General features: G+C 41.4%; 166 protein-coding genes, 3 tRNA genes and 1 riboswitch (1 of these 170 only partly in view). Of the genes, 38 read left to right on the forward strand and 131 right to left on the reverse strand.

The window, feature by feature from the left end:
- The 18 genes from rpsJ to DG474_RS08815 all read right to left on the reverse strand — a co-directional run.
- A protein-coding gene (gene rpsJ, locus DG474_RS08730; RefSeq protein WP_001284513.1) for a 30S ribosomal protein S10 crosses the window boundary here: on the reverse strand, positions 1 to 25 show its beginning. It extends 284 nt beyond the left edge of the window; the window shows 25 of its 309 coding nt (coding positions 1–25); its start codon is at positions 23 to 25; its stop codon lies off the left edge, out of view.
- Positions 26 to 290: 265 nt separating this feature from the next.
- A complete protein-coding gene (locus DG474_RS08735) occupies positions 291 to 929 on the reverse strand; it encodes a uridine kinase family protein (protein WP_000725976.1) in 639 nt (212 codons plus the stop codon).
- Positions 926 to 1,522 (reverse strand): anaerobic ribonucleoside-triphosphate reductase activating protein, encoded by a 597-nt coding sequence (nrdG, locus tag DG474_RS08740; RefSeq protein ID WP_000220160.1) that lies wholly within the window; start codon positions 1,520 to 1,522, stop codon positions 926 to 928. The genes DG474_RS08735 and nrdG overlap by 4 nt, the downstream gene beginning before the upstream one ends.
- A gap of 4 nt (positions 1,523 to 1,526) precedes the next feature.
- Positions 1,527 to 2,027 (reverse strand): GNAT family N-acetyltransferase, encoded by a 501-nt coding sequence (locus tag DG474_RS08745; protein WP_000423430.1) that lies wholly within the window; start codon positions 2,025 to 2,027, stop codon positions 1,527 to 1,529.
- 44 nt (positions 2,028 to 2,071) lie between these two features.
- On the reverse strand, positions 2,072 to 2,212 hold the full coding sequence (locus DG474_RS08750; RefSeq protein WP_000521624.1) for a hypothetical protein: 141 nt from the start codon (positions 2,210 to 2,212) through the stop codon (positions 2,072 to 2,074).
- A gap of 11 nt (positions 2,213 to 2,223) precedes the next feature.
- The gene (nrdD, locus tag DG474_RS08755) at positions 2,224 to 4,431 is read right to left on the reverse strand and encodes an anaerobic ribonucleoside-triphosphate reductase (RefSeq protein ID WP_255778130.1); all 2,208 of its coding nucleotides are present in this window, start codon (positions 4,429 to 4,431) and stop codon (positions 2,224 to 2,226) included.
- A gap of 129 nt (positions 4,432 to 4,560) precedes the next feature.
- Positions 4,561 to 6,078: a damage-inducible protein CinA gene (locus DG474_RS08760; RefSeq protein ID WP_255778131.1), complete on the reverse strand. Its 1,518-nt coding sequence runs from the start codon at positions 6,076 to 6,078 to the stop codon at positions 4,561 to 4,563.
- A gap of 35 nt (positions 6,079 to 6,113) precedes the next feature.
- Positions 6,114 to 6,257: a hypothetical protein gene (locus DG474_RS08765; RefSeq protein WP_000933182.1), complete on the reverse strand. Its 144-nt coding sequence runs from the start codon at positions 6,255 to 6,257 to the stop codon at positions 6,114 to 6,116.
- A gap of 73 nt (positions 6,258 to 6,330) precedes the next feature.
- Positions 6,331 to 7,863, reverse strand: a complete 1,533-nt coding sequence (cls, locus tag DG474_RS08770) for a cardiolipin synthase (RefSeq protein ID WP_255778132.1) — start codon at positions 7,861 to 7,863, stop codon at positions 6,331 to 6,333.
- 456 nt (positions 7,864 to 8,319) lie between these two features.
- Positions 8,320 to 8,775 (reverse strand): SP_0198 family lipoprotein, encoded by a 456-nt coding sequence (locus DG474_RS08775; protein WP_000853131.1) that lies wholly within the window; start codon positions 8,773 to 8,775, stop codon positions 8,320 to 8,322.
- Positions 8,776 to 8,865: 90 nt separating this feature from the next.
- Positions 8,866 to 10,116 carry a bifunctional folylpolyglutamate synthase/dihydrofolate synthase gene (locus DG474_RS08780; RefSeq protein ID WP_255778135.1) on the reverse strand — a complete coding sequence of 417 codons (1,251 nt, stop codon included), beginning with the start codon at positions 10,114 to 10,116 and terminating at the stop codon, positions 8,866 to 8,868.
- Between the two features lie 308 nt (positions 10,117 to 10,424).
- Positions 10,425 to 10,730: a DUF1292 domain-containing protein gene (locus tag DG474_RS08785; protein ID WP_000017624.1), complete on the reverse strand. Its 306-nt coding sequence runs from the start codon at positions 10,728 to 10,730 to the stop codon at positions 10,425 to 10,427.
- Positions 10,731 to 10,745: 15 nt separating this feature from the next.
- Positions 10,746 to 11,165 carry a Holliday junction resolvase RuvX gene (gene ruvX / locus DG474_RS08790; protein WP_002876031.1) on the reverse strand — a complete coding sequence of 140 codons (420 nt, stop codon included), beginning with the start codon at positions 11,163 to 11,165 and terminating at the stop codon, positions 10,746 to 10,748.
- Positions 11,166 to 11,168: 3 nt separating this feature from the next.
- On the reverse strand, positions 11,169 to 11,435 hold the full coding sequence (locus tag DG474_RS08795) for an IreB family regulatory phosphoprotein (RefSeq protein ID WP_000507059.1): 267 nt from the start codon (positions 11,433 to 11,435) through the stop codon (positions 11,169 to 11,171).
- Positions 11,436 to 11,522: 87 nt separating this feature from the next.
- A complete protein-coding gene (locus tag DG474_RS08800; protein ID WP_255778137.1) occupies positions 11,523 to 12,092 on the reverse strand; it encodes an SP0191 family lipoprotein in 570 nt (189 codons plus the stop codon).
- A gap of 66 nt (positions 12,093 to 12,158) precedes the next feature.
- The gene (gene spx / locus DG474_RS08805; RefSeq protein WP_000591165.1) at positions 12,159 to 12,557 is read right to left on the reverse strand and encodes a transcriptional regulator Spx; all 399 of its coding nucleotides are present in this window, start codon (positions 12,555 to 12,557) and stop codon (positions 12,159 to 12,161) included.
- Positions 12,558 to 12,691: 134 nt separating this feature from the next.
- Positions 12,692 to 15,352, reverse strand: a complete 2,661-nt coding sequence (gene mgtA / locus DG474_RS08810; protein ID WP_255778139.1) for a magnesium-translocating P-type ATPase — start codon at positions 15,350 to 15,352, stop codon at positions 12,692 to 12,694.
- 195 nt (positions 15,353 to 15,547) lie between these two features.
- Positions 15,548 to 15,699: riboswitch (M-box (ykoK) riboswitch) on the reverse strand.
- A 55-nt stretch (positions 15,700 to 15,754) separates the two neighbouring features.
- Positions 15,755 to 16,816: a M24 family metallopeptidase gene (locus tag DG474_RS08815; RefSeq protein WP_000952764.1), complete on the reverse strand. Its 1,062-nt coding sequence runs from the start codon at positions 16,814 to 16,816 to the stop codon at positions 15,755 to 15,757.
- 147 nt (positions 16,817 to 16,963) lie between these two features.
- On the opposite strand from DG474_RS08815, the gene DG474_RS08820 reads away from it, so the two are divergent.
- On the forward strand, positions 16,964 to 17,719 hold the full coding sequence (locus tag DG474_RS08820) for a hypothetical protein (protein ID WP_001043929.1): 756 nt from the start codon (positions 16,964 to 16,966) through the stop codon (positions 17,717 to 17,719).
- Between the two features lie 37 nt (positions 17,720 to 17,756).
- Here DG474_RS08820 and uvrA read toward each other — a convergent pair whose 3' ends face one another.
- Positions 17,757 to 20,582 (reverse strand): excinuclease ABC subunit UvrA, encoded by a 2,826-nt coding sequence (uvrA, locus tag DG474_RS08825; RefSeq protein WP_001152859.1) that lies wholly within the window; start codon positions 20,580 to 20,582, stop codon positions 17,757 to 17,759.
- Positions 20,583 to 20,719: 137 nt separating this feature from the next.
- On the opposite strand from uvrA, the gene DG474_RS08830 reads away from it, so the two are divergent.
- The 5 genes from DG474_RS08830 to DG474_RS08850 all read left to right on the forward strand — a co-directional run bounded on the left by DG474_RS08830 (position 20,720) and on the right by DG474_RS08850 (position 24,288).
- The gene (locus tag DG474_RS08830; RefSeq protein WP_000815620.1) at positions 20,720 to 21,664 is read left to right on the forward strand and encodes a magnesium transporter CorA family protein; all 945 of its coding nucleotides are present in this window, start codon (positions 20,720 to 20,722) and stop codon (positions 21,662 to 21,664) included.
- 11 nt (positions 21,665 to 21,675) lie between these two features.
- On the forward strand, positions 21,676 to 22,353 hold the full coding sequence (locus tag DG474_RS08835) for a DUF1129 domain-containing protein (RefSeq protein WP_255778140.1): 678 nt from the start codon (positions 21,676 to 21,678) through the stop codon (positions 22,351 to 22,353).
- 15 nt (positions 22,354 to 22,368) lie between these two features.
- On the forward strand, positions 22,369 to 22,716 hold the full coding sequence (locus tag DG474_RS08840) for a TfoX/Sxy family protein (protein ID WP_198464310.1): 348 nt from the start codon (positions 22,369 to 22,371) through the stop codon (positions 22,714 to 22,716).
- Positions 22,717 to 22,884: 168 nt separating this feature from the next.
- Positions 22,885 to 23,919, forward strand: coding sequence for a S66 family peptidase (locus tag DG474_RS08845; RefSeq protein WP_255778141.1), 1,035 nt, complete (start codon positions 22,885 to 22,887; stop codon positions 23,917 to 23,919).
- Between the two features lie 105 nt (positions 23,920 to 24,024).
- Positions 24,025 to 24,288, forward strand: a complete 264-nt coding sequence (locus DG474_RS08850) for a SemiSWEET family transporter (protein WP_000166112.1) — start codon at positions 24,025 to 24,027, stop codon at positions 24,286 to 24,288.
- Positions 24,289 to 24,367: 79 nt separating this feature from the next.
- Here the strand turns inward: DG474_RS08850 and DG474_RS08855 are convergent, their stop codons facing one another.
- From DG474_RS08855 to DG474_RS08865, 3 genes are read right to left on the reverse strand one after another with little or no spacing between them, the layout of a single operon-like run.
- On the reverse strand, positions 24,368 to 24,934 hold the full coding sequence (locus tag DG474_RS08855; RefSeq protein ID WP_000166572.1) for a DNA-3-methyladenine glycosylase I: 567 nt from the start codon (positions 24,932 to 24,934) through the stop codon (positions 24,368 to 24,370).
- A 9-nt stretch (positions 24,935 to 24,943) separates the two neighbouring features.
- Positions 24,944 to 25,537 (reverse strand): Holliday junction branch migration protein RuvA, encoded by a 594-nt coding sequence (ruvA, locus tag DG474_RS08860; RefSeq protein WP_000273410.1) that lies wholly within the window; start codon positions 25,535 to 25,537, stop codon positions 24,944 to 24,946.
- 12 nt (positions 25,538 to 25,549) lie between these two features.
- Entirely contained in the window at positions 25,550 to 26,782 is a 1,233-nt protein-coding gene (locus DG474_RS08865; protein ID WP_255778146.1) for an MFS transporter, read from the reverse strand.
- A 172-nt stretch (positions 26,783 to 26,954) separates the two neighbouring features.
- Here DG474_RS08865 and DG474_RS08870 point away from each other — a divergent pair, with 172 nt between their 5' ends.
- Entirely contained in the window at positions 26,955 to 27,452 is a 498-nt protein-coding gene (locus DG474_RS08870) for a helix-turn-helix domain-containing protein (protein WP_247942982.1), read from the forward strand.
- Between the two features lie 151 nt (positions 27,453 to 27,603).
- Here DG474_RS08870 and mutL read toward each other — a convergent pair whose 3' ends face one another.
- Positions 27,604 to 29,553 carry a DNA mismatch repair endonuclease MutL gene (gene mutL, locus DG474_RS08875; protein ID WP_255778148.1) on the reverse strand — a complete coding sequence of 650 codons (1,950 nt, stop codon included), beginning with the start codon at positions 29,551 to 29,553 and terminating at the stop codon, positions 27,604 to 27,606.
- A 208-nt stretch (positions 29,554 to 29,761) separates the two neighbouring features.
- Here mutL and DG474_RS08880 point away from each other — a divergent pair, with 208 nt between their 5' ends.
- Both DG474_RS08880 and DG474_RS08885 read left to right on the forward strand, forming a co-directional pair.
- A complete protein-coding gene (locus DG474_RS08880; protein WP_255778149.1) occupies positions 29,762 to 30,202 on the forward strand; it encodes a LytTR family DNA-binding domain-containing protein in 441 nt (146 codons plus the stop codon).
- A complete protein-coding gene (locus tag DG474_RS08885; protein ID WP_255778150.1) occupies positions 30,199 to 30,657 on the forward strand; it encodes a DUF3021 domain-containing protein in 459 nt (152 codons plus the stop codon). The genes DG474_RS08880 and DG474_RS08885 overlap by 4 nt, the downstream gene beginning before the upstream one ends.
- A gap of 41 nt (positions 30,658 to 30,698) precedes the next feature.
- Here DG474_RS08885 and mutS read toward each other — a convergent pair whose 3' ends face one another.
- Together mutS and argR are read right to left on the reverse strand one after the other, a co-directional pair.
- The gene (mutS, locus tag DG474_RS08890) at positions 30,699 to 33,233 is read right to left on the reverse strand and encodes a DNA mismatch repair protein MutS (RefSeq protein WP_255778151.1); all 2,535 of its coding nucleotides are present in this window, start codon (positions 33,231 to 33,233) and stop codon (positions 30,699 to 30,701) included.
- Positions 33,234 to 33,283: 50 nt separating this feature from the next.
- Positions 33,284 to 33,730, reverse strand: coding sequence for an arginine repressor (gene argR, locus DG474_RS08895; RefSeq protein WP_255778152.1), 447 nt, complete (start codon positions 33,728 to 33,730; stop codon positions 33,284 to 33,286).
- A 154-nt stretch (positions 33,731 to 33,884) separates the two neighbouring features.
- Between argR and argS the strand changes: the two genes are divergently transcribed.
- The 3 genes from argS to DG474_RS08910 all read left to right on the forward strand — a co-directional run bounded on the left by argS (position 33,885) and on the right by DG474_RS08910 (position 37,613).
- Complete coding sequence (gene argS / locus DG474_RS08900; protein WP_255778153.1) at positions 33,885 to 35,576, forward strand: arginine--tRNA ligase; 1,692 nt, start codon at positions 33,885 to 33,887, stop codon at positions 35,574 to 35,576.
- Positions 35,577 to 35,906: 330 nt separating this feature from the next.
- The gene (locus DG474_RS08905; protein ID WP_000084865.1) at positions 35,907 to 36,152 is read left to right on the forward strand and encodes a hypothetical protein; all 246 of its coding nucleotides are present in this window, start codon (positions 35,907 to 35,909) and stop codon (positions 36,150 to 36,152) included.
- 198 nt (positions 36,153 to 36,350) lie between these two features.
- On the forward strand, positions 36,351 to 37,613 hold the full coding sequence (locus DG474_RS08910; protein ID WP_044021502.1) for an NRAMP family divalent metal transporter: 1,263 nt from the start codon (positions 36,351 to 36,353) through the stop codon (positions 37,611 to 37,613).
- 80 nt (positions 37,614 to 37,693) lie between these two features.
- Here the strand turns inward: DG474_RS08910 and nrdI are convergent, their stop codons facing one another.
- The 5 genes from nrdI to DG474_RS08935 form a co-directional block, all read right to left on the reverse strand.
- The gene (gene nrdI / locus DG474_RS08915) at positions 37,694 to 38,164 is read right to left on the reverse strand and encodes a class Ib ribonucleoside-diphosphate reductase assembly flavoprotein NrdI (RefSeq protein ID WP_000724244.1); all 471 of its coding nucleotides are present in this window, start codon (positions 38,162 to 38,164) and stop codon (positions 37,694 to 37,696) included.
- 76 nt (positions 38,165 to 38,240) lie between these two features.
- On the reverse strand, positions 38,241 to 38,774 hold the full coding sequence (locus DG474_RS08920; protein WP_255778154.1) for an ABC transporter permease: 534 nt from the start codon (positions 38,772 to 38,774) through the stop codon (positions 38,241 to 38,243).
- Positions 38,775 to 38,832: 58 nt separating this feature from the next.
- The gene (locus DG474_RS08925) at positions 38,833 to 40,119 is read right to left on the reverse strand and encodes a response regulator transcription factor (protein WP_255778156.1); all 1,287 of its coding nucleotides are present in this window, start codon (positions 40,117 to 40,119) and stop codon (positions 38,833 to 38,835) included.
- An 11-nt stretch (positions 40,120 to 40,130) separates the two neighbouring features.
- Positions 40,131 to 41,801, reverse strand: a complete 1,671-nt coding sequence (locus DG474_RS08930) for a sensor histidine kinase (protein WP_125412880.1) — start codon at positions 41,799 to 41,801, stop codon at positions 40,131 to 40,133.
- Positions 41,779 to 42,393, reverse strand: a complete 615-nt coding sequence (locus tag DG474_RS08935) for a YesL family protein (RefSeq protein ID WP_125412550.1) — start codon at positions 42,391 to 42,393, stop codon at positions 41,779 to 41,781. Before DG474_RS08935 ends, DG474_RS08930 begins: the two co-directional genes overlap by 23 nt.
- A gap of 133 nt (positions 42,394 to 42,526) precedes the next feature.
- On the opposite strand from DG474_RS08935, the gene DG474_RS08940 reads away from it, so the two are divergent.
- Positions 42,527 to 43,096 (forward strand): MptD family putative ECF transporter S component, encoded by a 570-nt coding sequence (locus tag DG474_RS08940; RefSeq protein ID WP_125412555.1) that lies wholly within the window; start codon positions 42,527 to 42,529, stop codon positions 43,094 to 43,096.
- A gap of 174 nt (positions 43,097 to 43,270) precedes the next feature.
- Here DG474_RS08940 and dltD (DG474_RS08945) read toward each other — a convergent pair whose 3' ends face one another.
- The 17 genes from dltD (DG474_RS08945) to DG474_RS09025 form a co-directional block, all read right to left on the reverse strand.
- Positions 43,271 to 44,443, reverse strand: a complete 1,173-nt coding sequence (gene dltD / locus DG474_RS08945) for a D-alanyl-lipoteichoic acid biosynthesis protein DltD (protein WP_049519240.1) — start codon at positions 44,441 to 44,443, stop codon at positions 43,271 to 43,273.
- Between the two features lie 47 nt (positions 44,444 to 44,490).
- On the reverse strand, positions 44,491 to 45,645 hold the full coding sequence (gene dltB / locus DG474_RS08950) for a D-alanyl-lipoteichoic acid biosynthesis protein DltB (protein ID WP_255778158.1): 1,155 nt from the start codon (positions 45,643 to 45,645) through the stop codon (positions 44,491 to 44,493).
- Positions 45,646 to 45,803: 158 nt separating this feature from the next.
- On the reverse strand, positions 45,804 to 46,496 hold the full coding sequence (locus tag DG474_RS08955; RefSeq protein WP_000137507.1) for a methionine ABC transporter permease: 693 nt from the start codon (positions 46,494 to 46,496) through the stop codon (positions 45,804 to 45,806).
- A 1-nt stretch (position 46,497) separates the two neighbouring features.
- Complete coding sequence (locus DG474_RS08960) at positions 46,498 to 47,559, reverse strand: methionine ABC transporter ATP-binding protein (RefSeq protein ID WP_042903024.1); 1,062 nt, start codon at positions 47,557 to 47,559, stop codon at positions 46,498 to 46,500.
- Entirely contained in the window at positions 47,552 to 48,925 is a 1,374-nt protein-coding gene (locus tag DG474_RS08965; RefSeq protein WP_070656856.1) for a M20 family metallopeptidase, read from the reverse strand. Before DG474_RS08965 ends, DG474_RS08960 begins: the two co-directional genes overlap by 8 nt.
- 120 nt (positions 48,926 to 49,045) lie before the next feature.
- Entirely contained in the window at positions 49,046 to 49,900 is an 855-nt protein-coding gene (locus DG474_RS08970) for a MetQ/NlpA family ABC transporter substrate-binding protein (protein ID WP_000694533.1), read from the reverse strand.
- Between the two features lie 154 nt (positions 49,901 to 50,054).
- Positions 50,055 to 50,897 (reverse strand): amino acid ABC transporter substrate-binding protein, encoded by an 843-nt coding sequence (locus DG474_RS08975; protein WP_000724967.1) that lies wholly within the window; start codon positions 50,895 to 50,897, stop codon positions 50,055 to 50,057.
- A 102-nt stretch (positions 50,898 to 50,999) separates the two neighbouring features.
- The gene (locus DG474_RS08980; protein WP_044021513.1) at positions 51,000 to 51,323 is read right to left on the reverse strand and encodes an AzlD domain-containing protein; all 324 of its coding nucleotides are present in this window, start codon (positions 51,321 to 51,323) and stop codon (positions 51,000 to 51,002) included.
- Positions 51,313 to 52,008, reverse strand: coding sequence for an AzlC family ABC transporter permease (locus DG474_RS08985; RefSeq protein ID WP_000659754.1), 696 nt, complete (start codon positions 52,006 to 52,008; stop codon positions 51,313 to 51,315). The genes DG474_RS08980 and DG474_RS08985 overlap by 11 nt, the downstream gene beginning before the upstream one ends.
- 136 nt (positions 52,009 to 52,144) lie before the next feature.
- Positions 52,145 to 52,753, reverse strand: a complete 609-nt coding sequence (locus DG474_RS08990) for a hypothetical protein (RefSeq protein WP_049489438.1) — start codon at positions 52,751 to 52,753, stop codon at positions 52,145 to 52,147.
- A 191-nt stretch (positions 52,754 to 52,944) separates the two neighbouring features.
- Complete coding sequence (locus DG474_RS08995) at positions 52,945 to 54,171, reverse strand: MFS transporter (RefSeq protein ID WP_255778161.1); 1,227 nt, start codon at positions 54,169 to 54,171, stop codon at positions 52,945 to 52,947.
- Between the two features lie 70 nt (positions 54,172 to 54,241).
- A complete protein-coding gene (locus tag DG474_RS09000; RefSeq protein WP_000720887.1) occupies positions 54,242 to 54,907 on the reverse strand; it encodes a CPBP family intramembrane glutamic endopeptidase in 666 nt (221 codons plus the stop codon).
- Between the two features lie 115 nt (positions 54,908 to 55,022).
- Positions 55,023 to 55,886 (reverse strand): XRE/MutR family transcriptional regulator, encoded by an 864-nt coding sequence (locus DG474_RS09005; protein ID WP_255778162.1) that lies wholly within the window; start codon positions 55,884 to 55,886, stop codon positions 55,023 to 55,025.
- A gap of 103 nt (positions 55,887 to 55,989) precedes the next feature.
- Positions 55,990 to 57,000, reverse strand: a complete 1,011-nt coding sequence (tsaD, locus tag DG474_RS09010; protein WP_255778163.1) for a tRNA (adenosine(37)-N6)-threonylcarbamoyltransferase complex transferase subunit TsaD — start codon at positions 56,998 to 57,000, stop codon at positions 55,990 to 55,992.
- On the reverse strand, positions 56,990 to 57,427 hold the full coding sequence (gene rimI, locus DG474_RS09015; RefSeq protein WP_255778165.1) for a ribosomal protein S18-alanine N-acetyltransferase: 438 nt from the start codon (positions 57,425 to 57,427) through the stop codon (positions 56,990 to 56,992). Before rimI ends, tsaD begins: the two co-directional genes overlap by 11 nt.
- On the reverse strand, positions 57,424 to 58,107 hold the full coding sequence (gene tsaB, locus DG474_RS09020) for a tRNA (adenosine(37)-N6)-threonylcarbamoyltransferase complex dimerization subunit type 1 TsaB (protein ID WP_255778166.1): 684 nt from the start codon (positions 58,105 to 58,107) through the stop codon (positions 57,424 to 57,426). Before tsaB ends, rimI begins: the two co-directional genes overlap by 4 nt.
- Positions 58,108 to 58,772: 665 nt before the next feature.
- Positions 58,773 to 58,988, reverse strand: a complete 216-nt coding sequence (locus DG474_RS09025) for a hypothetical protein (protein WP_255778167.1) — start codon at positions 58,986 to 58,988, stop codon at positions 58,773 to 58,775.
- A gap of 290 nt (positions 58,989 to 59,278) precedes the next feature.
- Between DG474_RS09025 and DG474_RS09030 the strand changes: the two genes are divergently transcribed.
- Both DG474_RS09030 and rnjA read left to right on the forward strand, forming a co-directional pair.
- Complete coding sequence (locus DG474_RS09030) at positions 59,279 to 59,512, forward strand: DNA-dependent RNA polymerase subunit epsilon (RefSeq protein ID WP_000639585.1); 234 nt, start codon at positions 59,279 to 59,281, stop codon at positions 59,510 to 59,512.
- Position 59,513: 1 nt separating this feature from the next.
- On the forward strand, positions 59,514 to 61,193 hold the full coding sequence (gene rnjA / locus DG474_RS09035) for a ribonuclease J1 (protein WP_255778168.1): 1,680 nt from the start codon (positions 59,514 to 59,516) through the stop codon (positions 61,191 to 61,193).
- 289 nt (positions 61,194 to 61,482) lie between these two features.
- Here rnjA and mnmG read toward each other — a convergent pair whose 3' ends face one another.
- From mnmG to DG474_RS09085, 10 genes are all read right to left on the reverse strand, one after another.
- Positions 61,483 to 63,396 (reverse strand): tRNA uridine-5-carboxymethylaminomethyl(34) synthesis enzyme MnmG, encoded by a 1,914-nt coding sequence (gene mnmG, locus DG474_RS09040; RefSeq protein ID WP_255778169.1) that lies wholly within the window; start codon positions 63,394 to 63,396, stop codon positions 61,483 to 61,485.
- Between the two features lie 8 nt (positions 63,397 to 63,404).
- A complete protein-coding gene (locus tag DG474_RS09045) occupies positions 63,405 to 63,860 on the reverse strand; it encodes an NUDIX hydrolase (RefSeq protein ID WP_000193650.1) in 456 nt (151 codons plus the stop codon).
- A 149-nt stretch (positions 63,861 to 64,009) separates the two neighbouring features.
- Entirely contained in the window at positions 64,010 to 64,441 is a 432-nt protein-coding gene (locus DG474_RS09050) for an SseB family protein (RefSeq protein ID WP_000485108.1), read from the reverse strand.
- 21 nt (positions 64,442 to 64,462) lie between these two features.
- Entirely contained in the window at positions 64,463 to 65,584 is a 1,122-nt protein-coding gene (mnmA, locus tag DG474_RS09055; RefSeq protein ID WP_255778969.1) for a tRNA 2-thiouridine(34) synthase MnmA, read from the reverse strand.
- Positions 65,585 to 65,955: 371 nt separating this feature from the next.
- Positions 65,956 to 67,347 (reverse strand): argininosuccinate lyase, encoded by a 1,392-nt coding sequence (gene argH / locus DG474_RS09060; protein WP_255778170.1) that lies wholly within the window; start codon positions 67,345 to 67,347, stop codon positions 65,956 to 65,958.
- Positions 67,348 to 67,374: 27 nt separating this feature from the next.
- Positions 67,375 to 68,571, reverse strand: a complete 1,197-nt coding sequence (locus DG474_RS09065) for an argininosuccinate synthase (protein ID WP_000031904.1) — start codon at positions 68,569 to 68,571, stop codon at positions 67,375 to 67,377.
- Between the two features lie 15 nt (positions 68,572 to 68,586).
- On the reverse strand, positions 68,587 to 69,393 hold the full coding sequence (locus DG474_RS09070; protein WP_255778171.1) for an ABC transporter substrate-binding protein: 807 nt from the start codon (positions 69,391 to 69,393) through the stop codon (positions 68,587 to 68,589).
- Between the two features lie 228 nt (positions 69,394 to 69,621).
- Positions 69,622 to 70,251, reverse strand: coding sequence for an ABC transporter ATP-binding protein (locus tag DG474_RS09075; RefSeq protein WP_247923927.1), 630 nt, complete (start codon positions 70,249 to 70,251; stop codon positions 69,622 to 69,624).
- Entirely contained in the window at positions 70,248 to 72,356 is a 2,109-nt protein-coding gene (locus tag DG474_RS09080; protein ID WP_255778172.1) for a bacteriocin-associated integral membrane family protein, read from the reverse strand. The genes DG474_RS09075 and DG474_RS09080 overlap by 4 nt, the downstream gene beginning before the upstream one ends.
- A 54-nt stretch (positions 72,357 to 72,410) precedes the next feature.
- Positions 72,411 to 72,695, reverse strand: coding sequence for a lactococcin 972 family bacteriocin (locus DG474_RS09085; RefSeq protein ID WP_000737526.1), 285 nt, complete (start codon positions 72,693 to 72,695; stop codon positions 72,411 to 72,413).
- A gap of 378 nt (positions 72,696 to 73,073) precedes the next feature.
- Between DG474_RS09085 and DG474_RS09090 the strand changes: the two genes are divergently transcribed.
- On the forward strand, positions 73,074 to 73,937 hold the full coding sequence (locus DG474_RS09090) for a helix-turn-helix domain-containing protein (protein WP_001268190.1): 864 nt from the start codon (positions 73,074 to 73,076) through the stop codon (positions 73,935 to 73,937).
- Positions 73,938 to 73,952: 15 nt separating this feature from the next.
- Here the strand turns inward: DG474_RS09090 and apf are convergent, their stop codons facing one another.
- A complete protein-coding gene (gene apf / locus DG474_RS09095) occupies positions 73,953 to 74,576 on the reverse strand; it encodes an aggregation-promoting factor (protein ID WP_042767626.1) in 624 nt (207 codons plus the stop codon).
- Positions 74,577 to 74,817: 241 nt separating this feature from the next.
- On the opposite strand from apf, the gene sdaAB reads away from it, so the two are divergent.
- The 3 genes from sdaAB to DG474_RS09110 are packed head-to-tail and all read left to right on the forward strand — an operon-like array spanning position 74,818 to position 77,027.
- Complete coding sequence (gene sdaAB / locus DG474_RS09100; RefSeq protein ID WP_042767625.1) at positions 74,818 to 75,489, forward strand: L-serine ammonia-lyase, iron-sulfur-dependent subunit beta; 672 nt, start codon at positions 74,818 to 74,820, stop codon at positions 75,487 to 75,489.
- Between the two features lie 8 nt (positions 75,490 to 75,497).
- The gene (gene sdaAA, locus DG474_RS09105; protein WP_042767623.1) at positions 75,498 to 76,370 is read left to right on the forward strand and encodes an L-serine ammonia-lyase, iron-sulfur-dependent, subunit alpha; all 873 of its coding nucleotides are present in this window, start codon (positions 75,498 to 75,500) and stop codon (positions 76,368 to 76,370) included.
- Between the two features lie 27 nt (positions 76,371 to 76,397).
- Positions 76,398 to 77,027, forward strand: a complete 630-nt coding sequence (locus tag DG474_RS09110; RefSeq protein WP_042767622.1) for an HAD-IA family hydrolase — start codon at positions 76,398 to 76,400, stop codon at positions 77,025 to 77,027.
- A 123-nt stretch (positions 77,028 to 77,150) separates the two neighbouring features.
- Here the strand turns inward: DG474_RS09110 and DG474_RS09115 are convergent, their stop codons facing one another.
- From DG474_RS09115 to DG474_RS09125, 3 genes are all read right to left on the reverse strand, one after another.
- Positions 77,151 to 77,573, reverse strand: a complete 423-nt coding sequence (locus DG474_RS09115; protein ID WP_042767620.1) for a DUF805 domain-containing protein — start codon at positions 77,571 to 77,573, stop codon at positions 77,151 to 77,153.
- A 248-nt stretch (positions 77,574 to 77,821) separates the two neighbouring features.
- Entirely contained in the window at positions 77,822 to 79,672 is a 1,851-nt protein-coding gene (locus tag DG474_RS09120) for a nucleoside-diphosphate sugar epimerase/dehydratase (protein ID WP_255778173.1), read from the reverse strand.
- A gap of 75 nt (positions 79,673 to 79,747) precedes the next feature.
- Complete coding sequence (locus tag DG474_RS09125) at positions 79,748 to 80,578, reverse strand: glycosyltransferase (RefSeq protein ID WP_255778174.1); 831 nt, start codon at positions 80,576 to 80,578, stop codon at positions 79,748 to 79,750.
- A 221-nt stretch (positions 80,579 to 80,799) separates the two neighbouring features.
- Here DG474_RS09125 and DG474_RS09130 point away from each other — a divergent pair, with 221 nt between their 5' ends.
- The 5 genes from DG474_RS09130 to DG474_RS09150 all read left to right on the forward strand — a co-directional run bounded on the left by DG474_RS09130 (position 80,800) and on the right by DG474_RS09150 (position 84,955).
- Positions 80,800 to 81,966 (forward strand): CynX/NimT family MFS transporter, encoded by a 1,167-nt coding sequence (locus tag DG474_RS09130; protein ID WP_255778176.1) that lies wholly within the window; start codon positions 80,800 to 80,802, stop codon positions 81,964 to 81,966.
- A 135-nt stretch (positions 81,967 to 82,101) separates the two neighbouring features.
- Positions 82,102 to 82,428: a PadR family transcriptional regulator gene (locus DG474_RS09135; protein WP_042767617.1), complete on the forward strand. Its 327-nt coding sequence runs from the start codon at positions 82,102 to 82,104 to the stop codon at positions 82,426 to 82,428.
- Entirely contained in the window at positions 82,415 to 83,008 is a 594-nt protein-coding gene (locus DG474_RS09140) for a DUF1700 domain-containing protein (protein ID WP_042767616.1), read from the forward strand. Before DG474_RS09135 ends, DG474_RS09140 begins: the two co-directional genes overlap by 14 nt.
- Positions 83,001 to 83,930, forward strand: coding sequence for a DUF4097 family beta strand repeat-containing protein (locus DG474_RS09145; protein ID WP_255778178.1), 930 nt, complete (start codon positions 83,001 to 83,003; stop codon positions 83,928 to 83,930). The genes DG474_RS09140 and DG474_RS09145 overlap by 8 nt, the downstream gene beginning before the upstream one ends.
- Before the next feature lie 62 nt (positions 83,931 to 83,992).
- Complete coding sequence (locus tag DG474_RS09150) at positions 83,993 to 84,955, forward strand: DUF6574 domain-containing protein (RefSeq protein ID WP_255778179.1); 963 nt, start codon at positions 83,993 to 83,995, stop codon at positions 84,953 to 84,955.
- A gap of 62 nt (positions 84,956 to 85,017) precedes the next feature.
- Here DG474_RS09150 and DG474_RS09155 read toward each other — a convergent pair whose 3' ends face one another.
- From DG474_RS09155 to DG474_RS09205, 11 genes are all read right to left on the reverse strand, one after another.
- Positions 85,018 to 85,878, reverse strand: coding sequence for a DUF4299 family protein (locus tag DG474_RS09155; protein ID WP_255778180.1), 861 nt, complete (start codon positions 85,876 to 85,878; stop codon positions 85,018 to 85,020).
- A gap of 121 nt (positions 85,879 to 85,999) precedes the next feature.
- The gene (trhO, locus tag DG474_RS09160; RefSeq protein WP_001030012.1) at positions 86,000 to 86,986 is read right to left on the reverse strand and encodes an oxygen-dependent tRNA uridine(34) hydroxylase TrhO; all 987 of its coding nucleotides are present in this window, start codon (positions 86,984 to 86,986) and stop codon (positions 86,000 to 86,002) included.
- A gap of 131 nt (positions 86,987 to 87,117) precedes the next feature.
- Positions 87,118 to 87,414: a bacteriocin immunity protein gene (locus DG474_RS09165; RefSeq protein ID WP_042903050.1), complete on the reverse strand. Its 297-nt coding sequence runs from the start codon at positions 87,412 to 87,414 to the stop codon at positions 87,118 to 87,120.
- A gap of 68 nt (positions 87,415 to 87,482) precedes the next feature.
- Positions 87,483 to 88,172, reverse strand: coding sequence for a CPBP family intramembrane glutamic endopeptidase (locus tag DG474_RS09170; protein ID WP_042903051.1), 690 nt, complete (start codon positions 88,170 to 88,172; stop codon positions 87,483 to 87,485).
- Positions 88,173 to 88,332: 160 nt separating this feature from the next.
- Entirely contained in the window at positions 88,333 to 89,817 is a 1,485-nt protein-coding gene (locus DG474_RS09175) for an ABC transporter substrate-binding protein (protein ID WP_042903052.1), read from the reverse strand.
- A gap of 108 nt (positions 89,818 to 89,925) precedes the next feature.
- Complete coding sequence (locus DG474_RS09180) at positions 89,926 to 90,849, reverse strand: carbohydrate ABC transporter permease (RefSeq protein WP_000818344.1); 924 nt, start codon at positions 90,847 to 90,849, stop codon at positions 89,926 to 89,928.
- Positions 90,850 to 90,862: 13 nt separating this feature from the next.
- The gene (locus DG474_RS09185) at positions 90,863 to 91,792 is read right to left on the reverse strand and encodes an ABC transporter permease (protein WP_000714584.1); all 930 of its coding nucleotides are present in this window, start codon (positions 91,790 to 91,792) and stop codon (positions 90,863 to 90,865) included.
- Between the two features lie 200 nt (positions 91,793 to 91,992).
- Positions 91,993 to 93,873, reverse strand: coding sequence for a beta-N-acetylhexosaminidase (locus tag DG474_RS09190; RefSeq protein WP_255778181.1), 1,881 nt, complete (start codon positions 93,871 to 93,873; stop codon positions 91,993 to 91,995).
- Entirely contained in the window at positions 93,867 to 94,736 is an 870-nt protein-coding gene (locus DG474_RS09195; protein WP_049518836.1) for an ROK family protein, read from the reverse strand. Before DG474_RS09195 ends, DG474_RS09190 begins: the two co-directional genes overlap by 7 nt.
- 98 nt (positions 94,737 to 94,834) lie before the next feature.
- Positions 94,835 to 97,480 carry an alpha-mannosidase gene (locus DG474_RS09200; protein WP_070569507.1) on the reverse strand — a complete coding sequence of 882 codons (2,646 nt, stop codon included), beginning with the start codon at positions 97,478 to 97,480 and terminating at the stop codon, positions 94,835 to 94,837.
- Positions 97,481 to 97,722: 242 nt separating this feature from the next.
- Entirely contained in the window at positions 97,723 to 99,003 is a 1,281-nt protein-coding gene (locus tag DG474_RS09205; protein WP_070569510.1) for a glycoside hydrolase family 125 protein, read from the reverse strand.
- Between the two features lie 170 nt (positions 99,004 to 99,173).
- On the opposite strand from DG474_RS09205, the gene DG474_RS09210 reads away from it, so the two are divergent.
- The gene (locus tag DG474_RS09210; RefSeq protein WP_070569512.1) at positions 99,174 to 101,261 is read left to right on the forward strand and encodes a GH92 family glycosyl hydrolase; all 2,088 of its coding nucleotides are present in this window, start codon (positions 99,174 to 99,176) and stop codon (positions 101,259 to 101,261) included.
- Positions 101,262 to 101,297: 36 nt separating this feature from the next.
- On the opposite strand, the gene DG474_RS09215 is transcribed toward DG474_RS09210, so the two are convergent.
- From DG474_RS09215 to DG474_RS09285, 15 genes are all read right to left on the reverse strand, one after another.
- Entirely contained in the window at positions 101,298 to 102,977 is a 1,680-nt protein-coding gene (locus tag DG474_RS09215) for an alpha-L-fucosidase (RefSeq protein WP_070569627.1), read from the reverse strand.
- Between the two features lie 525 nt (positions 102,978 to 103,502).
- Positions 103,503 to 105,008, reverse strand: a complete 1,506-nt coding sequence (locus tag DG474_RS09220) for a zinc ABC transporter substrate-binding protein AdcA (protein WP_255778182.1) — start codon at positions 105,006 to 105,008, stop codon at positions 103,503 to 103,505.
- Between the two features lie 9 nt (positions 105,009 to 105,017).
- Positions 105,018 to 105,824, reverse strand: coding sequence for a metal ABC transporter permease (locus DG474_RS09225; RefSeq protein ID WP_000950023.1), 807 nt, complete (start codon positions 105,822 to 105,824; stop codon positions 105,018 to 105,020).
- The gene (locus DG474_RS09230) at positions 105,817 to 106,521 is read right to left on the reverse strand and encodes a metal ABC transporter ATP-binding protein (RefSeq protein ID WP_001269483.1); all 705 of its coding nucleotides are present in this window, start codon (positions 106,519 to 106,521) and stop codon (positions 105,817 to 105,819) included. Before DG474_RS09230 ends, DG474_RS09225 begins: the two co-directional genes overlap by 8 nt.
- The gene (gene adcR / locus DG474_RS09235) at positions 106,521 to 106,961 is read right to left on the reverse strand and encodes a zinc-dependent transcriptional regulator AdcR (RefSeq protein ID WP_001249328.1); all 441 of its coding nucleotides are present in this window, start codon (positions 106,959 to 106,961) and stop codon (positions 106,521 to 106,523) included. The genes DG474_RS09230 and adcR overlap by 1 nt, the downstream gene beginning before the upstream one ends.
- Before the next feature lie 149 nt (positions 106,962 to 107,110).
- A complete protein-coding gene (gene nt5e / locus DG474_RS09240) occupies positions 107,111 to 109,171 on the reverse strand; it encodes a cell surface ecto-5'-nucleotidase Nt5e (protein WP_255778183.1) in 2,061 nt (686 codons plus the stop codon).
- Positions 109,172 to 109,313: 142 nt separating this feature from the next.
- The gene (dltD, locus tag DG474_RS09245) at positions 109,314 to 110,582 is read right to left on the reverse strand and encodes a D-alanyl-lipoteichoic acid biosynthesis protein DltD (RefSeq protein ID WP_049504563.1); all 1,269 of its coding nucleotides are present in this window, start codon (positions 110,580 to 110,582) and stop codon (positions 109,314 to 109,316) included.
- Entirely contained in the window at positions 110,575 to 110,814 is a 240-nt protein-coding gene (gene dltC, locus DG474_RS09250; RefSeq protein ID WP_000351972.1) for a D-alanine--poly(phosphoribitol) ligase subunit DltC, read from the reverse strand. The genes dltD (DG474_RS09245) and dltC overlap by 8 nt, the downstream gene beginning before the upstream one ends.
- Before the next feature lie 13 nt (positions 110,815 to 110,827).
- Positions 110,828 to 112,072: a D-alanyl-lipoteichoic acid biosynthesis protein DltB gene (gene dltB / locus DG474_RS09255; protein WP_255778184.1), complete on the reverse strand. Its 1,245-nt coding sequence runs from the start codon at positions 112,070 to 112,072 to the stop codon at positions 110,828 to 110,830.
- Complete coding sequence (dltA, locus tag DG474_RS09260; RefSeq protein WP_255778185.1) at positions 112,069 to 113,619, reverse strand: D-alanine--poly(phosphoribitol) ligase subunit DltA; 1,551 nt, start codon at positions 113,617 to 113,619, stop codon at positions 112,069 to 112,071. Before dltA ends, dltB (DG474_RS09255) begins: the two co-directional genes overlap by 4 nt.
- 20 nt (positions 113,620 to 113,639) lie before the next feature.
- Positions 113,640 to 113,771 carry a teichoic acid D-Ala incorporation-associated protein DltX gene (locus DG474_RS09265; RefSeq protein ID WP_008276434.1) on the reverse strand — a complete coding sequence of 44 codons (132 nt, stop codon included), beginning with the start codon at positions 113,769 to 113,771 and terminating at the stop codon, positions 113,640 to 113,642.
- A gap of 224 nt (positions 113,772 to 113,995) precedes the next feature.
- A complete protein-coding gene (locus tag DG474_RS09270; RefSeq protein WP_255778186.1) occupies positions 113,996 to 114,700 on the reverse strand; it encodes an MIP/aquaporin family protein in 705 nt (234 codons plus the stop codon).
- A 69-nt stretch (positions 114,701 to 114,769) separates the two neighbouring features.
- The gene (glpO, locus tag DG474_RS09275) at positions 114,770 to 116,596 is read right to left on the reverse strand and encodes a type 1 glycerol-3-phosphate oxidase (RefSeq protein WP_255778187.1); all 1,827 of its coding nucleotides are present in this window, start codon (positions 116,594 to 116,596) and stop codon (positions 114,770 to 114,772) included.
- Between the two features lie 41 nt (positions 116,597 to 116,637).
- On the reverse strand, positions 116,638 to 118,146 hold the full coding sequence (glpK, locus tag DG474_RS09280; protein WP_255778188.1) for a glycerol kinase GlpK: 1,509 nt from the start codon (positions 118,144 to 118,146) through the stop codon (positions 116,638 to 116,640).
- A gap of 156 nt (positions 118,147 to 118,302) precedes the next feature.
- Complete coding sequence (locus DG474_RS09285; RefSeq protein ID WP_255778189.1) at positions 118,303 to 119,730, reverse strand: AcpB/EbpR/MafR family transcriptional regulator; 1,428 nt, start codon at positions 119,728 to 119,730, stop codon at positions 118,303 to 118,305.
- Positions 119,731 to 119,894: 164 nt separating this feature from the next.
- On the opposite strand from DG474_RS09285, the gene hslO reads away from it, so the two are divergent.
- Both hslO and dusB read left to right on the forward strand, forming a co-directional pair.
- Positions 119,895 to 120,767 carry an Hsp33 family molecular chaperone HslO gene (gene hslO / locus DG474_RS09290; RefSeq protein ID WP_255778190.1) on the forward strand — a complete coding sequence of 291 codons (873 nt, stop codon included), beginning with the start codon at positions 119,895 to 119,897 and terminating at the stop codon, positions 120,765 to 120,767.
- A complete protein-coding gene (gene dusB, locus DG474_RS09295) occupies positions 120,754 to 121,734 on the forward strand; it encodes a tRNA dihydrouridine synthase DusB (protein ID WP_000183317.1) in 981 nt (326 codons plus the stop codon). Before hslO ends, dusB begins: the two co-directional genes overlap by 14 nt.
- A gap of 66 nt (positions 121,735 to 121,800) precedes the next feature.
- Here dusB and DG474_RS09300 read toward each other — a convergent pair whose 3' ends face one another.
- Positions 121,801 to 122,484: a hypothetical protein gene (locus tag DG474_RS09300; RefSeq protein WP_255778191.1), complete on the reverse strand. Its 684-nt coding sequence runs from the start codon at positions 122,482 to 122,484 to the stop codon at positions 121,801 to 121,803.
- Between the two features lie 265 nt (positions 122,485 to 122,749).
- Here DG474_RS09300 and DG474_RS09305 point away from each other — a divergent pair, with 265 nt between their 5' ends.
- Positions 122,750 to 122,980 carry a hypothetical protein gene (locus DG474_RS09305; protein ID WP_049490535.1) on the forward strand — a complete coding sequence of 77 codons (231 nt, stop codon included), beginning with the start codon at positions 122,750 to 122,752 and terminating at the stop codon, positions 122,978 to 122,980.
- 44 nt (positions 122,981 to 123,024) lie between these two features.
- Here the strand turns inward: DG474_RS09305 and DG474_RS09310 are convergent, their stop codons facing one another.
- From DG474_RS09310 to DG474_RS09415, 21 genes are all read right to left on the reverse strand, one after another.
- Positions 123,025 to 123,798, reverse strand: a complete 774-nt coding sequence (locus tag DG474_RS09310; protein ID WP_255778192.1) for an NUDIX domain-containing protein — start codon at positions 123,796 to 123,798, stop codon at positions 123,025 to 123,027.
- Between the two features lies 1 nt (position 123,799).
- Positions 123,800 to 124,579 carry a nicotinamide riboside transporter PnuC gene (gene pnuC / locus DG474_RS09315; RefSeq protein WP_042767588.1) on the reverse strand — a complete coding sequence of 260 codons (780 nt, stop codon included), beginning with the start codon at positions 124,577 to 124,579 and terminating at the stop codon, positions 123,800 to 123,802.
- Between the two features lie 9 nt (positions 124,580 to 124,588).
- Positions 124,589 to 125,647, reverse strand: coding sequence for an AAA family ATPase (locus tag DG474_RS09320; RefSeq protein ID WP_255778193.1), 1,059 nt, complete (start codon positions 125,645 to 125,647; stop codon positions 124,589 to 124,591).
- A 146-nt stretch (positions 125,648 to 125,793) separates the two neighbouring features.
- On the reverse strand, positions 125,794 to 128,226 hold the full coding sequence (locus DG474_RS09325; RefSeq protein ID WP_255778194.1) for an ATP-dependent Clp protease ATP-binding subunit: 2,433 nt from the start codon (positions 128,224 to 128,226) through the stop codon (positions 125,794 to 125,796).
- Position 128,227: 1 nt separating this feature from the next.
- Positions 128,228 to 128,686 (reverse strand): CtsR family transcriptional regulator, encoded by a 459-nt coding sequence (locus tag DG474_RS09330; RefSeq protein ID WP_001211263.1) that lies wholly within the window; start codon positions 128,684 to 128,686, stop codon positions 128,228 to 128,230.
- Positions 128,687 to 128,857: 171 nt separating this feature from the next.
- A complete protein-coding gene (locus DG474_RS09340) occupies positions 128,858 to 132,652 on the reverse strand; it encodes a Spy0128 family protein (protein WP_439794566.1) in 3,795 nt (1,264 codons plus the stop codon).
- A gap of 204 nt (positions 132,653 to 132,856) precedes the next feature.
- Positions 132,857 to 133,585, reverse strand: a complete 729-nt coding sequence (locus DG474_RS09345; RefSeq protein WP_049490579.1) for an ABC transporter ATP-binding protein — start codon at positions 133,583 to 133,585, stop codon at positions 132,857 to 132,859.
- Complete coding sequence (locus DG474_RS09350) at positions 133,585 to 134,592, reverse strand: ABC transporter substrate-binding protein (RefSeq protein WP_044021580.1); 1,008 nt, start codon at positions 134,590 to 134,592, stop codon at positions 133,585 to 133,587. The genes DG474_RS09345 and DG474_RS09350 overlap by 1 nt, the downstream gene beginning before the upstream one ends.
- A gap of 36 nt (positions 134,593 to 134,628) precedes the next feature.
- Positions 134,629 to 135,387, reverse strand: a complete 759-nt coding sequence (locus tag DG474_RS09355) for an ABC transporter permease (protein WP_080976205.1) — start codon at positions 135,385 to 135,387, stop codon at positions 134,629 to 134,631.
- Positions 135,350 to 135,640, reverse strand: a complete 291-nt coding sequence (locus tag DG474_RS09360) for a thiamine-binding protein (RefSeq protein ID WP_049490575.1) — start codon at positions 135,638 to 135,640, stop codon at positions 135,350 to 135,352. The genes DG474_RS09355 and DG474_RS09360 overlap by 38 nt, the downstream gene beginning before the upstream one ends.
- A 276-nt stretch (positions 135,641 to 135,916) precedes the next feature.
- Positions 135,917 to 138,550, reverse strand: a complete 2,634-nt coding sequence (gene polA, locus DG474_RS09365; protein WP_049490574.1) for a DNA polymerase I — start codon at positions 138,548 to 138,550, stop codon at positions 135,917 to 135,919.
- A 129-nt stretch (positions 138,551 to 138,679) separates the two neighbouring features.
- A complete protein-coding gene (locus DG474_RS09370) occupies positions 138,680 to 141,976 on the reverse strand; it encodes an SIALI-17 repeat-containing surface protein (RefSeq protein ID WP_255778198.1) in 3,297 nt (1,098 codons plus the stop codon).
- A 116-nt stretch (positions 141,977 to 142,092) separates the two neighbouring features.
- Positions 142,093 to 143,214, reverse strand: a complete 1,122-nt coding sequence (locus DG474_RS09375) for a CHAP domain-containing protein (protein ID WP_255778199.1) — start codon at positions 143,212 to 143,214, stop codon at positions 142,093 to 142,095.
- A gap of 100 nt (positions 143,215 to 143,314) precedes the next feature.
- The gene (locus DG474_RS09380; RefSeq protein WP_001278165.1) at positions 143,315 to 143,581 is read right to left on the reverse strand and encodes a Veg family protein; all 267 of its coding nucleotides are present in this window, start codon (positions 143,579 to 143,581) and stop codon (positions 143,315 to 143,317) included.
- 1 nt (position 143,582) lies between these two features.
- Positions 143,583 to 144,935 carry a replicative DNA helicase gene (gene dnaB / locus DG474_RS09385; RefSeq protein WP_045617921.1) on the reverse strand — a complete coding sequence of 451 codons (1,353 nt, stop codon included), beginning with the start codon at positions 144,933 to 144,935 and terminating at the stop codon, positions 143,583 to 143,585.
- Between the two features lie 43 nt (positions 144,936 to 144,978).
- Entirely contained in the window at positions 144,979 to 145,431 is a 453-nt protein-coding gene (rplI, locus tag DG474_RS09390) for a 50S ribosomal protein L9 (RefSeq protein ID WP_000864211.1), read from the reverse strand.
- Complete coding sequence (locus DG474_RS09395; RefSeq protein ID WP_255778200.1) at positions 145,428 to 147,401, reverse strand: DHH family phosphoesterase; 1,974 nt, start codon at positions 147,399 to 147,401, stop codon at positions 145,428 to 145,430. The genes rplI and DG474_RS09395 overlap by 4 nt, the downstream gene beginning before the upstream one ends.
- A gap of 145 nt (positions 147,402 to 147,546) precedes the next feature.
- Positions 147,547 to 148,725 carry an acetyl-CoA C-acetyltransferase gene (locus tag DG474_RS09400; protein ID WP_255778971.1) on the reverse strand — a complete coding sequence of 393 codons (1,179 nt, stop codon included), beginning with the start codon at positions 148,723 to 148,725 and terminating at the stop codon, positions 147,547 to 147,549.
- An 81-nt stretch (positions 148,726 to 148,806) separates the two neighbouring features.
- The gene (hpf, locus tag DG474_RS09405; RefSeq protein ID WP_000599111.1) at positions 148,807 to 149,355 is read right to left on the reverse strand and encodes a ribosome hibernation-promoting factor, HPF/YfiA family; all 549 of its coding nucleotides are present in this window, start codon (positions 149,353 to 149,355) and stop codon (positions 148,807 to 148,809) included.
- Between the two features lie 79 nt (positions 149,356 to 149,434).
- On the reverse strand, positions 149,435 to 150,097 hold the full coding sequence (locus DG474_RS09410; RefSeq protein ID WP_255778201.1) for a ComF family protein: 663 nt from the start codon (positions 150,095 to 150,097) through the stop codon (positions 149,435 to 149,437).
- Positions 150,094 to 151,392, reverse strand: coding sequence for an ATP-dependent helicase ComFA (locus DG474_RS09415; protein WP_255778202.1), 1,299 nt, complete (start codon positions 151,390 to 151,392; stop codon positions 150,094 to 150,096). Before DG474_RS09415 ends, DG474_RS09410 begins: the two co-directional genes overlap by 4 nt.
- A 56-nt stretch (positions 151,393 to 151,448) precedes the next feature.
- Between DG474_RS09415 and DG474_RS09420 the strand changes: the two genes are divergently transcribed.
- The 3 genes from DG474_RS09420 (at position 151,449) to cysK (ending at position 153,566) form a co-directional block, all read left to right on the forward strand.
- Positions 151,449 to 152,084, forward strand: a complete 636-nt coding sequence (locus DG474_RS09420; RefSeq protein ID WP_255778203.1) for a YigZ family protein — start codon at positions 151,449 to 151,451, stop codon at positions 152,082 to 152,084.
- A 15-nt stretch (positions 152,085 to 152,099) separates the two neighbouring features.
- Entirely contained in the window at positions 152,100 to 152,543 is a 444-nt protein-coding gene (locus DG474_RS09425) for a PH domain-containing protein (RefSeq protein ID WP_247940441.1), read from the forward strand.
- Positions 152,544 to 152,639: 96 nt separating this feature from the next.
- On the forward strand, positions 152,640 to 153,566 hold the full coding sequence (gene cysK / locus DG474_RS09430; RefSeq protein ID WP_255778204.1) for a cysteine synthase A: 927 nt from the start codon (positions 152,640 to 152,642) through the stop codon (positions 153,564 to 153,566).
- Between the two features lie 103 nt (positions 153,567 to 153,669).
- Here cysK and tsf read toward each other — a convergent pair whose 3' ends face one another.
- The 12 genes from tsf to yfmF all read right to left on the reverse strand — a co-directional run bounded on the left by tsf (position 153,670) and on the right by yfmF (position 164,846).
- On the reverse strand, positions 153,670 to 154,710 hold the full coding sequence (tsf, locus tag DG474_RS09435; RefSeq protein ID WP_255778205.1) for a translation elongation factor Ts: 1,041 nt from the start codon (positions 154,708 to 154,710) through the stop codon (positions 153,670 to 153,672).
- A 78-nt stretch (positions 154,711 to 154,788) separates the two neighbouring features.
- Positions 154,789 to 155,568 carry a 30S ribosomal protein S2 gene (gene rpsB, locus DG474_RS09440; protein ID WP_255778206.1) on the reverse strand — a complete coding sequence of 260 codons (780 nt, stop codon included), beginning with the start codon at positions 155,566 to 155,568 and terminating at the stop codon, positions 154,789 to 154,791.
- 224 nt (positions 155,569 to 155,792) lie between these two features.
- Complete coding sequence (pcsB, locus tag DG474_RS09445; RefSeq protein WP_255778207.1) at positions 155,793 to 157,001, reverse strand: peptidoglycan hydrolase PcsB; 1,209 nt, start codon at positions 156,999 to 157,001, stop codon at positions 155,793 to 155,795.
- Between the two features lie 93 nt (positions 157,002 to 157,094).
- Positions 157,095 to 157,589 (reverse strand): rod shape-determining protein MreD, encoded by a 495-nt coding sequence (gene mreD / locus DG474_RS09450; protein WP_255778208.1) that lies wholly within the window; start codon positions 157,587 to 157,589, stop codon positions 157,095 to 157,097.
- Positions 157,590 to 157,591: 2 nt separating this feature from the next.
- A complete protein-coding gene (mreC, locus tag DG474_RS09455; protein WP_255778209.1) occupies positions 157,592 to 158,407 on the reverse strand; it encodes a rod shape-determining protein MreC in 816 nt (271 codons plus the stop codon).
- A 60-nt stretch (positions 158,408 to 158,467) separates the two neighbouring features.
- Entirely contained in the window at positions 158,468 to 159,262 is a 795-nt protein-coding gene (locus DG474_RS09460) for an energy-coupling factor transporter transmembrane component T family protein (RefSeq protein ID WP_255778210.1), read from the reverse strand.
- Positions 159,255 to 160,094, reverse strand: coding sequence for an energy-coupling factor transporter ATPase (locus DG474_RS09465; protein ID WP_255778211.1), 840 nt, complete (start codon positions 160,092 to 160,094; stop codon positions 159,255 to 159,257). The genes DG474_RS09460 and DG474_RS09465 overlap by 8 nt, the downstream gene beginning before the upstream one ends.
- Complete coding sequence (locus DG474_RS09470; RefSeq protein ID WP_255778212.1) at positions 160,079 to 160,906, reverse strand: energy-coupling factor ABC transporter ATP-binding protein; 828 nt, start codon at positions 160,904 to 160,906, stop codon at positions 160,079 to 160,081. Before DG474_RS09470 ends, DG474_RS09465 begins: the two co-directional genes overlap by 16 nt.
- A complete protein-coding gene (gene pgsA, locus DG474_RS09475; RefSeq protein WP_000712149.1) occupies positions 160,903 to 161,448 on the reverse strand; it encodes a CDP-diacylglycerol--glycerol-3-phosphate 3-phosphatidyltransferase in 546 nt (181 codons plus the stop codon). Before pgsA ends, DG474_RS09470 begins: the two co-directional genes overlap by 4 nt.
- A gap of 10 nt (positions 161,449 to 161,458) precedes the next feature.
- Positions 161,459 to 162,280: a cytoskeleton protein RodZ gene (gene rodZ / locus DG474_RS09480; protein ID WP_255778213.1), complete on the reverse strand. Its 822-nt coding sequence runs from the start codon at positions 162,278 to 162,280 to the stop codon at positions 161,459 to 161,461.
- A 35-nt stretch (positions 162,281 to 162,315) separates the two neighbouring features.
- Entirely contained in the window at positions 162,316 to 163,599 is a 1,284-nt protein-coding gene (gene yfmH / locus DG474_RS09485; RefSeq protein WP_255778214.1) for an EF-P 5-aminopentanol modification-associated protein YfmH, read from the reverse strand.
- Positions 163,596 to 164,846, reverse strand: coding sequence for an EF-P 5-aminopentanol modification-associated protein YfmF (yfmF, locus tag DG474_RS09490; RefSeq protein ID WP_000424573.1), 1,251 nt, complete (start codon positions 164,844 to 164,846; stop codon positions 163,596 to 163,598). The genes yfmH and yfmF overlap by 4 nt, the downstream gene beginning before the upstream one ends.
- Positions 164,847 to 165,006: 160 nt before the next feature.
- Here yfmF and yaaA point away from each other — a divergent pair, with 160 nt between their 5' ends.
- Both yaaA and recF read left to right on the forward strand, forming a co-directional pair.
- The gene (gene yaaA, locus DG474_RS09495) at positions 165,007 to 165,375 is read left to right on the forward strand and encodes a S4 domain-containing protein YaaA (protein WP_255778215.1); all 369 of its coding nucleotides are present in this window, start codon (positions 165,007 to 165,009) and stop codon (positions 165,373 to 165,375) included.
- A gap of 2 nt (positions 165,376 to 165,377) precedes the next feature.
- A complete protein-coding gene (recF, locus tag DG474_RS09500) occupies positions 165,378 to 166,475 on the forward strand; it encodes a DNA replication/repair protein RecF (RefSeq protein WP_255778216.1) in 1,098 nt (365 codons plus the stop codon).
- A gap of 52 nt (positions 166,476 to 166,527) precedes the next feature.
- Here the strand turns inward: recF and guaB are convergent, their stop codons facing one another.
- Positions 166,528 to 168,006, reverse strand: a complete 1,479-nt coding sequence (gene guaB / locus DG474_RS09505) for an IMP dehydrogenase (protein WP_000073416.1) — start codon at positions 168,004 to 168,006, stop codon at positions 166,528 to 166,530.
- A gap of 160 nt (positions 168,007 to 168,166) precedes the next feature.
- Positions 168,167 to 169,195, reverse strand: coding sequence for a tryptophan--tRNA ligase (gene trpS / locus DG474_RS09510; protein WP_255778218.1), 1,029 nt, complete (start codon positions 169,193 to 169,195; stop codon positions 168,167 to 168,169).
- Positions 169,196 to 169,390: 195 nt separating this feature from the next.
- Between trpS and DG474_RS09515 the strand changes: the two genes are divergently transcribed.
- Positions 169,391 to 171,013, forward strand: coding sequence for an ATP-binding cassette domain-containing protein (locus DG474_RS09515; RefSeq protein ID WP_000958788.1), 1,623 nt, complete (start codon positions 169,391 to 169,393; stop codon positions 171,011 to 171,013).
- A gap of 61 nt (positions 171,014 to 171,074) precedes the next feature.
- A complete protein-coding gene (locus DG474_RS09520; protein ID WP_255778219.1) occupies positions 171,075 to 173,627 on the forward strand; it encodes a YfhO family protein in 2,553 nt (850 codons plus the stop codon).
- Positions 173,628 to 173,648: 21 nt separating this feature from the next.
- Here the strand turns inward: DG474_RS09520 and DG474_RS09525 are convergent, their stop codons facing one another.
- The gene (locus DG474_RS09525; protein WP_255778220.1) at positions 173,649 to 176,303 is read right to left on the reverse strand and encodes a YhgE/Pip domain-containing protein; all 2,655 of its coding nucleotides are present in this window, start codon (positions 176,301 to 176,303) and stop codon (positions 173,649 to 173,651) included.
- Between the two features lie 128 nt (positions 176,304 to 176,431).
- Here DG474_RS09525 and DG474_RS09530 point away from each other — a divergent pair, with 128 nt between their 5' ends.
- Positions 176,432 to 176,974 carry a TetR/AcrR family transcriptional regulator gene (locus DG474_RS09530; RefSeq protein WP_000665080.1) on the forward strand — a complete coding sequence of 181 codons (543 nt, stop codon included), beginning with the start codon at positions 176,432 to 176,434 and terminating at the stop codon, positions 176,972 to 176,974.
- A 35-nt stretch (positions 176,975 to 177,009) separates the two neighbouring features.
- Here DG474_RS09530 and DG474_RS09535 read toward each other — a convergent pair.
- From DG474_RS09535 to rlmH, 7 genes are all read right to left on the reverse strand, one after another.
- Positions 177,010 to 177,083, reverse strand: a tRNA-Asn gene (locus tag DG474_RS09535).
- 5 nt (positions 177,084 to 177,088) lie between these two features.
- A tRNA-Glu gene (locus tag DG474_RS09540) sits at positions 177,089 to 177,160 on the reverse strand.
- Between the two features lie 51 nt (positions 177,161 to 177,211).
- On the reverse strand, positions 177,212 to 177,964 hold the full coding sequence (comE, locus tag DG474_RS09545; protein WP_000866079.1) for a competence system response regulator transcription factor ComE: 753 nt from the start codon (positions 177,962 to 177,964) through the stop codon (positions 177,212 to 177,214).
- On the reverse strand, positions 177,961 to 179,280 hold the full coding sequence (comD, locus tag DG474_RS09550) for a competence system sensor histidine kinase ComD (RefSeq protein ID WP_255778222.1): 1,320 nt from the start codon (positions 179,278 to 179,280) through the stop codon (positions 177,961 to 177,963). Before comD ends, comE begins: the two co-directional genes overlap by 4 nt.
- Positions 179,281 to 179,300: 20 nt before the next feature.
- The gene (comC, locus tag DG474_RS09555) at positions 179,301 to 179,426 is read right to left on the reverse strand and encodes a competence-stimulating peptide ComC (RefSeq protein WP_008282505.1); all 126 of its coding nucleotides are present in this window, start codon (positions 179,424 to 179,426) and stop codon (positions 179,301 to 179,303) included.
- Positions 179,427 to 179,590: 164 nt separating this feature from the next.
- A tRNA-Arg gene (locus DG474_RS09560) sits at positions 179,591 to 179,664 on the reverse strand.
- Positions 179,665 to 179,707: 43 nt separating this feature from the next.
- On the reverse strand, positions 179,708 to 180,187 hold the full coding sequence (gene rlmH / locus DG474_RS09565) for a 23S rRNA (pseudouridine(1915)-N(3))-methyltransferase RlmH (protein ID WP_255778224.1): 480 nt from the start codon (positions 180,185 to 180,187) through the stop codon (positions 179,708 to 179,710).
- Positions 180,188 to 180,372: 185 nt separating this feature from the next.
- On the opposite strand from rlmH, the gene htrA reads away from it, so the two are divergent.
- Positions 180,373 to 181,569: a serine protease HtrA gene (gene htrA / locus DG474_RS09570; protein ID WP_000681803.1), complete on the forward strand. Its 1,197-nt coding sequence runs from the start codon at positions 180,373 to 180,375 to the stop codon at positions 181,567 to 181,569.
- Between the two features lie 57 nt (positions 181,570 to 181,626).
- A complete protein-coding gene (locus tag DG474_RS09575; RefSeq protein ID WP_000410359.1) occupies positions 181,627 to 182,385 on the forward strand; it encodes a ParB/RepB/Spo0J family partition protein in 759 nt (252 codons plus the stop codon).
- Positions 182,386 to 182,602: the final 217 nt, after the last annotated feature.

Here is a 182,602-nt window from a genome sequence, read left to right on the forward strand (position 1 = left end):
GGATACGGATTTTTTTGTTTGCCATCTTTTTCTCCTTTTCGTCTATTTAAGATAATAGGCTAGCTCCACAAGAAAACCGACGCGCGTTGCGTGGCAATGCAACCGAGCGTGTCGCAACCTCTTGCATCAAAGCTAAGGCTGTAATTTACAGCACCATAATAGAATAACACAAAGCCCCTACGATTGCAAGGGATTTGTGAGCTTTTTTTCGTTTTTTTAGGATGAAACTGTTTTCTCTTTTCATCTTTCCAAGATTACGGATTTATATCTATAAAAAACCGTCTTTTCTTCTATATAATGTGTGTCATTTTGTGTGTCATTTTGACCTTGAATGTATCTTCTGATTGATCTACTAAAATGTCCGCTTTAGACTCGGTTTCTCTATAGTATCGCAGATACTGCTCCCGTCTCATCTGATGGCTAGCTAACACAAAGGAAGCATCTCGATTTCTCATAGTCGTATCTCGAGCTAGACGCCTCTTTAATTCGGTCTCCTCATCCGTGTAGAAACAGATGGTTTTGTCAAAGAGTTCCTTGGGTAGAAAACCCACAGACATCCCTTCAACAATCAGAATCGGCTTGGCTCCAGACAAGATTTCACTAGCCTTCCACGGTTCATCGATTGTTAAGACATCCATACCTGCCTGCAAAGCGAGAATATCTCTCTGTAAACTTGCCAATTCATGCGCCACTGGGAGACAAGCCGTCACCTTTTGATCTGGTGCTTGCTTTGGTACTACCATGTGACGTTCTGAAGTGATATAGGGATCTGTTTCTAGTAAATTTACTGTAGTAGAATCTAAAGCTTGATACAATTCCTGAGCAAAGGTTGATTTACCCGAAGCCCCATGACCGTAGATCCCTAGCGTCCTAATTCTTCCCGTTTCGATCTCTGAAACCAGTTGTTCTATCAGGTCTTTTTTCTTCATTCTCTCTTCACCTGTTCATAGCTTTCTTTTCCGTCATTAAGCTTGTCCCAAATCACTACTTGCCCACTTTTGAGGGATTTTTGCACATCGATAATTCGTTGATTAGAAGACCCTCGAAACTGGAGCATGAGATTGCGCTTGCTTTTATCATACCGTCCATCAACAAGGATGTCAATCAGCGACAAGAGTTCCAGTTTGTCTGGAGTCTCCAGCATCATTTCTTCCCAAGTGTAGCCCGTCCAGGACCAGATGTCTTTGTCTGGCAATTCCTTTCGAATGCGCTTAACGAGCGGCAAGAGGATACCTGTATTGAGAAATGGTTCTCCTCCCAGCAAGGTCAATCCTTGAACATAGGGCTGGGCAAGGTCTACCATGATCTGCTCTTCTAACTCTGCTGTATAAGGAATACCTGCATTGAAAGACCAAGTCGCAACATTATAGCACCCCTCGCAGTGAAACATGCAACCTGATACATAGAGAGAGTTTCGCACACCTTCTCCATCGACAAAGTTAAAGGCCTTATAATCAATGATCCGCCCTTTACTAAGCTCCTCACTTTTCCATTCACCTGGTTTTGGTGTATTCCATGTCATCCTTTTACTCCAAATCTATCCAGTAACGTTCTACACCATTGCGAACATCCTCAAACACCCCGCCATTTGCCACAATCACTGCTCTACTAGCAGGGTTTTCTGTGCTACAGGTCACAAGCGCTTTTTTGATGTTCTTTCCCTTGGCGACTTGCAAGCCTTGTCGGAGAGCTTCTTTGGCATAACCTTTGCCTCTTTCAGAGGGGCGAACGGAATAGCCGATATGCCCACCATTTTCTAGTAAGTAGTCATTTAATCGGAGACGAAGGTTGAGAAAGCCAAGAGCCTGGCCTGCTATGTCAAAACTAACCAGCTGGATAGCAGGAACCCAGTTTTCAGGAATATTGAGTCCCGCTTCCGCTTGAAGATTTTCTTCTAACCACTCTTCATAAACAAAATTCTCAGCATCCCAAAATCCACCGTCGTGAGGGGACTGTGCTTGTTCAAACTCTGCCATCATCTCTAAAATCGCTTCTTTATCTTCCAAACTTGGTCTGCGTAGTTCCATATTTCCCTCCCACCTAAGAGAAAAGTGAGAGCAGACTCTCACTTTTATTTTTTCTTTTTCTTGTTTAAAAACTGTTCTCTGAGGTTGAGCAAGCGTTCTTTTTTACCTGTTCCACCTTTCGAGTGTTTCTCGTGATAACGGGTCACTTGTGCGCGTCCCTTATCGTCTAATTGGTATTTCCCCATTCCGTTTCCTTCTAATTTGTTACTTCATGTCCAGCTGTTTTGATAGTAGAGCCATTCATGTGTTTGACACGCGCAGCGATTTCCTTGTGGCGTCCATTAACCATCGGACGCGCTTGAGGATTTCCCAGATAACCACACGTACGTTTGACCACGTCTACTGTTTTAGGGTCGCTATTGCCACAGTTGGGACAAGCGAATCCTCGCTCAGTTGGTTCAAAATCCCCTTCAAAGTCGCACTTGTAGCAACGATCAATCGGAGTATTGGTCCCTAGATAACCGACACGGTCATAGGCATAGTCCCAAACAGCTTCCAGGGCCTTAGGATTTTGTTGAAGAACTGGATACTCACAATAATGGATGAAACCACCTGACGCACCTGCTTCTGGATAAACTTTTTCAAAGTCTAATTTTTCAAACGGTGTTGGATTTTTACGGACATCATAGTGGAAAGAGTTGGTGTAGTATTCCTTGTCTGTAATATCAGGAATAGAGCCGAACTTCTCTGTATCCAAGCGACAGAAGCGGTCTGTCAAGCTTTCAGACGGTGTTGAGTAGATAGAGAAATGGTAACCATATTGGTCAGACCACTCTTCTACACGTCGTTTCATATCGCGAATGATACCCAGTGTGAATTCCTTGGCTTCAGGATTGCTTTCCCAGCTGTTTCCAAAGAAGACTGTAGCCACTTCGTACAAACCGATGTAACCCAGCGAAACTGTCGCACGGCGATTCTTAAAGAGTTGGTCAACACTTTCTTCTTTTCCGAGACGGCGACCGAAGGCTCCGTACTGATAGAGGATAGGGGCATTCGCTGGTGTTGCTTCCTTGGTCCGTTCAACACGGTAAACCAAAGCATCTTCTGCGATGTTCATACGTTCATTGAAAATTTCCCAGAACTTATTCAGATCCCCTTCAGACTCGAGGGCGATACGAGGCAGATTGACTGTCACAACACCTAGATTCATCCGACCTGAATTGACCTCAACACCATTCTCATCCTTCCATCCTTGGAGGAAAGAACGACATCCCATAGGAACCTTGAAAGAACCAGTCAGTTCGATAATCTTATCATAGGACAAGACATCTGGGTACATCCGCTTGGTTGCACACTCAAGAGCCAACTGTTTGATGTCGTAGTTAGGTGAACCTTCCTCTAAGTTGAGTCCTCTTTTTAGCGTAAAGATGAGTTTAGGGAAGATGGCTGTTCGATGTTCTGAACCAAGCCCCTTGATTCGGATGTTTAAGATAGCTTTTTGAATTTCCCGCTCAAAACGACTAGTTCCTAGACCAAAACCTAGTGAAGTAAAAGGTGTTTGACCATTCGAAGTGAAGAGAGTGTTGATTTCATACTCAAGAGATTGCATGGCATCGTAGATGTCTTTTTGTGTTTTCTTCCAAGCGTAATCTTCCCGTTTGTCAGGCAAGACCCACTCTTCCGCATCCTTGAGGTGTTTTTGATAATTCTTCTCTGCATACGGAGCTAAGACTTCATCGATACGGTCAGCCGAGCAGCCCCCGTACTGGCTAGAAGCAACATTGGCGATGATTTGTGAAATTTGAGCTGTCGCAGTCTGGATAGACTTGGGTCTCTCTACCTCTGCATTTCCAATCTTAAAACCATTTTCCAGCATGCCTTTAAAATCAATCAAACAGCAGTTGGTCATCGGAGTGTAGGGGCTGTAGTCCAAGTCATGATAGTGGATATCCCCTTTTTGGTGAGCATTAGCTACGTGCTTAGGAAGCATTTGCAATCCGATTGATTTCCCAACAATCCCCGCTGTCAAATCACGTTGGGTGTTGAAGACATCGCTATCTTTATTGGCATTTTCATTGACAACTGCTTGATCTTTATTGAGGAGCTTATGGATACTAAAGTTGATATCTGTCGCTTTTGAGCGCTCAAAATCCCTTTGAGTCCGATAAGTGATATACTCCTCAGCCAGCGCATACTCTTTGGCTTCAAGGAGTTCATGTTCTACGACATTTTGAATTTCGTAAATCTTGACACCTTGAGGGAAGCGGCTGTGAATTTCAGTCACGATTCTTTCAACTAGACCATTTAGGCGTTTTTCTACTAGAGGCGTAAGGTCCATAACCTTTTCCGCCGCCTTGTGGAGAGCCTTGTCAATCTTGTCTACATCAAACACCACACGTCTACCATCTCGTTTTTCAACGAACAAGGTGGGAACGGTTGCAAGCTTTTCTTCTAATACAATCATATCCATGCTCTTTTCTAAAATATTGTTGAATAGTTTATATTCAGTATTATACCACTCTAAAAATAAAAATCAATATCTTGTGTTAAAAATCCTAAATTTTTTAAAATTCCACAAGATATTGATTTTTTGTTATTTTGATTTATAAAGTTTGAACTCGCTAGTATCTGTCTGAACAAGCTCATATTTTTCGCTGAGCCAGCTCTCTACATCCGACCACAAGGCAACTTTTTGATTGACCACAATCATCTTCGGTTGATTCTCTTTCAGATCATTCATCAGTTTGGTTTTATTTTCGTCGCTTGCAGTATAGAGTGTTGGAGTTGATAGAGAAGTCGGCGCCAAGCGTTCACTTGCACGGTAGAAATCTGGACGATCATCCCAAGCATAGACACGATCCTCAGAACTCGTTTGTTGTTTGACCACGCTGGCAAGACGTTCTCTCTCCTGATAAGCCGCTGGGTGAGAAAGGTAGCGACTCACGATAGGAAGAACAATGAGGTAGGCAAGGGCAATCAATGGTAGATAGAAATTTCCTTTAAAGAAAGAAGTTTGTTTTTCACGTCTTCTTCTACGACGACTCCCTCCCTCAGAAACATCTTCCTTGATTCCGGTCAGAAGGAGCAAGACCAAGAAAGGAATTAGCACCACAAGACGAGTACCGTTGATAGGTTCTTTGGAGAGAATCAAGATTCCCAAAGAAACCAACAATCCCAAGCTAGCAGCAATCGATAAGGCATATTGCTTGGCTGGTTTTGACTGGAACAAACCTGCAAAGAGCAAACCAAGGGAACCTAACCCAATGGCAAGTAAGCCGTAGAAGGCTGCATTTTCAAGCAAATGTGCATTTGAAAAGAGGCTAAGAGTATTTACTGGATATAAGGTCTGGCTAATAGCATCCCCAAAACTACCTGTCCACACTGTATAGTAGCCTAAAGGATAGAATAAGAGTGAAAATCCTAGGGCTGACGCAAAGAACTGATATAGACCATGAACAAAGTGACCTTTGCCTAGATTAAAGCCGATAATCCCCAAGGCCAGTACAGCCGCAAACAAGGTTGTAGGAAGCGGTGCAAGGAAGAAAGCGAGAGCAAGGCTCATCCCCACTCGTACAAATCCTTTGTCGTCCTTTGGAAAAGCTAGATAATTTGTAACGATACTCAATGAATAAAATAGGAAAGGCAGAGCTAGCAAGAGAGCATAACCGCCACCAAAAGCGAGGCCTGCTACAAGCAAGTATAAAATAAAGACAACTCGCTTCGCTTCTTTTTCTTGACCGACAAGAGTATCCGCAGATTTAAAAAGAAAAACACCTGCTCCAAACAAGGCCAACCACTCAACCAAAGCAAGCAGAATACTTCCTAGGGAAAGATAGGTTAGCAAGTAATAGAGCAATCCATTCGTTCCAAAATAATCTGTATACATTTGACCATTTTGATGCAAGGCCCAACCGGTATAGAGATCCTGAGTTTGTTGCGCACTGACTAAACCAAAAATAAAAGGCAGGGCAACCGAAATGGCTGTGGCCACTAAACTCCAAAGCATGATACTAAAAAAGGGAATCGGAGCTCCTTCTTGTTTCTCTGGCACTGACCAGTCTTGGTAATGAGATTCTTCTTGTTTCTCATCTATTTTCCTGTATACGTTCATTCAATTTCTCCTCTAAGTTTATCTGTTTTAGTATATCAAAATCTTACAGGAATGTCAGCTTGGGATTGATATTTGCTGAATTTCTTATCCAAAATCGCAAAGCGTTCGATTTCACGAAAACGGTGGAATCGACTATTTCTATACTCTCTGATAAAATCATCATCTTCTAGATTAAGCATGGTTTTCTCCTTTACTTATCTATTCGTAAGAAGACAAAAAAGACCCAGCCTTGGGCTAGATCTTGGTCGATAGTTAGAGCATAGGTGCAAACAACTGGACAATTTCCTTGATGAGGCTTTGATACCAGCTAGTTTTGATAGTGTGGGGATAAATTTCTTGAGAAACTTTAAAAATCTCTTCGAAGTCCCTTTCAATATCGATGATAGACTGCGTTCTATAAAGCAAAACGGCATTTTCATAGTGGTGGAGCAAGCTCCGATAGTCAAAATTAATCGTTCCAACTGTTGCTGCTTCTCCATCGACCAGCATTTGCTTGCTATGAAGGAATCCCGGACTGTACTCATAAATACGAACCCCTGCAGATAACAAGTCTGGATAGGCTCCGCGAGTAACCAATTGGATGACCTTCTTATCTGGGATACACGGCGTCACGATTCGCACATCTACCCCTCTCAACGCTGCATTTTTGATACTTTCGGTGAGATCATAGTCAGCAATCAGATAGGGTGTCGTGATATAAACATAGTCTGTAGCTTGATTGATAAGATTTTGATAGACCGTTTTTCCTACCTGAGCTCGGTAGATGGGTTTTGGCCCACTACTATAGGGAATACAGAGACCCATCCCTTCTTTGGGCTGATTTTCGAGATGGTATTGATCAAAGTCACTAATCTCTCCACGATTGATATACCAGGTAGATAAAAAGAGTCTGGTAAAAGCCTTTACTGCTGGACCATCCAACCGAATACCGCTATCCTTCCAGTAACCGAAGCGTTCGATATGGTTGATATACTCATCTGCTAGATTGGCACCACCTGTATAGGCAATCTGCCCATCGATAATCATGATTTTACGGTGATCACGGTTATTATAAGCAACGGTCAAGCGTGGAATCACCTTGTTAAATTTATGGGCTTCAATCCCTCGACCACGAAGCTGGATGGTGTAATCTCCAGGCAAGGTTGCCATACAACCAATATCATCATAGAGTAGCTTAACTTCCACTCCTTGAGCGGCCTTTTCTTCCAAAATCTCTAAAATGCTGTTCCACATCAAGCCTTCTTCGATGATATAGTACTCAAGAAAGATAAATTTCTCCGCTTTCTTGAGATCCTCTAGCATCTGGTGCCACATACTTTCACCAGAGGCAAAAAATTGTGTATCCGTTCGATCATAGACATCAGCATTCGTATCCATGCTGAGGAGAGATTTGATAACTCCGTAAGCTGACTTGTCCTGCTCTTTTAACTCCAAACGGAGAGCTCTGCTATTGTCCTCTCGATCAACCATTGATTGGAGCTGCTTTAGCTGCTTCATTTCTTTTTTAGATAAACGACGCTCTCCAAACATGATATAGAGCAATGGTCCAAACACTGGCACAAAGGCTACTAACAGCCATGTTACCTTACTCTCAGGATTCATGGACCGATTAACAATCGATACAATGGTCGCCATACTCATCAAAATAACTAGAATAATCCAGAGAATCGGAGCCATCTGCCCTAGATAGAGAAATAAACCAAAGATGATAAACAACTCTGCCAACATGATGGTAATACTAAAACCATACTTGGACATGAGTAGCTGCATTTTTCTAGCTGTCATACATCCCCTTCCTTTTCTAACATTCTCCTTAACTGCTTGATAAACTACTGTTTCTACTAGTATACCTCAGTTCAGGGGTAGATGGCAACCTTTTACCTTTTTCTATGCAAACTATTCCAAGAACTGCAAGATTTCTAAACTACACCCACACTATATGAAGCGCTGCCCCTCTTATCTTTTTAACTAGGGTATTAAGAAACTTAAAAAGAACTACCAAAATGATAGTTCTTTCCAATATTATTTATATTTTGAAGAATAAGTTCCTTCCACTCTACTTAGTCTTTAAAAAAGTTCTTTGTAGAGAGCAATGGTTTCTTCTAAAGTTGGCATATAAGAAGTTTTACAAATATTTGTAAGCGTTTTAAGTAAAAAGTTAGTAAAGAACAGCCAACCCTTTTTTCAAGAAAAAAGCTCTAAAAAGATAGCTTTCATCTCATTGGAACTTTTACTGAATCATTATTGCTTAGTTAATACCACTCGGTCAGATGCCTCTCGGTCCATATCGTCGATAATCAATTGATTACCATTAACCGTGTAAATTTTGACATCATCACCGATAATGACACGTTGATTTTCTGGCTCAAAGCTGACTTGCTTGATTTCCTTATCTCCATCTGGCTCGACTTCAGTCCATGTACCAGTTTTACCTGTTACAACAAGAGTGATTTGGTCATTCTCATCTTTTCCAGTATAGGTACCATCGATATTCGTAGGTTGATCTACAGTAGTGTCCTGACTTGAGGATGCCTGTGATTGACTAGCACTTGTCGCAGCGCTAGAAGATGATTCTTGTTGAGTAGATGATTGCTGCGCCGATTGCTGGGTAGGGGCTTGTGCCTTAGGTCCACAAGCTGCTAAAAGACTAAGAATTGCTAGGGAAGCAATAGAAAGTGTGAATGTTTTCGTTTTCATAGCGATTTCCTTTCTTTTGTGCCAATAATTTGCTGGAATCGTTTCCAGATATACCTCCTACCTACAGTATAGCAACATAAACCTATAAGGTCAACTAATCTCATCGCTTTCAACCAAACTCCCTCGGACTTCCGAGATAAAGTAGAGGGATCCCGTCACGAAAAGCAAGTCCTGGTCATTGGCCTTATCTTCAAATTCTCTGATAAAGTCGCCATAAGAAGGAATCAAATCATAACCTACCACATCTTTTTCATCCAGAGAGCCTTGGTAGTCAAAGCCTGTTACCTTAAGTTCCACCTCAGGTAACTGCTTAGATAGATAGCCTAACATCCCCTGATAATCCTTGCGTTTAAGTGCTCCAAAAAGGATATGAACCTGGTAACCTTGCTGGATTTTCCCCTGGATAAACTCTACTAGACGAGTCAAGGCTGGCAGATTGTGAGCCCCATCTAGGTAGATTTGCGGACGAATCCGTTCCAATCGACCTGCCCAGTTTGTCTCCTTCAAAGCCCGTCTGACAAGCACTTCTTCGACCCTTTCACCTCTTGATGCCATAAACAAAAGAAAAGTTTCCAAAGCCAAGGCGGCATTTTCTTGCTGATAAACACCTTCCAAACTAATTTCAAGTTGTGAAAAATTCGCTAGGCTGCTTGAAAAATCCCCAGCATTCAAGGAGAAGTCTAGTCCAGCTTGATAGAGATTCACACCTAACTCTCTTGCTGTATTTTGACAGACAAGTTTAGCTTCTGGAGCGAGCTTAGCAATGACTGCCTGCTTGCCGGCCTTGAAAATACCAGCTTTCTGCTCGGCTATTTCCTCTAGACTATCGCCCAAGGTCTCCTGATGATCTAGCCCAATGGAAGTAATAACTGCAATCTCTCCTGTTACGACATTAGTCGTGTCAAGCAAACCACCAATCCCCACCTCTAGCAGGACTAGATCCACTCCCTGCTCTTTAAAGTAAAGCAAGGCAATCAAGGTCAACAATTCAAAGAAAGACAATTGATCGTGTGTCTCTAAAAGAGTTTTCTCCATCTCCTTGACTTGGTTAGCTATACGTACAAAGTCTTCATCTGCGATTGGTTCCCCATTGATACAGATTCGATCATGGATGCTGATGATATGAGGAGAGGTAAAAGTACCAACTTTTTTACCATGAGCAACAAACAACTCCCTCATGAAGGCAATAGTTGACCCTTTACCGTTAGTCCCTGTTACGTGGATAATAGGATAAGTCTTCTCAGGATTCCCCAGCAAATCCACTGCTCGCTGCATTCGTCCAAGTCCAGATCTAAAGTTTAAACCAATCCGACTATGAAGCCACTTTTCTACTTCAAACATACATATCTCCTTAACAAAAGTCCAATCAACTACCGCATCAAAGTATGATTACAAATAAAAAACGAGGTCGGGACTAAAATCCCGACCTCTTACCTGGTTAGCTAATCACTAGCTACTATGAATTTCAACGTGAGCTAAAGACGTCCACCGGACATTCCAACTCTTCCAATTTTTAGGAGTTGGGGGTGATACAGTCTCCCAGACTTACCAGTTCTCTCTTATTTTAAGGAACTGGGCTAAAAATATCCCTCGGACATTCCTGCGTTTCTAATTTCTGGCGCAGGGCTAAAAATGTCCCCCGGACATTTTTACTCTTCCATAAAGCTGTTGAAGACTTCTTCAATCATGTTCCATTCGTCTTCTGAGTCTTCTGGGATTGGTTGCAATTCGCCTTCTGTTCCGTCTTCATTTTCGATGAATGAGTAGGCTTGGATTTCAACTTCACCATTTTCATCTTCTTCTGCGTTAACTGGCACTAGCAGAACATAGTTTTTACCAAATTCTTCTTTTCCGTCGATGGTCAAAAGAATTTCAAACAAGGTTTCATTTCCTTGCTCATCTACTAGTGTAATCAATTCACGTTCTTCGTGGTCATGGTTGTGATCGTGTGACATAGTTTCTCCTCTGTCTTAAAATTTTCTATCTAAATAATTTTGCAAAATCAGCTGAGCAGCCAACTTATCAATAACTTTCTTGCGTTTGTTACGGCTGATATCTGCTTGTTCAATCAACATACGCTCCGCAGCGACCGTTGTCAAACGCTCATCCTGATAGTCTACTGGCAAACCAAAGAGTTCTTCTAGCTTGGCACCATAGGCTTGACTGGCTTCTACTCGCGGACCGCTGGTATTGTTCATGTTCTTTGGCAAACCTACTACAAAGCGTTCTACCTTATAGCTGTCAACCAATTCCTTGATGCGGTCAAAACCAAACTGGCCCTGATCCTCATTAATCTGGATGATTTCAAGTCCCTGAGCGGTGAAGCCTAGGGGATCGCTAATCGCCACCCCTACTGTTTTTGAACCGACGTCCAATCCCATAATTCTCATAGATTATAGATCGACTCCTTGTCCTTTAAGGTAGTAGCGTACCAATTCTTCAACAATTTCATCACGCTCATACTTACGGATTTGATTTCGTGCATTGTTATAACGAGGAACGTAGGCAGGGTCTCCACTCAATACATAACCGACGATCTGGTTAATCGGATTGTAGCCCTTGTCATTCAACGAAGCATAGACGTCTGTCAACGTTTCGCTAATTTCTTTCTTATTGGAATCATCCAATTTAAACCGTACAGTTTCTTCAGTAAATCCCATTCTAACACCCTCTTTCCTTAGAATATTACTATTATAGCATATTTCCTGACGTTCTACAAATAAATCAGTTTGTTTATTTGGATTTTCTTACTGTTCTACCGCCCCATTTGCCACTCTGTCAGCAATATACTGGCTAGGTTCGTTTTTTAAGAGATTTTCAAGACCAATATTTTTTAAATATTCTAGTTGAGATGCCTTTTTGACATCCAAAACTTGAAAATCATAAGTCGTTGTGGTCTGGATTTCTGTCTCGCTGAGTAGCTTGGTTTCCAGTGTAAATCCTGCCAGTTTGCGCGCCTCTTGGATAGTCTCATCCTTTTCTTCTGCTTCAAGAAGCGCTTTTTGCGTTTCCTCTAGGCCATTTTCAGAGATAAAGGTCTTGAGTTCATCCCCGACAGGTCGTTTTTGCTGGATGGTCAAGGTTAAAAACTGATTGCCTTTATAAGTAATCGTTTGAGTCTGTTGCGTTCCATTTTCTGACTTCGGCATCAACAGGGTCTTGGTGACAACCGTATTCTTTTCGGCATTGTCCAAAACGGGAAGGTTTGATTGGAGAGGTTCAGATGCTGTTGTGGAAGCAGCAGGAGTTTCCTTTTTTTGCCCACATCCCGCAAGCAAAAAGAGGAGAGCAAAACTAGCAATTAGTAACTTTTTCATAATTCCTCACATGATTTTAAAACAAAAGAGCAAACAAGGCCAGGAGTCACTCCCAGCCTTGATGTTTTATAGAGCTGCACGTAGACGTGCTTCTGCATTTTCTACATTACGGACAGAGCGTGGCAAGAAGGCACGGATATCATCTTCTTTATAGCCGACTTGTAGGCGCTTCTCGTCAACGAGAATCGGACTCTTTAAGATCCGTGGTGTTTCCATGATTAAGTTGAGCACTTCATTGACACTCAAATCCTCGATGTCAACTCCAAGTGCCTTAGCGTAGCGGTTTTTTGACGAAACGATACTGGCAATTCCATTATCTGTTTTCGTGAGAATATCTAATAACTCTTCTCTTGTAATTCCTTCTTTACCGAGATTTTGTTCTTTATAACTTAACTGGTGGGCATTGAGCCAGGTTTTCGCTTTTTTACAGCTAGTACAACTTGAGACTGTATAAATTTTGATCATGTACCTACCCCTTTCGCTACATGTTACTATCAGTTTAGTCTATTATACCATAAAAAACATCCGACTTGCGACCTATTTTTAAAAAAATTTAACTTTTTTCGCGATTTTCGTACTTTTTTCTTGACAAAATCAATTTATAACCAACTTTTAAATTTTTTGATATACAATCGTTTCACAACTGTAACACTTATCATATAGAGAACGATAATCAAAAGCAAAAAGAGGAAATAAATTGGTTCCAAAGGGGTTAAATGAAGTAGGCTAGCAATTGAAGAGTAGGGAAGGAAGGTCACAAAACTAGCTGCTAGCAAGGTTGTCCCAAGAACAAACCATGATGGACGGCTTTGTAAGAAAGGAAGTTTTGCTGAACGAAGCATATGGATAACCATGGTTTGGGACCACATGGATTCAATGAACCAACCTGTCTGGAACAAGATGATAAAGCCTGTTGCAGACTCTGCTCCGTGAGCATAAGCTTGACCTGTCGCCATTGGGACAATGACAAAATAGAGCAAGATAAAAGTCAAAATGTCAAAGGCAGACGAAATCGGACCCATCCAAATCATAAAGCGAGTAATAGACTTGGCTTCCCACTTATGAGGATGCTTCAAAAAGTCTTCATCCACATTATCAAATGGCAAGGCAATGCAAGAAAGGTCGTAGACGAGGTTTAAGACAATCAAGTGAATCGGAGCCATTGGCAGGAAAGGTAAAAAGATACCAGACACTAACAGAGAGAAAATGTTCCCGAAATTAGAGCTGACCGTCATCTTGATATATTTGGTCATATTAGCATAGACTTTGCGTCCTTCAACCAGCCCTTTTTCAAGCACCATCAAATCCTTATCTAGCAAAATGACATCAGCCGTCTCTTTGGCAATATCTACTGCTGTATCAACAGAAATCCCCACATCTGCTACTTTCATTGAAGGGGCATCATTGATCCCATCTCCCATATAGCCGACACAATGTCCATTCGATTTGATTTGTAAAATGATTCGTGCTTTTTGATCCGGAGAGAGTTTGGCAAAGACGGTCACTTTCTCAACTGCTTGGGCCAACTCTTCGTCCGTCATGGCGTCAATATCAGAACCCAACAAGATTTGATCAACGTCTAGACCAACTTTTTCGCAAACTGCTTGGGTTACCTTCTCATTGTCTCCCGTCAAGATCTTTGTTTGAACACCGTGTTCTAACAAAGCTTGGATAGCAGGTGCTGCTGATGGTTTTGGTGGATCTAGAAAGGCAAGATAGCCTGTTAGAATCATCTCTTTTTCATCTTCAACGGAGTAAGCAAAACCTTCTTTTAGGCCTGTTTTATAAGCGACTCCCAAGACTCGCAATCCCTGTTGATTAAGTTGATCTACTTCTTTTAAGATTTCCACACGGATATCATCCGTCAAAGGACTAATCTGACCTTGATATTCCACATGGGTTGAAATCGCAAGCATTTCCTCTAGAGCACCCTTGGTTACCAAACTAACAACTTCGTTCTCATCCTTGACGATGACACTCATCCGTCTGCGTTCAAAATCAAAGGGTAATTCATCTATTTTTTGGAAGCTAGTATCCAAATTTTGTAGAATAGCGTGTTCTTTAGCTTCTTTTTCAGTTCTACTGATAATGGCACGGTCCATCAAGTTTTTCAAACCGGTTTGAAAATAGGAATTGAGATAGGCACGTCTCAACACAGATAAATCCAAATCTCCATGTATATCCAAAGGATATTCAAGGACAATTTCGTCTTGGGTAAGGGTTCCGGTTTTATCCGTACACAGGATATCAATAGCACCTAGGTCTTGTATGGCATTGAGTTTTTTGATGACGACTTTTTCCTTGGCCATGATAATGGAGCCTTTTGCTAGACTGGCTGTGATGATCATAGGAAGCATCTCAGGTGTCAATCCAACACCAACACTCAGTGCAAACACACCTGCTTCCAGCCAGTCGCCATCTGTCAAGCCATTGGAGAGAAACACGATGGGAACCATGACTAACATCAAACGGATCAAGAGCCAAGAGATGCTGTTCATCTCCCGTTCAAAAGAGGTCGGTTCGTCATAGGTATTGAGAGTCTGCTCGATTTCTCCCATCATGGTGTCATCACCGACCGCTAGAATCAAAGCCTTGGCGCTTCCTGATATCACATTGGTTCCCATAAAAGCGAGTGCTTCTGCTTCTAGCAGACTATCAAAATTTGACTGACTCATTTTTGACAAGGCTAGTTTTTCAACCGAGTCACTTTCACCTGTCAAACCAGACTGTTGAACAAAGAAATCACGTGATTCAATCAAAAGGAGGTCTGCTGGTATCATATCCCCAGCACTTAATTTGACTATATCTCCAACGACCAAATCTTCAATTGCGACCTCTAAACTCTGGCCTTCGCGGATAACTGTGGCTGTATTCACAATCATTTTTGATAGATTGGTCGCGGCCTTGTCACTCCGCAATTCTTGGACAAAGCGTATGCCACCAGAGATTAGAACGAGAACGACGATGATGATAGAGGTCGTCGGATCTTCTTGCCCAGGCTTCGCCAACCAGACATTGGTCACCATGGAGATCATAGCGATGACAAGAAGAATGATTGTAAATGGATTGATAATAGATTCGTAAATCTTTTTGAGGATACTATCTTCTTGACCCTTGGTGATGGTATTTTCGCCATATAGGTCACGATTTTTCTCCACCTGCTCCTCAGTCAAGCCTATTAGACTTGTCTTATAAAAAGATAGAGTTTCGTTTAAGGGTGTGTGAATAGCTGCTGCTAATCTTTCTTTTGTAGTTTTCATTGGTTTCTCCTATCTGTATGAATGATATGTTTCATACACAGAGACCAATCACTTTATAAGGGCAGAACGACACAAATCAGCGATTGGCTGTGTATGTGCGGTTCTGGATGATCGTCAATTTGCATCGTTTGTCTCCCTTCCTTGTTCTAAAACAGTAGAAAATCCCACCATAAAATGGCAGGATTAAAAAACTAACTATCTGTTTTTTCGTTCAAGCTTTAACTCCATAGGGCGATGTAATGAGCTTAGTCTTGGCCTTCGCGACCAGGACTGTTGACCAACGAGTAGTGTCTCCACTGCTTTGCGGTAGTCATCCGTATCCCTATGGTAGCCTCACCTACCGTTTTCGTCTATCAGTATAAACCTTTAAAATATAAAAGTCAATGATTTATCTTAATTTTCTTAAATAACAATTAATTCCTTCGGCGCTAGAGTCAACAATTCGCAACCGTTATCTGTAATCAGGATATCATCTTCGATACGAACCCCGTATTTACCTTCAATATAAATACCCGGTTCATCAGTCAAGACCATACCAGCCTTGATTGGCTCTTCTGACTTGCCAAAGTAAGGAATTTCATGGATATCCAGACCAATCCCATGTCCAATCCCGTGGCTGAAGTAAGGACCGTAGCCTGCATCGTTGATAATTTGACGAGGAATCCTGTCAAAATCGATCCGACTGAGACCAGCCTTAGCCGCTTCTATCAGAGCTTGATTGCTACGCAGGACAATATCATAAATCTCCCGCTCCTCATCTGTCACCTGTCCCACATGAACAGTCCGCGTCATATCGCTGACATAGTGATTGTAGTAGCAACCAAAGTCCATGGTCAGGGTTTCACCATTTTGAATGACCTTGTCACTAGCCACTCCATGTGGCATAGCAGAGCGGTAGCCCGAAGCGATGATGAAGTCAAAAGAGGCACCTGAAGCACCTAGCTGGCGCATACGGGCATCTAAAAAGTTCATAACGGCTAGCTCAGTCGTCTCACCGGGCTTGATAAAATCCAGTACATCTAGGAAGGCTTGATCCGAAATCTGGCAGGCCCTACGAATGGTTGCGATTTCTTGCTCATCCTTGATCATCCGCAGATTTTCAATAAAACCAGTCATTGGAACCAGCTCATGACCAGCAAACACACTTTCCAGCATCTTGAAGTAAGCATAGGAAATTTCGTCATCAAAGCCAATTTTTTCCAGCTTGTCGTCCGCTATAATTTTAGCAATTTCACCAACCGCATCTCGCGTTTCCACAATATCAAAGCCCTCAACCACGCCCTTGGCAATCAGGGTATAGCGCGCATCCGTCAGGAAAATCCGACGCGACTTGCTAATGAAAACTGTCGCCTCTGTCCCGCTGAAACCAGTCAGATAGTAGATATTCTTCAGATTGGTTACTAGGACAGCATCACACTCTGTCTGAGCCAATGCTGCTTCAAATTTTTCAACTCTTGATAACATGAGAAAACCTCCGTAAAATGATTCAATTTATTATAGCAAAAAAATACCGAAAATAATACAATCTATATAGCTAGGATTAGATAAAATTGACATTTGAAAGCGCTTAATGTATAATTTCTGTTAAACAAGAAAGAACGAGGTATCGATATGAATAAAACAGAATTGCTGTTACAAAGACTAGATGAGATTGGTCAGTCTCTAAAAGATTCGAACCAAGCACTAGCTTTGCTGGCACTTGGTTCTTGCGGAACAGAAAGAGAACGATTGGATCAGTACTCAGATTTAGACTTCTTTGTTATTGTAAAAGATGGCTACAAGCAGACCTATATCCAAGACCTAACCTGGTTAAGTAAGCTAGAACCAATTGCATTTCACTACCAAAATACAGTGGACGGACATAAAGTTCTATTTGAAGATGATGTTTTTTGTGAATTTGCTGTCTTTGAAGCTCACGAACTAGTAAACATTCCCTTCTCTGAAGGCAAGATTATCTGGAAGGAGGTCGGTTTTGATGAAACAATCTGTCAGCCACAAAGACTGCCATCAAAAGATAACAGAGACCGTGAATGGCTGTTGGGAGAAATTTTATGTAATCTATATTTAGGGCTAGGTCGCTATCAGCGAGGCGAAAAATTAGCTGCTTATGATTTAATACAAAACAGAGCCGTCAAGCTTTGGACTGAACTAATCAGTTTGGAAACAACTTCTAAATCTAATTTTATAGATATCTTTAATACCAACAGACGATTTGAAGAAGGTTATCCAAAGGAAGCCAAGCAATTGCCTCACTTTTTGCAAGGTTACGAACGCATTTCTGAGTCTGCTCAAGCACTCCTAGAATATCTGGATAAACACTATTCTCTTAACCCATTTATAAAAGAAAAAATTCGTGATTTATTATAAAAAAGACTCTGCCTAAAAAAGCAGAGCCTTTTAAATCTTATTTTAACTTTCCTTTCAAATACTGTCCTGTGTAGCTGGCTTCATTGGCCGCTACTTCTTCTGGGGTTCCTGTTGCGATGATAGTTCCACCACCAACACCGCCTTCAGGTCCCAAGTCGATGATATGGTCTGCTGTTTTAATAACATCTAGATTGTGCTCGATAACGAGGACTGTATTGCCATCGTCTACAAAGCGAGCCAAGACTTTAAGCAAGCGAGCGATATCCTCAGTATGAAGTCCTGTCGTTGGCTCATCCAGAATGTAGAAGGACTTACCTGTCGAGCGTTTGTGGAGTTCACTAGCCAGCTTCATACGCTGGGCTTCTCCTCCAGAAAGCGTGGTAGCTGGTTGACCTAGCGTTACATAGCCCAGTCCTACATCCTTGATGGTCTGGAGTTTGCGTTGAATCTTAGGAATGTGTTGGAAGAATTCCACCGCATCGTTGACGGTCATATCTAAAACTTGCGAGATATTCTTTTCCTTGTAGTGAACTTCTAGGGTTTCACTGTTGTAGCGGGTTCCGTGGCAAACTTCACAAGCAACGTAAACATCTGGCAAGAAGTGCATCTCAATCTTGATAATCCCGTCACCTGAGCAGGCTTCGCAACGACCACCCTTGACGTTGAAACTGAAACGGCCCTTCTTATAGCCTCGAATCTTAGCTTCATTTGTCTGGGCAAAGAGGTCACGTATATCGTCAAAAACTCCCGTATAGGTGGCAGGATTGGACCTTGGTGTCCGTCCGATTGGACTCTGGTCAATATCAATCAGACGATCGACATGCTCAATCCCCGTAATCGTTTTAAACTTACCAGGTTTGTCTGAATTGCGGTTGAGCTTCTGGGCAATGGCTTTTTTGAGGATGCTGTTGATCAAGGTCGACTTTCCTGAGCCTGACACCCCTGTCACTGCGATGAATTTTCCTAATGGGAAGCGGGCCGTGACATTTTGTAAGTTGTTCTCACGCGCTCCTGTCACTTCGATAAAGCGACCATTTCCGGCACGGCGCTCTTCTGGTACTGGAATGGCACGTTTACCTGACAAGTACTGGCCTGTAATAGACTTACTGTTACGGGCCACCTGCTTGGGTGTTCCTGCAGCAACAATCTCGCCACCAAAAACACCGGCACCTGGACCAACGTCAATCAGATAATCCGCCTCACGCATAGTATCTTCGTCATGTTCCACTACGATAAGAGTATTGCCCAAATCACGCATTTTTTTCAAGCTAGCAATCAGGCGGTCATTATCCCTCTGGTGGAGTCCAATCGACGGCTCATCCAGGATATAAAGAACACCTGATAAGTTGGAACCAATCTGAGTCGCCAAGCGAATTCGCTGACTCTCCCCACCTGACAGGGTTCCTGCCGAACGTGACAGCGTCAAATAGTTAAGTCCCACGTTATTGAGGAAGGTCAAGCGATCCTTGATTTCCTTGAGAATGGGACGAGCAATAATGGCTTCATTTTCAGACAAGGTCAACTGGCTCACCAACTCCAAATGGTCTGCGATAGACAAATCTGAGATTTCACCGATATGTGGCCCTTGCTCACCACCCACACGAACAGACAAGGCCTGATCGTTGAGACGATAGCCGTGACAAGTTCCGCAGGTCAGCTCATTCATGTAGAGACGCATCTGGGTACGGGTGTAGTCACTATTAGTTTCATGGTAACGGCGCTTGATATTATTGACAACTCCCTCAAAAGGAACGTCGATATCGCGCACACCGCCAAATTCATTTTCATAGTGGAAATGGAATTCCTTGCCATCTGAGCCATAGAGAATCAAGTTTTTATCTTCTTCTGACAAGTCCTCAAAAGGCTTATCCATATCCACTCCAAAGGCTGTCATGGCCTGCTCTAGCATATTTGGATAGTAGTTGGATGAGATAGGATTCCAAGGTGCTAATGCTCCCTCACGCAAAGTTTTGCTGGTATCAGGAACCACCAAGTCAACATCCACCTCCAGCTTGATGCCCAAACCATCACACTCACTACACGAGCCAAACGGGGCATTGAAGGAGAAGAGACGAGGCTCTAACTCTGGTACTGTAAAACCACAAACTGGACAGGCATAATGCTCAGAAAAGAGCAACTCAGAATCGTCCATAGTGTCGATAATGACATAACCTTCTGCGATACGAAGGGCAGCCTCAATGGAATCAAAGAGACGGCTACGAATGCCCTCCTTGATGACAATACGGTCGACCACGACATCGATATTGTGTTGCTTGCTCTTCGACAACTCTGGCACTTCGGTCACATCATAAACTTCCCCATCCACACGGACGCGGACATAACCGTCTTTCTGAATCTTTTCAATGACGCTCTTGTGTTGCCCTTTTTTCTTACGAATGACAGGAGCTAAGATTTGCAGACGTTGGCGTTCTGGCAATTCCAAGACCTTATCAACAATTTGCTCCACAGAAGAAGCCTTGATTGCCCCATGCCCGTTGATACAGTAAGGCGTCCCCACACGTGCGTAGAGGAGACGCAGATAGTCATTGATTTCAGTTGTTGTCCCAACGGTCGAACGAGGATTTTTGCTGGTCGTTTTTTGGTCGATGGAAATAGCTGGACTGAGGCCATCAATGGCATCTACATCAGGCTTTTCCATGTTGCCCAAGAACTGACGAGCGTAGGCTGACAAGCTCTCTACATAGCGACGTTGTCCCTCCGCATAGAGGGTATCGAAGGCTAGACTGGATTTCCCAGAACCTGACAAACCAGTCACGACAACCAGCTTGTCTCTTGGAATTTCCACATCGATATTTTTTAAGTTATGGGCACGAGCCCCATGAATCACAATTTTATCTTGCATCTTTGTTCTTTCTAGTCCATTATTGCTTTCCATTATACCAAAAAATGTGAAATTCTATTACCCAAAAAGCCGATTTTGTAGTATAATAGTACGGTGCAAAAAATCAAACACTGAAATAGTAGGAAAGGATAGGGGATATGAAACAAGTTTTTCTCTCAACAACAACTGAATTTAAAGAGATCGACACGCTTGAACCGGGTACTTGGATCAATCTCGTCAATCCTACACAAAATGAATCGTTGGAAATCGCTAACGCCTTCGACATTGACATTGCCGACCTTCGAGCACCGCTCGATGCGGAAGAAATGTCCCGTATTACCATCGAAGACGAGTATACTTTGATCATCGTGGACGTTCCCATCACAGAGGAAAGAAACAATCGTACCTACTACGTTACGATTCCGCTGGGGATTATCATCACCGAGGAAACCATTATCACCACCTGCTTGGAATCCCTCCCCGTTCTCGATGTCTTTATCAACCGTAGACTGCGCAACTTCTACACCTTTATGCGTTCACGTTTTATCTTCCAGATTCTCTACCGAAATGCCGAACTTTACCTTACAGCCCTCCGTTCGATCGACCGTAAGAGTGAACAGATCGAAAGTCAACTTCACAAATCTACTCGAAACGAAGAACTGATCGAGCTCATGGAATTGGAAAAGACCATCGTCTATTTCAAGGCCTCACTTAAGACGAACGAGCGCGTGATTAAGAAATTGACCAGCGCAACCAGCAATATCAAGAAATACCTAGAAGACGAAGACCTACTCGAAGACACTCTGATTGAAACCCAACAGGCCATTGAGATGGCAGATATCTATGGAAACGTCCTTCACTCTATGACAGAGACCTTTGCCTCTATCATTTCCAATAACCAGAACAACATCATGAAGACCCTGGCTCTCGTGACCATCGTTATGTCTGTCCCAACCATGATCTTCTCAGCCTACGGGATGAACTTTAAGGATAATGAAATCCCTCTGAACGGTGAGCCTCATGCCTTCTGGTTAATCGTCTTTATCGCCTTTGCTATGAGTGTTTCGCTCACTCTCTATCTCATCCATAAAAAATGGTTCTAAGAGGAATTCCTATGTCTCAGATTGATTTACAAAAATTAACTAAGAAAAACCAAGAGTTTATCCACATCGCTACCCAACAATTTATCAAAGATGGTAAAACAGACGCTGAAATCAAGGCTATCTTTGAGGAAGTCATTCCTAAAATCCTTGAAGAGCAAGCCAAAGGAACAACAGCTCGTTCCCTCTACGGGGCTCCAACTCATTGGGCTCATAGCTTCACTGTCAAAGAGCAATATGAAAAAGAGCATCCAAAAGAAAATGATGATCCAAAACTCATGATTATGGACTCAGCCCTTTTTATCACCAGTCTCTTTGCATTGGTTAGCGCTCTGACTACCTTCTTCTCTACAGATCAGGCTATTGGCTATGGTTTGATTACCCTCTTGTTGGTTGGACTTGTCGGAGGGGTGGCCTTCTACTTGATGTACTACTTTGTCTACCAGTATTATGGACCAGACACAGATCGTAGCCAGCGCCCTCCTTTCTGGAAGTCAATCCTCGTTATCCTGGCTTCTATGGTCCTTTGGTTGGTTGTCTTCTTTGCAACAAGCTTCCTACCAGCCAACCTCAATCCAGTCCTTGCTCCATTGCCTTTGGCTATCCTGGGAGCTGCCCTTCTCGCTCTTCGCTTCTATCTCAAGAAACGTTTCAATATCCGAAGCGCAAGCGCGGGCCCATCACGTTATTAAGAAAAGTGAAAAGCTATGGCATATAGTCAATCTTTAGCTCAGCAGATTCGAAAAATTCTAGCGCTCAAACTTCCTCCCCAAATTTTCGAAGAAGAGCTAGAAGAAAAGAAACTGTTTGGTGGCCTTGCCTTTATGATTCGTGGGAAAATGGTCCTTACAGTCAGTTCCAGAAAGGACGAGCTGGTTATGGTGAGAATTGGCGAAGAACTGGAAAAGCAAGTTCTACCCCGAACAGGAGCTCATACTACATTGATGAGAGGGCGCCTTTATCACGGCTATATAGACCTAGATATAGAAGGTCAAAAAGAACTTCCTTACTGGATTGATTTAGCTCTCTCCTATAATCAAGAGTTGACCAAGTAACTCATATCTAGTGAGATTAGAGATTAGAAAAACGAAAAGCAACTGCAAAGGCGGTTGCTTTTTTTCCTGCTTTCTTGAGATTCAATAGCACTTCTGAGTCTCATTATTGTAGTTTTCTCTCACCTTTTGTGATAAAATAGGCTCAATCAATTTCTAGGAGGATGAGATATGGTTTCTACTATTGGTATTGTTAGTTTGTCTAGTGGTGTTATCGGAGAGGATTTTGTCAAACACGAAGTCGATTTGGGTGTCCAACGTCTCAAGGATTTGGGACTCAATCCTGTCTTTTTACCCCATTCGCTAAAGGGCTTGGACTTTATCAAGGATCATCCCGAGACGCGTGCAGAGGATTTGATGCAGGCCTTTTCGGACGATAGCATCGACATGATCCTATGCGCCATCGGTGGGGATGATACCTATCGCTTGCTACCTTATCTTTTTGAAAATGACCAACTACAAAAGGTTATCAAACCAAAGATTTTTCTCGGTTTCTCGGATACGACCATGAACCATCTCATGTTGCATAAACTAGGAATCAAGACTTTTTACGGCCAATCCTTTCTAGCGGACATTTGTGAGTTAGACAAAGAAATGTTGCCCTATAGCCTCCACTACTTTAAAGAACTGATCGAGACTGGGAGAATCTCAGAAATCCGCCCTAGCGACCTTTGGTATGAGGAACGGACTGATTTTAGTCCCAAGGCCCTGGGAACAGCTCGTATCAGTCATGTAAATACAGGTTTTGACTTGTTACAAGGAAATGCCCAGTTTGAGGGAGAAATTCTCGGAGGTTGCCTTGAATCTCTCTATGATATCTTTGATAACTCTCGATATGCAGACAGTAGAGAACTCTGCCGAGAGTACAAACTCTTCCCTGACTTATCCGACTGGGAAGGAAAGATCCTCTTACTAGAAACAAGTGAAGAAAAACCTGAACCTGATGATTTCAAAAAGATGGTGCTGGCTTTGAAAGAAACTGGGGTATTTGAGGTCATCAGTGGACTCTTGGTCGGAAAGCCAATGGATGAAGCCTTCTATGACGACTATAAAGAGGCACTAATGAGCATCGTTGACAGCAATATCCCAATTGTCTATAATCTAAACGTTGGGCACGCCACACCAAGAGCCATTGTACCCTTTGGCGTCTATGCTTATGTGGATGCAAAAGAGCAAGTCATTCGCTTTGACTATAACAAAAAATAAACAATTTCTCCATTTTTGTGCTTTGGTATTGATTTTCGTTACAATTTGTGTCTGAATTTATTGCATTTTGCTTATTTCTATGATATCTTTTTAAAGGAGGTGTATATGACTAAACAAAAAATAAATCAAATTGTCGGTTCAATCGGGGCCTTTATCGGGATTATTGTATTTATCGCCTACATCCCACAAATTTTTGCCAATTTACAAGGCAACAAGGCTCAACCATTTCAGCCTTTATCCGCAGCAGTATCTTGTTTAATTTGGGTTATTTACGGATGGACAAAAGAACCTAAGAAGGATTGGATACTAATTATTCCAAACTCAGCCGGCGTTGTCTTAGGTGGACTGACATTTCTCACTGCACTATAAAAATTACTAGCATATAATCAAAAAGCTGAGAAACTCATCTCAGCTTTTTCTATATTCTCAGATAATTAGACGCCTGCACTCACTTATTTCCGCTTTTCCACTCACAATCATTTTCGTGGTCGTCAATCAGACCTGCCGCTTGTAGAAAAGCTAAAACTGCGACTGGACCTGTGAACTTGAAGCCTCGTTTTTTGAGATCTTGAGATAACTTTTCAGACAAGGCTGTTTTAGCAGGTGCTAGGTGATAGTCAGGAACATCATTCACGATCGTTTTTCCCTCAACAAAGGACCAGAGATAAGCGTCAAAAGAGCCAAAGGTTTTCTGGACTTGTAAAAATGCTTGGGCGTTGGCACGCGTCGCAAAAATCTTGGCTCGATTTCGAATGATGGCTGGATTCTCTAACATGGCTTCCAACTCCCCATCTGTCATTTCCGCGACCTCTTGAATTTGATAGCCATGAAATGCTTCTCGGAATCCTTGGCGTTTGTTTAGTACCGTTTCCCAAGATAGACCCGACTGGTAAGTTTCCAAACAAAGCAACTCAAAAAGAGCACGGTCATCATGAAGGGGTTGGCCCCACTCTTCATCATGATAGGCCACATATAATGGGTTGTTCATTTTAACCCAACCACAGCGTTTTGTCATAAAAATCTCCTATTTTACCAACATCTTAAGGGCCGACTTGATATAGTTCTCAGCTGTGTCTGTCGTTCCTTCAAAGAATTTCTTGATTTTCTTAAGCTCGGTTGCCTTGTAGCCCAGTGCCAACATGGCTTCCATAGCTTCTTCCAGTTCTTGGTTTTCAGCGCTGGTTTGCACTGCCACCTTGGCAGGAAGGTCATCACTAGCCACGACTACCTTGCCTTCCAAGTCCAGCACCATCTGTTGGGCTGTTTTCTTGCCAATTTTAGGGAACTTGGTCAAGTAGGTGATGTTCTTAGTCTCGATCGCCTGAACCAAGCCAGCATTGTCATCGGCAGCGATAATAGCAAGAGCTGACACAGGACCAATCCCTGAGACCGAAATCAAGCTGAGAAAGAGCTTCTTCTCGTCTTCTGAACGAAAGCCGTAAAGCAGATGGGCATCCTCACGGACAACTTGGTGCACATAAATCTGAGTTTCTTGATTCACCTGACCTGAATAGGCATAAGGATTGGCCACATGCAGGATATAGCCGATACCGTTAGCTTCTAGGACGATGTATTTAGCAGTGATTTTGGTAATGATTCCTTTTAGATATTCGTACATAATTTTCACTTTCTATAATTGATTTGCAATTCCTTGTAAATGCGCTGCTCTGATGATAAGAAGCAACCCAAGTACTGCACACACAATAAAAACGAGCCAAACACCTACAGCACCTGTTGCAGCGCTGATAGAAATCATCGCCCCCGCTAAAATAGACGCTAAAGGCTGCGCCATATTAAGGAAACCTGAGTAGGTTCCGAGCTTATTCTCATTCATCATTTCCGCCCGCAAAACTTGGCTTGGTGGCATGCAGATGAGTTCCCCCATAGTATAGAGAATGGCTAGCAAAAACAGAGCCCAGAAACTCCTGAAGACAATGGTGAAAAGCATACCCAAGTCAAAGATAATACTTCCCAATAAAAACTGCGGTATGATCTTCATTTCCTTGGTCAAACGATTGGCAGTCGTTATGAAGCAAACAATAATCAGGGTATTGATAAAAACCATGATACTGAGCATCTTAGCTCCTGAAATATGAATACCGAAAATACTACTCGCGATGAATGACTCTTTCAAATGAACGGGTATATAATTGTCAATTTGCAACCAGATAACACCATTAAATACAGTCCCTAACGTATAAAGTAGGAAAATTTTGTCCTGAAAAACAGAAACATAATTTTTCACAGTTGCCAAAGGACTGCTACCATGCTCAAAGACCAGATTAGCTGGCTTGCTTTCTGAAAAATATTTCCAAGCGAGGAAAAAATTCAAGAAGCTAATCACCGTCAAAACCAAAAGCAACTCAAAAAAATGGTGGTCGTAAAAGAAACCTGCAAGCCCTGCTCCTAACATAACGGATACATTGACAAACCAATAACTAATCGTATAAACGAAACGGCGATTTTGCTCGTCGGTCAAATCAATAATCATCGCATCAATAGCCGGCCAAGAGAAAGTTCCTGCGGTCTCTGCCAGCAACATTCCGACAAAAGTCAAAAAGGGAAAAATATGATTAGGCATATTTGCCAGCAGAACAAGAAAGTAGCCACTAGCAAGACCAAAGTTTCCCCAGTCAATGACTTTCTTACGTCCCCAAAGATCCGCCAAATGTCCACCATACAGCCCAGCTAAAAAACCAATGAGTTTGGTTGCGATCATCAATAACCCCGCCCAAAAGGCTCCAAAATATTGAACATAGTACATGGCCATAAAAGGAGTAATGGCACTCTCTAAAATCCGTGCTACAAAGCTCATCCATTCCCGCATTTGAATTTGCTTGGGGAGGGCAAAAAATTCTTTCATCTTTCATTCCTTTTTCATAATTTCTTCGCTTTTTCTTACCTAGTATATCATATTTTTTTGCTGAAAACTGCAAACACAAGTGCAACCTCTGGTTGACAAATAGTACAGGAGATTGTATTCTCATTATAAGTAAAAATTGTTAGGATAGAGGTAGAAAAAGGAGGATAGAATGATGAAACTCGCAGAAAAACTATTTGAACTCCGAAAGGAAAAAGGTTGGTCCCAAGAAAAGCTAGCAGAAAAAATTAATGTTTCTCGGCAAAGCATCTCAAAATGGGAGTCTGGACAAGTCCTTCCAGAAATCGAAAAAATCATTGAATTAAGCAAGATTTTCCAAGTAACAACTGACTATCTACTACTAGATGAAAATTCTGAAAAAACTTCTACAGAAATGATCTTGGAGGAAGACAAGGACAAATACTATAAAGAGGTTAAATCCTATGGTCTCTGGCAAGTGATTTATATTTTCGTCTTGGCTTTGGCTATCTATCTCTTTTTAGCTGGTTCTAGTTTCCCGGCCGAATTCACCGTCTGGATTTGGCTGACCTTCGTTCTCTTAATCGCTTCAGCGATTGCTATCAACAAAGCTCTCAAAACCAAACAGCGTTATCTTGATAAGGTGATTGGTCTTGAGAATCCTTTGAACCAAGACGACTCTACAAAACCTTGAGTCAATTGAATCATATTTCTCATTACTTTTATAGGACTGGTCTTGTCAAGCAAGTGTAAACCTCATGTCAAGTTGCCCAAGTCCAATCAAAGTTCCCACCTTAGAAAAACTAAAAAGCCTTGTTCAAAGGGAACAAAGGCTTTTTGTGTTCTTAATATTTCCCCAACTCTCGGAGGCTGGTGTGATTTTCCTGAATACGTCGGAACATCTTTTCCATATCTGACTTGGTGAAATGCACCAAAACAGGACGTCCATGAGGACAGTTATATGGGTTGTCGCATTGAGAGAGTTGGTAGAGGAGTTGTCTAGCCGAGTGGTCATCGATACGATGGTTGGCCTTGATAGACCGCTTGCAGGACATCATAATGGCCAACTCTGCTCGGTATTTCTTAATCGAAACTTCTTTAGTCAAGAGGAGCATGTCGCACATTTCATAGATACCAGATTCGATTTCCTCTTCGGTCATCCAGATGGGATGTTCACGCAGGATGAATTGATTTTCTCCATACTCTGCTAGAAAGACGCCCACTTCCTCCAAAAGATGCATTCTTTCTTTAAGACGAAGGGCATCATCCGCTGGGAATTCAAAGATGTAGGGCACTAGGAGTTGTTGCTGACTCTGGTCAACATTGCCAATGCTCTCTCGGTATTCCTCGTATTTGACCCGTTCCTGTGCCGCATGCTGATCTATGATGTAAAGCCCATCTCTACCTTGAGCAAAGAGATAGGTCCCATGCATTTGTCCGAAAAACTCCAACTCTGGAAAGCTGGATGATTCTTCTCTCTCCAGCTTGTCATAAGCCTTATCAAGACTGGCTAAGTCTAACTCTGGATGGTCTAATTGGTCATAGCTAGCTGGTTTTCTTTCTGCAAAATGCAGTTTTGCAGGCTTGGTCAACTGGTCCAAGGTTTCCTTGGCAAACAGGGTCAAATCCTGTCTTTCCTCAGTTAATTCAACCTGATGATCAGCCACCTCAGCTTGACTGGGTTTTGAGAGTTCTGTTTTTTCATAGTAAAGCGTATTTTCTTTGAGTGGGAGAATAGTTTGCTCTACCTTTTGACGATTGCGCACGGTCGACTTGGCAAGATTTTCTAAAGCATCAGGAATCAAGGCTTGTTCCTTGAGACTATTTGAAATAGCTTCTGAAACCAGCGCCATCAGTTCTCTTTCCTTAGAAATCCGCACTTCTTGCTTGGTTGGATGCACATTGACATCAGCCAGATAAGGATCAATATGGATGTGAATGACAGCCAGTGGGAAACGCCCCACCATGAGCTTGCTGCCGTAACCATCTAAAATAGCACGGTTGAGCAGGAAGTTTTTGATATAACGGCCATTGATAAAGAGACTGATATAGTTGCGGTTTGCACGAGTCAACTCAGGTAAGGACACAAAACCTGAAATTTCGAAATCTAAGTCAGAGTTTTCAATAGCAATCATCTTTTTAGCGCTTGCTAAACCGTAAATCCCTGCGATGGCTTGGCGTAGTTGACCAGTCCCTGCTGTCCGCGTCATTTCCTTGCCATCACTGATTAAACTAAAAGAAATCTCAGGATGAGCCAATCCCAGACGGTTGACAATATCAATGATATGAGACAGCTCCGCTTGCTGGCTCTTCATATACTTGAGACGGGCAGGTGTGTTGAAAAAGAGGTCCTCCACACAAACTTTGGTCCCCACAGGACTAGTCGCTGGGATGACTTCCTCAACTTCTCCCCCACGCGCAACGAGCTTGGTCCCATGACTCGCACCATCCACCGCCGTCAACAAAGTCAAAACACTGACAGACGCGATAGAGGGCAGGGCTTCACCACGAAAACCAAGCGTCCGAATCCGAAAGAGATCTGCTTGATTTTTTATCTTACTGGTCGCATGGCGACGCAAGGCCAACTCCACCTCATCGTGGGCAATTCCATGACCATTATCTGTGATTTGAATTTTCTTGAGACCGGATTCCTCGATCTCAATGATAATCTGATTAGAGCCCGCGTCAATGGCATTTTCTACCAACTCTTTAACCACACTGGCAGGACGTTCAATGACCTCTCCTGCCGCGATCTGGTTTGCCAACACTTCTGGCAATTCAATAATATGAGACATCCTTCAGCCCCTTTCTGTATCTATTTTCCTAGAAATTGATTAGTGCTATTATACCATATTTCAGATGTTACCAGAAAAAGCAAATACCACATAGACTCCAAATCTCTCCACATAGGCAAAAGCTCTTGCCATGGGTCGTAAAATAGTGTTTAATAAAGGTGTACAGGAAGTGATCACAACCTTGTATGAAATATAAGGAGGGAAATTTATGAAAGTAGAACTACAGATTAAGGAGACTTACGAGGAGGAAAAGCTGATTGTCCAAACTCCTCAGCCGACCGAAAAAGTCCAGAAAGTCATCGAGTTCGCAGAAAATCTTGACCAAAAAGAAACAATCAAAGGAAAGATTGATAATCAGGTCTATCTAGTTAAGATTGGTAAGATACAACGCTTCTATATCGAGAATCGTAAGGTTTTAGCAGAAACTGCATCTCAGACCTACACCATTGATTTGCGTCTCTATCAAGTTCTTGACATTCTGCCGACCACTTTTATCCAAATTTCCCAATCAGAAATCGTTAATATTGACGCTATCTCTCATCTCAAACTCACGCCCAACGGTCTGGTTGAAATTTTCTTAAAAAACGAAAGCTTCACCTACTCTTCACGCCGTTACCTAAAAACCATCAAGGAGAAATTAGAACTATGAAAAAACAAATCTTTCATGATGCAGCCGCTGGTGTACTTATCGGCCTCATCCTCTCTATCCTCTTTTCACTCATGTACGCCCCAAATACCTATGCCCCACTGAGTCCCGAGTCTCTCATCGGCCAAGTGATGGCTCAACATCAGGTTCACGGTGCTCTAGTCTTGCTCTACTGTATGGTCATCTGGTCAGCTATCGGCGTTCTCTTTAGCTTTGGTGGTCGTTTATTCAGCCGTGACTGGAGCTTACTCCGTGCAACACTTTCCCATTTCTTCCTCATGCTGGCTGGCTTTGTCCCACTAGCAACTCTGGCTGGTTGGTTCCCCTTCCACTGGACCTTCTATTTCCAGCTCATTCCAGAGTTTGCGATCGTCTATCTCATCATCTGGGTTATTCTCTATAAAAGAGAAGCTAAAAAAGTAGACCACATCAATCAACTCTTGGCCCATAAAAAGTAATAGAGAAAAATCCCACTCACAAAAATGTGAGTGGGCTCTTTTTATAACTTTTGTTTGAGCTCGACCAAGACGTTCATAGCCTGTATAGGTGTCATATTGTACACATCCAGTTTAGCTAATTCTGCTAGGATAGGATGCTCTGCAGGCGCGTCAAAGAGTGACATCTGTTCAGTAACAGCACTTGTTTCTCTCATCGGAGTTGGGCTTTCTTGTCCCTGACTCTCCAGTTGCGTTAAAATCTTATCCGCCCTTGCTAAAAGTTCCGCTGGTAAGCCAGCAATCTTAGCAACATGGATACCATAGGATTTGTCAGCTGATCCTGGTTCGATCTTGTGAAGGAAGGTGACCTGTCCATCCTGTTCTAAGGTTGCCACGTGGACATTGACCAAGTGTTCCAAGCTAGACTCCAGACTGGTCAACTCATGGTAGTGGGTCGCAAAGAGGGTTTTGGCTCCGATATGTTCATGAATATATTCGATGATGGACTGGGCAAGAGCCATCCCGTCATAAGTTGCAGTTCCCCGTCCCAATTCATCAAAGAGAATCAAGGAATCCTTGGTCGCATGCGAAATGGCATTGTTGGCCTCCATCATCTCCACCATGAAGGTTGATTGACCTGAAACCAAGTCATCTGCTGCTCCGATACGAGTAAAGATAGCATCGAAGATAGGCAAATGGGCGCTTTCTGCTGGCACATAAGAACCCAGCTGGGCCATAACCGCCGTCATGGCTAACTGGCGCATGTAGGTTGACTTCCCACTCATGTTTGGCCCTGTAATCAGCTGAATACTGGTATCTTCTGCCATCTGAATCGTATTAGGAATATAGGTCTGAGCTCCCATGACCTTTTCGACGACAGCATGGCGCCCTTTTTGGATATTGATTTGTGAATCCTCTCCAAACTCAGGTCGGATCAAATGCTGGGTTTCAGCCACAACTGCGAGACTTTGCAAGACATCAACCGTTGCAATTCCTTGGGCTAGCGCCTGCAAACGCTGGATGTACTTGCTGACTTCCTCACGGATGCGCATAAAGATTTCATACTCTAGGTTGGCTGACTTCTCACGCGCCTCCAACATATCTCCCTCGATACGAGCTAATTCCTCGGTACCAAAGCGTTCTGAGTTTTTCAGCGTTGCCTTGCGGAAAAAGTGGGCTGGCACATTTCCCAGTTGCGAATTAGTCACATGGAAATAGTAGCCGTCCTTTTTATTGTAGTCAATCTTGAGCATGCTGATGCCAGAGTTTTCCCGCTCCTTAGCCTCAATCTCAGCAATCCAGCTAGTCCCTTCTCTAAGCACACGACGGTACTTGTCTAAGGTCTCATCAAATCCCGTACGGATAATGCCACCTTCCGTAATCACATGAGGAGCTTCAGGAGCAATGGCAGCGCTAATCAAGCTCTCCAACTCAGGGATGGCATCTAACTGTTCGATAAGATAGGCCAGGGCAGGTTGCTCCATGCCTTCTAAAATCACACGAATCCGTGGTACACTAGATAAAGTGGTCGCCAATTGCAAGAGATCCTTTGGATTGGTCTTGCCAAAGGAAACCCGACTAGCCAAACGTTCGATATCATAAACACCCTTGAGACTGTCTGTCAAATCACTGCGCTCAAAGAAGTGGTCAAGAAAGACCTGCACCACCTCTTGACGTTGGACGATTCGCTCCTTATCAATCAAAGGACGATGAATCCAAGAACGCAAGAGACGCATCCCCATAGCCGTTTTGGTTTCATCCAAAAGCCAGAAAAGACTCCCCTGCTTCTTACCTGAACGGGCATTCTCAACCAAATCCAGACTAGCCTTGGTCGCATAATCCATCTGCAAGAAATCTTTGATTTCATAGCGGATAACTGGTTTGAGGTGGTTCAATTCCCGCATCTGGGTCCGATGAACATACTGGAGGAGCTTACTAGCTGCTGCTTGCTCCACAGCTGCCAAACGTGAATCCAGTAAATGAAGGTCCTCAAAGCCTTCCTTCTCATAGGAAAGCACCAAATTCATCTGACGGCTGAGGATTTGTTCTTCTTCCTCAGACAAGTCATAACCCAGCACTACTTCTCGCGCCTTGAGGTTGCGAATTTCCCCACAAACCAACGTGAAATCTAATAGACCTGTCACATAGAAATCACCCGTCACCAAATCCATATAAGCTAGACCAAACTGATTGCCATCACGATCTAAGGCAACCAAGAAATTATTCTGACTATCCGGCTTACTGCTATCGACGACCGTTCCAGGTGTGATGACCTGGACCACCTCTCGCTTGACAACACCAACCGCTTGTTTGGGATCTTCCATCTGCTCGGCTATGGCTACCTTATAGCCCTGCTCAATCAGAACATCGATATACTGCTGGGCAGAATGATAGGGGACACCCGCCATGGGTATCGGATTTTCTGCATTTTTATTCCGACTCGTTAAGGAAATTTCTAAAATCTGTGCTGCATTAATTGCATCTTCATAGAACAACTCGTAAAAATCACCCATTCGAAAAAGCAAAAAAGCATCTGGGTATTGTTTCTTAATATCCACATACTGTTGCATGCCGGGTGATAGCTTTTCTGTTGCCATTTTCCGTCTCTCCTTGCTAAAAATAAGTCTTGAGAGCACCTCCCAAGACCTTATTTATCTTTCATCAAATCTAGCAAACGATCTTCCATCAGCTTGGTAACGTGCTGGTCTCGACAAATAACCAATAAGGTATTAGCACCAGCAACCGTTCCTAAAATCCATTCATCCTTGTTTGCATCTACAATGTTTGCTAAGACTGCAGCTTCCCCAAGTTTGGTATGCAGTACCAAGGTGAACTCAGCTCTTGCAACTCCTTCTAAATGATGAGACAAAAACTCAACTAAATCAATCTTATCTGTCTCATTTGCTAGTACATAATACACCATATCATTTTTCTTAACCTTGGTCAAGCCGATTTCACGCAAATCACGCGACAAAGTCGTTTGTGTCACATAAACATTACGAGCTTCTAAACGATCTTGAATCTCTTTTTGTGTCCCAAGTTTTTCTTCGGTGATCATCTTTTTAATCAATTGATGCCGTTCTCTTTTTCTCATATTATCCTCTTAAGTGAATATTTATAACAAGTTTTACATTTATTTTATAACTACATTATACCAAAAAAAATAGATAATTCAAAAAAATTCTTTTCTTTCTCAAAAAATGTAGTAAATTGTGTTAAAATAGTAAAAAAGCCCAAAAGGAGCCCTTATGAATACAAAAGAATTGATTGCTAGCGAGTTGGCTAGCGTCATTAATAGCCTGGATCAAGAGGCTATTTTAAATTTACTGGAAACACCTAAAAACTCAGAAATGGGAGACATCGCCTTCCCTGCCTTTTCTCTAGCAAAGGTCGAGCGTAAAGCTCCGCAAATGATTGCAGCAGATATTGCTGAAAAAATAAATAGTCAAGCCTTTGAAAAGGTTGTTGCTACTGGACCTTACGTCAACTTTTTCCTTGATAAATCTGCTATTTCGGCTCAGGTATTACAGGATGTTATTACTGAGAAAGAGCACTATGCCGACCAAACCATTGGCAAGCAAGAAAATATCGTTATCGATATGTCTAGTCCCAATATCGCTAAACCATTCTCTATTGGGCACTTGCGTTCAACGGTTATCGGGGATAGCTTGTCACATATTTTCCAAAAGATTGGCTATCAAACGGTCAAGGTCAACCACCTAGGAGACTGGGGTAAACAGTTTGGAATGTTAATCGTTGCCTACAAGAAATGGGGAAATGAGGAAGCCGTTAAAGCACATCCAATCGATGAACTTCTTAAACTCTACGTTCGCATCAATGCTGAAGCTGAAAAAGACCCTAGCTTGGATGAAGAAGCACGCGAATGGTTCCGCAAACTGGAAAATGGAGATGAGGAAGCTCTCGCTCTCTGGCAATGGTTCCGTGATGAAAGTTTAGTGGAATTCAACCGTCTTTACAATGAATTGCAAGTTGAATTTGACAGCTACAACGGGGAAGCTTTTTACAATGATAAGATGGATGCTGTTGTAGACATTCTCGCTGAAAAAGGACTTCTTGTTGAGTCAGAAGGAGCCCAAGTTGTCAATCTTGAGAAATATGGAATTGAACATCCAGCCCTTATCAAAAAATCTGATGGTGCAACTCTCTATATCACACGTGACTTGGCTGCAGCCCTTTACCGTAAAAACGAATACCAATTTGCAAAATCCATCTATGTTGTTGGTCAAGAGCAATCTGCCCACTTCAAACAACTCAAGGCAGTACTACAAGAGATGGGCTACGATTGGAGCCAAGACATTGTCCATGTTCCGTTTGGATTGGTAACAAAAGAAGGGAAAAAACTCTCTACTCGTAAAGGAAATGTCATCTTGCTAGAACCTACTATTGCAGAAGCTGTTAGTCGTGCCAAGGCCCAAATCGAAGCGAAAAATCCTGAGTTAGAAAATAAAGACCAGGTTGCCCACGCTGTTGGAGTTGGGGCCATCAAGTTCTATGATCTTAAGACCGACCGTACAAATGGATATGACTTCGACCTTGAAGCTATGGTATCCTTTGAAGGAGAAACTGGACCTTACGTTCAATATGCCTACGCTCGTATCCAATCTATCTTGCGCAAAGCCGATTTCAAACCAGATACAGCTGGCAACTACAGCTTGAACGATGCTGAAAGCTGGGAAATCATTAAACTACTCCAAGACTTTCCACGTATTATCAATCGTGCAGCAGATAACTTTGAACCTTCTATCATTGCGAAATTTGCGATTAGTCTGGCTCAAGCCTTTAACAAATATTATGCACATACACGTATCCTAGATGAAAGTCCTGAGCGCGACAGTCGTCTAGCCCTCAGCTACGCAACCGCAGTCGTCCTCAAAGAAGCTCTTCGTTTGCTCGGAGTAGAAGCGCCGGAGAAGATGTGATTCAGTACTAACAATTGGAACTAAAGTTCCTAATTGTTAGACGCTAGCCGCTTATATGCGGGCTAGCTAACTGCTTCACTAGTCATGACCCCTAAATATAATCGATTTAGAGGTCATGACGTCGTAACTATGGTGATTTGGCTAGGCGCTTCACTAACTTATCAAACCAAATAACAGCGATTTAGTTGGGTTTAGGTTCTAATCTTTTAAATTACTTGAAAGCAATCTGAAAGATTGAGGCAAAATAACATTTATATTTTGTTCGGCCTTGCAGCTGTTCAATGAAATAATTTATTCACTTTTACTATTTATCACACTGGGAGATTTCTTATGAGCCAATATGCTTATATCCTCGTTGTACTTAGCTTGGTTTTCCTTTTTCTGCTCAATAAGTACGAGAAGGAAAGACTTCAAAGACTCTACCAAGAGCAACTCTTGAAGGATGAGACATTTAGGTCTGACATCAAAGAGAAAATTCACACGACTGAAAATATCAATGATGTCATTGCACATATCAATAAAACTTACCATCTGGGAATGTTGCTCTCAAAAGACGTCACAGATCAATTGAAATAATCAAAATCCGAGAAGCTTTCTTCTCGGATTTTTTAGTCTTAACCATATTCTCCTTGGAGAAATTTCATTAACGCATGTAAAGTTTTCTGTAATTTTCTGTATTTTTTCAAAATATTCTTGCATTTCCTTTAAGTTTTTTGTAGAATAGTAGCTATCTATTCAGATTATTCTGAAAATTCAAAAATAGGAGTGTTTATTATGTCACAAGTTACGTTATCAAACCAGTCAACCTGGGCAAGCAAACTAAAGGCAATGGGGCCAGGAATTCTAATGGCTTCTGCAGCCGTTGGAGGTTCTCATATCGTATCCTCTACTCAAGCTGGTGGTTCTTATGGGTGGTCACTACTCCTCTTGGTTATCTTGGCCAATGTTTTTAAATATCCATTTTTCCGTTTTGGAGCCGAATATACTGCCGACACTGGTAAAACCTTGGTGGAAGGTTATGCCGAAAAAGGAAAACTCTATCTCTGGATTTTCTTTGTCCTCAACGTCTTCTCTGCCATGGTTAATACAGCTGGAGTCGCTATCCTTTGCTCAGCTATCATCGCTAGCGCTTTCCCAATGATTGGTCTTAGCATCACTCAATGGTCCCTTATCCTTGTTGCAGTCATTTGGGCCATGCTACTCTTTGGTGGCTACAAACTATTGGATGGTATGGCAAAATGGATCATGTCTGCTTTGACCATTGCAACAGTTCTTGCAGTTATTATTGCAGCAATTAAACATCCAGAATACAGCTCTGATTTTGTCGAAAAGACACCTTGGCAAATGGCGGCCCTCCCTTTCATCGTTTCCCTCTTAGGATGGATGCCTGCTCCTATTGAGATTTCTGCCATCAATTCACTCTGGTCTGCTGAAAAGAAAAAGACTGTCAACTTTAATACAGAGGACGCCCTTTTCGACTTTAACGTTGGTTACATTGGAACTGCTATCCTAGCTGTATTCTTCGTGGCACTAGGAGCACTGATTCAGTATCCTACAGGACAGGCAGTTGAAGCCGCTTCAGCCAAGTACATTTCTCAATTTGTGGGTATGTATGCCTCTGTTCTTGGAGAATGGTCCCGTTATTTGATCACCTTTATCGCCTTTCTTTGTATTTTTGGAACAGTTATCACCGTTATCGATGGCTACTCTCGTGTCAATCAGGAATCGCTGCGACTCTTGATTCGGCAAAAAGAGGATTCTCGCAAATCTTTGAACATCTGGATGACCATTACCGCTATCATCGGTATCGTCATCATCAAGTTCTTTGCTGGTCAAGTTTCCACCATGCTTCGCTTTGCCATGATTGGTTCTTTCCTGACAACACCATTCTTCGCTCTTTTGAACTATGTATTGGTGACACGTGAGAATAAAAATCTTCCTTCCTGGCTAAAACTCCTTGCTATCGCAGGATTGATTTTCCTCTTTGGCTTTGCTATCTTCTTCATCTATGCACTTGCCATCGGAAAAGCAGGATAGTTTATAAAATGGCACCCTTACAGGGTGCTTTTTACATACACAAAAGCAGTTGAAAATCTCAACTGCCCCTCAGTACTACTTTATTTTTCTGTTTCTAACTCATACAAATCCGCGATAATCGCTGCGACCTTTTTAATATCTCCCAGCATACCACGCATTTCAAAGTCTGCTAGGACCGGGAAGCCAAAGCGCTGGCTATACTGCTTGGCTGTTAGGCAGTATTGATTGTTAAAATTGCGATTACCAGATCCCACTACCCCAAAACACTTACTAGCATTGTCTCCATAAGCAATAAAGTCGCCCACTGGAGTCGTTAGAATTTCAACATCGCCGTTATCAACGCCATTTCCACCTTCCAGATAGGTCGGTAAGAAAGCGACATAGGGATGCTCCATTTCAAAGAATTCTTGGCCTTCCTTGACCAAATCCTTGATATGGATTTTTTGGACCTCAATTCCCTCATACTGAGATAGGAGATAGTCCTTGAGTCGGGTTACAAAACTCTCTGTATTCCCACTCAAACTGATATACACTAAGGATATTTTTTTCATGTTGACCTCGATTTTTTGTTTACGATTTAAAAAGAACTACCAAGATTGTAACTTGATAGTTCTTTTTTGTCAATACTTAGGCAGCTTCTTCTGCTTCAACTTCCTCAGCCAAGTCCTTTTGTTGGCGCCACATCTTGTAAAAGACTAAGGCTAAAAAGAGAACATTGATGATGATGAACAAAATATTCGTCCCTTTTGCTAATGCTCCCATTCCTAAGCCGAGAGTAGTATCTTTGATTAATTGAACCGCATCTTGAACGTTCATATAGCTATAAACCAAACCAACAATCGCTAGTAGAACATAACCAATATAAGTATAGTTTGCGAATTGCTCATTTTTACGTAGGAGAAATACAAAGGCTACCACAACTAGAATAGCAGATAAAACAATCAAAACTAGATTAAAAATTGAGTGCGATGATGCTGTTACTTGGTAAGTATAGTTGACTGCGTCTTCTAATTGCTGGGCAGTAAACCTCCCGCTACTTGCTAGGCTTGTACGAAGCACCTCTTTACTTGGCAATGGACTCAAGATTCCAAACAATGACATAGATGAAATGAGGGCTGATGGGACTAACAAGACCCAAAGATAAATAGGATTCTTTTTCATGTTTTCCTCCTTAAGATATTTTGAACATTATAGCATTTTTTGTACAGGAATACAACTTTTACAAGCTGGTTTCAACTTGTTTCCGATAAGCTTTCGGTGATTTTCCGCACAATTTACGGAAAACCTTATAGAAATATCCAACATTACTATAGCCAACTGCATAGCAAATATCTTCGATGCTATCACTGGTCGACAGTAAGAGTTGCTGCGCTGCCTTAATTCGCTGTTTATTGAGCAATTCCGCAAAGGTTGAGTTGGTTTCCCTCTTGATCAGCTGACCGAGATAGACAGGATTGATAAAGAGATCCTTGCTAATATCCTTAAGTGAGAGCTCTTTCTGATAATCACGCCCAATCACTTCCAGAACACTCACCACATTTTCATTCATGCGATACTGGCCAAAGAACTTGGTCAAGGTTTCTTTGATATAGGCAACCAATTCTTCAAAGGTGTTAATGGCATGGATAGCTTTGACAATCTCGGTCATATCATCTGCTTTTAGGTGTTCAAACAAATGAAAGACATCCATGACAAACTGGGTAAAGAGCTGCTTCGTGATAGCCACGCGCGGGGTATTCTCCAAGACGACCTTCTCTAGCAAGGTTAATTCTTCGATGATTTGATTGATATTCCCTTGGATAATCACCCGATAAATCGGCTCATAATAAGCAAACAAACTCTCGGATTTTTCTAGATTGACTGAACCGTAGAAGAGGGCTTTTTCAGCGTTGATCTTCCAATTCTCAAAGGACTGCTGGAAGGGTGCTTCAAATGGTGTCACAACGATGCCATCTAGTGGCTGATCAGAGATGAAAATCTGCCAGTCTTGCCCCAAAACATAGTAAGGAATGGTAAAAGAACCTTGCTTTTCCTTGGATAGACCAATCCACCAGCTGTCTTTACCTGACAGGTAGTTCGTAAATCCTGTCTCATCCAATTCTTGACTGAGGGTCTGACTTTGTTCCACCTTTTCCTGAAGCTGCTGCGCAATTTTTTCTAATAAATTGCCCAACTCCACCTTGTCTACTGGCTTGACCAGATAATCCACGACACTAAGGTTCATGGCTTTTTTAACGTACTCAAACTCCTGATAACCAGACAGCAAGATATAATAGGTATCTGGAAGTAGCTCTTTCATTTCCCTAATCATCTCAAGTCCGGTCTTATCTGGCATGTTGACATCGGAAATGACCACATCTACTGGATTTTTCTTAACATAGTCCAAAGCATCATCTGCGTGATTAGCTGTTGCGACGACTTGCATATCCCATTTTTCAAAGGGGATTAATCGCTTGAGCCCCTCTGTCACCATGTACTCATCGTCTACTAATAAAACTTTATACATTTCTACCCTTTCTATTCATCCTGGATAGTGATATGGTAACGAACACCTTCTTGTTCAGCTGACTCTACACTGATTTGGTAGCGATCCCCAAAGTAGAGAACAAAGCGTTCGTGTACATTTACTATTCCAATTGATTGCCGCTCCCCACTATAGCTTGCCTCGTGTTCAAAACTCCGCTGAGCTAATTTTTCTTGCAAGCTAGCTAGTTTCTCAGCGGGCATTCCTCGACCATTGTCTTCCACTAGAATTTCAACGAAGCCTTGGCCCTTCAAGGCTTTGATACTGATGACATTATCCGTTCTGCGATAGTCAACACCATGGGCAAAGTAGTTTTCTACTAATGGTTGGAGTGTAAATTTTGGAATCCTCATTTCTTCCAATTCTGGTGCAATCTTGAAACCATAGGCAATGGATTTAGGATAACGCACCATGCAGAGATAGCTATATTTTCGGCAAAATTCCAACTCCTGCTTCAAGGTCGTTTCCCGCTCGTCAGAGATATTGTTGCGTAACAAGCTGCTAAATTCATAGATAATGTCCGCCAGTTCATCCTGACTTTGCATGACGGCATACATCCGTAAAAACTCCAGAGTATTGTACATAAAGTGAGGATTGATTTGAGCCTGCAGGGCTCGCATATTGGCATCTTTTTGACTGAGCTCTAGCTGATAGATATCATGGATATTTTTTTCCAGGCGATCCAACATATCATTGGTTGTTTCTGCAATGAGAAGCAACTCTTGGTCTTTTTCAGAGGTATCGATTCGAAGGCCTTCTTCTCCTTGAGCAATCACCTCGATCGAATCAACTAGGTCTACGACCTGCTTTTGGTAATTTGAAAAAGTCTGTCTAAGGGTCACGTACAAAATGATGATAAAGAGAATACTTAGCCCAATAATGACAGCCGAACTCGTCAAAGTTCCTGTAAGAACAAAATTTTTAGGAACAGCAACTCGAACCTGATAACCATGAGAGGTGACACCCACAAACCAGTTTTCTCGCTCAGCTGATACCTTCTCCCCAATATGGAACATCTCGGTCTCAAAAGGCGAAGTTACTGTTACAGCCATTGGGATATGACCCCGAGTATTGTCAATAGCTCCATGTAAAACATCTGGGGATAGGGAGATATAAATCACTCCTAAATCCTTGTCAGACACAGGATCGGAAACAGGAATGGCAAAACTATTGGCTGCCGGCTTAAAACCCTCCGCAGGAATTTTCTCTCCACTGCGTTTTTCTCTAGTCGAAACATACACTTCCTTATAGTCCTGAAGAACAATAGCCACTCCAGTCACAAAATCATTCCGAACATAGAGATCATCAATATTTTCATACAGAGAAACAGAGATATAAGGCGAAGTTTTACGCTCTAATTGCCAGTAGAAATAGTCTGGTGTGCTGAGACTGAAATACTTGTAAATTCCTTCGATGCGGGCCTGATTTTCAACCAAAGACTGAGCAAGTCGGGTTGACTCTCTGTGATAGTATTCCACTTCACTCACTGTCCGAGTGGTCACACGTTCTGCAACCCGTTGAGCCTCTTTCTCACGCGAGTCCCAGTCAGCATACGATAGCATAATCGCAAAACTGGCAATGACCACGATCATGACCAAACTATAAATCCGTAAAAGAGAGTGAAGCCAAAACTGCTTCATTCTATTTTGTCGCCAATTTTTCATGGATACTTTCATAAACAGGTTCCAACATATCACTGATAAAGAAATGCCACATTCCAATTCCTACAAAAAAGAGCAAGGCAGGCATATAATAACCAACTCCTACAAGGAGTGCAGATCCGAGTAAAACCTTGGCAATCGCAGGTAAGCTCATAAAAATCCCAATAAGGGACAGTTTCAAGGTATTTTGGTAGGACAAATCAAAGTACACCTGAAGTTTCAAGGACACAGTATAGGCTAGAAAGACAAGAGCAACTACAAGGACATTGAGAAAGGTCGCCAAGAGATGGAAAATCGTCTGGTGGGGCAATTGAACTAGAAGATACAAACCATAAACTAGGACAAGATCCACAAACACAAAACTATAGAAAGCCAGATTACTCTTGACAAAATTGCTCTTATACAATTCCCAAGCTTCCTTCAAATGGTAGGCTCGATAGGTATAACCATGCTCCCCATACAAACTCATAAGAGTTGCACTAGCTGGGGCCAAACCAAATACCACTCCTCCTGCTAGTGTTAATAGCCAGAAATAAGCCGTCGCCATCATTCCCAAAAAGATACGATTAAAGACGAATTCTAGAAATTTTCCCATGCTACTCTCCTTAAACTAACGATGTAACTATTATATCATATTTCAAACGTTTTCAAAAATATAGAACTCCCATTTACAATCCTCAAAAAGCGTGATACAATTGGTTTTGTTAATTCGCATCAAGGAGATTCTCATGAAGAAAAATATCTTAACCACCCTCTTGGCCACCGTCCTCTACTTTCTCTGTGTAGGGATTGGAGTCTTCCTAGGACACTTGGTCGATCAAACAGGCAATATGTTCTACGCGCCGGCCTTTTCTGCCCTTGTCGGTGGCAGTGTCTACATGCTTCTTTTGACGAAGGTCCCTCGTTTTGGTGCCATTACCACTCTCGGGCTCTTTATGGCACTTTTCTTCCTAGCTAGTAAACACGGCGCTGGTGCCTTTCTCCCAGGACTCGCTTGTGGTCTTGCAGCAGATGCCATCGCTCGTCTCGGAAACTACAAAGACCGAATCAAAAACACCCTCTCCTTCCTTGTCTTTGCTTTTAGCACAAGTGGCCCTATCTTCCTCATGTGGATCCGTCCCAAAGCTTACATGGCCACCTTACTTGCGCGTGGGAAATCCCAAGAATACATTGACCGTATCATGGTCGCTCCAGAGTTGGACAAAATCCTTCTCTTTGTTTCGAGCATCCTCGTAGGTGCCTTGATTGGGGCTTTGGTTGGGCAATTTCTAAGTCAAAAAATAGCTGATAAACTATAAGATAAAAGCCCTGAAGACTAGCTATGCCTAGTTCCAGGGCCTTTTTGTATACAATCTTAGAATTCACTATAGATAAATTCTTGAATATTCGAAAAATCGGTCACAAAACAGTAAATCACGATGCTCAAGATAACCGTATAGAAAAAAAGTGTCCACAAGATTAATCGATGAGTGTTAGTTAGCTTGGTTTGCAAATTTGTAAAGTTCTTTTTCAACTTCCATCCATCCTTTCACTCCAACGTGCATCACGTCAAATAAAAAGTAATCATCATACTCTCTGTTTCCATAGTTTAATACGGTTGCACCATGGCTTTTTGCGACATCTTCTATTTTTTTATAAGTTTTTTCTCGCATCTCTCTTGAGACACCAGTGTAGTCGTTCCATTTCCCGTTTACTGGGAAAATAATAACCTCAACTTCAATGCCCAATTCTTTAGCAACCGTCAAGAAAAGTTCCATATCTGAATATTCAGGTGACTCTAGGTAGCTCAAATCTTTATTGGAATCTTTTAGCGATGCATAGCGATCTTTTAAGTAAGTATTGTAGTAGTTATTATCAACAGCATAGTCATTATTGTCTGTTTTCCTTTTGACCTCTTCCACAAACTGAGCCGTCATCTTTTCCCAATCATAGTCTGGGGTTTTGTCTCCTAGTGAAGGATAATCTGATTTCTCATGATTTTCATAAAATTTTCGTTTGAGCTTAAAGGAATACATCGCGTTATCTAACTCTAATAGTTTTTTATCAACAATGGTTCCTTTTCCATCTATGAAATAACTTTTATATTTTTTGTAGATGTCGTTTTGTTGCTTGTTTCCTTTGGTAATCTCGATAATGCGATTGATTAGTTTTTCTTTCGTTTCTTTACTAATCTTGTCATTATCTAGCATGTGAAAAATATGTTCCTGAGAAGCCTTGTTCAAAAAGGCATCTTGATGGGTCCCATCTTTTTCAAACCACTGAACCGACTCTACTATAGCTACTTTTCGCTTACTCATTGATCCTTCAATAGAGCCCAAGGTCGTAGCCTGAATGATGTTTTGAGAATAACTAGTCCCAATCTGCATGATATTAAAATCGTTGTAGTTAAAAATTTTATTTGGATGATAGTCTTCATTTATCGTCGCAACCAACTCTGAGGAACCCATTAGAACCAGTGTATTGGGGGTGATATTGCTTGTTAGAATATCTCTACTTTTATACTTTTCATACGAGGTGTTATAACGAATACTGTTATCCTTGACTTTATAATAATCATCAATCTTCTTGACATACGTCACATTTAAAAGGGCAAGCGTCGCAATTACGAGCACAAGCGATAGTAAAAATGCTTTTAATTTAATCATCTCGTTTTATCCTATCCCTTCGATCTGTCCGATTTCTTCTCAATCTCTTATCTCTTTAAAGTCGTCAGTAAGATTTTATAGGGTTCACCCGAAAAGATAAAGAAACCAATCATAACCAAATTCATGGTCACAAACCAACTTAGTAGCTTATACCAGTTTTTGTTTTTATTTTTTTTATAAAAATTGCTTTTCTTTTGATACACTTCAAATCCAGCCATCAAGACACCATGATAAAAACCATAGACAATGTAACTAACACTAAGACCATGCCAAAAACCCATGACCAACATATTGACCATATAGGCATAGGTTGCATTGTGTAGTCTATTTTTAAACCATTTTTTCCTGATAACCTGCATCAATACTCTTGAAAATACAAAATCTCTCAACCAGGTCGACAAGGTGATATGCCATCTGGTCCAAAAATCCTTGATATCGACACTCAAGAAAGGTTTGTTAAAGTTCATCGGTGTCTGAATACCTAGAATATTACTACTTCCAACGGCCATTAGACTATAGCCTGCAAAGTCAAAGAACAGATACAAGGTATAGAGGTACATATACTTGATTGAGTAAACGACTATGTCCGTATTATTTAGAGCGAGTAGCATCTGGTAAACATAGGTTGATAAAACAATCTTGTAAAGGAGGCCTAGAACTATACGATACACACCGTCCCCTGCTAACTCTAGATACTCTTTTCGTGGCATGACCTCGTTCATCTCTTTTAAAAATCTCCTACTCCGATCAATTGGACCAGCACTAACTGTTGGGAAAAAGAGCAAAAACTGTAGATAATCTTTTGCACTGATTTTTTCTTTGATTAAGCCATCCGATATCTCTAGCATGATCTGAATGGTCTTAAAGGACATGTAAGAAATTCCAATAAAGGCCAACAAATGCAGAGAAGTCAGGGCAAAGACTTTATTGATTACCAAAGGAAGAATGGAAAGGAAAACCAGTGATTTCAGCCACTTTGCCTCTATCCGCTGTGCTAGAAAAACCAGAAAATACTGGTAAACAATAAAGGCGAGCAAATAGACAATCATCGCTCGACTCTTACCATAGATAGCTCCTGCAAATAAGAGGGAGAGCGCCAAAATATAGTAGTCTTTACGTTTTTCAAAAAAGTTTACCACAAAACTAATCAGTAAAACTACAAATAAGAGAAGGAAAAAATCATTCCCCTCAAAATAATTCATACCAGCCAAACTCCTTTACATTATCATCCCTTCTACAGCAAACTTTCTGATTTGCTAATTGGGGACCTTTGTTTATTATAGCATATTTCTAAAAAGAAGCTTTATCCTTCTTGCAGTTCGGTGAGAAAACAAAAAGGAGTCCCGTTGAACTCCTCCCATTATTTATGACTTAATTTCTTGGTCAAGAAATCTCCCAAGAACTGGATTGTAAAGATAATCAAGATGATAATGATAGTCGCCAAGATAGTCACATCGTGATTGTAGCGGTTAAATCCATAAGCGATGGCTACGTTACCGATACCACCAGCACCAACTGCTCCCGCCATGGCTGTTTCCCCAACAAGGGAAATCAAGGTCACTGTCGTCACACGAATCAAATCTGGAAGACCTTCTGATAGGTAAACACCCACGATATCCCAGAAGGTCGCTCCACTAGCCTGCGCCGCCTCAATGACACCGCCATCTAGTTCAGCCAAGACCACCTGCACCTGACGGGCAAAGAAGGCAAAGACTGCAAAAGAAAGGGGGACAAGGGCTGCATTTGGCCCAATGCTCGTCTTCACAATCAAGTGAGAGAGTGGTGACATGATTGCCAAGAGGATGATGAAAGGAACCGCACGGAAAATAGAGGTAATCTTATCCAAAATCCAAAAGATAACCTTATTTTCCAAGACACCACCTGGCGCTGTCAAGACGAGGAAAAGACCTGCCACCAGCCCCAAGAATCCTCCGATGATGAAGGAAAGAACTGTCATATAAAGAGTTAGGTAGATAGCCGTTCCCCAGCCTGCCTGACCAGCCCAGCCCATCTTGTAGACATTTGGTAAGTAAGTTTGAATCAACTCTGTCATTTTACTGTCCTCCCTTCAATACTTTTAACTGCACACCAGCCTGACGGATGGCTTCTTGAGCACCTGCTAGTGCTGCTTTTTCACCTGACAAGACCACAACCAATTCTCCAACAGGAGTGCCATCGAGAATTTCGATATTTCCATAGAGGATATTAGCCGTTACTTGGTAACGCTTGTACAATTCATTCAAAAGTGGTTCGTCTGTCGAAGCCCCTGCATACTTGAGCTGCACTAAGATACTGTTCTCAGATAAATGTTCTACGATTTCTTGCTTCTCAATCTTAACCATGGCTTCGTCAATACCTGTAGCTGTTGAGATAAAGTCCTGTGTCAAAGGTTGTTTAGGGTCTGAGAAGATTTCAAGAACACTTCCTTCTTCAATCAAACGGCCATCCTGCATGACCGCCACACGGTTGGCAATGTCTTTGACAATCTGCATTTCGTGTGTAATCAGGACAACGGTCAAGCCTAATTTTTGGTTCAAATCTTGTAGCAAGGCCAAAATCTGCTTAGTTGTCTTAGGGTCAAGGGCAGACGTTGACTCGTCTGAAATCAAGATTTTTGGATCATTTGCCAAGGCACGCGCAATGGCCACACGCTGTTTTTGCCCTCCAGATAGTTGTGAAGGGTAGTTTTCAGCACGATCCGCCAAGCCAACCAAGTCCAACAACTTAGCTACTTTAGCTTTCTTTTCTTCCTTGCTGAGTCCAGAGTGTTTGAGGGCAAAGGCTACATTTTCCTCTGCTGTCTTTTGGCTCATCAGGTTGAAATGCTGGAAAATCATCCCAATGTCTTGACGTTTCCGACGCAACTGCTCTGCCGTCAGAGTGACCTTACCATCAAAAATCACATCGTCATCAATGGTAATTTTCCCAGCAGATGGCTTTTGCAAGAGGTTAATCACCCGTACAAGAGTGGATTTCCCTGCTCCAGAATATCCAACGATTCCGTAGATATCCCCTTCTTGGATGTGAATGGTCACATCCTTGACCGCTGTGATGGTTCTCTTCTTTTGGTGAAAAGTCACATCAATCTGATCTAACTTGATAATATCTCTACTCATAGCTTCTAATCAGCTCCTCTACTAATTCAATATGGGTGTAGTAATCGGCGATTCGCACGTTTTCATTTCCACCATGGTCTCGGCTATTGGCATTTCCTAGACCGAAGGCCACCATTGGTACCTCTAGGGCATCAAAGACCGTATGCATCGGTCCTGTCCCCGCTGTGGTCGGCAAGACTGAGACGCCCTGTGGATAGAATTTCTTGGCCAACTCGATCACATTGAGAATGGCCGGCGCGCTCATATCGCTTCGATAACTCATCTCTCCCAAGGTATAGTATAATTCTACCTTATCAAAGCCATTTTTGTCTAGCTGTTTCCGAATTTTTTCCAGAACATCATGCGGTTCTAGACCAGGAACCAAACGAACCTCAAGCTTAGCACTGGCTTCTGCTGGCAAAATCGTTTTAACTCCTTGCCCTTGATAACCTGACTGAATCCCTTCGATATTAAGGGCTGGCTCGAAAAAGAACCGTTTTAGAAAGGCTGCACGTTCCTCTTGTAAGAGAGGCAATTCCAAGCCATAAATGCGACTGATTTCCTCAGGATTGCGTTGGGCGTAGGCATCTACCAAGGCTAGTTCTCGTTCATTTGGCTCTTGAACATCCTCGTACAAGCCTTCTACTAAGATACGTCCATCTGCTGCACGTAGGCTACTTAGAGCCTGGATAAGATACCATGGAGCTGATTCCACGACACCACCATAACTCGAGTGGATATCCACATCAGCACTTTTTACCTTGGCATCAAAGGTTACAATTCCCTTGTTTCCGCCAGAGATTTCCAGCTGTTCCAAGGCGTTCTTTGTCCCTTGTTCCCAGACTAGCAAGTCCGCTCCACGAAGTTTGTCTGCGTGTTTCTCTAAATACTTATCTAGATCCATGGAAGCAGACTCCTCTGCCCCTTCCATGATAAAGCTGATATTGACAGGCAGGTCATCATGGTGCTGCATATACTTTCTCAAAGCACTCAAACGAGCTGTGATGTGGCCTTTGTCGTCATCAACCCCACGTCCATACATAAAACCATTTCGCACAGAAAGGGTAAAAGGATCCTCTGTCCACACCTGGTCGCCATCCGCTGGCACGGTGTCATAGTGATTATAGAAGATCAAGGTCTTGGCATCCGGACGCGAGCTCTTGAAATGCGCCATGACAAAGGGAGCCGTATAGCTCTCATCAATCTCGACTTCAGCTCCTACACGCTTGAAAATCTCACCCAGATAGTTTGCGACTTCCTTGAGTCCAACCTGCTGGGCAAAAACTGATTTCTTGGAAATCAAGGTGCGCAAGACTTCAAAATAATGTTGGGCCACATGATCCTTCTCAAATTTTTCAATCTGCTCTTGTTCGCTAGGAAAAACCATTTTCTCTCTCTCTTTCTACTACGTACTTGCGTCCTCAGAACGACCACAAGTGCCTCTTTAAAATCAACTCTCTATACAAAAGTAAGAGGTGGAAACTCTCTCCCACCTCCCTGTGTCTTATTACCAAACTGGTTGGTCCAAACCGTCTGATGTTTCTTCGATAACTTTTTTCACTTCATCAGTGTGGTAAGCTGCGATAATTTTCTTGATAGCATCAGCCTTAGGTGATGATTCCCAATCTTTTTTCGCAACAATGATGTTGTACCATTGTTTTGAGTTTTCATCAGCTTGTTCTTTGAAGAGTGCTTTCTTGTAGTCCAATTTTGCTTCTGTAACGAAGGTATTGTTTACAACGGCAGCATCAACTGATGACAATGAACGAGCTGTTTGACTAGCGTCCAATTCAGTAATCTTCAAGTTCTTTGGATTTTCTGTGATGTTAGCAACTGTTGCAAGTGCAGTTCCAGAAACATCCAATTTGATCAAACCAGCTGATTGCAACAAGTAAAGCGCACGGCTTTCGTTTGTTGCATCGTTTGGTACGGCGATTTCACCGTTATCTGGGATTTCTTCCACTTTAGTGTACTTGTTTTCTTCCCCATTTTTACCTGAGTAAAGGCGGATTGGTGAGATGTAGGTATCTGCAATCGCTACAAGGTCTTTCCCGTTTTCTTTGTTCCAGTTGTTCAAGAAGTTGTAGTGTTGGAAAGCATTCAAGTCTACTTCGCCATCAGCAGTTGCCTTATTTGGTTGAGAATAGTCTGTGAACTCTGTGAATTCCAATTTAATTCCATCTTTTTCAACTAATTCTTGGATTTTATCCCAACGCGCTTCTTCAGAACCGCTACGGTTAACTGTTGCAATTTTGACAACTGTTTCGTTGTCTGCTTTCTTTTCTGAATTTCCGCAAGCTGCAAGAGTCAAACCTGCGACTGTAGCAAGAGCTGCTACACCGAGCCATTTTTTAATTTTCATGATTCTTTCTCCTTTAAAAATAATACCGTAATAGTATCTCATACTTTATTTGAATTAGCAAATTGTTATTAGATAGGCAGACATATAGTTTGAAACTATATACCTAAAAATTGAGAAATCATCCGCCTTTCTCAGACTGGATGATTTCATACGACTATTTAATATCAGCTTCTGCTGGGAGGTAAGTGTCCCCGAAGAACTGTTTAGACAATTTTTCAAGAGTTCCGTCTTTGTAGAGTTCTTGGATACGTTTGTCTACAAATGATTTCAACTCATCTTGACCTTTAGCAAGAAGTGGGTAAACGTAAGGTTGTTGGTCGCTTGGAAGTTCAATGACTTTCAAGTTGTCCAAACCTTGGTTCTTGATAACTGTTTCAACACCAATTTTATCGAAGATCTTGTAGTCAAACTGACCATCGCTCAAACGAGACATGATTTGTTGGAAATCAGCTTTGGTATAGTTAAGAACCGTTGGATTGTCAGCGTGTTGTTTGTTATAATCTTCTAGCTGTTTAGCTGATGTTGTCCCTTGAACGACTTCAGTAGACTTACCTCCGATGTCATCAAGTGATTTGATGCTGTCGTCGTCTTTCTTCACAACGAGAACGTTAGGGTTTTTAGCAGTTGGAGCTGCATAAAGGTACTTTTCAGCACGTTCTTTGGTATAGCTGATATTGTTCACAGCCATTTGATAACGGTCGCTATCAAGACCTGCAAAGACACCTGACCACTCTGTCTTTTCAAACTTGACATCGTATTTGTCAGAGTCTTTAAAGATAGCACGGACTACTTCAATCTCATAACCAGTCAACTCGCCATTTTCTTCGTAGTTGAATGGTTTTGGTGAAGCATTGGTTGCAACGATAATTTCTTTCTTACCAGATGCTGCTTCACTAGTTGCAGTATCTTTCTTATCTCCACCTGAGCAAGCTGCTAGTACACCTGCGGCAACAAGTCCTAGAGCAGCCAGAGATGAATATTTGACGATTTTTTTCATGTCATTTCCTCCAAAATAGAATACTTTACTATCTTAACAGAAAATATTTTTTTTCGCCATTATATGATATCTATCTCGGTGATAGGTTTTTTTTATGGCTGACTAAAAGACTAGACGCAAGACTGCAATCAAGACCACTCCAAAAAGAACCGTACCCACTAGATTGCGGTAGCGAAAGGCTATCCAAGCCGTTGGAAAGACTGCTAAAAAGTCCAGCCATTTGATCTGGGGAAGGCTGCCAACCTTTCCAGTCACCACGCTTGAAAGGATCAAGGCAAAGATAATGGAAACAGGCAAGAACTTCAAAAACCGCTCAACGATAGCTGGCAACCCCTTGTACTTAACCAAGATGAAGGGAATCATACGGGGAATCCAAGTCACTAGGCCTGAAAAGATAACGGCTAACAAAAGATATTTACTGACCATCTAAGACCACCCCCATGGTACAACCTAGCAAGGTCGCAAACAAAACAGCTAGCGACTGAGACACTACTGTCAAGAGCAAAAAGAAGGACACCGCAACAACGGCTAGGATCCGCAGCAGATTCCGTACAGGAACCCGTCTTTGCATAATCTGAAATTGCGAAGTAAAAATCCCGATAAACATCCCAACAAGGGCAAAGTCTAAGCCAAAGACTTCAGGATTTGGAAGAAGGCCACCTAAAGCTGTCCCCGCCACTGTCCCAATAAACCAGGCTACATAACTATTGAGATTGTTCCCGTGCATCCACATAGGATGGACTTTGTCTGTATGGGCTAATTCGCCCATCAAAACTCCATAGGTCTCATCAGTCAAGAGGCTAGACATACCGATGTTTTGCCAGAGACTAGTATGACGGAAATAGGTCGATGCATGCAAGCTCAGCAAAAAGAGTCGCAAGTTGATCAAAAAAACTGTCATAGCAATGGCTGCCACAGGCGCTTGTACCGCAATCAGTGCCAACATGGCAAACTGGGCACTCCCAGCATAAACAAAGAGGCTCATCAAGCCCATCTCAACAGGTGTCACATAAGGCGCACCAATAATCCCACAGGCTAGACCAATGCTGACATAGCCAAGAGCAGTCGGCATGGCCGCCTGAACACCTTCCCAAAATCCTTTTTCTTTCATCCTTCTCCTCATATTCTCTCCAATTGCGGCTGTTCGTCATCACAGCCACAGCACGGACTATTATAACATATTCAAAGAAGAGAAAAAAGTTTCGGATTCGAAACCTATTGCCAGAAAAAGTGCTGAAGAGGAAGCATCATGGATACATGAGAAATTGATCCACTCGGATAGTATACTTATCGGTTTCTGTGTCTGTAGCATATTTATTTTCTGTTGGATAGACATCCACCCAGAGTTCCCACTGTTGTCCCTTCAACTTGACCTTGTAGCGATAACCGTCATCATAGAGGCCTACTGTATCAGTTGTCATGGACTGGTAATCTGGGAGTTCTTCCAGTTCTTTTTTTACAGTCTGGGATAGATTGTTAAGCACTACTTTCTGCTCCACCTTTGAAGTTACAGGAATATGAACTGTCGCTTCTTCCAAACGATGCGATTTTGAAAATGTAAAGGTCGCTCGGCCTGGATAGCCTTTCAAAGTAATCTGCTCATAGTGATAGAAAAGGCGACCTGTTTTATAGAAATATGGGTCTTCTGCACGCCAAGTGTCGCGATAGGCCGTTTCCTTTTCTTCCTCCACCTCGCTTGCCTTTCCAAATCCTTCTTCAAAAGATTTAGGAGACATACCGAACGAAAGGGATTCAAACAAGACCAGTTGTGTCTTTTTGATATTCTGGCAAGCTGATAAAAGCATGAGTAAAGCTCCAAGAGCAAGCAAACTACTGATTATTTTTGTAAATCTCATATTTCTACTATACAAAAAAACTCTATGATTGACAAACTTTGATAGAGTCGGATTCCGTGATTGATTTTAAAATTACTTTTTCATTTAAGGTAACAAGGAATTGAACAAGGACTATTATTAGATATTGGAGATAAAAAAAGACTGGGAAGCCAGCCTTATCATATGAACAAAAATTAAATCAAAGTTCCCTACTAAATGCTCTCACGAATATTCAAGAGCATGACAAATGCGGTTAGGAGTAATAGCAATAGAATAAAGCTGACCGCTAGGGTTCCAAAACTTGTAGCAATCGTTACAAAAACGATTGTGAATAGACTTGGTAAAACAACCGTAATAGCACCAATAGAGGATTGAACCGCTCCCATTGACTCCTCAGGTATTTGTTTAAAGACGAGTTCTTGCAATCTAGGAGAGAGTAACCCTGCGATGAAGGCATCCAAGGAGCTGAAAAGCAGAATCAAACCAAAATGAACTGTGGCAAATCCTACTAGAAGGAGTAACTGGATGACGACCGAAGCGTATAGAGCTGTTTTTATAGAAATTGTATTTTTCAGATAGCCACTTACAAGGCTTCCGACAATAAGTGCTAACAATTCTAGTGTTGATAACAAAGCGAGTGATTGACCAGTTTGTAAATTCAAAAACGGTTGGTTTCTTAAAAAAAGAGTCGAAATAGGAACAGTGACATTGATCACAGCTTGGCTGATAGAGACGATAAACAAAATGAAGATCACTCTATCCATATTCCAGATCAATTTCGATGATTGGAACAAATGCTGGCAAAACGATTTTATAGAAAGACCTTCTTGATAGCTAATTGTTTTTTCAACTTTCAAAAGATCATTTTTTATGAGAAGAATACCTACAAATGCTATCAGAAACGTCAGAGCGTTTAGCAAGGAAATAAACTGAATGGAAAGAATTCCTAGTAAAACCCCTCCTAGAATATTACTGATTGTCCGAACTAAACTAACTGTTGATTGTTTAAAGCCAATAGCTTCTGTCAGATGTTCTTTCCCAATGATTCTTATAAAAATAGGAGTTAGCATGGCTCCTGAAAAGTAACTCAATGTATCCGACAAGAGATTCATTAAACAAATAAAGAATACGAGCCATAAGGAAAAGGACTGCCCTGAAAGCGAAAGTGCCACTATAGAATAAAGTACAAATTTGACAAAACTAATAACCGTATACTTTAGAACACGATAATGTTGAAAGTCAGCCAAAACTCCCATAAAGATTTGCAGAACTTGAGGAACAGTCTCTGAAATCGTAATGAGTAAAATCGCCAAGGGGGCAAACGAAGCGTCTGCCACATAATTCAAAAAAGCAAGATAAAAAATCGTATCCCCAACCGTTGAAATCCACTGGTTGATGGTTAATTGCCTAAAATCTCTATTTTGAATAAATACTTTCATCGCAACTCCTTTTTGAATTCAAATGGGAACTTTTCCCCAAGAATAGACCAATATTGCTGAGCACCTAAAATTACAGCAACGGTAAAATTTGACCAATGCCATTGTAGACTATGTGCAGTCCAATAGGCCAATAAATGGACTTTGTCACTCTAAATAAGACTGCAAATATGAGACCGCCACCCATATATACGAAAAAGTCTGTCAAGACCCAACCATGATTACTAATATGCAAGACCCCGAATAAAATAGCCGAACCGAGCACATCCAGTCCCCATTTCTTTCCTTTTTCCAGAGCGGTCATCACCAACCCACGATAGATTATCTCTTCAAAAATGGGACCTGCAATTACAGGATAGAAAAAATACATCAAAAATGCTGTAGCTCCTGTAAAAGTAGGGACATCCAGTTGATAAGCAATTTCATTTTTGGTAGATGGGAAAAGATAAAATGTAACGAAATTCCAAATAACAAAAGCAAGAAGAGCTAAAAAGGAATAAAAAAGATAGGAACCTTTAAACTTTCTACTGTTGATTTGTTGCCATTTTCCCGACCAAATCATAGCAATAAGAGCAAATAAAACCACAAGAAAATTCAACATCATATCCGACAGATAATAGGTAAAGTCAGATAGACCAGTAACAAGGTTGCTACGTAAAACTAGACCACTGAACTTCTGGTCAGCAATAACTAGTAGAAAAGCCATAATAAAGTAGTGACGTGAGATTATCTTTTTCATTCTATTTTCTCCTATATTATGAAATAAGGATAGTATAACACGGAAATCACCACATTTTAGTAAATCGCATATTTGACATTTTTTCTCATAGAAATCTCTCATTTGCGATTGTGGACTAATCGATAAGCTCTTTGTATTGCTGCAAACGCAATTCAAAAAGGGCTGTTAATTGGGGATTTTCTAATACTTGCAGAGATTGGATAAAGTGTTCAATCTCTTTTTGATTGCTTCCCTTAGTTTGAAGGAATACACTCATCTTCTTTAAAAACTGCAATGATACTTTCTCAAAAACATCATATGGCCGGAGCATACTCTCCAACTCGGCCTCAAAGATCGGGATATAGGAAAAAAGTTTGCGCTCCATGAGCTCTGAGATGATATTAAGATAACCACTTTTCATATACAATTGATTGTGTACTAACTCTTTAAATTCCTTGGATTTTTCAAGTAAAGAGGTTGATAAAAAGATTAGATCTTGATTACTTAAGAAAGGCATGGTATTGCAAAAAAGATAGAGTTCAAACCAGGTCCAAGACTCGATAGCATAGAGATAAGTAGTTAAAAACTCGCTATCTTCCTCTTCTAGCAGATAGTTTTTATCCAAGGAATGAATGGCATCTTTAATCACAATAGCATTCAAACGACGATAGGTCTGCGCCATCTGTTCTTGCTCGACTTCCTCTAATAATTTCTCTAAGCCAGCTATATCTTGATGGGCAAAATGATCTACAACCTTTCGTCCAAATCGCATATGTGGGGATTCCTGATAATTATTAAGCTTGTGTCCAAACTCATCGAAGGTCACATTTATCCCTTGGATAGCTAGTATCAGTTTATCTGCAGACAGCATAGACTGTCCCAGTTCAAACTTGGATAACTGGGATGCTGTCAGTCCATCACATGCTACATCTGACTGTTTGAGTTTCCTCGCCAGGCGCAATTCCTTGTAAAATTCTCCCAATTCCATTCTCTCAATCATCTGACCACCTCCTAATTTTTACATATTATATCATCATTCTTACAGATTTGTCAAAATATTCTGACATTTTTTGTAGTTAAAAAACCAGCCTCAAGCTGACTCTTTATTCCATAGTATCAAAGGCGAGGCTTGGTTTGGCGTTGAGGTCCAAGCCTGCAAAGTTTTCTTTATTCCACTCGCTGACGCTAGCATAGGCAATCATACCTGCATTGTCTCCGCAAAGGCGTAGAGGTGGGATGATAACCTTGACATCTGTGATCTCGGCTGCCAGACGTTCTCTGAGGCCTCTATTAGCAGCCACGCCACCGGCCACGACTAGGGTTTTAACAGGATATTTTTCCAAAGCCTTCTTGGTTTTTGCCATGAGAATATCCATGACTGCTGCTTGGAAAGATGCTGACAGGTCATCCTTGGACAAGCTTTCTCCCTTTTGCTCGGCATTGTGGTGAAGATTGATAAAGGCAGACTTCAAACCTGAGAATGAAAACTCTAGATTGTCCTCCTTAATCATGGCACGAGGGAAATCATAAATATCCTGCCCCTGATGAGCTAGCTCATCAATCTCGCGACCTGCTGGATAGGTCAAGCCCATGACACGGCCGACCTTATCATAGGCCTCACCAACTGCATCATCCCGCGTTTCCCCAACAATCTTATAATCCCCAGCCTCAGAAACATAGACCAACTCTGTGTGCCCACCGCTGACCAAGAGTGCCAACAAAGGAAACTCCAAAGGCTCCACACTCTGAGCTGCCATGAGGTGACCAGCCATGTGGTTAACGGGGATAAGTGGCAAGCCATGCGCCCAAGCAAAGGCCTTGGCAGCTGACAAACCAACTAGCAGAGCTCCAACCAAGCCCGGTCCATAGGTAACCGCCACAGCTGTTATGTCCTCTTCGGTAATCCCTGCTTCTGCTAGCGCCTCCTCAATACAGGCCGTAATAACCTCGACATGGTGACGACTGGCTACTTCTGGCACTACGCCCCCAAAACGTTTGTGGCTCTCAATTTGACTAGCAATGATATTGGACAAGAGCTGGTCGTCGTTTTTTAAGACAGCGACACTGGTCTCATCGCAAGATGTTTCAAATGCTAAAATATATCTATCCTTCATCTATTTCTCTCTTCATGATAATGGCGTCCTCGACTGGGTCATGGTAGTAGGCCTTTCTCTCAGCGATGACCACCATCTTTTCTTTCTTGTAAAATGCTTGCGCTCGTTGGTTTGACTTTCTCACTTCGAGGAAAATCTCCTTATCTGTCGGCAATTGAGCAAATAAGGCTGACGCAATTCCCTGACCCTGATAGGCTTTTTTGACAGCGATTTGCAGGACTTCCGCTTCAAAGAGATTCTCTTGAATTGCTAGAAATCCAATCACTTCTACCCCATCATAAGCCAATGCATACCAGGTCTGATCTTGGGATAGGTCTGCTTGGATTTGTTCCAGCGCCCACGGACTAACTGGGTAAACATCTACCATAACAGCATAGATGGCTTGCGCCAGGTTAGGCTGTCCTTGAATTCGTTTAATCTCTATCATAGGCGTTTAATGTAGGACTCGCCAGACTCGGAGTGGTTCTTGAGCCAGTTTTCCTCGGCTTCGACACGCTTGAGGTAATTTGGCACAAAGTCGTGCAAGGAGTCTGCTTTCTTGTCCCAGACCCAAAGAGCTAGATTAGCTGCATTTGGCAAGGTTTCTTGGTAGCTGGCTTGTGGTAGTTGTTCTTGGATCTGTTCCACAAAAGCTCCAACTTCTCCGACAAAGGTCACCTGCTCAGCATCCTTGACCTGCTCTAGCACTTCCGCAAAAGACAGATGCGCTTCTGGCAAGACTGGCTTGGCATTTTCATAAAAGCCTGCATAGACATTGTTACGACGCGCATCCATGATAGGAACCACCAAACCTTCTTTTTGGCGTGGCACCAGAGCCAATAGACTAGACATCCCAACTAACTCAATGTTCAGGGTATGAGCCAAGGTCTTGGCAGTTGCTACCGCAATTCGCAAACCTGTATAGCTACCAGGCCCCTCTGCCACCACGATGCGATCCAAGTCCTTGGGTGTCCAATCCAGACTAGCCATCAAAAAATCAATGGCAGGCATGAGGGTAATACTGTGATTTTTCTTGATATTGATCATAGTCTCGGCAAGAACTTGCTTATCCTCTAAAATGGCTAGAGAAAGAGCCTTGCTGGACGTATCAAAAGCTAATACTTTCATAACACATTCCTATCTTTTTGTCTGTTTACTATTTGATTTATCTGTTTGCATTATTTTCTTTTTATGTTTCAACTCGATTTTTGCTGAGAAAAAAGAGGGGCGTAAAGATGGCGAATCCATTGACTCTTTTAACCGTCAATGTTAAAATATAATTGAACATTGGCAGGAAAATCAGGTTGAGTCGTTGACTCTTCGGGTTGCAGTGCTATCCCTGAAACTTTGGTTTCTAAAGAACTGAAAATGCGATTGAACAATTCGCCCCCCAGTGTTTGACGGCTCTTGACTTCGGTCAAGGGCTTTTCTTTACCTTTTAGTAAGCACTCCACTCCATCTTGCTATTTCTATTTCCACATCTCTTTTTGTCTGTTTACTATTATACTACAAAAGCTGACACATGGGAATTTTCTTTCTCCCCAAATAAAAAGCCCTGCCACTTAGACAAAGAGGAAGGCAAAAAAATTGTATCTTTTCCGAATATATGAGTAAACAAGGAATTTGAGAGGATCGCTATAAGAAGTTTGGATAAGTCATATATGCTTTAACTCGATTTTCGATGCAAGAAATCATGATCGTAAGAATTAAGATATCACCTGAAAATAGAAAAGTCCGCCCCCCCTTTATCAAGATGAGGTGGATTTTCTCTATATTTAGATGAGTACTGGAGCTTAAGCATTTAAACCGAAGTAAAAAACAAACCAGACAACATAGGTTACAAGGAGGAGAAAAATTGAATAGAGCGTCACAAAAGCAAGCTTCCAAAGGAATTTTGTTTTGCGGTGTTCCAGATGCGCAAACAAGGCATTTCCCCCATAGACACAGGCTACAAAAATAACAAACATCAAGAGGCGAACCCCTACTGCAAATTCAAACAAACTAAACATTCTTAATCCTCCTTGTTTTAAAAGCTATAGGGAATATTCCCGTCCATAAACTTCCCTTTCTCTTTTTATTATAACACCTAAGAGCTCTCTGACCAAGCCCTACTCATCTTTTTGCTTCTTCTTTCCCTCCCTACTTTCTCATTTTCCGTCTTTTACTAATTTTTCATTTTGTGGTATAATTGAAATAATTGTAACGAATCAAGGTCAATCTAGACACAAAATGGAATGAAATCAAGCAAATCTCTGCTAAAAGTTTGGAATAAGCTGACCTGTAAATAGAAAGGAACTATATGATTTACAAAGTTTTTTATCAAGAAACAAAAGAACGTAGCCCACGTCGTGAAACAACACGCTCACTCTACCTAGACATCGATGCTAGCTCAGAACTTGAGGGCCGTATCGCTGCTCGCCAACTTGTCGAAGAAAACCGCCCAGAGTACAATATCGAATTTATCGAACTCTTGTCTGACAAATTGCTAGATTACGAAAAAGAAACTGGCGCTTTCGAGATTACGGAGTTCTAATATGGCCTACACTCTTAAACCTGAAGAAGTCGGCGTTTTTGCCATCGGTGGTCTGGGAGAAATCGGGAAAAACACTTACGGAATTGAATACCAAGACGAAATTATCATCGTCGATGCTGGGATTAAATTCCCAGAAGATGACTTGCTGGGTATCGACTACGTTATCCCTGACTACTCTTACATCGTGGACAATATCGACCGCGTCAAGGCTGTCTTGATTACACACGGACACGAGGACCACATCGGTGGGATTCCCTTCCTGCTCAAGCAAGCAAATGTCCCTATCTACGCTGGACCACTTGCCTTGGCTTTGATCCGTGGGAAACTTGAAGAACACGGTCTCTTGCGCAACGCTAAACTTTACGAAATCAACCACAACACTGAGTTGACCTTTAAAAATCTCAAGGCAACTTTCTTTAGAACCACTCACTCTATTCCAGAACCTTTGGGGATTGTCATTCATACTCCTCAAGGGAAAATCGTTTGTACGGGTGACTTTAAGTTCGACTTCACTCCAGTTGGAGAACCTGCAGACTTGCACCGGATGGCTGCCCTTGGGGAAGATGGTGTGCTCTGTCTCCTCTCTGACTCGACAAATGCGGAAGTACCAACCTTTACCAACTCTGAAAAAGTCGTTGGTCAGTCTATCATGAAGATCATTCAAGGTATTGAAGGACGTATCATCTTTGCATCCTTTGCCTCAAACATTTTCCGTCTCCAGCAAGCAACAGATGCTGCTGTTAAGACTGGACGCAAGATTGCTGTCTTTGGTCGTTCTATGGAAAAGGCCATTGTCAACGGGATCGAGCTTGGCTACATCAAAGCTCCTAAGGGAACCTTTATCGAGCCAAATGAAATCAAAGATTATCCTGCAGGCGAGGTTCTTATCCTCTGTACAGGTAGTCAGGGTGAGCCGATGGCAGCTCTCTCTCGTATCGCTAATGGAACTCACCGTCAGGTGCAACTCCAACCCGGCGATACCGTTATCTTCTCTTCTAGCCCAATCCCTGGAAATACTACTAGCGTCAACAAGTTGATTAACATCATCTCAGAAGCTGGTGTCGAAGTTATCCACGGAAAGATTAACAATATCCACACCTCTGGACACGGTGGTCAGCAAGAGCAAAAACTCATGCTCCGTTTGATCAAGCCCAAATACTTCATGCCTGTCCACGGTGAATACCGCATGCAGAAAGTCCACGCTGGACTAGCGGTGGATACTGGTGTTGAAAAGGACAATATCTTTATCATGAGCAATGGTGATGTGCTTGCTCTTACTGCTAACTCAGCTCGTATCGCAGGCCATTTCAACGCCCAAGACATCTATGTTGATGGAAATCGTATCGGTGAAATCGGCGCTGCTGTCCTCAAAGATCGTCGTGATCTATCCGAAGACGGTGTCGTTCTAGCAGTCGCAACTGTTGACTTCAAGTCTAAAATGATCTTGTCTGGTCCAGACATCCTCAGCCGAGGCTTTGTCTACATGAGAGAATCTGGCGACTTGATTCGCCAAAGCCAGCGCATCCTCTTCAATGCTATTCGTATCGCATTAAAAAACAAGGATGCTAGTATCCAATCTGTCAATGGTGCCATTGTCAACGCTATTCGTCCTTTCCTCTATGAAAACACCGAACGTGAACCGATTATCATCCCTATGATCCTCACACCAGATGAAGAATAATACTCTTCGAAAATCTCTTCAAACCACGTCAGCTTCGCCTTGTCGTATATATGTTACTGACTTCGTCAGTTCTATCTACAACCTCAAAGCAGTGCTTTGAGCAACCTACGGCTAGCTTCCTAGTTTGCTCTTTGATTTTCATTGAGTACAAGTCAACAAAACAGCCCCGTCTTCGGAGCTGTTTTTTCTATGCTTTCTTTTGAGATTGAAACTCAATAAAAATCGAAATCAGACTAGAAGGCTAGGCGAAAGCATAACTTGAGTTAGGTGAGCCGAAGCCGACGACGTATCATTTTGATTTTTGAAGAGTTTTAGAAATACTACGATTTTTACCTTCAAGATACACCATCAAAATAGAAATATCTGCTGGGTTTACTCCCGAAATACGGCTGGCTTGGCCGATAGTTTCTGGATTGATAAGTTTGAACTTCTGGCGAGCTTCTGTTGCGATAGAATCAATGTCATCCCAGTCAATATTGGCTGGAATGCGTTTTTCTTCCATGCGTTTCATCTTGGCAACCTGGTCCATGGCTTTGGAAATATAGCCTTCGTACTTGATCTCTGTTTCAATCAATTCGATAATCTTGTCATCCAAGTCCTCTGCAGCTGGCCCGATGAAGGCCACCACATCCTGGTAAGAAACTTCTGGACGGCGAAGGAATTCTTTGGCTGTCACCGCATCTGTCAACGGCTTGAAGCCCATCTCCTCAACCTTGGCATTGGTTTCTTTGACCGGCTTTAGTTTGATACTGTCTAGACGCTTCATCTCATTGTCAAATTGATTTTTCTTGATTTCAAAGCGAGCCCAACGTTCATCATCCACAAGACCAATCTCGCGTCCCATCTCAGTCAAACGCATATCGGCATTGTCATGACGGAGGATGAGGCGGTATTCAGCTCGACTGGTCAAGAGACGGTAGGGTTCAATGGTTCCCTTGGTCACCAAGTCATCAATCATCACCCCGATATAACCGTCGCTTCGCTTCAAAATCAACTCTGGCTTGCCTTGGATTTTTAGAGCCGCATTGATACCAGCGATAATCCCTTGGCCAGCAGCTTCTTCGTAACCTGACGTTCCATTTGTCTGACCAGCAGTAAAGAGTCCTGAGATTTTCTTTGTTTCCAGAGTCGCACGCAACTGGTGTGGCAAGACCATGTCGTACTCAATGGCATAACCTGTTCGCATCATCTCTGCATTTTCCAACCCTTTGATGGAATGAACCAGCTCACGTTGGACATCCTCAGGCAGACTGGTTGATAGGCCTTGAACATAAACTTCCTCTGTATTGCGCCCTTCTGGCTCAAGGAAAAGTTGGTGGCGTTCCTTGTCCGCAAAGCGCACAATCTTATCTTCAATTGACGGACAGTAACGAGGTCCCACTCCCTTGACCACACCTGTAAACATAGGCGCACGGTGGAGGTTGTTTTGGATAATCTCATGACTAGTACCATTAGTGTAGGTCAACCAGCATGGCACTTGGTCTTTGACATAATCCTCATCACGTGAAGTATATGAGAAGTGATTTGGTGTCTCGTCTCCTGGCTGGATTTCTGTCACATCATAGTTGATAGAGGAAGCCTTGACACGTGGAGGAGTTCCTGTCTTGAAACGACCGATTTCAAGTCCCAATTCCTTGAGATTATCAGCTAGGTTGATCGAAGCTAGACTGTGGTTAGGACCTGATGAGTACTTTAGATCTCCAATGATGATTTCTCCGCGGAGTGCAGTCCCTGTCGTCACGATAACAGCCTTGGCAGCATACTCTTGATGGGTCGCCGTACGCACACCGACAACCTTGCCATCTTCCACCAAAATCTCATCAATCATGGTTTGACGAAGGGTCAGATTTTCTTGATTTTCAACTGTCTTGCGCATTTCCTTAGAGTAAAGCTCCTTGTCAGCCTGCGCACGAAGGGCACGGACAGCTGGACCTTTCCCAGTGTTGAGCATCTTCATCTGGATGTAAGTCTTGTCAATGGTTTTAGCCATTTCACCACCGAGGGCATCGACTTCACGCACGACAATCCCCTTGGCAGAACCTCCGATAGAGGGATTACATGGCATGAAAGCCAGCATTTCAATGTTGATAGTCGCAAGCAAGACCTTACAACCCATACGGCTTGCAGCCAAGGAAGCCTCAACCCCAGCGTGTCCCGCACCGATTACAATAATATCGTATTCTTCCGTAAAATTATAAGTCATTTTCTCTCCTATTCTTCAAGATGAATGTGTCTTAGTTGCCCGTCCCAATCCGGCAGGGCTGTTTTTAAGAAGGCTGGAACTAGCTGGATATTCTGGAGTTTATCCAAATCAATCCACTCACAGGGCTGCGTTTTTTCATCTTCCTGCATGATCAATGGGGCATCCTCCAGTAGATCAACTAGATAATGAAATTCGATGTTGTGATAGGAAACACCGTCTTGTTCAAAACGATTTTCAACCGCGAAAGCTAGCTGCCCAGCTTGAGCTCTGACACCCAGTTCTTCCTTCACTTCGCGGACTACCGCATCTTCCGTTCTTTCATTGACTTGGATGGCACCGCCGATAGTGTAATACTTGCCCTCATCTTTGGTAACTAGGAGTTTGCGATTTTGAAGAATCAAGGCTGTCGCCCGAACACCAAAAACCGTATTTCCTACTTTTGTCCGAAAGTCTTGTTGAGTCATTTTTATCCTTTCCCTTAAACGACACAAAAACAGTCAAAACTCGTAAGAAGTGCAGGACAAAAAAGCCTGCAACATCCATGAGCTTTGACCATCATTTCTATTGCTTTTATTATTGTAGCAAATTGAGAAAATTTGTCAATCTAAATGTACTATGATTGGCGAATCGCTTCAAAAGCTCCTTTGTCAATCTCAACCGAGTCAGCGAAAGCATCTAAAACAATCCCTCTCACCGGAAACTCCCCTATCTCTTCCGCAGCAAATAAACAGTCCGTAAGAGGCAATTGCAACCAAGAAAATCGGTCATAATAGTCCTTGGGAATGTCCTGAATTTCTATGAAGCAAGGATAAAAGTAGTCGTCTCCCTTTCGCAGAATATCCGGTTTTAGGCGAGCACCTTCTTGTCCGTCACCCCCATCCATCAGAGATGCATTGAAGGGGACCCAGACTTTAGCTCGTTTCAATTCCTTGAACAAGGCTTCAATCGACTCTGTCGTTTTCTCTCTCAAATACTCTTTCTTATAGTCAGAGAGACTCATTTTTTTCTCTTCTTTAGCCGTTTTTTTCTTAAAAAACTGAAACATTCTCTTTCCTCTTAGAAAATCTTAGATGTACTGACAAACCTGTCCATCTCGATAAGCATTGTCAATCAAACCGCCACCTAGACACTCTTCGCCATCGTAAAAGACAACTGCCTGCCCTGGTGTGATCGCGCGTTGTGGCTCTGCAAAGACGACCTCCGCCTTGTCTCCTTTGACATGTACAGTCACCTTAGAATCAGGCTGACGGTAGCGGAATTTAGCCGTACATTCTAGTTTAAATTCCTCTGGCATGTCACGAGTAAAGTGGACTTGACTGGCTTCTAGGCTTGTTGACATGAGCGAATCATGATAGAAGCCTTGGCCGACATAGAGGATATTCTTGCTGAGGTCTTTTCCGACAACGAACCAAGGCGCATTGTCACCACCGTGTTGGCCACCGATACCGAGACCGCCACGCTGACCAATTGTATAGTACATAAGGCCTGCATGTTCACCCATATCGCGACCATCCACAGTCATCATACGACCAGGCTGAGCTGGCAGGTAGTTACTGAGAAAGTTTTTAAAGTTCTTTTCTCCGATAAAACAAATCCCTGTCGAATCTTTCTTCTTAGCAGTCGCAAGGCCTGCTTCTTCTGCTAGTTTTCGTACTTCAGGCTTTTCCAAATGTCCCAAGGGGAACATGGTTTTTTGGAGTTGTTCTTGCGAAAGTTGGCTGAGGAAATAGGTCTGATCCTTGCCATTGTCCACGCCACGAAGCATGTGAACGATGCCATCCTCATCACGCGCCACTCGAGCATAATGCCCAGTCGCTACATAGTCTGCACCCAAGGTCATCGCATAGTCCAGAAAGGCCTTGAACTTGATTTCCTTGTTGCACATAACATCTGGATTTGGCGTGCGCCCTGCACGGTATTCCGCTAGGAAATACTCAAAAACGCGGTCCCAGTACTCTTTTTCAAAATTGACAGAGTAGTAAGGAATGCCGATCTGGTCTGCCACCGCAGCCACATCCTTGTAATCTTCGGTCGCCGTACAGACGCCGTTTTCATCTGTGTCATCCCAGTTCTTCATGAAGATACCGATCACATCGTAGCCCTGCTCCTTGAGCAAGAGAGCCGTCACCGACGAATCAACACCACCACTCATCCCCACAACAACACGTGTTTTAGAGTTATCACTCATGGTAGGTCTCCCATCTATTCGTTTATTCATACCCTTCAAAATTCTATTCATTATGACTTTCAATAGAATTTCTTTAAGTATAGTCTTTTCGTTTGCTTTTAGGAGTAAAATGGTCTGGGAGACCATTTTAGCCTATCATCTTAAAATGAAAATATGATAGGCAACGAGTCGCAGGCATAACTCGAGTTAGGTAAGACGAGTTAACGACGTAATAAAAGATAAACGAAATGACTAGTTCACGATTGAAGGTCGTGTGTGCTTCAACGATTGAAGGTCGCTTGAGCAGTATTCATTATAACACGCTTGGTTGGAGAAGACAAGAAAGAGGCTGATAAATCATCTCAGCCTCTCTTTCATACTTTGCAAATGAATCAATTTTCCCCTTTAAGTTCTTTCTTCGCTTGTTCTATCTGGTATTTCACTTGCTCAAAGCCGGTTCCTCCTAAGGAATTCCGTCTCTGAACAGCGGTTTCTAGGCGCAAGTAGATATAAATATCCTCTTCAATCAAGGGATGGTAGACTTGCAACTCCTTCAAATCCCAATCTTGGATATTTTTACCATGCTTGATAGAGTCTAGAACCAATTTCCCTACTATTTCATGCGCTTCTCTAAAGGGAAGACCTTTTTCTGCCAAATAATCTGCCAGTTCGGTCGCATTCGAAAAATCATTCTCTGTGGATTGCTGCATTTTGGCCTTATTAATCTGCATACTCGATAGCATACCTGCCAACACATCCAGAGAATTTAAAATCGTTTCTACTGTATCAAACATGCCTTCCTTGTCCTCTTGCAAATCCTTATTATAGGCCAGAGGCAAAGATTTCATGACGGTCAATAGTCCAAGCAAGTGCCCGTAAACCCGTCCTGTCTTCCCTCGAATCAATTCGGCCATATCAGGATTTTTCTTCTGGGGCATGATAGATGAACCTGTTGAAAAGCTATCAGACAAGCTAATGTACTGATACTCAAAACTGCACCAATTGATGATTTCTTCACAAAAACGGCTCATATGCATCATCAAAATGCTGGCATTTGACAGAAATTCTAAGATAAAATCACGGTCACTCACTGCGTCCAAGGAATTGGTATAGGGTTGTTGGAAGCCCAATAAATCACTCGATAATTGACGATTGATTGGAAATGTTGTCCCCGCCAAAGCAGCCGCACCCAGGGGAGACAGGTCCGTATGTTTCAAGTTAAATGCAAAGCGCTCGCTATCCCTTTGGAACATATTGTAATAAGCCATGAGATGGTGGGCAAAACTAATCGGTTGGGCGTGCTGCAAATGGGTATAGCCTGGCATGATGGTTTCCACATGTTTTTCAGCCAAATCCAGCAAAACACTGTTCAGATTCGCCAACTTATCCAAAACATGCCCAAGCTGCTCCTTTAGATATAAGTGCATATCCGTTGCGACTTGGTCATTCCGAGAACGAGCCGTATGTAGTTTCCCAGCCAGAGGACCGATTTTCTCTGTCAGCAACACTTCCATATTCATATGAATATCTTCATTTGCAATATCAAAATGAAGCTCTCCTGCCTCTAAATCTCGCAACAAAGCTTTCAGACCATCTTGGATCTGCTCTGCCTCTTCCAAGCTCAAAATGCCAGTCTGTCCTAGCATTTGAACATGAGCTAGGGAACCCATCAAATCAAATTTTGCCAGCTGATGATCAAAGGAAATACTCGCACCGAACTGCTCTACCCAATCTTCCACAGTGCCTTCAAATCGACCACCCCATAATTTTGTATTTTTCGGCATATCCTGTCGTCCCTTTCTATCGCGTCACTACTCAACATTTTTCTGAACTTCTGAATAAACCTTAGTCGGAAGCCCCCAAAGCTTGATAAATCCAACAGCCGCATCTTGGTCAAAAGTATCCGCACTAGTATAAGTCGCCAAATTTTCATCGTAAAGAGAATTTGGAGATTTCCGAGCCACTACCTGAGCATTCCCCTTATAGAGTTTAACTTTTGCAGTTCCATTGACAACTTTCTGTGTCTCCTTGATATAGGCAATCAAAGCCTGAGTTGCTGGGCTAAACCACAATGCATTATAGATGAGATTGGACAATTCATTTTCGATAATAGGTTTGAAATGAGCCACTTCTCTCACAAGAGTCAAGTCCTCAATCTCCTTATGAGCGGCCAATAAAGTCACAGCGCCTGGGCACTCATAAATCTCTCTTGACTTAATACCGACTAGGCGATTTTCCACATGGTCAATACGACCGACACCGTGTTTGCCCGCAATTTCATTTAGCTTTTGAATCAAAGCAGCCACTTTCATCTTCTCTCCATTGAGGGAGATAGGCACCCCGCAGCTAAACTCAATGTCAATAAATTCTGGACTGTCTGGAGCCTCTTCTGGAGAAGATGTGATTCCAAATGCTTCTTCTGGCGCTTGGTTCCAAGGGTTTTCCAGAACACCACATTCATTTGCACGTCCCCAAAGATTTTGATCGACAGAGTAAGGATTGTCAAGGTCAGCTGGAACTGGGACGCCATTTTCTTTGGCATATTGGATTTCTTCTTCACGAGACCATTTCCACTCACGAACAGGCGCAACTACCTTTAGATTGGGATCCAAAGCTGCGATAGAGACTTCAAACCGAACTTGGTCGTTTCCCTTACCTGTACAACCATGGGCAATTGTGGTTGCCCCTGTCTGATGAGCTATTTCAACGAGTTTTTTTGAAATAAGAGGGCGACTCAGAGCAGATACCAAAGGATACTTCTGTTCATAGTAGGCATGAGCCTGAAGGGCCACTAAAACATAGTCATTAGCAAATTCTTCCTTAACATCAATGACATAAGACTCTACAGCCCCAACCTTGAGAGCTTTATCATGGATGAACTCCAAATCTTTTCCTTCACCCACATCCATACAAACAGCAATCACATCATAGTCTTTTTTTAACCATGTAATAGCAACTGATGTATCCAATCCACCTGAATAGGCTAAAATGACTTTTTCCTTACTCATTTCTCTTCCTTCTTTCTATTTTTCGATAGAGGCTTTAAAAGCATCGTCAATCAATTTGTCCAACTCCCCAGAATCCTTCAATTTCTGGATGGTTTTGTCAACCGCATCTTTTAATTCTTTACTGTCTTTCTTCATCGCAACAGCATAGGAATCTTCCTTGTCATTATCAAAATCAAACTCAGCGATGGCTAGGTCTGGATTATTCTCTACAAATCCTTTCGCCACTGGTTCCTCAAAGATAACCGCATCCAGTTGCCCTGATTTCAAATCTGTTATCAAATTTCCATTTTTAGGAAGTGAAACGAGAGAAGAATCCTTCAAGGTTTCTTTAGCTAGAGTTTCCTGGATAGAACCTTTCTGCGCTCCAACCTTTTTCTGAGCCAAATCCTTGACTGATTGGTAATTCGTTAATTCAGATTTTCTTACGATAACCTTATTCTTCGAAGTGTAGTAGGGAATTGAAAAATCGTAAACTTGACTTCTCTCCTCAGTTTTAGAAACACCTGATATGGCAAGATCGGCCTTACCTGAATCAAGACTAGCCAGTACATTGTCAAAACTCATTGGAGAGAGCTCCACTTCTACACCTAGTTCCTTTGCGATGGCTTTGGCTAGTTCAACATCTGAACCTACAATCTGATTTTTCCCATCAACTAATTTTTGATATTCAAATGGAGCAAACTCTGGATTTAGGGCCACCACCAATTTTCCTTTAGCCTTAATGGCTTCAACACCTTGGGATTGAGTGTTACTACAAGCAAATAATAAGGGAAACATAAGCAAACCAAACATCGTCATCAACACCTTCTTCACTTTATTCATAGAAGAGCCTCCTTTTATTTTTATACTTTATTATTGTATAAATAATACTCCTCTCATTTTCGTTTGTCAAGAAAAAACTGTATTTTATTTCATTTAAATCAAGAAAAAGCTTATTATATGATATATTTTTACACATAATAAGCTTATTTATACTGTTTGATTTTTTAAAAATACAATTGTCCAATTACAGGTAAGATGAAGAGATCAACGAACTCTCCACATTCTCTTTCACAATTCAATAACTCGATGGCACTGTTCGGCCACATAGGCATCGTGGGTAACGATAATGACCGTTTTACCTTCCTTGTTCATATCTAAGAGAAAGTTCAAAACCAAATCTCGATTTTCAGGATCTAGAGAACCGGTTGGTTCATCTGCTAAAAGGAGCTGGCTGGGTTTTAAAATGGCTCTAGCAACTGCGATTCGTTGCTGCTCCCCTCCAGATAACTCTGAAACCTTCTGATGTAGGGTTGATGACAATCCCACTCTCTCTAAAATTTCTTCTATCTTTTTAACTTTGTCTTTCTTGGAAAATTTCACATACTTTAGAGCAAGCATGAGATTATACTCTACTGTTTCATTATCAATCAGAGCAAAGTTTTGAAACAGATAGGAGATATGTTCGCGGATAATCGCTTGCGACTTAACAGAATTGACAGGTACATTTTGCTGACCGAAAATTTCATAATGTCCACTGTAATCGCCATCTATCAAACCCAAGAGATTTAACAAGGTTGACTTGCCACTGCCACTTTTTCCAACAATGGCAACTAAATCTCCTTGGTTAATTTTTAGAGATAAGTTCTCCAAAATAACTTTTTTCCCAATGGTTTTCGTAACATTTTCCAACTTTATCATAAGTGATCCCCTTTCAATAACTGCACTACATTTCGTTTTTCCATCTTAGAGCCCAAGAAAAGTACAAACAGAATATCTAAGCCTGTAAATCCTGCGAAAAGCAAGAGGGAGAACAGTGCCTGTGTAAAGAATAGCAAAACCATAAAAGGAAGGCTATAAACAGCTAATAGAAGACCCAGCAAGGAGCGATACCGATCTATCAATTTCCAGCCCATAAACTTCTTGGTAATAATATCTGTTCGCTTCAATAAGAAAGTTGTTACTAGTAAGAAGTAGGAAATCATCATACTAAGAAGACCAACCAAAGCAAAGAGTATGTTGAAATTCCGAACAGCATCTCGATAAGAATCTACTTTCTCTTGTTGAATGGCTTGAATAGATGAAAATTTTAAATAATTCCCATCTGACAATTTCTCAACTAACGCTGTCACCTCTTTTTGATGTTGAGCTGTATTTTCGATTTTAATGGGATTATTTAAACCTGTTGTTGACAGGGAAGCTTTTTCATCCCACATCATATCAGAATCATTGACCAAGCTAATAATTGGATTGTAGAGATTTTCCTTTCGCTTATCACTATATGGGAAAAATGACCAATCACCTTCATAGTAAGCAATCTCGATATCCATCTCCTCTATCGTTCGTTTTTGTTGCTCTTCATACTTCATCGAAAGATAGGCAATTAATTTTCCCAAGAGCTGATTTTTATCTTCTTCACCTTTCGTACTTGCTGGCATCAAAATAACTTTTTTAGTGCCGGTATCGGGTAACTTGAATCCCTTGCTCTTTAGAAAATTGCGATTAGCATAGTAAACATCCACCGTATCTGTTAACTGATATTGCTGAGTCTGGTCTGATTTGACAAAATTTTTTACAGGAAGACTGCTACTTTGCACATAGCCCGCCTGCGTTTTTTCTACCAAATCCAGATAAAATCGATAGAAATAATCCACTGCCTGCCCTGAGCCTGCCAACTGCTCTTGCCACAGGTTATCATTGAGTTGGAAAGTTTCCAAGGTCAGATAATTTCCTTGACTGATCCACTGTTTCTGGTAATCCAACTCTTTGTTTTCTTGCTCCAAACTTTTTCCTACCCCAACTAGCAAGACTGTCAGTAAAATAGTAGTTCCAATTTTCATCAAATAATTAAAGAGTAGACCAAATTTGAAAGATGAAAAACTTTTCAGCAGAGAGCTGATTGTCATTTTTTGAATTAAGAGGTAAGTCAACCAACTGATAAAGAGATAAAGTTGAAAAAGCAAAAAATGCGACAACCATAACATAGGGAACAAATCTTTTGGCTTGTAATCAAGCAAGAAAAACACTCCTAGATTGATCACAAGCCCCCCAGCTAGGAGGAGGTAGAGATTGCCTTTCACAACATCAGCTAAAACAGCCCGATCTTGAAAACCCAGTAATTTTTGTACCCCAACTCTTTTCATATCCATCATCGGTTGATACACTGTCACTAACACAAGAAGTAAAATAGCCAAGACAAAAACAATGGCAGATAAAAGCAAATCTCGATTTATGACTTCCACTGCACTTTTATAGATCGGCTCTAGCAAGGTAGTCTGGTCTATCTTGAAAAAATCGCTCCATTTCTGTACAATCCTATCCTTGTCCATCTCTTGTGTAGAAGTTATCGTATAGCGACCATTTAAACTACGAGATGTATCCTTGATATAGGTTTGAAAAGTCATAAGCTGAATAGGCTTGGCTTTTAGAAAAGTCGGAATCGTACCAAGTTTATTGGAAATTTCTTTATTACTGTAAACTCCCTCACCATCTGTAGTAAAATCAAGAGAAGAAATCCCAAACTCTTGGTAGGGGAAGGTATCTTTATCAAAAACACCAGACTTGACCACCTCATCACCACTGTCTGTTTTGATAATGGAGACCTTGTATTCCTTTGATACATCCTCAAAAAATCGAAGAACAGATTCTGCAGGTTCATTGACATCTTTCAAGTATACATCCAAAGAACTCGCTGTCTTTCCCATTTCCTGAATCCGAACCACTTCTCGTGTGTAGTTTACATTAAAAACAAAAAAAGTAGTACAGAGAAGCAGGAGTAACATACAGAAATTACTGATTTTTTTCATAAAGATACCTCCAATAAAGTTCTCCCTCTCCTAACAGGAGAGGGAAAATTTCACTTAAAATCCATAGAAATATTCTAATCCTGTTGGCGGAATTTTAGTAAGGGAAGCTTGTGCCCAAACCCTAGGACCCTGACGATCCTTAGAGATTCTACCTCCATGTCGGACAGTTGCTGTATGAGAGCGAGTAGAATGTAAATAATCAGAATATCCAAAAGTTCCTGTCCAACCTACTCCATAGTTCCATTGACCACCATCTACCCATACTGCTAAAGCATTTGTCGTAGCAAGCAGACCACATGCCATTACGGTTGCGACACCAATTTTTACTAATTTTTTCATGATATTTTCCTCACATCTTATATCTTGAACTGTTTCACAGAAACAGATGAATTGGTTCATTTGTAAACATTGAAGTCCATTGGACTCACCTTCCTTTCGTTTTACTTAATCAAAATTTTATAAGAGCCATCCCCAAGGGAAGAAAATAACCATCCATAACATAAATAACAACAGACGATATACTTTTTTATACATTTGATACCCCCTTAGTACTTCATCATCTTGATTATAAAATACAATATACCTTGTCGTAAAATTTGTTAACCTTTTTCACAAATTTATTTTAGATTTCTTTTTTACTTTTTATATTACTATGATACAATATTTTTAATCAGTTTCAATTTATTGTTAACTTTTTTCACAAATAAGGAGGGAATCATGCGCTACGATTTTGGAAATGTTTATAAAGAAATCCGTGAGTCAAAAGGATTGACTCAAGAAGAGGTCTGTGGGGGTGTTCTCTCAAGAACCAGCCTATCAAAAATAGAAAGTGGCAAGACAACTCCAAAATATGAGAATATGGAATTTCTTCTCCAGCAAATTAATATGAGTTTTGAAGAGTTTGAATATATTTGCCATCTCTACCACCCAAGTGAACGATCAACTATCATGCAGACTTTTCTAAAAATGGCTTCTATTAGTGGTACGAGCGACTTAAGTAAATTACTCAAAAAATGCCAACATTATCTAAAAACACATCATGATTTTCCCATCCAGCAGTTGCAAGATATGCTCGAAATCGTTATCTACATCCGTGAAAATGGGATAGAAAAATTGTCAAGTAAGGTTGACAACATTGTAAACAGATTATGGGATAAGATTGAGAAACAAGATACTTGGTATGAGAGTGACCTCAAAGTCCTTAATACCATTCTCTTTGCTTTTCCTATGGAGTATATTCATCAGATTACCGAAAAAATTCTCGAACGACTAGAGGTTTATAAACACTATAGTCCTGTCTTTCAGCTTCGTATGATGTTGCTTCTGAATCTCTCAACTCTTTATCTTTACAATGGTGATAAGTTGCTTTGCAAACAGCTTTGCTACACTCTCTTAGAGGAGGCAAAAGCAAGCAAACAGTACGATACACTTGCGTTTTCCTATATTCGTATCGGCATTTGTGCTAATGATGCTCAGTTGATACAGAATGGACTCTCCTTAGCTAAACTAGTAGAAGATGAACACTTACTAACAGAGCTAGAGCGAGAAGTTAACATCTTTGTAAACAAAAAAGAGCCCTAAAGGACTCTTGTATTCTTAATACCAACCGTTGTTAAGCCAGAAGTTCTTGGCAGCTGTCCATGAACCGTAACGTCCTGCAACGTAGGCATCTGCTACACGTTCTTGGTTTTCAGCTGAGTAGTCACCGTTCAAGTATGAATCTGTCAATTGGTAACGTCCGATGTAACGTCCGTTTGTAGCAGTGTAGCTACCACCTGATTCTTTTTGAGCGATCCATTCTTTGGCTTCTGCTTCAGAACCACTTACAGTAGAAGCTGCTGCAGTGTTGCTTTCTGCTGCTGGAGTTGCAGGTGCAGCTGGGGCTTCATAAGTTGTTGTTGCTGCTGGAGCTTCTTCAACTGTTTCTGTAGCTACTGGAGCTGTTTCTTCCGTTGTTGCTGCTGGAGCTACAGTAGAAGCTGTTCCTTCAATAACCAAAACTTGGTCAACATAGATAAGGTGAATATCTTTAATGTTGTTTTTTGCCGCCAATTTTTCAACAGTTGTGTTGTACTTCTCAGCGATTTCTGAAAGAGTATCACCTGATTTAACTGTGTAAGTTACAGTTTCTTGGGCAGATGCAAGTGATGGAGCAAAGAAAGCAAGCAAAGCTGCTACTCCTGCGATAGTTGTTTTAATTTTTTTAGTTGTTAATGACATATCTAAAAATTCTCCTTTTTATCTATGATACTATTCTACTCCTCGAATGTTACCGTTGTTTAACGGTTTTATGTAGAAATATTACAAAAATGTTTTATATTTACCGTTTTATGGAGGTTTTTGTCACAAAAGACCTTATTTTATACTATCTTTAATCATTTTAAGCTTTTGATAAGGGAAATAAGCGCAGAGGTCCATTCTTTGATATAATAGATATAAGAATCTTTGTAAGGGGAAACAGATGCACTCACTTCGTTTTCAATCTGTCTTTGACATTATCGGACCAGTTATGATTGGCCCATCAAGTAGCCATACTGCTGGAGCTGTTCGCATCGGGAAAATCGTCTCTTCCATCTTTGATGATACGCCGACAGAAGTCGAATTCCATTTATTTAATTCATTTGCCAAAACCTACCGTGGTCATGGAACCGACCTTGCTCTCGTCGCTGGTATATTAGGCATGGATACGGACGATCCCGACATTCCAAATAGCCTAGAGATTGCCCATAAACGCGGTATCAAGATTGTCTGGACCATTCAGAAGGACAGCAATGCTCCTCATCCTAATACCACTAAAATTACTGTGAAGAATGAACACAAGTCCATTAGTGTGACAGGAATTTCCATCGGTGGAGGAAATATCCAGGTTACGGAACTTAACGGCTTTGCTGTCTCTCTCAACATGAATACCCCGACCATCATCATCGTGCATCAGGATGTTCCGGGTATGATTGCCCATGTCACAGAAGCCCTCTCTCGTTTCGATATCAACATCGCACAGATGAATGTGACTCGAGAAAAAGCTGGAGAAAAAGCCATCATGATTATCGAAGTCGATAGTCGAAGTTGCGAAGAGGCGATTGAAGAAATCCGAAAAATCCCTCATCTCCACAATGTCAATTTCTTTAAGTAGGAGGAAACATGTTTTATTCTATCAAAGAATTGGTTGAGCAAGCAGATCTAGACTTCCAAGGGAATGTTGCAGAACTCATGATTGCAACCGAATATCAACTAACCGGTCGAGAACGGCCAGAAGTTCTCCTCCTCATGGAACGCAATCTAGAAGTCATGAAAGCCTCTGTCGAGCTCGGCCTCAGTGAAAACAAATCCCGTAGTGGCTTAACAGGCGGAGATGCGGCCAAACTAGACCGCCATCTCAAAAGTGGCAAGGCCTTGTCGGACTTTACCATCCTATCAGCAGCCCGTAATGCCATCGCGGTCAATGAACACAATGCGAAGATGGGCTTGGTCTGCGCCACTCCAACCGCAGGAAGTGCTGGCTGTCTGCCAGCCGTTCTCACTGCTGCTATCCAAAAACTTGACCTTAGTCACGAAGAACAGCTGGATTTCCTCTTTGCTGCTGGTGCCTTTGGACTAGTCATCGCGAACAATGCCTCTATCTCAGGTGCTGAAGGTGGCTGTCAGGCCGAAGTTGGCTCTGCCTCTGCCATGAGTGCCGCAGCCTTGACCTTGGCTGCAGGTGGAAGCCCCTATCAGGCTAGCCAAGCCATTGCCTTTGTCATTAAAAATATGCTAGGCCTTATCTGCGATCCCGTCGCTGGTTTGGTTGAAGTTCCCTGTGTCAAACGCAATGCCATGGGGGCTAGTTTTGCCTTTATCGCGGCTGATATGGCCTTGGCAGGTATCGAGTCTAAAATCCCTGTTGACGAAGTCATCGATGCCATGTATCAGGTCGGATCAAGCCTCCCAACTGCCTTTCGTGAAACGGCTGAGGGTGGACTCGCCGCCACACCTACTGGTCGCCGCCTACAAAAAGAAATCTTCGGAAAATAAGCTTATCTATATCTATTAGGAGAAACTATGCCCTCTATCTCAGCAGTCTTTTTTGATCTAGACGGAACTCTGGTTGACAGTTCCATCGGGATCCACAATGCCTTTACCCATACCTTTAAAGAGCTAGGAGTTCCAAGCCCTGATGCCAAAACCATTCGTGGTTTTATGGGACCGCCCCTTGAAAGTAGTTTTGCAACATGCCTTCCCAAGAAACAAATCCCAGAGGCTGTGCAGATATACCGCTCTTACTACAAGGAAAAAGGAATCCACGAAGCCCAACTCTTCCCCCGAATAACGGAATTGCTTCAAGAGATTTCGCAAAACTACCCTCTCTACATCACTACAACAAAGAATACTCCGATTGCCCAGGATATGACTAAAAATCTGGGAATCCATCATTTCTTTGATGGCATTTACGGCTCTAGTCCTGAAACGCCGCACAAGGCGGATGTCATCCGTTACGCCTTGCAGACGCATCAACTGCCTGCAGACCAAGTTCTCATCATTGGCGACACCAAGTTTGATATGATCGGAGCCCAAGAAACTGGTATTAAAAAGTTCGCTGTTACTTGGGGATTTGGAGAAGAGGCTGATTTACTCAGCTATCAACCTGACTGGATTGCCCGTACCATTGATGATATCATTAGCCAGCTCTAACCATACAAAAATACTCCTAACACTAGTGAACTAGGTTAAGGAGTATTTTTTGTATAGGTTGCTACTATAAGCGATTATTTGCTGGGAAACGACTCAGCCGTTTTTAACTAGACTAAAAATATCCTAATATTTTCGTACCATGTCTTCAAACTGAGAGTCTTCCTTATTTTCTTTATTTTTGTCACTATTTTTTATCACTTTTTCTCCAAATCGTTGACTTGGCATAGCGAGCATAACGAGCAGTGTTACTGCACCCAAAGGAACAAATACAATAAAGATATAGGCCCAATGGATACCCACATCTCGTAAGCGACGTACTATCAGTGCTAGTAGAGGAACAAACTCTACTATAAACAAAATAATACACATACTGAAGACCGCAATATTCCTGATGGCTTTATCAGATTCTAATCCCGTGAATAGCGAGTAGTAGGCGGGCAAGAAAATTACCATATTTAGCAGCCAAACCCACCAAAATTCTGGACGTGTGGAACGACCAGAAAAATTTGCATAGCCTTTGAAAAAACTCCTAATAGCACTCAGCATACAAAAATCTCCTTTTGACTTTAATACTTATTTCGCAAAGTTATGTTACCAGCTAAAAATAGAGGTAGTTTTTAGATTGTCTGAAATCACTCTCCTGATAGATCACATAACATCGTCCCTTGAATAGTTGCGCTTATTAAACCTTTGAAATATCCGACGTCCTCTACTCTCTATTTATAAAAACCAGCTTTCTGATTTCCTCAGAAAACTGGCGATAGTTGTTTCATTATGAAGGTAGATGAACACTCTTACTCAGCATGAGTTGTCTCATTCGCAAAAGAAATGATCGCTTCTTTGAGCTCATCTCCGCTGAGTGAACGGAACTCCTCTATTTTTTGATTGATGGCTTCTAGAGGCATGACATTTACCTTACCAACGAAGATCTTGTCCATGACTTGGTTATCAACCAATTCGGTCGAAACCAAGAGTTCTTCATAGAGTTTTTCCCCTGGGCGAATTCCAACTTCAACGATTGGAATTTCACTTTCCGTGTGTCCGCTTAGAAGAACCATTTTCTTAGCCAAGTCATAGATTTTAACCGGTTTGCCCATGTCTAGGATAAAGACTTCTCCGTCCTTGGCATAAGCGCCAGCATGGATTACCAGACGACTGGCCTCTGGAATGGTCATGAAGTAACGTGTCATACGGAAGTCTGTCACCGTTACCGGACCACCTTCAGCAATCTGACGTTCAAAGACAGGAATCACGCTACCACGACTACCAAGAACATTCCCAAAACGAACTGCACAGTAGGTTGATTTGCTACGTTGGTTAAAGCCAGTGACAATCAATTCTGCCACGCGCTTAGTTGCACCCATAACATTCGGTGGATTGACCGCCTTGTCAGTCGAAATCATGACCATCTTAGGTACTTTGGCTTCATCAACAGCCTTGGCAACATTGTAGGTACCGAGGATATTGTTCTTGAAGGCTTCTTTTGGATTGCGTTCCATCATCGGAACGTGCTTGTGGGCTGCAGCATGGTAAACAATGGCTGGTTTGTACTGCTCAAACACCTGCAAGAGACGGTCATAGTCCTGAATATCTGCAATAACAGGAACATAATCAATCCCTTGGAATGTACGGATCAATTCATGATAAACGAGATAGATTGAGTTTTCACCATGTCCAAGCAAGACGATACGCTCGGGATTGAAGCGGCTAACTTGACGACAAATCTCTGAACCAATCGAACCACCAGCTCCTGTCACCAAGATGGTCTTGCCTGTAATCTCAGTACCCAGACGCGATTCGTCGAGACGAATCTCCTGACGGCCCAAAAGGTCTGTGATATCAATTTTTTGGAAACCACTACCTGGTTGATGGAGTCCTTGAACGACTGTCTCAACCTTAGGCATCTTGTAACATTTGACACCTAGCTTATTACACATCTGTAAGATGCGTTCGTACTCTGATGGGTCAAGCGAAGGAATCGCTACGATGACACGCTCGATTTGGTGACGTTTAGCCAATTCAGGCAGATTTTCATAAGAGCCCAGAACTGGGATCCCACCTAGTTTTTGTCCCTTTTTCTTTTCATCATTATCCAATATCCCCACTAGCTCAAGGTCGCTAGTTGGATGTTGATAGCTGTTCATAAAGAGGGCACCACCATCACCAGCACCAATCAAGAAGGTCCGACGATGCTCTCCATCTCCACTACCTTGCTTGCGCTTAGAATAAATCAACTGCCAAGTGATACGAGGAAGCAAGATAAGGAAGGTGCTCAGCAAAATGAAGAGCACGATGAAACGGATAGAAAATAGTGGAAGAAAGGCATAGCAGATTCCATAAGAAAGAACACTGCTGAGCATCACTCCGAAAAAGATTTTCATGAAATCCGTAATCTTGCTATAACGACTGATACTAGCGTTTAGCCCCCAAAATGCAATCATGATTTGATAGAGGAGGAAAGCTAAAAGAGTGTAGATCACGTAATCCACAGGCGCAGGATTTATAAGGCCATAAAACAAGATATAAGATACGATGATGGAAACCACCATACTCAGAATATCGAATATCCCCCAAAACACTTGTTTTTGCTGTTTATTTAAAATTTCAACCAGATCAATCACATAATCTGTTAGTTTTTTATTCATAGGAATTTACTCCCCCTTAAAAGAGTCAGATGATACTGTTGTTATGATAGCCTAAATCATTCAGTCTATCGGGGCTTACTTTCTCTTTCTTAAAAGTTTGACGAAGATAAACTGACGTACAAAGCCTGGACAAAGTGCAACAATTGCCTGAATGGCTACACTTTTAGCATATTCCATGTAAGAAATTTGCCCTCGCTCAAGCATCCTTTGGCGAGCCTGACGATAGAGTTTAAGGTAACGCAAGCCACCTCGACGCTCAAACATCCCTGCACCGACACGAACCTTACACAAGATTTGATCTAGGTTCCCAGTCTTGGCACCTGCAGCAATCATATTGAGCCAAAGGAGGTCATCCTCCATGTAAAGGCCATCTTCATAGTTGCCCGCCTTGAGGACCATGTCCTTTTTAAACATGACTGTCATATGGTTAAAAGCGCTTCTCATTCTCTGATAAGCCACAATGTCTGCGTGCTGAGTTGGAACACGACGATAAGATACAATCTCATCTGGATTGTCAATGAACTCTGCGATATGGCCGCCTAAGAGATCGAGATCTTCTTTCTCCATTAGCTGAAGCTGTTTCTCAAAACGATCCGGAACGGCTAAATCATCCGTATCCATGCGGGCAATAATGTCATACTGGCACTGTAAAACACCGTATCGAAGAGCCAAGCCTAAACCTTGGTTTTGTTCTAAGGGGCACCGTTTAACTGGAATGTCTGACTGAGCTGCCACTTCATCTAGCACCTGATAGAGTTCGGGTGTGAGCGGGCCATCCTCAACAAGAACAAGTTCGCTCGGTTTCAAGGTCTGGTTTTGAACACTTTTGATAGCATCTCTTAAAAACGTCGGATTTTCCTTTACATAGACCGACATCAAGACGCTGATTTTTTGCTTTTCAGGCACAGTTTTTCTCCAATGTATAGATTTCCTTCCACTATTTTATCACAAAATTTCCTAGTTTCCTATTTTTATATCAAATCAAGGAAAATTCTAGTAAAGAAATCTGTCTCTTTTCACTTTATTTTCACTTTCATTGATTGATCTGTCTTGGCTGTCATTACTTGACATTATAAGGAAAAAACCTTAAAATAAGCTGTTATTAAAATCATCCTATCGAGGTTTTTATGAAGAAACAATCACTCTTTTTTGTTCTAGGAATTGTCTTAATCGGGACTGTTTTACGATCTCCCTTCACTGCTCTTCCAACTATTTTAGGAGATATTGCTCAGGGACTAGGAGTGGAGGTTAGCTCTCTTGGGATTTTAACCAGTCTCCCTCTCTTGATGTTTGCTCTTTTCTCTGCTTTTGCAAGCCGCTTGGCACAAAAAATCGGGTTGGAACATCTCTTTACTTACTGTCTCCTTCTCTTAACCGTTGGCTCTGTCATTCGGATTTTCAATCTTCCCCTTCTCTATCTAGGGACCCTAATTGTGGGAGCAAGCATTGCGATCTTCAATGTACTCCTCCCAAGTATAATCCAGGCAAATCAGCCTCAAAAGATTAGTTTCCTAACAACTCTCTATGTCACTGCCATGGGAATTTCGACAGCCATCGCTTCTTATCTTTCGGTCCCTATCACCCAAGCTAGTTCTTGGAAGGGACTTATCCTCGTTCTCAGCTTTCTCTGTCTGGTCACTCTGCTAGTCTGGTTGCCAAATCATCGCCACAACCACCACCTAGAAAGCCAAAAAGAAAAGCAAGTCAAAGAGAATATTCTAAAAAGTAAAGATGTCTGGGCTATCATTATCTTTGGCGGGCTTCAGTCCTTGCTCTTTTATACAAGTATGACCTGGTTGCCAACTATGGCTGTTAGTGCTGGTATTTCTAATAGTGATGCGGCTCTTCTGGCTTCTATCTTCTCACTGATCAGCATTCCTTTTTCCATGACTGTTCCAAGTCTGACGACTCGTCTATCAGATAGTCACCGTCGAATCATGCTGGCAATTATCTCTATCGCTGGTATGATGGGAATTGCCATGCTCTTGTATCCAGCCAATAATTTCCTCTACTGGTTAGTCGTCCATCTCTTGATTGGAACGGCCTGCAGTGCCCTCTTCCCCTACCTCATGGTTTGCTTTTCTCTTAAAACCAGTTCTCCTGAAAAGACAGCTCAGCTATCAGGACTAGCGCAAACAGGAGGCTACATCTTGGCGGCCTTTGGTCCTGCCTTGTTTGGTTATAGTTTTGAACTTTTTCAATCTTGGATCCCAGCTGTCCTTGCTCTTCTAGCCATCGATATCATCATGACCGTCTCACTCTTTATGGTGGATCGGGCGGATAAAATCCTCTAAACTTCTAGTTTTTACTAGGAGTTTTTTATATGTAAAATTTTTACACATATTTCTTGACAGGGCTTTCATATTGAGATACAATATATTTGAAAAGAGTATATATAAAATTTTTATATAATATAAAGGAGGTTTCCCATGTACTTCCCAACATCCTCTGCCTTGATTGAGTTTCTCATCTTGGCTGTACTGGAGCAGGGGGATTCTTATGGTTATGAGATTAGTCAAACCATTAAGCTCATCGCCAATATCAAAGAATCTACGCTCTATCCCATTCTCAAAAAATTGGGAGCCAGTGGCTTTCTGACCACCTACTCTAGAGAGTTTCAGGGGCGTATGCGCAAATACTACTCCTTGACCAATCAAGGCGTAGAGCAGCTCGTTACTCTAAAGGAAGAGTGGACGCTCTATACCGACACCGTCAACGGCATCATAGAAGGGAGTATCCGCCATGACAAGAACTGACTATCTGACTCAGTTAGAAACCTATCTCCATAAACTACCTGAAGCTGACCGCATCGAAGCCATGGACTACTTTAAGGAACTATTTGACGATGCAGGTCCAGAGGGCGAAGAAGAACTCATTGCTAGTCTAGGAACACCAAAAGAAGCTGCCCATGATATCCTCTCTGATCTTCTCGATAAAAAGGTCAATGAGGCACCTGCTCAAAAGAATGACCGCCAACTGCTACACATTGCCCTACTTGCCTTACTGGCAGCCCCTATCGGAATTCCAGTCGGGATCGGCATCCTCATGGCCATCATCGGTATTTTTATCGCAGCTGTCTCCGTCATTCTAGCCTTCTTTACCGTCTCTGTGACAGGTATCCTACTGGGCGGACTCTTTATCGTAGAGAGTTTTAGCGTCCTAGTCGAAGCCAAATCCGCCTTTATCTTGATTTTTGGGGCTGGTTTGCTTGCTATCGGTGCTTCTTCTCTTGTTCTACTAGGCATCTCCTATGTAGCCCGTTTCTTTGGCCTCCTGATCATCCGCTTGGTGCAATGGATTCTTAAAAAAGGAAAGAGAGGTGACAGACATGCGTAAATTGACGAAAGGATTTCTCATTTTTGGTGTGGTTTCTACAATCCTTGGTTTTATCATGATCATTGTAGGGGCCCAGTTCAATGGTATTCAAAGTTTGCTTGCCATGTCAAAAGACCCAGTCTATGACAATCGTATCGAAGAAGTGACCTTTGGAAATGAAGTGGAAAAACTTGATTTGACCCTTGAGGAACATAGCCTAACCATCACAGAGTCTGTAGATGACAAGATCCACATCACCTATCATCCTTCCGTATCTGGTCGTCATGATTTGACTACTGGCATGAGTGACAAAACACTGACCGTCACTGACAAACAAGCCTCCCAACATCGCTTTCTAGGTTCAGGAATCGAAGGCCTACTTCGTATCGCTAGCAACTATTCTAATCGTTTTGACGAAGTCGTTCTCTCCCTACCTAAAGGAAGAAAGCTGCAAGCTATCACCGTCTCAGCCAATCGTGGACAAACCAATATTCGTCAAGCCAATCTTGAAAATGCGACAATCAAAACAAAAGGCTATCTCTTAAGAATAACAGAAAGCTCTATCAAGAATAGTACACTAACGACACCTCATATCATCAATATCTTTGATACCGAATTTACAGATAGCCAGGTCAAGACGGAAAGGGAACACATCTATGCTGAGAATATCAAGGTCCACGGCAAGGTTGAGCTAGAGGCCCATTCCACTCTAAACCTCATTCTCTCCCAGAAAGAGACTGACCGTATCAATCTAAATCTTTCTTCTCAGCATGGTGGTATCTATCATAAACCCAAAGAAGAACATCGTGGACAAAAAGAGAATGAACTTGCCAACCCATACAAGACAGACAAAGCAGATGTCAAGGACCTGCTCATTGCAAAAGCCAACCAGGATATCTACCTACCTAAAGAAGAGTACTCTGCTCCATCTAGAAATCATTGACAAAAACGCTTTCATCTGCTAGTCTAAAGATAGAAAACGACCATAAAAAAGGAGGTTCCACCATGACACAAGAATGGTTTGAAAGTGCCGATCTTGAGAAGAAATCACCTCAGACGAAATCGGAAAACCAGCCCAACGAGCCAGAGACTTCAGAAACTGTGGAGACCGAACTACAAGTAAGCCAAGAAACATCTGTCTCACCTAAAGAGTCGGAAACGCATGAGGAGGAAACTCCCGAAATGATTGAAGAAGCCCAAACCAAGGAAGAGGGAGAAGGGAAAGCTGAAGAGGAAGGCAACCAAGAAACCCCTGCAAAAGAGAAAAGCATCCTCAGCAAAGCTTTAGAAAGCCCCTATATCCCAGATATTGACCCTCGTAAAACAGCCCGGTTCAAAGAAGAAATCGCACTATTTTGGACTTGGCTGCTGGATGCTATCCAAGAACCAACTGCCAGCAAGACTACGGACCAAAAGCATCGTTACAGTGTCTTTGGCCTGCTCACTTTGCTGTCTTCTATTAATCTTTTCTTTAGTATCTATCATATCAAGCACCTCTACTATGGCTATATGGCATCTATTGCCAATAGTTTACCTAACCAGCTCCCTCCTTTAAATCTCTTTGCTGGACTTTCTATCTTAGTCGCTAGCGCTCTATTTTACTTTTCTATCATTTTGGGAGGCTTTACTGTCCGACGTGTACTGGACCAGGAGAGCGACTTCACCTTCCAAGAAGCTTGCGATCGGTACAGCAGACTCTTTGCTATCCCACTTGTCCTAACGGCTCTAGCAAGTTTCTTTGCACTCTTTGGTGGCTTACGATTTGCTGGTATCCTCACTCTTCTAAGCATGGCCATCTTTGCCCTCGGCAATCTCTTTGTGATTAGCAAGCCAAGTAAAACCAGCAACCTTGACCCATTTTATCGTTTCTTGCTAGCTGTCTTACTTGATGGCGCTATTCTCTTACCCTTCTTCATTGCAGAGCTCGCGCTGACAGTTGACTACCTTCGCATCTTGACCTTCTTTTAACCAAAATCCCTGCCATTTGTTAATGACAGGGATTTTTATGCTTACTCTTTTTTGAGTCGTGGCTACTTGACGGCTACTAATTCCTCAAAATCTTTTCCCAAAATGGGTTCTACTTCTAATTGATTAGCATCTAATTGCTGGTAAAATGCTTTTGGTAGTGACTCTAGAAATCTTGCATAGTCCAAGCGAGCAATGGATTCGTAGTCTTCTGCTTTGGACCCATCACCAGAAATCGTCACTAGGTCAATCTCCCAAACAAGTTCCTTTCCTACCAGCTGCTCGGTATAAGGAGCTGGTACAAAGGGTTCCTTTGGCAAAATCGTCTTGACTCCCTGGGCTAGGTGATAGATACCGTGCACCTTACCTTGGGCGTCTGGGTAAAATTTCACACTGGCAAGGTAGGCATCAGAGCCTTGAACCTTCTTGACCAGCTCTTCAAAACGTGCCAATCCATCCTCAGCCAAAAAGCTCTCGAGGTATTCCTTGTTGAGATAGATAGGGGACAAGAGCCCTTGGCAGTATACTAGACGAGCCGCTTTGTCAGCTAGATAATTCTGAACTGTTTCTCTGAAATAAGCTTCAAATTCAAACCCTTCTAGCCCTTCTACCACTTGCCCCAACTTGCTCGATAGGGCTTGGAGGAGAGCTTCTACAATCTCCCAGTCCGCTCTAGTAAGGAAGTCTGGAATCACCACTTGATAGCCTTTTCGACTATCCGCATAGTTCACTTTGAAAAGAAATTGCGACTGGCCTACAATCCCACATTCCATATACTCGAGACGATTAAGCGGCTGACGGAGATAGACTGCATCATAACTGTGTGACTCCAAGCCCTCCACCAAGGCCAAGATGGACTTGGCAGTCAAGACCTCCTGTTGTCCTAGAATACTATCTTTATTTGGGATAAAAAATATTTTCGCCATAACTGGCCTCCTTTGAAATCGTTTACACATAGTATACCCTATTTTCTTGAAAGATACAGAAACAAATTTTAGATTTTTAGATAAAAAGCATAGAAAAACAGCCCCTGAGGACTGTTTGATGTTATACAGTAGCGACTTGATCCAAGCTTTCACCGATAGCGGCTAGGCGCTCGATTACTTCTGCTTGTGTCAATTCATTTTCTGAGACGTAGCGGTTGCGTGGGTGAACACGACACTCGTGTGAGCATCCACGAAGGTACTTGTCTTCATTTTCTTCTGATGTTAGGATACGACGGTTACAGAAGGGATTTCCACAGTTGACATAACGTTCACATGGTGTTCCATCAAACCAGTCTTTCCCTACAATGGTAGGGTTGACATGGTTGACATCAACTGCGATACGCTCGTCAAAGACGTACATTTTCCCATCCCAAAGTTCACCTTGAACTTCTGGGTCTTTACCGTAGGTTGCGATTCCTCCGTGCAATTGACCGACATCTTTGTAGCCTTCACGGACCATCCAGCCTGAGAATTTCTCACAGCGAACGCCGCCTGTACAGTAAACCACGACACGTTTATCCATGAATTTTTCCTTGTTGTCACGGACCCATTGTGGCAACTCACGGAAGTTGCGGATGTCTGGGCGGATAGCCCCACGGAAGTGTCCTAGGTCGTACTCGTAATCGTTACGTGTGTCAAGAACCACTGTATCTTCGTCAAGAAGGGCTTCTTTGAACTCTTTTGGAGACAAGTAAGCACCTGTTGTTTCAAGTGGATTGATATCGTTGTCAAAGTCGTTGTCTTCCAAACCAAGGTGGACAATCTCTTTCTTGTAGCGAACAAACATCTTCTTGAAGGCTTGTTCATTTTCTTCGTCAATCTTGAACCAGAGGTCTTCCATGCCTGGGAGGCTGTGAACGTAGTCCATGTATTTTTGAGTTGTTTCGTAGTCACCTGAAACGGTTCCGTTGATTCCCTCGTCAGCGACTAGGATACGGCCTTTGAGACCGATTGATTTACAGAAAGCCAAGTGATCTGCCGCAAATTGCTCTGCATTTTCAATTGGAGTATAAAGGTAGTAAAGTAAGACACGAATATCTTTTGCCATAAGATTTGTTCTCTTTTCTATTCTTAAATTTTCAGAATTTTTCATTCAACTATACTAGTATACCCACTTGGGAAAACGAATGCAATTTATTTGACCGGAAATTGTAGAAAGAGTCCTACCCCTGCATTTCATCAGTAACCATAGCGAATCGCAGATAATTCTCTCAATTTTTTTATTTGCTTAGCTTGACTTTCTGACAAACCCAGCTTATTGTCAATCAACACACGTGAGATGTCAACGTTCATTTGGCTCAGAATAAATGGAGTAGAGGTTCCATCATCCTCTAATCGTTTTTTATAAATCACTAGCTGATTTTTCAAGGGAGTAAGTTGAGGCGCAGCCTTTATATCTTCCAATAGATAATCAATGATGGTCATGGCTTCACAACGCCTTTCTCTCCCTCCTGCAAACCATTTTAATGGTGTCATACTCATTTCCCTCCTGAAATTCGCTTATAAATTGAAAAACTATAGTTCCTAACTCTCGTACCAGTATTTTACCCAAACACCCTGTGTAAAAAAGTCAGCAAAAATGGCAAGGTCGCTACAATATTATTGATCACATGCACCGCATAGGATGGATAAATGCTCTTGGTATAGCGGGTCAAACCAGCAAAGATGATTCCAGATGTTGTAAAAACAAAAATATCTAACAGACTAGGCAGACTTGAAAAATGAGGGAGAGCAAACAAAATGGAAGGAAGAAGCAAATCAAGGCCAAATCGCGAATCTTTAAAAAAGGCGTGTTGCAGTAATCCTCTATAGATTAACTCTTCCATCAGTGGAATCAGAAAGAACAGGGCTATATAGATACCTAGCTCTGCAAAGTTAGTCCCACTATAACCAATCAATACAGCCCAACCTTCAGCAGTTGACTGAACATGTTTAGCTGTCTGAACGTTAAAAGAGATCTGGAGCACTACCACTAATACTGTCAAAATCGAATACCAAAGCCATTTTTTTCTTGGAATGCGAAAGAGATAACCATGGCCTGTCTTAACCAGAATCCAAATCATGACTCCGATAAATAGCAAACTCAAGATATTTTGAATCCAGAAGAAATTGCCTATCTGGGAAGAAAATTGCCAATAGTTTTGGACAATAAGCGTCAGCTGAGAAAGGCCAAATACGAAAAATAGGTAAGAGAAGACAGCACTCATTTTGAAAAGAAGGCGATATTTTTTCATAATAAATCCTCTATAGATGTATGTGTATCACATCGTATAAACCCTCAGAACCACTGTTTTCATTTTTACATCCTAAAAATCACTACCTCCCCTAGAGAACTAAGGAAGGCAGTGATCACATTTTTAGGAATTAGGAATGAATACACGAAATCAATCGATCTTATGATTTTTTGTTTTTCAAGAATTCGTCGTATTGTTTTTGCATTTCGTTCAATACTTTTTCGTAAGCACCTTCAGATTTCAATTTTTCCATCAATTCTGGAATAGCTTTATCTGGGTCTACAGTACCAGTGTTGATAGCTGTATCGAATTGTTGCATTGTGTTAGAGATTGCTGAAATTTCAGATTTCACACTGTCAGTGTTAAAGATAAATCCAAGTGCTGGAGATTCTTTAGCTTCTGCCAATTGTTTCTTAGAATCTGCAATTTGTTGGTCTGTAACGTTTTCGTTGATGTAAAGAATCCAGTTGTTACCAGTGTTCCATCCACCCATGTGAGTATTTCCTTTGTAGCCATCAAGGACGCGTACACGGTTTTCTTTACCTTCAATTTTTTCCCAGTTCTTGCCTTCTGGACCGTAAACAAGACCGTTCAAGAGTTCTGGGTTCGTGTTCAAGAGGTTCAACACTTCCATTGATTTTTCTTTGTTCTTAGAGTTGTTTGAGATAACAAAGTTGGCAACTTGTGTTGTTTGGTTTTTCTTGATAAAGTTAGTGATTGGTTTGATTTGGATGTCTTTGTTAGCAACGCGTGAGAGCAAGCTGTTACCGTAGTCAGCTGGTCCTACTGTTTCTTCACGAACGAACCAAGTATCTTGTTGAAGGTCAAATGAAGTGTCGCTTGTTGCTACGTCTTTTGGAATGTATCCTTCTTCATAGAATTTGTGAAGAGTCTTCAAGTGTTCTTTGAAACGAGGTACTTCGTAACGGTTTACGATCTTAGTAGTGTCTCCTTCAAGGTCGATAACAAATGGAAGTCCGTTTGGTACTGGGTAGTCAAAGTTATCAGATGGGATAAAGTTCTTCGTAACCGCAAATGGTACTACATCTGGAGCTTTTTCTTTGATTTGTTTCAAGACTGGCTCAAGTGTTTCGTATGAAGTTACACCTGAAATATCGATACCGTATTTAGCAAGAAGAGTTCCGTTGAAGGCAAAGTTTTGAGATGATGCAACGTTAGCTGCAACTGGTACTGCATAGATCTTACCGTTTACAGTGTTCCCTTTGATGTAAGCTGGGTCAAGTGCTTTGTAAAGCTCTGCTCCTTCTTTTTTATACAATTCTGTCAAGTCAGCATAAGCACCTTTTTGAGCATTTACGACATAGTTAGATGCAAATGCGATATCATAGTTTTCACCAGATGATGTGATAACAGACATTTTCTTATCATAGTCACCCCATCCAAGGTATTGGATATCCAATTTAGCACCGACTTTTTCTTCGATGATTTTGTTTGCATTTTCTAGCAATTCATCCAAGTTGTCTGGTTTGTCACCGATTTGGTACATTTTGATGACAGGTTTTTCACCTGAAGTAGTATCTGCAGCTTTTTTGTTGTTACCTGTAAGGTTTCCACAAGCAGCAAGACCAGCAGCCAAAGCGACTACGCTAGCAGATGCAAAAGCATATTTTTTCCAGTTTTTCATGATAAAAACTCCTTTTTTTATTTTTAAACTTATAAACGATTTAATGATTTTTAACTTCAGTCACTAAGATGAAGTTGGGAAGGGAGAAACGGTGTTTCTCAACAAGTGCTATTCTTTGACACCACCGATCGTCAACCCTTTAACAAAGTAGCGTTGGAAGAATGGATACAGAATCGCGATTGGAAGGGTTGCAACAACAACCATGGCCATACGACCTGTTTCTTTCGGTAGAGCGACTCCCAGTTGACCAGATAGGCCGACTGCTTTTGCGATGTAGTCCATATTTTGTTGGATTTGCATGAGCAAATATTGCAATGGATACAAGTTGTCACTCTTGATGTAAAGAAGGGCGTTGAACCAGTCGTTCCAGAAACCAAGAGCTGTCAAAAGCGTGATGGTTGCGATACCTGGAAGTGACAATGGCAAACAGATTTGGAAGAAGATCCGAGCTTCACTGGCACCATCGATACGAGCAGATTCGAGAATGGCTTCTGGAATGGTCTTCTTGAAGAAGGAACGCATCAAGATGATGTTGAATGGTGAGAGAAGCATTGGAACAATCAAGGCCCAAACGGTATCACCAAGTTGAAGCAGGCGAGTAACCACGATATAGCCTGGTACCAAACCAGCGTTGAACAACATACTAAGAAGAGCGAAGATCGTAAAGAATCTGCGGTACTTAAAGGTTGTCCGTGAGATGGCGTAGGCATAAGTGGTTGTGATGAAGACGTTGGTCACTGTTCCGACTACTGTTACAAAAACTGAGATAAAGAGCGCTTGGAGGATCTTATCTTTAAACTGAGCTAGGAACTGGAATCCATCTACACCAAATTTCGAAGGGAAAAAGCTATATCCATACTGGAGGATGCTCTTTTCATCTGTCACCGAAATGATGATAACGAAGATAAAGGGCAAGATACAAGAAAGAGCGATCAAACCAGAGATGATACTAAAGAAGATATCTGCTTTCTTACTGAAGGAGTGAATGCCGACATTATCAATTTTTTCTTTTTTAATTTTCTTTTCTGCCATATTCTCCTCCTTTCTAGAACAAAGCTGAGTTTGGATCGACTCGTCTTGCAAGCAAGTTTGATAGGATAACCAGAATCAAACCGACAACGGATTGGTAAAGACCGGCTGCTGAAGCCATACCGATATCTGCTGTCTGAGTCAAACCATTAAAGACATATACGTCCAAAACGTTGGTTACATTGTAAAGCTGACCAGCATTGTGTGGGATTTGATAGAAGAGACCAAAGTCTGCACGGAAGATATTTCCGACTGCAAGGATGGTCAAGACTGTTACAAGCGGAGTCAACTGAGGAATGGTTACGTTGCGAATACGTTGCCACTTGCTAGCCCCGTCCACTGTTGCTGCTTCGTAGTAGGTGGGGTCAATTCCCATGATCGTCGCATAGTACATGACACTGCTATATCCAAAGCCTTTCCAAATACCTAGGAAAAGGAGAAGGTATGGCCAAATGCCTAAGTCAGCGTAGAAGTTGACTTCCTTCATGCCAATGGATGTTAGGAAATGGTTGAAGACCCCTTTGTCAATGTTTAGGAAGGCATCTGTAAAGAAACTGATGATAACCCATGACAGGAAGTAAGGGAACAACATAGACGTTTGGAAAATTTTAACCATTCTCTTAGAGCGAAGCTCGCTGAGGATGATGGCAATCCCTACTGATACAATCAAACCGATAAAGATAAAGCCGAGATTATAGAGAACGGTATTTCGAGTGATGATAAAGGCATCTTTTGAACTAAACAAGAATCTGAAATTATCTAACCCGACCCATTTACTATTCACAATACTATCTATGAAACCATTACTGGTCATATGGTAGTCTTTAAAGGCGACCACATTCCCAAATACTGGAATGTAAAAGAATAGAATCAACCAGAGTGCCCCTGGTAAAACCATCAAGAGAAAGATCCAGTTATCTCTCAAGGTCTTTGAAAACTTTTTCATAATTTCCTCCCTTTTTATTCCTAAAAACTGATTTCATCGAATTTTTAGGTTTGATAACGATTACATTATTAGTATACTCCTATTTGAAGGTCAGGTTAAACTACTAATTATAGAAAAAACTCCACAAATTATTTTTTGTGGAGAAGTTTTTTATAAGAAATAGGTTTCACGAGAAACACTCTGACTCGGAAAAGATGCCTTTAAGTCGTATAAATCGTCGATGCGGTCGCAATAGTATGCCACTGGTTGGCTGTAGTGGCTGCGAAATCCTTGTCTCCATAAAAATCGTTGAATGGAAGGATTTCAACTTCTAATTCTTCGATGCGGTCAATCTGACCTGCCAGATAAGCCTCTATGCGACTCTCTGCTCGCTTGATTCTTTGTAAGAGTCCGCCCATACGGATATCGACTGTATCCAAGCCAAAGACCTTATTTTCTTTCAACCATTGGTGGCTAAAGAGAGCATGGAAGTTTTCAATCTCGCTTCTGAGTTTTGGTAATTCTTGCATGGCGATTTGCTGTAAGCTGACTTTGTCACCGGCTTTATAAGCTTCACGAATGCGTCGTCCCACATCGACTTTGCTACTTAAAATGGCATTCAACTGAGCCTGAGTTTCAAAGAGATAAGCATAATTTCCTGCTTTTTCTTTGATAGCAACAAGCGTCTCAGCTGCCTGAGCAAAGTGCGGTTTGTCTTGCTCAGGTGTCATGTGTCTGTCAAGAATCGGACAGAGAACATCCTGATAAAAGACATAGCGGTTGGGATTGATACCACTGAGATTACCTGGCAAGTTTGGCAAGAGATTGGCAAGGTCAATCTGCATAAAGTCCTCAACTGACAGACCTGTATTGGTCTTAAAGTGAGCAGACAAACGATCTATGTCATTGCGGTAGCTGAGTTCTGCCCAGATTTGCAAGCTTGGCAGAATAGAGAACTGTGCAGTTTCCCCACCGTTATCCCCCCAACCCGTCACGATGACTTCTTTGATATCATTGGCGCGGCAGGCTTTGTTGGCTTCTACAGCAATGAGACGGCTGAAATGGTTGTTGGGTGTGAAACCGATCCACTTCCAAGCTCCGCCTGCAAAGGCAAGGTCTTGGCTAATCTTGTGGTGGTTGCGGAAATTGCGATTGTACTTTTCTTCGCTGTCTTGATAATAATCCCAGTAAACCAAGGTCACACGGTCTTTTAGACGGTCTAGGTAGACATGCGTTTCCTCTGGAATCTCCACATCACGGTCGTACTGACCATCCGCTGACATGAGTTTGAAGAACATATCGCTCCACATCTGGCAGTGGAAACCATACTTGTCAGCAATATCCAGCACGCGCTCTAAGTGTTGACACATGAGAAGACTACGGTCTACAACACCATTCAAGATGAGGTAGCGTCCCAAACCAACCAAGTGGGCTTCGTCCATCCCGATATTGACCTTGCGTGTCTGCAGTTTAGATAGAGTGGCAAACATCCCATCAACCAGGTCATACACCTTTTCTTCGCCGATAAGGAGAATGTCCTCCACATCACGAAGTTCCTGCACTTCTTTGACACCCCATTTGACGAAGGCTGACAAGTGGGCCAAGGTCTGGATGCAAGGCACAAAGGTCATATCAAACTGCTGGACATAGGCTTCGATTTCCTGCAACTCCTCTGCTGAATAGGCGCCACGGAAGTAACCAAAGTAAGGTTGCCCCTCAATCTGATAGGTGTCTTCCATGTAAAGTTCAAAGGTTGAGTAACCCATGAGAGCCAAGACTTCAATCATCTGCTTGGCAGAAGCCACATTCAAAACTGCATTGCGAGAACAGTCTGCCATGTAGGCTAAATCTTCATAAGCCGCCTGCTCCTCAATCGCTACCTTATCACCTTCTACTAGAGCTGTTGCTAGCACTGACAAGGCGCGGTAGAGTTGGTGAGGTTTGCGATAGGTTAGTTGATAGTGTCCACCTTGACCTATAATCGAGATAGACGTTTGGTCAGACTGAGCGACTGCAACTTCCACATCTGGTAAAGAGATATGTTTTGTCAGCAAGTCGATTGCCTGAGTTTGTTTAGGACTAAGTCCTGTAAAAACTACCATTGGTTTTCCTCCTGTAGCCAGTTGACAAGGGCACCGTAGAGATTGGCGTCTGCGTGATAGGTGCAGGCCTGGATAACTGGTGCGACCGTGTATTCTTCGTAGGTTTCGACAAATTCATCGACAGCTTTTTTGACACCTTGGATAAAGTCTGGATTCTGACTGATGGAGCCTCCCAGACTAATGACATCTGGGTCGATGAGATACTGGATATTAAGCAAACCTTGAGCCAAATTACGGTTCATACGCAAAATGGCTTCTTGACAAAGAACATTGCCAGCTGCAGCCTCTTGGTAAATCTTGCGACCGTCCCAGTCAGTCTGACCAGATTTTTCAATCACGTATCGCACCATATTTCCAGTTGACGCTAGTTGCGACCAGTTGTTGAGCTTTTCTGCAGGTTCAATAGTTGTCATATAGCCAAACTCACCACCCAAGCCGTGGCGACCACGGTGAAGTTTGCCATTGATAATCATGGCACCACCGATTCCAGTCCCAATCACGACACAGGCTGCATTTTCAATCTCTGGATGAGCCAGCAGTTCACTAAGTCCAACACAGTTGGCATCATTTTCTAGATGGATAGGAATCTGATAAGAGCTAAGCGCCTCATACCAAGAAAAGCCATGGATGTAAGGTACGGCACTGATTCCCTCAATCACACCTGTTTCTTGATTGACCGCGCCTGGAACGCTCATGGCAATGCCCTTATAATCTTTCTCCGACAGACGTTGGTCTAGCCAAGTCAGTAAATCCTCCAAGTTTTCTGGCGTCGGAGTACTTGTCTTATCTAGTATTTTTCCATCAGGAGTCAGACTGGCAAACTTAATCCCAGTCCCTCCGATATCAATGGTTGCAATGGTCATTGTTCTTCCCATAAAAAGGGGCGAATCAGTAGTTAGTCCTTACTCTTTCGCCCCTCCTTTCTATCTCATAGTATTAGTTATCAAACACTTTAAAACTGTTAAATGTCTTCTTTTTTGATCAATTCTGTGCGAATTTCTTGTGGCGCTAATAGTCCTGAATGAACTGGATATGGTCGCTCAAGTAAGTCAAGAATGGTTTGTTGGTGTTCAGATATGCGCACATTTTCTTGGCTCATATTGTAGTAACGAAGTACATATCCTTCTTCATTTTCAGCTACCTTAAAGGCTGTCGGGCAGACTTGTGGCAAGCTGAGCGCCGCATGGCTCAAGAGGCTACCAGTTGCAGCAACACTTCCTTCTTGTTTAGCAACTTGAAGACTAGTGAATGGTGTTTGGAAGGCTTTAGCACGACGGAAGGCTGAGAAGCGCTCCCCTGCTTGGTGGCATTCAAGTGTAAACTCGACTTCAAACTCACGCAAGCATTGAGCCTCTGGTGTTGGGAAGTAACCCCAGTCACCTAATTCACCTGAGGCACGAAGAATGGTCACGGCAATGGTATCGTCTCCAAGGATTTCGTACTCATGCAATCCTTTATTTGCCACCGTCACTCCTTTTTCATCATCATAAAGGCTGACAAAGGCTTGTTGGTGTTGTGGATTTTCAGGATTTTCCCAAGAAGCAGCTGGTTTGTTTGGTCGTGTCACCACCTCATAGATGCTTTCAGAGTCATTGCTTGGACGTGTGTTATGAGTCTTAACCAAGAGACGGATACGGTGGTCCTTGGCTGTGTTAGTAAAGCGAGTCTTGAAGCGGATTTGTGGATTATCAACAAAGACGGTCATCTCTGTTTCCAGAGGAAGAGTTGTCAATTCTTCTGAGCGCCCAGCTTCACGCGTCATAAACTCGATGATGCCTCTTTGTTCCGCATCCAGTTTTTCGTCTGCACTTACTGGAATTGTCAATTCATGCTTGAGCAAAATCTTGGCAAAACGTGCTGTATTTTCCAAGACTTCACAGCCTTTTAGCTCGGCGTAGATAGGCTCTGTTCCTTTTGGTTGGAAATAGATGTACTCATTTCCAATGTCACCACGGTCTTCAAAGCGAATAACATCTTCATAAGCTTCATGAGTTGTCTTGTCGTAGACCGTGATGTTTTCATCCACACTGACCGTTACAAATGGCGTATCAATCACTCCATTTTGGTAAATACCGTCACGGTGTTCTTGTTCTCCTTCAAGCAATTGGAAGGTTGTCCAAGAAAGTGATGCTAGATGAACAGGGACTGTCACGCGCACTTGTCGAGCGATACGAGCCTGACGGAACTTGTCTTTTGGCAAATCATACTCAAAATTAGCTCCCAAATCTTCGATTTTCGCTTCTACAGCATGTCCTTCCAAGTCTTCGACACGGTAGCTTGGCAAGGTCAAGGCTGCCATCTTCTTATAGCCTTCTGTTGGGTGCAATTCTTTGAAATCACAAGTCGCTACATCAATCACGGTGCTGACCGTATCAACCTTGTCGTGCAAGCCTGTGTTGATGACGGTAAAGAGACGGTCGCTTTGCGCTTCGTGGGTTGCAATTTTACCCTTCCACTCGTTGAGAAGGTTGGTCTTAACGAAATTTCCAACTTGGTTGACCTTGGCAAAACGTGTTTCCATCTCACGGTGAACCTCGTCCACACTACAGCCACAGATACTGTCATGGGGCGCATTTTGTAGAAGGACTTTCCAAGCATAGGTCAACTGGTCCTTATGATTGTGACCACCAGTGATGACAGTCAATGGCTCCACTACTTGTTCTAGGAGATTGCTATTTTCTTGGAAGGCTTGTTTGAGGTAAATGCGTGATGAAGAAGTGTTGGCAAGCGTGTACCAACCATCTGTTTCCTGACTGGTCAACTCACCTGTAACTGTTGATAACTGCTCTGGCAAAGCACTTTCTACTGCATGGACATAGTCATCAAAGGAACTATGAACAAAAGTCACATCTGGGAAGAGTTCATTTGCCACACGAATGGCTTCACTCAGATTGCGCTGTACAGGCTGGTGATCACATCCGTTCATCATCAACCATTGGTTTGTCGAAGCGTAGTCACGCACGTCTGACAATTTTTGTTTCCAGAAAGTTAGGGCCTCGTCCTTATCAACTGGAATTTCATTCCCGTTACTGTACCAGTTGGCAAAGAGGATACCGAGGACACGACTTCCGTCTGCACCCTGCCAGTACATTTCTGAAAACTGGGAAGTAAACTGCTCATCTTCGAGGACTTGGTTGTCAAACCCAATCGGCTTCACACCACGCCCAAAAGCTGCCACGTGAATGCCTGATTTTTGAAGGATTTGAGGAGCTTGTCCCATATTTCCAAAGGTATCTGGGAAGTAACCAATCTGGGTTGATTTGCCCCATTTTGCACATTCTGCTTGACCAATCAAGGTATTGCGAACATTGGCTTCACTAGAAATCAAGTAATCATCCTGCAAGATGTAAAAGGGACCAATTTTGAGTTTGCCTTGGTCGATGTAACCTTGGACTTTGTCGCGATTTTCAGGGCGAATTTCCAAATAGTCATCAAGGACAATGGTTTGGCCATCCAAGTGGAAACTCTTGAACTCAGGGTCATTTTCAAAAAGGTCAAAAAGATTATCAAATAATTCCACCAACTGCATACGGTGGCTTTCAAAAGGTAAGTACCACTCACGGTCCCAGTGACTATGTGAGATAATATGTACAACAACATTTTCCATGAAGTAAAACCTCATTCTAAATTTAAATTTTAACGTTTTAAATGTAAAGGTGTGATTCTGACACGAATCGGTGAAACTAAAGCGAGCTCCTTATACTCAATAAAAATCAAAGAGCAAACTAGGAAGCTAGCCGCAGTCTGCTCAAAGCACTGCTTTGAGGTTGTGGATAGAACTGATGAAGTCAGTAACCATACCTACGGCAAGGCGAAGCTGATATGGTTTGAAGAGATTTTCGAAGAGTATTAGCGAATATCCAGATAATCCAAGACTAATTCACAGAACATCATGTTGGCCCAAGAGAACCATTCACGTGAGTAGAGCGTTGGGTCATCCACGTGGAAGCTTTCATGCATAACACCTGTTCCACCATCGCAGGCAACCAGCTGATCCAGCAAGTATTTTTTCTCTGCCTTATCTCTTGTTGTCAAACCTTGGATAGAAAGGGCAATGGGCCAGATATAGCGATAGAAGGTATGAGAACTTCCGAGACCACTAGCATATTCACCTTGGTAGAAATATGGATTTTCAGGGCTCAGAATGGTACGGCGTGTGGCTTGATACACTTCGTCTTCAATGTCGCAATAGCCCAGATAAGGCGCAGCCAGCAGACTCGGTACATTTGGATCATCCATGATGCTAGCATTTCCTAGGCCATCCACTTCAAAGGCGTAAATCTTTTCACCCTTGCTGTTGGAGGTATAAGCGTAGTTTTCGATTCCTTCTTGAATCTCAGCTTGCAGACGTTTAGCGTCTGCCACGATGTTTTGGCTATCAGCTAGATCCAGTTCTGCAAAGATTTCTTGAACATAGCCCAAGACGACTACGGCAAACATATTGGACGGAATCAAATAGCTATACTGGCAGCAGTCATCACTCGGACGAAAGGCTGACCAGGTCATACCTGTCACTGCAAAGTCAGGTCCAAATCCATCATTTACCAAGGTATCTTCCTTGCGGTCTGTATCCCGAACAAAACGATAAGGAGAATTCTTGTGGTCTTGTTCCACCATCCACAGATGAAGAATTTCCTTGGTCGCTGCGACAAAAGTCTCATCAAATTGACTGGTCTCGCCAGTCTCTTTCCAAAGGAGATAAGCCAACTGCAAAGGATAGCAAAGCGAGTCCACCTCGTACTTGCGTTCCCAAATCCAACCATTAAGGTCGGTATGGTCAGTCTCGTGGTGGCCCTTCCAGTTTTCCTCAATGTTAAAGGAGTTGGCATACGGATCTTTGAGTACTAGGGTCATTTGACGCTTGACCAAACCTGCAATGGTCTGACGCAAGAGAGGATCTTTTTTTGCCACATGCAGGTAGGGTCTGAGTTGGGCTGTCGAATCCCGAAGCCACATGGCAGGAATATCCCCTGTCAGTACAAAGGTCGAGCCATCTTCGAGGATTTCAACTGTATTGTCCAAGGTGTCTGTATAGCAACGCTCGAAGACATCCACCCACTCCGGATGGTCCTTGACCCGCTCTGCTACTTCATCCAGCCATTCTCTAACAATTTCTTTCGAATAAATCATCGTGCAGTTTCCTCTTTCAAACAAGTTTCATGTTCAGTATATAGTTTTTGAGACAGAAAATACATACACAAATGATAGTCATTTTTCTACAAAATTGCTTACTTTCGAACCCCATATCTAAAGGTCTCATTTTTCTGATATAATGTAGAAAAACAGCTAAAGGAAATACCATGAAACCACTACTTGAAACCATCGATACCCGCTTTGGTACTGCTAGCAAGCATGCCTTCTCTCGGGGAAATACCCTGCCTTACACAGGCGTGCCTTTTGGGATGAATTATTTTGTGCCCCAGACCAGCGATCAGGAGGGAGCTTGGTTTTTCGATCCGCATCTGCCCATTTTTCAGGGGATTCGATTAACCCACCAGCCCAGCCCTTGGATTGGGGACTACTCTTGGCTCCTTCTGACACCTGTCACAGGTCAGCTTGGGGGAGACCGTCTCTTTCACCGCCAGTCTTCTTATGATATAGATAAAGCTTGCTTCCAGCCTCACTATTTGAAACTCTTTTCTCTGCGCTATCAGATTGAAACCCAGCTCACACCGACTTGCTATGGCGCTTCTATTCGTTTGGAACAAAAGCAAGGCAAAAACCTCTCCCTCTATCTTCACGTAGCAGATGAACTGACCGTAGAGCAAGTAGATAAGCGGACTCTTGTCCTAAGACAAGAAGGCAAAACTGAGACCAATAAAAATCCACTGATACTCTTCACCGCCCTACAAATAAATACGGATATTCTTGCTGTCAACCAAGAAAGCGGAAACTGGCGGATTGACTTCGCAAATAGCCATGCCGAGATTCAACTAGCGACTTCCTTTATTTCTCCTTCTCAAGCGCTGCTCAATCTACCTCAAACGGACTTCGATAGCTGTAAAGAAAATGCACAAGCGGACTGGGAAAATCTCCTCCATCGTTTTGATATTATGGAGACAGGAAAAGCTGACCGAACCTTCTTTGATCACTGCCTTTACAGACTCTTCCTCTTCCCACAGACTTTTTATGAGGTTAATGAATCAGGGCAAGCCATTCACATGGACCTGACTACTGGTACTGTCAAACCCGGCGTCCTCTTTAGCAACAATGGTTTCTGGGATACCTTCCGCACCACCTTCCCCCTCTTTGCCCTTATCATACCGGAGCACTATCACCACTTTTTAGAAGGTTTCCTCAATAGCTACCACGATACTGGATTCCTGCCAAAATGGCTGGCCCCAGATGAACGTGGCATGATGCCTGGTACCCTGCTAGATGGCGTTATCGCAGATAGCGCCTGCAAGGATATGGCCCCCGACTTGGAAGAAGAACTCCTCCAAGCCATGCTTGAAACAGCCACCAAATCCGACCCTCTCGGCATCAATGGCCGCCACGGACTAGCCCAATACCAAGAACTTGGCTACCTCTCTACCGACCACCACGAAAGCGTCAGCCACACCCTAGACTACGCCTATAGTGATTTTTGCATCGCCAGCTGTGCCGAAAAACTAGGTCAGAATGACATCGCGGAAACTTATAGAACTGCGTCTCAAAATTACCGTCATCTATTTGATGCTGAAACAGGTTACATGCGAGCGCGTGATTATCAAGGAAACTTCCGCCCTGACTTCTCTCCCTATAGTTGGGGACGCGACTACGCCGAATGCTCTGCCATTCAAGCGACTTTAGGCGTCCTCCATGACATCCCAGGCTTAATCCAGCTTATGGGTGGAAAAGAAGCCTTCAGCAATTATCTTTTGAAAGCCTGTCAGGACGCTCCTCTCTTTGAAACCACCGGCTATGGTTACGAGATTCATGAAATGAGCGAGATGGCAACAGCTCCCTTTGGACAACTCGCCATCTCTAACCAGCCTAGCTTCCACATTCCATATCTCTTTCGCTACAGCAACCACCCAGACTACACTGCCCTTCTCATCAAGACCTTGCGTCAAAAAGCCTTTCACCCCAGCTGGCAAGCCTATCCTGGCGATGAGGACAATGGCAGTCTCTCTGCTTGGTATATCTGGTCAGCTCTGGGATTCTACCCAACCTGTCCAGGCAAACCAAGTTACGATCTCGGAATTCCTCTCTTTGACCATCTCCGTATCTACCTGGCTAAGGAAAATAAATGGCTGGATATCCATGCCAAGCAAAACCACAGCCACTTCAACTTTGTCAAAGAATGCCGATTGGACAAGACCATAGTATCTAGCCTTCAACACCAAGACCTCTTGAAAGCTGAGCAACTGACCTTCACCCTCAGCTGGCTACCAAATCACTCCTAACCAAAAGAACCTTTGCATCGCGCAAAGGTTCTTCTTTTATGAAACTTGGACCTGAAGCTGGTCAACCAGCTGACCATCTACTGTCAAATTCAGATAAAAATCTAAGCTTTTATCTCCTGCAAAATACAAGGTTGGTAGCGTTAGCCTTTTTTCAGTCTCACCAGCTTGAAACGTAAGGACTTGAATCTCGTCCCGATAGGCGACACCATGCACACCTGTCCCTGGTTGAATCGAAATCTTAGCTTCTAAAGGACTGCTAAATTCTATGCGCTTCACTGTAAAGTAGACATTTTCTCCCTTGGTCACAGCTAGACTTTTTTCTGAAAACTCTAGTTGCTGAACAGTTTCTTTTTTCGACAAGGTAGGTGTTTTATAGAGTGAAATCTTGGTCAACAAAGGCAAAGCCTGTGCCTCTGTAATGGTCACGCGTATCTTCTGCGCCTCAACGACTGATCCTCGTAAGAGACGTTTGTAGCCAACAGTATAACCAGAGCCAAACTCCTGCCAGACGCCATCCAACTCTACCTGAACATGGAAAGCAGCGATGCGTTGCCCCAGCTTCAAATCTTCTCTTAACTCAATCACATCAAAAGTTTTAGGTGATCCTAAATCGAGCTCTAATTGGATTGGCAACTCTGCATCACTTGCCCAAGAACTAGCCTCCAGTCCATCTGTCAGATGATGACAAGCAAAGTCTGATGATAGAGCCGGACCAGATACCTTGGCTCCCAAAGCCAAATCCTCTTTATAGAGTTCGTCACGGTAGACAGCAAATTCATACAGTCGCCGGATATCTTTTTCGTCAAAGAGGCCATCTTGGTTCGGTGGGATATTAAGCAAGAGTGGAGTTCCCCGCCCTACCGAGTGAAAGTAGATTTCGACCAACTCCTCGAGAGACTTGGGGTCCTGATCCTCATGGTAAAACCATCCCGGCCGAAGAGAAACATCTGCCTCACCGATTGAAAATAGCGTCCCAAAGGGGTCTCCTTGCTGTAGATAATCTAATTCCGCCTCTGTTCCTAACTGGTCTGGCTTGACTTTTTGCCACAAGGGATCCCCTGCATAGCCTCGTTCATTTCCAATCCAGCGAATACTAGTTCCCTCAGTTGAGAAAATCAAACAATCGCCCTGCAAGTCACGAATGGTTTCAAACCAAGTCTCAAACTCATAGTTGACTTGCTGGGCCCCTTCTCCTCGAGCACCATCTATCCACACCTCAGTGAACTTACCGACATTCCCATAGGCAGGATTTGACAAAATTTCCTTCAATTGAGCCAGATAGTAGGCATTGTAGTCCGCTTCTCGGTCCACGTGATAGAGGGAACTGTGAGCATCCCAAGGAGACAAATACACTCCCAAATCCATGTCAAACTCAGTCGCAGCTTGGGAAACCTCAAGGAGCAAGTCCCCCTTTCCATCCCTCCAAGGGCTAGCCTTGACCGAATAGTCTGTATGGGCTGTCGGGTAGAGCACAAAACCATCATGGTGCTTAACCACCAAAATCAGTTTTTTAAAACCCGTTTCTTTGAGTACCCGAACCCATTCACGCGCATCCAACTTAGTCGGGTTAAAACGCATAGGATCCTCTTGCCCACTTCCCCATTCCTGGTCATAAAAGGTATTGGGACCAAAATGGATAAAGGCAGCTAGTTCATCCTCTAAATAAGCTAGCTGGGTCTGACTTGGTAATGGTCCATGCGGCTTTATTTTCGTCATCATCTCATATCTCTTTCTCTGATTATTTCTCTTGTTCCCAAAGTTATCCACAGGTTGTGGATAAGAAAACCTGCCTAAAGACTAGTTTTTTCAGTCTCTAGCTCACCTGTCACCCTAAACAGACCTTTATCAAATAGCTCTGTACTAGGGTTTATACTAGCTTTCCAGAAATTCACTAACATACGGAACTATTTTCAGGATACTTCAACACCCTGAGTTGTATGTCATTTTCCCCTAGACTTATCCACAGACTGTGAATAAACTATTGTTCCGGACTGCTCTCTCCTTGACTATAACAAAAAGCGATAGTAGCGTCAATATGACGAAGATTCCTTCCTAAATCCCCTGAAAAGATTCTATAATTTGTACAATCGTAGCTTTTGCATTCGCCAGCTAGTGAGAATCAGCCAGTAGAAAATGACCTCTTTATCACATTGTGAACAGCACAACTGTGGTACTATAATACCTAACAACCTAATCGTTTCCAGCAAAAAATCCCGCAGATTTGCGGGATTCTCTCTTGCATCAATGCGCCAACATTTCTTGGGCGATTTCTTGGCCAGATAGGTTATCTGGGTAGTAGGTTGGCCAGTTTTCCATCTCTTCAAAGAGGGCTTCTTGGCTAGTACCTCCAAAGAAGATATGGAAATGTTCTGCCTTGACTGGGGCGATATTGTGGTCACTAAACTGAACGTACTTGAACTGTCCAGCATCCGCATCTGTCGCTTCAAAGAGGAAGCGCACGCCACGATTGCCTTTCTTATAAGTCAAGATTTTCTTGCCGACATACTTGTAGGTGAATTTCTTGCTTTGCCCACCTTGAACAAATTCCATAGTGTTGTCCGTAATGTTGATCTTAGTCACATCTGTCTGATAGCCTTTTCTATAGTAGGCCTTGTACTCATCTTTGGTCATCTTACCAGTCAACTTAGCCTTGTAGTCAAAGACTTGATCAAAAGTTCCGTCCTCAAGGAAAGGATAAACTGATTGCCAGTTTCCTGCATAGTCACTCAAGGCGCGGTCCTTGACATCTGCGTCCTCAAAGTAACCGTTGTGAACTGTCTTAGTGTTTTCTTCCTTTTCTGGTTCGATTTCTGGTCCTTCTTGATCTGTTGTCTGCTTGAGAGCCTTGAGGTTTTTCTCCATGATAGAGATATAGTCCTCACCAGCCTTGGTTGCTTCTTCTGTCAAACTTTCTAGCGGATTAAGCACATCTAGTTTGACACCTGTTTCTTTGGAGAGGGTATTGGCAAGGGCTTGAGAGGCATTCTCTTCAAAGTAGATATAGGAAATCTTGTTTTTCTTGATATACTCGGTCAATTCTGCCAAACGTGCTGCTGATGGTTCTGCATCTGGTGAGAGACCTGAGATGGATACTTGCTTGAGACCGTAGTCCAAGGCAAGGTAGTTAAAGGCAGCATGCTGGGTCACAAAGCTCTTTTGTTTAGCTTGAGACAAGCCATCTGTGTAGGCCTTGTCCAATGCTTGCAATTTTTCAATATAGGCAGACGCATTCTTTTCAAAAGCCTCTTTTTTATCAGGATAATCTGCTGACAAGCTGTCACGGATATGCTCTACCAGTTTGATAGCACGTGCTGGTGAAAGCCAAACGTGGGGATCGTAGTCGTGATGGTGACCCTCACCCCCGTGATCATGCCCTTCCTCTTCTTCCTCACCACCTGGCAAGAGGAGCATATCACCTGTCGCCTTGATGGTTTTCACTTTTTTCTTATCCAAGGATTCTAACAATTTTGGAACCCAAGTTTCCATATTTTCATTTTCATAGACAAAGGTATCTGCGTCTTGGATTTTGGCAACTGCCTTGGCAGACGGTTCATACTCATGGGGTTCTGTACCAGCACCGATTAGAAGTTCTACATTAGCAGTATCTCCTGCGACTTGTTTGGTAAATTCGTAGACAGGGTAAAAGGTTGTCACGATATTTAGCTTCCCATCTGCTTGCTTTTGATTGGAACAAGCCACTAAAAACAAGGCACATAGGCTAGCCAGTAGTAAGCTAATTTTTTTCATTTCATTCTCCTATTTGATAAAACGTTTCAGTAGACTGACTAACAAAAAGACAGCTACAAAGATAATGGTGATACTAGCGCTGGCAGGTGTTTCCGCATAGTAGGAAATATAGAGACCTGCCACCATTCCCAAAAAGCCAATAGCGCTGGCTAGTAACATAACGGATTTAAAGTTTTTCCCCAGACGAAGGGCAATACTAGCTGGCAAGACCATAATAGTCGACACCAAAAGGGCTCCTGCTGCTGGTATCATAAGGGCAATGGCCACCCCTGTCACCATGTTAAAGAGGATAGACATGGTACGAACTGGCAAACCATCCACAAAGGCCGTGTCCTCATCAAAAGTCAGGATATACATTGGTCGCAAGAATAAGAAAGTCAAGAGTAAAACGACCGCCGCAATGGCAAAGAGGAAAATCACCTGCTCCTGGCTAATGGTCACAATCGAACCAAAGAGATATTGGTCCAAACTCATGGAGCTCGAACTTTTCCCCTTACTCATCACGATAAGAGACACTGCAAGCCCTGTCGACATGAGGATGGCAGTTCCGATTTCCATAAAGTTCTTATAGACTGTCCGGAGATACTCTAGAAAGACCGCTGCGATCAAGACAATGGCAATGGTTGAAATGGTTGGAGAAATTCCCAAAACCAGACCAAAGGCTACTCCTGATAGAGAAACGTGACTGAGGGTATCACTCATGAGACTCTGACGACGTAAGATAAGGAAGGTCCCAAGAACTGGAGAAAAGAGACTCATGGCAATGACCGCCAAGAAGGCACGCTGCATGAAATCATAAGATAACAAACTAAGCATGTTCCACCTCCTGATCGCTTTCGTGAACGTTGAAACAACGCCATGGCGAATCTTGGTTACGAACTAGATGAATATTGCGATCCGCATAGTCCTTGACTTCCTCAGGGTCATGGGTAATCATCAAAACAGCCTTACCATGATGGTGGGCACTATGGTGCATGAGTTCGTAAAATTCATTTTTGCTTCCAGCATCCATCCCTGTTGTCGGCTCATCCAGGACAAAAATATCTGGGTCAGAAGCAAACATCCGGGCAATCACTGCTCGTTGCTTTTGCCCTCCCGAGAGGGAACCAATTCGTTTGTCACGATGTTCCCACATACCAACTGAGTCTAGACTAGCCTTGATATGCTCCTCATCATGAGCATTCAAGCGACGGAACCAGCCTTTTCGCGGATAACGACCCGACTTGACAAATTCATAAACCGTACTTGGAAAACCAGCATTAAAACTGGCTATCTGCTGGGGAAGATAAGCTATCCTAAGTTTTTTCCCATGAGTGTTTGTCTTTGAGATGGTTACCTTACCAAATCTTGGCTGCAAGATGCCTAGGCTCGCCTTGATAAGCGTTGTCTTGGCAGCTCCATTTTCACCAGTCAGGGTGACAAACTCCCCACTATCAACACTATAGTTGATGTGCTCGAGGACAGGTTCCTTGTCATAATAGAAAGACAAGTCCTCTACTGTAATATACCGCATTATTTGATTTCTCCTACTAAAGCAGTTAAAAACCGCTGGATAACTTCTTGTTCATTTGGAGTAAACTGACTTGCCACTTGTTCATAGGCTAAGAGCGTGTGTTCATGATGATGGTGGTGTTCCTCTGCCACTGGTCGAGCCAGCTCTGTCAGTTGATAAAAGATCACACGCGCATCTTTGGGATCTCTGGATGTCTCTAACATACCCTCTTTGACCAAAGATTTGATAGCCTTGGTCACTGCCGCCTGACTGACATTAAGGCGACGGGCCAACTCCGAGTTGGTTAGGGATTCTTCTGACAAGAGCATGAGGATGTGTTCCTGAGTATTGGTCAAGGCAACGTCACTCGTGCAATGCCCGATTAGAATTTCATGCTGGTTCTCAGATCTCAAGATCACCTCGTTTAAAAAGTTATCGATTTCCTGCGCAAGCTGTCTCATGTGTTACTCCTTCCCTAGCTATCTTTTTCGTAAAAAAACATAGATAGCCACCGATTCTTTACTGGTTAATTATATCATAAACCAAAAAAGAGTCAAGGGAAAAAGGCGTAAAAACGTTTCCCTAGACTCTTCTAGATGTAAAATTTAACCTATTTTTGCTTTGGTTTTCGACTCGATAAGATACCTGCCAAACCAGCTACCATTCCCATCAAGAGCAAGAAGATGGACTGTTCGCTTCCTGTATTTGGGAGGGCCTTTTCTGAGACAACTGCCTTCTTGCTAAATTGACCTGCCACCTCATAAGTCAATGGCACATTTGTAGTCGCATCGCTAGCAGCTGCATTCGTTTGAGGCGTTTCTACTGGTAGACTAAAGTTTTTAGAATCCACAGAAATCGTCCGTGAGTTCGGATTGATCTTTTCATACTGGGTCAAATCAGCGGTTTTCAGATACTCTTCAAAGGCAGCATCCATAGAAGGACCTTCTTCTCGCGCACCACCTAACATCGTGTAGCCATCACCACCCGCAGCTAAGAAATCATTGGTTGCAAGATAGTACGTCTTTGCAAGGTCTAGAAGATCATAACGACCAGTCGTGCGGTTTTTGACCTGGATGGCCAAGACACGTTTGCCTGATGGTAGGTTGGTATCATAGTAGACCTTCACACCTGAAACTTGCAAGAAACCACCACTTGGCTCCAACAATGGTTGCCCGTTCTCATCCAAGACCTTCTTGCCATCCTTATCGACCTGCAAGATAGATCCGAGTGATTTTTCAAACATATCCAATACTTGTTGCCCAGTCACTTGTATTTGTGAGATGGTATTTCCAAATGGAAGAACGGCAATGACATTTCCTTTAGTGATCGGTTTGCCTTTTGCAATGGTTTCACGCAAGCCACCACCATTTGTCACAGCGATGTCAGTCGGATGGCTAAATCCTGTTTGACCATACTGATAGAGCGAGTCTGCCACGACGTTTCCGAGGTTGGTTTCACGGACCCGAACATTTTCACGATCACCGTTTAGTTCTACAGGGCTGTTTGAAACAATCTCAACTGCATTTTCAGCATCGTATTTTTGTTTAATGTCTTTGACTAGTTTTTCAACTGTTGGATTGGCTGGTAATTTTTTAGCATCAGCAGCCGGAATCTGAGTTGGATTGCCCAAAAGCTGACGTGATTTGTAGATAACCTTCCCAACATTATGAAGGTAACTTCCTGTTTGGTTATAGGTAACATTGTCGCCATAAGTTGTGGAAGCTACTGTATGAGAATGCCCATCAATAACTGTCACACGTTTGCCTTTGAGACGAGGATTTTTAGAGAGAGCTTCTGCCAAAGTTGAACCACGCCATTCTACTGGGGTTGTGGTATCCACACCCAAGTGAGCCAGCACAACATAGTGTTTGTAGTCCTTACCTTCTGCACGAGCCTTGGCTTGAACTTCTTCGATGACCTTATTGACTTCAGAGATTGGATCTGTAAAAGTTACCCCTTTGACATTTTTAGGGTGAGTTTTGGTTGCTGTTTCAGGTGTTGTCACGCCGATTACAACAAACTCATCACCTTCCACAGTCTTATCTTTATCAACGATTGTAGAAGCTTCAAAAAGACGAGCTCCATTGACATAGGTATTTGAGCTAAGTAATGGGAATTTCAAGATCTCCTTGTATTTCTTAGCTTCGTCTAAACCAAAGTCAAACTCATGGTTTCCTACTGCCATTGCATCATACTGCATCTGATTGAGAATTTCAGCGCGCGCTTCACCCTTCGTAGAGTTGGAAATCGGTAAACCTTGGAAAGCGTCTCCCGCATCAACAACTAGAGTGTTTTGATTTGATTTCGCACGCTCCTGCTCAATGACAGTCGCTAACTTGGCATCTCCAATTACTCCCTTTTCCTCTACAATACGACCATGGACATCATTGGTGTGTAAGATAACGGTGTCCTTTTCTTCGCTTTTAGGAGATTCAGCAGGAGCTGACGGAGTTTCTGCAGGTGCAACCGCCTCTGAAGTTGCCGAAGTTGCTGAAGTTTCCGGTACCGCAGGGCTCTCAACAGGAGCTGGAGTCACCGACGTAGCAGGAGTCGCTACAACAGCTGAACTTTCTGCAGGAGTTGTTGCTTCTTCAGCATAGACTTGTCCAGCTAAGAAGGCTGGAGCTAACAGGGCTGTCGATAAGACAGGTAACAAAGAACGTTTGTTCATTTTAAAATCCCTTTCTTTTCTTTTTCTCTTTTATATTATACGCTATTTCTAAAAATTTTGAAACTTTTGACCTATTTGCATCTTAAATATTCGCCATTTAAACAAAAAAGCTTGGGTTCAAATCCCAAACTTTTAGCTCATTTTATTGGAAATCTTTGATGTTCCCATCATAGGTCGCCCAGTCCTTGCTAAAGAAGCGGTCATTCATCTTGTAGTCTGGAGCTGGTTTCGGATCCGTCAAGAAAGGATTGACAACCTTATCAAAAGCTAGCCAACCTAACCATCCTAGATGAATGGTATCTTTAACAAAATAAGGGTCCCCTCCATTTTTTGAAAAATCAGCAATATTGGTAAAACCCTGACTTTCTAATTGGTAACGAATTTTCTCCACTGCATGCTGGTACATCTCTTCGCTGAGTCCTGTGTACTCCATCCACTTCTTGTTAACCGGCTGGATGACAAAGAGTACATTGACATTCGACTTAGCAAATTGATTGAGGACCAGCTGCAAATCATTGTACTCAGAGGACTTGAGGAAGTTGTAATTTTTTTGATATCCTTCCCATTTTTTTAAATCCTTTTGAATCTCTCTCGTATAGAAATGATTTTCCATCCCCATATCGTTATTGGTCGTATTTGCCTCTGCGTCCTTACGAACAATTTTTTCTAACTCATCATAAGAAAATTGATCCGGAAGATCTTTTAAATAGTTCTCCACGTGTTCCTTGTACTTGAGTTGTCCTCGAATGGAGAATTGTCCAAAGAGAGCGGATTGTTTTTCGTTGAATCGCGCAAAAATATCAATAGCAACCTGATCAACATCTGATAATTCTTCACCCTTTGACAGTTTTTGAACAATGCCTTTTAATGCAACATTAGGATTCTGCTTTAACAATCGAATAGCCGCATGCTTTGCAGCAATGTCACCAGATTGATTTCCCAAAAAAGCTGTCAATTGGTCACTGTTAAAAAATCTCTGAAACGCTGCGGGTTCATAATCTGTCTCCGTAAACCACTGAGGCGAAATCACAAATACAGCCTGCTTATTCTCTATTTCTGGCAAAATTTGCTGTAGGCCAAAATATTGATTGAGAGAGGCTGCTCCTGCTTGACCTAGAAAGTAAGGACGATAGGGACGATGGTATTTTTCCGCTAAAACAGCTGGATGGACACTATCAAATCGAATCCATTCACTGGACCCTAGAAAAGGAATAAAACGCATATTTGGATCCGTAAGAGCCCTTACTTTTTGGCTTCTCTCTTTAAAACTCTCTGCACTAACAGAAGCCGCCGAATATTTCTCCTCAGTCAGATTATGGCTTGTTGTACTTGGATAAAAAAAGATGAGTAGAAGAACCAAAAATCCAGCAATGAAGATAGGCCCGAAGATTAGCCACAAGCGTTTAAGCATTCTTCAACTCCGTAATACCTTCTACGATTTTATTAGCCGTATTCCAGTCATCACGACCGAACTCCGTCACTGGAACACGAATGTCAAAACGGTTTTCAATCTCCACAATCAATTCAACCGTTCCCATGCTATCCAAGACACCGGCATCAAAAAGATCTTCATCCATCATGTCAGAAACATCTTCCATAAACAACTCATCAATAATTTCAATAACTTCTGATTTGATATCCATTTTTTATATCCTTTTATTTTTTAAACCATAAATCATTCAAAAATCCAGAAAAGATTAAGAATGAAACCATCACGACATGGAAGGTGACAACCATGCCAAGCAACTGAATCCAGCGATTCTCAGGTAAGGAACCCTTTCCAGCTTTTTTCCGTTCTTTATTGAGCGCTTTTTTCTTACGAATCCAAGCGTCATTGATGACCAGCCCAATCCCATGAAAAAGTCCATAGGCTATGTAGTACCAGGTCACACCATGCCAAAATCCCATAATCAGCATATTGAGAATATAGGCTACACTTGAGGTCACATTGCGATTTTTAAAGACCTTCTTTCTGGTCAACACCATGACCATCCGCATAAAGACAAAGTCACGGAACCAGAAAGACAGACTCATGTGCCAGCGATTCCAAAACTCTTTTAAATCCCTTGACAAAAAGGGCTTGTTAAAGTTGATAGGACTATGAATACCCATCAAGTTTGAAATGGCTAAGGCAAACATAGAGTAGCCCGCAAAGTCAAAGAAGAGCTCCAGGCCAAAGGTGTACATGACCGCTAAAGCGTAGAGGTTAAAGAAACCACCTGTCTGCAAGGCCAAATTTTTCAGCGGAGGCAATAATGTCTCTCCTAAAATGTGAGCCAAGATAAACTTGTAGAGGAAGCCAAGCATGATATATTTGACAGCCTCTTCTAGCATATCCATCAGCTCATCCCGCTCAGGAATGGTCTCGTAATTTTCATTGAAGCGTTTAAAACGATCAATGGGACCACTTGAGAAAGTCGGCATAAAGAGAAGAAAACGTAAGAATTGCCAAATCGTTAAATCCTTGATGACACCGTCTCTCAACTCAACGATAACCCCAACTGCACGAAAGGTTAAGTAAGAAATCCCTAAAAAGCCAAACAAAGATTGAGGTCCATGAATAGCAGGAGATACTTTCACAAAGACGATTGGCAATAGAGATAGAAAGCTAATCAGGTAAAATATCCATTTACTATCCCGTTGTTTCCTGTACCTTTTGTAGAAAGATACAAGCAGCACTTGCCAAATAACATAAAGGATCAAAGCGCTTATTTGATTCGTCTTTCCACCGACCAACATGGTGATGATAAAGAAGAGACTAACGAGCACCTCGTACAAGGCAAAACGTTTCTTGAAAAAAAGACCGATAAAGATAGGTAAAGTCGCAACAATTACGTATAAAAAGTACTGAAGATCACCATAAGGTTCCAAATGAGGTAGCTGTTTATAAAGCTCCATCATCTACTGTTTACCTCGTTAATCAAGCCCTTGATATCAATTTTACCATTAGGAGTTAGTGGTAAACTGTCCCGATAAAGGAATTTCGATGGCATCATATAAGACATCATGATATCTGCCAAGTCTTCCTTGATAGCCTTGGTAATATCGATATCACGTTCAAACTGCTGACGAACACCGTCCTTTAGGATGACATAGGCCAGTAGATTTTGCACCTTGTGGTCCTTGTTATAACGCGGGACAGCAACTGCCGACTCGATATAGCGAGACTTGTTGAGGTTTTGAGAGACATCTTCAAGCTCAATGCGATAACCATTAAACTTAATCTGGAAATCCATTCGTCCACCATAGAGAAGCAAGCCCTCATCTGTCATGGTTCCTACATCCCCTGTGTGGTAGGCTGGTAGACCTTCAAACTCAAAGAAAGCTTCTGCCGTTTTTTCAGGATTGTTCATATAGCCTTTTGAAACAGCTGGCCCAGAAACGATAATTTCTCCCTGTTCACCATTTGGAACTTTCTTACCTTCCCCATCAATGATAAAGGTCGGAGAATCAGCCTTGGTATAGCCGATTGGCAGGCGTTTGAGAGTCGCCAACATCTCGTCTGTTACAGCAACTGCTGACAAAGCTACTGTCGCTTCTGTTGGTCCGTAGGCATTGATAATACGGGCATTTGGGAATCGCTCGCGTAGTTTTTGAGCTGTTTTGACTGTCAATTCTTCACCATCAAAGTAGAAATGCGTGATTCCTGGCATTTTCTCACTGTTAAAGTCTTCTGACAACATGGCCATATCTGCAAAGGATGGTGTTGAGGTCCAGATAGCAATGGGCAAGGAAAAAATCGTCGCAAAGAGTTTTTTGAAGTCCTGAGTAATGGCTGAAGGAAGAGCAAAAAGCGTACCACCCAGTGCTAAGGTTGGCGCCCAGTACATGACAGATAGGTCAAAAGAATAAGGGGGCTGAGCCAGCATTTGTGGACGATTTGGCGTCGCAAATTCCTTATCTGTAATCATCCAGTTGGTAAAGCTGAGAAGATTATCATGGGAAATCTGCACTCCCTTAGGCTTACCAGTCGTACCAGAAGTAAAGATGATGTAGTAGTTGTCATCTCCCTTGACTGGATGGGTCATCTCGTAGCTGGAAGCTTGAGCAAAAGCTTCTTGAACCTGAGCTAAAGTCATCATTGGCATAAAGACTTGCTCCAATGGAAAATCTGAGATGGCAATAATCAAACTTGGCTCTGCAACTTCTACGATAGCAGAAACTCGTTCCAAGGCCGAATGGCTGTCAATTGGAATGTAGGCATGACCTGACTTAGTCAGCGCAACAAAGGTAGCCAGCATCTCATACTCCTGTCCACCATAGACAACAACAGGAGATTTCTCAGGCAAACCAAGTCGATCAATAGCTGCAGCTAAACTATCTGAATCAGCCTTCAGATCACCATAAGTATGTTCTTGGCCTAAAACATTGTAGACAGGATATGTTGGTTGTGTTTGAGCAAAGTGCTCAATCGTTTCAATCATATCTTTTATCGGTTTATTAGACACTGTTCCTCTTCTCCTTTAAACTAGAACTCATTATAAATAAAGGTGCCTTGGCTCTGACCAAGGTAACTAAAAAAATAAAGCAAACCAAGTAAGATTACAAAATATAGAGCCGTCCGGCCTAAGAATACATGTAAATTTCGTTGTTTTTTCATAAGCTATCCATTAATATATTATTTCTATTAGCTATCAGTATGTATTGTTAGCATCTTATCTTCCTAACATTTTACCACTTTATCAACCTTTTTTTCAACTGTTTACCATAACTTAAAAATTGGTTTTAGCTTATTTTAAGATAAGTTAAAATGTTAATGTTTTGGCCATCAAAAAAGAGCCTGAGATTTTCATCTCAAACTCTGTTGCCAATAACTCTTTTATCTTAGAAAAGTGAAAATACGAGAACTGCAAGGGCCGCTCCGAGGATAGGTCCTACAACAGGAATCCAAGCATAAGACCAGTCCCCATCTCCCTTGTTTGGAATTGGCAAGATGCTGTGCATGATACGAGGTCCAAGGTCACGAGCTGGGTTCAAGGCATAACCCGTTGTCCCACCTAGTGAAAGACCGATACCAACAATCAAGGTTCCCACTGCAAAGGTCCCTAATCCTGCCTGAAGGTCATAGAGTCCCAAGGCAAAGATTGTCAAGATCAAAACAAAGGTTCCAAGGATTTCGCTGATCAAGTTGGATACTGTGTTCTTGATGGCAGGGCCAGTACTGAAGGTCGCTAGGATATTTCCTGCGTTTTCTTCCGCCTCATAGTGTGGTTTGAATTGCAACCAAACCAAAATCTGAGCCACCATCGCTCCTGCGAATTGGGCTAGGATATAAGGGAAAACAGAAGCCCAAGAGAGAGTTCCTTTTAAGGCCATCGCAAACGTCACAGCTGGATTTAGGTGGGCTGGACTGAGCGTGCCAGATACAAAGGCCGCAACGGCTACAGCAATTCCCCAGCCCATAGTAATCACAATCCATCCTGAATTGTTACTCTTGGTTTTGGGAAGAACCACACCTGCTACAACTCCATTTCCTAGGAGGATGAGGATTAAGGTCCCCAAAAATTCTCCAAATAATTCTTTCATCATATCTTTGTCTCCATTTAAAAGAAGGGGCGGGCGACAAGGAATGCTACCCTCCCTCTCTTCTAGTTTTTCTTAATTTTTTAGTTCTGCCAAATCGTTTTGAGCAAGAGCTGCTTCGACATCCGCACGGTAGGCTGCTTTTTCTTCTTCGGTCCAATCATAGAATCGTCCCATTTCATCCAGAACTGGCTCAACGATGCTATCTAAACTATCACGCATAAAGAGCATGTGGTTGGTACGACGAAGAAGAAAGTCAACTGGGCTAAGAGCCAACTCATTGCGCATTGCATAGTGAAGGGACAAGGTATCTGCCAAGCTGAGTCCTGGCGCTTGTTCCAAGCTGTGAGCAAGTGCAAAGACTTTCGGTGCATTTGAACCGTAAAGATTTGCGAGATACTGAGCTTCCTTGCTATCCAAACCACGTGAAACTCCAAGTTGAGCAAAGGCTTCGATTTCTGAGTCCACATTTGCTGGGTTCAATTCTCCACCTGAAACAGGATAAGTCTTCGAGTTGATCAGTTTAAAGCTACGGTCAAATTCTGCTTTGAGGATATCGACTACGCGCTCCATAGCTCCTTCAGCCATCTTACGGTAGTCTGTGATTTTACCACCAGCAAGGGTCAAAAGACCATTATCATCACGATCCAAACTCGAACCACGAGAAACTGCAGATGGATCCAAATGTTTCTCAGATGTGCTACTTTCAAGCTTGCTGACAGCAGATTCAACATCTTCACGTGTTTTTTCTTTCGATAGATAAGCTTCGACAGTCGCAATCAAGTTGTTAAAGCTTTCGTCGCTAATGGTTCCGTTATTTCCGCCATTGTAGTCAGAAGCGCTATTGCCTGCAATCAATGGACGAAGACCAGCCCAGCTACTTTCGATATCATCAATGGTGATGTTGGCTTCTGGGAAGCGGTTGTTGACAATACCAAGTAGATAATCTACATCTTCCTGAGTCACTTTTGGATGTTCCAAATCGCCTGTGTAGTCTGTATCCGTTGTACCAAAGTAAGTCTTGTTTTCACGTGGGAGAACAAAGACCATACGACCATCTCCCAAACCTGTGTCAAAGTAAACCGGCTGTGAAACCTTGATCTTGCTTGAATCCACTACCAAGTGCACTCCCTTAGTTGGACGCATTTGTGAGAATTGGGTTCCCTTATTAGACAAATTACGCACCTTGTCGCTCCAAGGACCTGTTGTGTTAATCACCAGACGAGCCTTAATTTCAAAGACTTGGTCTGTTAACAAATCACGAGCTACAACACCTGTAATCTTGCCACTCTCGTCAAAGAGGAAGCCTTCTGCCTTAACATGGTTGGCAATGAGAGCACCGTCTTGGTTGGCACGTTTGATGTTTTCAATCACGAGACGCGCATCGTTATTACGGAAGTCAAGGTAAACTCCACCTCCTACCAAGCCTTCTTTCTTCAAGTTTGGCTGGCGTTCCAAGACTTCTTCCTTGCTCAAGACCTTGTTAGCAGCTGGCGTATTGCTAACACCTGCCAAAAGGTCGTACAAGTCCATGGCTACTTTGAGACGGAAAAGGCTAAAGGTCGCTCCATCTTCATCGTAAACTGGCAAGAGCATTGGATCTGGTTTTGGAATATGTGGAGCGATTTGTTGAACCACTGCACGTTCAGAAACTGTATCTGATACCACTTCCACGTCAAATTGTTTGAGGTAACGCAGACCTCCGTGGACCAATTTTGTTGAACGGCTAGATGTTCCTTCTGCGAAGTCCTGCATTTCAATCAATCCAGTGTCAAGTCCACTAGCTGCCGCCTGCAAGGCTACACCAGCCCCTGTAATCCCTCCACCGATAATCAAAAGGTCCAGAGTGCGTTCCTGCATTTTTTTAATTGACAATTCACGTGTTTTCTTTGAAAATTCCATATTTACACACTTTCTAACTGAGTCACTTTATTCTTTCAGTATTAGTCATCGATTTCCGCAAAGACTTGCGTTGCTTTCACAGCCTTCTTCCAGCCCTTGTAGAGTTGTTCCTTGCGCGATTCGTTCATGGATGGCTCAAAGAGTTCTCCTGTCTCGTTCAAGAGCTTCAACTCGTCCAAATCCTTCCAGTAACCCACTGCCAAACCAGCTAGGAAGGCTGCACCTAGGGCAGTTGTTTCCAAGTTTTTAGCACGGGCAATATCGATTCCCAAAATGTCAGCCTGGAACTGCATGAGGAAGTTGTTCATGGCTGCACCACCATCTACCTTCAAGACTTGGATAGCTGTCTGAGCATCCACTTGCATGGTGTCAATGATGTCACGTACTTGATAAGCGATGGATTGCAAAGTTGCCTTGATAAAGTCTTCTTTGCTTGTCCCACGAGTCAAGCCAAAGACCGAACCACGAGCATTTTGATTCCAGTATGGAGCCCCTAGACCTGTAAAGGCAGGTACGACATAAACTTCGTCATTGTTGTGAGAATTGAGAGCATATTTTTCAGACTCTGGTGAATTTTCAACCATGCGAAGTCCATCACGAAGCCACTGAATGGCACTTCCTGCGATAAAGATAGAACCTTCCAAGGCATAGTAAACCTTGCCGTTGATCCCATAACCAATCGTTGTCAAAAGGTTGTTTTCAGACAACTGCATCTCTTCACCAGTGTTCATAATGATGAAAGAACCTGTTCCATAAGTATTCTTGACCATACCAGGTTCAAAGGCCAACTGACCGAAGAGGGCTGCCTGTTGGTCCCCAGCCATACCTGAAATTGGCACTTCTCCACCGTAGAAATGGAATGGAGCAGTCTTGCCGTAGATTTCAGAGTTAGAACGAACTTCTGGGAGCATAGCCTTAGGAATGTTGAGGATTTCCAAAATCTCATCATCCCATTTGAGTTCTTTAATGTTATAAAGCATGGTACGGGCTGCATTTGAGTAATCCGTCACGTGAGCCGCACCGTCAGTCAATTTCCAAACCAACCAAGTATCAATCGTACCAAAGAGCAATTCTCCTTTTTCTGCTCGCTCTTGAGCGCCTTCTACATGGTCCAAAATCCAACGAACCTTGGTAGCTGAGAAGTAAGCATCGATGATCAAACCAGTCTTTTCATGGAATTTTTCTACATAACCTTGACTTTTTAGTTGCTCAGCCAAAGGTGCTGTCTGGCGAGATTGCCAAACAATTGCGTTGTAGATAGGAAGCCCTGTTTTCTTATCCCAGACAACCGTTGTTTCACGCTGGTTGGTAATCCCGATGGCTTCGATTTGATTTGGCTTGACACCACTTTCGATGAAAGCACCCGCAATAACTGACTGAACAGAGTTCCAAATTTCATTGGCATTGTGCTCAACCCAACCTGCTTGAGGGAAAATCTGAGTAAACTCTTTTTGACTAGAGCTAACCTTTTCTCCTTTTTTGTTAAAAATAATGGCACGAGAACTTGTAGTTCCTTGGTCAATAGCCATGATGTATTTTTCTTGTGACATGTGCTGTCCTCCTGATAAAATCTTGAGGGGGTTCCTCTTTACAGTAACTAGTATACAAAATAAAGCGCTTTCTTGTTTATCAATTTTTTTAAAATTTTTAAAAAATGTGAGGAGATTGTGCGAATTTCACAAAAAAGACCTGAAAATTCAGGCCTTTTAAGCAAAGAGCATCTGACGAATCTTCGCCAAATCCTCCATATCCAAATCATTTTTTAAATAATAAACCGGAGTCTGTTCTTTCTTATGAATAGGGTTGTTGGTAATCAACAAATCATAATGTCGACTGGGCTCATAGGCTTCAATAGTAATGAAACGATTGTATTCCAAATACCGTTTCAAAATGGCAGCCATCCTAGAAAAGACAAGAAAACCAGATGTCAAATCCAGACCAATACTCATATGTTGGCCACCATTTTCTGCCATATACTCTATCAACTGAAGCCATTCCCAGAGAATTTTCTTATCCAAATCCGTTCCCTGTTGAAAGGTAGGCAAAATATGAAAAATTCTCTCTGCAGTTCCTCTAAAATCATGTTCCATCAGCAAATAGGGATGGCGATTCTCTGTCTGGTATCTGTACTGATCTTGCAAGATATAGCCCTTGTAGAGATAAACTTGACCACAGAGCTGACTGAGTTCATAGGTGACATGGTCCTCTGTGTAGTCCCCCAGTAACTCCTCTTTCTTCATCTCTTGAATCAATTGCGTCAGCAAATCAGCTAATTGCCCTCCAAAACCAAGGATATACTCCATAGTATGAAGGGGCAAAATACGATGGGAAAGGAGAAATGAAAAGAATACCATCATCTCACCATCCTCAGTTCCTAGAGGGATATGTTGCCCAGCAAAAAAGGACGGAGCCTTTCTCAGCAAACGAAGATAGAAAATATTGTCAAAATACCCTCGCATTTTTTCTTCTATGACTTGAAACTGACAGGCATTGACCCGAAGACGCTGTTGACTGATGTGAGCCCAGAGAACCAAGTCCAATTTCTGACCTGAAGACAAGCTGGCACCGCAGATTTCTTCTAAGCTAGCAATCTCTTGTTTTCTCTCAGCTTTCTGCATGTGACCTTCCCACTCCTGACTGGACCAAATCTTGCGAAAAAGGCAGAAATAGAAATAGCGAATCTGATGCTCCGGACCTCGCCAACGGCCATTTTGGATGGATAAGTCAAACTCTGACAAAATCTGATTTAGACCAGCTAAGTTGCGACCAAGCGTGGCCTCGCTAATCATCAATTCTTGAGCCAACTGATGAGCTAGAAACTGTTGGTGATAGAGAAGGTAAACCAAAATTTGGTACTTAATGGCATTGTCTAGAAACAAGCTCCGAATCTCTCTCCCCTTTGTGGCTGCACCAATCGACAAACGCAGATTTTCATCTTCCAAGTGGATGGTCAGCTCTAGTCCTCTTTCCAAGGCATTTTCGTTAATCAGAGAGATGTACTTGGTTAGAGTCGCCTTTGAAAATCCTGTTTCTTCCATGGCTTTCTTGACTGTTGTCTGCGAATCTTGTAATAGAAAGGAAAGGACTAAAAATTGACCAGATTCTGCTTTTTCCATCAAATCACCTAAATACATTTGTTACCCCTTTCATTTTCTCCTACAAGCATAGCATAAATCTTACAAATGCTGAAATAATCTGTTTCTCATTTTATTTTAAAGCTGATTTCCTCGTCATTATTCCTCAGAAACAGCAAACACACGACTCCCCCTTTAGGCATTTTTATGCTAAAATAGTAGCTATGGATAAAATTATTAAAACTATATCAGAAAGCGGAGCCTTTCGTGCTTTTGTTCTTGACAGCACGGAAACCATCCGCACTGCTCAAGAAAAACATCAAACTCAAGCCAGTTCAACTGTTGCACTTGGCCGTACCCTTATCGCTAGCCAAATTCTCGCAGCCAATGAAAAAGGAAATACCAAACTAACAGTTAAAGTTCTTGGAACCAGCTCTCTTGGTGCCATCATCACGGTTGCAGATACCAAGGGAAACGTCAAAGGCTACGTTCAAAATCCAGGTGTGGACATTAAAAAAACTGCAACGGGTGAAGTCCTTGTCGGACCTTTTGTCGGCAATGGCCAATTTCTCGTTATCACAGACTACGGTACTGGAAATCCCTACAACTCCATGACTCCCCTCATCTCTGGGGAAATCGGTGAAGACTTGGCCTATTACCTGACAGAAAGTCAACAAACCCCTTCAGCTGTGGGGCTTAATGTCCTTTTAGACGAAGACGACAAGGTCAAAGTTGCTGGAGGTTTTCTTCTCCAAGTATTACCAGGAGCCAAGGACGAAGAGATTACTCGCTTTGAAAAACGCATCCAAGAAATGCCAGCCATCTCAACCCTTCTGGAAAGCGATGACCATATCGAAGCCCTCCTCAAGGCCATCTATGGTGACGAATCATACAAACGTCTATCTGAAGAAGAAATTCGTTTCCAATGTGACTGCAGTAAAGACCGTTTTATGAACGCTCTTGCCAGCCTTCCAAGCTCAGACCTTGAGGAAATGAAGGAGGAAGACCACGGGGCAGAAATCACTTGTCAATTCTGCCAAACAACTTATAACTTTGATGAAAACGACCTGGAGGAACTCATTCGTGACAAATCTTAATACACCTTTTATGATTGGCAATGTTGAGATTCCCAATCGTACTGTTTTAGCACCCATGGCTGGTGTCACCAACTCAGCCTTTCGCACCATCGCAAAAGAGCTCGGAGCTGGACTCGTTGTCATGGAAATGGTCTCTGACAAGGGAATCCAATACAACAACGAAAAAACCCTACATATGCTTCATATCGATGAAGGAGAGAACCCAGTTTCTATCCAACTCTTTGGTAGCGATGAAGATAGCCTCGCACGCGCTGCAGAATTCATACAAGAAAACACCAAGACCGATATCGTCGATATCAACATGGGTTGCCCAGTTAACAAAATCGTAAAGAATGAAGCTGGCGCTATGTGGCTCAAGGACCCAGACAAGATCTACTCTATTATCAACAAGGTCCAATCTGTCCTTGATATCCCCCTCACTGTCAAAATGCGTACAGGCTGGTCTGACCCATCCCTAGCTGTGGAGAATGCCCTCGCTGCTGAGGCTGCAGGTGTCTCTGCTCTCGCTATGCATGGCCGTACCCGCGAACAAATGTACACAGGTCACGCAGACCTCGAGACCCTACACAAGGTTGCTCAAGCTTTGACCAAGATTCCATTTATCGCCAACGGTGACATCCGCACTGTCCAAGAAGCCAAACAGCGTATCGAAGAAGTCGGTGCTGACGCTGTCATGATTGGTCGTGCAGCCATGGGTAATCCCTACCTCTTCAACCAGATCAACCACTACTTTGAAACAGGAGAAATTCTCCCTGATTTGACTTTTGAAGACAAGATGAAAATTGCTTACGAACACTTGAAACGCTTGATTAACCTCAAAGGAGAAAACGTAGCCGTTCGTGAATTCCGTGGACTCGCTCCTCACTACCTTCGGGGAACATCTGGTGCTGCCAAACTTCGTGGAGCCATTTCCCAAGCTAGCACCCTGGCAGAGATTGAAGCCCTCTTGCAATTAGACAAAGCATAATACACAAAAAAACCGTAACTCACTTGAGTTTACGGTTTTTTAGCTCCTAGGAAAACCTAGATACTATTATTGAATCAAGGCAACGCTCGAAACTTTACCATCCGCACCTGTTGTAATTTGGATGATTTTTCCTCCACCTATTTTGGCATTATACTTGCCATCATCAAGTGTGTAAGAGTAGCCTCTGATAGAATAGTTTTCTTTCTTTCCATCTGCAGTTTCTACTGTAAATTGGCCCCCTGATGAAACCGTAATAGTTTCGCCATTCGCTCCCTTCCAGTTGCCTGCAGCTGCTGAGAAATCACCATCGACCATGGTTAAAACACCCTTGTAGCGTTTGTTGTGTTCTGCTTGCTTGTCTTGAAGTTGGCGGTCAGTTGTTGGATCATAGTCTGACTGGTTAGACTGGGCTTGAGAACCTTGCTGAGTTGAAGGTGCCTGAGATGGGGCTTGTTGACTAGGAGCTGCTTGTTCTTGTCTTGATTCAGGTGCTGGTTTCGCTTGTGACTGATCTGCCGTTGTAGAAGACTGACCAGAAGATGCCTGAGCCTTTTCAGATGAAGCTGAGCTTGAAGATTTTTGTGTCTTGCTTTCTTTGCTAGAAGAAGCTGCTTTGGAACTTGATGATTGACTTGTCTTCGCAGAGCTGCTGGTTTGAGTGGTTTCGTTTTTATTTCCACAAGCTCCTAGTAGCAAGGTAGAAGCCAATACAGTCGCTGCCATCAATTTGATATAGGTTTTCTTTTTCATTTTTCTACTCCTTTGTAATATTTTTGAAATGTTAAGAAATCTTTTTGTAATACAATTGTAACATTGGGCTTTGAATCTGTCAACTATTTAGAGAAACTATTTTAGAAAATTTCTCTCTACTATTTCTATTCGTAATTGAAACGAAAAAATAGAAAATTTTTAAAATTAAAGTCCTATTTTTTACATCACCTTTGTGTAATCGCTTGCATTGCGTTAGACAAAGGAATATAATAACATTGAAATAGAATATAGGAGGTGCACTCTTATGCTAAATAAGTATTACAAGTATCTTCCTTGGTTGATTTTGGGAGCTATTGGCTCTTATCAATCAGCCACTTACTATGCGCGAACTGCATTTGATGTCTTCTATCTGACTACAATCTTTTTGATTGTTTATATCGCTTTGTTATTTTTGCACGAGAACTATCTAAAGTATCGATATAAAGACTTCTTTACTCACCTGTTGAGCAATTCTAAGAAAGATAGCCATTCATAAAAATGATGATAAATAAAGAGGTCGGGAACTTTGTCCCGACCTCTTTATTTCAATCGATAGGTTTTTCTTGGTTTCTTTTTGGGTACTCGTTTGAGTCCGACTTCTTCTACATATTCGCCGTATTTTACAAGAAAATTATTGCTGACGATTGGGCGACCGGGGTTGATAAGATTGACCAGTTCGGTTCCTTCGTAGACAGTAAACTCCTCCTCCAACAGATAGAGGAAGGTTGGGTTCCAGTCGAGACGGCCTTGAATTCGTTTGATGGACTCTTGGATAATGGCATAATGGTCAAAGGCGAAGGCTTGCTCCTCCAGCTCGACTCCATCTAGGTAGCATTTGCCTGTCTGAAAATCGACATCTACGAAAACGACATCCTTGGCATCGTCACCTGCCTGAACGAGGTCTAAGGCACGACTAGGTAGGTACACCAAGTGGGCAATGGTCACCGTCCAGCCCCGTGGGTCACGCCCGGGAGTCGATACGGTCATCAATTGCTCGATTTTCTCCAAAGGTAGATCCAGATTGACTTCTTCTCTCACTTCGCGCTGACAGGCATGTGTAGCATCTTCTCCCTTGTCCATAAAGCCTCCAACTAAGGCTAAACAGTTCTGATAAGGGTGGGCCTTGCGACGGATTAGCAAGAGCTTGATCTTTCCTTCGACAAAGCAGTAGGCTACCATATCCACTGTCACACTTGGTTTTTCATATTGAGGGAGTTCCTGCTTGTAGTACCAGTCTAAAAACTCCTCCTGACTGGCATGGATTTCATAATATTCTTTTTCCGTCATCCCTTCTGGAATCTTTATGTCTGCCATCTTATGCCTCCTTTCGAACTGCCTTGGTCCATTGGTACCAACCCACTAGACTATTGAGTGTGTATACCCAGTACATCCCTTGGATGTGAATATTTTCACCCCACCAGAGATAAATACTAAAAAGATTGGTTGCAATCCAGAAAATCCATTGCTCGCGGTAGAGACGTGTCATCAAGAGCTGACCAACGCCATTGGTCGCATCGGTAACACTATCACGGAAAGGGCGAGCACTATTGATACTTTGATAAGCCAAGCCCATACCAATCCAGATAATGGCAGTCAAGGCTAAGTACTTGAGCCAGTCAAGAACAGATAATTTCTTAGCTTCAAAGTGGGATTCTTCTGGTTTTTCCTGTTCATTGATACGATTGGACAGCCAAGCATAGAGACCAATCGGCTGCATGACAAAGAAGTAAACCGTCGTCAAGACTTCGCCATAAAAAGTCGCATTCATGGCCAAGATCAAGTAGATTGCCGAATTAATGGCCCCAAAGAGATAATTGCTTGCACGCCCTTCTGCTACCAAGATAACACAGACAATCCCAGTCCAAGATGCAAACAAGCTCAGCCAGTCATGACTTTCCGTATTTTGCGTGAACTCTAAGATCAAGGGAACACTTGACAGAGCGATGAGGTATAACCACTGGACAAGGCTACGGCCGACAAAGAGATCTTTCCAGAGCAGGCGCATGATCCCTGCAAAACCGATCTTGCGGGCTTCAGCATGGACATTGTTAAAGTTTTCGATAAATTGTGTGATTTTTTTAGTTACTGTTTTCATAATTTTCTCCTAATCTGCTTGGTAAATGGCATCAATAGCCACTTTTGCTGCTTCATAATTGCCTAGATAATCCTCCGCTAGATAAACTAGTGGAATGGTGGTTAAGTATCGCTCCCTCATTTGGTCCAAATGCTGGGAAAAACTGTAGCGAATGTGGTCTTCCGCCATGGTCATATCTCTAAATCCGTCATTGACATAGGAGCCGACAGGTTGCACAAAGAGAATCAAATCCCATTTTTCCTTGGCCAAGATAGAGGCAAAGAGATTGTCAAAGGTTTCTCCTGATAAGTCCTCTTGGTCCTCAGTCTCCATGTAATAGTCATAGTAGCCCTTGGTTACCAAGGAGTTGGTATCGGCTATCACTAGACCTCGATTGGCATTGCTATCTATTAGTTTGGAGGTCTGGTCATACTGCCCTAAAAGGAGATAATAATAATCCTTTGGAGTCAATTCATCGTCGCGGACATTGTTTTTGATCTGGTACTCACGCGCGTATTCCAAACTAACGGGCGCATCGTAATACCTTGCCAAATCCTTGGCTAGAGTGGTCTTCCCATTGCTAGCACTTCCCATGATCAAGACTTTCTTGGTAAACTGACGACGGAAGGGTTGAGCGATGTATTTCCAATATTTGCTTGGATTTTCTCGAATCATAGTCGCTGAGATACCAAACTTTCTTTCTTGCAAGACGGTGCCAAATCCACGTTTAGCTAGCTCCTGCTGGTATTCTGCTTCTCCTACAAAAAAAGTCAGTTCTTGCTGGGTTTCATCATAGGAAATCTCCGCTAACATCTGGTCCAACCACTCCTGCCAGCCCATAGGGTAACGGGGAAGGTTGGTCTCATCCAGCTTGCAGACAGAGGTCAACTCGTCATCCCGAAAAGCCTCTCGGATATAGCGAAATCGTTTTTGAAGACTTAAACCTACCTGCTCACCTCGGTCTCCCTCGTAGCCTGAAACGACTACCCAGACCTGGTCACACTGACGCTTCGCTCGCTGAATCAGATCGATATGCCCTTGATGGAGAGGGGCAAAGGTCCCAAATACCACTGCTGTTTTCTTTTTCATAAACGTTTTACCTTTTTATAATTTTTGATATTTTTATTTTCTATGTTTTTATTATATACTATATTTTTGTTTTGTCAATAGTTTTTTATCATTTTTTATAAAAAAGTAGCAAAAAAAGAATCAGGATTGCTCCTGACTCTCCATTTTTAAGCAATATCAAATTTTAATTGACCAGCTTTAACACCTATCTTGAGGGTCTTGCCTGCTACCAATTCTCCCTTGAGAAGGAGTTCTGCTAGCTTGTCTTCCACTTCTGTTTGCAGGGTTCTGCGAAGTGGGCGAGCTCCCATTTCTGGATCATATCCTTGACTTGCTAGTAACTTCAACGCTGAAGCTTGCAGTTTCAAGTCGATGCCCTTCTCAGCGAGGCTAGCAATCAATGGTTTTACCATAATCTTGACAATTTCCTGCATGTGTTCGCTATCCAAACTGTGGAAGACCACCTTTTCATCAATACGGTTGATAAACTCTGGTCGATAAGCTTTTTTCAACTCTTCAAAGATGCGTTTTTCCATATTTTCCTGGTCAAAACGAATGTCTTTCGCGCCAAAGCCGACCGTCTTGTCATCACGAAGGGCTGTTGCACCAAGGTTTGACGTCATGATGATAATGGTATTTGAAAAGTCCACCTTGCGTCCCTTGCTATCTGTCAAGACACCGTCGTCCAGAACCTGCAAGAGGACATTAAAGATATCTGGGTGAGCCTTCTCTACCTCGTCAAAGAGGAGAACGGAGTAAGGTTTGTTGCGAACCTTCTCGGTCAACTCCCCACCTTCTTCGTAGCCTACATAGCCCGGAGGAGCTCCATTGAGACGGCTAGCTGCGAATTTCTCCATATACTCACTCATATCAAAGCGGATAAGGGCTGATTCGTCATCAAAGAGGACTTCTGCCAGAGCCTTTGCCAATTCGGTCTTACCGACTCCTGTCGGTCCTAGGAACATAAAGGAACCAATCGGACGCTTGTGACTGCGAATACCTGACTGGTTGCGGCGAATGGCACGGCTAATGCTTGAAACAGCTTGATCTTGGCCGATGACACGTTTGTGTAGTTCAGCTTCCAAGTTCAGGTATTTCTTAGCATCTGTTTGCGTCAGTTTTTGAACTGGAATCCCTGACAAGCGACTCAAGGTGGTCAAAATATCAGATTCTGTCACCAAGTCTTTATAGACAGGGACTTCCTGCTCCTTTGCGATTAGCTGGGCAGCTTGTTTCCACTTGCCATCCATCAAGGCCTTGTCAGCTGGAGTCAAGTCGGATTCGTCTGCTTTCACCTGCTTGGATTTGTTTTGCACTGTTGCTGCCGCTTCATCTAAAAGATCGATAGCAGAGTCTGGCAAGTGACGACTGGTCAAGTAACGATGCGCCATCTTAACAGCTGTTTCGACAGCTTCATCTGTAATTTGTACACGGTGATGTTTCTCATAGGTAGCTTTCAAACCTTGCAAAATGGTTATGCTGTCAGCTAAACTTGGCTCTTCAATCGTTACTTTGGCGAAACGACGAGAAAGGGCTGCGTCTTTTTCGATGTGTTTTTGGTATTCTTCCTGAGTGGTTGCACCAACTGTTCTCAGAGTTCCGCGAGCTAAGGCTGGCTTCAAGATATTGGCTGCATCCAGAGTCGAGTCAATACCGCTACCAGAACCCATGATGGTGTGGAGTTCATCGATAAAGAGGATCACTTTGCCATCTTCCTCTATATCCTTGATGATATTGTTCATGCGCTCTTCAAAATCTCCACGGAAACGTGTCCCCGCAACAACATTCATCAAATCAAGCTCTAGAACACGCATCTTTGCCATTTCCGCAGGCACATCCCCACTAGCAATACGCTGGGCAAGTCCAAGTGCTAGAGCTGTTTTCCCGACACCAGCATCACCAACCAAGACCGGATTGTTCTTGGTCTTTCGACTCAAAATCTGAATCATACGTGAGATTTCCTTGTCTCGACCGATAACTGGCTCTAACTTGCCAGAGCGCGCTTGCTCCGTCAGATCATGCGTGTAATCCTCTAGACCACCACTTTGAGCTTGAGGCATGCCCATCATATTGGCCATGGAATTTTGCTTGTCAGTTACTGTGCGATGACGTTGACGCAAAGCCTTAAGATCTTCTCTTGTCCAACCAGCACGTTCTTCTAGATTGCGACGAAGAGCAGCAATTCTGACCTGATCTTTCTGGTCTTCATAAGAGAAACCTGCTCTCTCCAAGATGCGAGTCGCCAAGGCATTGCCGTCATGCAAAATCGCATAGAGGACATGCTCTGTCCCTAGCACCTTAGCATGGACCACTGAGGCTACATACTCTGCTTCCGCAAAGAGGACCTCCAAACGATGGGAAAAGGGTAATTCCGTAAAGGTTTCATCTTGGCTATAGTCGGTTTCAGTCAGTTCCAACGCAACCTCTTCTAAACGGTCCATCTCGTATGGGTAATCATTTAGAGTCGCACCTGCCACACTGTAACTGTGATTAGACATGGCAATCAATAAATGCCAAGACTCTAGATAACGGGCTCCAAAATGGCTCGCAACCATGTAGGCACTTTCGATACATTCATTCAATGCTTTTGAATAGTTCATCTTACTTCTCTTTTCTATCTACCTCTTGTAATAGCTGTCGGAGCATATTAGCACGGACAACTGAGGATTCTTCTCCTAGGACACGATCCGTTGCTACTGAAGTCAGCAAGGTCATCTCCTGCTTGGTCATCAAGTCCTGCTCCACCAAAAGCTGGAGGATATCCTCATAAATCTCCTGACTAACTCGCTCACCAATCGAGTAAAGCAAATCGCGGAGCATCTCATGATGACTGGAAAATTCAATCCGCCCTATGCGAATGTAGCCTCCACCACCACGCTTGCTCTCAACCAAGTAACCTCTACTTTCCGTAAAGCGGGTCTTGATGACATAGTTGATCTGACTCGGTACAACCTGGAAGGTATCTGCCAACTGGCTCCGTTGCAATTCCACAATACCAGATTGGTCTAAAATCGCCTTGATATAGGCTTCGATATGATCTGATGTATTTTTAAATCTCATAGTAAATCAAACTCCTTCTTTGAACCTTGACTATCTTTGACTATTATACCGAAATTTTTGATTTTTTTAAAGGAAAAGGGAACGAGTTGCGAAGATTATTATAAACTATCCAAAACAAAAAGATGGGACCGTAAAACAGTCGCCATCTTTTTTAGTTATTCAAAGTTGAGATTAGTCAACTTTCTTAGCACGGTATACAAGTCCTGCCAAAGCTGCAAGAACTAGACCAAGAATAGTAGAGAATGCTGTAAAGTCTGCTCCACCAGTGTTTGGCAAATCTCCCTTAGGCTGTTCACCCTTAGGATCTTCCTTAGGTTCTTCTTTTTTCGGTTCAGTATACGTGTTAGTGATTGTTGGGTTGTTACCTGTAACAGTTGTTACAAGTTGGCCTGCACCATTATCTGTCACTTTTACTGTCACTTCGTAAGAATTTTCATCATATTTGATATTCTTATCGTCACCTTTTACTTCAGTAATAGTGTAAGTGTGCTCACCTGCTTCTTTGTACTCAATTGCTGTGAAAGTAACAGTACCGTCTGCAGCGTTTGTAGCTGTCTCAACGACTTTGTCACCTTCTTTAAGTTCAAACTTAAATTGACCTTTTACAAGCTCTTTATCACCTTTCAAGACTTTCTTAGCTGTAAAGGGTACTTTTGTTGAAGATGCAACATAAGTATTTGTGAAGGTTGGGTTGTTGTCAGTTACAGTCGCAACAAGTTGGCCTGCACCGTTGTCATCAACTTTAACAGTCACTTTATGTGTAGCAGTATCATATGTCACACCTGCTTCGTTACCTGCTTTTTCAGAGATAGTGTAAGTGTGGTCACCAGCTTCTTTATACTCGATACCTTCGAAAGCAACAGTACCGTCTGCAGCGTTTGTAGCTGTTCCAATTACTTTGTTACCTTCTTTAAGTTCAAACTCATATTTGCCTGCTTCAAGGGCTTTACCTTCTAAGACTTTCTTAGCGGTAATATTTACAGTTGTTGAAGCAGCTTTATAAGTGTTGGTGAAGGTTGGGTTGTTGTCAGTTACAGTCGCAACAAGTTGGCCTTGACCGTTATCTGTAACTGCTACCTTAACTTCGTGTTTAGCAGTGTCGTATGTCACACCTTTTTCACTACCTGCTTTTTCAGAGATAGTGTAAGTGTGGTTGCCTGCTGCTGCGTACTTGATATCTTCGAAAGTAACAGTACCGTCTGCAGCATTCTTAGCTGTCGCAACGACTTTGTCACCTTCTTTAAGTTCAAATTCATATTTACCAGCTTCTAGAGCTTTACCATTCAAGACTTTAGTAGCCGTGATAGTAGCTGTTGTTGTAGCTGCTTTATAAGTGTTGGTGAAGGTTGGGTTGTTGTTAGTTGCAGTTGCAACAAGTTGGCCTTGACCATTATCTGTAACGTTTACTGTCACTTCATGTGTAGCAGTGTCGTATGTCACACCTGCTTCGCTACCTGCTTTTTCAGTAATTGTGTAAGTGTGAGGGCCTGCAGCATCATAGCTGATTGCTGGGAAAGTAACAGTACCGTCTGCTGCGTTTTTAGCTGTCGCAACGACTTTGTCACCTTCTTTAAGTTCAAACTCATATTTACCAGCTTCTAGAGCTTTACCATTCAAGACTTTAGTAGCCGTGATAGTAGCTGTTGTTGTAGCTGCTTTATAAGTGTTGGTGAAGGTTGGGTTGTTGTCAGTTACAGTCGCAACAAGTTGGCCTTGACCGTTATCTGTAACTGCTACCTTAACTTCGTGTTTAGCAGTGTCGTATGTCACACCTTTTTCACTACCTGCTTTTTCAGAGATAGTGTAAGTGTGGTTGCCTGCTGCTGCGTACTTGATATCTTCGAAAGTAACAGTACCGTCTGCTGCGTTTTTAGCTGTCGCAACGACTTTGTCACCTTCTTTAAGTTCGAATTCGTATTTGTCAGCTTCTAGAGCTTTACCTTCCAAGACTTTAGTAGCTGTGATAGTAGCTGTTGTTGTAGTTGCTTTATAAGTGTTGGTGAAGGTTGGGTTGTTACCTGTAACAGTAGCAACAAGTTGGCCTTGACCGTTATCTGTAACGTTTACTGTCACTTTATGTGTAGCAGTGTCGTATGTCACACCTTTTTCGCTACCTGCTTTTTCAGTGATAGTGTAAGTGTAGTCACCTGCTGTTGCGAACTCAATTTCTTTGAAAGTAACAGTTCCGTCTGCAGCGTTTTTAGCTGTCGCAACGACTTCTTCACCTTTTTTAAGTTCGAATTCGTATTTATCAGCTTCAAGTTCTTTACCGTTCAAGACTTTAGTAGCTGTGATAGTTTTTTTATCTGGTTTAGCTTTATAAACGTTCGTGAAAGTAATGTTGTCAGCATCTTTTGCAGTTGCAACAAGTTGACCTTGGCCGTTATCTTTAACGACTACTGTTACTTCATAAGCATTCGGATCGTATTCAACTCCGGCTACATCACCAGCTTTTTCAGAGATAGTGAATGTACGAGTTTCCTCTTTTGTGAACGTAAGTTTTGGGAATTGAATCTTACCGTTTGCATCGTTTGAAACAGTGTGGAGAACTTTCCCGTCTTCTTTCAACTCAAATTCAAATTGGCCAGCTTCAAGAGCTTTACCGTTCAAGACTTTCTTAGCTTCAAGTTGAAGTTTTGCTTCTTTAGCAGCGTATGTGTTTGTAAATTCTTTCTTAGAATCTTCAAATTTGACGCTTGCTAATTTTTCACCCAAAACATCTTCTACTGTTACAGTCGCTTTAAGGACGTTCGCATCATAAGTGTATCCAGGTTTGTTATCATTAACTTCTTTAATGGTATATTTAAAAGTTCCTGCTTCTTTGTATTTGATTGCCTCGAACTTCACTTTACCATTCTCATCATTTTTGACAGTTTGTAAAACACTACCTTTGTCATCTAGAAGTTGGAAACTAAATGCATCTTTTTCAAGAGTTTTACCTTCAAGTTTCTTAGTTACTTCTAAAGCTACCTCATCCGATTTGGCGCCTCCACCAATACCGTCTGTTGTGGTAATTGGTGCAAAACCTTCAAAATCAATCGGTTGAGCTTCCTCGTTTGTAGTTACCGACACGTTATTTAGTACACGTTTAGTAACTTGGTCAACTGGTTTAGTCAAACGAGTACGGTATAGGATGAACAAACCTTTATGATCAAGAGTTCCATCACCGTTAGGTGTAATTGAGAAATGGTTCTTATCTGTTACTTGGACATGAGCACTATCCAATTTTGTTCTTCCGTAACCATTTTCCCAGTCTGGGAAGTAGTAACCAGTGATTTCACTTGCAAGAACTTGCCCATCTGGAATAGTATCTTGGATATTAACACCAGTGTAAGATTTTGCATAGCGGTTAACACGGATACGCCAGTTTACATAGTTAGGATCGTCTGAGTCTTGAACTCCCCATTTAGTAAATCCAGTTGGGTCAACGTCTGGAACGATACGAGTCAAATGGTAAACTCCTGCACCAGGAATGTTGATTTCATATTCCTTGTTCTTTTCAACATGGTCTGCCCATACCACAGTAAATGATGCAACAATTTGTTTGTTCTCATTAAACTTCTTAAAGTACTCTTCGTTTGTTACTGTAATCTTAGCAGTATTCGTTGCCTTCTCTGTTGTCAGCGATGCAATCGTTTCACCGTTCGGAGCTTTCAAATCTGTAGTAGAATCTACTTCGATTTTGAACTCATTTGGAACGTGATAAACCATGAAATCACCGTTATTCAGAGTTACATTGTCTGGGAATGCGTAAGTTGTTTTAAGATAGAACTTACCTTCACCATATTTGGCATGATCGACTAATCGGTTCGTATTAATCGTCGGCTCTGTAGTCAAAGTGTACTCTGATTCAGTTTTTTCGGCAGCACTAACTACTCCATTAAGTCTTAGTGCAGGCAAAAAGACCGACACAACCAGTAGCAAGGCCATCAAGCCACGAAAGAGTTTGCTAGTTCTCTTTTTCACCACATTATCCTCCTTATTGTCTATAATGGTTCAATTATATTATACAGATTCATGACAGAATGTCAACTAAAATTTATTTATTTTTATATTAACTTACTATTTATTTAAATATTAAACCTAATCATGCATGTTCATCAGCTTTGAAACAATTAAATCCAAGCAAGATTTTTACTCGGATTTAATATATAATATTGTTCTAAGGATCTAAGTATTTAATCCCAATTCTGCTAATATTTGACGCTTATAGGCAATCTTTTGGACTTCCTTGTCCTCGTTTTCAGACCAATCTAATTTAATTTCTGAGACAATCTGCCCAGGACGATTTTTCAAGATATAGATGCGGTCGCTGAGATTGAGGGCCTCTTCAATACTATGCGTGATGATGAGGGTCGTCAGCTGTAGCTGTTTGTGAATCTCCAGATACCAAGCGTGGAGTTCCATCTTGGTCATCTCGTCCAAAGCGCTAAAGGCCTCATCCAAGAGAAAGAGCTTGTGCCCGAAAAGGTAGGTCCGAAGCAAGGCTACACGCTGACGCATCCCCCCACTAAGTTCATGAGGATACTTGTCCCGTACCGCCGTCAACTGGAAGGTCGCAAGAATTTCATCTGCTCGGGCAATGGCCTCCGCCTTATCCACCTTTTGAATTAAGAGGGGCAGGATGATATTGCCAAGCACCGTCTTGTGTTCCAAGAGTAAATCCTTTTGCAACATATAACTCACGCGTCCCTTGGGATTTTCCTCGCCATCAAGGACAATTCGCCCAGACTGGACTTCTAAAATCCCAGCGATTAGGTTAAAGAGAGTGGTCTTTCCAACACCACTTGGGCCTAGGATAGAAACTACTTCACCTGACGTCACCTGCAGGTTGATATCTTCTAAAATCTTTTCATCGCCATAGGCATAGCTGACGTGTTCTAGTCTAATTTCTGTCATTATTTTACAAATTCGTTAGTGAAGCCCTTGTCTGTCAAGTCTTCTTTAAGGATACCATTTTCTTTGTCCCATTTGTAGAAGGCATTCCAGCGGTCAGCGTCAAATTGTCCCCATTTTTCCTTGTCGCTTGCGTATTCTTTTGACAAGTATTTTTGAGATTCGATGACAAAGTCACGTTTTTCCTTGAGTTCAGGCGCATTCTTAATCAAGATATCTGCAGCTTCTTCTGGGTGTTCCATAGCATATTGGTAGCCTTTTTTGATGGCTTGGATGACTTTACGAGCTTCTTCCTTGTTGTCTTTTAGATAGTCGTTGTTTGCGATGATAACTGGTGAGTAGTAGTCAAACTCTTTTACATAGTCTTTCAAGTACATGAAATTAGCGTCTACGCCTTGCGATTTGGCAAGAATACCATCCCAACCGTAGTAGATCCAAGCAGTGTCAAAAACACCATTGGCAATCGGTGTGATTGAGTTTGAGTCGTTGTTTGGTACTTTTTCGACCTTCTCAAAGTCTCCGCCTTGTGATTCTACCAAGGTTTTCAACATAGCAAGCTCCGTTGGGTCATTCCAGGTTCCGTATTTCTTCCCAACTAAGTCCTTTGGACTGCTGACATTGTCCGATTTACGTGAGATGATTCCAGATGTATTGTGCTCAACGATAGCTGCAACGGCAGTGATTCCTGCACCTTTTTCCAATTTCTTAGCCATGTAGTCTTGGAAATAGATAGCAAACGGCGCCTTGCCATTGATCACCAAGTCAGACGAGCTTTCTTCAGGTGGCAATTTCAAGTCAACATCCACTCCAGCTTCTTTGAAATAACCTTTTTCCTTGGCAACATACAGCCCTGTGTGGTTAGTATTTGGCGTCCAGTCTAGGATAAAGTCAATCTTTTTGAGTTCTGCTTCTTTGTTGTCCTTAGAAGCAGTTCCTTGGCCACAAGCCACCAGTACGACAGCTACAAGAGCTGTTACAAGCGTTAAAAACACTTTCCATGTTTTCTTCATTTTCATTTCCTCTTTTCTTTTTCTAAAACGCTCTATTTAAGTACGTTTCCATTTAATCACGTATTTTTCACTAATATCGACCAACTTCATACCGAGAAGGCTGATAATCGACACCAGAATAATAATGGCAAACATGGTATCATACTGAAACAGTTTTTTAGACTGAATCATGTAGACACCTAGTCCTTCAAAACCTCCCAGCCACTCCGACACCACGGTTGTGATAAAGGCGTAGGAGACACTGACCCTCAGACCTGCATAAAAGTAAGGCAGGCTGACCGGGATTTTAAAATGCCAAAGGATTTGCCAAGGCTTGGCCCGCATCAGACTAAACAAGGTCAGCATATCCTTGTCACAATGCCTAAATCCATCCAAAATACTAACGATGATAGGGAAGGTTGTCGTCAGGATAATCAAGACAATCTTGGGCAAAATTCCATAGCCTAGCCACAAGACCAGGATAGGGGCTATGGCAATAGTCGGAATGGTCTGAACAACCACCATCATAGGGTAAATCAGGTCATTGAGCCAAGTCAAACTATCCATAAGTACAGCCATGAGACAGGCAATCAAGACTCCCAAGACTAGACCTAGCAAAGCCACTCTCAAGGTCGCCCAGCTATGGTGCCAGAGAAATTCTCTGTCACGAACAAAGGACTGGAGAATTTCAAAAGGGGTTGGCAGGATAAACTTGGGTAAAAGTTTGAATATTCCTGCTAACTGCCAGATTGACAAGACTCCTAGAAAACCCAATAGACTAATGTGTCGTCTCAGTATACTTTTCAAGTTTCTCATCGATGCTTAAAATCTCTCCTACATTTATTTTGACATTGGCAAAGACATTATCTGCCTCCTGCCCAGCCACTTCAAGCGCTTCTTTGAGAATGCGCATAAGCTCATCAAACTCCCCTTCCAAAACCGTTTCAAATGGTGTCACCACCATGGTCATGGACTGCGCCTGCAGATAAGCAATAACCTGATCGATAATAGCAATTCGATTAATCCCCTGTGATAGGGGCAAGACTTGCAAGGCAATGCTTGCTTTCATAAAAACCTCCTTTTCTCAGGTTTCCCTTTGACAAAAAGAAAACCTCTTCCATATATGGAAAAGGTGCAGAATTCGGCTAAGTATCGTTCCCTACGCTGGCATTACCCAGATCAGGTGCGGTCGAAGTTTAACACTTCCTCTCAGACTGTACACAGACTCCCATATCTTATATGGTCATATAGTAACGCAAATACTAGGAAAAGTCAAGGAAACTGCTTACAGAAAATCTTGAAAAAGAGTTTGAAGGCAAATGCTTCAAACTCTTTCATAACTTTCTTATTTAGCCTCGTACCAGGTTGCCCCTTCATTTTCATCTGCAATAAGGGGAACACTGAGTTGGATGGCTTCTTCCATGGTTTGTTTCACCAACTTTTTCATCTCTGCTAGTTCAGATTTCGGAACCTCGAGGACGATTTCATCATGCACTTGCAACAGCATCTTGGTCTGATAGCCACCTTCAACTAGAGCTTTGTCTAGCTGGATCATAGCAATCTTGAGGATATCTGCTGCCGAGCCCTGGATAGGAGAGTTAATGGCTGTACGCTCTGCAAAACCACGAATGTTGAAGTTGCGCGAATTAATATCTGGCAACTCACGACGACGCTTGAAGAGAGTCTCTACATAGCCCTTATCACGCGCCTCACGCACCACTTCATCCATGTAGTTTTTAATACCTGGGAAGCGTTCAAAATAGGTATCGATGTAGGCTTTAGCCTCTTTACGGCTGATGCCCAGATTATTAGACAAACCAAAGTCGGAAATCCCGTAAACCACTCCAAAGTTTACCGCCTTGGCATTACGACGGTCGTTTGGAGTCACATCCTCAGGACGTTCAATTCCAAAGACCCGCATGGCCGTCGAGGTATGGATATCTGCCCCCTCTTGAAAGGCCTTAATCAAGTGCTCATCCTTAGAGATATGCGCCAAAACGCGCAATTCAATCTGTGAATAATCCGAGCTGAGCAGCACGCTATCCTCCCATTCAGGTACAAAAGCCTTACGAATGAGGCGACCTTGTTCCAAACGAACAGGAATATTTTGCAAGTTTGGATCTACACTAGACAGACGTCCGGTCTGAGTCAAATCTTGCACATAGCGCGTGTGGATCTTGCCATCATCCAAAATCCAGTCTTGCAAACCAATCACATAGGTAGATTGAATCTTGGCAATCTGACGGTAATCTAGGATTTTTTTAACAATCGGAGCAATAGGAGCTAGTCGCTCTAGCACATCCACGGCTGTCGAGTAACCTGTTTTGGTTTTCTTAGTGTATTCTAGAGGAAGACCCAGTTTTTCAAAGAGAAGCACGCCCAACTGCTTAGGGGAGTTGATATTAAACTCCTCACCAGCTAGCTCATAAATCTCTTGAGTGAGTTGCTCAATGACGACCTCATTTTCAGCCTGCATCTCAAGCAGGGTTTCTTTTTTGACCTTGATCCCAGCAATTTCCATCTTGGCAAGGACAAAAGCCAGAGGTTGCTCCATGTCATAGAGAAGGTCTAATTGCCCATGTTCACTGAGTTTTTCAAGTAAAACCGGCTCAGTCTCAATCAATACAGCAACCTTGCGAGCCAAGTGCTCCAAGAATTTCTCTCTCTCAGGGATGGCTTTCTTGACACCCTTACCGTAGAAAGTCTCATCATCAGCCAGATAAGTCTGGCCGTAGAGACTCGCAATGGTTGAAATTTCATTGTTCTCGACTGTTGAGAGGAGGTATTTGGCCAAACGACTGTCAAAAGCAGGTGCCTGGAGATTCAAGCCCAAGCGATTTAAAAGAACCTTCGCTTTCTTAAAGTCATACACTTTCAGAGGTGTTTTTTCTAGAAAATCCTTGAGAATCGGCTCCTGCAAGAGCTCAAGTTTATCTGTAGTGTAAAGTTTATCCCCACAGGACCAGGCAAAACCAACCAAATCATCTGTATGGTAATTTTCACCAAAGAGTTCAAAGTGGAAGATAGAGTCGGCACTCAGCATGTCTTGACTGACTTGGTCAACAATAGTGAAATCCAAGCTCTCAGGCGCATCCTTCGACGAAACATTTAGAGCTTGTTTGAGCTGTTTGAAGCCCATCTCATCGTAGAATTTCCCGAGATTTTCCACATTTGGGCCATTATAGACCAAATCATCAAGACCAATCTCAATCGGTGCCTGAGTCTCAATAGTCGCCAAGGTTTTAGACAAAAAGGCTTGTTCCTTGTCATTGATGAGATTTTCCTTCATCTTAGAAGCCTTCATCCCATCGATATTTTCATAAATACCCTCGAGCGAACCATGTTCCAGCAAGAGTTTGATACCCGTCTTTTCACCGATTTTAGTGACACCAGGGATATTATCAGACTTATCCCCCATGAGGGCCTTAAGATCAATGAACTGAGCTGGTGTGAGGCCCATCTTTTCCATGAGATAGTCCGGCGTAAAGGCCTCAAACTCAGCCACACCTTTTTTGGAAATCTCGACCACCGTATGCTCATCCGTCAACTGGATCAAGTCCTTGTCTCCGCTAACGATAGTCACATCAAAAGAATCCTTCTCAGCCAAACGACCTAGAGTCCCGATGATATCATCGGCTTCATACTGGGCCAACTCATAATGGCGAATCCCAAGATGATCTAACAACTCACGAATGAAGGGAAATTGCTCACGAAACTCATCTGGAGTTTTAGCACGGCCACCCTTGTAGTCTGCATACATCTCTGTTCGGAAAGTCGTCTTACCTGCATCAAAGGCAACCAAAACATGACTGGGCTCAACCCGCTCTAAGACATGATTCAACATGAGTTGAAAGCCATAGATTGCATTGGTATGAAGGCCATTAGCATTTTTAAAACGATCCAACTGCTGATAAAGCGCAAAAAAAGCTCGAAAAGCAACTGAAGATCCATCAATTAATAATAATTTTTTCTTGTCCATACACCCATTATAAAGGAAAGCAAGGAAAAATACCATCGGAAAGAGCTGAAAAACATGGACTTGTCCCTATTTCACCATAAAAAAGAAAAGGACCATTCAAATCCTTTTCTTTTATTGATTTCATGCGATTTATTTGTTTAATTTTCTCTTTGCAAATGGTAGCAAACCAAGAAGGAGACCAACAAATCCTAGTGATGCGACTGCTGAAGCATCTTGGCTTCCCGTATTTGGAAGGAATTGTTCATCTGTTGCTGCAGGCGCTTTGTAGGTACGATCTTGTTTCGTTCCGAGAGTAGGATTTGTAGCCAAAGGAGCTACACTGCCAGTATATTCTGGAACTTCGTTTACTGCTGGTTCAATCTTTTCAGCGTAGGCTGGAATATTGGCTACTGCTGGGGCACCACTTTCTGCATAAACTGGAACATTTGCTAGGGCTGGGGCGCCACTTTCTGCATAAGGCAGAGTGTTGTTTACTATTGGTGTACCGCTTTCTCCGTAAGCTGGAACATTCGCTACGGCTGGAGCGCCACTTTCTGCATAAGGCAGAGCATTGTTTACTATTGGGGCACCGCTTTCTCCGTAAGCTGGAACGTTCGCTACGACTGGAGCGCCACTTTCTGCATAAGGCAGAGCATTGTTTACTATTGGGGCACCGCTTTCTCCGTAAGCTGGAACGTTCGCTACGACTGGAGCGCCACTTTCTGCATAGGCTGGGAGTTCATTTACAGCAGCTTCTACCGCGTTTGCACCTTTATTGTATTCTGGCAACTCTGCAGTTGCAGCTTCTACCGCGTTCGCCCCACCTTTAAAGTCTTCAATTTCGAGAACAGCCGACATGACACTACTTAGAGTCTTAATAGCATCCTCATAGTCTGCTAAAGTTTGTTGCAAGTCTTTGACTTGACTATTCTTGTCACCAGAGACTTGTAAACTTGATAATTGCACTTTAATCTTAGCAACTTGCTCTTCTAATTTACTTAGCTCAAGTTTTTTCGCATTACTATTTTCTTCCGCCGCTTCCTTATCTGCCGCTGCGAGTTTAGCTTGGTCTTGGCTTGAAAAATCTTCTTGATTCATCTCTTCTGCTGGTGTCACCTGATCGCTGTCTTCTGCCAAGAAATCATCTAACAAATCTGACGCTTCGATATCGCCTTCTTCGATAGCTTTCAAGATAGCATCCTTACCAATCACTTCCTTAGCTGCCATAATCGCTGCTTCCTTATCAGTGATAGTAGCATCCTTGTTGATGTCATCGATAGTTGATTTTTCGATTTTTTCTAGGGTAGCGATTAAATCTGAGCGAACTTTTGCTGCTTCTTCCGCCGCTTCCTTGTCCGCTGCAGCGAGTTTAGCTTGGTCTTGGCTTGAGAAATCTTCTTGGCTCATCGCTTCGGCCGGTGTCACCTGATCGCTGTCTTCTGCCAAGAAATCATCTAACAAGTCAGATGCTTCAATATCTCCATCTTCGATAGCTTTCAAGATGCCGTCCTTGCCAATCACTTCTTTAGCCGCCTTAATCGCTGCTTCCTTATCAGTGATAGTGGCATCCTTGGTGATGTCGTCGATGGTTGATTTTTCAATACCTTCAAGCGTTGAAAGCAATTCTGAGCGAACTTTAGTTGCCTCTTCCGCTGCTTCCTTATCTGCTGCAGCAAGTTTGGCTTGGTCTTGGCTTGAAAGTTGAGATTGAGTTTTTGATTCGGCCGGTGTTACTTGTTCACTGTCTTCTGCCAAGAAATCTGCCAATAAGTCTGAGGCATCAATGTCGCCTTCTTCGATAGCTTTCAAGATGGCATCCTTGCCAATCACTTCTTTAGCCGCCTTAATCGCCGCTTCCTTATCAGTGATAGTGGCATCCTTGTTGATGTCATCGATGGTTGATTTTTCGATACCTTCAAGCGTTGAAAGCAATTCGCTGTGAGCTTTTTCTTCCGCAGCTTGCTTAGCTTCTTCCTCTTTCTTGGCTTCCTCAGCTGCTTCCTTGTCCGCTGCAGCCAGTTTAGCTTGGTCTTGGCTTGAGAAATCTTCTTGGCTCATCGCTTCGGCCGGTGTTACTTGTTCACTGTCTTCTGCCAAGAAATCTGCCAACAAGTCGGACGCTTCAATGTCGCCTTCTTCGATAGCTTTCAAGATGCCGTCCTTGCCAATCACTTCTTTAGCAGCCTTGATCGCTGCTTCCTTATCAGTGATAGTGGCATCCTTGTTGATGTCATCTATGGTTGATTTTTCAATTTTTTCTAAGGTAGCGATTAAATCTGAGCGAACTTTTGCTGCTTCTTCCGCTGCTTCCTTGTCCGCTGCAGCGAGTTTAGCTTGGTCTTGACTTGAGAAATCTTCTTGGCTCATCGCTTCGGCTGGTGTCACCTGATCGCTGTCTTCTGCCAAGAAATCATCTAACAAGTCTGAGGCATCAATGTCACCTTCTTCGATAGCTTTCAAGATGCCGTCCTTGCCAATCACTTCTTTAGCTGCCTTAATCGCTGCTTCCTTATCAGTGATAGTGGCATCTTTGTTGATGTCGTCGATGGTTGATTTTTCAATTTTTTCTAGTGTAGCGATTAAATCTGAGCGAACTTTAGCTGCATCAACCTGAGCCTCTTTATCAGCTTCATCTAACTTAGCTTGGTCTTCATCTGTGAATTCTGATACAGGTTCAGCTACTGTTTTATGCTCGCTTGTATCTGCTGGCCAGTCTACAATAACATCACCAATCTCCAAATCCTCATCTGCGATAGCCTTCAAAAGATCTTCTTTACCAATCTCTTCTTTGGCTTCTTTGATAGCCGCTTCTTTATCGGTGATTGAAGCGTCTTTTTTAATATCTTCAATTACAGCATTTTCAAGAGATTCTAGGGCTTGAACCAGGGCATCAGTCGCTTGAGAAACTTGTTCTTTGGCATCTTTTTCAGCCTGGTCTAATAGAGCCTTCTCCTCAGTAGATAATTTTTTATTAGTTTGAACTTCAGGACCTGTTACCACTGCTTTATCTTCTGCACCTTCTGGCAATTCAGCGATGATATTATCTAAGCTGAGCTCTCCAGACTCAAGAGTATCTGAAATATACATCTTACCGATATATTCCTTCACAGCTTCAGCTGCATCCTCTTTGTCCTCAATCGCTTCCTTATCCTTAATATCACTAATAGCCTGTTCCTCAAGTTCACCCAAAGCCTTCATCAACTCTTCTTTGGTCATCTTAGCTGGATTTGTCGCACCAGGATTAGCTGGACCAGCGTTTTCTGATCCCTTTTCAGTTTGAGCTCCGCTATCCCCTTCTGCTGCGGCTTGTGGTTGTGCAGGAGCAACTGCCTGCTCTTCTGCTTTCCCTTCATCTGCCTTAACTACTGAAGGCTGTGAAACGAGTACACTAGCACCCAATACAGCTGCACTTGCTAAACTTGTTAAAATAACTTTCTTCTTGTCCATTAGACAAAGCCCCTTTTATAGTTTTTAATGTTATTATATTATACTATTCAAAGAACGTCAACTAATTCGATATCCATTTTAAAATTTTATGAACAAGAAGAAAGCTTGGATGATGTTTAAGAAACACTTCCTATTCTTACCCCATTTCTGTCTAGTCTGTAGCCATCAATAATCGTATTAACAGCTAAGGCTCCCGAAGCATCGACATAGTAATGTTTCCCCGAGACTTGGAACCATTGACTAGCTTTCATCCGGCCAGATTCCTCTAAGTAATACCAAGTTCCCTTGTCTTTAAGCCAGCCCGTCTGCATCTCACCCGAAGCCTTTAGATAATACCAGTGAGAGCCATCCTTAATCCAGCCAGTTGACATGGCCCCATTTTCTTTTAAATGATACCAATTGCCATTAACTTTTTTCCATCCTGTCGCTAGCTTACCATTCTCTCGGTAATACCAACTCCCTCCTTCTTTTTTCCAGCCTTTCACTGTATTGATTAACTCTGCATACTGCACATATCTTCTAGCACCACTGTAGGATAGATAGCCGAGCCACTTATAACCATCCTTTTCAATAACCTGATCATAACTCACACTCTCACCAGCATAATAGTAGTCAATAACCTGTCCTGTGCTTGACGGTTGGTCCATAATAGGTGATTTCCCCGTGAATACTATTGTCCCGCTGGACGGAAGCTCTGAGTTATGAGAACCCTCACTCACACTATGGTTAGCGGATAAATCCCTGAAATGAATAAAACCTGTCATCGAACTAGCCTTGACTTTTCGACGGTTATACTTTTCTCGAACCCCATAGTTATACTCTTCGATTTCAATCGTATCCCCCGACACATTTGATACCCAGGCCACGTGCCCATAATAACCTTCTGTCGACCAAGCAATAGCCCCAACTTCTGGCTTAGTATCCACACGGTAGCCTTCTCGCCTTGCACGATGTCCCCATTCATTTGCATTTCCATAGGCAGGAGGAATCTCAAAGCCATTTACACTACTCAAACGAAAGGCCGCAAAAGAGGTACACTGGCGAGAATACATCCGCCACTGATCGATTTCAACACTACCATTTTTGTAGTGAAGCGGATAGTCATCTCCACGCGCTACACTATCGGCCTGAACTGATTCTCCACCAAACAAAAAGGTACTTGTAACAAACAAAGTAGCCAGCCCTAAACCCAACTGAGTATATCTACTCTTCTTAACTCCTGATTTAAAAAACGTCATTCATTCTCCTTAATAATATAAATTTCCGAGGTTACCCTCGTTTATACTATTCGGGAGAAAAAGAAAAAAAGTGAGCAAAGCTCACTTCATTTTAGGATTCTTAGTCTAGATAGCGAATCAAGTTCTTTTCTGTCAAGATATCTGAGTAGGTGAAGGATTCAACATAGACATTGGCTTGTTTGTCTCCTTCAACATCCCCAAATTCAACGATAAATAGAGACGGATACACCTCAATTAGCTTACCCAATCTATTTTTTTGGCGCTTACGGCCATTCTCCAAAGTCATTTCAACGACTTGTCCCTCATGTGCCTTGATTTCTTCTTTGATTTTTTTCATCTTGGCTACATCTGTAAATGCATCTGACATCTTATGCCTCCCTCTTTGAGATACTTGAAAATTTATTGTATTCTTTTTGGAAAATCAATTCCACCGTTCCACGAGCCCCACTACGGTTTTTCTCGATAATAACCTCAACCTTGTTATTTGGAATTCCTTCCTCTTCTTCACCCGCACGATCGTAATAGTCGTCACGGTATAGAAAGGCTACGATATCCGCATCCTGCTCGATAGAACCCGATTCACGAATATCAGACAAGACTGGTCTCTTATCCTGACGCTGTTCCACTCCACGGGATAACTGACTAAGAGCAATGACTGGAACTTTTAGCTCCTTAGCTAGAATTTTCAACTGACGAGAAATTTCAGAGACTTCTTGTTGACGGTTCTCACGACCAGTCCCTGTAATAAGCTGTAGGTAGTCGATCAAAATCAATCCTAGATTGCCTGTTTCTTGAGCCAGTTTACGTGAGCGTGAACGAATTTCCGTAATCCGAATCCCTGGTGTATCATCGATATAAATACTCGCGTTGGCTAGGTTCCCTTGGGCAATGGTATACTTTTGCCACTCCTCATCAGTCAATTGACCCGTACGGATAGAATGAGACTCCACCAAACCTTCTGCTGCCAACATACGGTCTACTAGACTTTCCGCACCCATTTCCAGCGAAAAGATAGCAACTGTCTTGTCCAACTTAGTTCCAATATTCTGAGCAATGTTCAAAGCAAAGGCTGTCTTACCAACCGCTGGTCGCGCCGCTAGGATAATTAACTCCTCTTCATGGAGACCTGTCGTCATATGGTCCAAATCACGATAGCCTGTAGCAATACCAGTGATATCCGTTGTCTGTTGTGACCGAACTTCTAGGTTCCCAAAGTTGATATTCAGAATATCTCGAATATTCTTGAAACCACTACGATTGGCGTTTTCACTGACATCAATGAGTCCCTTTTCTGCTTGAGCGATGATTTCATCTGCAGGCTTAGAAGCTTCATAGGCTTGGTTGACAGAGTCTGTCAACTTGGAAATCAAGCGACGTAGCATAGCCTTTTCGGCAACAATTTTAGCATAATACTCCGCATTAGCTGAAGTTGGTACTGAGTTGACAATTTCAACAAGATAGGACAATCCACCAATATTTTGCAGATCGCCTTGGCTATCCAAAATCGTCCGAACTGTTGTCGCATCAATCGCTTCTCCACGATCCGACAAGTCTACCATCGCTTGGAAAATCAACCGATGAGCATACTTAAAGAAGTCGCGAGAATCAATGTATTCTCGGACAAAAACGAGCTTACTCTCATCTATAAAAATAGCCCCCAGAACAGATTGTTCTGCTAAAATATCCTGAGGTTGAACTCGCAGTTCCTCTACTTCTGCCATCCGACTTTCCTTTCTTTTACAATCTTGTCAAGAAGTTGTAAACTTAACCTTCTTTTACACGAAGATTGATGACACTTGTAACATCTTGATAGATTTTCACTGGTACATCAATCAAACCTACTGCTCGAATTGGTGCTTGCACTTGAATATTGCGTTTGTCAATCTTAATACCAAACTGCTTTTGCAATTCTTCTGCAATTTTCTTGTTAGTGATGGAACCAAATGTACGGCCATCTGGTCCAACCTTTTCAACAAACTCTACAACAGTTTCTTCTGCTTCAAGCTTAGCCTTGATAGCCTTTGCTTCAGCAATCATCTCTGCATGAGCCTTTTCTTCTGATTTTTGTTTTCCACGCAACTCACCCACTGCTTGAGCAGTCGCTTCCTTGGCCAAATTCTTTTTAATCAGGAAGTTTTGAGCATAGCCAGTTGGCACTTCCTTAATTTCGCCTTTTTTTCCTTTTCCTTTAACATCTGCTAAAAAGATTACTTTCATTCTTCTTTCTCCTTTTCCTTTAGTTCTTCCAAGATTAGTTGAGTCAATTTTTCTCCCGCTTCCGACAAACTCATATCCTCGATTTGCGCGGCAGCTAGATTAAAGTGACCTCCACCACCCAACTCTTCCATAATGCGTTGCACATTGATTTTACTACGACTTCGAGCCGAGATAGAGATAAATCCTTGTGTATTTTTTGCCAGAACGAAACTAGCCTCAATACCTGACATAGCCAGCATAGCATCGGCAGCCTTACTGATAACAACTGTGTCATAAGAAATTGAGTCCTTGGCTTGGGCAATCAAGATATCTGAACCTAGCTTACGACCTTGTAAAATGAGTTCATTTACCTCACGGTACTCTTCAAAATCTGTCGCAGCAATCTCCTGGATAGCAATACTGTCACTTCCCCGTGTTCTCAGATAGCTAGCCACATCAAAGGTTCGGCTCGTCACGCGAGATGTGAAATTCTTGGTATCCAGCATCATACCAGCCATCAAAACACTGGCCTGCATACGACTCAAACGATTCTTCTTAGAATTTTGGAACTGAATCAATTCTGTGACCAGCTCACTGGCACTACTTGCCCCACTTTCAATATAGGTGATGACTGCATTCTCAGGGAAATCCTGATCACGTCTATGATGGTCAATAACAATAGTTTGAGTGAACAAATCATAAAAATCTTTTGACAAGGTTAAAGCCGTCTTGGAATGATCCACCAGAATCAATAATGAACGGTTTGTAACTAACTTCATCGCATCTGTAAGAGATAAAAGTTTCGTGACATCTTCCTTCTTCAAGAACTGAATAGCACGTTCGATATCTGCTGGCATATGGTCTGCATCATAGACAGCATAACTGTTCTCAATAATATTACTTGCAAACAACTGCATACCAACAGCAGATCCCAAAGCATCCATATCTAGATTTTTATGACCGACTACAAAAACTTGGTCAACACTTCGAATCTTATCAGAAATGGCTGTCATCATAGCTCTGGTACGTGTACGAGTACGTTTGATAGATGCAGCAGTTCCTCCACCAAAGTAGACAGGATTCTTGGTTTCGTTATTTTCCTTGACCACCACCTGGTCACCACCGCGAACTTCTGCTAAGTTCAAGTTGAGCAAGGCAATTTTCCCTATCTCTTCATGGTTTCCATCACCATAAGAAAATCCCATACTTAAAGTTAGGGGTAGCTGCCTCTGTTTTGATTCTTCTCGGAAAGTATCAATAACGGAGAATTTATCATTCATCAATTCCTCTAGTACCGTGTAATCTGTGAATACATAAAAACGATCCATCCCCACACGGCGAGAAAACATAGCATACTTACTAGCAAATTCTGAAACAAAATTAGCTACAAAACTATTGATATGGCTGATATCAGAGTCAGATGTCGCATCCTCCAAATCATCATAGTTATCTACCGAGATGACTCCAATGACTGGACGGCTAGTTACCAATTCGACAGTTGCTTCGTACTCCCCAGAAACATCAAAGAAATACAAAACACCCGAAGCCTTGTCCATATGGACAGCATATCGTGTTTCGCCTAAGGTAGCATACGAACCTGGATTCCCAACAGAAGCCTTGATGATGGTTTGAATTAACTCAATATCAATTCCGCCTTCTTCAGTAGTCAAAATCAGCTCAGCATAGGGATTAAACCATTCCACTTCTCCGCTTGATAAGTCTAATTTCAGGACTCCCACCGGCATTTGATCAAGCAAAGTACTCAAGCTATTTTCGGCTTGGTGATTTACATATTGGATTTGTTCAATTTCGCTCTTTTCATACTGTTTTTTTTGCCATACAAACAAAAGCAGATAAAGCAGTACAAATAAAAACAAAACAGTGATTGTTACAGCAAGATTATGTGAAAAAATAATCAGCAAAGTTAAGATTCCGAAAGTTGCAAGTCCTAGCCAGACCGCAGAAAACGGGATTAAATTATTTTTTTTCATTCTAAACCTCTTGCGCATTATTATATCACAAAAACCCTTAAAAAGCGACCTTTTAAAAGATGCAAGCCCTTCATTTCTCTAACTTCAGACACAAAAATAGGAGGGAATCATCACCCTCCTACCCACGTGTTCAAAGCACTAACACCTAACGTTCCACGATAAGGGCTGTTCCCATCCCTCCTCCAATACAGAGAGTTGCTAAGCCGGTTTTAGCATCACGTTTCATCATCTCATGTACAAGGGTCACTAGGATACGGCAACCGGAAGCCCCAATTGGGTGACCAAGAGCAATGGCGCCACCATTAACATTGACAATATCTGTGTTGAAACCAAGTGTTTTACCAACCGCACAAGCCTGAGCAGCAAAAGCTTCATTTGACTCAATCAAGTCAAGATCTTCAACTGTCAATTTGCCTTTTTCAAGAGCCTTGCGAGTCGCATAAATCGGTCCACATCCCATCATCTTAGGATCCAAACCTGCATTTGCATACGAACGAATGCGGGCAATCACTGAAAGTCCTAATTCTTCCGCTTTTTCAGCACTCATGATTAAGACAGCTGCTGCCCCGTCATTGATTCCTGAAGCATTACCCGCTGTGACAGAACCGTCTTTTTTGAAAACAGGACCTAGCTTAGACAAACTCTCCAAGCTAGTATCTTTTCTAGGATATTCATCTGTATCAAAAACGATAGGATCGCCTTTGCGTTGAGGAATGACAACTGGCACAATCTCTTCTTTAAAGCGTCCAGATTCTATAGCCGCCACTGCTCGTTTTTGTGACTCTAAAGCAAGAGCATCTTGCTCTTCTCGACTGATACCATATTCTTCAGCCACATTCTCAGCTGTAATCCCCATATGGTATTCGTTAAAGGCATCAGACAAACCGTCCTTAATCATGGTATCTACCACTTTCGAATCGCCCATACGGCCGCCCCAACGGAAGCTTGGCAAAACGTATGGCGCCTGACTCATGTTTTCTGCACCACCAGCTACGATAATATCTGCATCGCCACATCGAATCGCTTGAGCAGCCAACTGCACGGCCTTCAAACCGGAACCACAAACCTTGTTGATAGTAAAGGCTGGTGTAAATTCAGGGAGTCCTGCATGAATGCTCATTTGACGAGCTACGTTTTGCCCTAAACCTGCGCCTAGGACATTCCCCATAATTACTTCGTCTACCTGCTCTGGTTTGACATTGGCTTTTTCCAAAGCACTTTTAATAACCAAAGCTCCCAAATCAACAGCTGAAACATTCTTTAAACTTCCTCCAAAGGAGCCTATTGGAGTTCGCACTGCTGAAACAATCACCACGTCTTTCATAACTGTCCCCATTTATACCTTTTATAATGATGCAATACAAAAGTGGTTTACACTGGTGTAAACCACTTTAAAAATTCTATTTTATGATTCTTTCACTTCTAACAAACCGACTTCACCATCTTCACGGCGATACAAAACATTAGTTGTTTGATCTTCCACATCTACATAGATAAAGAAATCATGTCCCAATAAATCCATTTGGAGAAGGGCTTCTTCTAAATCCATTGGCTTCAAATCAATTTGTTTTGAACGAACGACTTTTGGTTGCACAACATTTGCATCTTCAACTAGAGCATCTGTAAAGAGTTGACTTGTCGCAACTTTATTTTTATTCTTACGTTCGATTTTAGTTTTATTTTTACGAATCTGACGTTCAATTTTATCTGTTACAAGATCGATAGAACCATACATATCTTGAGAAATATCTTCAGCACGAAGAGTGATAGATCCAAGCGGAATTGTTACTTCAACCTTTGCTGTTTTTTCACGGTAAACTTTCAAGTTCACACGTGCATCCAACTCCTGCTCAGGTTGGAAATACTTTTCGATCTTTTCGAGTTTAGAAACTACATAATCACGAATTGCTTCTGTTACTTCTAGGTTTTCACCACGGATACTATATTTAATCATATAAGTACCTTCTTTCTAAACATTTTTGTTTTTCTAACTATATTATAACGCTTTCATTTTCATTTTGCAAATTTTTTCCTCATCTTACAAGGGAAAAAGTTTTAACTTCCAAAGCACCTGCTTCTTCCAAAAGTCGTTTCACACGATTCACAGTTGCCCCTGTTGTATAGATGTCATCAATCAGCAAAATCTTCTTAGGAAGTGAGATACCATCTTTAATAAAAAATGGAATCTCAGTAGCCAACCTTTCCAAACGGCTTTTAGAAGAACTAGCGCTCTCTTCTCTTTTTCCTAATATATCTTTAAAAGAAAAGCCTGCTGCCTCAACCAAACCCTCGACTTGGTTAAACCCCCTCTCAAGCAATCTTTCAGGGCTTAGGGGAATCAACACAAATTGATATCCTCTATACTTTTTCAACTCCTCAGCAAGAACAGAAGCAAAAACTTTTCTAAGCAAAAAATCGCCATCAAACTTATATCGACTGAAAAAGTCTTTCATAGCTTGATTATAGGTAAAGATTGCCTTATGATCAACCTGAATTCCTTCTTTACACCAAAGTTTACAATCTTGACACTTAGTTGACATGCCTGTTTTCATACAGTTTGGACAATAATTCTCACCAATATTCTCAAAACTCGTAGCACAAGCTGAGCATAGATAACTGCAGTCGTGCTTCAAAAGGAAGAGGCTACTAAAAGTTAACTCCCCCTTTGTAGCCTGACCACATAATAAACAGTTCATAATCCAGCCTCCTTGTTCATCTGCTTGATTTCCTTTATTGCCTTCTTGATGGAAGCATTTAATCCATCATGAAAGAAGAGCAACTCACCAGTCGGTCTGTCCATACTACGCCCAACTCGACCACCAATCTGAATCAAGCTAGACTTGGTAAAGAGACGATGATTAGCTTCTACTACGAAAACATCTACACAAGGGAAGGTAACTCCGCGTTCCAATATTGTTGTACTGATCAGTATTGTTAGTTCTCCATCTCGAAAAGCTTGTACTTGCTCTAATCGGTCTTCTGTCACAGAAGATACAAAACCAATGCTCTCATTCGGGAAATGCACCTTTAGTATTTCTTTTAGTCCCTCACCTTTCTTAATCTCTGATGTAAAAATCAGTAAGGGATAACCTGTTCTTCTCTGTTTCTCAATATAAGTCTTTAACTTGGTTGACAATTGATTTTTCTCTAAACAGCGATTAAAATCCGATAACCAGACTGGTTTAGGAATAATCAATGGATTTCCATGAAATCGTCTTGGCAAGCTCAATCGTTTTAATTCTCCAGTGCGAACCTTCTTATCTAACTCATCTGTAGAAGTTGCTGTAAGAAATATCCTTAACCCCTCCTCCTTTACACATTGGTTTACAGCATAGTAAAGAACAGAGTTGTCAACATAAGGAAAGGCATCTACTTCATCCACTATCAGCAAATCAAAAGCATGATAAAATTTTAACAGCTGATGAGTCGTTGCAACAACTAGTGGTGTTCGAAAATAGGGTTCTGACTCACCATGAAGTAGTGCTATCTCACAAGCAAAGTCATTCTGCAGTCGCTTATATAACTCCAAGCAAACATCTATTCGAGGGCTGGCTAAACAAACTGCACCACCTTCATCAATCACTTTAGCCACAACTTGATAAATCATCTCTGTCTTTCCAGCTCCTGTTACAGCGTGAACCAAGGTTGGCTCTTGCTTGTCTACCGCTTGAAGAAGTCCCTCTGAAACTTTTTCTTGAAAAGGTGTTAACTGACCACGCCATTTGAGGACGTCTTGCTTAGGAAAATCCTCCTGTGGAAAATAGTATAAAGCTTGATCACTCCTGACTCTCTCCATCAATAAACACTCCCTACAATAGTAAGCGCCTATAGGCAAATGCCATTCTTCTAGAATACTACTATTACAACGTTGACAAAACAGTTTCCCTTTCTCTTTTCTCATTGCTGGAAGTTTCTCAGCCATCTGCCGTTCTTCTTCCGTTAATTCTTTCTCAGTAAACAAGCAACCGAGATAGTTTGGATTTACTTTCATACTTTAATATTCGTAAAAATCTAGCACTTTAGATATTTTTTTAGTACAATTAAATCATGGAATTTAGAACAATTAAAGAGGATGGGCAGGTCCAAGAAGAAATCAAAAAATCCCGATTTATCTGTCATGTCAAGCGTGTTTATAGCGAAGAAGAGGCTCGTGACTTCATCACTACCATCAAAAAAGAACACTATAAAGCCACCCATAACTGCTCTGCTTTTATTGTAGGGGAACGCAGTGAAATCAAACGTACGAGTGATGATGGGGAACCTAGTGGTACTGCTGGAGTCCCTATGCTGGGTGTCTTAGAAAATCATAATCTAACCAATGTCTGTGTAGTAGTTACCCGCTACTTTGGTGGCATCAAACTTGGAGCTGGTGGTTTGATTCGTGCTTATGCAGGTAGCGTAGCCTTGGCTGTCAAAGAAATTGGCATTATTGAAATCAAAGAACAGGCTGACATAGCCATTCAGATGTCTTACGCTCAGTATCAAGAATATAGCAATTTTCTTAAAGAACATCATCTCATGGAGCTGGATACAAACTTTACAGATCAAGTTGATACAATGATTTATGTTGATAAGGAAGAGAAAGAAAATATCAAGTCTGCTCTTATAGAGTTTTTTAATGGAAAGGTTACTTTAACAGATCAAGGTTTACGAGAAGTTGAAGTTCCTGTAAACTTAGTGTAAACAAAGGAGAAATACATGGCGTTTGGAAAATTTATTCAAGGACTTGCTGGTAACTTCAGCGAGGAAAACAAAGAGACTCTTATCAAGGAATATGGACAATATCTACTAGAGAATGAAGAAATTCAAAGTGGATATAAACTTATTCGCGATTCAATTATCTTTACAAATATCCGTATCATCTTTACAGATAAGCAAGGTGCCACTGGTCGCAAGACGTCTGTTAAGTCACTCTTTTTGATGAACATTGTAAACGTTGAAATGGAAACTGCTGGAGCAGGTATAGATGATAGTGAGATTACGATCACTTATTTAGAAAATATCTTTCTAAAAGCACACAATGAGCACCTGAGTTTCCATAAATTTGAATTCCCTAAAAAAACGGACATCCTTCCGCTTTACACCTATTTATTAGAATTGGCTTATCACAATCGATTAAAAATTAATGGCTTAGACCTTTGATATAAAAAAATCCTATCACTTTGATAGGATTTCTATATTTTACAAATAGCCTTGAGCGCGTTATACTAGTATCATCTTATACAAAGAGGTATATCTATGACTATTTATAACAATATCACTGAACTAATTGGACAAACACCGATTGTTAAACTCAACAACATTGTTCCAGAGGGTGCTGCAGATGTCTATGTTAAACTAGAAGCTTTTAACCCTGGATCGTCAGTAAAAGACCGTATTGCCCTTAGCATGATTGAAAAAGCGGAACAAGATGGTATTCTAAAACCGGGTGCTACTATTGTTGAAGCAACGAGTGGAAATACTGGTATCGGTCTTTCATGGGTAGGTGCTGCTAAAGGATATAAAGTTGTTATCGTCATGCCTGAAACGATGAGCGTGGAACGCCGTAAGATTATCCAAGCCTATGGTGCTGAACTCGTCCTCACTCCTGGTAGCGAAGGTATGAAAGGTGCTATTGCCAAAGCCCAAGAAATCGCAGCTGAGCGCGATGGTTTCCTTCCTCTACAGTTTAACAATCCAGCTAATCCTGAAGTACACGAAAGAACAACAGGAGCTGAAATACTAGCTGCTTTCGGTTCTGATGGACTAGATGCCTTTGTGGGTGGTGTTGGTACTGGTGGAACGATTTCGGGCGTTTCTCATGCACTCAAAGCTGCAAATCCAAACATTCAAGTTTATGCAGTTGAGGCAGACGAGTCAGCTATCTTGTCTGGTGAAAAACCAGGACCTCACAAAATTCAAGGCATCTCAGCTGGATTTATTCCTGATACACTTGATACCAAAGCCTATGACGGTATTGTACGTGTAACATCAGATGATGCTCTTGCACTTGGTCGTGAAATTGGTGGAAAAGAAGGCTTCCTTGTTGGGATTTCTTCCGCTGCAGCGATTTACGGAGCAATTGAAGTTGCTAAGAAATTAGGTGCAGGTAAGAAAGTCCTTGCTTTAGCACCAGATAACGGCGAACGTTATCTTTCTACAGCACTCTATGAATTTGAAGTGTAGCCTCCTAAATGCACTTAGCCCTTATTAAAGGGCTTTTTGTTTACTCATACAGAATCTACTCTCTAGACCAAAAGAAAAAGGAAGCAAATCGCTTCCTTTTCTATTAGTTATTCAAGGCTGCTGCCATTGTAGCTGCTACTTCTGCTTCAAAGTCATTTGCAGCTTTCTCGATACCTTCACCAACTTCAAAGCGAGCGAACTCAACTACTGAAGCATTTACTGATTCAAGGTAAGCTTCAACTGTCTTGCTGTCATCCATGATGTATACTTGTGCAAGAAGTGTGTACGCTTGGTCAACTTTAGTATTGTCAAGCATGAAGCGGTCCATTTTACCTGGAATGATTTTGTCCCAGATTTTTTCTGGTTTGCCTTCTGCAGCCAACTCAGCTTTGATATCAGCTTCAGCTTGAGCAATCACTTCATCAATCAATTGTGCTTTTGATCCATACTTCAAGTGTGGAAGAGCTGGTTTACCAACCATTGCACGGCTTTCGTTATCTTGGTCGATTACGTGGTTCAATTGTGCCAACTCATCTTTAACAAATTGCTCATCCAATTCTTTGTAAGAAAGAACTGTTGGTTTCATCGCGGCAATGTGCATTGAGATTTGTTTAGCAAGCGCTTCGTCTCCACCTTCAATAACAGAGATAACACCGATACGGCCACCATTGTGTTGGTATGCTCCAAAGTGTTGTGCATCTGTTTTTTCAAGCAAAGCAAAACGACGGAATGAGATTTTTTCACCGATTGTAGCTGTTGCAGATACATATGCAGCTTCAAGAGTTTCACCTGAAGGCATTGTCAAAGCAAGAGCTTCTTCGTTGTTCGCTGGTTTTCCTTCAGCAATAACTTTAGCTGTTGCGTTTACCAAGTCAACGAATTGAGCGTTTTTCGCAACGAAGTCAGTTTCAGCATTTACTTCAACTACTGCTGCAACGTTACCGTTAACAAATACACCAGTCAAACCTTCTGCAGCAACACGGTCAGCTTTCTTAGCTGCCTTCGCCATACCTTTTTCGCGAAGCAATTCGATCGCTTTTTCGATATCACCGTCTGTTTCTACAAGCGCTTTTTTAGCGTCCATAACACCGGCACCAGATTTTTCACGCAACTCTTTTACAAGTTTAGCTGTAATTTCTGCCATTTTGATTCTCCTATATTTTTTAAAAATAGGAGAGCTGGGCTAGGCCCCGCCCTCCTAGGTAATTACTATTTATATGAATTAAGCGTTGTCGCCTTCTACAACTTCAACGATTTCTTCGATTGAGTAAGCTTGAGCTTCTGAAGCTGCAAATTCTGCTTCAACTGCTGCTGCATCTTCACCTTGACGTCCTTCGATGATAGCGTCAGCCAATTTAGCTGTGATCAATTTAACAGCGCGGATAGCGTCATCGTTAGCTGGGATGATTACATCGATATCGTCTGGATCAGTGTTTGTGTCAACCATCGCTACAACTGGGATACCCAATTTTTTAGCTTCTTTAACAGCTATTTGTTCTTTATGTGGGTCAACTACGTACATTACATCAGGGATACGAGGCATGTCTTCGATACCACCCAAGAATTTTTCAAGACGTGCACGTTGTTTGTTGAGAAGTGCAACTTCTTTCTTAGGAAGAACGTCGAAGATTCCTTCTTCTTCCATACGTTTGATTTCTTTCAAACGAGCAATACGTTTTTGGATAGTTCCCCAGTTAGTAAGAGTTCCACCCAACCAACGGTGGTTGATGTAGTATTGACCTGAACGTTCTGCTTCTTCTTTAACAGCGTCAGCAGCTTGTTTTTTAGTACCAACAAACAATACAACTGCATCGTTAGCTGCCGCATCACGCATAAAGTCGTATGCTTGGTCAGCGTATTTTACAGTTTGTTGCAAGTCGATAACGTGGATTCCGTTACGCTCAGTGAAGATGTACTTAGCCATCTTAGGGTTCCAGCGACGAGTTTGGTGACCAAAGTGTACACCAGCCTCAAGAAGTTGTTTCATTGAAATTACTGCCATGAGTATTTCTCCTTTTTGTTTTTTTCCTCTCCTCGACTTCAACTTGCAAAACGACCCAAGGGCAACAGTTTCACAATTCATCAAGAATGAGTATTATCGTTTACACGACAAGTTTCATTTTACCACATTTTAGCCATATTTTCAAGTGGTTTTGATAGATTTCGGCCTTGCTTTCTATAAAAAATAATAAAAGAGGCTCAAATCGAGCCTCTTCGTTTCATTCATTAGTTTGGATAGATGTATGTTACGTAACCTTCAGAAGTTGTAGTTGGGTTGAACCATCCACGTTTGTTACCGATTGTACGATCTCCACCATAGTTTGATTCTGATACTTGAATGCTAGTTGATGATGAAACTGCTGTAACGACCGCTACGTGTCCATATCCACCGTCATTCCAACATGCAATCGCACCAACTTGTGGAGTTGATCCAGTACGGAATCCTGCAGCTGCTGCACTTGTAGCCCACTGCGCTCCGTTACCCCAGTAATCTCCAGCCCAAGGTGCTAACGTCTTAGCTCCCCAAGTACATTCCCCAGTTGGATAACTTGAAGCATTTGTACTATATGTTGGACGCTGTCTTGTTGGAGTTGGTGCAGGTGCCGGAGTGTAGCTTGAATCATCATCTGATGAAGAGCTTGAAGTTGCTTGCACTTGATCTGAAAGTGTTGTATTTCCAGAAGCAACAACTGATTGTTGTTGGCTTGTTTGACGTGCTTTATATGCCGCTTCTGCTTCAGCTGCTGCTTTTGCTTCTGCCTCTGCTGCTGCTTTTTGTTCCAACAAAGTAGCTTTATCGCTTTCTGCAGTAGCTTTCTCTGCAGCAAGGTTTAACTCAGCAACTTTCAACTCTGCTTGTTTTGTTGTCAATGCTTGTGCATCGTCAGCAAGCGTTTGTTGGTTCGCAACGACAGTGTTGATTGCTTCATTATTTGCAACCTGTTTTTCAGCGATAGATTTCTTATCAGCTTTCTGTTGTTCCAACATTTTGTTGTTAGCTGATACGATCTCGCTCATCGCTGCAACACGTGAAATAGCTTCCGTAATTGATTTTGAGTTTACAATTGTATTGATGTAGCTAGTTGCAGCACCGTTTGTTTGTGCGCTACGTGCTTGTTTTTCCAAAGATTCATTACGAGCAACAATGTTCTTAGAGAGCTCTGTAATTTCTCCTTCAAGTTTTTTAGATTCAGCTTGTAGAGTTTCATTCTCAGCTTCCAAGTTCGTTTGTTGAGTTTGGATAGCTGTAACTTGCGTTTGGATTTCATCTACTTGTTTTTGAGCTTCTTTTTGTTGAGATGTCAAATTACTAATCTTACTATCTTGAGCAGCAATCTTTTCATCAGTTGTTTCAGCGTGGACAGTTGTCAATACTGCCGCTTGAGACACTAATACTGTACTTAATAAAAGTGACGCTAAGATTTTTTTCTTCATATTGTGTAGATACTCCTTCTATTTAAGACATTACTAGTATACCAAAAAAAGACATAATAAATATTACGCCTTTGTTACATTTTTATTTCTTTCTTATAGATAACATTTTTCAAAAATATATTGGAAAATAAGCATCCATAAAAAGTTTAAAATCATTGATGGGACAAGGCTGTAGACGATGAAAACTGGCATCGATTCTACTGTCAATCCCATAGCAAGAGCAAGGAGATAACTCCCCATATCAAATAGGAAACTCATCACAACTATTGTTAACATTCTTGTCCAACGGTTTAGCAAAATTACACTATTAATTTTATGGAGCGAAGCACCTATCAAGATAAATAGAAGTGTCGCAATTCCTATTAAGTGGAAAAAATAGATATCGTACACCAAACCCACTATACAGCAATAAGCTAGATAAAGGTATTCTGAAACCTCAATTGTCTCAAACAAGAGAAATAAAAACAGAAAATGACTTACTAAATGAAAGTGAGGGAAGAAGGATCCCGCTAATTGTCCAATATGTGCATCAATTAGTACGACAAAAGGGAGTAAAAAGAAAATACCAATTTGTTTTAACAGTCTCATTGCTAATTCCCCACTAACTCTACCACATGAAGATTTTTGGTGTCAGCACTTAATTTTACTGTTACCTCCTTTGTTAGATAATCACTGCTGTGTGTTGTAGCAACAACTTCTCCAACAGGAATGTCCTTAACATTAAAGCTTCCGAGCCCCCCTGTAGTCACCTTGTCTCCTGCGCTAATGTCACTGTTGCTGTTTAATTGGCTAATTTTAAGCAGTTCAGACTCCTTGTCATAACCAACGATAATCCCGTAAATTTCAGTAGAACCATGCAGGATTTTAACAGAAATTTTGTCGGAATTTTCAGTGTTTGTCAATAGGTTGACCGTTGTTGAATGCTCCTCCACCTTTGAAACACTACCAATCAAGCCACCGTTTGCAATGGCCAACATATTTTCAGAAGCTCCTTTTGAACTTCCTACATCAATTGTTAACTCTTGTTTCCAAGATACTGGAGCTCGCATAATCACATCTGCTGCAATGGTTTTTGTAGCCTGCAATTTTGACTTCATATCCAGCAACTGACGTAGTTGTTCATTTTCATTTTTTAAACTTTCTGATTGATTAGACTCCACCTCTAGTTGATAGAGCTGTTTTTTTAGACTTTCGTTTTCATTGTACGTCTGTGTCAAATGTCCCAAATCCGATTTGAAAGTATCAAACCACTGAAAGGGTTTCTGAACAATTCTATCTACTAAGGAAATCCCATCTCCTAGTTTTGTCACAATAGCACTTGAATAGGTTGTCACTAATAGTACAGAAACTGCCAGAACTGTGACAAAAACGATGATTAGATATTTTGATTTTTTAAAACGGTTCATATTCCTACCTTTATACTAAAAACCTGCTACTGTGAGCTTCTTATCAATCCTACAAACCTGCTAAGATTTTAAGAAAAATAAGAAACATCCCAGTACCAAAATCACAAGAATTGCCAGTGTATCCTTTTGACTCCATCTCAACTGTCTATACTGACTTCTACCCTTTCCTCCCTGATAACCACGCGCTTCCATGGCTATTGCCAATGAATCTGCACGCTTTAAGCTAGTAGCAAAAAGAGGAATTAAAATTGGAATCATAGCCTTTACCTTTTGCACGATGCTACCTTCGCCAAAGTCAACTCCACGAGCTTTTTGAGCATTCATAATTCTCGTTGTGTCATCCATCAAGGTTGGAACAAAACGCAAACTCATTGATAACATGAGACCAATTTCATGAACGGGAACTTTCACGCGTTTCAGCGGTGCTAAAAGAGCTTCAACTGCAGCTGCCAGACTCAAAGGCATGGTCGTTAAGGTTAGCAAGGTTGAAAAGAAAATAATCAACACAAAACGACAGAAAATGATTCCTGCTTGTTGCAAAGCATAATCCGTTATTCTTATAAAAGAAAACTCAAATAGGACATTTCCACTTGAAATGAAAAAGAGCTGAAAAAGAGTCGTAAAGGCGATCAAGAAGAACATGGATTTTAATCCCTGAACGAAAAATGAGAGAGAAACGCCTGACAAAGCGATAAATATACCTGTCGCTACAAACAGAATGACATTGGTGAGGGGATTATTGGCCCAAAATACAATCAAAATCAACAGGATCATAGCGAGCAATTTGCTACGGGGATCCAAGCGATGAATGATGGAATTCCCCGGTATATAACGCCCTAAAATCATACTATCCATTTAGCGACTCCTTAAACTCCTCTATCTTGATTGGCAGTTTTTTAAAAGCTACACCTCTATCTGCCAAACGTTTACAAAAGGCTGTGATTTTAGGCACACCTAACTGTACTTTTTCCATAGAGGCTACATCTTGAAAGACATCACTTGGTTTGCCACTTTTGACCAAACACCCCTTTTCCATAACATAAACCTGATCAGCATATGCAGCTACATCATCCATCAAATGCGTTACCAGAACGATTGTCATTCCAGCAAGGTGAAGCTCTTTAAACAAGGTCATCAATTCTTTTCTGCCAAGAGGATCTAGTCCAGCTGTTGGCTCATCCAAAACCAAGACAGTTGGCTCCATGGCTAGCATACCTGCTATAGCCACACGTCTCATCTGACCACCCGAAAGTTCAAAAGGACTGCGCTCAAAGAGTGACTCATCGATGCCTACCAAGGCTAACTTTTCTCGCGCAATTTTCTTGGCCTCTTCCTCAGAAACTCCAAAATTTTGCGGTCCAAATGCAACATCTTTCAAAACAGTCTCTTCAAAAATCTGATTTTCAGCAAATTGAAACACTAGACCGACTTGCTTTCGAATCTGACGAATTTCTTTATTGGTTGATGTAGGGGTAATGACGGTATCGAAAACTCGAACAGAACCCTTACTTGGTACCAATAGGCCATTTAAAAGCTGTAAAATCGTTGATTTCCCACTACCTGTGTGCCCTACTAAAGCTGTATAGGAGCCATCCTCAATCGTCAAAGAAACATCAGTCAAGGCTGATGAAGATAGGGGAGTCCCCTCTTGATAGGTAAAGCTTACATTTTCTAGAGTAATTCCCATAACTTGTCCTCTAGCTCTCCTTCTGTCAAATAGTCATCCGGCAACTGATAACCAGTCTCTCTCAAAGATTCTCTCAATTGATTAGCAAAAGGTTCATCTAACCCTATCTGGTCAAGGTCATTCCGAGAAAAAAGTTCTCTTGGGCTGCTGGTTGACTCCACTTGGCCTTTTTTCATGACCAAGACACGATCACTCATCGCAACTTCCTCTAAATCATGTGTAATGGAGACGACTGTCATCTGGTGGTCTTTTCGTATATCTTGAACTGTCTGAATCAGTTCTCTGCGTCCCTCAGGATCCAACATACTTGTAGCCTCGTCCAAAATCAAAATAGCTGGCCTCAAGGCAACAACTCCTGCAATAGCCACCCGTTGTTTTTGTCCACCAGATAAACGAGCTGGTTCTCTCTTCTTAAAGTCCAGCATACCTACCAACTCCAAAGATTCAGCCACCCTCTTCTTCATTTCTTCTCGAGGAAGTCCCTGATTTTCTAATCCAAAGGCGACATCATCTTCAACAGTTGCCCCCACAAATTGGTTATCTGGATTTTGAAAAACCATACCAATTTGACGGCGTAAGTCCCAAACATTCTCAGAGGACAGCAATTGCCCATCAATCCAGATTTCCCCAGACTCTGCTTCAAGCAAGCCATCAATCAAACGGATAGTTGTCGATTTTCCACTCCCATTATGACCTACAATCGAAAGCCATTCTCCCCGTTTCACGTGAAACGAGACATTATTAACATCATAATGATCCTGGTCTTCCTTGTAACGAAAAGACAGATCTTTTACTTCAATAATCGATTTCATTTCGAACCAAATGTCCCTTTGAATACATGAGCGCTACCCTTGAAATAATCATAACCAGAGTAGATAGTGAAAAACAAAGCGATATAAAGCAACAGCTGACCAATTAAATTCCAATGTAAGAGCAAAAAGATAATGGCAAACATCTGACTAAAGGTCTTGATTTTCCCTGGCATCGCTGCTGCTAGAACTGTCCCTCCCGTCTCAACAAGCAACAAACGCAAGCCTGTCACCGCAAGTTCACGACAGATGATAATAGCAACAACCCAAGCTGGAGCCATACCTAACTCAATCAACATGATAAAAGCTGACATAACCAACAGCTTATCGGCCATCGGATCAGCAAACTTTCCAAAGTTGCTGACTACATTCCATTTACGAGCAAGGTAACCATCAAGATAATCCGTTATACTAGCAACTGCAAAGATGATCGCTGCTAGCAAATGACTGCCTTGTGAATGGCCCAAAGTCAAAATAAGAATAAAGAGAGGTATAAAGAGAATTCTACCAATAGTTAATACATTAGGAATTTGTTCTTTTTTCATTGATTTTTCCTTAATCTGTAGTAAATGTAAGTGTCACAGTTCCAGTCTGAGTTGTCAGCTTCGAGGTGTCAATCGTTTGATTGTCCACAGTCACAGTAACTCCCTTCACTACACCTAAAGTAATGGTAACGGGATTCTTAGTTGAAACTGTTGTTTTTGCATTCTTATTGTCTGCGGATAGTGTCACACCACCCTCCAGTTCACTTCCTGAAACACTTACCCAACTAGTTGCATCTGATACTGCCAATTGAACAGTAGCGGTTTCCTTACTCGTTTTATACCGAGCTTCAATGCGGTTTCCTTCGCCTAACACTGTAATAGTTGATTCCGTAGTAGAAGACAAGCTAGACGTCTGACTACTAGAAGATGAACTAGATGAGGTTGTTGAACTAGTCGAGTTCACAACGCTATAATTAGCTGAAGAAGGACTTGGCTGAGTTTGGATGTAGTTCCAAACATAGTAAGTGACAAAAATTAAAATTGACAAAGCAAATAGAACGAAATAAAACAAGGGGAGATAAGACGTTTTTTTCTTATTTGATCGTCTACGACCAGACAAGTCTTCTTCATCGACATCTACCTCTTCATAAGTGATCATACTACCTGAATCATAGGCGTCCAGAACAATTCTCTCATCCAACTCTACTGCCCAGGCATATTTTCTTAAAAAAGAACGAGCGTAGAAGGTACTAGGAAGTAAATCGAAATCATCTGCCTCCATGGCTTCTAGAAAATGCAACTGAATTTCAGTTTTTTCCTGCAATTCTTCTAAACTCAATCCCTGGTTAATTCTAGCTAAACGTAGAACCTCGCCGATTGTTTTTTTTCTCATACGTACCATTCCTTCTTTCTAGTATTAGTCATCTTTTAAGCTGGAAAGATTGTAAAATCAACTAGATCACCATTATCAATCAAACGATGTCCAGCTTCTAGAACATCCTCCAAAGTAATCTCCTGTAAAATTTTCGGAAAATCAAAAATTGTTTCTCCGCGATCCATCGGATCGTATTGAGTTGCAATAAACTCCAAGGAGTTCATACTGCTGAAAAACTCCCCAAACATCTCACTCTTAACAAGATCTAAATGTTCCTCGGTAATATCCGCGTCATTACTAAACTGACGAATCGCTTTCCGAAATTGATGCGACAGAGAAACAGGCTCTTTGGTGTCCATTGTCAATATCACAAAATGAAAGCGACTGTTGACTTCGACCTCAAGCGACAATGACGCATCTAACTTCCCAGTCTCATATAACCTTTGAAAACGGTCAGAAGTCCAACCAAGCATCATCGTAAATAGTAATTTCAATAAAATATTGTAACGATAAGACTCAGCTTCTGTTATTTGCCCGTTACCTCTAATCGCAACAGCAAGTTTGGGTGAAGAAACTTCCATCCGAAGGCTATCTGTTTGCTTCACAGGTTGCAAAGGTAGTTTCTCTTTTGTAACTGTAAACTGTTCTAAAGTTTTCTTTTCCTTTTTCGAAAAGTATTCCTCAACAACTTTTGCATCAATATTTCCAACTAAAAACAGTGACATGTTGACAGGTTTGTAAAAGTCTGTAAAGTTCTCTTTTAAATTTGAAACTTGAATCTCAGAAATTGATTTTTCACTTCCAACAATATCTGTTGCTAAAGGAGTATCAGGATAAAGGTTGGCTAATGTTGCAAAAAACAAGCGTGAGTCTGGATCGTCTTGATACATTTCTCGTTCTTGCTGGATAATAGCCTGTTCCCTCAAAACAGACTCTTCAGTAAAATGAACATCTCCGACTAACTCATCTAGCAAATCTAAATTTTCTAATAGATAATCAATTGTTGAAAAAAGATAGCTGGTCTTAGTAAAGCTTGTAAATGCATTACTGTCTGCACCTAATCGAGTAAAAGCAGCCATTATATCCTCAGAATTTTCTCTTTCAAACAATTTATGTTCAAGAAAATGTGCAATTCCTGCTGGATGATGACGCAAACCTTTTTCCAAGTTTGTATAAGTTGCATCTACAGAACCAAATTGAATCGTTACAATCCCATAAACCTCATTGAAATCTTGCTTAGGGAGTAAAGAAACTGTCAATCCATTTGACAATTGTGTTTTGTAGACTGTTTCCTTTACAGCAGGATAGTATTTTTCTTCAAAAGCAACCTTTGTCATTCTACTCCTTCCATAAAGTAAATCGCTTGTAACTTCAAACTGTTGGCAGCTTTACATACAGCTTCTTTATCAACATTCTCTAATTTTGCCACCAATCGATCAATATCGAAGCTTGATTTCCCCAATAGAGCATTCAAATAGACTCTTTCAACTAGGGTCTGTTGATTATCTTGAGCCATCAACAAAGATCGTCGAATCATCTCCTTGGTTTGTTCAAGTTCAAAATCTGTAAAGTTACCCTTTTTCAGATCTAGCAATTGATGATTCATCATTTTTCTAGCCTGATTTCGATTTTCTCTATCAATCCCCGCATACATCCTTAACAGACCACTAAACAAATCCAATTGACTAGAGACTGTATAGGCTATTCCAGCATTTTCACGAACGTTTGTAAAAAGTTTCGAATGTGCAAATTCACCCAACAAACCATTCATAACAAGCATAAGCAAATGCTCATCATCACCATATTTTACAGGAGAATGATAGCCTAATTCCAAAATAGATTGCCCAACATTCCTCTGAACCATCCCCTCTCTTAAGACATTCGAATAAGATTGATTGTACTGGATAGTGACGCCATTCTCTCTAGCTGTAAAGGGTAATGACTTCAGCGATTCTGTAATTTCTACTTCATTAAAATCACCTAAGAAAAAGAAATCAATTCGATCATTTTTCAGAGCATCTTGAAAGCAAGTGTAGCTACTTTCTGGAGACTCATTTGAAATGCTGTTTCGTAAATCACTGTATCTCAATTGAAGACGCTCATCACGGAAGAACAAGCTATCCAACTCCTTATGAGCAAAATAAAATGAATCATCCATGTCAGTAGCTAAACTAGCCAACAACTGTTTTCTTTCAATTTCAAATAAGGCTGGCTCAAAAGCACCATCTTGAACTAAGGGAGCAAATAAAGTCTGTTTCACCAATTCCAAAATTCGAGAAGTCAAGACATTCTTTTTACTTAAAAAATCATCCCTCACATAAGTAAACGTTAAGTCAAGAATATGTGCCTGTCCCCTACGATAAGCACTTGTGGAAATATCTGTTCCATATAAACTTGCCAAGTATCTGCGAAATGCTTGTGGTGTTGGGTAAACTTGATTTGCCGTCTCCAACATACTTGCACTTAACATGCGTCCTGCTATCGTCTCAAGAGATAAGGGAGCAGTAAAACGAATAGTGATTTTATTTGTTTTAAACTTTTTGGATTGAACAAAATGTGCTGAAATTCCAGGCACTAACTCCATACCTTACCTCCTTACATATAGAGTTCTATTATACCACGAAAATCAAAATTTTTCTTGTTCTCTTTATAGCTTTAAAGAGTAAAACCGTTTTCATTTCAGCTAACTTTCCTTCAGCTATTTCAAAGAAAATATGGTATAATACCAAAGATTGAGGTGAATTATGGAATACAAATTATTTGAAGAATTTATTACGCTCCAAGCCCTCCTAAAAGAGCTTGGAATTATACAAAGCGGCGGTGCTATTAAATCCTTTCTAATGGAGCATCAAGTTTACTTTAATGGTGAATTAGAAAATAGACGTGGGAAAAAAATTCGTGTTGGAGATACGATTGACATTCCTGATTTAAAGATTTACATCACCTTGACAAAACCAAGTTTAAAAGAGCAAGAAGAGTATCAAGCAGATAAGATTGAGAAAGAGCGAATTGCTAAACTTGTCAAAGAGATGAATAAAGGTGTCAAGAAAGAAAAACAAAAAACTTCTTCATCACCTAAAACCAAACAAGCTCCACGTTTTCCAGGAAGATAACCATGTGGCTCCAACATTTAACAATTAAAACCTTTCGAAACTACAAAGAGGCAAAAATTGATTTCAATCCAAAATTAAACGTCTTTCTAGGTCAAAATGCACAAGGAAAAACCAATATTCTAGAAGCAATCTATTTCTTGGCCTTGACACGTAGTCATCGGACTCGTACAGATAAGAATCTCATTCATTTTGATAACGAGCAACTCCGTCTTTCTGGCTTGCTACAGAAAAAAACAAGCTCTATTCCTCTAGAAATTGATTTAACGCCAAAAGGGCGTGTGACTAAAGTCAATCACTTAAAACAAGCTCGCCTCTCAGACTACATCGGACATATGAATGTTGTCCTCTTCGCACCTGAAGATCTCCAGCTAATTAAGGGAGCACCTTCTGTCCGTCGAAAGTTTATAGACATCGAACTGGGACAAATTAAACCAATCTACTTGTCAGACTTGTCAAACTATAACCATATACTCAAGCAAAGAAATACTTACCTAAAATCCAGCCAGAAGATTGATGAAACATTTCTGTCAGTATTAGATGATCAGTTAGTAGAGTATGGATGTCGCGTTATAAAGCATCGAATAAAATTCATTAAAGACTTAGAGAAATTTGGTCAAAAAAAACACTTAGAAATTTCAAATAAATTAGAAGAGTTGTCAATATTTTATCAAGCATCTGTCAACTTCACTGATGAAGAACAGCTAACAAGTTCTTTTAAAATGGCTTTGGAGAAAAGCAGATCAAGAGATTTGTTCAAAAAGAATACTGGTGTCGGCCCTCATCGAGATGATATTTCTTTTTATATCAATGGTATGGATGCTAGTTTTGGAAGCCAAGGTCAACATCGTAGCCTTGTTCTTTCTATAAAACTGGCGGAAATTGAGCTAATGGAAAGTATTACCAATGAGTCTCCGATACTACTGCTTGATGATGTTATGAGCGAACTCGACAATACACGGCAACTAAAATTACTAGAAACCATTTCTCAATCTATCCAAACCTTTATCACAACAACAAGTTTAAACCACTTGCAAAATTTACCAGAAAACCTTAGTATTTTCAATATTCAAAACGGTAAAATTTCTGTAAATCAAAATTGACAACTTTGTAAACAAAAAGAACTCCTGAAATTCAGGAGTTCTTTTTTACTACTTACATAGAGTAGTTTGGCGCTTCATTAGTGATTTGCACATCGTGTGGATGGCTTTCTTTTAAGCCAGCCCCAGACATTTCGATAAATTGAGCATTGTCATGCAATTCTTTAAGGTTAGCTGCACCACAGTAACCCATACCAGAGCGAATACCACCAATCATTTGGAAGACAATATCAGCTGCTGCACCTTTATAGGCAACACGGCCTTCAATTCCTTCTGGAACAAGTTTGTTTGCTTCATTGACAGAACCTTGGAAGTAACGGTCACTTGAACCTTTCTTCATTGCAGCGATTGATCCCATACCACGGTAGGTCTTAAACTTACGTCCTTGGAAGATTTCCGTTTCACCTGGTGCTTCGTCTGTTCCAGCAAACATTGATCCAAGCATAACTGCATTCCCTCCTGCAGCAAGGGCTTTTACAATATCGCCAGAGTACTTGATTCCACCATCAGCAATGATTGTTTTACCATATTCACGCGCAACTGCTGCTGCATCATAGATTGCTGTCACTTGTGGGACACCAACCCCTGCAATCACACGAGTGGTACAAATAGAACCTGGTCCGATACCGACTTTGACAACATCTACACCTGCATCATAAAGAGCACGCGCACCTTCTGCAGTGGCAATATTACCCGCAATCAAAGTACGGTCTGGGAAGTGAGCACGAATTTCAGCAATTTTACGTAGAACACCAGCAGAATGACCATGGGCAGTATCAATAACAATTGCGTCAGCTCCTGCTTCAAAAAGAGCCTCTGCACGTTCAAATGTATCTGAAGTGACACCTACCGCACCAGCAACTAGAAGACGACCAAACTCATCTTTTGCTGCATTAGGAAATTCAATTACTTTTTCAATATCTTTGATAGTAATCAAGCCAGAAAGACGACCTTCTTCATCAACCAAAGGAAGTTTTTCAATACGGTGTTCTTGAAGAATGCTTTCAGCTGTTGCAAGATCTGTACCAACAGGAGCAGTAACAAGATTTTCACTAGTCATATGGTTTGAGATTGGCTGATTGTAATCTGAAATAAAGCGAAGATCTCGGTTTGTTAGAATACCAACCAATTTACGATTTTCAAGTGTCTCCACAACTGGAACACCACTGATACGGTAACGTCCCATCAGTTCATCTGCTTCAGCAATAGTGTGTTCTGGAGTCAAGAAGAATGGATCAATAATAACACCATTTTCAGAACGTTTTACCTTGCGAACTTCATCTGCCTGTTGCGCAATAGACATATTTTTATGGATTACTCCAAGACCACCTGCACGAGCAATGGCAATAGCCATTTGACTTTCTGTGACTGTATCCATGGCGGCTGTTATAATTGGGATATTTAAAGTCAGATTATCTGCCAATTTTGTTGTTAAATCTGCATCATTAGGCAACACATGACTTTCTGCTGGAATGAGCAATACATCATCAAAGGTAAAACCTTTTTTTAAAAATTTAGTATCCCAATTAGACATTGAAGTTTCCTCTTTTCTTTCTTTTTGAGCTTGACTCTTTTTGTATTGTATCTATCATACCATTCTATGAAAATTTGTCAATTATATTTTATGGTAGAAATCATAAAAAAACTATCCCTGTGATCCTATGGAAGAGATAGTTTTACGATTCATATTTTATCTATAATTTAAAATAATTTAGTCCCATTGCTCCCTTAACTTCAGATAGAGTTTGCTCCGCAACCTCACGTGCTTTCTCACTACCTTTTTGAAGCATATTGTACACTTCTCCCATATCCTTAGCAAATTCGATACGGCGCTCACGAATAGGGCCAAGTTCGCGTTCTAATATTTCAAGTAGATAACGTTTCGTCTTTACATCACCAAGACCACCACGTTGATAGTTTTCTTTCATCTCTGCAATGTCTTGAGCATCTTCTGGACGACCAAACACATCTAGATAATGGAAAACCATATTTCCTTCAATCTTACCTGGATCCTCCACTCGAATATGATCCGGATCAGTATACATGCTCATGACTTTTTTACGCAACGTATCCGCATCATCTGCTAGATAAATACCATTATTAAGGGATTTAGACATTTTAGCATTTCCATCTAAACCTGGCAAACGTCCTGCTCTCTCATTTTCTGGATAAATACCTTCCGGCTCCACCAAGACCTCACAATTATAAGCATGATTAAAGGAACGAACAATCTCACGAGTTTGCTCAATCATTGGTTTCTGATCTGTCCCAACAGGAACATAATTAGCCTTGAAGGCAGTAATATCTGCTGCTTGCGCAATCGGATAAACCAAAAATCCTGTCGGAATACTTTCTCCAAACCCTTTCTGAGCAATCTCTGTTTTTACTGTCGGATTTCGTTCCAAACGAGCTAGTGACACCAAATTCATATAGTACATAGATAATTCAGCCAACTCTGGAATTTGGCTTTGAATAAAGATAGTTGATTTACTTGGATCTAATCCAACTGCTAGGTAATCCAAGGCAACATTCCCAATCGATTCTACAATCGTTTGAGGGTCTTTAGCGTGATCTGTCAATGCTTGTTGGTCCGCCAAAAAAACAAACATCTCATACTTGTCTTCTTCCTGCAGTAATACTCTATTTTTAAGACTCCCAACATAATGTCCAATATGCAGTTTTCCTGTTGGGCGATCTCCTGTTAAAATAATGGGTTTCGTCATTTTTTTCTCCTTCGAAATGGTCTCTTCAATTATAGCATTTTTTTGTTAAAATAACAGAAAATTATTTAAATCAAACAACTAACTCATTGTAAACAAACCTGTCAATTTTATTGACATAAAATTGACAAACAAAAATTTGAATATTTCTCTCTTTTCTAGTAGAATAAATGTATTACATATTATAGGAGAAAAACATTGCTTACAGTATCTGATGTTTCACTACGTTTTAGTGATCGCAAACTTTTTGATGATGTCAATATCAAATTTACAGAAGGAAATACATACGGATTAATTGGTGCTAATGGTGCTGGGAAATCTACATTCTTAAAAATCCTAGCTGGTGATATCGAGCCAACAACTGGTCACATTTCTCTTGGTCCAGATGAACGTCTCTCTGTTCTCCGTCAAAATCATTTTGACTATGAAGATGAGCGAGTTATTGATGTCGTTATTATGGGAAATGAAAAACTTTACAACATCATGAAAGAAAAAGACGCCATTTACATGAAAGAAGATTTTTCAGATGAAGATGGTGTTCGTGCAGCTGAACTCGAAGGTGAGTTTGCTGAACTTGGAGGTTGGGAAGCAGAGAGTGAAGCATCTCAATTACTTCAAAACCTAAATATTCCAGAAGAATTGCACTACCAAAACATGAGCGAATTGGCCAATGGTGAAAAAGTGAAGGTTCTCCTTGCTAAAGCCTTATTTGGTAAACCTGATGTTCTTCTTTTGGACGAGCCAACCAACGGTTTGGATATCCAGTCTATTACTTGGCTAGAAGACTTCTTGATTGACTTTGATAACACCGTTATCGTAGTATCCCACGACCGTCACTTCTTAAACAAAGTGTGTACTCACATGGCCGACCTTGACTTTGGAAAAATCAAACTCTATGTCGGAAACTACGACTTCTGGAAGGAATCTTCTGAGCTTGCTGCTAAATTGCTAGCAGACCGTAATGCCAAGGCAGAAGAAAAAATTAAGCAATTGCAAGAATTCGTTGCTCGCTTCTCTGCCAACGCTTCTAAGTCAAGACAAGCAACGTCTCGTAAAAAAATGCTTGACAAGATTGAATTAGAAGAAATTGTTCCTTCTAGTCGTAAATACCCATTTATCAACTTTAAAGCAGAACGTGAGATTGGTAATGATCTCTTGACAGTAGAAAATTTAACTGTAAAGATTGATGGTGAAACTATTTTAGATAATATCAGCTTTATCTTGCGTCCAGGTGATAAGACGGCTCTTATTGGACAAAATGACATCCAAACGACTGCATTAATTCGTGCAATTATGGATGACATCGACTATGAAGGAACTGTCAAGTGGGGAGTTACTACTAGCCGTTCTTACTTGCCAAAAGACAACTCGGCTGATTTTGCAGGAGGAGAGTCAATCCTTGACTGGTTGCGTCAATTTGCAAGTAAAGAAGAAGATGACAATACCTTCCTACGTGGTTTCCTTGGTCGTATGCTCTTTTCTGGAGATGAGGTTAACAAACCTGTAAACGTCTTGTCAGGGGGAGAAAAAGTACGTGTCATGCTTTCAAAACTCATGCTCTTGAAATCAAATGTCCTTGTACTTGATGATCCAACAAATCACTTGGACTTGGAATCTATCTCAAGCTTGAACGATGGATTGAAAAACTTTAAAGAATCAATCATCTTTGCCAGTCATGACCACGAGTTTATCCAAACTTTGGCAAATCATATCATTGTTTTGTCTAAGAATGGCGTCATTGATCGTATTGATGAAACCTACGATGAATTCCTAGAAAATGCAGAAGTACAAGCAAAAGTTAAAGAACTTTGGAAAGATTAAATAAGACTTCAAAACTCAGTTGGGGTAACCAACTGAGTTTTCTATCATTCTACGAGGTAACATGAAATCATTTTTTAAAACATATTGGACCTATTTTGTTTCTTTCATCATTCCTTTAGTAATTATGACTGGAGTATACCTAACTCAAGGTATCTACTGGAATAGCGATGCATCTCCACTATTAGGAGACGGTTTCCATCAATACGTTATTTTTGATGTAGCTTTACGAAATATTCTGCATGGAAATGGCAGTTTGTTTTACACCTTTACAAGTGGCCTCGGACTGAATTTCTATGCTCTATCTAGTTATTACTTGGGTAGTTTTCTTTCACCCCTAGTTTACTTTTTTAATCTGTCGAATATGCCAGATGCTGTCTATCTAACCACTCTCTTAAAATTTGGATTGATTGGTCTGTCAACCTTCTTTAGTCTAAATAGATTATTTAAAGATATCCCAAAATTTTTAAAACTTGCCTTATCTACTTCCTATGCTTTAATGAGCTTCACTGTCAGTCAGTTAGAGATTAAAACCTGGCTAGATGTTTTTATCTTGATTCCTTTAATTATAACTGGTTTACACCTACTTATAACACAAAAGAAGCGCCTACTATACTTTACAAGTTTGTCAATCTTATTTATTCAAAATTATTATTTTGGGTATATGACAGCATTGTTTCTTATTTTCTGGTATCTCTGCCAAATTTCTTGGGACTTTAAAACTCGAAAATCATCTTTTCTTGATTTTGTTGTTACCTCCTTTTTAGCTGGAATGGCTAGTTTGATTATGACTCTTCCTACACTGTTTGATTTACAAACTCATGGAGAGAAGTTGACTGCCATCACAAAATTAAAGACAGACAGTAGCTGGTATCTGGATATTTTCGCAAAACAATTCATTGGATCTTTTGATACAACTAAGTATGGATCTATACCAATGATTTTTGTTGGATTGCTTCCTTTTATTTTGACTATTCTATTTTTCACAATAAAATCCATAAGGTTTCACGTGAAACTTACCTATGCAATTTTCTTTACTTTTTTAATAACAAGCTTTTACATAGAAGCACTTGATTTATTTTGGCAGGGGATGCATACCCCAAATATGTTTTTGCATCGCTATGCTTGGATTTTTTCCACTCTGTTAATTTATACTGCAGCAGAAGTCTTAAATCGTCTGAAAGAACTGAAGCTATGGAATCTATTTGTCTCACTTTTTCTTGTACTAACAGGATTTTTGGCCACTGTCTATTTTAAATCACACTATTCTTTTTTAACTGATTTGAATATCCTGCTCACTCTTGAATTTCTACTAGTTTATGCTCTTTTACTTCTTGCAGTCATTAGAAAATTTATCTCTGTAAATCTATTTGCAATTCTTTTGTCTTTATTTATAACGGCTGAGATAAGCTTAAATGCATCATCTCAAATGGAAGGAATAGCTAAAGAATGGACCTTTGCTTCTCGTAGTGCCTATAATAGAGATATCACCGCTATGGAATCCATTCTAAACCAAATTGACAATCCATTTACACGTACTGAAAAACTGCAAATTCAGACTGGAAATGACAGTATGAAATTTAACTACAATGGAATCTCTCAATTTTCGTCTGTACGAAATCGTTCAGCTAGCACTAGTTTGGATAAACTGGGATTCAAATCCTCTGGAACCAACCTCAATCTCCGTTATGCTAATAACAGTCTTTTAGCAGACAGTTTATTTGGAATCCAATACAATATTTCTGAAACTTCACTTGATAAGTATGGCTTTCAAGAGATTTATCAAAAGGATCATTTAACCTTATATAAAAATCAACTCTCTTTACCCATTGCCTTTGCCACTCAATCTATTTACAAAGATGTAGACTTTAACAATCACACTTTAGATAATCAGGCTTTATTTATAAACCAGCTTGCTAATCTCAACTTAGATTACTTCTCCCAAATAGCATCTGATAAAACAGATACTTCAGATGGTTTAACGAGCATCACAGGTTCTGCGAATGAAGATGCAAAGATTGATTATCAAATTGAGGTTCCTCAAAATAGCCAAGTCTATCTCTCTTTTTCAAATCTTCATTTTACGAATGATAAACAAAAGAAAGTTGACATCATTGTCAACGGTGAAAAAAAGACTTTTACAAATGACAATGCATTTAATTTCTTTAATTTGGGTTATACTGAAGAACAAAAAACTTTCAATATCAGTGTTAGTTTCCCTGGAAATTCTCAGGTGTCATTTGAATCTCCAACCTTCTATCGTTTAGATACTCAGGCTCTTACTGAGGCAATTCAAAAGATTAAAGAACAACCTGTAGAAGTATCCACCTCTAAAAATAAAGTATTTGCTACATATGAAGTAAAACAAGATACCTCTATTTTCTTCACTATTCCTTATGACAAAGGTTGGTCTGCATTCCAAGATGGGAAAAAACTTGAAATCAAGCAGGCTCAGACTGGTTTTATGAAAGTTGATGTTCCAAAGGGAAAAGGCACCATTACACTTTCCTTTATACCCAATGGTTTTGTTATTGGAGCAGCCTGCTCACTAACTGCCCTTCTTCTTTTTGGGATCTATAATCACAGACGAAATTTATCTAAGACAGAAAAAGATTGACCAATTCCTTGGCCAATCTTTTTAATCTTCTTCCATTTTCTTAGGTTGATAAGCTAGCATACCTAAAGCAGTAAAGAAAGCTAGAGTTATAATAAGGAAAATCACTTGATGATGAATATTTCCTGTCATAGAGATTGTTTGTCGTAAGCCTGATACAGAATAACTCATTGGTAACCAAGGATTGACACCTTTGAAGAAATCATTTGTCAAAGCAAGGGGATAGGTCCCTGCACTTGATGCTAACTGTAATAAAAGTAAAATAAGAGAGAAGAAAGCTCCAATACGGCTATTCCAAGTTGTTAAAGCTGTCACCATAGACATGAAAGCTAAACTTGTGATTATAATTAGAATCAAGGTCCTCATCTCATGGTTCGCAGTCAATCCAATAAGATGGACACCTCCATAAACTAAAACACCTGCTAAGACAGCTATAATCCCATTTATTTCAGAGCGAGACTTCAACCAAGCCCAACGACTCTCTGGATGACGTCCAGAAGGCAACTTAGCAAAAATCATATTGGTAGATATAGCAGCAACAAAAAGAGCAACTGATATCATATAAGGAGCCATAGCAATCCCATTTACAGGGACTTGGTCATTGTCTGTTTTTGAGAGAACTAGAGGTTCAGATAATGTTTCTGCATTTTTAGATTCTGTTGAAGCTGATTTAAGTTGATTATTAGCATTGCCTAATCCTTGTCCTAATGAATCAACTCCTGTCTGTAAATTTTCAAGACTAGAGGTTAAGGTTGTTCCACCATCTGCTAGTTTTCCAGCACCATCTGCAATCTTCATAGCGCCACTTCCTAGTTGAGATGCTGCAGAAAGTAACTGTGTTGATTTATCTGTTAATTGACCAGAGCCAAATTGTAATGTAGTAAGACCTGCTATCAGCTCTGGGCTCTTATTGTTCAATTGAGCAGAACCAGATGACAAACTTTCTATACCTGATACTAATTCTGGAGCTTTTCCAGCTAACGCATCTACTCCAGCTGTCAAGGTTGATGTATTTTCTGTCAACTTACTTGATCCAGAAACTAATTTATCTAGACTAGTTGTTAAACTTGTATTCTTTTCACTTAGTTGATTAGCACCAATAGAAATAGTATCCAGTCCTTTAGTATAGTTTACAACACCTTTTTCAATTGACTGACTTCCAGGAACTAACTGATTATTTACAGAAGTTTGTAATGTTGTAAATCCATTTGACAATGTTGTCAAGGAGCTAGATGCTGCAGGTAAGAGTTGATTTGCTTTCGTCTGCACATCAGATAGATTAGATACTTGTTGTTCTGAATTCTCTATACTTTCTTTTAATCCTCCTACTGTCATTAAAATTGTTTTTGCCGACTCAATAGTAGAATTAGAATTTTTAGAAATAGCTTCTGTCAGTTCTTTCTTTTGTTCCTCTGTAAGAGATTGATAAGTAGCTGTTGATTGAAGGTTTGCAAGAGTTTTCTCTTGTTCTGTCTGACTTTTGGTCACAATATCCTGAGCAAGAGTTGTTAGATTTGGCAAAGCTTCTGACAATGTACTTTTCAGTTGAGTATTATCTGATATTGTAAGAGCTTGTAGTGTTTTATTTAGTTCTCCTAAGCTTGTTGCCAATTGCGCTATTTCTTCATTTTGTTGAGATGAGGACTCTAATTGGCTTGAAATTTCTTTAATACCAGTATTTAATTGCTCCATTCCATCTCTTAGTGTATCTGATTGATTGGATAATTGACTTGTTCCGTTAGAAAGTTCTTTCACACTACTTGTATATGCATTTACACCAACTGAAAATTGATTGAGACCTGTGTCCAATTGTGAAACCCCACCTGTATAGGACTTTATACCTGTATTTAACTGATTTACACCTGTCACCAACTCGGGAGTTTTTGAAGCTAATTGACCAAGTCCAGTGTCAACTTGTGAGACAGCATTTGTATAACTTTGTAAACCACTATTAAAAGTTCCTAAACCAATATGTAATTGCTCTATAGCAGACACATAGCTAGATAAGCCTTTTGTAAATTGATCCGCTCCATTTGAAAAAGTTACAGTTGAATTAGCTAGAGTATTAAGATTTGTCGTCAACGTTTGACTTCCCGTCACCAACTGATTGGCTCCATTAGCCAATTGTTCACTTCCATCAGCTGCTTTATTTATTCCAGACTTCAAATCATTCATTTTTTGGAATAGTAACTTGGTATATGTTTCAGTTACATTCGTAGAGACGGTTTGTTTTAATTGCGTCATTGCAGAATCACTCATCTTACTTGCAATAAAGCTATGCCCACTTGACGTCTGATAATCAATCTGCATCTGTTCAGGATGATTCGTTAGGATAGAAGTAGCTTTTTCAGATAGGTCGCTTGGTAATGTTACCACCATATAGTAGTCACCATCTTCTAGTCCTTTTTCCCCTTCCTCTTCATTAACAAAGTGAAAATCTAAAGCCTTATTTTCTTTTAAATTAGACACCATGTCTTCACCAATTCTCATTGTCTGTCCATTATAAGAAGCTTCCTTATCTTTATTGACAACTGCCACAGGTAACTCCGATACTTGACCATATGGATCCCACATGGACGATAAAAATATAATGTTGTATAAAGCTGGAATGAGAGAAATCCCTATCATTACAATGATAAAGGTCGGTTTTTTAAATATTGCTTTCCATTCTTTAAACATGTTTCCTCCTTTTTTACACATATTGTCTAAAATTTTGATATAATAGATTATACATCAAAAAATCTAAATTACAAGGTAAAAAATATTTTTTTAGACACATAGTCTATTTTTGTTTACAAGGAGGAATTATGAAAGAAAGTAACAAACGTTTAAAAACAAAACGAATTATCGAAAATGCCATGGTTCAATTATTGATGGACCAGCCCTTTGATCAAATTTCTACTGTCAAGTTAGCAGAAAAAGCCGGAATTAGTCGTTCCAGCTTTTACACTCACTACAAGGATAAGTATGATATGATTGAACTCTACCAAAGTAAGCTATTTCATACCTTTGAGTATATTTTCCAAAAACATGCTCATCACAAAAGAGATGCTATTTTAGAAGTATTTGAATATTTAGAGTCTGAGCCACTCTTGGCTGCACTCTTATCTGAAAATGGGACAAAAGAAATCCAAAATTTCTTGAGAAATAAGCTTCACATTATGCTTAGCACCGACCTTCAGAAACGCTTTATGAAATTACAACTCACTCCAATAGAATTAGAATACAGCAGTATTTATCTAACAAATGCCCTATTTGGTGTTTGCCAGACTTGGATTGCTCACGGAAAAAAAGAAAGTCCGCAAGAAATGACAGACTTCCTTATGAAAATGTTAGGTGATGTCAACTAAAAAAGAACACCATTGGTGTTCTTTTTTTTATCTGACTCCGCCAGTAGGACTCGAACCTACGACATCATGATTAACAGTCATGCGCTACTACCAACTGAGCTATGGCGGATAAAATAGTCCGTACGGGATTCGAACCCGTGTTACCGCCGTGAAAAGGCGGTGTCTTAACCCCTTGACCAACGGACCATCTATCTGTAGCAGATATAACCATTATATCAATTTCTTACTAATTGTCAATCACTTTTTAGATTTTTTCTCTAGAATATCTTTTAGTTTGCGAACTTTCAAACGGGTAATCGGGCAACGATGATCTTCATAAAAGACAACTTCTAAATTCTTTCGATCAATTTCTCTCACATTTCCCACATTGACAAGGAAAGATTTATGGGAGCAATAAAATCGCTGGGTATGTTTGTCCTTTTCCTGAATATCTGTCATAGTTCCATAGAATTCTTTAGCAAAATTCTTACCAATAATCCGAAGTTTATGAGAAACTCCTGTGGTTTCGATATACAAAATGTCATGGTAAGGAATTTTCAAATCATTTCCCTTATAGTTGTAATCAAAATAGTCTACAACATCTTCGTTTTCAAGCAGCATACTCTTAGTGTAAAAAATACTCTGCTCGATACGTTTTTTGAACAATTCATCATTGATGTCTTTGTCTACAAAATCTAGAGCTGATACCTGGTATTTGTAAGTTAAGGTAGCAAATTCAGATCGACTGGTAATAAAGACAATAATAGCATAAGGATTGTGATGACGGATAAACTGAGCCACTTCAAAGCCTTTTTTCTCGATTCCATGAATATCGATATCTAGGAAATAAAGCTGATTTACTTCATCATTTTCGATATATTCCTTAAACTCACGAACTTTTCCTGTTGTCTTATATGAAATAGGAATATTCGATTCTTCCGAGATTTCATTTAATATTCTCTCTAGTCTCACTTGATGTTCAATAACATCTTCTAAAATTAATACTTTCATTCGAATTCCCTCTTAAATCTAATAATTTGTCTAAATGTGTTGTCTTCCATCTCTGTTTCTAAAATAATGTTGTCATACTTATCTAAAATCTCCTTGACATTATTAAGTCCTAGACCTCTATTTCTTCCCTTGGTAGAGAAACCTAAGGCAAATAAATCCTCTGAAGGCGTCATAGTGATTTTGCATGAATTCTGGATAACTATAACTGTTTCAAAATCCATTTTAATGACTGCAACTTCCATTTGTTTCAAGTAACTATCTGCAGCACCTTCAACAGCATTATTTAATAAAATGCTCATGATACGAACAAGATCAAGTAAATCCATTGACAATCTAGTAATGACATCTTTTACTTCCAATGTAAACTCTACATCATTATTTCGAGCATAGACAATCGATTGAGCAATTAAACTTCGTAAAGCTGAATCTTCTATGTTATTTAAATCAAAGTAAGTATATTTGTCTGATCTCAATTTCTGATTTGCTTTTACTAGGACTTCATTGTAAACTCTGTTAATTTCTTGTAAATCTCCACTGTCAATCGCCATTTGCATGCTGACAAGCATCCCTGCATAGTCATGACGAAAACCTCGAATTTCATTATACAACTCCACAATTTCATCAGTATAAGTCTGTAAATGCTTTTGTTCAAATTTCTTTTGTTTTAGAGCAATCTCTTTTTCAATTTGAACCTTGTGAGAATTCATTGCAAAGAAAATCAATAACAAGCAAATAAAAACAATGGTTGATAAAATACTTCCGAAGCTATTTAAATGATGAGTTGTACTTACTATATCTGAAATAAACAGTAAGATATGCAAACCAAAGAAAGCAACTATTACTTTTTTTAAAAAAGGGTACAGATAATCTTTATCAAAATAGGTAAGTTCTAAGTGGAAATAAGTAATAATTTTTTTAATAATAAAATATGTTAGTAATAGTACTCCTAAATAAAACATCACTTCATGTTCTATCACAAAAGCATCACCTGTTATAGAGGATAGGGTTACTGATAAAAAAGTATGTGTACTATGATATAATAAAGACAATAGTAAACTGATAAACATTCCTTTATGCTTATCATACTTCTTTATAGCTAATATAGAAGTATATAGAATAAAAGGAAATATAAATTTTTCAATCCCTAACCCAGCTAATGAAATAAAGTCAAAGAAAAATTCAGCTACAGACTGATATACAAATATACAAGCTATAAATAAATATCTTTCTTTTTTAGTTACTTTACAAATTAATTCATAGCTTATTGTTAAAATAAAAATATGAAGAATAACTATTCCAAATCCTAATAAACTCATCCTATCACCCTATAATATTATTACTTTGTCCTATTTGAAAAAAGATGTTTAAAAAAGTAAGGTAGTCTTTTATCTCCACCTCGAATCTCCTGCAATTCTGCCTCTGTTACCTCTTTAAATTGTTCCAACTTTACTGTATTTTTCATAATGAAATCTCCTGTATTATTTTTTCTTGTAAGTTAACTTACACATCTATTATACAAAATGAAGACCATGTAAGAAAAAATTCTTCCCAACTGTACATTTTTGCACCTGAAACGCACTTTTTTAAGAAAAAAGCTGGGATTTATCCCAGCTTCGCATCTAAAATTGATCCCAGCAGGATTCGAACCTGCGACCGTTCGCTTAGAAGGCGAATGCTCTATCCAGCTGAGCTATGAGACCTAACATGACCATTCTATCAAAAAACAAGAGCTAAGTCAATCTTCTATTTGTGATAAGGAGAACCCTGCTGAATTGTAAAAGCACGGTAAATTTGTTCAACTAAAACCAATCTCATTAACTGATGTGGTAATGTCAGACGTCCAAAACTGACAGAAAGATTGGCCCTATTTTTTACAACAGGAGCTAGACCCAAACTTCCTCCAATGATAAAAGTAAGCGTTGAATATCCTTTGATAGAAGCTTGCTCTAGTTGCTTACTAAATTCCTCTGAGGAGAGTGTTTTTCCTTCAATGGCTAGTACAACAACAAAGTCTCTTTCTCCAACCTTAGAAAGAATTCTTTCACCTTCTGTTTCCAAGATTTTTTGATTTTCTAATTCACTAGCTTTGTCAGGTGTCTTCTCATCAATGAGCTCAATCATTTCTAATTTGGCGAAACGTGAAATTCGTTTGGTATATTCAGCAATACCATCTTTAAGGTATTTTTCTTTTAATTTTCCCACTGTTACAATTTTTATTTTCATTCTTCTATTCTATCATATCCACACTTCATTTCACATCTTATACACATAAAAATCATCCTAAATTTCTAGTAAATTCACAGAATAAAGCGAGTTATCCACAACTTGTGTAAAACTTTAAGCTTTTAAGTTTGGATTAAGTTAATAGGTTTATAATCTGAGTAAATAAATAACAAACGGAGGCGTTTATGAAACACTTACAAAAATTTTACAAAAAAGGAGTTAAAGTTCTTGCAATCATTCTAATAGGATTTTTAAGTGGTGCCTTAGGAAGTTTCGTAACATTACAACTTTATCAAAAACAAGGAAATCAAGCTACGAATAATAATTCTGGCACTGTCACTCAAACATCATATAAGAATGAAAATTCAACCACTCAAGCAGTAAATAAAGTTAAGGATGCTGTTGTCTCAATCATTACTTATTCTTCTTCTAGCAGTAGACAAAGTAGTGTATTTAATGGTGATGAAACTAATTCTGATTCAGACAATCAACAAATCGCAAGTGAGGGATCAGGTGTTATCTATAAAAAAGATGATAAAGATGCCTATCTTGTAACTAATACTCACGTTATCAATGGAGCTTCAAAAGTTGATATTCGCTTGGCAGATGGTACCAAGGTTCCTGGTGAAATTGTCGGATCTGATACTTTCTCTGATATTGCTGTCGTTAAAATTTCTTCAGAAAAAGTTACAACAGTAGCAGAATTTGGGGATTCAAGCCAACTTAGTGTTGGAGAAACAGCGATTGCTATTGGTAGTCCTCTAGGTTCAGAATATGCTAATACAGTTACACAGGGAATCATCTCAAGTCTTAATCGAAATGTTTCTCTAAAATCTGAAGATGGTCAAGCTATTTCAACAAAAGCCATTCAAACAGATACGGCTATTAACCCTGGTAACTCTGGTGGTCCACTTGTAAACATTCAAGGACAAGTAATTGGTATTACATCAAGTAAAATTGCAAGTAATGGTGGAACATCTGTAGAAGGTCTTGGTTTTGCAATTCCTTCAAACGATGCACAAAATATCATTAAACAGCTTGAAAGTAATGGTAAAGTGACTCGTCCAGCTCTTGGAATTCAAATGGTCAATCTGTCAAATGTTGGAGCTAGTGATCTTAGAAAACTTAACATTCCAAGTAGCCTCACTTCAGGTGTAGTTGTTCGATCTGTTCAAAACAATATGCCAGCAAATGGACATCTTCAAAAATACGATGTCATTACCAAAGTTGACGACAAAGAGATTGCTTCATCAACAGACCTACAACACGCTCTTTACAATCATGCTATCGGAGATACTATCAAAGTAACCTACTACCGTAATGGTAAGGAGGAAACAACCTCAATTAAACTAGATAAGAATTCTGGTGATTTAGAGTCTTAATTGACATCAGTGTAAAGAAAACTTTACAGAAAGTAAAAGATATGTTAGTGTAGAATCATGGAAAAATTTGAAATGATTTCTATCTCTGAAATACAAAAGAATCCTTACCAACCTCGGAAAGAATTTGATGTAGAAAAATTAAAAGAATTAGCTCAGTCAATCAAAGAAAATGGGCTCATCCAACCAATCATCGTTCGTCAATCTCCTGTAATTGGTTATGAAATCCTTGCAGGAGAGAGACGATATCGGGCTTCTCTCTTGGCTGGTCTAACCTCTATTCCAGCCGTTGTAAAGCACCTCTCAGATCAGGAAATGATGATTCAGTCAATCATTGAGAATTTGCAGAGAGAAAATTTAAATCCTGTTGAAGAAGCACGCGCCTACGAATCTTTAGTAGAAAAAGGATTTACTCACACTGATATAGCGGATAAAATGGGGAAATCTCGTCCTTATATCACTAATTTTATTCGTTTGCTTTCCCTACCAGAATATATCTTAGCTGAAGTAGAAAATGGAAAAATTTCTCAAGCGCATGCACGTTCACTAGTTGGTTTAGACAAAGAGCAGCAAGACTATTTCTTCCAACTAATCAAAAATGAAGATATTTCTGTGAGAAAGTTAGAAGCACTTCTTACAGAGAAAAAACACAAGAAGCAGAAAAAAAGTGATTCTTTCATCAAAGATGAAGAAGATAAATTAAAAAAAATACTCGGTTTAAGTGTAGAAATTAAACTTTCAAAAAAAGATACTGGAAAGATTATTATCTCCTTTTCAAGTCAAGAAGAATACGATAGAATTATTAACAGCCTGAAATAAGGCTGTTCTTTTATTTTCTCAACCCACAAATTTATCCACTAATTTTTTTTATCAAAAAGCCTACTAAATCAAGGATTTTTCTATTTATCCCCAACCTGTGGATAAATACTGCTAACATTGTGGATTCTTTTCCCCAATCTGTGGAAAAATCCTACTATCTATGGTAAAATAAGTCTAGCACTAAACTACTAAAATCATAGTAAAGGAGGAAAAATAG

Origin of the sequence: Streptococcus oralis (genome assembly GCF_024399415.1) — a bacterium.
Lineage (GTDB): Bacteria > Bacillota > Bacilli > Lactobacillales > Streptococcaceae > Streptococcus > Streptococcus oralis_CS.

Coding starts and splice junctions, on each gene's coding strand:
- DG474_RS08735 (WP_000725976.1), bottom strand. CDS start 929: ATGAAGAAAAAAGACCTGATAGAACAACTGGTTTCAGAGATCGAAACG.
- nrdG (WP_000220160.1), bottom strand. CDS start 1,522: ATGACATGGAATACACCAAAACCAGGTGAATGGAAAAGTGAGGAGCTT.
- DG474_RS08745 (WP_000423430.1), bottom strand. CDS start 2,027: ATGGAACTACGCAGACCAAGTTTGGAAGATAAAGAAGCGATTTTAGAG.
- DG474_RS08750 (WP_000521624.1), bottom strand. CDS start 2,212: ATGGGGAAATACCAATTAGACGATAAGGGACGCGCACAAGTGACCCGT.
- nrdD (WP_255778130.1), bottom strand. CDS start 4,431: ATGATTGTATTAGAAGAAAAGCTTGCAACCGTTCCCACCTTGTTCGTT.
- DG474_RS08760 (WP_255778131.1), bottom strand. CDS start 6,078: ATGAACGTATACAGGAAAATAGATGAGAAACAAGAAGAATCTCATTAC.
- DG474_RS08765 (WP_000933182.1), bottom strand. CDS start 6,257: ATGCTTAATCTAGAAGATGATGATTTTATCAGAGAGTATAGAAATAGT.
- cls (WP_255778132.1), bottom strand. CDS start 7,863: ATGACAGCTAGAAAAATGCAGCTACTCATGTCCAAGTATGGTTTTAGT.
- DG474_RS08775 (WP_000853131.1), bottom strand. CDS start 8,775: ATGAAAACGAAAACATTCACACTTTCTATTGCTTCCCTAGCAATTCTT.
- DG474_RS08780 (WP_255778135.1), bottom strand. CDS start 10,116: ATGTTTGAAGTAGAAAAGTGGCTTCATAGTCGGATTGGTTTAAACTTT.
- DG474_RS08785 (WP_000017624.1), bottom strand. CDS start 10,730: ATGTCACACGATCACAACCATGACCACGAAGAACGTGAATTGATTACA.
- ruvX (WP_002876031.1), bottom strand. CDS start 11,165: ATGAGAATTATGGGATTGGACGTCGGTTCAAAAACAGTAGGGGTGGCG.
- DG474_RS08795 (WP_000507059.1), bottom strand. CDS start 11,435: ATGGGATTTACTGAAGAAACTGTACGGTTTAAATTGGATGATTCCAAT.
- DG474_RS08800 (WP_255778137.1), bottom strand. CDS start 12,092: ATGAAAAAGTTACTAATTGCTAGTTTTGCTCTCCTCTTTTTGCTTGCG.
- spx (WP_000591165.1), bottom strand. CDS start 12,557: ATGATCAAAATTTATACAGTCTCAAGTTGTACTAGCTGTAAAAAAGCG.
- mgtA (WP_255778139.1), bottom strand. CDS start 15,352: ATGAAAACTACAAAAGAAAGATTAGCAGCAGCTATTCACACACCCTTA.
- DG474_RS08815 (WP_000952764.1), bottom strand. CDS start 16,816: ATGTTATCAAGAGTTGAAAAATTTGAAGCAGCATTGGCTCAGACAGAG.
- DG474_RS08820 (WP_001043929.1), top strand. CDS start 16,964: ATGAATAAAACAGAATTGCTGTTACAAAGACTAGATGAGATTGGTCAG.
- uvrA (WP_001152859.1), bottom strand. CDS start 20,582: ATGCAAGATAAAATTGTGATTCATGGGGCTCGTGCCCATAACTTAAAA.
- DG474_RS08830 (WP_000815620.1), top strand. CDS start 20,720: ATGAAACAAGTTTTTCTCTCAACAACAACTGAATTTAAAGAGATCGAC.
- DG474_RS08835 (WP_255778140.1), top strand. CDS start 21,676: ATGTCTCAGATTGATTTACAAAAATTAACTAAGAAAAACCAAGAGTTT.
- DG474_RS08840 (WP_198464310.1), top strand. CDS start 22,369: ATGGCATATAGTCAATCTTTAGCTCAGCAGATTCGAAAAATTCTAGCG.
- DG474_RS08845 (WP_255778141.1), top strand. CDS start 22,885: ATGGTTTCTACTATTGGTATTGTTAGTTTGTCTAGTGGTGTTATCGGA.
- DG474_RS08850 (WP_000166112.1), top strand. CDS start 24,025: ATGACTAAACAAAAAATAAATCAAATTGTCGGTTCAATCGGGGCCTTT.
- DG474_RS08855 (WP_000166572.1), bottom strand. CDS start 24,934: ATGACAAAACGCTGTGGTTGGGTTAAAATGAACAACCCATTATATGTG.
- ruvA (WP_000273410.1), bottom strand. CDS start 25,537: ATGTACGAATATCTAAAAGGAATCATTACCAAAATCACTGCTAAATAC.
- DG474_RS08865 (WP_255778146.1), bottom strand. CDS start 26,782: ATGAAAGAATTTTTTGCCCTCCCCAAGCAAATTCAAATGCGGGAATGG.
- DG474_RS08870 (WP_247942982.1), top strand. CDS start 26,955: ATGAAACTCGCAGAAAAACTATTTGAACTCCGAAAGGAAAAAGGTTGG.
- mutL (WP_255778148.1), bottom strand. CDS start 29,553: ATGTCTCATATTATTGAATTGCCAGAAGTGTTGGCAAACCAGATCGCG.
- DG474_RS08880 (WP_255778149.1), top strand. CDS start 29,762: ATGAAAGTAGAACTACAGATTAAGGAGACTTACGAGGAGGAAAAGCTG.
- DG474_RS08885 (WP_255778150.1), top strand. CDS start 30,199: ATGAAAAAACAAATCTTTCATGATGCAGCCGCTGGTGTACTTATCGGC.
- mutS (WP_255778151.1), bottom strand. CDS start 33,233: ATGGCAACAGAAAAGCTATCACCCGGCATGCAACAGTATGTGGATATT.
- argR (WP_255778152.1), bottom strand. CDS start 33,730: ATGAGAAAAAGAGAACGGCATCAATTGATTAAAAAGATGATCACCGAA.
- argS (WP_255778153.1), top strand. CDS start 33,885: ATGAATACAAAAGAATTGATTGCTAGCGAGTTGGCTAGCGTCATTAAT.
- DG474_RS08905 (WP_000084865.1), top strand. CDS start 35,907: ATGAGCCAATATGCTTATATCCTCGTTGTACTTAGCTTGGTTTTCCTT.
- DG474_RS08910 (WP_044021502.1), top strand. CDS start 36,351: ATGTCACAAGTTACGTTATCAAACCAGTCAACCTGGGCAAGCAAACTA.
- nrdI (WP_000724244.1), bottom strand. CDS start 38,164: ATGAAAAAAATATCCTTAGTGTATATCAGTTTGAGTGGGAATACAGAG.
- DG474_RS08920 (WP_255778154.1), bottom strand. CDS start 38,774: ATGAAAAAGAATCCTATTTATCTTTGGGTCTTGTTAGTCCCATCAGCC.
- DG474_RS08925 (WP_255778156.1), bottom strand. CDS start 40,119: ATGTATAAAGTTTTATTAGTAGACGATGAGTACATGGTGACAGAGGGG.
- DG474_RS08930 (WP_125412880.1), bottom strand. CDS start 41,801: ATGAAAAATTGGCGACAAAATAGAATGAAGCAGTTTTGGCTTCACTCT.
- DG474_RS08935 (WP_125412550.1), bottom strand. CDS start 42,393: ATGGGAAAATTTCTAGAATTCGTCTTTAATCGTATCTTTTTGGGAATG.
- DG474_RS08940 (WP_125412555.1), top strand. CDS start 42,527: ATGAAGAAAAATATCTTAACCACCCTCTTGGCCACCGTCCTCTACTTT.
- dltD (WP_049519240.1), bottom strand. CDS start 44,443: ATGATTAAATTAAAAGCATTTTTACTATCGCTTGTGCTCGTAATTGCG.
- dltB (WP_255778158.1), bottom strand. CDS start 45,645: ATGAATTATTTTGAGGGGAATGATTTTTTCCTTCTCTTATTTGTAGTT.
- DG474_RS08955 (WP_000137507.1), bottom strand. CDS start 46,496: ATGACAGAGTTGATTCAAACTTACTTACCAAATGTCTACAAGATGGGC.
- DG474_RS08960 (WP_042903024.1), bottom strand. CDS start 47,559: ATGAGTAGAGATATTATCAAGTTAGATCAGATTGATGTGACTTTTCAC.
- DG474_RS08965 (WP_070656856.1), bottom strand. CDS start 48,925: ATGGTTTTTCCTAGCGAACAAGAGCAGATTGAAAAATTTGAGAAGGAT.
- DG474_RS08970 (WP_000694533.1), bottom strand. CDS start 49,900: ATGAAAATTAAAAAATGGCTCGGTGTAGCAGCTCTTGCTACAGTCGCA.
- DG474_RS08975 (WP_000724967.1), bottom strand. CDS start 50,897: ATGAAAAAAATCGTCAAATATTCATCTCTGGCTGCTCTAGGACTTGTT.
- DG474_RS08980 (WP_044021513.1), bottom strand. CDS start 51,323: ATGGTCAGTAAATATCTTTTGTTAGCCGTTATCTTTTCAGGCCTAGTG.
- DG474_RS08985 (WP_000659754.1), bottom strand. CDS start 52,008: ATGAAAGAAAAAGGATTTTGGGAAGGTGTTCAGGCGGCCATGCCGACT.
- DG474_RS08990 (WP_049489438.1), bottom strand. CDS start 52,753: ATGAGATTTACAAAAATAATCAGTAGTTTGCTTGCTCTTGGAGCTTTA.
- DG474_RS08995 (WP_255778161.1), bottom strand. CDS start 54,171: ATGAAAGTATTTATTCAAAATAGAGATTTTAGGCAATTAACCATCAAC.
- DG474_RS09000 (WP_000720887.1), bottom strand. CDS start 54,907: ATGAAAAAGATAATCTCACGTCACTACTTTATTATGGCTTTTCTACTA.
- DG474_RS09005 (WP_255778162.1), bottom strand. CDS start 55,886: ATGATTGAGAGAATGGAATTGGGAGAATTTTACAAGGAATTGCGCCTG.
- tsaD (WP_255778163.1), bottom strand. CDS start 57,000: ATGAAGGATAGATATATTTTAGCATTTGAAACATCTTGCGATGAGACC.
- rimI (WP_255778165.1), bottom strand. CDS start 57,427: ATGATAGAGATTAAACGAATTCAAGGACAGCCTAACCTGGCGCAAGCC.
- tsaB (WP_255778166.1), bottom strand. CDS start 58,107: ATGAAAGTATTAGCTTTTGATACGTCCAGCAAGGCTCTTTCTCTAGCC.
- DG474_RS09025 (WP_255778167.1), bottom strand. CDS start 58,988: ATGTTTAGTTTGTTTGAATTTGCAGTAGGGGTTCGCCTCTTGATGTTT.
- DG474_RS09030 (WP_000639585.1), top strand. CDS start 59,279: ATGATTTACAAAGTTTTTTATCAAGAAACAAAAGAACGTAGCCCACGT.
- rnjA (WP_255778168.1), top strand. CDS start 59,514: ATGGCCTACACTCTTAAACCTGAAGAAGTCGGCGTTTTTGCCATCGGT.
- mnmG (WP_255778169.1), bottom strand. CDS start 63,396: ATGACTTATAATTTTACGGAAGAATACGATATTATTGTAATCGGTGCG.
- DG474_RS09045 (WP_000193650.1), bottom strand. CDS start 63,860: ATGACTCAACAAGACTTTCGGACAAAAGTAGGAAATACGGTTTTTGGT.
- DG474_RS09050 (WP_000485108.1), bottom strand. CDS start 64,441: ATGTTTCAGTTTTTTAAGAAAAAAACGGCTAAAGAAGAGAAAAAAATG.
- mnmA (WP_255778969.1), bottom strand. CDS start 65,584: ATGAGTGATAACTCTAAAACACGTGTTGTTGTGGGGATGAGTGGTGGT.
- argH (WP_255778170.1), bottom strand. CDS start 67,347: ATGCCGAAAAATACAAAATTATGGGGTGGTCGATTTGAAGGCACTGTG.
- DG474_RS09065 (WP_000031904.1), bottom strand. CDS start 68,571: ATGAGTAAGGAAAAAGTCATTTTAGCCTATTCAGGTGGATTGGATACA.
- DG474_RS09070 (WP_255778171.1), bottom strand. CDS start 69,393: ATGAATAAAGTGAAGAAGGTGTTGATGACGATGTTTGGTTTGCTTATG.
- DG474_RS09075 (WP_247923927.1), bottom strand. CDS start 70,251: ATGATAAAGTTGGAAAATGTTACGAAAACCATTGGGAAAAAAGTTATT.
- DG474_RS09080 (WP_255778172.1), bottom strand. CDS start 72,356: ATGAAAAAAATCAGTAATTTCTGTATGTTACTCCTGCTTCTCTGTACT.
- DG474_RS09085 (WP_000737526.1), bottom strand. CDS start 72,695: ATGAAAAAATTAGTAAAAATTGGTGTCGCAACCGTAATGGCATGTGGT.
- DG474_RS09090 (WP_001268190.1), top strand. CDS start 73,074: ATGCGCTACGATTTTGGAAATGTTTATAAAGAAATCCGTGAGTCAAAA.
- apf (WP_042767626.1), bottom strand. CDS start 74,576: ATGTCATTAACAACTAAAAAAATTAAAACAACTATCGCAGGAGTAGCA.
- sdaAB (WP_042767625.1), top strand. CDS start 74,818: ATGCACTCACTTCGTTTTCAATCTGTCTTTGACATTATCGGACCAGTT.
- sdaAA (WP_042767623.1), top strand. CDS start 75,498: ATGTTTTATTCTATCAAAGAATTGGTTGAGCAAGCAGATCTAGACTTC.
- DG474_RS09110 (WP_042767622.1), top strand. CDS start 76,398: ATGCCCTCTATCTCAGCAGTCTTTTTTGATCTAGACGGAACTCTGGTT.
- DG474_RS09115 (WP_042767620.1), bottom strand. CDS start 77,573: ATGCTGAGTGCTATTAGGAGTTTTTTCAAAGGCTATGCAAATTTTTCT.
- DG474_RS09120 (WP_255778173.1), bottom strand. CDS start 79,672: ATGAATAAAAAACTAACAGATTATGTGATTGATCTGGTTGAAATTTTA.
- DG474_RS09130 (WP_255778176.1), top strand. CDS start 80,800: ATGAAGAAACAATCACTCTTTTTTGTTCTAGGAATTGTCTTAATCGGG.
- DG474_RS09135 (WP_042767617.1), top strand. CDS start 82,102: ATGTACTTCCCAACATCCTCTGCCTTGATTGAGTTTCTCATCTTGGCT.
- DG474_RS09140 (WP_042767616.1), top strand. CDS start 82,415: ATGACAAGAACTGACTATCTGACTCAGTTAGAAACCTATCTCCATAAA.
- DG474_RS09145 (WP_255778178.1), top strand. CDS start 83,001: ATGCGTAAATTGACGAAAGGATTTCTCATTTTTGGTGTGGTTTCTACA.
- DG474_RS09150 (WP_255778179.1), top strand. CDS start 83,993: ATGACACAAGAATGGTTTGAAAGTGCCGATCTTGAGAAGAAATCACCT.
- DG474_RS09155 (WP_255778180.1), bottom strand. CDS start 85,878: ATGGCGAAAATATTTTTTATCCCAAATAAAGATAGTATTCTAGGACAA.
- trhO (WP_001030012.1), bottom strand. CDS start 86,986: ATGGCAAAAGATATTCGTGTCTTACTTTACTACCTTTATACTCCAATT.
- DG474_RS09165 (WP_042903050.1), bottom strand. CDS start 87,414: ATGACACCATTAAAATGGTTTGCAGGAGGGAGAGAAAGGCGTTGTGAA.
- DG474_RS09170 (WP_042903051.1), bottom strand. CDS start 88,172: ATGAAAAAATATCGCCTTCTTTTCAAAATGAGTGCTGTCTTCTCTTAC.
- DG474_RS09175 (WP_042903052.1), bottom strand. CDS start 89,817: ATGAAAAACTGGAAAAAATATGCTTTTGCATCTGCTAGCGTAGTCGCT.
- DG474_RS09180 (WP_000818344.1), bottom strand. CDS start 90,849: ATGGCAGAAAAGAAAATTAAAAAAGAAAAAATTGATAATGTCGGCATT.
- DG474_RS09185 (WP_000714584.1), bottom strand. CDS start 91,792: ATGAAAAAGTTTTCAAAGACCTTGAGAGATAACTGGATCTTTCTCTTG.
- DG474_RS09190 (WP_255778181.1), bottom strand. CDS start 93,873: ATGGTAGTTTTTACAGGACTTAGTCCTAAACAAACTCAGGCAATCGAC.
- DG474_RS09195 (WP_049518836.1), bottom strand. CDS start 94,736: ATGACCATTGCAACCATTGATATCGGAGGGACTGGGATTAAGTTTGCC.
- DG474_RS09200 (WP_070569507.1), bottom strand. CDS start 97,480: ATGGAAAATGTTGTTGTACATATTATCTCACATAGTCACTGGGACCGT.
- DG474_RS09205 (WP_070569510.1), bottom strand. CDS start 99,003: ATGATTTATTCGAAAGAAATTGTTAGAGAATGGCTGGATGAAGTAGCA.
- DG474_RS09210 (WP_070569512.1), top strand. CDS start 99,174: ATGAAACCACTACTTGAAACCATCGATACCCGCTTTGGTACTGCTAGC.
- DG474_RS09215 (WP_070569627.1), bottom strand. CDS start 102,977: ATGACGAAAATAAAGCCGCATGGACCATTACCAAGTCAGACCCAGCTA.
- DG474_RS09220 (WP_255778182.1), bottom strand. CDS start 105,008: ATGAAAAAAATTAGCTTACTACTGGCTAGCCTATGTGCCTTGTTTTTA.
- DG474_RS09225 (WP_000950023.1), bottom strand. CDS start 105,824: ATGCTTAGTTTGTTATCTTATGATTTCATGCAGCGTGCCTTCTTGGCG.
- DG474_RS09230 (WP_001269483.1), bottom strand. CDS start 106,521: ATGCGGTATATTACAGTAGAGGACTTGTCTTTCTATTATGACAAGGAA.
- adcR (WP_001249328.1), bottom strand. CDS start 106,961: ATGAGACAGCTTGCGCAGGAAATCGATAACTTTTTAAACGAGGTGATC.
- nt5e (WP_255778183.1), bottom strand. CDS start 109,171: ATGAACAAACGTTCTTTGTTACCTGTCTTATCGACAGCCCTGTTAGCT.
- dltD (WP_049504563.1), bottom strand. CDS start 110,582: ATGCTTAAACGCTTGTGGCTAATCTTCGGGCCTATCTTCATTGCTGGA.
- dltC (WP_000351972.1), bottom strand. CDS start 110,814: ATGGATATCAAATCAGAAGTTATTGAAATTATTGATGAGTTGTTTATG.
- dltB (WP_255778184.1), bottom strand. CDS start 112,072: ATGATGGAGCTTTATAAACAGCTACCTCATTTGGAACCTTATGGTGAT.
- DG474_RS09265 (WP_008276434.1), bottom strand. CDS start 113,771: ATGAAAAAACAACGAAATTTACATGTATTCTTAGGCCGGACGGCTCTA.
- DG474_RS09270 (WP_255778186.1), bottom strand. CDS start 114,700: ATGATGAAAGAATTATTTGGAGAATTTTTGGGGACCTTAATCCTCATC.
- glpO (WP_255778187.1), bottom strand. CDS start 116,596: ATGGAATTTTCAAAGAAAACACGTGAATTGTCAATTAAAAAAATGCAG.
- glpK (WP_255778188.1), bottom strand. CDS start 118,146: ATGTCACAAGAAAAATACATCATGGCTATTGACCAAGGAACTACAAGT.
- DG474_RS09285 (WP_255778189.1), bottom strand. CDS start 119,730: ATGTATTTAGGTGATTTGATGGAAAAAGCAGAATCTGGTCAATTTTTA.
- hslO (WP_255778190.1), top strand. CDS start 119,895: ATGGATAAAATTATTAAAACTATATCAGAAAGCGGAGCCTTTCGTGCT.
- DG474_RS09300 (WP_255778191.1), bottom strand. CDS start 122,484: ATGAAAAAGAAAACCTATATCAAATTGATGGCAGCGACTGTATTGGCT.
- DG474_RS09305 (WP_049490535.1), top strand. CDS start 122,750: ATGCTAAATAAGTATTACAAGTATCTTCCTTGGTTGATTTTGGGAGCT.
- DG474_RS09310 (WP_255778192.1), bottom strand. CDS start 123,798: ATGGCAGACATAAAGATTCCAGAAGGGATGACGGAAAAAGAATATTAT.
- pnuC (WP_042767588.1), bottom strand. CDS start 124,579: ATGAAAACAGTAACTAAAAAAATCACACAATTTATCGAAAACTTTAAC.
- DG474_RS09320 (WP_255778193.1), bottom strand. CDS start 125,647: ATGAAAAAGAAAACAGCAGTGGTATTTGGGACCTTTGCCCCTCTCCAT.
- DG474_RS09325 (WP_255778194.1), bottom strand. CDS start 128,226: ATGAACTATTCAAAAGCATTGAATGAATGTATCGAAAGTGCCTACATG.
- DG474_RS09330 (WP_001211263.1), bottom strand. CDS start 128,686: ATGAGATTTAAAAATACATCAGATCATATCGAAGCCTATATCAAGGCG.
- DG474_RS09345 (WP_049490579.1), bottom strand. CDS start 133,585: ATGACAGAAATTAGACTAGAACACGTCAGCTATGCCTATGGCGATGAA.
- DG474_RS09350 (WP_044021580.1), bottom strand. CDS start 134,592: ATGAAGAAAACATGGAAAGTGTTTTTAACGCTTGTAACAGCTCTTGTA.
- DG474_RS09355 (WP_080976205.1), bottom strand. CDS start 135,387: ATGAGAAACTTGAAAAGTATACTGAGACGACACATTAGTCTATTGGGT.
- DG474_RS09360 (WP_049490575.1), bottom strand. CDS start 135,640: ATGAAAGCAAGCATTGCCTTGCAAGTCTTGCCCCTATCACAGGGGATT.
- polA (WP_049490574.1), bottom strand. CDS start 138,550: ATGGACAAGAAAAAATTATTATTAATTGATGGATCTTCAGTTGCTTTT.
- DG474_RS09370 (WP_255778198.1), bottom strand. CDS start 141,976: ATGGACAAGAAGAAAGTTATTTTAACAAGTTTAGCAAGTGCAGCTGTA.
- DG474_RS09375 (WP_255778199.1), bottom strand. CDS start 143,214: ATGACGTTTTTTAAATCAGGAGTTAAGAAGAGTAGATATACTCAGTTG.
- DG474_RS09380 (WP_001278165.1), bottom strand. CDS start 143,581: ATGTCAGATGCATTTACAGATGTAGCCAAGATGAAAAAAATCAAAGAA.
- dnaB (WP_045617921.1), bottom strand. CDS start 144,935: ATGGCAGAAGTAGAGGAACTGCGAGTTCAACCTCAGGATATTTTAGCA.
- rplI (WP_000864211.1), bottom strand. CDS start 145,431: ATGAAAGTAATCTTTTTAGCAGATGTTAAAGGAAAAGGAAAAAAAGGC.
- DG474_RS09395 (WP_255778200.1), bottom strand. CDS start 147,401: ATGAAAAAAAATAATTTAATCCCGTTTTCTGCGGTCTGGCTAGGACTT.
- DG474_RS09400 (WP_255778971.1), bottom strand. CDS start 148,725: ATGAAAGACGTGGTGATTGTTTCAGCAGTGCGAACTCCAATAGGCTCC.
- hpf (WP_000599111.1), bottom strand. CDS start 149,355: ATGATTAAATATAGTATCCGTGGTGAAAACCTAGAAGTAACAGAAGCA.
- DG474_RS09410 (WP_255778201.1), bottom strand. CDS start 150,097: ATGAACTGTTTATTATGTGGTCAGGCTACAAAGGGGGAGTTAACTTTT.
- DG474_RS09415 (WP_255778202.1), bottom strand. CDS start 151,392: ATGAAAGTAAATCCAAACTATCTCGGTTGCTTGTTTACTGAGAAAGAA.
- DG474_RS09420 (WP_255778203.1), top strand. CDS start 151,449: ATGGAATTTAGAACAATTAAAGAGGATGGGCAGGTCCAAGAAGAAATC.
- DG474_RS09425 (WP_247940441.1), top strand. CDS start 152,100: ATGGCGTTTGGAAAATTTATTCAAGGACTTGCTGGTAACTTCAGCGAG.
- cysK (WP_255778204.1), top strand. CDS start 152,640: ATGACTATTTATAACAATATCACTGAACTAATTGGACAAACACCGATT.
- tsf (WP_255778205.1), bottom strand. CDS start 154,710: ATGGCAGAAATTACAGCTAAACTTGTAAAAGAGTTGCGTGAAAAATCT.
- rpsB (WP_255778206.1), bottom strand. CDS start 155,568: ATGGCAGTAATTTCAATGAAACAACTTCTTGAGGCTGGTGTACACTTT.
- pcsB (WP_255778207.1), bottom strand. CDS start 157,001: ATGAAGAAAAAAATCTTAGCGTCACTTTTATTAAGTACAGTATTAGTG.
- mreD (WP_255778208.1), bottom strand. CDS start 157,589: ATGAGACTGTTAAAACAAATTGGTATTTTCTTTTTACTCCCTTTTGTC.
- mreC (WP_255778209.1), bottom strand. CDS start 158,407: ATGAACCGTTTTAAAAAATCAAAATATCTAATCATCGTTTTTGTCACA.
- DG474_RS09460 (WP_255778210.1), bottom strand. CDS start 159,262: ATGGATAGTATGATTTTAGGGCGTTATATACCGGGGAATTCCATCATT.
- DG474_RS09465 (WP_255778211.1), bottom strand. CDS start 160,094: ATGGGAATTACTCTAGAAAATGTAAGCTTTACCTATCAAGAGGGGACT.
- DG474_RS09470 (WP_255778212.1), bottom strand. CDS start 160,906: ATGAAATCGATTATTGAAGTAAAAGATCTGTCTTTTCGTTACAAGGAA.
- pgsA (WP_000712149.1), bottom strand. CDS start 161,448: ATGAAAAAAGAACAAATTCCTAATGTATTAACTATTGGTAGAATTCTC.
- rodZ (WP_255778213.1), bottom strand. CDS start 162,280: ATGAGAAAAAAAACAATCGGCGAGGTTCTACGTTTAGCTAGAATTAAC.
- yfmH (WP_255778214.1), bottom strand. CDS start 163,599: ATGACAAAGGTTGCTTTTGAAGAAAAATACTATCCTGCTGTAAAGGAA.
- yfmF (WP_000424573.1), bottom strand. CDS start 164,846: ATGGAGTTAGTGCCTGGAATTTCAGCACATTTTGTTCAATCCAAAAAG.
- yaaA (WP_255778215.1), top strand. CDS start 165,007: ATGGAATACAAATTATTTGAAGAATTTATTACGCTCCAAGCCCTCCTA.
- recF (WP_255778216.1), top strand. CDS start 165,378: ATGTGGCTCCAACATTTAACAATTAAAACCTTTCGAAACTACAAAGAG.
- guaB (WP_000073416.1), bottom strand. CDS start 168,006: ATGTCTAATTGGGATACTAAATTTTTAAAAAAAGGTTTTACCTTTGAT.
- trpS (WP_255778218.1), bottom strand. CDS start 169,195: ATGACGAAACCCATTATTTTAACAGGAGATCGCCCAACAGGAAAACTG.
- DG474_RS09520 (WP_255778219.1), top strand. CDS start 171,075: ATGAAATCATTTTTTAAAACATATTGGACCTATTTTGTTTCTTTCATC.
- DG474_RS09525 (WP_255778220.1), bottom strand. CDS start 176,303: ATGTTTAAAGAATGGAAAGCAATATTTAAAAAACCGACCTTTATCATT.
- DG474_RS09530 (WP_000665080.1), top strand. CDS start 176,432: ATGAAAGAAAGTAACAAACGTTTAAAAACAAAACGAATTATCGAAAAT.
- comE (WP_000866079.1), bottom strand. CDS start 177,964: ATGAAAGTATTAATTTTAGAAGATGTTATTGAACATCAAGTGAGACTA.
- comD (WP_255778222.1), bottom strand. CDS start 179,280: ATGAGTTTATTAGGATTTGGAATAGTTATTCTTCATATTTTTATTTTA.
- comC (WP_008282505.1), bottom strand. CDS start 179,426: ATGAAAAATACAGTAAAGTTGGAACAATTTAAAGAGGTAACAGAGGCA.
- rlmH (WP_255778224.1), bottom strand. CDS start 180,187: ATGAAAATAAAAATTGTAACAGTGGGAAAATTAAAAGAAAAATACCTT.
- htrA (WP_000681803.1), top strand. CDS start 180,373: ATGAAACACTTACAAAAATTTTACAAAAAAGGAGTTAAAGTTCTTGCA.
- DG474_RS09575 (WP_000410359.1), top strand. CDS start 181,627: ATGGAAAAATTTGAAATGATTTCTATCTCTGAAATACAAAAGAATCCT.